General features: G+C 58.1%; 158 protein-coding genes and 2 pseudogenes. 73 read left to right on the top strand and 87 right to left on the bottom strand.

Translation table 11 applies throughout. The annotated features are described in order from the left end of the window. Window positions 1–35: 35 nt before the first annotated feature. Window positions 36–4,235 carry a M35 family metalloendopeptidase gene (locus HBN61_RS06725; protein WP_223182415.1) on the top strand — a complete coding sequence of 1,400 codons (4,200 nt, stop codon included), beginning with the start codon at window positions 36–38 and terminating at the stop codon, window positions 4,233–4,235. Window positions 4,236–4,498: 263 nt separating this feature from the next. On the opposite strand, the gene HBN61_RS06720 is transcribed toward HBN61_RS06725, so the two are convergent. Next, the gene (locus HBN61_RS06720; RefSeq protein ID WP_169962302.1) at window positions 4,499–5,863 is read right to left on the bottom strand and encodes an OprD family porin; all 1,365 of its coding nucleotides are present in this window, start codon (window positions 5,861–5,863) and stop codon (window positions 4,499–4,501) included. A gap of 496 nt (window positions 5,864–6,359) precedes the next feature. Here HBN61_RS06720 and tauA point away from each other — a divergent pair, with 496 nt between their 5' ends. The 4 genes from tauA to tauD are packed head-to-tail and all read left to right on the top strand — an operon-like array spanning window position 6,360 to window position 9,887. Then, a complete protein-coding gene (tauA, locus tag HBN61_RS06715) occupies window positions 6,360–7,340 on the top strand; it encodes a taurine ABC transporter substrate-binding protein (protein WP_170046386.1) in 981 nt (326 codons plus the stop codon). A gap of 27 nt (window positions 7,341–7,367) precedes the next feature. Beyond that, window positions 7,368–8,162: a taurine ABC transporter ATP-binding subunit gene (gene tauB / locus HBN61_RS06710; protein ID WP_094991737.1), complete on the top strand. Its 795-nt coding sequence runs from the start codon at window positions 7,368–7,370 to the stop codon at window positions 8,160–8,162. After that, a complete protein-coding gene (gene tauC / locus HBN61_RS06705) occupies window positions 8,159–8,998 on the top strand; it encodes a taurine ABC transporter permease TauC (protein ID WP_169962309.1) in 840 nt (279 codons plus the stop codon). Before tauB ends, tauC begins: the two co-directional genes overlap by 4 nt. Window positions 8,999–9,053: 55 nt before the next feature. Next, a complete protein-coding gene (tauD, locus tag HBN61_RS06700) occupies window positions 9,054–9,887 on the top strand; it encodes a taurine dioxygenase (RefSeq protein WP_170046385.1) in 834 nt (277 codons plus the stop codon). Window positions 9,888–9,931: 44 nt separating this feature from the next. Here tauD and HBN61_RS06695 read toward each other — a convergent pair whose 3' ends face one another. Together HBN61_RS06695 and HBN61_RS06690 are read right to left on the bottom strand one after the other, a co-directional pair. Further along, window positions 9,932–12,862, bottom strand: a complete 2,931-nt coding sequence (locus HBN61_RS06695; RefSeq protein WP_170046384.1) for an RHS repeat-associated core domain-containing protein — start codon at window positions 12,860–12,862, stop codon at window positions 9,932–9,934. A 91-nt stretch (window positions 12,863–12,953) separates the two neighbouring features. Beyond that, window positions 12,954–13,958 carry an LLM class flavin-dependent oxidoreductase gene (locus HBN61_RS06690; RefSeq protein WP_169962313.1) on the bottom strand — a complete coding sequence of 335 codons (1,005 nt, stop codon included), beginning with the start codon at window positions 13,956–13,958 and terminating at the stop codon, window positions 12,954–12,956. A gap of 216 nt (window positions 13,959–14,174) precedes the next feature. Here HBN61_RS06690 and HBN61_RS06685 point away from each other — a divergent pair, with 216 nt between their 5' ends. Together HBN61_RS06685 and HBN61_RS06680 are read left to right on the top strand one after the other, a co-directional pair. Beyond that, window positions 14,175–14,606, top strand: a complete 432-nt coding sequence (locus HBN61_RS06685; protein WP_094991742.1) for an OsmC family protein — start codon at window positions 14,175–14,177, stop codon at window positions 14,604–14,606. Window positions 14,607–14,776: 170 nt separating this feature from the next. Then, window positions 14,777–15,010 (top strand): DUF1161 domain-containing protein, encoded by a 234-nt coding sequence (locus HBN61_RS06680; protein WP_094991743.1) that lies wholly within the window; start codon window positions 14,777–14,779, stop codon window positions 15,008–15,010. 3 nt (window positions 15,011–15,013) lie between these two features. Here the strand turns inward: HBN61_RS06680 and HBN61_RS06675 are convergent, their stop codons facing one another. Next, complete coding sequence (locus HBN61_RS06675; RefSeq protein ID WP_094991744.1) at window positions 15,014–15,430, bottom strand: PA0061/PA0062 family lipoprotein; 417 nt, start codon at window positions 15,428–15,430, stop codon at window positions 15,014–15,016. A 110-nt stretch (window positions 15,431–15,540) separates the two neighbouring features. On the opposite strand from HBN61_RS06675, the gene HBN61_RS06670 reads away from it, so the two are divergent. Then, window positions 15,541–16,590 carry an aminopeptidase gene (locus HBN61_RS06670; RefSeq protein ID WP_170046383.1) on the top strand — a complete coding sequence of 350 codons (1,050 nt, stop codon included), beginning with the start codon at window positions 15,541–15,543 and terminating at the stop codon, window positions 16,588–16,590. Here HBN61_RS06670 and HBN61_RS06665 read toward each other — a convergent pair. Continuing rightward, a complete protein-coding gene (locus HBN61_RS06665; protein ID WP_094991746.1) occupies window positions 16,587–17,228 on the bottom strand; it encodes a dual specificity protein phosphatase family protein in 642 nt (213 codons plus the stop codon). The genes HBN61_RS06670 and HBN61_RS06665 overlap by 4 nt on opposite strands. 303 nt (window positions 17,229–17,531) lie before the next feature. Here HBN61_RS06665 and HBN61_RS06660 point away from each other — a divergent pair, with 303 nt between their 5' ends. The 3 genes from HBN61_RS06660 (at window position 17,532) to HBN61_RS06650 (ending at window position 21,346) form a co-directional block, all read left to right on the top strand. Next, window positions 17,532–18,281 (top strand): gluconate 2-dehydrogenase subunit 3 family protein, encoded by a 750-nt coding sequence (locus HBN61_RS06660; protein ID WP_170046382.1) that lies wholly within the window; start codon window positions 17,532–17,534, stop codon window positions 18,279–18,281. A 2-nt stretch (window positions 18,282–18,283) separates the two neighbouring features. After that, entirely contained in the window at window positions 18,284–20,065 is a 1,782-nt protein-coding gene (locus tag HBN61_RS06655) for a GMC family oxidoreductase (RefSeq protein WP_169962317.1), read from the top strand. 63 nt (window positions 20,066–20,128) lie between these two features. Beyond that, window positions 20,129–21,346 carry a c-type cytochrome gene (locus tag HBN61_RS06650; protein ID WP_524539062.1) on the top strand — a complete coding sequence of 406 codons (1,218 nt, stop codon included), beginning with the start codon at window positions 20,129–20,131 and terminating at the stop codon, window positions 21,344–21,346. Window positions 21,347–21,388: 42 nt separating this feature from the next. Here HBN61_RS06650 and HBN61_RS06645 read toward each other — a convergent pair whose 3' ends face one another. Then, a complete protein-coding gene (locus HBN61_RS06645) occupies window positions 21,389–21,940 on the bottom strand; it encodes a transporter substrate-binding domain-containing protein (protein WP_169962321.1) in 552 nt (183 codons plus the stop codon). Between the two features lie 137 nt (window positions 21,941–22,077). Here HBN61_RS06645 and HBN61_RS06640 point away from each other — a divergent pair, with 137 nt between their 5' ends. Then, the gene (locus HBN61_RS06640; protein ID WP_094991750.1) at window positions 22,078–22,503 is read left to right on the top strand and encodes a DUF4399 domain-containing protein; all 426 of its coding nucleotides are present in this window, start codon (window positions 22,078–22,080) and stop codon (window positions 22,501–22,503) included. A gap of 57 nt (window positions 22,504–22,560) precedes the next feature. Here the strand turns inward: HBN61_RS06640 and serA are convergent, their stop codons facing one another. Next, on the bottom strand, window positions 22,561–23,790 hold the full coding sequence (gene serA / locus HBN61_RS06635) for a phosphoglycerate dehydrogenase (protein WP_094991751.1): 1,230 nt from the start codon (window positions 23,788–23,790) through the stop codon (window positions 22,561–22,563). 206 nt (window positions 23,791–23,996) lie between these two features. Between serA and HBN61_RS06630 the strand changes: the two genes are divergently transcribed. From HBN61_RS06630 to HBN61_RS06600, 7 genes are all read left to right on the top strand, one after another. Further along, the gene (locus HBN61_RS06630; RefSeq protein WP_094991752.1) at window positions 23,997–25,391 is read left to right on the top strand and encodes a D-2-hydroxyglutarate dehydrogenase; all 1,395 of its coding nucleotides are present in this window, start codon (window positions 23,997–23,999) and stop codon (window positions 25,389–25,391) included. A gap of 133 nt (window positions 25,392–25,524) precedes the next feature. Next, a complete protein-coding gene (locus HBN61_RS06625) occupies window positions 25,525–26,190 on the top strand; it encodes a fumarylacetoacetate hydrolase family protein (protein ID WP_170046381.1) in 666 nt (221 codons plus the stop codon). Window positions 26,191–26,366: 176 nt separating this feature from the next. Beyond that, on the top strand, window positions 26,367–27,410 hold the full coding sequence (locus HBN61_RS06620) for a DUF5924 family protein (protein WP_170046380.1): 1,044 nt from the start codon (window positions 26,367–26,369) through the stop codon (window positions 27,408–27,410). 57 nt (window positions 27,411–27,467) lie between these two features. Beyond that, window positions 27,468–28,610 (top strand): ABC transporter permease, encoded by a 1,143-nt coding sequence (locus HBN61_RS06615; RefSeq protein WP_094991885.1) that lies wholly within the window; start codon window positions 27,468–27,470, stop codon window positions 28,608–28,610. An 8-nt stretch (window positions 28,611–28,618) separates the two neighbouring features. Beyond that, the gene (locus HBN61_RS06610) at window positions 28,619–29,410 is read left to right on the top strand and encodes an ABC transporter ATP-binding protein (RefSeq protein WP_170046391.1); all 792 of its coding nucleotides are present in this window, start codon (window positions 28,619–28,621) and stop codon (window positions 29,408–29,410) included. 1 nt (window position 29,411) lies between these two features. After that, complete coding sequence (locus HBN61_RS06605) at window positions 29,412–30,350, top strand: MlaD family protein (RefSeq protein ID WP_094991756.1); 939 nt, start codon at window positions 29,412–29,414, stop codon at window positions 30,348–30,350. Continuing rightward, entirely contained in the window at window positions 30,347–30,985 is a 639-nt protein-coding gene (locus tag HBN61_RS06600) for an ABC-type transport auxiliary lipoprotein family protein (RefSeq protein WP_094991757.1), read from the top strand. Before HBN61_RS06605 ends, HBN61_RS06600 begins: the two co-directional genes overlap by 4 nt. A gap of 63 nt (window positions 30,986–31,048) precedes the next feature. Here the strand turns inward: HBN61_RS06600 and HBN61_RS06595 are convergent, their stop codons facing one another. The 5 genes from HBN61_RS06595 to HBN61_RS06575 form a co-directional block, all read right to left on the bottom strand. Then, window positions 31,049–32,278, bottom strand: a complete 1,230-nt coding sequence (locus HBN61_RS06595; protein WP_170046379.1) for a spore maturation protein — start codon at window positions 32,276–32,278, stop codon at window positions 31,049–31,051. Between the two features lie 105 nt (window positions 32,279–32,383). Beyond that, window positions 32,384–33,703: a glutamate/aspartate:proton symporter GltP gene (gene gltP, locus HBN61_RS06590; protein WP_094991759.1), complete on the bottom strand. Its 1,320-nt coding sequence runs from the start codon at window positions 33,701–33,703 to the stop codon at window positions 32,384–32,386. 558 nt (window positions 33,704–34,261) lie between these two features. Continuing rightward, window positions 34,262–34,726, bottom strand: a complete 465-nt coding sequence (locus HBN61_RS06585; protein ID WP_094991760.1) for an inhibitor of vertebrate lysozyme family protein — start codon at window positions 34,724–34,726, stop codon at window positions 34,262–34,264. 2 nt (window positions 34,727–34,728) lie between these two features. Continuing rightward, entirely contained in the window at window positions 34,729–34,893 is a 165-nt protein-coding gene (locus tag HBN61_RS06580; RefSeq protein WP_019828122.1) for a DUF1328 domain-containing protein, read from the bottom strand. Window positions 34,894–34,977: 84 nt separating this feature from the next. Next, a complete protein-coding gene (locus HBN61_RS06575) occupies window positions 34,978–35,262 on the bottom strand; it encodes a hypothetical protein (protein WP_169962327.1) in 285 nt (94 codons plus the stop codon). A gap of 436 nt (window positions 35,263–35,698) precedes the next feature. Here HBN61_RS06575 and algB point away from each other — a divergent pair, with 436 nt between their 5' ends. Continuing rightward, window positions 35,699–37,045, top strand: coding sequence for a sigma-54-dependent response regulator transcription factor AlgB (algB, locus tag HBN61_RS06570; protein ID WP_170046378.1), 1,347 nt, complete (start codon window positions 35,699–35,701; stop codon window positions 37,043–37,045). A 10-nt stretch (window positions 37,046–37,055) separates the two neighbouring features. After that, window positions 37,056–38,843, top strand: coding sequence for a KinB sensor domain-containing domain (locus HBN61_RS06565; RefSeq protein WP_170046377.1), 1,788 nt, complete (start codon window positions 37,056–37,058; stop codon window positions 38,841–38,843). Between the two features lie 223 nt (window positions 38,844–39,066). Here HBN61_RS06565 and HBN61_RS06560 read toward each other — a convergent pair whose 3' ends face one another. The 6 genes and pseudogenes from HBN61_RS06560 to HBN61_RS06535 all read right to left on the bottom strand — a co-directional run bounded on the left by HBN61_RS06560 (window position 39,067) and on the right by HBN61_RS06535 (window position 44,587). After that, window positions 39,067–39,843 carry an N-acetylmuramoyl-L-alanine amidase gene (locus HBN61_RS06560; protein ID WP_094991764.1) on the bottom strand — a complete coding sequence of 259 codons (777 nt, stop codon included), beginning with the start codon at window positions 39,841–39,843 and terminating at the stop codon, window positions 39,067–39,069. Between the two features lie 56 nt (window positions 39,844–39,899). After that, the gene (locus HBN61_RS06555; protein ID WP_170046376.1) at window positions 39,900–41,936 is read right to left on the bottom strand and encodes a GGDEF domain-containing protein; all 2,037 of its coding nucleotides are present in this window, start codon (window positions 41,934–41,936) and stop codon (window positions 39,900–39,902) included. Continuing rightward, on the bottom strand, window positions 41,933–42,811 hold the full coding sequence (locus HBN61_RS06550; RefSeq protein WP_094991766.1) for an endonuclease/exonuclease/phosphatase family protein: 879 nt from the start codon (window positions 42,809–42,811) through the stop codon (window positions 41,933–41,935). The genes HBN61_RS06555 and HBN61_RS06550 overlap by 4 nt, the downstream gene beginning before the upstream one ends. 14 nt (window positions 42,812–42,825) lie before the next feature. After that, entirely contained in the window at window positions 42,826–43,470 is a 645-nt protein-coding gene (dsbA, locus tag HBN61_RS06545) for a thiol:disulfide interchange protein DsbA (protein ID WP_094991767.1), read from the bottom strand. 197 nt (window positions 43,471–43,667) lie between these two features. Beyond that, window positions 43,668–44,288: a c-type cytochrome gene (locus tag HBN61_RS06540; RefSeq protein ID WP_094991768.1), complete on the bottom strand. Its 621-nt coding sequence runs from the start codon at window positions 44,286–44,288 to the stop codon at window positions 43,668–43,670. Window positions 44,289–44,334: 46 nt separating this feature from the next. Continuing rightward, a pseudogene (locus tag HBN61_RS06535) lies at window positions 44,335–44,587 on the bottom strand (c-type cytochrome). A gap of 215 nt (window positions 44,588–44,802) precedes the next feature. Between HBN61_RS06535 and yihA the strand changes: the two are divergent. Continuing rightward, window positions 44,803–45,447 carry a ribosome biogenesis GTP-binding protein YihA/YsxC gene (yihA, locus tag HBN61_RS06530; RefSeq protein WP_094991769.1) on the top strand — a complete coding sequence of 215 codons (645 nt, stop codon included), beginning with the start codon at window positions 44,803–44,805 and terminating at the stop codon, window positions 45,445–45,447. A 268-nt stretch (window positions 45,448–45,715) separates the two neighbouring features. On the opposite strand, the gene polA is transcribed toward yihA, so the two are convergent. Continuing rightward, on the bottom strand, window positions 45,716–48,484 hold the full coding sequence (polA, locus tag HBN61_RS06525) for a DNA polymerase I (protein WP_170046375.1): 2,769 nt from the start codon (window positions 48,482–48,484) through the stop codon (window positions 45,716–45,718). Window positions 48,485–48,558: 74 nt separating this feature from the next. Here polA and HBN61_RS06520 point away from each other — a divergent pair, with 74 nt between their 5' ends. Both HBN61_RS06520 and HBN61_RS06515 read left to right on the top strand, forming a co-directional pair. Next, window positions 48,559–48,849 carry a DUF2782 domain-containing protein gene (locus HBN61_RS06520; protein ID WP_094991771.1) on the top strand — a complete coding sequence of 97 codons (291 nt, stop codon included), beginning with the start codon at window positions 48,559–48,561 and terminating at the stop codon, window positions 48,847–48,849. Between the two features lie 57 nt (window positions 48,850–48,906). Then, complete coding sequence (locus HBN61_RS06515) at window positions 48,907–49,857, top strand: homoserine kinase (protein WP_169962333.1); 951 nt, start codon at window positions 48,907–48,909, stop codon at window positions 49,855–49,857. Between the two features lie 68 nt (window positions 49,858–49,925). Here the strand turns inward: HBN61_RS06515 and HBN61_RS06510 are convergent, their stop codons facing one another. Next, window positions 49,926–50,846: a metal ABC transporter solute-binding protein, Zn/Mn family gene (locus HBN61_RS06510; RefSeq protein WP_169962335.1), complete on the bottom strand. Its 921-nt coding sequence runs from the start codon at window positions 50,844–50,846 to the stop codon at window positions 49,926–49,928. A gap of 66 nt (window positions 50,847–50,912) precedes the next feature. Between HBN61_RS06510 and HBN61_RS06505 the strand changes: the two genes are divergently transcribed. From HBN61_RS06505 to HBN61_RS06490, 4 genes are read left to right on the top strand one after another with little or no spacing between them, the layout of a single operon-like run. After that, entirely contained in the window at window positions 50,913–51,395 is a 483-nt protein-coding gene (locus tag HBN61_RS06505; RefSeq protein ID WP_094991773.1) for a Fur family transcriptional regulator, read from the top strand. Then, complete coding sequence (gene znuC, locus HBN61_RS06500) at window positions 51,395–52,183, top strand: zinc ABC transporter ATP-binding protein ZnuC (RefSeq protein WP_094991774.1); 789 nt, start codon at window positions 51,395–51,397, stop codon at window positions 52,181–52,183. Before HBN61_RS06505 ends, znuC begins: the two co-directional genes overlap by 1 nt. Beyond that, window positions 52,176–52,964 (top strand): zinc ABC transporter permease subunit ZnuB, encoded by a 789-nt coding sequence (znuB, locus tag HBN61_RS06495; protein ID WP_094991775.1) that lies wholly within the window; start codon window positions 52,176–52,178, stop codon window positions 52,962–52,964. Before znuC ends, znuB begins: the two co-directional genes overlap by 8 nt. Before the next feature lie 37 nt (window positions 52,965–53,001). Continuing rightward, a complete protein-coding gene (locus HBN61_RS06490) occupies window positions 53,002–53,718 on the top strand; it encodes a PA5502 family lipoprotein (RefSeq protein ID WP_094991776.1) in 717 nt (238 codons plus the stop codon). 66 nt (window positions 53,719–53,784) lie between these two features. Here HBN61_RS06490 and katE read toward each other — a convergent pair whose 3' ends face one another. Next, on the bottom strand, window positions 53,785–55,923 hold the full coding sequence (gene katE / locus HBN61_RS06485) for a catalase HPII (protein WP_170046374.1): 2,139 nt from the start codon (window positions 55,921–55,923) through the stop codon (window positions 53,785–53,787). Window positions 55,924–56,177: 254 nt separating this feature from the next. Here katE and HBN61_RS06480 point away from each other — a divergent pair, with 254 nt between their 5' ends. The 3 genes from HBN61_RS06480 to HBN61_RS06470 all read left to right on the top strand — a co-directional run bounded on the left by HBN61_RS06480 (window position 56,178) and on the right by HBN61_RS06470 (window position 58,713). Then, window positions 56,178–57,185 carry a methionine ABC transporter ATP-binding protein gene (locus tag HBN61_RS06480; protein WP_094991778.1) on the top strand — a complete coding sequence of 336 codons (1,008 nt, stop codon included), beginning with the start codon at window positions 56,178–56,180 and terminating at the stop codon, window positions 57,183–57,185. Further along, entirely contained in the window at window positions 57,185–57,859 is a 675-nt protein-coding gene (locus tag HBN61_RS06475; RefSeq protein WP_094991779.1) for a methionine ABC transporter permease, read from the top strand. The genes HBN61_RS06480 and HBN61_RS06475 overlap by 1 nt, the downstream gene beginning before the upstream one ends. Before the next feature lie 83 nt (window positions 57,860–57,942). After that, a complete protein-coding gene (locus HBN61_RS06470) occupies window positions 57,943–58,713 on the top strand; it encodes a MetQ/NlpA family ABC transporter substrate-binding protein (RefSeq protein ID WP_169962337.1) in 771 nt (256 codons plus the stop codon). 87 nt (window positions 58,714–58,800) lie between these two features. Here HBN61_RS06470 and HBN61_RS06465 read toward each other — a convergent pair whose 3' ends face one another. From HBN61_RS06465 to coxB, 9 genes are all read right to left on the bottom strand, one after another. After that, window positions 58,801–59,436, bottom strand: a complete 636-nt coding sequence (locus tag HBN61_RS06465) for an SCO family protein (RefSeq protein WP_094991781.1) — start codon at window positions 59,434–59,436, stop codon at window positions 58,801–58,803. Continuing rightward, window positions 59,433–60,332, bottom strand: coding sequence for a heme o synthase (gene cyoE / locus HBN61_RS06460; protein ID WP_170046373.1), 900 nt, complete (start codon window positions 60,330–60,332; stop codon window positions 59,433–59,435). Before cyoE ends, HBN61_RS06465 begins: the two co-directional genes overlap by 4 nt. Beyond that, a complete protein-coding gene (locus HBN61_RS06455; protein WP_094991783.1) occupies window positions 60,320–61,399 on the bottom strand; it encodes a COX15/CtaA family protein in 1,080 nt (359 codons plus the stop codon). Before HBN61_RS06455 ends, cyoE begins: the two co-directional genes overlap by 13 nt. Before the next feature lie 10 nt (window positions 61,400–61,409). Beyond that, entirely contained in the window at window positions 61,410–62,003 is a 594-nt protein-coding gene (locus HBN61_RS06450; protein ID WP_094991784.1) for a PA_0111/PP_0108 family redox-active disulfide protein, read from the bottom strand. Beyond that, on the bottom strand, window positions 61,978–62,715 hold the full coding sequence (locus HBN61_RS06445; protein WP_094991785.1) for an SURF1 family protein: 738 nt from the start codon (window positions 62,713–62,715) through the stop codon (window positions 61,978–61,980). The genes HBN61_RS06450 and HBN61_RS06445 overlap by 26 nt, the downstream gene beginning before the upstream one ends. Window positions 62,716–62,726: 11 nt before the next feature. Continuing rightward, window positions 62,727–63,614: a cytochrome c oxidase subunit 3 gene (locus HBN61_RS06440; RefSeq protein ID WP_169962339.1), complete on the bottom strand. Its 888-nt coding sequence runs from the start codon at window positions 63,612–63,614 to the stop codon at window positions 62,727–62,729. A gap of 12 nt (window positions 63,615–63,626) precedes the next feature. Beyond that, window positions 63,627–64,196 carry a cytochrome c oxidase assembly protein gene (locus tag HBN61_RS06435; protein ID WP_170046372.1) on the bottom strand — a complete coding sequence of 190 codons (570 nt, stop codon included), beginning with the start codon at window positions 64,194–64,196 and terminating at the stop codon, window positions 63,627–63,629. Window positions 64,197–64,259: 63 nt separating this feature from the next. Next, complete coding sequence (gene ctaD, locus HBN61_RS06430; protein WP_094991787.1) at window positions 64,260–65,849, bottom strand: cytochrome c oxidase subunit I; 1,590 nt, start codon at window positions 65,847–65,849, stop codon at window positions 64,260–64,262. A gap of 34 nt (window positions 65,850–65,883) precedes the next feature. Next, window positions 65,884–67,011, bottom strand: coding sequence for a cytochrome c oxidase subunit II (gene coxB, locus HBN61_RS06425; RefSeq protein ID WP_094991788.1), 1,128 nt, complete (start codon window positions 67,009–67,011; stop codon window positions 65,884–65,886). Window positions 67,012–67,342: 331 nt separating this feature from the next. Between coxB and HBN61_RS06420 the strand changes: the two genes are divergently transcribed. Then, a complete protein-coding gene (locus tag HBN61_RS06420) occupies window positions 67,343–67,978 on the top strand; it encodes a hypothetical protein (RefSeq protein ID WP_094991789.1) in 636 nt (211 codons plus the stop codon). Between the two features lie 89 nt (window positions 67,979–68,067). Here the strand turns inward: HBN61_RS06420 and HBN61_RS06415 are convergent, their stop codons facing one another. From HBN61_RS06415 to HBN61_RS06405, 3 genes are all read right to left on the bottom strand, one after another. Further along, window positions 68,068–68,799 (bottom strand): carbonic anhydrase, encoded by a 732-nt coding sequence (locus HBN61_RS06415; protein ID WP_094991790.1) that lies wholly within the window; start codon window positions 68,797–68,799, stop codon window positions 68,068–68,070. A 93-nt stretch (window positions 68,800–68,892) separates the two neighbouring features. Beyond that, window positions 68,893–69,375, bottom strand: a complete 483-nt coding sequence (locus HBN61_RS06410) for a 2-thiouracil desulfurase family protein (RefSeq protein WP_170046371.1) — start codon at window positions 69,373–69,375, stop codon at window positions 68,893–68,895. Next, a complete protein-coding gene (locus HBN61_RS06405; RefSeq protein WP_170046390.1) occupies window positions 69,372–70,007 on the bottom strand; it encodes a 2OG-Fe(II) oxygenase in 636 nt (211 codons plus the stop codon). The genes HBN61_RS06410 and HBN61_RS06405 overlap by 4 nt, the downstream gene beginning before the upstream one ends. 152 nt (window positions 70,008–70,159) lie before the next feature. On the opposite strand from HBN61_RS06405, the gene HBN61_RS06400 reads away from it, so the two are divergent. Beyond that, window positions 70,160–70,912: a DUF2059 domain-containing protein gene (locus HBN61_RS06400; RefSeq protein WP_094991793.1), complete on the top strand. Its 753-nt coding sequence runs from the start codon at window positions 70,160–70,162 to the stop codon at window positions 70,910–70,912. On the opposite strand, the gene bipL is transcribed toward HBN61_RS06400, so the two are convergent. Continuing rightward, window positions 70,895–71,869: a phospholipase BipL gene (gene bipL / locus HBN61_RS06395; RefSeq protein ID WP_170046370.1), complete on the bottom strand. Its 975-nt coding sequence runs from the start codon at window positions 71,867–71,869 to the stop codon at window positions 70,895–70,897. The genes HBN61_RS06400 and bipL overlap by 18 nt on opposite strands. A gap of 109 nt (window positions 71,870–71,978) precedes the next feature. Here bipL and HBN61_RS06390 point away from each other — a divergent pair, with 109 nt between their 5' ends. Together HBN61_RS06390 and HBN61_RS06385 are read left to right on the top strand one after the other, a co-directional pair. Continuing rightward, complete coding sequence (locus HBN61_RS06390; RefSeq protein WP_094991795.1) at window positions 71,979–72,563, top strand: DUF6436 domain-containing protein; 585 nt, start codon at window positions 71,979–71,981, stop codon at window positions 72,561–72,563. A 28-nt stretch (window positions 72,564–72,591) separates the two neighbouring features. Then, window positions 72,592–74,973, top strand: coding sequence for a penicillin acylase family protein (locus HBN61_RS06385; RefSeq protein WP_170046369.1), 2,382 nt, complete (start codon window positions 72,592–72,594; stop codon window positions 74,971–74,973). Window positions 74,974–74,991: 18 nt separating this feature from the next. On the opposite strand, the gene ubiA is transcribed toward HBN61_RS06385, so the two are convergent. Both ubiA and HBN61_RS06375 read right to left on the bottom strand, forming a co-directional pair. Then, on the bottom strand, window positions 74,992–75,882 hold the full coding sequence (ubiA, locus tag HBN61_RS06380) for a 4-hydroxybenzoate octaprenyltransferase (RefSeq protein ID WP_170046368.1): 891 nt from the start codon (window positions 75,880–75,882) through the stop codon (window positions 74,992–74,994). Beyond that, a complete protein-coding gene (locus HBN61_RS06375; protein WP_170046367.1) occupies window positions 75,882–76,436 on the bottom strand; it encodes a chorismate--pyruvate lyase family protein in 555 nt (184 codons plus the stop codon). Before HBN61_RS06375 ends, ubiA begins: the two co-directional genes overlap by 1 nt. 209 nt (window positions 76,437–76,645) lie before the next feature. Here HBN61_RS06375 and HBN61_RS06370 point away from each other — a divergent pair, with 209 nt between their 5' ends. The 4 genes from HBN61_RS06370 to HBN61_RS06355 all read left to right on the top strand — a co-directional run bounded on the left by HBN61_RS06370 (window position 76,646) and on the right by HBN61_RS06355 (window position 79,051). Then, the gene (locus HBN61_RS06370) at window positions 76,646–76,813 is read left to right on the top strand and encodes a rubredoxin (protein ID WP_170046366.1); all 168 of its coding nucleotides are present in this window, start codon (window positions 76,646–76,648) and stop codon (window positions 76,811–76,813) included. A 33-nt stretch (window positions 76,814–76,846) separates the two neighbouring features. Then, window positions 76,847–77,995: an NAD(P)/FAD-dependent oxidoreductase gene (locus tag HBN61_RS06365; RefSeq protein ID WP_094991799.1), complete on the top strand. Its 1,149-nt coding sequence runs from the start codon at window positions 76,847–76,849 to the stop codon at window positions 77,993–77,995. Between the two features lie 189 nt (window positions 77,996–78,184). After that, window positions 78,185–78,460, top strand: coding sequence for an HU family DNA-binding protein (locus HBN61_RS06360; RefSeq protein WP_016782719.1), 276 nt, complete (start codon window positions 78,185–78,187; stop codon window positions 78,458–78,460). Window positions 78,461–78,667: 207 nt separating this feature from the next. Then, complete coding sequence (locus tag HBN61_RS06355) at window positions 78,668–79,051, top strand: helicase (protein WP_170046365.1); 384 nt, start codon at window positions 78,668–78,670, stop codon at window positions 79,049–79,051. A 48-nt stretch (window positions 79,052–79,099) separates the two neighbouring features. Here HBN61_RS06355 and HBN61_RS06350 read toward each other — a convergent pair whose 3' ends face one another. The 6 genes from HBN61_RS06350 to exbB form a co-directional block, all read right to left on the bottom strand. After that, the gene (locus HBN61_RS06350) at window positions 79,100–80,500 is read right to left on the bottom strand and encodes an aminoacyl-tRNA deacylase and HDOD domain-containing protein (protein WP_170046364.1); all 1,401 of its coding nucleotides are present in this window, start codon (window positions 80,498–80,500) and stop codon (window positions 79,100–79,102) included. A 78-nt stretch (window positions 80,501–80,578) separates the two neighbouring features. Beyond that, window positions 80,579–82,654 (bottom strand): ATP-dependent DNA helicase RecG, encoded by a 2,076-nt coding sequence (recG, locus tag HBN61_RS06345; protein WP_170046363.1) that lies wholly within the window; start codon window positions 82,652–82,654, stop codon window positions 80,579–80,581. Between the two features lie 8 nt (window positions 82,655–82,662). Continuing rightward, window positions 82,663–83,583, bottom strand: a complete 921-nt coding sequence (locus HBN61_RS06340; RefSeq protein ID WP_047278730.1) for a hydrogen peroxide-inducible genes activator — start codon at window positions 83,581–83,583, stop codon at window positions 82,663–82,665. Between the two features lie 162 nt (window positions 83,584–83,745). Then, window positions 83,746–84,495 (bottom strand): TonB family protein, encoded by a 750-nt coding sequence (locus HBN61_RS06335; protein ID WP_094991803.1) that lies wholly within the window; start codon window positions 84,493–84,495, stop codon window positions 83,746–83,748. After that, window positions 84,492–84,917, bottom strand: a complete 426-nt coding sequence (gene exbD, locus HBN61_RS06330) for a TonB system transport protein ExbD (RefSeq protein WP_047278735.1) — start codon at window positions 84,915–84,917, stop codon at window positions 84,492–84,494. The genes HBN61_RS06335 and exbD overlap by 4 nt, the downstream gene beginning before the upstream one ends. A 6-nt stretch (window positions 84,918–84,923) precedes the next feature. Next, window positions 84,924–85,898, bottom strand: coding sequence for a tonB-system energizer ExbB (exbB, locus tag HBN61_RS06325; RefSeq protein ID WP_170046362.1), 975 nt, complete (start codon window positions 85,896–85,898; stop codon window positions 84,924–84,926). Between the two features lie 185 nt (window positions 85,899–86,083). Between exbB and HBN61_RS06320 the strand changes: the two genes are divergently transcribed. Next, window positions 86,084–86,941: an SDR family oxidoreductase gene (locus tag HBN61_RS06320; RefSeq protein WP_169962360.1), complete on the top strand. Its 858-nt coding sequence runs from the start codon at window positions 86,084–86,086 to the stop codon at window positions 86,939–86,941. Between the two features lie 45 nt (window positions 86,942–86,986). Here the strand turns inward: HBN61_RS06320 and HBN61_RS06315 are convergent, their stop codons facing one another. The 6 genes from HBN61_RS06315 to HBN61_RS06290 form a co-directional block, all read right to left on the bottom strand. Then, window positions 86,987–87,730, bottom strand: a complete 744-nt coding sequence (locus tag HBN61_RS06315; protein WP_094991806.1) for a hypothetical protein — start codon at window positions 87,728–87,730, stop codon at window positions 86,987–86,989. A 70-nt stretch (window positions 87,731–87,800) separates the two neighbouring features. After that, a complete protein-coding gene (ridA, locus tag HBN61_RS06310; RefSeq protein WP_019828190.1) occupies window positions 87,801–88,181 on the bottom strand; it encodes a deaminase RidA in 381 nt (126 codons plus the stop codon). A gap of 34 nt (window positions 88,182–88,215) precedes the next feature. After that, a complete protein-coding gene (gene spoT, locus HBN61_RS06305) occupies window positions 88,216–90,321 on the bottom strand; it encodes a bifunctional GTP diphosphokinase/guanosine-3',5'-bis pyrophosphate 3'-pyrophosphohydrolase (RefSeq protein WP_047278746.1) in 2,106 nt (701 codons plus the stop codon). Window positions 90,322–90,381: 60 nt separating this feature from the next. Further along, the gene (gene rpoZ, locus HBN61_RS06300; RefSeq protein ID WP_016782707.1) at window positions 90,382–90,645 is read right to left on the bottom strand and encodes a DNA-directed RNA polymerase subunit omega; all 264 of its coding nucleotides are present in this window, start codon (window positions 90,643–90,645) and stop codon (window positions 90,382–90,384) included. Between the two features lie 168 nt (window positions 90,646–90,813). Then, window positions 90,814–91,434, bottom strand: coding sequence for a guanylate kinase (gmk, locus tag HBN61_RS06295; protein ID WP_047278749.1), 621 nt, complete (start codon window positions 91,432–91,434; stop codon window positions 90,814–90,816). 13 nt (window positions 91,435–91,447) lie between these two features. Beyond that, window positions 91,448–92,311 (bottom strand): YicC/YloC family endoribonuclease, encoded by an 864-nt coding sequence (locus tag HBN61_RS06290; protein WP_094991808.1) that lies wholly within the window; start codon window positions 92,309–92,311, stop codon window positions 91,448–91,450. 285 nt (window positions 92,312–92,596) lie between these two features. On the opposite strand from HBN61_RS06290, the gene rph reads away from it, so the two are divergent. Both rph and HBN61_RS06280 read left to right on the top strand, forming a co-directional pair. Beyond that, the gene (gene rph, locus HBN61_RS06285; protein ID WP_094991809.1) at window positions 92,597–93,319 is read left to right on the top strand and encodes a ribonuclease PH; all 723 of its coding nucleotides are present in this window, start codon (window positions 92,597–92,599) and stop codon (window positions 93,317–93,319) included. Between the two features lie 35 nt (window positions 93,320–93,354). After that, window positions 93,355–93,729: a DUF4870 domain-containing protein gene (locus tag HBN61_RS06280; RefSeq protein WP_094991810.1), complete on the top strand. Its 375-nt coding sequence runs from the start codon at window positions 93,355–93,357 to the stop codon at window positions 93,727–93,729. A gap of 102 nt (window positions 93,730–93,831) precedes the next feature. On the opposite strand, the gene HBN61_RS06275 is transcribed toward HBN61_RS06280, so the two are convergent. Together HBN61_RS06275 and crc are read right to left on the bottom strand one after the other, a co-directional pair. After that, window positions 93,832–94,035, bottom strand: a complete 204-nt coding sequence (locus HBN61_RS06275) for a hypothetical protein (RefSeq protein WP_094991811.1) — start codon at window positions 94,033–94,035, stop codon at window positions 93,832–93,834. Window positions 94,036–94,264: 229 nt separating this feature from the next. After that, complete coding sequence (gene crc, locus HBN61_RS06270; RefSeq protein ID WP_094991812.1) at window positions 94,265–95,044, bottom strand: catabolite repression control protein Crc; 780 nt, start codon at window positions 95,042–95,044, stop codon at window positions 94,265–94,267. A gap of 83 nt (window positions 95,045–95,127) precedes the next feature. Here crc and pyrE point away from each other — a divergent pair, with 83 nt between their 5' ends. Then, window positions 95,128–95,769 carry an orotate phosphoribosyltransferase gene (pyrE, locus tag HBN61_RS06265; protein WP_094991813.1) on the top strand — a complete coding sequence of 214 codons (642 nt, stop codon included), beginning with the start codon at window positions 95,128–95,130 and terminating at the stop codon, window positions 95,767–95,769. 66 nt (window positions 95,770–95,835) lie between these two features. Here pyrE and argB read toward each other — a convergent pair whose 3' ends face one another. The 4 genes and pseudogenes from argB to coaBC form a co-directional block, all read right to left on the bottom strand. Beyond that, the gene (gene argB, locus HBN61_RS06260; protein ID WP_047278764.1) at window positions 95,836–96,741 is read right to left on the bottom strand and encodes an acetylglutamate kinase; all 906 of its coding nucleotides are present in this window, start codon (window positions 96,739–96,741) and stop codon (window positions 95,836–95,838) included. Window positions 96,742–96,766: 25 nt separating this feature from the next. Continuing rightward, a pseudogene (locus tag HBN61_RS06255) lies at window positions 96,767–98,152 on the bottom strand (phosphomannomutase/phosphoglucomutase); the annotation flags it as partial. A 316-nt stretch (window positions 98,153–98,468) separates the two neighbouring features. Then, window positions 98,469–98,924, bottom strand: coding sequence for a dUTP diphosphatase (gene dut, locus HBN61_RS06250; RefSeq protein ID WP_047278770.1), 456 nt, complete (start codon window positions 98,922–98,924; stop codon window positions 98,469–98,471). 5 nt (window positions 98,925–98,929) lie between these two features. Further along, the gene (coaBC, locus tag HBN61_RS06245) at window positions 98,930–100,138 is read right to left on the bottom strand and encodes a bifunctional phosphopantothenoylcysteine decarboxylase/phosphopantothenate--cysteine ligase CoaBC (RefSeq protein WP_170046360.1); all 1,209 of its coding nucleotides are present in this window, start codon (window positions 100,136–100,138) and stop codon (window positions 98,930–98,932) included. Between the two features lie 123 nt (window positions 100,139–100,261). Here coaBC and radC point away from each other — a divergent pair, with 123 nt between their 5' ends. Further along, the gene (radC, locus tag HBN61_RS06240) at window positions 100,262–100,936 is read left to right on the top strand and encodes a RadC family protein (RefSeq protein WP_094991817.1); all 675 of its coding nucleotides are present in this window, start codon (window positions 100,262–100,264) and stop codon (window positions 100,934–100,936) included. A gap of 3 nt (window positions 100,937–100,939) precedes the next feature. Here radC and HBN61_RS06235 read toward each other — a convergent pair whose 3' ends face one another. Beyond that, a complete protein-coding gene (locus HBN61_RS06235) occupies window positions 100,940–102,526 on the bottom strand; it encodes an ABC transporter substrate-binding protein (RefSeq protein WP_094991818.1) in 1,587 nt (528 codons plus the stop codon). A gap of 513 nt (window positions 102,527–103,039) precedes the next feature. Here HBN61_RS06235 and rpmB point away from each other — a divergent pair. Continuing rightward, on the top strand, window positions 103,040–103,273 hold the full coding sequence (gene rpmB, locus HBN61_RS06230) for a 50S ribosomal protein L28 (protein WP_019410280.1): 234 nt from the start codon (window positions 103,040–103,042) through the stop codon (window positions 103,271–103,273). Window positions 103,274–103,284: 11 nt separating this feature from the next. After that, window positions 103,285–103,440, top strand: a complete 156-nt coding sequence (rpmG, locus tag HBN61_RS06225) for a 50S ribosomal protein L33 (protein WP_003437824.1) — start codon at window positions 103,285–103,287, stop codon at window positions 103,438–103,440. 131 nt (window positions 103,441–103,571) lie between these two features. On the opposite strand, the gene HBN61_RS06220 is transcribed toward rpmG, so the two are convergent. The 4 genes from HBN61_RS06220 to HBN61_RS06205 form a co-directional block, all read right to left on the bottom strand. After that, window positions 103,572–104,183 carry a hypothetical protein gene (locus HBN61_RS06220; RefSeq protein WP_170046359.1) on the bottom strand — a complete coding sequence of 204 codons (612 nt, stop codon included), beginning with the start codon at window positions 104,181–104,183 and terminating at the stop codon, window positions 103,572–103,574. A gap of 9 nt (window positions 104,184–104,192) precedes the next feature. Next, entirely contained in the window at window positions 104,193–104,492 is a 300-nt protein-coding gene (locus tag HBN61_RS06215; protein ID WP_094991820.1) for an I78 family peptidase inhibitor, read from the bottom strand. Between the two features lie 61 nt (window positions 104,493–104,553). Further along, a complete protein-coding gene (locus tag HBN61_RS06210; protein ID WP_094991821.1) occupies window positions 104,554–104,850 on the bottom strand; it encodes a hypothetical protein in 297 nt (98 codons plus the stop codon). A gap of 214 nt (window positions 104,851–105,064) precedes the next feature. Continuing rightward, on the bottom strand, window positions 105,065–105,427 hold the full coding sequence (locus tag HBN61_RS06205) for a cupin domain-containing protein (protein WP_094991822.1): 363 nt from the start codon (window positions 105,425–105,427) through the stop codon (window positions 105,065–105,067). Between the two features lie 238 nt (window positions 105,428–105,665). Between HBN61_RS06205 and HBN61_RS06200 the strand changes: the two genes are divergently transcribed. Together HBN61_RS06200 and HBN61_RS06195 are read left to right on the top strand one after the other, a co-directional pair. Next, window positions 105,666–107,159 carry an aldehyde dehydrogenase gene (locus HBN61_RS06200; RefSeq protein ID WP_170046358.1) on the top strand — a complete coding sequence of 498 codons (1,494 nt, stop codon included), beginning with the start codon at window positions 105,666–105,668 and terminating at the stop codon, window positions 107,157–107,159. 144 nt (window positions 107,160–107,303) lie between these two features. Further along, a complete protein-coding gene (locus HBN61_RS06195) occupies window positions 107,304–108,449 on the top strand; it encodes an MFS transporter (protein WP_170046357.1) in 1,146 nt (381 codons plus the stop codon). Here HBN61_RS06195 and HBN61_RS06190 read toward each other — a convergent pair. Further along, a complete protein-coding gene (locus tag HBN61_RS06190; RefSeq protein ID WP_178088393.1) occupies window positions 108,446–109,996 on the bottom strand; it encodes a phospholipase D family protein in 1,551 nt (516 codons plus the stop codon). The genes HBN61_RS06195 and HBN61_RS06190 overlap by 4 nt on opposite strands. A 34-nt stretch (window positions 109,997–110,030) precedes the next feature. Then, the gene (locus HBN61_RS06185; RefSeq protein WP_094991826.1) at window positions 110,031–111,452 is read right to left on the bottom strand and encodes an aminotransferase-like domain-containing protein; all 1,422 of its coding nucleotides are present in this window, start codon (window positions 111,450–111,452) and stop codon (window positions 110,031–110,033) included. A 180-nt stretch (window positions 111,453–111,632) separates the two neighbouring features. Between HBN61_RS06185 and HBN61_RS06180 the strand changes: the two genes are divergently transcribed. Beyond that, window positions 111,633–111,866, top strand: a complete 234-nt coding sequence (locus tag HBN61_RS06180; protein ID WP_094991827.1) for a DUF1127 domain-containing protein — start codon at window positions 111,633–111,635, stop codon at window positions 111,864–111,866. 9 nt (window positions 111,867–111,875) lie between these two features. Here HBN61_RS06180 and HBN61_RS06175 read toward each other — a convergent pair whose 3' ends face one another. Further along, a complete protein-coding gene (locus HBN61_RS06175) occupies window positions 111,876–113,177 on the bottom strand; it encodes an NAD(P)/FAD-dependent oxidoreductase (protein ID WP_170046356.1) in 1,302 nt (433 codons plus the stop codon). A 147-nt stretch (window positions 113,178–113,324) separates the two neighbouring features. Here HBN61_RS06175 and HBN61_RS06170 point away from each other — a divergent pair, with 147 nt between their 5' ends. Beyond that, complete coding sequence (locus HBN61_RS06170; RefSeq protein WP_094991829.1) at window positions 113,325–113,678, top strand: YkgJ family cysteine cluster protein; 354 nt, start codon at window positions 113,325–113,327, stop codon at window positions 113,676–113,678. 24 nt (window positions 113,679–113,702) lie between these two features. On the opposite strand, the gene HBN61_RS06165 is transcribed toward HBN61_RS06170, so the two are convergent. Continuing rightward, window positions 113,703–114,191, bottom strand: coding sequence for an Lrp/AsnC ligand binding domain-containing protein (locus tag HBN61_RS06165; protein WP_047278794.1), 489 nt, complete (start codon window positions 114,189–114,191; stop codon window positions 113,703–113,705). Window positions 114,192–114,347: 156 nt separating this feature from the next. On the opposite strand from HBN61_RS06165, the gene dadA reads away from it, so the two are divergent. From dadA to HBN61_RS06130, 7 genes are all read left to right on the top strand, one after another. Beyond that, window positions 114,348–115,649 (top strand): D-amino acid dehydrogenase, encoded by a 1,302-nt coding sequence (gene dadA, locus HBN61_RS06160; RefSeq protein WP_094991830.1) that lies wholly within the window; start codon window positions 114,348–114,350, stop codon window positions 115,647–115,649. Further along, a complete protein-coding gene (locus HBN61_RS06155) occupies window positions 115,621–115,974 on the top strand; it encodes a RidA family protein (RefSeq protein ID WP_170046355.1) in 354 nt (117 codons plus the stop codon). The genes dadA and HBN61_RS06155 overlap by 29 nt, the downstream gene beginning before the upstream one ends. 99 nt (window positions 115,975–116,073) lie before the next feature. Then, complete coding sequence (alr, locus tag HBN61_RS06150) at window positions 116,074–117,150, top strand: alanine racemase (protein ID WP_170046354.1); 1,077 nt, start codon at window positions 116,074–116,076, stop codon at window positions 117,148–117,150. 127 nt (window positions 117,151–117,277) lie between these two features. Continuing rightward, the gene (gene relB / locus HBN61_RS06145) at window positions 117,278–117,826 is read left to right on the top strand and encodes a type II toxin-antitoxin system RelB family anti-toxin (RefSeq protein WP_047278802.1); all 549 of its coding nucleotides are present in this window, start codon (window positions 117,278–117,280) and stop codon (window positions 117,824–117,826) included. Window positions 117,827–118,008: 182 nt separating this feature from the next. Next, window positions 118,009–118,422, top strand: a complete 414-nt coding sequence (locus HBN61_RS06140) for a c-type cytochrome (protein WP_170046389.1) — start codon at window positions 118,009–118,011, stop codon at window positions 118,420–118,422. A 350-nt stretch (window positions 118,423–118,772) separates the two neighbouring features. After that, complete coding sequence (locus HBN61_RS06135; RefSeq protein WP_170046353.1) at window positions 118,773–119,462, top strand: S-type pyocin domain-containing protein; 690 nt, start codon at window positions 118,773–118,775, stop codon at window positions 119,460–119,462. Between the two features lie 115 nt (window positions 119,463–119,577). After that, entirely contained in the window at window positions 119,578–121,506 is a 1,929-nt protein-coding gene (locus tag HBN61_RS06130; protein WP_170046352.1) for an acetyl-CoA hydrolase/transferase C-terminal domain-containing protein, read from the top strand. 72 nt (window positions 121,507–121,578) lie between these two features. Here HBN61_RS06130 and HBN61_RS06125 read toward each other — a convergent pair whose 3' ends face one another. Together HBN61_RS06125 and rep are read right to left on the bottom strand one after the other, a co-directional pair. Continuing rightward, a complete protein-coding gene (locus HBN61_RS06125) occupies window positions 121,579–122,151 on the bottom strand; it encodes a xanthine phosphoribosyltransferase (protein ID WP_047296491.1) in 573 nt (190 codons plus the stop codon). A gap of 56 nt (window positions 122,152–122,207) precedes the next feature. Beyond that, on the bottom strand, window positions 122,208–124,217 hold the full coding sequence (gene rep, locus HBN61_RS06120; RefSeq protein WP_170046351.1) for a DNA helicase Rep: 2,010 nt from the start codon (window positions 124,215–124,217) through the stop codon (window positions 122,208–122,210). A 263-nt stretch (window positions 124,218–124,480) separates the two neighbouring features. On the opposite strand from rep, the gene HBN61_RS06115 reads away from it, so the two are divergent. Further along, window positions 124,481–126,148, top strand: a complete 1,668-nt coding sequence (locus HBN61_RS06115; RefSeq protein ID WP_094991837.1) for a putative bifunctional diguanylate cyclase/phosphodiesterase — start codon at window positions 124,481–124,483, stop codon at window positions 126,146–126,148. A 21-nt stretch (window positions 126,149–126,169) separates the two neighbouring features. On the opposite strand, the gene HBN61_RS06110 is transcribed toward HBN61_RS06115, so the two are convergent. Next, window positions 126,170–127,555 carry a NorM family multidrug efflux MATE transporter gene (locus HBN61_RS06110; protein WP_094991838.1) on the bottom strand — a complete coding sequence of 462 codons (1,386 nt, stop codon included), beginning with the start codon at window positions 127,553–127,555 and terminating at the stop codon, window positions 126,170–126,172. Between the two features lie 152 nt (window positions 127,556–127,707). On the opposite strand from HBN61_RS06110, the gene HBN61_RS06105 reads away from it, so the two are divergent. Then, complete coding sequence (locus HBN61_RS06105) at window positions 127,708–128,628, top strand: LysR substrate-binding domain-containing protein (RefSeq protein WP_094991839.1); 921 nt, start codon at window positions 127,708–127,710, stop codon at window positions 128,626–128,628. 32 nt (window positions 128,629–128,660) lie between these two features. Here the strand turns inward: HBN61_RS06105 and HBN61_RS06100 are convergent, their stop codons facing one another. The 13 genes from HBN61_RS06100 to HBN61_RS06040 form a co-directional block, all read right to left on the bottom strand. Next, window positions 128,661–129,893, bottom strand: coding sequence for a vWA domain-containing protein (locus HBN61_RS06100; RefSeq protein WP_094991840.1), 1,233 nt, complete (start codon window positions 129,891–129,893; stop codon window positions 128,661–128,663). 63 nt (window positions 129,894–129,956) lie between these two features. Further along, a complete protein-coding gene (locus HBN61_RS06095) occupies window positions 129,957–130,460 on the bottom strand; it encodes a hypothetical protein (RefSeq protein WP_094991841.1) in 504 nt (167 codons plus the stop codon). Between the two features lie 4 nt (window positions 130,461–130,464). Beyond that, the gene (locus HBN61_RS06090) at window positions 130,465–131,199 is read right to left on the bottom strand and encodes a hypothetical protein (protein ID WP_094991842.1); all 735 of its coding nucleotides are present in this window, start codon (window positions 131,197–131,199) and stop codon (window positions 130,465–130,467) included. Window positions 131,200–131,232: 33 nt separating this feature from the next. Next, window positions 131,233–132,780, bottom strand: a complete 1,548-nt coding sequence (locus tag HBN61_RS06085) for an SUMF1/EgtB/PvdO family nonheme iron enzyme (RefSeq protein WP_170046350.1) — start codon at window positions 132,778–132,780, stop codon at window positions 131,233–131,235. Continuing rightward, window positions 132,770–133,993, bottom strand: coding sequence for an ABC transporter permease (locus HBN61_RS06080; RefSeq protein WP_094991844.1), 1,224 nt, complete (start codon window positions 133,991–133,993; stop codon window positions 132,770–132,772). Before HBN61_RS06080 ends, HBN61_RS06085 begins: the two co-directional genes overlap by 11 nt. Then, entirely contained in the window at window positions 133,977–134,681 is a 705-nt protein-coding gene (locus HBN61_RS06075; RefSeq protein WP_094991845.1) for an ABC transporter ATP-binding protein, read from the bottom strand. Before HBN61_RS06075 ends, HBN61_RS06080 begins: the two co-directional genes overlap by 17 nt. A 10-nt stretch (window positions 134,682–134,691) precedes the next feature. After that, window positions 134,692–136,635, bottom strand: coding sequence for a vWA domain-containing protein (locus HBN61_RS06070; RefSeq protein WP_170046388.1), 1,944 nt, complete (start codon window positions 136,633–136,635; stop codon window positions 134,692–134,694). Window positions 136,636–136,676: 41 nt separating this feature from the next. Further along, the gene (locus tag HBN61_RS06065) at window positions 136,677–137,726 is read right to left on the bottom strand and encodes a flagellar basal body-associated FliL family protein (protein ID WP_170046349.1); all 1,050 of its coding nucleotides are present in this window, start codon (window positions 137,724–137,726) and stop codon (window positions 136,677–136,679) included. 3 nt (window positions 137,727–137,729) lie between these two features. Further along, on the bottom strand, window positions 137,730–140,438 hold the full coding sequence (locus HBN61_RS06060; protein ID WP_170046348.1) for a putative virulence factor: 2,709 nt from the start codon (window positions 140,436–140,438) through the stop codon (window positions 137,730–137,732). Beyond that, a complete protein-coding gene (locus HBN61_RS06055) occupies window positions 140,435–143,506 on the bottom strand; it encodes a virulence factor SrfB (RefSeq protein ID WP_094991848.1) in 3,072 nt (1,023 codons plus the stop codon). Before HBN61_RS06055 ends, HBN61_RS06060 begins: the two co-directional genes overlap by 4 nt. An 18-nt stretch (window positions 143,507–143,524) precedes the next feature. Further along, a complete protein-coding gene (locus HBN61_RS06050; RefSeq protein WP_094991849.1) occupies window positions 143,525–144,934 on the bottom strand; it encodes an SrfA family protein in 1,410 nt (469 codons plus the stop codon). Between the two features lie 226 nt (window positions 144,935–145,160). Continuing rightward, on the bottom strand, window positions 145,161–146,654 hold the full coding sequence (locus HBN61_RS06045) for a YifB family Mg chelatase-like AAA ATPase (protein ID WP_170046347.1): 1,494 nt from the start codon (window positions 146,652–146,654) through the stop codon (window positions 145,161–145,163). Window positions 146,655–146,754: 100 nt separating this feature from the next. Then, window positions 146,755–147,015: an accessory factor UbiK family protein gene (locus tag HBN61_RS06040; protein ID WP_094991851.1), complete on the bottom strand. Its 261-nt coding sequence runs from the start codon at window positions 147,013–147,015 to the stop codon at window positions 146,755–146,757. A gap of 415 nt (window positions 147,016–147,430) precedes the next feature. On the opposite strand from HBN61_RS06040, the gene glnK reads away from it, so the two are divergent. From glnK to sutA, 3 genes are all read left to right on the top strand, one after another. Then, window positions 147,431–147,769, top strand: coding sequence for a P-II family nitrogen regulator (glnK, locus tag HBN61_RS06035; protein ID WP_002555808.1), 339 nt, complete (start codon window positions 147,431–147,433; stop codon window positions 147,767–147,769). Between the two features lie 34 nt (window positions 147,770–147,803). Next, window positions 147,804–149,141: an ammonium transporter gene (locus HBN61_RS06030; RefSeq protein WP_094991852.1), complete on the top strand. Its 1,338-nt coding sequence runs from the start codon at window positions 147,804–147,806 to the stop codon at window positions 149,139–149,141. Window positions 149,142–149,609: 468 nt separating this feature from the next. Further along, complete coding sequence (gene sutA / locus HBN61_RS06025) at window positions 149,610–149,936, top strand: dormancy-specific transcriptional regulator SutA (RefSeq protein ID WP_047278851.1); 327 nt, start codon at window positions 149,610–149,612, stop codon at window positions 149,934–149,936. 122 nt (window positions 149,937–150,058) lie between these two features. On the opposite strand, the gene HBN61_RS06020 is transcribed toward sutA, so the two are convergent. The 6 genes from HBN61_RS06020 to lptM are packed head-to-tail and all read right to left on the bottom strand — an operon-like array spanning window position 150,059 to window position 154,615. Beyond that, window positions 150,059–150,748 carry an HAD family hydrolase gene (locus HBN61_RS06020; RefSeq protein WP_170046346.1) on the bottom strand — a complete coding sequence of 230 codons (690 nt, stop codon included), beginning with the start codon at window positions 150,746–150,748 and terminating at the stop codon, window positions 150,059–150,061. Further along, window positions 150,745–151,641, bottom strand: a complete 897-nt coding sequence (xerC, locus tag HBN61_RS06015) for a tyrosine recombinase XerC (protein ID WP_170046345.1) — start codon at window positions 151,639–151,641, stop codon at window positions 150,745–150,747. Before xerC ends, HBN61_RS06020 begins: the two co-directional genes overlap by 4 nt. Window positions 151,642–151,643: 2 nt before the next feature. Then, window positions 151,644–152,360 carry a DUF484 family protein gene (locus HBN61_RS06010; protein WP_094991855.1) on the bottom strand — a complete coding sequence of 239 codons (717 nt, stop codon included), beginning with the start codon at window positions 152,358–152,360 and terminating at the stop codon, window positions 151,644–151,646. Window positions 152,361–152,373: 13 nt separating this feature from the next. Next, window positions 152,374–153,204: a diaminopimelate epimerase gene (gene dapF / locus HBN61_RS06005; protein WP_094991856.1), complete on the bottom strand. Its 831-nt coding sequence runs from the start codon at window positions 153,202–153,204 to the stop codon at window positions 152,374–152,376. A 4-nt stretch (window positions 153,205–153,208) separates the two neighbouring features. Further along, entirely contained in the window at window positions 153,209–154,456 is a 1,248-nt protein-coding gene (lysA, locus tag HBN61_RS06000; RefSeq protein WP_094991857.1) for a diaminopimelate decarboxylase, read from the bottom strand. Window positions 154,457–154,468: 12 nt separating this feature from the next. Next, window positions 154,469–154,615: an LPS translocon maturation chaperone LptM gene (lptM, locus tag HBN61_RS05995; protein WP_094991858.1), complete on the bottom strand. Its 147-nt coding sequence runs from the start codon at window positions 154,613–154,615 to the stop codon at window positions 154,469–154,471. Between the two features lie 203 nt (window positions 154,616–154,818). Here lptM and cyaY point away from each other — a divergent pair, with 203 nt between their 5' ends. The 3 genes from cyaY (at window position 154,819) to rnk (ending at window position 155,942) form a co-directional block, all read left to right on the top strand. Further along, a complete protein-coding gene (gene cyaY, locus HBN61_RS05990) occupies window positions 154,819–155,151 on the top strand; it encodes an iron donor protein CyaY (RefSeq protein ID WP_094991859.1) in 333 nt (110 codons plus the stop codon). A gap of 2 nt (window positions 155,152–155,153) precedes the next feature. Next, window positions 155,154–155,363 (top strand): DUF1289 domain-containing protein, encoded by a 210-nt coding sequence (locus HBN61_RS05985; protein ID WP_094991860.1) that lies wholly within the window; start codon window positions 155,154–155,156, stop codon window positions 155,361–155,363. Between the two features lie 159 nt (window positions 155,364–155,522). Next, entirely contained in the window at window positions 155,523–155,942 is a 420-nt protein-coding gene (gene rnk, locus HBN61_RS05980) for a nucleoside diphosphate kinase regulator (RefSeq protein WP_094991861.1), read from the top strand. A gap of 3 nt (window positions 155,943–155,945) precedes the next feature. On the opposite strand, the gene HBN61_RS05975 is transcribed toward rnk, so the two are convergent. Beyond that, window positions 155,946–158,795, bottom strand: coding sequence for a class I adenylate cyclase (locus tag HBN61_RS05975; protein ID WP_170046344.1), 2,850 nt, complete (start codon window positions 158,793–158,795; stop codon window positions 155,946–155,948). Window positions 158,796–158,980: 185 nt separating this feature from the next. Continuing rightward, window positions 158,981–159,250, bottom strand: coding sequence for a TIGR02647 family protein (locus tag HBN61_RS05970; protein WP_094991863.1), 270 nt, complete (start codon window positions 159,248–159,250; stop codon window positions 158,981–158,983). Window positions 159,251–159,634: 384 nt separating this feature from the next. Between HBN61_RS05970 and oscA the strand changes: the two genes are divergently transcribed. The 8 genes from oscA (at window position 159,635) to HBN61_RS05930 (ending at window position 165,673) form a co-directional block, all read left to right on the top strand. After that, window positions 159,635–159,817: a sulfur starvation response protein OscA gene (oscA, locus tag HBN61_RS05965; RefSeq protein WP_047278876.1), complete on the top strand. Its 183-nt coding sequence runs from the start codon at window positions 159,635–159,637 to the stop codon at window positions 159,815–159,817. Between the two features lie 68 nt (window positions 159,818–159,885). Beyond that, entirely contained in the window at window positions 159,886–160,896 is a 1,011-nt protein-coding gene (locus tag HBN61_RS05960) for a sulfate ABC transporter substrate-binding protein (RefSeq protein ID WP_094991864.1), read from the top strand. A 91-nt stretch (window positions 160,897–160,987) separates the two neighbouring features. Beyond that, the gene (cysT, locus tag HBN61_RS05955; RefSeq protein ID WP_094991865.1) at window positions 160,988–161,806 is read left to right on the top strand and encodes a sulfate ABC transporter permease subunit CysT; all 819 of its coding nucleotides are present in this window, start codon (window positions 160,988–160,990) and stop codon (window positions 161,804–161,806) included. 28 nt (window positions 161,807–161,834) lie between these two features. Next, window positions 161,835–162,692, top strand: a complete 858-nt coding sequence (gene cysW / locus HBN61_RS05950; RefSeq protein ID WP_524539061.1) for a sulfate ABC transporter permease subunit CysW — start codon at window positions 161,835–161,837, stop codon at window positions 162,690–162,692. Window positions 162,693–162,695: 3 nt separating this feature from the next. Beyond that, on the top strand, window positions 162,696–163,685 hold the full coding sequence (locus HBN61_RS05945; RefSeq protein ID WP_170046342.1) for a sulfate/molybdate ABC transporter ATP-binding protein: 990 nt from the start codon (window positions 162,696–162,698) through the stop codon (window positions 163,683–163,685). A gap of 200 nt (window positions 163,686–163,885) precedes the next feature. Next, window positions 163,886–164,518, top strand: coding sequence for a CDP-alcohol phosphatidyltransferase family protein (locus tag HBN61_RS05940; RefSeq protein WP_094991868.1), 633 nt, complete (start codon window positions 163,886–163,888; stop codon window positions 164,516–164,518). Continuing rightward, a complete protein-coding gene (locus tag HBN61_RS05935; protein ID WP_094991869.1) occupies window positions 164,505–165,104 on the top strand; it encodes a lysophospholipid acyltransferase family protein in 600 nt (199 codons plus the stop codon). Before HBN61_RS05940 ends, HBN61_RS05935 begins: the two co-directional genes overlap by 14 nt. After that, window positions 165,101–165,673 (top strand): phosphatidate cytidylyltransferase, encoded by a 573-nt coding sequence (locus HBN61_RS05930; protein ID WP_262498709.1) that lies wholly within the window; start codon window positions 165,101–165,103, stop codon window positions 165,671–165,673. The genes HBN61_RS05935 and HBN61_RS05930 overlap by 4 nt, the downstream gene beginning before the upstream one ends. Window positions 165,674–165,745 lie beyond the last annotated feature (72 nt).

Here is a 165,745-nt window from a genome sequence, read left to right as displayed (position 1 = left end):
GTGTAACTTGTTCAGCAGGGCAGCTTTACGCTCAGGTGAATAGCTCGACATTACAGCTCTCTTTGACGCCCCCGATCTATCGTTTTGATAAATCAGCTCAGGCGACAACTAGCCTGACACCGGGGGAGCGGCTGACGCTCAGAGCACTTAAACACACGGCTGAAGAAGGCCCAGGCACCTTGCCTGACCCCGTGTCCCGGTACATGTTTCATAGAGACCGGGATCGATTAAATAAACTCACAACACTTAAAGTGCTTTTCATCACACAAACAAGTGGCCTGTATCAAAGACTCCCACAGACCTTACTCAGCAAGATGCATTCTGACACCACCTATCTAAGCAATTGGTACAGCACTCACTTTTTACCCCCGCTGGGGTTTACGCTCTCAGACGCCGCCAGCCATGTACATGCATTACTAGATGACGCGTTGGATATCCGCGCACTCATTAACCCAGCCCTCACCAAACTTAATACGACTCAACGCTGGAGCAGCCAACCCTCAATTGCAGACACCGGCATCGACGCAGGCGAATATTTTTTAACCCGGGAAATGAAATCTGGCGACATCATCAAACACACGCTGACCACGCTAAGCGAAGGCATTGATGCATTTGTAGACACGCTGCCCACTCTGGAATCAGCGGCCTACCACCAGTTGTTTCATGCATGGAGAAAAAAAGAAGGCAGTGAGCTTGACCTGCACAGGATCACGGTTGAAACCCAAGCAACTGCAGACCGGCCTGCCACGTCACGCTCAATCATTGATACATTGCTGGAACATGTGACCCGCTATCATCAACTCCCTACTGACTATCGTGATGTGTCATTTACCGAGCGCATGGATGATACCGCCGCCTCATTCAAGATACCGGAGATCAAAAGTAAAAAACTGTATGACCTTGTGCTGATAGAAGGAAAACACTTTTACTTAAATACGCTCGCTTATTGTAAAAACAGCTTAACTAACAATAAGAATCCTCAAACGCACCAAAACAGAAAGACAATGGCTAAGTTTAAAGCCGACTTATTATGGGGAGAAGGCTATCACTACTTCCGTTACAGCACGCAGTTATCGGTGCATGATGCAGGCTGCATCTCAGCACTCAGCGCACATCGCCAGCGCGACCAGCGCCAAACGTATTATTACTTTGCACCTGATGTGTACAGCGTCTCTGTGTATTCACCCGCTCAGGAAATAAGCGCCCTGTTAGCGGATTGTTTTGTCATCACCGAACACGGTGGCCTTCAATCAGAATGCGCTGGCCACGCCATTTTATGGACCCCAAGCCGAAGATTCGAAGCCTTTCAAAACCTCGCGGCATGTCAGCAAGCACTGCGTGCTCGTTTGGCGCACCGGATAGACCATCTTGAATTAACCAACTGCATGCACAGCCTCAACCGGGCGTCTGTCAGTGCTCAACGGGAAAGACTGCTTATCGAGGAACGTCCGTTATTTGAATTTGAGTTGCTGACGGGCGATTACCTTGAAGACCTCGCCACACAATCACTTGATCAACACACCACGGATATTCAACAGACGCTGGCAAACGCCATGGAGTCCAACTATTCCAGTGAAACGTTCAAGAGTGCTATGCAGGCCTACCTTGAGCGCATTCGCGCAGGCTTTAATATCCCGGGGTTTTTATTGGAAGTAGAGACGGCCATTTTCCAAAGGAAGCTGCCCGCTGTTATAAAAGATGCGACAACCCAGGAACACTATGAATACGCGCTGATTCTGGAGCGTTACCAGGCGGTTTATCAGGGCGAGCAGGATTATTTATACGGTGTGCCGGACTTAACCGGTTTTGCCCGTAAGGCGCTCAATGAAACCCTGAGCAAAGACTTCCCTCAGCAGGCACTCGACTCGACGCATATCCGCGTGAAAACCCTGGGCCCCTCGTGGATTGTCAAAGTGACGACCCCCGCCAGCGAAACGCCTGTTCAAACGTTTAACCTCACGGACTATGTGTTGACCGGACTGGCCGCGCCTCCTGGGAAAATCGAACTCAGCGCACCTGATGCCACCCCATTGCCCCCTGGGTTGAATGAGCCTTACATCAAAGAGAAATTGCTAGCGCTGGACATACACATTGCCTATCAAACACTGCTCAAAGACGCGTTAGCCCCTGATCAGCCCGAGTATCAGAAGCGCTTCAAGCTGTTCAGCCAACAGTTACCTGCACAAACGCTCGAAAGTGCATTCATGGGCAAACTTTCAGGCGTATTGAGCGAGACAGCGTACCGCTATGTAGAGCATGTTCTGAGCTTTCCCGACGCCCTGGCGCGACCTCCTTGTCAGGACACCCCGCTTATCATCCGCCCCCTGCAACTATGCGCCTCAGACTCAGCGACACCTGACCCTGTCAAAGGGATGTATTTAATCGGCCCCACAGACATAACCCAGGGACCGCTCATTGTATGGACCACGTACAGTCAGTCCATGATGTTCAAAGAATTCCAAAACGAAGCCGATTTAATCGCAGCGCTCACAACCCATGAATCGCTTCAGGCAGAAGTGTTAAAGCGAGTGCCTCAATATGAACGCAGCAAGTATGAGAATGGGGGCTTCAGTAATCCTCACGTCACCTTCATCACACGTTTTATTCCCAGTCTCGATCTGATTGCGCAAGGGCCGGTCAGTCTTTCAAACGCCCCGATTCTGGAAAATTATCTGCCTCGGCTGTACCGTGAAAATCTGGATTTCCTGTTGGCAATGGCCGCAACACCCACTGGCATTGTCGAGACGTCCGATGCGGAGTGGTTCAATCAACTCATTTCGTTGGGAATGTCTACCGTACTGCCGTCTTACGTACCGGCCAGATTGAGCATTCCTGTCATGATTTTGCAAACGTTCGGGCTGGTGAGGGAAGCCATTAAAGCAGGCGAGCAGGGGTATTGGGGTCAGGCCATCAGTGATTTCGTTATTGCGTTCATGTTGGTTGCATCTGAGGTCTACACGCGCTCCAGGAAACCAACGGGTACGCCCTGGGTTTCACCTTTTGTCCCGCCTCTTGTCAGCGGCCCCGAAGACAGAATAACCGCTGCATTAAGCATTGCCCGTTACAGCAGTGAACAGATCTCATTGTTGGACCCCTACATTGACCACACCGTCTCATTGAAGGATTTAAGCCTTGACCGGACGACCGGGGTTTATCAAAACACAACGTCGAACAATCACTATATTGTCATGAGGGGTAAGGTGTACCCGGTCAACTTAATTGCCCAGCGCTGGCGAATCAAGATTGACGCGCAGCGCGAAGGCCCCGCGCTAAAACTCAACTCGTTACAACGCTGGGAATTGGACCTGCGAGAACCCCTATTGGGTGGCGGACCGATATTCTCGCGAGTACATGAACCCATTGGTGACAGCAGCTTTCCTATTGAAATTGTCGGCATGCCGCTGATGTTTGCCTTGCGCCCTGATAAAGCTGCCGCGATTGTGTTAGCCCACGAGACAGCGGTCAGTTATTTAACTGAAGCGTCCAAAGTATTAAAACAAATTGACAGAGACAACCGTCAATACGCACCGTTGGCCCAATGGTTAAAAAATCACCTGGGCATAAATAATTTGCGCCATGCCCACATTGATAAACTCGCCTCTGCAGTGTCCGCCATTCTTGGCCGCCTATTGAAACGGTCCATGAACCCTCTTACTTCATTGCGGTATGTCTCGGGGAAGCAATCGTCTCGCGAGAGCCTGCGCGTCGCCTTTGTTCATCGGCAGGACGAGGTGAAATACATCTATTTAGATGACAACTTCTTTCAACCGGTTATCTCCCCCTACGGGCCCGACCCTTTAATGGGCATTAAAAAAACCATCCCGCCTTTTAACATAGATAATCACTGGCGCGCGGTCACGCTCATCCATGAAGTGTCACATCAAGTCGTTAACACAGAAGACATCGCTTACTTAAACTCTAGTTTCCCCTACCCTGAACTGTTTGAATCACGCACTGCCAATGAGCGTGCCATCTTTAATATCATCTACGACCTGCACAATAAAACACTGTCTAATTCGACACCGCGCAATGAGTTGTTCAGTCAAATCACAGATTCGGGGACAAACAGCATTCTCAAACAAACCGGTAAGGCGACGCTGGACCAAGCCAGGGATGAGTTCATCACTAACCCGACCCAAAGGGTGAATATTATCCTCTCGAATGCGGACTCATTAGCAATGATCATCGCCCGGTTGGGCGGAAAGATAGATCAATATGTGCCCGTTAATCCTTGAGCCGCTGGTTGTCACGGGTCTTGCCCCCTCAGTGACACAGAAAGAACAACGCGCGATGTTTGTAGGTCTGTATCGAATATTAAAAACTGTTTCATTGGACGCGCCAAAGCACCGGGTCCACTCTGGGCTCAGGTTTAGGCAAGGGGAGCGGCAGGGAGCTGCGACTATTCATGTGTTGCGAATTGATCGCTTTGGTCTTCGGTAAACACCCTGCCCGGCATTGCGCCGGGCAGGATTTTTCTTACCTTTGCGCTGCGCCCGAATTACAGCAACGGGATCGAGTAGCTGACGATCAAACGGTTTTCGTCCTGATCGCGCTGGCCCGGAATGTCATTGCGCCACATCGCGTTTTTCCACATGACGCCCACGTTTTTCAACGGACCTTCTTGCACGACGTAGGCCACTGTAATATCACGCTCCCACTCTGAACGACCTGAACCCGTGACCTTACCCACATTAGGGGCAGAGCTGCCCACTGTGTCGATGTTATCCCCACGAAGATAAACCGCGCCCGCTGTCAGACCCGGAATACCAACTTTTGCAAAATCGTACGAGTAGCGTGCTTGCCAGGTGCGCTCGCCGGCACGGGCGAACTTCTGGATCTGCATGTCGGTAATGGTGTAGTTGGACGAACCGTCGCCTTGGTTAAGCCATGGAAAGTCGCTGCTGCCGTTGCTCACCTGATAGCCGCCACCGAAGGTGTGACCTTCAACCGTGTATAGGAATAATCCACTGTAAAGATTGTTATCTACCTTGCCGCGACCACCGCTGGAACCGCGGTAATCACCAGAGCTGTAATAGGAAGAATCACTACCGTTCTTGCCATCGTCAGTGCTGTGGAAGTAGCGAAGATCGGACTTCAAAACACCAGGGCCGATAGCCCAATTATGGGTAAGACCTAAAAAGTGCTGCTTATAAAAATCTTTCAGATTCCCGTAGTAATACTGAACCAGCAGGTCTTTGTTGATTTTGTAGTCAGCCCCGCCATACAGGAATTTGTTGCTGAACTCGCCAGTGCGAGCATTGTTCGCTCCTGCGATAGACATTTCTTCATTGTTGCTGGAGTTACGGCCTTTAACGTGCTCGATCTGACCACCGATCAGGGTCAAATCCTTGAACTCGTTGGAGGTAATCTGGCCACCTTCAAAGGTCTGTGGCAACAGACGACCATCGTTATAAGAGATGACCGGCAGTTTCGGCATGAGCGTGCCGTAACGCAGTTCGGTTTGGGAAATTTTGGCTTTGGCAGTCAGGCCCAGGCTGGAGAAGTCATTGACTGCACGACCATCGCTGTCGGTCGGAAACACCGTACCGCCGTAGCTAGAGCTGCTCGGGTTGCCATGGCGGCCTCTCCCGGAATCTAGGCGAACGCCCAATAGACCAATAGCGTCAACACCAAAACCAACTGTGCCTTGGGTAAAACCCGAGGTGAAGTCCAACTGGAAGCCTTGGCCCCATTCTTCTTGGTAGCTAGCGTTCTTGGGGGTGCCCGAATCACGGTTATCGTTATTGATGTAGAAGTTACGCAGTTTCAGCGTTGCCTTGCTGTCTTCGATGAAGCCGGCAGCGTTCGCTTGTTGTGCCAACAAACCTACGGCCACAGCCACGGCCAAGGTGGACTTGTTCATTGTCTTGCTCCTTTGCTTTTCTAATTTTTGTAGTTCTTTAGCCCGAGATCTGACGCCTCGGTACTACAGATGCGCGATTAGCGCCAGACAGTGACTGACAAGTCAATCGTAACTTTTCATGTCTACGACCTTTGTCTAGTCTTCTGCGATTTGTGCGTAGGGTAATGGCTTTCTGTTAAACCCAAAAAGAATTATTTCTGAAATTCTCAGATCAAACAGCTATATAAGCGACTTTTCCTACGCACAGGTGAAGGGATGCTATCGGCCTTTGGTCTAATTTCTAAATAGATATTTATGAAATTTTTAAGTCGGTTTTCATCTAAGGCGACGAGCGGGTCAGTGCCCCGTGTAAAAACCGGATCAGTTTTATTGGACGCCCTGAAGGCGGCAGGAAGAACTTCATAAGCTAATGCTTAAAAGTTATTTATTTAGCCATTCTTAGATCATTTAACCTCGCTTTCTGCCGATATCCGGCCGCCTGTCGAGGAGCTTCATCGTGAAACTGTATTCTCCCCTACGCCTTCTGGCTGCTTTGTCCCTAGCAACTGCAAGCTTATTCGCACAGGCTGCCACGGATGTCACTGTTGCCTACCAAACCACCGTAGACCCTGCAAAAGTTGCTCAGGCAGACGGCGCCTACGAGAAAGCCACCGACGCCAATATCAAGTGGCGCAAATTTGATAACGGCGCAGACATCATTGCCGCTATCGCTTCGGGCGATGTGCAAATCGGCTACCTGGGCTCAAGCCCGTTGACCGCTGCGATCACCCGTAACGTCCCGGTCGAGACCTTTTTGATTGCCACCCAGATTGGGGGTGCCGAAGCGTTGGTAGCGCGCGACGGCTCAGGCATTAATAGCCCGCAGGATTTGGTCGGTAAGAAAGTTGCCGTGCCGTTTGTATCGACAGGCCACTACAGCCTGCTGGCCGCGTTGAAGCATTGGAATATCGACCCGTCGAAGGTGACGATTCTGAACCTCGCGCCGCCCGCCATTATTGCCGCCTGGAAGCGGGGTGACATCGACGCAACCTACGTGTGGGACCCGGCTCTGGGCACCGCCAAGGAAAACGGCAAGGTGCTGATCACCTCGGGTGAGTTGAGCCAATTCGGTGCACCGACGTTTGATGCGTGGATCGTGCGCAAAGACTTCGCCGCCAAACACCCTGAGGTCGTCAAAGCCTTCGCCAAAGTGACACTGGATGCTTATGCCGACTATCACAAAGACCCAAAAGCCTGGCTGGCCAATCAGAGCAATATCGACAAGCTGGTGAAGCTGTCAGGCGCCAAGGCGGCTGATATCCCGTTGCTGCTGCAAGGCAATGTGTACCCGTTAGCCACCGATCAGGCGGTCTTGCTCGGGGCGCCAACCACCAAAGCATTGGCTGACACGGCGGCCTTCCTTAAAGAGCAAGGCAAGGTGGACGCCGTGCTGCCTGATTACGCACCGGCGGTGAACGCCAGCTACATCGCTCAATAACTCACGCTTTTTCAGGAGTCGCCCGACATGGCCTTGTTATCACTGGAGCGCATCAGCGCACAGTACCCGGGGGCTGCCGAGCCGGTACTGTCGGATATTTCCGTCAACCTTGGCCCGCAGCAACTGCTGGTCGCACTCGGCCCGTCGGGCAGCGGCAAAACATCGTTGCTGAACCTGATTGCAGGCTTTGTCGAACCCAGCGGTGGACGCATCACCCTGGATGGCGCGCCCGTGCATGGCCCAAGTGCCGAGCGCGGAGTGGTGTTTCAGGATGACGTGTTGCTGCCGTGGCAAGACGTGCTGGCCAACGTGGCGTTCGGTCTTGAACTGGCAGGCATGGCCCGTGATAAACGCGAAAGCCGCGCCCGCGAAATGCTCGACCTGGTGGATTTGTCTGGCTTTGAAAAACGCCGGGTGTGGGAGCTATCGGGCGGTCAGAAACAGCGCGTGGGGCTTGCCCGCGCCTTGGCGGCCGACCCTCGCCTGCTGCTGATGGACGAGCCGTTTGGCGCCCTCGACGCCTTCACCCGCGAGCAAATGCAGGAGCTGTTACTGCAAGTGTGCCGACGCACCGCCAAACCGGTGTTTCTGATTACCCACGACATCGAAGAAGCCGTGTTTCTGGCCACCGACCTGATCCTGCTGGCGCCCAATCCGGGCCGCATTGTCGAGCGCCTGACACTGGACTTCGGTCAGCGTTATACCGCTGGCGAGTCCGCCCGCGCCATCAAGTCAGACCCCCGTTTCATTGAAACCCGCGAACACGTGCTTGAGCGGGTGTTTTCACAACGCGGCGCCGCCCAGCGGCAGGAGCGCGCATGAGCAGCTATGAATTGGTGAACGACGCCTCCCCGACCGCCGTGGCTCACGCGCAGCGCCCGGTCAAACGTCAATTGAGCACGCGCTGGATCAGCGTATTGACACTTCTCACGCTAATCGCTGCCTGGTGGGCCGTGACGGCTGCGGGTTTGATTGAGCCGCTGTTTTTGCCACCGCCGTCTGCGGTTTTGGAAAAAGGCGGGTTGCTGGTCACTTCGGGGTACATGGATTCCACCTTATGGCAGCACTTGGGTGCGAGCTTGAGTCGCATTGGGTTGGGCCTGGGTTTTGCCATTCTCACTGCAATTCCGGTGGGCATTGCAATTGGTCATAACCGCATTGCGCGGGGGATTTTCGACCCGCTTATCGAGTTCTATCGTCCGATCCCTCCTTTGGCTTACTTGCCGCTGATCGTGATCTGGTGCGGCATCGGTGAGCTGTCGAAAGTGTTGCTGATTTACCTCGCGATTTTCGCGCCGATTGCCATTGCCACCGCCACCGGCGTGCGCAATGTTGACCCGGCCAAAGTGCGTGCCGCGCAGTCACTGGGCGCTACCCGTTGGCAACTGATTCGGCATGTGATCTTGCCCAGCGCCCTGCCCGACATTCTGACCGGCGTGCGCATTGGCCTGGGCGTCGGCTGGTCCACATTGGTGGCTGCCGAGTTAATCGCCGCCACCAGCGGTCTTGGTTTCATGGTGCAGTCGGCCGCGCAATTTCTGGTCACTGACGTGGTGGTGCTAGGAATTCTGGTAATTGCCATCATCGCCTTTGCCATGGAGATGGGCCTGCGCGCCCTGCAACGCAAGCTGGTGCCGTGGCACGGCCAGGCTCACTAACTGTTTCGAACTAACACGACGCTGATCAATCGGCGCGCTGATGAAGAGAATGACCATGAGCCTGACCCTTACCCCGATTAGCACTGCCCTTGGCGCGCAGATTGAAGGCGTTGACCTGACTCAGCCGCTGAGCGTCGAACAACGCGAAGCCATTGAGCAGGCGCTGCTCAAGCATCAAGTGATCTTCTTCAAAAATCAGTCGATCAACCCGCAGCAACAAGCGCGATTCGCGGCCAATTTCGGCGATCTGCATATACATCCGATTTACCCGAATATCCCCGAGCAGCCTGAAGTGCTGGTGCTGGACACCGCCGTGACGGACGTGCGCGACAATGCCGTCTGGCACACCGACGTCACTTTCTTGCCCACGCCTGCGATGGGCGCGGTGTTGAGCGCCAAGCAATTGCCCGCTTTTGGTGGCGACACCTTGTGGGCCAGTGGAATTGCAGCGTTTGAGGGGTTGTCCGCACCCTTGCAGCAGCTGCTGGACGGGCTGACGGCGACCCACGATTTCACCAAGTCGTTCCCGCTGGAGCGCTTTGGCTCGACCCCGGAAGACTTTGCACGCTGGGACCAGACGCGCAAAAACAACCCGCCCCTGTCGCACCCGGTTGTTCGCACACACCCAGTGAGCGGCCGTAAGTCGCTGTTCGTCAACGAGGGCTTTACCACACGCATCAATGAGTTTTCTGAAGCTGAAAGCGATGCCATCCTCACGCTGTTGTTTGCCCATGCCACTCGCCCTGAGTACACCATTCGCTGGCGCTGGCAGGAAAACGACGTCGCCTTTTGGGACAACCGTGTGACCCAGCACTACGCCGTGGATGACTACCGTCCGAATCGCCGCGTGATGCACCGCGCCACCATTCTGGGCGATGCACCGTTTTGAAGTGATGGACGCAGACACATCGCGTCACCGCGGTTTGTCTGGCGCTAGTGACGCCTGCTGCCATGGGGGTCGGTCATGAAGGCCCGTGTTTTCCGGGTTGACTCGGGAATGCTGACTTCCTGCAGCACAAAGTGGAACGCGAACGGGGCATAGGCTTTCACCACCGCTTGGGAGAAACCGGCCGATTTAATGGTGAACGTTGATTCGAGCGGATACACCCGTTCGGCCTCATTGACCGGTGACAGCAACTCCATGGCGCTGGTGCCTTTCACGGTGAACATGACCGGTTTCAACGTCACTTTGCGCGTGTCGTACGTACCGAATGCAAATCGCTTGGCCACGCTCATCATGTCGCTGACGGACATAAATTGCTCGGTACGCAGGATGTCCTTGTTTTGGGCATGCGCTTCTAGCGCTCTTAACCCCAATTCACTCACCTGTTGCCCCCTGTACGTGGTGGTTTCCGTGGTGCCGGGGTTGCGCAGAATATATTGATTGAACAGTGTGACCGCACTTTTGCGCCCGATACTTAACGCGTCACTCATTCCGGAGACATCAGGGTCAAAAGTGGTGGCATCGGATCGTTCCATGGCTGAATACATTGTGGGAATGTCCTCCCACAGCCTGGGACCAGGGTTGTCGGGATGCATTGCAGGGTTGGTCAAAGAGCGTGCCATTTCATTGAAGTAATTGGCAGACGCGATATACACCTCACCCAAACCTGCAAGGATATTGGCCGGCCTGGTCGCACCCAAGCTCACCGACTGGTTGTATAGATCCATTTCATCGAAGTTAAATCCTTGGGTTCGCAATGCTCCGATGATGTCCGCGTGAGGCCCTTGGGTAGAGCTGTACCGGTACGCAAACGTATCAAGCTCTTTGAGGTAAATGGCTGGAAAGTTCTCGCGCAGATAACGATCAAGCGCCTGCACCCGCGCTGGCCGGGTGTCGGCTGACACACCATTCAAACCATAAAGATCGATCCGGGAAACCGGGTTATTGGACACCATCGCGTAGCGGTTCAACCCGTCCAGGGTACCGGCAGGATCGGGACTGATCCAGCGTTGCAACCACGGTGCGTAATAACGCATCCCGTAGTAATACAACCCGCTGGCATCCATCTCCTTGCCTGAATAACGAATGGTTTTGTAGCGGGCTTGCAGCGATGTCCTGGCCGCCCACCAGGCAGTGGCGCCATAGGGGTAGTAACTTTCCTGAGTAATGAGCTGCGCTCGCCCATCAAGCTCCAGCGAACTGCTGCCTACAAGGTCAACCAGGCTGAAACGTATTTGAGTTTCAGGGGCAGTGCGTGCGCGCCCCTGATCCCATTGCAACACCCTGATACTGCTCAAGCCCGCACTCACGCACACCACGTTCAATTGTTCACCGGTCGCACTGTCATGCCGGATCTCAAGGCCCGGCAAATACCGAACCATCCGGGTATGCGTCATTGTGCTTGCCTGTGAGGTATGCACTTTTTGCACACGCTGCCCCGAGGCGTCGTAACGGTAGACTTCGTCATCGTTTTGGCCGTCAGAACGCTGCACAAACGTCACTTTGCGCAGTTGATTGGCGACACTCCATTGCAAGGCCTGCCCTGCAGACAACGCCTGCTGATTGCCATTCATATCGAACGCCCTTCCCAGCCCCGGTGTCGGGGGCGTCACGCCCGGGTCCTCTTGCAGCACGCCATGGTTACTGGCATCGGCCACTGCCATTCGCTGCCTATACCCGCCCCCCGTATTCACGCTGTGGCGCAACTGAAGCAAGTTGCCCGCTTCATCGTAGGCGTACACCTGTCTGTAGTTGCGCCAAACAGTGTCGTCCTTCATACCGAACAGCATGCACGGCGGCAAAAACCGGGTAGCGTCGTTGTTCGCATTCTCACGGCCGGTGGCGTAAATCAGCTGATAAAGCGTGTCATAACCATAGGTGCTGACGGGGTCAACCTGGGCGTTGAACGCCCACTGCACCGGCTGGGCTCCGTCACTGATTTTTGTGACGTTGCCGACCCGGTCATATTCGTAGGCCAAGTCTTGCAAAGGACCTGCTGATTCCGCTTCACGGTAGGCCAGTAATCGCTCCAGCCGACCATCGGGCGCCGCGTATTGAGCCAGGGTGCTGACATTATTAGCGGCGCGTTCGGATTCCAGTTGAGCACTGGCGTTATACACGCGCTGACTCATCAGCACTTGCCGGCGCTCGCCCTTGAGAGTCAGGGCGTTCTCAAATAATAGACCGTCGATGCCGTACGAGAGGTGCTGAGTATGCCCTTTGGCATCGGTTTGCCCGATTACCGAGGCAAACGCATCGTATTGCCAGGCCGTTATAAAGCGCGATGTTTCCAACAGCGCGTCACGGCCACTTTCTGCCTGCGGCCAGTCCACCGGTTCCAATGACTGGCAAAACTGACGCGCTTCCTTCAATAGCTGACCCTTCAGCGAATACTGCTCATAACGCAAGGTGCCGGACGGGTCATCGTGACGTATCAAGCGGCCGGATCGGTTGGCAGCCTGATCTTCAGGGGTCGTGCCACCATACGTCAGGATTTCCACACAACGTTCCCGAGGTTCACCGGCCTCCCGTTCATGCCGGGATGTCAGCCTGAGCCATCGATCGAACACATGACGTAGCTGGCTGCCTCGCGAGTCCCGGCTTTGCAAGACCTGCCCCGCCGATCCGCGCAACCACCAGCGACTGCCCGCGTCAACGCTGTGGCTGTGCAATGGCTGCCCGCTGAGGCTGTAGAGGGTGTTTTGATTGGAGCCGGTAACGGTCGGGTGCTGACGCTGCGTGTGCAAACGCGGGTCCCATTGCGCCAGCAGCAAACCCGTGGCACTCCACATCTGACTGCTGATACGGGGCACGGCCTGCGCGCGGGGCAAGGTTCGGTGATACGCCACCTGACGCACACTCAGGGCGCGGGGATCGTAAGCCGTGAGGCTCGGGGTGTAATGGTGCAAAGACGAAGGCATGAGCATGACCGCAAAAAGACAAGGTCATGCCAGCCTGAAGGCCCGGTAAGGCCGTCAGGTGGTCATTATTTATAGCGCCGGGATGCGCGTATCAGCCTTGCTTCATCACCTGCGCCAGCAGCTCATAGGAATGAATACGGTCGGCGTGCTCATACAAATCGCAGGTGAAAATCAGCTCGTCGGCCCCCGTCTGCTCAACCAGTACCTGAAGCTTGGCGCGGATTTTTTCCGGGCTACCGACCATTGCCAGACCCAGGAAACTCATCACCGCCTCTTTTTCGTGAGGCAGCCACACGCCGTCCATGCTCTTGACCGGCGCACGCTGTACCAGACTTTGCCCACGCATCAACGCCAGAATGCGCTGGTAAACCGATGTGGCCAGGTATTCGGCCTGTTCATCAGTATCGGCTGCCACCAAGGGGACGCCCAGCATCACATACGGGGTGTCGAGCACTGCCGAGGGTTTGAAATGATTGCGGTAAACACGAATGGCTTCGTGCATCAACCGGGGTGCGAAATGGGAGGCGAACGCGTAAGGCAGTCCGCGCTCACCCGCCAGTTGTGCACTGAACAAACTGGAGCCCAGCAGCCACACGGGCACGTTCGTACCCGTGCCCGGCATCGCAATCACCCGCTGATCCGGTGTACGTGGCCCCAGATACCGCATCAGCTCCGCCACATCTTCAGGAAAATCATCGGCGCTGCCGGAGCGTTCCCGGCGTAACGCCCGTGCGGTCATTTGATCAGAGCCCGGCGCGCGGCCGAGGCCCAGATCAATCCGCCCCGGGTACAGGCTTTCAAGGGTGCCGAACTGCTCGGCGATCACCAGCGGCGCATGGTTTGGCAGCATCACGCCGCCCGAGCCCACGCGAATGGTCGACGTGCCGCCCGCCAGATACCCGATCAACACCGATGTCGCGGAGCTGGCAATGCCATCCATATTGTGATGCTCAGCCACCCAAAAACGGTTGTAGCCAAACTTTTCTACGTGCTGCGCCAAGTCCAGCGAATTGTGCAGCGACTGAGCAGCAGTGCCGCCTTCGCGCACAGGCACCAAATCGAGGGTCGAGAACTTGATATCGGACAGGGATGTCATCAGCCGGCTACTCCTAGTGGGACGCAGGCTCAGACGCTCGCCAAAACCTGCCAGTGCTCTTTGCAATATGGGCATATACCCGAGTTTCAATAGCAGGCTATGAAATGAGCTACTAAAAAAGACGATTGGTCTGACAGGATGAACTTTAGTGCGCCGACTACCCTCACAACTTCACACCAGGCGTGAAACCTTCACGCCGTTCTTCAGGAGGCACGCATGAGTATTAAAAAGACAGCATCGGCTCATTGGGCAGGCGATCTTAAAACCGGCATCGGCTCCATCTCCACTGAAACCGGCGTACTGCGTGAAGCACCTTACGGCTTCAAGGCACGCTTTGAAGGCGGCAAAGGCACCAACCCCGAAGAGTTGATCGGTGCGGCCCACGCGGGTTGCTTCTCGATGGCCCTGTCGATGATTCTCGGTGATGCAGGGCTCAAGGCCGACAGCATCGATACCACCGCAGAAGTCACGCTGGACAAACAAGACGACGGTTTTGCGATCACCGCCGTGCACCTGGTGCTCAAGGCTAAAGTGCCGGGCGCCACCCAGGAGCAATTCGATGAATTGACCACCAAGGCCAAAGAAGGCTGCCCGGTCTCGAAGGTTCTCAATGCCAACATCACCCTCGACGCCACGTTGTTGAGCTGACCAGACGCGGCACGGTATCTCTGCCCGCTCACTGTTGAGCAGGCAGAGGCGACCTCAACAATGCCCGTCTATGTGCCCTGGATCAGTCCCGAGTGACGCCCGATGTGATCGAATCATCTCCGCGTGCGTCAATGCATGACTTTGCGCATTGCAATCAAGGGAGTCTCACCATGAAACGTTTCGCTCTAGCTGTTATCTGCTGCGCCATGGCCACCACCGCGTTGGCCGCACCCAAGCCGTGTGATGAACTCAAGGCTGAAATTGAGGCCAAGATTCAGGCTAATAACGTGTCGTCCTACACCCTGGAAATCGTGACCAACGACGAAGTTCAAGACCAAAACATGGTGGTGGGCACCTGCGAAAACGGTACGAAAAAGATCATCTACCAGAAGAACGACAACTGATCGCTACGGAATACAGTTGACCAGCCGCTCCTCGGCCAACACCTTGCCCTCGGCGTTATAGAGCCGGGCATAGGCGTTAAACCCCAGGGATCGTGCCTGCAACCGGTAGCGCTGCCCCGGCTGGAAATCGGTGTAATTGAGCGTCAGGTAACACAACCGTTCCTGCGGGTTACTGAACTGACTCATGCCCCCGATAAAGACCTCGTAATCGAAGCGCACCATGAGTTCGTGGCTGCCCGGGGACACCTGAAAATAGCGGCCATCGGCCACGCGCTGATTGTCCAGTCGCTCCGCCATCACCAGCTTGCCCGTTTGGGTTTCAAGATCAACCCACGCCAGAGCCCGATTGTGCTCAGGTAAAGGCGTGCTGGCACACGCACTCAGCACACACGTGAGTGCTAGCCCTAAAAACGTCCGCATGCTTATTCCTCCACTCGTCTTAAGTGCCAGCATAGCGCCGTTGCTGTCAGCTGTGGCGCGCCGCCCCTTTCAACAGCTAGGCTTGCCGCACTCTTTGACTGGACTGACCAATGACGCCAAGCGCTCGATGTTTGCTGCTAGTTGCTGCTATGACCCTGCTCAACGGCTGTTCAAGCGTGAACTATTACTCACAACTGGCCAGCGGCCAGTTGCACCTGTTGAAAGCCCGCGAGCCAGTGGAACACGTCATTGCAGCCCCCCAGCGTCCGGCTGCCCTGCGCAAGCAACTGCGCAACGCCCAGGCAGCACGCACGTTCGCCAGCAAGCAGTTGCTTTTGCCCGACAACGCAAGCTATCGCCTGTACGCTGACCTCAAACGGCCGTACGTGGTATGGAATGTGTTTGCTACGCCAGAATTTTCACTCAAACCCATCACCCATTGTTTCCCGATTGCCGGGTGCGTTGCCTACCGCGGTTACTACTCTGTGGGGGGCGCGCGGGGTGAGGCTGCCCTGCAGCGCCAGCAAGGACGAGACGTGTTTGTCAGTGGTGTTGAAGCCTATTCAACTTTGGGCTGGTTCGACGACCCGATCCTCAACACCATGCTGACCTGGGGTGACGAACGGCTCGCCAGCGTGATTTTTCATGAATTGGCTCACCAGCGTGTGTATGTAAAGGACGACACGGAATTCAACGAATCCTTCGCCAACTTCGTTGAACAGGAAGGCACGCGTCAGTGGCGCGCTTACCAAGGTTTACCCGCCCCGGATCCGCGCGCGTTGCTGCAACGCGATCAATTTATCGGCCTGATTCTGCAAACGCGCCAAGGGTTAGAAACGCTGTATGCGCAATCGTTACCGGCCGAACGCATGCGCCAGCGCAAGGCCGCGACGTTTGAACAGATGCGCGTGCAATACCGTCAAATGCGCGATCAGCAATGGGCAGGGAACACACGTTTTGATCCGTGGATCAACAGCCCCATGAACAACGCCAAACTGCTGCCATTCGGGCTATACGATCAATGGGTGCCAGCGTTCGCGGCGCTGTTCAAGCAAAGCGGCAATGACTGGCAAACGTTTTATGCCGCTGTGGAAACCCTCGCTACGCTACCTCTGCCCGAGCGCAAGGCCGCCTTGCGCCAGCAGCTCGCAGACGGTTAAGCCTTACCCGGTTTCAACCAGTTCATGACCACACAGGAGGCAAACGCGCTGGTGCTGCACGCGCCACTGCTCAAGGCAGCACGCAGCGCAGGGATGTCAGCCTTCATCATGTACTTGGCGCCATCCTTGTAATGCGCGTTTTCGCCAAACCCGCCCTGGGTCATTTCTTTCAGGGCGTCTTCTTTGCTCCAGTCCTGCACCACCACGCGATACATGGCGGACATCAGCCCGGTACGGTCGGCGCCATGCTTGCAATGCATCAACACCGGCCCCTTTGCCTGTGCTGTCTGAATGGCGCGCAACGCAGCCAGCACGTCCTGGTCGTCTACATGATTGGTGCGATACGGCAACTGCACCTGAGTGACACCGGGGGTTTTCAGCCACGTGCTATCGGACTCAGGCAGGAAGTTGATCACCGTCGCAATCTGCAATTTTTCCAGCAGCGGCTGCGCATTGCTGTCCGGCAAAGCGCTGCGATAGAGCGTGGGCGACATTTGATACAGGTTGTACTGCGTGGCGACAGGCTGGGCCCATTGCACAGAACGGGATACAGGACTTTCTTCCGCCCGCGCCTGTGGCAAAGCGGCCAGCGTCAGGAATGCCAGGCACAGCGCGGGAAACATCCGGGAGTTCGCCATATCAGTTCAACCGTTTTTATAAGGATCAGAGAAAGTGCGGCGAGGGTGGATGAACCTGAATCAAAACTCTGTGAGGCGCTTGTCAAAAAATCGTGATGCCAGGAAAGGGCCGGCATTATTTAGGCCGGGGTGCGGCAAAATTACGCATGAATCGATTCACCCAGGCGATTGGCCTGTTAGTATTTGTAACCAATGTTTGCCTGCGCGTTGTTTTTTCCCGGTCGAGCTCGACCCGCGCCGCCTGCCAAAACGAAAAGCTGCCCATGAGCAGCTGTAATCCGTGAATGCCTGATGAGGTGCCTGATGTCTGAACAAGACAACCCGCGGCGTGAGTTTCTGCGCAAAACCCTGACCCTGATTCCTGTGGTGACTGTCGCCAGTACCGGCCTCGGCGGCTCGGTGCTGATGGCCTCGGCCAGCGTCGATGCCAAAGCCGTGGCCAACGAAGGGCAATCGCCCGCGCCTGCTGCTGGCAATGCGTATGAACCTTCCTACTTCACCGCTGAAGAATGGGCATTTGTGAATGCCGCCGTAGCGCGCCTGATTCCAGCAGACGAACAAGGCCCCGGCGCGTTGGAAGCAGGTGTTCCGGAATACATCGACCGCCAGATGAACACGCCTTACGCCAGCGGCGCGCTGTGGTTCATGCAAGGCCCGTTCAATGCTGACGCACCGGCCGAAATGGGTTGGCAGAGCAAATTGGTCCCCAAGCAGATTTATCGCTTGGGCATTGCCGCTACGGATGAGCACTGCAAAAAGCACTACGGCTCAGTATTTGCTGGGCTAGACAGCGCTACCCGAGATGACGTGCTCAAGCAACTGGAAGCAGGGTCGCCCCAATTCGAAAGCGTGCCGGCAAAAATATTCTTCAGTTTTCTGCTGCAAAACACCAAGGAAGGGTTCTTCTGCGACCCGATTCACGGTGGCAACAAAGGCATGGTCGGCTGGACGCTGATTGGCTTCCCCGGCGCCCGCGCCGACTTCATGGACTGGGTAGAACGCAATGAGCAGTACCCCTTCCCGGCTGTATCCATCCGCGGCGAGAGGGCCTGAACATGACCGTTATGAAAAAAGTGGATGCCGTGATCGTTGGGTTCGGCTGGACGGGCGCGATCATGGCCAAAGAGCTGACCGAAGCGGGCCTGAACGTTGTCGCCCTCGAACGCGGCCCGATGCAGGACACGTACCCGGACGGTAACTACCCGCAGGTTATCGACGAACTGACCTACAGCGTGCGTAAAAAGCTCTTCCAGGATGTGTCGAAAGAAACCGTCACCATTCGCCACAGCGTAAACGATGTGGCGTTGCCAAACCGCCAGTTGGGTGCTTTCCTGCCCGGCAACGGTGTGGGCGGTGCCGGCTTGCACTGGTCGGGCGTGCATTTCCGTGTCGACCCGATCGAATTGCGCATGCGCAGCCATTACGAAGAGCGCTACGGTAAACACTTCATCCCCAAGGACATGACCATTCAGGACTTCGGCGTAAGTTACGAAGAACTGGAGCCGTTTTTCGACTACGCCGAGAAAGTATTCGGCACGTCAGGCCAAGCCTGGACCGTCAACGGGCAGTTGGTGGGCGAAGGCAAAGGCGGCAACCCCTATGCGCCAGATCGCTCAAACCATTTCCCGCTGGAATCACAGAAAAACACCGTATCTGCACAGCTGTTTCAGAAAGCTGCCAATGACGTTGGCTACAAACCCTACAACCTGCCCTCTGCCAATACCTCCGGGCCCTACACCAACCCCTATGGCGCGCAAATGGGCCCGTGCAACTTCTGCGGTTTTTGCAGCGGCTATGTCTGCTACATGTATTCCAAAGCCTCGCCCAACGTGAACATCTTGCCTGCGCTCAAGCAAGTGCCCAACTTTGAGCTGCGCCCCAACGCTCACGTGATTCGCGTCAACCTCGACAGCGACAAAACCAAAGCCACAGGCGTTACCTACATCGACGCACTGGGCCGCGAAATAGAGCAGCCCGCCGACCTGGTGATTCTGGGCGCGTTCCAGTTCCACAACGTGCGTTTGATGCTGCTCTCGGGCATTGGCAAACCCTACGACCCGATCACCAACGAAGGCGTTGTCGGCCGAAACTTTGCCTACCAGAACATGGGCACGATCAAGGCCTACTTCGATAAAGACGTGCACACCAACAACTTCATCGGCGCAGGCGGCAATGGCGTGGCGATCGATGACTTCAATGCCGACAACTTCGATCACGGGCCGCACGGCTTTGTCGGCGGCTCACCCATGTGGGTCAACCAGGCCGGGAGCCGTCCGATTGCCGGTACGTCCAACCCGCCGGGCACTCCCGCGTGGGGCAGCGCGTGGAAGAAAGCCACCGCCGATTACTACACCCACCAAGTGTCCATGGATGCTCACGGTGCACATCAGTCTTACCGTGGAAACTACTTGGATCTCGACCCGGTTTACCGCGATGCCTATGGCCAGCCACTGCTGCGTATGACGTTCGACTGGCAAGAAAACGACATCAAAATGAACCGTTTCATGATGGAAAAAATGGGCAAGATCGCCCAGGCAATGAACCCGAAAGCCATCGCCCTGCTGGGTAAAAAAGTCGGTGACCACTTCAACACTGCGTCCTATCAAACCACCCACCTTAACGGCGGCGCGATCATGGGCACCGACCCGAAAACCAGTGCGCTTAACCGCTATTTGCAGAGCTGGGACGTGCATAACGTATTCGTGCCGGGTGCGTCTGCCTTCCCGCAAGGCTTGGGCTACAACCCGACAGGGCTGGTTGCGGCACTGACCTACTGGTCGGCGCGGGCCATCCGCGAGCAGTACCTGAAAAACCCCGGCCCGTTGGTTCAGGCATAAGGAGCGATGACCATGAAAGCACTTGTTATCGCGACCTTTACACTGTTGGGCAGCGTCTCGGCCATGGCCGACGGGGCAGATCCGCGCGCATTGATCCAGCAGGGCGAGTATCTGGCGCGCGCCGGGGATTGCGTGGCCTGCCATACCGCCAAGGACGGCAAGCCGTTTGCGGGTGGCCTGCCGATGGAAACCCCGATTGGCACCCTTTACTCAACCAACATCACGCCTGCCAAAAGCGGCATCGGCGATTACAGTTTTGCAGACTTCGACAACGCCGTGCGTCACGGCATCGCCCGAAATGGCAGCACCCTGTACCCGGCGATGCCCTACCCGTCCTATGCCCGGGTGAATCAGGCCGATATGCAAGCGCTGTACGCCTACTTCATGAAAGGCGTGAAGCCCGTCGAGCAAGCGAACAAGGCGGCGGATATTCCGTGGCCCATGAGCATGCGCTGGCCGCTGGCCATGTGGCGCTGGACGTTTGCACCCGCGGTTGCGGATTTCACCCCGGTTGCGGGCCAGGACCCAGTGGTCAGCCGCGGCGCGTATCTGGTCGAAGGTTTGGGCCACTGCGGCGCCTGTCATACCCCGCGAGCCCTGACCATGCAGGAAAAAGCCTTGAGCGCGACGGACGGCAGCGCCTTTCTCTCGGGCAGTGCGCCACTGGAAGGCTGGATCGCCAAAAACCTGCGCGGGGACCACAAGGACGGCCTGGGCAGTTGGGACGAAACGCAGCTGGTGCAGTTCCTGAAGACCGGGCGCAGTGATCGCAGCGCGGTGTTTGGGGGAATGAGTGACGTGATCGTCCACAGCATGCAGTACATGTCTGATGCCGACCTGACAGCAATCGCACGTTATTTGAAGTCGTTGCCTGCGGTGAATTCAGCCGACAAACCCCATCAGTACGATCCGGCCGTGGCCGATGCGCTATGGAACGGCGACGACAGCAAGCGCGGTGCAGCGGTTTACATCGACAACTGCGCTGCGTGCCACCGCACCGACGGCCATGGCTATACCCGCGTGTTCCCGGCGCTGGCAGGCAACCCGGTGTTGCAGTCCGAAGACCCGACCTCGTTGATTCATATCGTGCTCAAGGGCGGAACACTGCCGGCAACACACACCGCGCCGTCGACCTTCACCATGCCCGCTTTTGACTGGCGCTTGTCGGATCAGGAAGTGGCCGATGTGGTCAATTTCATTCGCACCAGCTGGGGCAATAAAGGGTCGGACGTCAACGCGTCTGATGTGAAAAGCATGCGCGACTCATCCACACACCCGTGAGGGGGCTGACGCCTCGGCTGCTGAGGAGCAGCCGGGGGGCGCTTACTTCTCGACCACCTGCCATTTCTGCGCCAGAGCGGCCAATCGGCCGTCGTCCCGGATGCGTTGCAACGCGTTATTGAGGCTCTTCTGAAAAGCCGGGTTGCCTTTCTGAAACGGGATCGCCAGTTTGATTTCTGTCGGGGTGCGAGCCTGATTCGCCGGTTCGACAAATGAAGACGCCTGCGCTACGCCTGTCACAGGTGTACGCAGATTGTCGTAGGGCTGACTGAAATCGAACCGATTCTGCAGTTCTGGAGTCAAAGCGATGTGATTGATTGCAACATCGTATTTCCCGCTTTCGACCCCCGACAGCAACTCGTTGCGATCCGTAACCAGGAGTGAGGCATGCACCTCAAGCTCGTTGGCCAACAGCTCGCCCAGCTCGACGTCGAAACCGGTCAACTGGCCGTCCTGCTTGAAGCTCCAGGGTGGCGAAGCAGCATCGAGGGCAATGCGCAACTCGCCCCGATCGTTCACGTCATCAATCAATTCGGCGTGAGCCAAAGGGCTCATCAGTGGCAATAACAGCATCAGGCCTGACAGAAGGCGCATGGTCACTCCTTTGAACGGGATGCAAGCGATTCGCAATAAAGGTTCGCTTTGCTTTATGTTGGTCAACTGCGGGTTGGACAGCGTACCGACTGGAAGTTGTCTTAACCCTATGAATTTTGTGAAAAACGGAGAAAAAAATGAAAAATCTATTGTCTCGCGTTGCACTGGCTTCAGTCCTGATGGGCGCTTCGGTGATCGCCATGGCGGCTACTCCGGCGCCTGAAGGCGCAAAAGTCGCCATCCTTTCCCCGGCTGACGGCGCCACTGTGGATAAAACCTTCACGGTCAAATTCGGCGTTGAAGGTATCAAGCTGGCACCTGCGGGCGACCAGACACCGAACACGGGCCATCACCACCTGTTGATCGACGTTGACCAGCCAATTGCCGCGGGCCAAGTGATCCCGGCAGATGCCAACCACGTGCATTTTGGCAAGGCGCAAACCGAAGCTGAAGTCACGTTGGCGCCCGGCAAGCACACCTTGCAACTGGAGCTGGCAGACAAGAACCACATGACGTTTGAACCCGTCATCGTTTCGAAGAAGATCACGGTTAACGTGAAGTAATTTCTTCGACGCACAAAAAAGGAGACCCGAGGGTCTCCTTTTTTTGTGGCGCGCGACTTAGAACAGTACGCGGCAACGGATGGTGCCGTTGATGCTTTGCAGCTTCTCTTGCGCCAGGTCCGAGGACTCGGCGTCGACGTCGATCACCACATAGCCAACTTTCTCGTTGGTTTGCAGGAACTGGCCGGAAATGTTGATGCCGTTTTCTGCGAAGACCTTGTTGATCTCGCTCATCACACCCGGAATGTTCTGGTGGATGTGCAGCAAACGGTGCTTGCCAGGGTGAGCCGGCAATGCCACTTCAGGGAAGTTGACGGAGGACACCGACGTACCGTTGTCGCTGTACTTGACCAGCTTCTCTGCCACTTCCAGACCGATGTTGGCTTGGGCTTCAGCGGTAGAACCGCCGATGTGCGGGGTCAGGATCACGTTGTCCAGGCCACGCAGCGGACTTTCGAACTCTTCGTCATTGGAGCGCGGCTCGACCGGGAACACGTCGATGGCGGCGCCGATCAGGTGCTTGTCCTTGATCGCGTCAGCCAGCGCGTCCAGCTCTACCACGGTGCCACGTGCGGCGTTGATCAGAATGCCGCCCTTTTTGATGGCGCGGATTTCTTTCTCACCGATCATCCACTGAGTGGCAGCGGTTTCAGGCACGTGCAGGGTCACGATGTCGGACATACCCAGCAGTTCGTGCAGGTTGCCCACTTGCGTGGCGTTACCCAACGGCAGCTTGGTCACGGTGTCGTAGAAGAACACCTGCATGCCCAGGCCTTCAGCCAGTACCGACAGCTGAGTACCGATCGAACCATAACCGACGATACCCAGCTTTTTGCCACGGATTTCGAAGGAGTTGGCAGCGCTTTTGATCCAGCCACCGCGATGGCAAGAGGCGTTTTTCTCAGGGATGCCACGCAGCAACAGGATCGCTTCTGCCAACACCAACTCGGCCACCGAACGGGTGTTGGAGTAAGGGGCGTTGAAAACAGCGATACCGCGTTCGCGAGCAGCGTTGAGGTCGACCTGGTTGGTACCGATGCAGAAACAGCCAACAGCCACCAACTTCTTGGCGCAATCGAACACTTCTTCGGTCAGTTGAGTGCGAGAACGGATGCCGATGAAATGGGCATCAGCGATCTTTTCCTTCAACTGATCTTCAGGCAAGGAACTGGTGATGTACTCAATGCTGGTGTACCCGGCGGACTTGAGAACATCAACAGCGGATTGGTGGACGCCTTCCAGAAGAAGGAACTTGATCTTGCTCTTATCGAGAGAAGTCTTGCTCATCTGCGTAAACCTGTGTCCCAGAGAAAAATGGCAGGGAAGTGGACAGCCTGAGCTGACCTGGCCGGCGTGAAGACCGGCACCGAGAATCGTCCTACGGCTCGATTCTACGGGGGGGCCGTATGCTAGCATAAGCGCCCCGCTAAACACCCATTCCTGCGACGTGAAGCGTTCTCAGGATGACCATGAATTGTTCGAGAGTTCTGTTGATGACCCATCCTGCCTTGATTGATGAGCTAAAGACCCTGGTAGAGCCTGGCAAGGTTCTCACCGACGCCGATTCCCTCAATGCTTATGGCAAGGACTGGACCAAGCATTTCGCCCCTGCGCCGCTCGCCATCGTGTTCCCGAAAACCACCGAACAGGTACAGGCCATTGTGCTGTGGGCCAACGCTCACCATGTCGCGCTGGTACCCTCGGGCGGTCGTACCGGTTTGTCGGCGGCAGCCGTGGCGGCCAACGGCGAAGTGGTGGTGTCATTCGACTATATGAACCAGGTGCTGGACATCAACCTGACTGACCGCACGGTGGTGTGCCAGCCGGGCGTGGTCACCGAGCATCTGCAGAACCTCGCGCAAGAACACGGCCTGTATTACCCGGTGGACTTCGCCTCGGCAGGTTCCAGCCAGATTGGCGGCAATATCGGCACCAATGCCGGCGGGATCAAAGTGATTCGCTATGGCATGACCCGCAACTGGGTCGCGGGCATGAAAGTGGTCACCGGCAAGGGTGACGTACTCGAACTGAACAAAGACCTGATCAAAAACGCCACGGGTTATGACATGCGCCAGCTGTTCATCGGCGCTGAAGGCACGCTGGGCTTTGTCGTTGAAGCCACAATGCGCCTGGACCGTGCGCCCAAGAACCTGACGGCCATGGTGCTCGGCACGGCTGACTTCGACTCGATCATGCCGGTCCTGCATGCCTTCCAGAACAAACTGGATCTGACGGCATTCGAATTCTTCTCCGACAAGGCGCTGGCCAAAGTGATGGCGCGTGGCGATGTGCCTGCGGCGTTTGACACCGACTGTCCGTTCTACGCGCTGCTGGAATTCGAAGCGACCACCGAGGAAGTGGCCAACGCGGCTCTGGAAACCTTCGAGCACTGCATGGAACAAGGCTGGGTGCTGGACGGCGTGATGAGCCAGAGCGAAACCCAATTGCAAAACCTGTGGAAACTGCGCGAGTACATCTCCGAAACCATTTCCCACTGGACGCCGTACAAAAACGACATCTCGGTCACCGTTTCGAAAGTGCCTGCGTTTTTGAAAGAGATTGATGCGATCGTCGGTGAACACTACCCGGATTTCGAAATTGTCTGGTTTGGTCACATCGGTGACGGCAACCTGCACCTGAACATCCTTAAGCCTGAAAACCTGAGCAAAGACGACTTTTTCGCCAAATGCGCGACCGTTAACAAGTGGGTGTTTGAAACGGTCGAGAAGTACAACGGTTCGATTTCGGCCGAGCACGGCGTGGGCATGACCAAGCGTGATTACTTGACGTACAGCCGATCACCGGTCGAGATCGAGTACATGAAAGCCATCAAGGCTGCATTTGACCCGAACGGCATCATGAACCCGGGCAAAATTTTCGCGATTTAATCAGCGGCACAACAGCGGTAGTCGCTGCCCAAGAGTGGTTGAACAACCCGTTTTCCTGGAGCACGCGTGCACTCGGTCTCCAGGGCAACGTCGGCAGCGACGCGTTAAGCGAACCCACCAGCGGAGTCGGTCAATGAGCTATCAGCACCAGTATGTCGACGGTACGAAGATTCACTTTCCAATCGGCAAAGTGGTGTGCATCGGGCGTAACTATGCCGAGCACGCCAAAGAGTTGGATAACCCGATCCCGACTGAGCCTTTGTTGTTCATTAAACCCGGCAGTTGCGTAGTGCCGCTGGAAGGCGGTTTTACCATCCCGACCGAGCGCGGTTCCGTGCATTACGAGGCCGAAATCGCTGTGCTGATCGGCAAGCCGCTGTCCAACAACCCGAGCACCGAAGAGGTGCTGGACGCCATCTCCGGGTTTGCTCCGGGCCTGGACCTGACCCTGCGCGACAAACAGGCCGAGCTGAAAAGCAAAGGCCTGCCCTGGGAAATCGCCAAATCGTTTGACGGCGCCTGCGTGTTGGCACCGTTCGTGGCGAGCTGCACCTTCCCGGACCTGAAGAACATTGGAATTCGTTTGACCATCAATGGCGACGTGCGCCAGGACGGCAACAGTGCCCTGATGCTCAATCCAATCGTGCCGATGATTCAGCACATCGCGTCCTGCTTCTCACTGCAAGCAGGCGACGTGGTCATGACCGGCACGCCGGCAGGTGTAGGTCCGTTGACGGTCGGGGATGAGATTGTTCTGGAACTGAGCGGGGTCAGACCCTTCGAAAGCTGCGTGCGTTAAACCCACCGTTAAATCCCTCTCTCCAGCCCCTCCCTTTGGGAGAGGGCTGACTGTCACTCTCAAACTCTCAAACTCTCAAACTCTCAAACTCTCAAACTCTCAAACTCTCAAACGTCGATTCCAGCAAACCGCTATTCTGTCGAGGATTTTTCCTATACAGAATGTGAACCCGCCGCATGCCAAACTGGAACCACTACTTACAGCGCGTCATTGAATTAATGAAGCGCTATCCGGGGCTGATTGCGCTGTTCGGCTTCTGTTCGGGAGTGGGCAGTTTCATTCTGGTTGATCGTCAGCAAGGCATGGCCCGCTGGATCGCTGTGATTTTGCTGGTGAGCTGGGTCTGGCTGATGCTGGAAAACACCTTCACGCAGCTGTTCATGCGCGTGTTCAAGCGCGAAATCCCTCCGCCGCTGCTGCGTTACGCCACGCAGATGATCCATCAGGAAAGCCTGTTTTTCGTCTTGCCGTTTTTCTTTATCACCACCACCTGGAACAGCGGCCAGATGGTCTTCACCGGGCTGCTCGGCGCCACCGCGCTGGTGACCATTACCGACCCGCTCTATTACAAATGGCTAGCCCCCAAGCGCTGGCTGTTTCTGGCGGTACACACGCTGGCGCTATTCGCGGCGCTGCTGACCGCACTGCCGATCATCCTCAACCTCACCACCTCGCAAAGCTACATGCTGGCATTGGGCGCCGCTGTGGTGCTGTCCATCCCCAGTCTGGCCGTGAGTTTGCCGCTCAAGACCCTGCGCGGTTGGCTGTTGCTGCCGTTGATGGTGATTGCTCTTGGCGGCACAGGCTGGCTGCTGCGCTCATGGGTGCCGCCCGCCACGCTGTGGATGACGGAAGTGGCGGTTACCACGCAATTGCAGGACCGCACGCCGGGCGAGAGCCTCAAGCGCATTGACGTCAACGCACTGCGGGCGCAGGGGTTGTATGCCTACACCGCGATCAATGCGCCACGGGGTTTGAACGAGCGTATCTATCACGTGTGGAAGCTCAATGGTCAGGAAGTAGACCGCATCGCGCTGGATATCAAAGGCGGGCGCAAGGAAGGTTATCGCGCCTGGACCCACAAACAGAACTTCCCGCCCAACCCTGTAGGCCGCTGGCAAGTACGGGTGTTGACGGAAGACGGGCAGATGATTGGCGTGTTGCGCTTCCGGGTTATCGACGCAGATCAATCACCTTCATCGTCCAGTCAGGCAAACTGACCGTATTGTGCTATTACCTATGGTCTACGTATTCGCGAAACGAGCTTGGAGCCGACGATTATTACTGCTAAGGCTGGCGACGCCCAATTAGACACTTCGAGCACACCGGCCCGACTCCACATCAGTGGCGACTGGACGCTGGCCAATTACGCACGCCTCAAGCAACTGACCGAGCAGTTGGCGGGCAAGTACGACGACAGCACCCGCGTGGACCTGGATGATGTCAGCCGCCTCGACACGGCAGGCGCTTCGCTGCTGGTCGAACTGCTGGGCGCCGAACGCGTCAGCCAACTGGCCGACGCGACCTCCAAACTCCCCGCCGCCGACCGCGCCCTGTTGCAAACGGTCTATTCCTCAATGCGCGACTTTTGCGTGCCAGCCAAGCCACCAGAGCAGAACACCGGCATTCAGGTGCTCAGCCGCATTGGCTGCGCGGTCGACAAGCTGTGGCAAGACTCGCTGAAACTGCTGGGTTTCATCGGCCTGATCCTGCAAACCCTGGCCCGCAACCTGTTTCGACCCAAACAATGGCGCATCACCCCGGTGGTGGCACATATCGAACAAATCGGCCTGAACGCGGCCCCGATTGTGGTGCTGCTGACCTTTATGGTTGGCGCGGTGGTGGCGTTCCTTGGCGCGACGGTGCTGGCCAACTTCGGCGCAGGCATTTTCACCGTCGACCTGGTGGCGTTTTCGTTCTTGCGAGAATTTGGCGTGTTGCTGACTGCCATCCTGCTCGCAGGTCGCACCGCGAGTGCGTTCACGGCACAAATCGGCTCGATGAAAGCCAACGAAGAGATCGATGCCATTCGCACGCTGGGCCTCGACCCCATGGATTTGCTGGTGCTGCCACGTGTCCTGGCGCTGCTGATCGCGCTGCCGCTGCTCACCTTTTTGGCAATGATGGCGGGGATTCTGGGTGGCGCTGTGGTGTGCATCGTATCGCTGGGTATTTCGCCCGACATGTTCATCTCACTGCTGCACTCGGACATCGGTGTGCAGCACTTTCTGGTGGGCATGGTCAAAGCGCCCTTCTTCGCCTTCCTGATCGCCGCGGTCGGCTGCCTGGAAGGGTTCAAGGTCGCGGGCAGTGCTGAATCGGTGGGCGAACACACGACCTCCAGCGTGGTGCAATCGATCTTTATCGTGATCGTGCTGGATGCCGTGGCGGCGTTGTTCTTCATGGAGATGGGCTGGTGAGTGCTTCTGTGCAAAAAAACCGCGAGGCGGTGATTGAAGTGCGCGGCCTGTGCAATCGCTTTGGCAGCCAGACTGTGCACGAGCACCTCGACCTGGATGTGTACAAGGGCGAGATATTGGGTGTGGTGGGCGGCTCCGGCACGGGTAAATCCGTGCTGTTGCGCAGCATTGTCGGCCTGCGTCGCCCCAATGAAGGCGAAGTGCGGGTATTCGGTGAAGACTTGATGAGCTTGCCCGAAGAAAAACGCTCGCAGGTTGAACGAAGGTTCGGTGTGCTGTTTCAGCAAGGCGCGCTGTTTTCGTCACTGACCGTCACCGAGAACATCGCCCTGCCACTGATCGAACACGCAGGCCTTAGCCGCCCGGACGCCGAGCACCTGGCGCTGGTGAAACTGGCCCTGGCCGGGCTGCCGTTGTCTTCGGCCGACAAATACCCGTCGTCGCTGTCGGGCGGGATGGTCAAGCGTGCTGCACTGGCCCGCGCACTGGCGCTGGACCCGGATATTCTGTTTCTCGACGAGCCCACCGCCGGGCTAGACCCGATTGGCGCAGCGGCGTTTGACCAGTTGATCCTAACCCTGCGTGATGCGCTGGGCCTGAGTGTGTTCCTTGTCACGCACGACCTCGACACGCTCTATACCATTACCGACCGGGTGGCAGTGCTGTCACAAAAACGCGTGTTGGTGGCCGAACCGATCAAGCAGGTCGAAGATTACGACGACCCGTGGATTCATGAGTATTTCCATGGCCCTCGTGGCCGCGCCGCGTATGAAGCGGCAATCCAGCGTAAGGAGCAATGACATGGAAACCCGCGCCCATCATGTATTGATTGGCTTGTTCACTGTGCTGGTTATCGTCGGCGCCATGCTATTTGGCTTGTGGCTGGCCAAGGCCAGTATGGACAGCACCTTTAAAGACTACGAAGTGGTATTCAACGAGGCTGTCAGTGGTTTGTCCAAGGGCAGCTCGGTGCAATACAACGGGATCAAAGTCGGGGACGTGATCGAGTTGCGCCTTGACGACAAGGACCCGCGCCGCGTGCTGGCGCGTATCCGCCTCGCAGCCAATACGCCGGTCAAAGTCGACACCAAGGCCAAGCTGGCGCTGACGGGTGTGACAGGGACGTCGATCATTCAGCTCAGCGGCGGAGACCCCAACAGCCCGCCGCTCAAAGGCAAAGACGGCAAACTGCCTGAAATCGTGGCCTCGCCCTCGCCCATTGCGCGCCTGCTGACCGACGGTTCTGACGTCATGGCCAACGTGAACATGCTGCTGCACAACGCCAATCGCCTGTTCTCCCATGAAAACGTCGATCGCGTGGGCAAGACCCTGAACAACCTTGAACAAACCACCAACGCCATTGCCGGCCAGCGCGGCGATATTTCCCAGACGTTGAAACAACTGGCGCAGGTCGGCAAACAGGCGAGCATCACGCTGGAGCAAACCACGGCGCTGATGCGCAACGCCAATGGCCTGCTGAGCACTCAGGGCAAGCAGATGTTCGGCAGCGCCGAGCAAGCGATGCAGTCTCTGGAGCACAGTGCCGCCACCATCAACACCTTGCTCAGTAATAACGAAGAGTCACTGAACAACGGCATGCAAGGGCTCAATCAACTGGGCCCGGCCGTTAATGAGCTGCGCGAAACCCTGAGTACGCTGCGCGCTATCTCGCGGCGCCTGGAAGCCAATCCAAGCGGTTACTTGCTGGGCCGCGAACAGAACAAGGAATTCACGCCATGAATCGTACGTATCGCCTGGCAGGTTCAATTGTCTTGGCCGCGAGCCTGAGCCTGCTCAGCGCTTGCTCGATTCTGCCCAAACCCGAACCGGTTGATGTGTACTGGCTGCCGTATGCCCAAACGCCGATTGCAGCCAGCCGCAGCGCGCCAGTGAAATGGTCGTTGCGACTCGACAAACCGATGGCCAGTAATGCGTTGAACAGCCAGAACATTGCCGTGGTGCCGCAAGGCAACCTGATCAGCAACTATAAGGGTGCACGCTGGAGTGACCCGGCCCCGGTGCTGTTACGCAATCGCCTGCTGGACGCGTTTTTGCAGGATGGGCGGATTCAGGGCTTGAGCACTGACGACAGCAATTTGCAGGCGGACTACGAACTGGGCGGCGAGCTATTGGCGTTCCAGACCCACTACAACGGCAAAAGCCCGGAAGTGGTGATTCAGTACAACGCTCGACTGGTGCGCGCGAGTGACCAGCGGGTGATTGCGTCTCGGCGTTTTGAAACGCGCCAGCCGCTCAACAACCCCATGGTGCCAAGCGTGGTGGCAGGCTTTGGTCAAGCGACCGATGCGCTGATGCCTCAAGTGGTGCAATGGGTGATGCAACAGGGCCAGGCGCAGCGCGCCATCACCCCTTAGCAAACAACGCAGCCGGGCCCCTGGATGGACGTTCAGGGACAAGGCTGCGAAAGCTCTTGGGCGTTAACCGAAGAACCAGTAGCACACGCCAATTGCGGCCAATACGCCCGAGAACTCTGCCAACAGCGCGCAACCCACCGCGTGACGGGCACGCTGGATACCGACAGCGCCGAAGTACACCGCCAGCACATAGAACGTCGTTTCGGTACTGCCCTGCACAGTGGCCGCCACCAGCGCCGGGAAGCTGTCGACCCCCTGGTTTTGCATGGTTTCGATCAACAGTGCCCGTGCCGCACTGCCCGAGAATGGCTTGACCATCGCAGTCGGCAGAGCATCGACAAAACGGGTGTCCCAACCCAGCCATTCAACCGCATGGCGGATGCCGTCCAGGCCGAAGTCCAAAGCCCCAGAAGCCCGCAGCACGCCTACTGCGCACAACATGGCCACCAAGTAGGGAAGCAGGTTTTTGGCCACGTCGAAGCCTTCTTTGGCGCCTTCGACAAAGGCCTCATACACCTTGACCTTACGGAGCGCGCCGATCACCAGAAAAATCATGATCAGCCCGAACAGGGTCAGGTTGCCGAGAATGGACGACAAACTGGCCAGCCCGGTGGCTGACAACCCCGCCAACAAGGCCATGAATCCACCCAGAATCAGCGCCCCCGGCAGCAAATACGCCAACACGACCGGGTCCCACAGGCGTAAACGCTGCATGAAGGCCACTGAGAGCAGCCCCACGAGGGTTGAAGCACTGGTTGCCAGCAAGATAGGCAGAAACACCAGCGTCGGGTCAGCAGCGCCCTGCTGCGCGCGGTACATGAAGATGGTGACGGGCAGAAGCGTCAGCGATGAGGCATTGAGCACCAGAAACAGGATTTGCGCATTGCTGGCGCTGGTCGGATTGGGGTTGAGTTCTTGGAGGGCGCGCATGGCTTTGAGACCAATCGGCGTAGCGGCATTGTCCAGGCCCAGTCCGTTGGCGGCGAAGTTCAGGGTAATAAACCCCAGCGCCGGGTGGCCGGGCGGCACCTCGGGCATCAGGCGCTTGAACAAGGGCCCCAGCGCCCTGCCCAGCCAGTCTACGATCCCGGCCTTTTCAGCAATGCGCAGAAATCCCAGCCACAGCGTCAGGGTGCCGAACAGCAGAATCATCACCTCAACCGACAACTTGGCCATGGCGAAAATGCTTTCGACAATCGCCGCGAAAATCCCGGCATTGCCCCCTACCAGCCATTGGGCGAGTGCCGACACGGTCGCGACGACGAAAAAGCTGAGCCATAGGCCGTTAAGCATCACAAACACTCCTTAAAGATGCGGCGAATGATAGCGGCCAACCCCCAGAAACAACAAACCCCGGACAAGTCCGGGGTTTGGGGAGTGAAGCGTGCGCGGGGGCGATTATTCGCCTTTTGGCAGGGCTTCCTTGCTGCGCCAGTGCGGCAGCGAGTTCCAGTAGCGCTGACCCTTGGCCTCGTCGTACATGCCTTCCCAACGCGAAATCACCAGTACCGCCAGGGCGTTACCAATCACGTTCAAAGCCGTACGCGCCATGTCCATCACGCGGTCTACACCGGCGATGAAGGCCAGGCCTTCCAGCGGGATGCCCACGCTGCCCAGTGTGGCCAGCAGCACCACGAAGGACACACCCGGTACACCGGCGATCCCTTTGGAGGTAACCATCAGGGTCAGTACGAGCAGCAGTTGCTGGCTGATCGACAGATCAATGCCGTACAGCTGGGCAATGAAGATTGCCGCGATGCTCTGGTACAGGGTCGAACCGTCGAGGTTAAACGAGTAACCCGTCGGTACCACGAAGCTGCAGATCGCTTTCGGGCAACCGTAGGCTTCCATCTTCTCAATTACACGCGGCAGCACGGTTTCCGAGCTGGCGGTGGAGTAAGCCAGTACCAGCTCATCCTTGAAGATGCGCATCAGCTTGATCACCGAGAAACCAAACATCTTGGCGATCAGGCCCAGCACCACGAAGCCGAAGAACAGGATGGCCCCGTAAACCAGCACCACCAGCTTGGCCAATGGCAGCAACGAGGCAAACCCGAAGTTGGCAACCGTCACAGCGATCAACGCAAACACACCGATTGGCGCGTAGTTCATGATCATGTGAGTCACTTTGAACATCGACTCGGACACGCCCTGGAAGGTTTTCACCAGCGGGTCGCGCAGCTCGGCGTTCAAGCTCGACAAACCAAGACCGAACAGCACCGAGAAGAAGATGATCGGCAGCATTTCACCGCGCGCCATGGCCGCGAAAATGTTCGAAGGGATCAGGTTGAGGATGGTTTCGATGAACGCATGTTCGTGCTGAACTTCTGCGGCCGTCGCTTGATATTTGGAGATATCAACCGTGCCCAGGGTGCTCATGTCGATGCCGGCGCCCGGGTGGAACACGTTGGCCAGTACCAGACCGACCACGATCGCGATGGTGGTCACCACCTCGAAGTAAATGATGGTTTTAAGCCCGATGCGACCGAGTTTCTTCGCATCCCCCACGCCTGCAATCCCGACAACCAGTGAAGAAATCACGATTGGGATTACGATCATCTTGATCAGACGGATAAAGATATCGCCAGCGGGTTGCAAGACGTTGCTGATCCACCAGGCCTTTTCAGCACTGAAATGGTTAAGCAGCGCGCCGATTGCAATACCCAGTACCAGACCGATGAGGATCTGCCAGGCGAGGCTCAGTTTTGCCTTCTTCATGTCATTACCCTTACTTCAAGTGGACTCGGGAAAAGGCTCAGACTAGAGCGCTGGAAAGCGCATTATTCCAAAACCTTTTCCCCCGTAGAAGGTCGCCCAAAATCGAGCTGATTAGGCTCTTCGGCAGGCGAAAAAAGGCGCAACTATTCCCATGCAAGGGGAAGCCGTCTAATGCCGTAAACGCCTACCCTATGCCGAATCGGCATGGATATTGTCCGACAAGACCTTAAACGCAGGGAGCAATAAAGACAGAGAATAGACGACATAACCGCCGCAGACCGGCTGTTTCAAGGTCTTTTTACAGCTGTGACGCGGCCTAAAAATACGTCCGCACCTCAGAAATATCCGACAACATAAATCGGTTATAGAGAAGTAATCATTTTGCTATTAGTCGATAGAAGGTCGACGTCCGCAAGGGTCGCTGAAGCCACATTTTTTTCAAAAATTTGAGTCACAGTAAGGTTTTACGAATAAAAAGAAGACTTTTCAGACGAAAAAAAACCAAGGCATAACCTTGGCTTTTTTACTCATCAACAGCTGAAGAAACTGCCCAACGGGTTAGTACCAGTTAGGGTCTTTCTTCAATTGTTCTTTTAGCAGTGCTTGCATACCGGCATCAGGCTGACCCAAGAATCGATAATCGGCATGACGCGTCGGCGACTTATCAGCCGGCAAACCTGCTGGCACTTCGACCAACATGCCGTAAGCGTGCTTCTTGTCGAGGCTGACCGCCACGATAAGACGCTTGTTCAAACAGGTCTGCGCGGTTTCACAAAGAGGCCCGACCAGGTAGGCATCGCCATCTTCAGTCAACGCGTTCATCTGCTCGGCGCTTCCCGACAGGTTCATCACCCATTCCGGAAGGCGCTCTTCCTTTTTGACCACGGCTTGCCATGTGTCCCGGTAAGCGGGGTCATTTAACAGGTCGTTGGCACGGGACTGGCCATCATTGGCTGCCAGCGCCATGGCACTGCCGCCCATCAACAGGGCAGCGGCCATTGCCTTAAAGGATCGGTTAAACATAGTTATCCTCGACCGCGGCGGCCAAAGATGAAGGACACCACGAACATCACCAGGAAGACGACGAACAGAATTTTGGCGATACCGGTGGCGGTGCCCGCGATACCACCAAAGCCCAGAACGGCTGCGATGATGGCGATAATCAGAAAGGTAATTGCCCAACTCAACATGGTGATTCTCCTTATTACTGTGGGAAAGCGTGTCGATCTCGATGCAGCGTCTCAAGCCCGAAAGGGTCTCAAGGTTGTGAACACTTAAAACACCCAACGTTCCTGCGGCACTTCGGTATTTGCGATTTGCGTCTCATCGGCCGCTGTCAGGGCGTAACCGGAGATCACCTCGGCGCTCGAGCCGATCGCACTGAAGTGCGTCTGCTGGGCGGGTTGGTGCAAAACAGTCTGTACAGGTTGTGTCGCATGCTCAAAACGTACGAGCTGCTGACCACCGATCAACGTGACCAGAAGCGCCAAACTGGCGAACAGGCCTTGTTGAAGATGAAGCGAAGAAAGGCGAATGCGGGATAGACCTAGACGATTCATGCTCAGACTCCTGCCACTCGGTGGTCATTGTTGGGTTGAGGCCGCCAGCGTTGAATGCTGGAAGACTGCGTTACAGGAGTTATTGCAGTCTGCATGCCAAGTTTTAAATTCGAATAAAAACCTTATAAATCAATAAGTTAAAAGACATAGACAATTGCGTGAGCGAGCATCCTGCACGATGCAGAGATGTTGGGTCGGGCGTTATGCACGACTGACCCTGCTCGCATTCAACCCGTGGCAGGAAGGGATGGCACAATGCAATTGTTTTAGTAGGAGTAATTGACCGCCGCAGCTACTGAAAATCGCCTGAAATCAGTGAGTTACAGCATGCAGGCAAGTGGCTACCCTGCTAGCCTTTCAATCATTCGTGAAAAATCATGCAACTTGCCCGATTATTCCGACACTAACCAACATCACTTACTAAGGAACGTAGGAAATGGAGTCAGCCAAAGAGCAACAGGGCCGCATTCTGCTGGTCGACGATGAGTCCGCCATCCTGCGTACATTCCGCTACTGCCTTGAAGATGAGGGTTACACCGTTGCGACGGCCAACAGCGCCGCGCAGGCCGAGGCTTTGTTGCAACGCCAAGTATTTGATTTGTGTTTTCTGGACTTACGCCTGGGTGAGGACAACGGCCTGGATGTGCTGGCCCAGATGCGGGTTCAAGCGCCGTGGATGCGCGTGGTAATCGTCACCGCGCATTCCGCTGTAGACACCGCCGTCGACGCGATTCAGGCAGGCGCGGCGGACTATCTGGTTAAACCGTGCAGCCCGGATCAACTGCGGCTGGCCACGGCCAAGCAACTTGAAGTGCGTCAGCTATCGGCACGCCTGGAGGCGCTGGAAGGGGAAGTGCGCAAGCCTAAAGACGGTTTGGACTCCCACAGTCCGGCAATGATGGTCGTGCTGGAAACAGCGCGGCAGGTCGCCAGCACCGACGCCAATATCCTGATTCTGGGTGAGTCGGGTACGGGTAAAGGTGAACTGGCTCGCGCCATTCACGGCTGGAGCAAACGGGCGAAGAAGTCCTGCGTCACCATTAACTGCCCGTCGCTGACGGCCGAACTGATGGAAAGCGAATTGTTCGGCCACACCAAAGGCGCGTTCACCGGCGCCAGCGAAAGCACCTTGGGCCGCGTCAATCAGGCAGACGGCGGTACATTGTTCCTGGATGAAATCGGTGACTTCCCGCTGGCGTTGCAGCCAAAACTGCTTCGTTTCATTCAGGACAAAGAATATGAGCGCGTCGGCGACCCGGTTACACGGCGTGCCGATGTGCGCATTCTGGCGGCCACCAACCTCAACCTTGAAGACATGGTGCGCGAGGGCCGTTTCCGGGAGGACTTGCTCTACCGCTTGAATGTCATCACTTTGCATTTGCCGCCTTTACGCGAGCGCAGCGAAGACATTCTGACCCTGGCCGACCGTTTTCTGGCACGTTTCGTCAAAGAGTATGCACGGCCCGCACGGGGCTTCAGCGATGAGGCGCGTCAGGCGCTGGCCAATTACCGATGGCCAGGCAATATTCGCGAATTGCGCAACGTGGTCGAACGCGCCAGCATCATTTGCCCACAAGAAGTGGTTGAAGTGAGTCACTTGGGCATGGCCGAGCAAACCACACCCAACGCCCCACGTATCGGAGCTGCCTTAAGCCTCGACCAGTTGGAAAAAGCGCACATCGGCGCTGTTCTGGCGACCAGTGACACCCTCGATCAAGCGGCCAAAACCCTCGGTATCGATGCATCTACGTTGTACCGCAAACGCAAGCAGTACAACCTGTGAGTACTCTTCGATGAAACTCGCGATCAAGCTACGAACACGGTTGTTTTTGAGTATTTCTGCGCTGATTACTGTGGCGCTGATGGGGTTGGTACTCGGGGTGTTCGGCGTGATGCAAATGGCTAAAACCCAGGAAGCGTTGATCCGCAATAACTTCATCACCCTGGACCTGGGTCTCAAGCTTCGCCAGACCCTGGGCGATCAACTGATCCTGATGCTGCATAACGAGCCCGATACGCCAGCGCTTAAAGCCTCGTCCGAGCAGTACATGAAACTGCTAAATGAGGGCATTGAGCACGAGCGTAAACATGACTTGCCCAGCGGGTTTGCCAAAGCCCGGGCAGATTATGAAAGCTTCATGCAAGCCTTTAACCAGCCGCATCACAAGGGCATAAGCCTGAGCAACGACAATGAACTCACTCAGCGCTTCAATGCCCTGCGCAACGGCCTGATTGACGAGCACCGCAAAGCGCTGGAAACGATCAATACCGCCCAGGCGCAGGCACGGGATCGGGCGATGGTGATAGCGACTGTACTCGGACTGGTTGGTATCTCCGTGCTGATAATCGGCTTCATTACTGCCCATGGCATCGCCCGTCGGTTTGGGGCGCCTATTGAGGCCTTGGCCAAAGCGGCCGACAACATCGGCAAAGGCAATTTCGAGGTGGTCTTACCGCTCTCATCTGCCACCGAGATGAACCTGCTGACACGTCGCTTCGGGATTATGGCGGAGGCTTTGCGCCAGCATCAGGCAACCAACGTTGATGAACTGCTGGCAGGCCAGCAACGTTTGCAAGCCGTGCTCGACAGCATTGACGACGGGTTATTGATGATCGATCAGGAAGGTCGCCTGGAACACTTGAACCCGGTCGCGCAGCGCCAATTAGGTTGGGACGAGGGGCGATTGGGCCAGCGACTGGGCGAAGCACTGAGCCGGCCGGAGCTGGATCAGCAATTGCTCACAGTGCTGCGCGGGGGCAGTCTGGAACGCTTGCCCGAAGACCTGAGCGTCGACATTGAAGGCGAAACACGCCTGCTGACGTACAGCCTGACCCCGGTAAGCCAGCCCAATGGACCAATTCTGGGTGCGGTGATGGTGCTGCATGATGTCACCGAGCAGCGGGCGTTTGAGCGCGTTCGCAGTGAGTTTGTCCTGCGCGCCTCGCACGAGTTGCGCACACCGGTGACCGGCATGCACATGGCCTTTGGCCTGTTTCTGGAGCGGGCGCACTTCGGTCCCCAATCGCGAGAAGCCGATTTGCTCAATACGGTGAATGAAGAAATGCAGCGGTTGATGCAGCTCATCAATGACTTGCTGAACTTCTCTCGCTACCAGAACGGCATGCAAAAACTGACATTGGCCCCCTGCGATCTGCACGAGATGCTCGATCAAGCGCATGCGCGCTTTGCTGATCGGGCGGCGGCCAAAGATGTCGAGATCCTGATTGACCTGCAAACGCCGCTGCCGCGCCTGAATGCCGATCAGGCCCAACTGGAGCGCGTGCTGGACAACTTGTTGGACAACGCCTTACGCCATACCACCATCGGCGGTCAGATCCGACTGCAAGCGCGACGCCATGGCGAACGGGTAATTATCAGCGTAGAGGACAATGGCGAAGGCATCGCGTACAGCCAGCAAGGCCGTATTTTTGAGCCTTTCGTACAAGTAGGGCGCAAGAAAGGCGGCGCCGGGCTGGGGTTGGCGTTGTGCAAGGAAATTGTGCAATTGCACGGCGGGCGAATCGGCGTTTACTCTCGCCCCGGCCAGGGCACGCAGTTCTATATGGCCCTACCTATATAGGCGCCGCTCACACGTCATGTGCACGGTGCGGGTCATGCAGATGATGTGCGGCGCTACGCCACTGCTGGCCGTGTAATCCAATGCATCAATGAACACCTTATCGATGCAAGGTGCGCAGGTACACCAGGCTGCTTTAGCCGGTGCCAAAGTCATCCACCAAATCGAATGTTGAGATCAGTTGATGGTTGATACAGCATCTTGAAGCCAAACCCTGTTCCTGAGGCTATTTGGTGGTGTTCAGCACATTCAAAATAGCTGCTGTTTCTGCGTCCGGAGTGCCATCAAAGCGGGTGGGCCGGAAGCGCATCTGGAACGCTGCCAGAACGTGCCGCGTGGCGACGTCCAGCTCTCCGGTTTGCGGGGTTTCGTAACCGAATAAGGCCAATTGCTGTTGAAACCAGGTAATGCTCGGCAGTTGCCGCGCATACACGGCCTGAGCGCGAGCCACTGCCTGGGCATTAGGCCAAACGCCAAAGCCTGCCTCTGCCAAACGTTTCCACGGGAACAACGGCCCGGGATCGAGCTTGCGCGTCGGTGCGATATCACTGTGGCCAATGATGTTTTGCGGGTCGATCTTGTAACGCGTGGAAATGTCTTTGAGCAGAGCGATCAGGGTTTGGATCTGACCTTCGGTGTACGGGTACCAGACGCGGCCTTGAGGCGTGTCACGGAAGCCTTTGTTGACGATTTCAATGCCGATGGAACTTGAGTTCAGCCAGGTGCGGCCTTTCCATTGGCTTTCGCCGGCGTGCCAGGCGCGCTGGTTTTCATCCACCAGCTTGTAAAGGGTCGGCGGGGTGTCGCCTATCAGGTAATGGCTGCTCACAGGACCATGGGTGAGCAACTCTAGCGAGCGCTCCAGCGAGGTGGATGTGTAATGCAGCACGATGAACTGCACACGGCTGTCGTAGTTGACCGACGGATGATTGGTGTCCATGCGTGGCCCGCTGGCACAACCGGCCAGCAGCAGGGCAGACAAGATCAGGGTGATAAATTTCATGGCTTGAGCTTTAACGTTAGAGGCAGACAGGCAACAGCATAACGTAAGGCTGGCGTTTAACCCTGTTCAATGGTGTTGCGACCCGCCGCCTTGGCCCGGTAAAGCGCTTCGTCTGCACGTTTAAGGACTTGGTCACTGCGTTCGCCGGGCTTAAATGCGGCCAAACCGATTGAAACCGTGACGGTCACGGGCTCACCCTTAAAGTGAAACGGGCATGCCTCGATTGCAGCACGTAACTTGTTGGCCAGTTGCACACCCACAGCCAGGGCCGTAGCGGGCATCAACAGGACGAATTCCTCACCCCCAAAGCGGGCAATAAAGTCGTTGGGGCGCAAGCGTTTACGCAATTGCGTGGCGATGATCTTCAAAACCTTGTCGCCCGCCAAATGACCATAGCCATCGTTGATGCGCTTAAAGTGGTCCAGATCGAGCATAGCCACCAGCAGCATGTTGCCGTGCTGTTGCCATTGTTCTACCTCGTGGGCCAGTCGCTCGCCCCACGCCGCCCGGTTGGGCAAGCCGGTCAAAGGATCGATCAGGGCCTTTTGGCGCTGCTCTTCAAGGTGCTCGCGGTAGCCTTGGGCTTCTTGTTCCATATGCGCTACACGCTCAGCCAGGCCTTGCAGGTGGGCAGCCACTTCCTGCTCACGGGCATCGCGCTGTTGCTGATGCTGGTCCATGGTGCCCAGCAACCCTTCCAACCGGCTTTCAAGGATGTGTTTAAGGCTGTTCAGGTCCGCGGCGTCTTGCACGCTGTTCTGCAGATCGTCAACGTGCTCACGCAGTTGGGTGTGCATGTCATCCGCTGCGGTACGCCCCTCAGCATGGCCTTCGCTGGCGGCTTGAAGGTTGCCCTGAAAGGACTCGAGTCGCTCGTTCAATTGCTTGAGATAGGCTTCGAACTCATGCTGACCGCTGTCCGTAATGGCCAGCATCAAAACCGCAAGATCGTCGAGGATGGGCAGCAATTCGTACCAGTTCAACCCTTTTTCGAGACGGCTGCGCATGGCTTCAGCTTGCGGCCGATGATGTTCGGGCAACGAAAGATCATTCAACAGGCCCAGCAATGTTGATTCAATGTGTGTCGCGACCGAGCTGTAGGAGGGCTCAGGGGTGTCGGGCAGCGCGTAAACCGGGTCTTCTTCAGGGCTTGGCTGCTCAAGCGCGTCAGGTTCAGGTTCGAGGGCCGGGGATGCTGGAGTGGGTGGTGTCTGCGCCTGGACAAGCTCGGCTTCAGCCTGGGCGACCACCGACTCCAGCGCGCCGCTCGACGCCTCATCTGCTTCGGTTGCGATCGCTTCGGGCACCTCGGCACCTGCAACGTGTGCGACAGGCTCAAGCGGTGGCAGCGACAGGATTTCGGCTTCAATGGCCGAGGGCTGGGGTTGCTCGAGTGCCTGCTCCGGCACGTTGGCTACTTCAACCTCGTGATGTGGTGCAGGCGCAGGCGCAGGCTCGCCAGCAGGCGCAGAGTGCAATGGAACGGGTTCTGCATTGAGAAGCTCCGGGGCGGCGCTAATTAGCTGAGGGCCGGGCGTTTCAGGCTCAGGCGCAGTCTTTTCAGCCTCGGCGCTGCCAAACAAACGTTGCAGCAAGCCCGGTTTCGGCGGCTCTGCATCGTTCAATTGAGGCGCTAGCGCCTGCCCCTGCAAAGCACTCAACTCACCCAAAAGCAGCGGGATCTCACGCGCTTGAGTCACGCGGCTGTCGAGTTGCTTGGCAAAGGTCTTAAGGGGCTTTCTGACGTCCTTGGGCAAGGGCAGCGCCTGCAACTGATTCACCAGCGTGTTGAGCGCAGTACTGATCTGTTCGACCCGGGTTTCCCGGCGCTGCTCAGAGTCGAGCACGGCCTTTTCAAGGCGAGGCATAAGGGCCGCCAGCGCGGCGTCCATTTCGTCGGTGCGCACCGCCTCGCGCATCTCTTTCATGCACTGATCGACTGTACGATCAGAACCTTCGGCGGCCAACGTACTGCGCACCAGCCCACGGCGCAGCAAGTCGAGGCGTGCATTCCAGCGACGCTCGAGTTTTTCTTGTTGTTCGATACTTTTAAGGTACTTCTCTTTCCAGCGCTTGGCGTCGTCGGCGGTCATGCAGGGGGCTCACTGGCGGGGGAACTCAACGCGGGCAGTGAGTCGACACCCACCGAGCCGGGCAAACGTATTTCAACCGCGACCGGTAAATGGTCTGAAATGGGCTGGTCCAGCACCTGAACCCGCTCCAGGGTCAAGGTTGGACTGAGCAAAATATGATCAAGACAACGCTGGGGACGCCAGCTGGGGAAGGTGGCCTCCATTTGCGGGGCCAGCAATCCTAAATCGCGCAATGGCGACGTGTGCAACAGATCACTGGCATGGGTGTTCATGTCACCCATCAATATCTGGTGTTGATAATCGCCAATCAGCTCGCGCACATACGCCAGTTGCAGGGTGCGGGTTTTGGTACCCAACGCCAGGTGCATCATGACGACGACCAGAGCGTCCGCCCCTTCACCGAAACGCACGAGGATCGCGCCTCGACCCGCAGGGCCGGGCAAGGGATGGTCTTCAATCGCAGTAGGACGCAAGCGGCTGAGCACCCCGTTGCTGTGCTGGGCCAGGCGACCGAGATTGCGATTGAGTTGTTGATACCAGTAAGGAAATTCGCCCTGTTGGGCCAGATACTTGACCTGATTGATGTAGCCGGAACGGTGGCTGCCACCGTCCGCCTCTTGCAGCGCAACCAGATCAAAGTCGCTCAATACGTTGCCGATTCTGTCCAGGTTGCCTGTGCGCCCCTTGTGCGGCAGCACGTGCTGCCAACTGCGGGTCAGGTAATGACGATAACCCTGAGTGCTGTTGCCGACCTGAATATTGAAGCTGAGCAAACGCAAACGACGATCGTCCGGCAACCCGCGGGCTGCCAGATGGTCTTCATTGACCTGCGGTTCATGCAGGCCAACGATGCGTTCTTTTTTCCAGCGCCGCACGAGCAAGGCGCTCCTTACTGCTCAACCTTGTTCGCACGCTCTTTGGCAATCAACTGATCTGCAACGTTCAAGGTTTTCTCAGGGCCGCCTGTAGTACCGAGGTCAAAACGGTACTTGCCGTTGACGACCATGGTTGGAACACCGGTGATTTCGTACTTTTTGGCAAGTTCTTTCGCTTTGACGATCTGGCCCTTGATGGCGAACGAATTGAACGTCGCCAGGAACTTGTCTTTGTCTACCCCTTGAGTGGCCAAGAAATCAGCCATGTCAGCAGGATCGGTCAGGCGCTTGCCTTCTTTTTGGATAGCCTCGAACACCGCATTGTGCACTTTATGCTCAACACCCATGGCTTCAAGGGTCAGGAACAGTTGCCCGTGAGCATCCCATGGGCCGCCGAACATGGCCGGAATACGCACAAAATTCACATCCGCAGGCAGCTTCTCGACCCATGGGTTAACCACTGGCTCAAACGCGTAGCAATGCGGGCAGCCGTACCAGAACAACTCAACAACTTCGATCTTGCCAGGCTTAGCGACTGGAACAGCATTAGCCAGCTCGATGTAGGTTTTACCCGCTTCAAGCGGCACATCGGCGGCTTGGGCTGACATGCCAAACAGGCTGGCACTGACGAGAGCGGCGCTGAGGATCAGATTACGCATGCTTTACTCCTGGACAAATAAGGTCACTGTCACGTGACCTGTATTCAGACAGGCCCGCGCAGTCTTGAGTTCGGTAGTGTAACGGCAGATGCCATAAAAAAGGGCAGCCTACGCTGCCCTTTTAAACTCACACTCAAGGATTAAACGATCGTTAACATTGCCATTGCTTCTGCGCTGGCTGCCCGACCCTAGAAACCTTAGTGCAGACCTTGAATGTAGCTGGCCAGGGCCTTGATGTCCTTGTTGCTCAGCTTGGCCGCAATACTGCGCATGACCATGGTGTCGCCGTCGTTTGTACGTTCACCTTCACGGAAATTGGTCAGTTGCTTCTCAATATAGTCCGCGTGCTGGCCGCCCAGATGCGGGAAGCCGGCAGGCGCGTTGCCCTGACCGTCAGGCGAGTGGCAGCCGGTGCAGGAAGGCAAGCCTTTCTCAATATCCCCACCACGGAACAGTGCCTGACCGCGTTCGACCAAAGCAGGGTCGGCAGCGCCCACCGTGTTCTTCTGGCTGGAGTAGTACGCGGCGATGTCCGCAAGATCCTGATCACTCAGGTTGGTCAGCAAGCCGGTCATTTCCAGCACCGTGCGCTTGCCATCCTTGATTTCGTGCAACTGCTTGAGCAGGTATTTGTCACCTTGCCCGGCCAGTTTCGGGAAGTTTGGCGCCATGCTATTGCCGTCGGGACCGTGACAAGCGCCACATACAGCGGTTTTTGCCTGACCGGCAGCAGCATCGCCCACAAGAGCAGTGCCTGCAGCCTGGGCAACACCGGTGACGCCCAAGGTCAACAGCAGACTCACGAGTAATTTGTTCATCAGCTAATCCAACTACGGCTAAGGGTTAAAGAGTTATGGGCCGGGTTCACTCATTCATCACACGATGATCATTACGGTAAACCTCGACACTGCAGTCCATGCACAAACCACGCGGCGGCATCGCCTTGAAACCCTGGGTCACGTGCTGCACCAGCGCTTCCATACCCTTTTTCTTTCTAGTCTCAGGCTTTCCGACGACCGGTTTCGGTTCGGTTGGCGCGGGCCAGAACGTCAGGTAATACAAACGCGGTTGTACACGGCTTCCGGATCCTGTGTAGCCTGAGCGCTATTCGCGGCATCAAGACACCGACAGCCAGCAGTCATAAAACGACCTTTCAGGGTTGGGAGCTTGCTGCGTTCTAATGCGCAACCTAGGTCAATCGCTCCCGTGTACTTCATCCTACGCTGGGACAAAGCGCACACAAAATCTGCGGCATTATATACTGGCGTCACTGAAACGGAAACGACACTGCTCGCCGCGTCCATTCCTGACGCCGCTCACATCGGAAATCCCATGCAACTCAAGAACCCCATTCTCGGTCTGTGCCAACAGGCTAAATTCATGCTTAGCGCCGCCAAAGTCGATCAATGCCCTGACGACGAAGGCTTTGAAGTCGCATTTGCCGGGCGTTCCAACGCCGGTAAATCCAGCGCCCTGAACACCCTGACACACGCCAGCCTGGCACGCACCTCAAAAACCCCAGGCCGTACGCAACTGCTGAACTTCTTCCAGCTCGACGAAGAACGCCGCCTGGTTGACTTGCCGGGTTACGGCTACGCCAAAGTGCCAATCCCGTTGAAACTCCACTGGCAGCGCCACCTGGAAGCCTATCTGGGGAGCCGTGAGAGCCTGAAAGGTTTGATTTTGATGATGGATATCCGTCATCCCATGACCGACTTCGACAAGTTGATGCTCGACTGGGCCGTTCACAGCGGCATGCCGATGCACATCTTGTTGACTAAAGCCGACAAGCTGACGTTTGGTGCCGCCAAGGGTGAACTGCTCAAAGTTCAGTCGCAAATCCGTAAAGGCTGGGGCGACGCAGTCACTATCCAAATGTTCTCCGCCCCCAAGCGCATGGGCCTGGAAGAAGCCTACACGGTGCTTGCGAACTGGATGGAACTGCCCAATAAAGGCGAAGAGGAAGCAGGCGAGTAACAAATCGCAGGCAAAAAAAACCCCGGACTTCGTATGGGGAGGGGGAAGTTCGGGGTTCAAGTACTGAACCGCTAGGGCGGGGTTCAGAATTCTGCCAACACTTAACACAACATTAGGAGCATTGAAGGGCTTCACCACCCATTCAACAGATCTGAGTGATGAAGAAGGATTTAGTTCCAGATGCCTAAAAACTCTTTGATCTAAGCAAATACCCTTCAGCACTAATGGCAAATTGCCTGCGACGATCAGTCGCAGGCAATCCGGCAAATTAGTGCGCCTCATCCCAGTTATTGCCTACGCCCACTTCCACCACCAGTGGCACGTCAAGCTCCGCTGCTTGGCTCATATGGACACGGACCTCGTCGCGCACTTGATCCACCAAGTCTTCGCGCACTTCAAGCACCAATTCATCGTGCACTTGCAAGATGACGCGCGCATCAAGGCCCGAGGCGCTCAACCAATTATCCACCGCCACCATGGCTTTCTTGATGATGTCAGCCGCCGTGCCTTGCATCGGTGCGTTGATCGCGGTGCGCTCGGCGCCTTTACGCAAGGCCGGGTTCTTCGCATTGATCTCGGGCAGGTAGAGGCGACGGCCGAAGATCGTTTCGACATACCCTTGCTCAGCCGCCTGGGTGCGGGTGCGCTCCATGTAATCAAGCACGCCCGGGTAGCGTGCGAAATAACGGTCGATGTACGCCTGCGACTGCTTGCGGTCGACCCCGATTTGCTTGGCCAGACCGAAAGCGCTCATGCCGTAGATCAAACCGAAGTTGATCGCCTTGGCGCTGCGTCGCTGGTCCGTGGTGACATCGCTCAGTTCAACCCCGAACACTTCCGCCGCGGTCGCACTGTGTACATCCAGGTTATTGCGGAAGGCATGCAGCAACCCTTCATCCTTGGCCAAGTGCGCCATGATCCTCAGCTCGATTTGCGAGTAGTCCGCCGCTAGCAACTTGTAGCCTTGTGGGGCAACGAATGCCTGACGAATCCGACGGCCTTCGGCAGTACGAATCGGAATGTTCTGCAGGTTTGGATCACTGGAGGACAAACGGCCTGTCGCCGTGACTGCCTGATGGTAGGAGGTGTGAATCCGCCCCGTCCGCGGGTTGATCTGTTCAGGCAGGCGATCGGTGTAGGTGCTTTTGAGCTTGCTCATCGAACGGTACTGCATCAGCACTTTCGGCAACGGGAAATCTTGTTCGGCCAGTTCAGCCAGAACAGCCTCAGCGGTCGAAGGCTGGCCTTTGGCCGTCTTGCTGATGATGGGCAGGCCCAACTTCTCGTACAGGATCACGCCCAGCTGCTTAGGGGAACTGAGATTGAATTCTTCGCCCGCAATCTCAAACGCCTGGCGTTCAAGCGCAACCATTTTGTCGCCCAGTTCAACGCTCTGTACGCCCAGCAGCTTGGCATCCACCAAGGCACCCTGACGTTCAATACGCGCCAGTACGGGCACCAGCGGCATCTCAATGTCGGTAAGCACACGGTTAAGGCTCGGAATCGCCAGCAGCTTTTCGTGCAACACATTGTGCAGACGCAACGTGATGTCTGCGTCTTCAGCAGCGTAGGGGCCGGCCTGTTCCAGCGAGATCTGGTCAAACGTCAGCTGCTTGGCGCCTTTGCCGGCAATGTCCTGAAAACTCGTGGTGCTGTGCCCCAGATACTTGAGCGCGAGGCTATCCATGTCATGACGCGTGGCTGTGGAGTCGAGCACGTAAGACTCCAGCATGGTGTCGAAGGCAATACCTTGCACCACAATCCCGCACGCCTGATCGCTGCCAATTGCACAGTTGGCCAGAATGTTCATATCAAACTTGGCGTGTTGGCCGACTTTGGCTTTGCTCGGGTCTTCGAGCAGCGGTTTGAGCGCACGCAGTACAGTGTCACGGTCCAGTTGCTCAGGCACGCCCATGTAGGAGTGCGTCAGTGGAATGTAGGCCGCCTCTCCAGGCTTGACTGCGAACGACAACCCCACCAGCTGCGCTTGCTGAGCATCCAGACCCGTGGTTTCGGTATCGAAAGCGATCAGCTTGGCGTCCTGCAGCTTTTTCAGCCACACATCAAACCTGGCCTGATCAAGGATGGTTTCGTACTGCACTTCGCTGTCAGTACTCGTCATCGGCTCTTCATGAACAATCACTTGGCCCGAGCGTTTGGCTTCTCGCTCGACTTCAGCGATCCAGCTTTTGAACTCCAGTTCGGTGTACAACTCGATCAGCTTGTCGCAATCGGGCGCTTTGAGGTGCAAGTCCTCAAGGCCGATATCCAGCGGCACATCAATTTTGATCGTGGCCAGCTGATACGACAAAAATGCCATTTCCCGGTGTTCTTCCAGCTTCGCGGGCAGGTTTTTAGCCCCGCGAATCGGTAGCGTCGGAACGATGTCGAGTTTTTCATACAAGTCGACCAGACCGCCGCCCACACCCACCAGCAAGCCAGAAGCTGTCTTGGGGCCAATGCCCGGAACGCCAGGAATGTTGTCGGAGGAGTCGCCCATCAGCGCCAAGTAATCAATGATCTGCTCGGGCGTCACGCCAAACTTCTCTTTGACCCCTTCAACGTCCAGCACACTGCCGGTCATGGTGTTGACCAGGGTGATGTGGCCGTCGACCAGTTGCGCCATGTCTTTGTCGCCGGTGGAGATCACCACCGGGCGGTCTGCCGCGGCGCTGCTGCGCGCCAGCGTGCCGATCACGTCGTCGGCCTCGACGCCTTCCACACACAACAGCGGGAAGCCCAGCGCGATCACGCTCGCATGCAAGGGCTCGATTTGCACGCGCATGTCATCGGGCATGCTCGGCCGATTAGCTTTGTATTCGGCGTACATGTCATCGCGAAATGTCCCGCCCTTGGCATCGAAAACAACCGCGAACGGGCTGTCCGGGTACTGCTTGCGCAGGCTTTTCAGCATGTTCAACACGCCTTTCACGGCACCTGTCGGCAGGCCCTTGGACGTGGTCAGCGGTGGCAAGGCGTGGAAAGCGCGGTACAGATATGAAGAACCGTCCACCAGGACGAGGGGTGCTTGACTCATGAGCAGGATCAACCTTTTCGGCGAGTCCGGCGCTAGAATGTCCGGACCAATGACGACAAAGGGACAAGGTTATCATGCGCACACTTAATCGCCTGTTGCTCACCAGCTTGATTGCAGCCATTCCGCTGGTAACCTTCGCGGCAGATGAAGCACCTTCCGCCGATCCGGAAGTCACCATTCGCACGGAAGGCGATAAAACCATCCAGGAGTACCGTCAAAACGGCTTCCTGTACGCCATCAAGGTCACCCCAAAAGGGGGCAAACCGTACTTTCTGGTACGCGCTGATGGTTCAGATGGCAATTACATCCGTTCCGACCAGCCGGATATGCTGATTCCATCGTGGAAAATTTTCGAATGGAAATAGCGTCTTAACTTTAATCGGCGCCGCGCCGTCGCGGCGCCCGTACTGGCAGTTTTAACCATGTCTGTTTTCACGCAACTGGCTCGTCCCGAGCTGGAAACTTTTCTTGCGCCTTATGGGCTCGGCCGTTTGCTCGACTTCCAGGGGATTGCCGCGGGTAGCGAAAACACCAACTACTTCATCAGCCTGGAGAAGGGCGAATACGTTCTGACTCTGGTTGAGCGTGGTCCCATCGACGAAATGCCATTCTTCATTGAATTGCTGGACGTGCTGCACGACGCCGACTTGCCGGTGCCCTATGCCTTGCGCACGCTGGATGGCCAAGCCTTACGTGAACTCAAAGGCAAACCCGCGCTGTTGCAACCGCGTCTGGCGGGCAAACACATTCGCGAAGCCAATGCTCAACACTGTGCGCAGGTGGGCGAGCTGCTCGGTCATTTGCATGTGGCAACCCGCGGCAAGGTGCTTGAGCGCAAGACGGACCGTGGCCTGGACTGGATGCTGGCCGAAGGCCCCGCGCTGAAAAAAGACCTGACGCCTGATGCAGCCCGCTTGCTACAACTGGCACTGGATGAAATCAGCGAGCGCAAGGCACAGATTCTGGCGCTGCCACGGGCCAACTTGCACGGCGACCTGTTCCGCGACAACGCAATGTTCGAAGGCACGCACCTGACCGGGCTGATCGACTTCTACAACGCCTGCTCCGGGCCGATGCTGTACGACGTGGCCATTGCACTGAACGACTGGTGCGCAGACGACGCTGGCCAAATAGACGCCCCGCGTGCCCGCGCCTTGCTGGGTGCCTATGCAGCGCTGCGGCCGTTTACCGCCAGCGAAGCCGAGCTTTGGCCCACCCTGCTGCGCGTCGCCTGTGTACGCTTCTGGCTGTCGCGCCTGATTGCGGCACAGACGTTTGCAGGCCAGGACGTGCTGATTCACGACCCGGCCGAGTTCGAACAACGTCTTGCTGCCCACCAAAAGGTCAGCATCGCCCTACCGTTCGCGCTGTAACCGCGCGGCTTTTGTCATCACTGTCGAGGCAGCACCTCTTGCCCCGACAGTGGCTACAAAGATCCGTCTTACAAGCTTTCCAGACAGCCCGCCAAGTCGTTGCCCAACGTCTCCAGCAGTTGCTCATACCCTTGAGCCGTCGCCGGCGTGTAGCCGCCCAACGCATCAAGCTCAGCCAACTTGACGGGCATCCCGGCCGTCAGTGTTTCAGCCAGGCGCGGACGCAACGGCGGCTCACTGAACACACAGGTTTTGCCCACTTGCTGCAATCGCTTGCGCATCGCAGCCACATGTTGAGCACCGGGTTGCACTTCCGATGCGACGCTAAAGACACCTGCATGCTTGAGGCCGTAAGCACTTTCGAAGTAGTCGTAGCCTTCATGGAAGACAAAGAACGGCTTGTCGGCGACCCCCGCCAGACGGGCCTTCAGGCGCGCATCCAACGCATCCAGACGTTCGTTGAACGCTTTCAGGTTGCGCTGATATTTCGCCGCATTCGCCGGATCTTTCTCACTCAGGTCAGTCGCCATTTTGGCGGCGATAACCCGCGCATTCGCGGGCGCCAACCACAGGTGGGCATCCAGCGTGCCGGGGCGATGATCATGATCATGCTCGGCAGCATCCTCATCATGGGAGTGACTGTCTTGGGTAAAGTGACGCAGGGTAAGGCCCGGCAAGGTCTGTACAGACACCGACGGCGCTGCACGCCCATTAAGCACCCGCGGCATGAAGCCCTCCATGTCCGGGCCGATCCAGTACAGCAGGTCGGCAGACTGCACACGCCGTACGTCGGATGGACGAAGTGCGAAGCTGTGTGGCGACGCATTGGGCGGCAGCAATACGTCCGGCGTGCCCACACCGTCCTGCACGGCAGCCGCGATCAGCTGCAAGGGTTTGATGCTGGTGAGCACCTTAACGTCCGCCTGAGCCGGGCCGATCACCAGCAAACAGGCACTGAAAGCAATAAAAATCGAAAAAAGACGGGACACGATGAGCACTCGAAGTGGTTGAAACGGGTAACATAATAACGTCTCTCTCAGAAATCGTCGCCGCCCATGCCTATTACACCCCTCGCCAGCCGCCCACATGACCACTCCCATTGCGTCCACAGCGCCCTCAGCGAAGCCGATGCTTTGTGTGCGCAAAAGGGCTTGCGCCTGACCGCATTGCGCAAGCGTGTGCTGGAGCTGGTATGGCAGAGCCACAAGCCGCTGGGCGCGTACGACATTCTGGCCGTACTCAGCGAGCAAGACGGACGCCGCGCTGCGCCGCCTACTGTGTACCGGGCACTCGACTTTCTGTTGGAAAACGGCCTGGTGCATCGCATCTCGTCACTCAACGCCTTTATCGGATGCAGCCACCCCGAGCACCCGCATCAGGGCCAGTTCCTGATTTGCCGCACCTGCCACGCAGCCATTGAGCTGGAGCAAAAATCCATCAGCGATGCGATTATCAGCAGCGCGCAGGATGTCGGCTTTACTGTCGAAGGCCAGACTGTTGAAGTGGTCGGGCTGTGCGCAGGTTGCCGGGAGGCTTGATGAGCGCTGCATTGATTCGCCTTGAACACGTCACCGTGACCTATTCCGGGCAAAACGTGCTCGACAATATCGAACTGAGCGTCGAACCCGGGCAAATTGTGACCCTGATCGGCCCGAATGGCGCGGGTAAAACTACATTGGTCAAAGCGGTGCTCGGGCTGATCAAACCGACGAACGGCAGTGTTTGGCGCAAGCCCAAGCTGCGTGTGGGGTATATGCCGCAAAAATTGCACGTCGACCCGACGCTGCCCCTCTCGGTGCTGCGCTTTTTGCGGCTGGTGCCGGGCGTTGATCGCGCTCAGGCACTGCAAGCCTTGAAAGAAGTAGGCGCCGAAAAAGTCATCGACAGCCCGGTACAAAGTGTCTCCGGCGGCGAAATGCAACGTGTGCTGCTCGCCCGGGCCTTGCTGCGCAAACCTGAACTGCTGGTGCTCGACGAGCCGGTGCAGGGCGTGGACGTGGCGGGTCAGTCCGAGTTGTACGCACTCATTACCCGTTTGCGCGACCGTCACGGCTGCGGCGTGCTCATGGTGTCCCACGACCTGCACTTGGTGATGAGCACCACTGACCAGGTGGTGTGCCTCAACCGTCACGTCTGCTGCTCGGGCCACCCGGAGCAGGTCAGCGGCGACCCCGCATTCGTCGAGCTGTTCGGCAAAAACGCACAAAGCCTGGCGATTTATCACCACCATCACGACCACGCCCATGACTTGCATGGCTCTGTGGTAACCGAAGGCGCTCCAACAGCGCACGCACACGTTCATGGAGAAGGCTGCAAGCATGGCTGATTTTTTGTTTTACGCCCTGCTGGCTGGCTTGGCTTTGGCGGTGGTTGCAGGCCCCCTGGGGTCATTTGTGGTGTGGCGACGCATGGCCTATTTCGGCGATACGTTGTCCCACGCGGCCCTGCTGGGTGTGGCCCTGGGCTTCTTGCTGGACATCAGCCCGGCCATTGCCGTGACGGTCGGCTGCCTGTTGCTGGCCATTCTTCTGGTCACCTTGCAACAACGACAACCGCTGGCTTCAGACACGCTTCTCGGAATTCTCGCACCCAGCACCTTGTCCCTCGGGCTGGTCGTACTAAGCTTCATGCATGAAGTGCGGATTGACCTGATGGCCTACCTGTTCGGTGACCTGCTGGCGATCAGCCCGACAGACCTGATGTGGATTGTGGGAGGCAGCGCTGCGGTGCTGGCGCTATTGGTCGCATTGTGGCGACCGTTACTGGCGATTACAGTGCACGAAGAGCTGGCGATGGTCGAAGGTTTGCCCGTCGCCGCACTGCGCATGACCCTGATGCTGTTGATTGCTGTGGTGATTGCCGTGGCAATGAAGATTGTCGGAGTGCTGTTGATTACATCGCTGCTGATCATCCCGGCGGCAGCGGCTCAGCGCCATGCCCGCTCCCCTGAACAAATGGCCCTTGGCGCGAGTGTGCTGGGGATGATGGCCGTGTGTGGTGGCCTTGCGCTGTCGTGGTTCAAGGACACGCCGGCTGGCCCGTCGATTGTGGTGTGTGCCGCTGCACTGTTTCTGCTGAGTTTTGTTCTGCCCCGTCGAGGGGTGTAGACTTGCTCGTTTTTTGCGCACTTAGAGAGCCGCAGGAATGAAGCTGTTCAACTACCGTTACGTGCTCCTTGCCGCATTTACCGTGCTGCTGGGCGCCTGCCAAAGCACTCCGACTGCCGACCAGCTCGCGCAGCAACAGCGTGCCGCGGCCATCGCTCAACTGGAGCAAAACCTGGCCAGCAGCGAACTTGCGACCGCCGAAGACGAATTGGCGACCCTGCAAGCGCAAACCCCGGACGACCCGCAGTGGGTGCAGTACCAGCGCCAACTGGCTGAGGCCTACCTGCAACGCAGTCAGATCTTCCTGCAAAAGGGCGATGTGAACGCGGCAGCCACCGCGTTGAGCCGTGCTCGCACCCTCATGCCCAAGGCGCCCGCCCTGACTAGCGGCGTCAACAGCGCGATCGCCCATGCGCGCAAAGCCGAGCTGGATAAAGCCGAAGCCGCGCTCAAGGCGGCTGAAGCGCGCCCACCGGCCAAGGTCATCGACCCGGCAGCCGAAAGCACGACTGTTGCTTTGAACATCACCGATATCAAGAAACTTCGCCACCAACTGGACCTGATCGCGCAAGACATCGTCAATTATCAGTGCGCCGTCACGCTGCAAGTGCCGCGCACAGCCGATTACCCATGGCTGGCGACCTTGATCAGCAAGCGGGTTAAAAAACTTGACCCTGAGTTCGACCTCAAGCTTGACCGCCACATCGTGCGCCATGTCCCCGCGCAAATGGTGCTGATTCCAAGCAAGCCTTGATCGACAGGCTACCGACGTAAAAAAACGCGCTTGCAGGTTCTGCAAGCGCGTTTTTTTTGGCTCACCTTATGCCGGGATTGCTTTGGCCTTCGGCTCACGCGCCCAGACACGATGCTGACCTATGGCAGCAAAGAATGCCTTGAGGTCCTTGGCATCCTTGAGCACCAACAGCCCCTCATCCGCCTGCAAATGCAACACATCCAGCAACTGCTTGGCTTCGCCGTGCAGCGCAATCGCTTTCAAGTGTTTATAAGCTTCCAGTACGTAATGCAAAGCTACGCCATCGCCGCTGAGGGCTTTGATCGATGCGGCGCCGCCGGGCACATACACGGCGTCGAAAACCACGGAAGGCATGCCTTCCATTGACGCATCCACCGGCAGCACTTTGCCATCAACTGTCTTCACAGGCGCTGAAGTCGGGCCCAGCAACTTGGCATGCGCGCCTTCCGCCGCCAGCGCCTGCTTAAGTGCATCAATCACGGCACCATCGACGCCGTTGGCAGCCAAAATCGCCACTTTACGGGTTTTGATATTGCCTGGCAGCAGGTTGGCCTGGCTCAGCGCAGGGGACTGGCTGACGCTGGTTTTGCGGGCGTCCACGGTGCCTGCTTTAGGCGCCGGCAGACCAAGGTTTTCGGCCACACGTTTGGCCAGTTCGAGATCGATGTTGGCCAGAATCTCGTTTACCTGACGCGCACGGATATGCTCGCGTTCGACCTTGCCCAACTCAAAGCTATAAGCCGCAATGATGTGTTCTTGCTCGTGTTTACTCATGCTGTGGAAGAACAACCGCGCTTGCGAGAAGTGATCGCTGAACGACTCGCTGCGTTGGCGAATCTTGTTCGCATCGATGCGTTCCGGGTAGCTTTCAAATCCGCCATCGCGCGCAGCTGGCGGGGTTTCTTTCGGCCAGCCGCCATCAATCGAGTTAGGCTCGTAAGACGCCCGACCTGTATGGATGGTGCTGCGGTGCTGTGCGTCACGCTGGTTGTTATGGAACGGCGCGACCGGGCGGTTGATTGGGATTTCATGGAAGTTCGGCCCGCCCAGACGGCTGATCTGCGTATCGGTGTACGAGAACAGTCGGCCTTGCAGCAGCGGGTCGTTGGAGAAATCGATACCAGGCACGATATGGCCCGGGCAGAACGCAACCTGCTCGGTCTCGGCAAAGAAGTTGTCCGGGTTACGGTTAAGCACCATTTTGCCCAGTGGCGTGATAGGCACCAACTCTTCGGGGATCAGTTTGGTCGGGTCAAGGATGTCGAACTCAAACTTATGTTCGTCTTCCTCGGCAATGATTTGAACCCCCAATTCCCACTCAGGGTAATCGCCCACTTCAATCGCTTCCCACAGATCGCGGCGATGGAAATCGGTGTCTTTACCGGCGAGCTTTTGTGCTTCGTCCCACACCAATGAGCAGGTGCCTGCACTTGGGCGCCAATGGAATTTAACGAAATTGGATTTACCCTCGGCATTGACCAGCCTGAAGGTATGCACGCCGAAGCCCTGCATGCTGCGCAGGCTTTTCGGAATGGCCCGATCTGACATGGCCCAAATGACCATGTGCGCCGATTCGGGCACCAGCGAAACGAAATCCCAGAACGTATCGTGGGCTGAGCCGCCTGTAGGAATTTCGTTATGCGGCTCAGGTTTTACCGCATGTACAAAGTCAGGAAACTTGATGGCGTCCTGAATGAAAAAGACTGGCATGTTATTGCCGACCAGATCGAAGTTGCCTTCGTCGGTGAAAAATTTAACCGCAAACCCGCGTACGTCGCGCACGGTATCGCCCGAGCCGCGCGGACCTTGAACAGTGGAAAAACGCACAAATACCGGGGTTTTCTTGCTCGGGTCCTGCAGGAAGCCAGCCTTGGTCAAGGCGCTATGGGCTTCGTATGTCTGAAAGTAGCCATGGGCGCCAGTGCCACGGGCGTGGACGATGCGCTCTGGAATGCGTTCATGGTCAAAGTGCGTGATCTTCTCGCGCATGATGAAGTCTTCAAGCAACGAAGGGCCTCTGGCGCCAACTTTCAGTGTGTTTTGATTGTCTGCAATCTTCACCCCTTGATTGGTGCGCAATGCCTGATCGGTGGCGTCATCGCGATAGCTTTCCAGGCTTTCAAGTTTGACGTTCGTGTTGCCACGATCCAAGGTGTCGGTGCCGGCCATCTGGCTCTTGTTCGAAGACGGTTTTTTGGTACTCATCAGACGTCACTCCTTGTTGGCAAAAGCCCCACGGGCCGGGCTTTGTGGACAAATCTCCCAAAATGGGATGTGAGTTGCTCTAGTACTGACTTGTACCCTTTGGCGACGTTCCTTTTTTCTGACCTTTGATCGTCTTATTGCCAAATCAAAGGATGGAGCGCAAATAAATGCTAAGAACCTCTATACGGACAGGCTAAAATGCGCGCCCGGCTAACCGCTGATCTTATTTTTTCGCGCCCCACAAGGTTCGCTACGTGATTGAGTTCCATAACGTTCATAAAACTTACCGGGTCGCCGGTAAGGACATTCCCGCGCTGCACTCCACCAGTTTGCGTGTCGAGAGCGGTCAGGTATTTGGTCTGATTGGCCATTCCGGTGCGGGTAAAAGTACATTGCTGCGCCTGATCAACCGCCTCGAAACACCGAGCGGCGGGCAGATCATCGTCGACAACGAAGACGTCACGGCGATGGATGGCAACGACCTGCGCCGTTTCCGTCAACAAGTCGGCATGATCTTTCAGCACTTCAACCTGCTGGCCTCCAAGACAGTGGCTGACAACGTTGCGCTGCCCCTGACGCTGGCCGGTGAATTATCCCGCAGCGAAATCGACAAACGTGTCGCTGAACTGCTGGCACGGGTGGGCTTGTCCGACCACGCCAAAAAGTACCCCGCACAACTGTCGGGCGGGCAAAAACAGCGCGTGGGCATCGCCCGTGCCTTGTCCACCCAGCCCAAAGTGTTGCTGTGCGACGAGGCCACCAGCGCCCTCGACCCACAAACCACCGCTTCGGTGTTGCAGTTGCTGGCCGAAATCAACCGCGAGTTGAAGCTGACCATCGTGCTGATCACCCATGAAATGGACGTCATCCGTCGCGTGTGTGACGTGGTCGCGGTCATGGATGCAGGCAAAATCGTCGAGCAAGGCCCCGTGGCCGATGTGTTCCTGCACCCCAAGCACCCGACGACCAAGCGTTTTGTGCAGGAAGACGAGCAGATCGATGAAAGCGAACAACGTGACGACTTCGCTCACGTGCCAGGCCGCATCGTGCGTCTGACCTTTCAGGGCGAAGCCACCTACGCGCCGTTGCTGGGCACTATTGCCCGTGAAACGGGTGTGGACTACAGCATCCTGGCCGGTCGCATTGACCGCATCAAAGACACCCCTTATGGGCAACTGACCCTCGCCATCACCGGTGGCGACATGGACGCTGCTTTCGCGCGCTTCACCGCCGCAGACGTACATATGGAGGTGCTGCGCTAATGGAAACCCTCTTGAGCTTCTTTTCCAACATCGACTGGTACGAAATCTGGCTGGCCACGGGCGACACCCTGATCATGCTTGGCGGTTCGCTGCTGTTTACGGTGTTGCTCGGCTTGCCGCTGGGCATCCTGCTGTTCCTGTGCAGCCCGCGCCAACTGCTGGAACAGAAAACCCTGTATTCGGCCCTGTCGTTCGTGGTGAACATTCTGCGTTCGCTGCCCTTCATCATCCTGCTGGTTGTGATGATCCCGTTCACGGTCTTGATTACCGGTACCTCGCTGGGTGTCGCCGGTGCGATTCCGCCGTTGGTCGTGGGGGCCACGCCGTTCTTTGCGCGCCTGGTCGAAACAGCGTTTCGAGAAGTGGACCGCGGCATCATCGAAGCCACTCAGGCAATGGGCGCCAATACGCGTCAGATCATTACCAGTGCGTTGTTACCTGAAGCCCGCCCCGGCATATTTGCTGCGATAACGGTGACAGCCATTACGCTGGTGGGCTACACCGCCATGGCAGGCGTCGTCGGCGCGGGTGGTCTGGGCGACCTGGCCATCCGCTTTGGTTACCAGCGCTTCCAGCCCGACGTGATGATCGTGACAGTGGTGCTGTTGCTGATTCTGGTGCAAATTCTGCAAACCGTTGGCGATCGGCTGGTGGTGCACTTTTCGCGCAAGTGAGCGCGACCCCTCGTTAATAAACGTAACCGCCAGCCTCCGGGCTGGCAGGCGCCTGAAGTCAGGTGTTCACAAGGAGTTGCTGGATGAAGAAGTTATTTGCTGCGGTAGCCGCTGTTGCGGCGTTTTCAGCCCACGCGGGCGATCTGACGGTGGCGGCCACGCCTGTGCCGCACGCCGAAATCCTTGAGTTCGTGAAGCCAGAATTGGCCAAACAAGGCGTTAATCTCAAGGTCAAGGTGTTCACCGACTACATTCAGCCAAACGTGCAAGTCGCCGAAAAGCGCCTGGATGCCAACTTCTTCCAGCACCAGCCTTACCTGGATGAGTTCAACAAGGCCAAGGGGACAAACCTGGTCAACGTGGCCAGCGTTCACCTTGAGCCGCTGGGCGCTTACTCTTCCAAGTACAAAACGCTTGATGAACTGCCCGAGGGCGCGACCGTGATCATCCCCAACGACGCCACCAACGGCGGTCGTGCATTGTTGCTGCTGGACAAGGCGGGCTTGATCAAGCTCAAGGACTCACACAACATTCTCTCGACGCCTAAAGACGTTGTGGAGAACAAAAAGGGCCTGAAATTCCGTGAACTGGAAGCTGCCACCATCCCGCGTGTGCTGACCCAGGTCGATATGGCACTGATCAACACCAACTACGCGCTGGAAGCCCGGTTGAACCCGGAAAAAGACGCACTGGTGATCGAAGGCAGCGACTCGCCTTACGTGAATATTCTGGTAGCTCGCCCGGACGACAAAGATTCGGACGACATGAAGAAACTGGTTGCCGCGCTGCACAAACCTGAAGTGAAAGCGTTCATCAACGAGAAGTACAAAGGCGCCATCGTTCCGGCGTTCTAATGCCTCTGCCCCTCGCCTGATCGCTGCCGCAGGCTACGAGCTTGGATCTGCAAGCTCGCAGCCTGTGCCAGCAGCAACTGCTTACCCTTACTTCCTTTCGACCAAACCCGGTAACTGGGCAACCATTTTCTGGTTGTTGAACGGTGCGCGGATAAACCCCCGCTGAGTGCCGTCCGGGCCAATCAGCGCCAGATTGCCACTGTGGTCGACCGTGTAATTGGGTTTGCTGGTGTCTGCGGGAATGAACGGAATGCTCACCGCATTGGCCAAGGTTTGCAGCTCTTCAATGGACGCAGGCGTCAGGCCCACGAACTGCGGATCGAAGTAACCCAGGTATTGCTTGAGCTGCTGGGGGGTGTCGCGATGCGGGTCGACGCTGACCAGTACGATTTGCAGTTTGTCCTGCACGGCTTTCGGTAACTCGCTTTTGATCTGACGCAGCTGGGCCAAGGTGGTCGGGCAGATATCCGGGCAAAAGGTGTAACCGAAGAACAACACGCTCCACGTGCCTTTCAGTTCGTTCATTTGCACCGGCTGACCGTCCTGGTTGGTCATCTTGATCGCCGGCAACGGACGGCTCTGCGGCAGCAGAATGATGCCCGCATCGATCAGCGCCGTATTGTCGCTCTGGCCTTTGCCGGACATGATTTTGTTAAACGTCAGGCCCATGACCAACGCCACCAGCGCAACGAGGATGTAAACGGTTTTTTGAGTTTTAGTCATAGGTTCAACACTGAGTAATGATCGACAAGCAAGGCGATGAACAACGCGAACAGGTAGTAAATAGAGTACTTGAAGGTGTTGATCGCGGCGTGCGGCAGGGTGCCACGGTACAGCACCCATGCCCAATACAGAAAGCGTGCACCCAACCCCAGGGCACACACCAGGTAGAGCCCGCCGCTCATGCGAATCACAAACGGCAGCAGGCTCACGGCCAGCAGCACACAGGTGTAAAGCAGGATGTGCAACTTGGTGTACTGCTCGCCATGGGTCACGGGCAGCATCGGAATGTCGGCGTTCGCGTATTCGGTTTTGCGATAGATCGCCAGTGCCCAAAAATGCGGCGGGGTCCACGCGAAGATAATCAGCACCAATAACAGCGGTTCGGCAGTCACATGCCCGGTCACGCACACCCAGCCCAGCAGTGGCGGTGCAGCCCCGGCCAGCCCGCCGATCACGATGTTCTGCGGGGTGGCGCGTTTGAGAAAGCCGGTATAAATCACCGCATACCCCAGCAACGATGCCAGCGTCAGCCATGCCGCGAGTGCATTGGTGAACACCCATAACATCCCCAGCCCCGACACTGACAGCAACAGGGCGAACGAAAGCGCAGCACCGGCTGAAACCCGCCCCTCGGCCAGCGGACGTTTCTGGGTGCGCGCCATCAACGCATCAATGCGCCGGTCCACCACATGATTGACCGCCGCCGCCCCGCCAGCGCACAAGCCAATCCCCAGATTGCCAAAGACCAGCACTGTCCACGGCACGCCCGCGCGCGTAGCGAGGAACATGCCCACCAGCGAGGTGATGAGCATCAGCATCACCACCTTGGGTTTGGTCAACTCCAGGTAATCACGCCACAACGCCTGACGCGGCCGTTCGACGATCAAGGTCGCCATGGCAGTTCTCCTTTAAGCAGGATCGGCGCGGGCACGGGTGGTCGAGGGCTGAAACGCCAGCGGGCAAGACGCGGCGCCTGGACCCTGACCAGGGCCGTACGAGCGTGGTAATTGACCAGCACCAGCGTCAACAACAGGACGGCGCCGCCAGCGTTATGTGCCACGGCAACCGCCAGGGGCAAGCCGAACAGCACGTTGCTGACACCCAGACTCAGTTGCAGGCCAAGCGCCAGCATCAGTAACCCCGCCAGCCGCGTCATGCCCACCCGACGCAGTTGCCAGGCCAGCCCCAGCAACACAACCGTGAGCACCAACGCCCCCATGCGATGAGTGAGATGAATCGCCGTGCGCGCGTCGCTGTCCAGCTGGCCGCCCAAATAGTTGGGGCCGATGTGTTGCGTCAGATGAAAGCCGTTAGCGAAATCGGCCGGCGGCCACCATTGACCATGGCACGTCGGCAGATCGACACACGCCACGGCGGCGTAATTGGAACTGACCCAGCCACCCAGTGCGATTTGCACAATCGCCAGCACCAGCCCGGCAGTCGCCCACCCCTGTAAACGGCGTGGCACGGCCAGCGCTGGCAGCACGCCTGACAAGCGCAGGGTCAGCAAAAACAACAAGCTCAAGGTCGCAAAACCGCCAAGTAGATGGCCGGTCACCACTTGCGGCCAGAGTTTGAGCGTGACTGTCCACATGCCAAAGGCCGCCTGCGCGAGCACCACCAACAGAATGAACAACGGCAATTTGAGGGGTTGACCGGGCAGTGCACGCTGACGCCAGGCGCGCGCCGCCAACAGCACGATCACCAACGCCAGCGTGCCGGCGAAGTAGCGGTGCACCATCTCGCTCCTGCCTTTTTCGGCATGTACCGGGGTGTCGGGAAAGTGCCGTTCAGCATGGGCCAATTGAGCATCGGTTTTGGGTACGCTGATGAAGCCATAGCAGCCGGGCCAGTCCGGGCAACCCAGCCCGGCATGGGTCAAACGCGTGTAGGCACCCAGTAACACCACCACCAGGGCCAGCAAGGTTGCAAGTAATGCGAGACGAAATCCGGCTTTGGCCATGACGGTTTTCCTACCCGATGTTGGACAGTTTCAACAGGTGGCGCAGGTCGTTGAGCACATCCTTGCCTTTGACACTGGGGTCGTAGCGCAGCACCAGATTGCCGTGCGGATCGATGATCCACAGCTGCGCGCCGCCATTGCCCTGCGCGCCCTGTGTGTACGCCGGCATGTCCATCGCATAACGCTGCAACTGCGGGTATTCACGTTGCAGCTTGGCCACATAGTCAGCGTCCAGCGGCTGCGCGCTTGCCAGCGCATGGGTGGCGCGGGAGGCATCGCGCCCCAGACCGATCTGAATCTGGCGTGCCAGGTACACCAATTGCTGACACGCAACGGTGCAGGTTTGCGGTGCGGTCACCAGCAACTGCCAGCGGTGCTCGTCCGTTTCAACACCCAATTGAGCCCGGGTCGGGCCGTTACCAATCAGTTCACCGTGATAACTGCGGCTTTCCGGCACCCAGAACTTGAGCGTGTACATCCCGGTGGCCAATACCATCGGACCGATGGTCAGCAACAGAATAAAGATCAACTGCAGCCGTCCTCGACGCCGCGTAGCCGGTGCTGCGTTGCGAGCCGTTTCAGACCGATTGATGGCCGTTCCCATGGCGCTTCTCCCGAGCGTTATGCCAACCGAGGTACCCATAAAGCCCGCACAACGCCAGCGCCATGGCGAACCATTGCACGGCATACGCGGTATGTTTTTCCGGCCCCATGCCCGTGGCGATCACCGGCCAGTCGGCTTGATACGCCGCAGGGCCGGGCGTAATACGCACTTCATCGTTAAAACCGATTCGACCCAGCTCATCCCACAATCTGGCCGGGAAGACCGCTGTCACCAGTCGCGGCCAATCACCTGTGGTCGGGTCGGCGCGCAACTGGAAGGGCGCGCCGGGGGATTCGTACACCCAGCCTTCGAGGTCCAATAACTGATCCGGGGTGCTGAACACGGGTGGCGTGCGCCGACTTGGCCATTCAATCCAGCCGCGATTAAGCAGCAGCCACTGGCCGCTGGCCTGATCCTGAAAGGGCTGCAGCAGCTCGACCCCGACCTTGCCGTCGCGCATACGGTTGTCCAGTAACACGCTGTGTTGCGCATCCAGATGGCCCCGCAATTGCACCCGGCGAAAGGCGGGGGCGCCGTCGCTCATCAACTGCCCGACAGCCACTGGCGCGGCAGCCCGGCGTTCGGCGTAATGGTCGAGCAGCACGCGCTTTTGCTCGGCACGTCCCAGCTGCCAAACGCCCAGAAACACCAGCACAGGCAATAACGCCAAGACCACCAACGTGGGTAAACGCCCGGGCGCAAAGGCGGCCATGGTCGGGGCGTCTACAGCACGTAGACAAACAGGAACAACGCCACCCACACAGCGTCCACAAAGTGCCAGTACCAACTCGCCGCCTGGAACCCGAACTGATGCTCGGCATTGAAATGCCCGCGCACGATACGCACCAACATCACCAACAGAATCAGGGTGCCGATGGTGACGTGGGCGCCATGGAAGCCGGTGAGCATAAAGAAGGTCGCGCCATACACACCCGAACCCAGCGTTAGCCCCAGCTCCTTATAGGCATGAATGTATTCCTCGGCCTGAAAGCCCAAGAAAGCGATGCCCAGCACCACAGTCAGCCCCAACCAGGCTTTCAAAGCACCGCGCTGGCCTTTGTTCAGCGCATGGTGAGCGAGGGTGAGGGTGACGCTGGAGCTGACCAGCAACACCGTATTGAGCAGCGGCAGGCCCCACGGGTTGATGATGTCTTTGGGCGCCGGGTAAAGCACCGGATCGGGGCTGTTCAGCAAGGGCCAGGCAAACTGAAAGTTGGGCCACAACATGTGTGCCAGCGCTTTGCTGCCTTCACCGCCCAGCCACGGGCCCGAAAAATGACGCACGTAAAACAGTGCGCCAAAAAACGCCGCGAAGAACATCACTTCCGAAAAGATGAACCACGTCATGCCCCAGCGAAACGAGCGATCGAGCTGCGGGCTGTACAGCCCGGCGCGGCTCTCTTTAATCACCGCACCGAACCAGCCCACCATCATGTAGGCCACCAGCAGGCTGCCGACGAAAAAGATCAGCGGACCATGGGATTCAGGGCGTGCGGCCTTGAGGTCGTTGAACCACGTGGCTAGCCCGCACACCGTGACCAGCAGGCCTACCGTGGCAATGATCGGCCACTTGCTTTGCGCCGGGACATAGTAGTGATCATGAGTTGCCATGGAGCGTTCTCCTTATCGGGCTGGCCTTTGAGCGTCATTGCCAGCAGCAGCAACGGGCGGATGGCGCGCGGTGATATCGAACAGCGTGTAGGCCAGCGTCAGATGCTTCACGTCCTTGGGCATGTCGCGGTCGACGATAAAACGCATGGGCATTTCGATGCGCTGTCCCGCTTGCAGCACTTGCTGGGTGAAACAGAAACATTCGGTCTTGTGGAAATACTGCGCCGCTTCAGCCGGGGAAATACTCGGCACCGCTTGGGCCGACATGGGGTGGTCAGACGGGTTGGACGCCACAAATACCATCTCGTACACGCCGCCGGGGTTGACCACTAACTGATCGCCCTTGGGGTAAAACTCCCACACCATGCCCAGGTTGTTGGTGGCCAGAAACTGCACCCGCACCTGCCGCCGGGTGTCCACTACCTGCGCCCCCTCATACTGCCCGGCCGTCTTGCCGTTAATGCCGAAGGCTTTGCACATCACGTCATACAGCGGCACCAGGGCAAAGCCGAAGGCAAACATCACCACCACCATCAGCAACAGGCGCATAACCAGGCGCTTGATCGATGTTGAGTCAGCCATGAATCCTCCTGCTGCCTTAATATCCCTGGCCCTCTCCCTCCGTAAAGGGTCAGAACAAAGGGTTCACTTGATTTCAGGCGGCGTCGTAAAGGTGTGATACGGCGCGGGCGATGGCACGCTCCATTCCAGGCCTTCGGCGCCGTCCCACGGTTTGGCAGGCGCTTTCGGCCCGCCACGAATGCATTTGATGACGATGAACAGGAACAGCAATTGGGTCGCGCCAAACATGAACCCACCGATCGACGACACCATGTTGAAGTCGGCAAATTGCAGGTTGTAGTCCGGAATCCGACGCGGCATACCGGCCAGTCCCACGAAGTGCATCGGGAAAAATGTCAGGTTCATGCCCACGAAGGACAACCAAAAATGCAGCCGGCCAAGGGTTTCGTCGTACATATGCCCCGTCCACTTCGGCAACCAGTAATAGGTCGAGGCAAAAATGCCGAAAATTGCGCCCGGTACCAGCACATAGTGGAAGTGCGCCACCACAAAATAGGTGTCGTGGTACTGGAAGTCGGCCGGTGCAATGGCCAGCATCAACCCGGAAAACCCGCCGATGGTGAACAAAATCACAAACGCCACGGCAAACAGCATGGGCGTTTCAAACGTCAGCGAGCCTTGCCACATGGTGCTGGCCCAGTTGAAGACTTTGACCCCGGTCGGCACGGCGATCAGCAGCGTGGCGTACATGAAAAACAACTCGCCCACCAACGGAATGCCCACCACAAACATGTGGTGCGCCCACACGATAAAGGACAGGAAAGCGATGCTGGCCGTGGCGTACACCATTGAGGTATAGCCGAACAGTGGCTTGCGCGAAAAGGTCGGGATGATGGCACTGATCGCGCCGAAAGCCGGCAGGATCATGATGTACACCTCGGGATGGCCGAAGAACCAGAACACATGCTGGAACAACACCGGATCGCCGCCGCCAGCCGCGCTGAAGAAGCTGGTGCCGAAGTGGATATCCATCAGCATCATGGTGACCACGCCCGCCAGCACCGGCATCACGGCAATCAGCAGGAAAGCAGTAATCAGCCAGGTCCAGACAAACAGCGGCATTTTCATCAGCGTCATGCCGGGCGCCCGCAGGTTGAGGATGGTGGCAATCACGTTGATTGCGCCCATGATCGAGCTGATGCCCATCAGATGGATGGCAAAGATGAAGTACGTCACGCTCTCGGGGGCATAAGTGGTGGACAAGGGGGCGTAGAAGGTCCAGCCAAAATTCGGCCCGCCCCCGGCCATGAACAAGGTCGATACCAGCATCAGAAACGCCGCCGGCAGCAGCCAGAAACTGAAGTTGTTCATGCGCGGCAAGGCCATGTCCGGCGCACCGATCATCAGCGGAATCATCCAGTTGGCCAGCCCCACAAACGCGGGCATCACCGCGCCAAACACCATGATCAGGCCGTGCATGGTGGTCATCTGGTTGAAGAACGCCGGCTCGACGATCTGCAAACCCGGCTGGAACAGTTCGGCACGGATAACCATGGCGAACGAGCCCCCGAGCAAGAACATGCAGAAGCTGAACCACAGATACAGGGTGCCGATGTCCTTGTGATTGGTGGTCAGTACCCAACGCATCAAGCCTTTGGCCGGGCCGTGAGCGTGGTCGTCGGCGTGCCCGTGGTCATCGATAACAGCACTCATGTCCTGACTCCTTGCGCACACATCAATGAGCGGCTCATTTGCCTTGCGCCTGTTTCAGCGCGAGCACGTCTTTGGGGGTGACCATGTCGCCCTTGTTGTTGCCCCACGCGTTGCGTTCGTATGTCACCACCGCCGCAATGTCGACTTCCGACAGTTGTTTACCGAACGCGGCCATGGCCGTGCCGGGCTTGCCGAAATACACGCGATGCAAGTGGTCGGCGGCGGGGCCGGTGGCAATCGGGGAGCCCTTGAGCGCCGGGAACATCGGCGGCAGCCCTTGGCCTTCAGCCTGGTGACAGGCAACGCAAGCGGTGTGGTAGACCTTGTCACCCCGCGCGACCAACTCGTCGAGGGTCCAGTCCTTGCTGGTCAGCTCTTTGAGCTGCGCAGCCTGCGCCTTGCGTTCGGCCAACCAGGCGTCGTAGTCGGGTCGGGTTTTGACATCGACCACAATCGGCATGAAACCATGGTCCTTGCCGCACAGCTCGGCGCATTGACCGCGATAAAGGCCGGGCTTTTCGACGCGGGTCCAGGCCTCGTTGATAAACCCCGGAATCGCATCGCGCTTGACCGCAAACGCAGGCACCCACCATGAATGGATAACATCCGCAGAAGTCACCAGAAAGCGCACTTTGGCGCCAGTTGGCAGCACCAGCGGCTCATCGACTTCGAGCAGGTAATGCTCGTCCTTGGGGGCTTTGTTATGAATTTGATCGGCAGGGGTGGACAGGTTGCTGAAGTATTCGACGTCCTGGCCCAAGTACTTGTAATGCCACTTCCACTGATAGCCCGTGATCTGGATGTCGACATCCGAATCACTGCTGTCGTAGATATTGATCAGGGTTTTGGTGGCTGGCACCGCCATCGCCACGAGGATCAGAAAAGGCACGACCGTCCAGAGGATTTCGACCGTGGTGCTCTCGTGGAACTTGGCCGCTTGCTGGCCCGTGGAGCGCCGGTGAACGATCATCGACCAGAACATGGCACCAAATACAATGATGCCGATGACCACACAGATCCAGAAAATGGTCATGTGCAGGTTGAAGACCGCCTGGCTGACTTCAGTCGCGCCGGGGGTCATATTCACGGTCCAGGCGGCCTGCGCCGGATTGAAAACGGACCACAACAGCAGGCCCATCCATAGGTTTGGATGTCGCTTCATTGCGGGTTCCCCTTTATTTTTCTTGTTATTGCGCCGGTCTATACCTGCGTTACAAGGGGGCGGTTTTCAAACCAGTGAACCTTGACCGCCGAGCCTCGCCTGCTCAGGCAGTCGGGCATCATCAGAAAACGTTTACAAAATCGAGTATAGCCAGCACCTCCAACCCCGCAACGCGCTGACCGAAAACTGTAAAAAACTGACCCCAACGACAAATGGCACTCACTGCCCGATCGCAAAATGAATAACAATACGCGCCCTCTGAAAAAGGCCCTGTGGTTCACGGGGCCATTTTTCAACGATATTCCCTGTCTAGTGTCTCCCTGGAGTTCCCATGAACACCGCCGCCATCCGCGAGCAGATCTTGTGTGCCCAAGAACATGAGGCCGATACGGGCCTGCTCGCTCGCCAACTGGAAACCAAACTGCCGCACCTTCACGCGACCATTCATGTGCCCGAGGTCGATAAAAGTGCAGTGATGACGCGCTTTGTCAGCGCCTATATCGATCAAGTGCCTGACTTGCTGGAAGCGGCCAATGAAGTCGCGCGCGAAGCGGGCATCGAGTCGCAGATCAAGCCGGTACTGAAAATTGCCGAACAGTTTTTCGTTCAGCCGCCAGCACTGATGAAGGAACACGTCGGTCTGGAAGGTTTGCTGGATGAAGCGTATTTGGCGCACCGCCTGGTGGAAGAGGTCAACGACCTCTATATCAAGCACTTCAAGCAGCCGCTGATCCCGCTGGACACCACGGTGGCCAACCTGATCGCGCATCAATTGATCGGTGAGAGTTTTGCCAATCAATTGGATGAAGTCGTGCATCACGCGCTTGACCGCATGCTGGACGACGAGTGTTTCGCGCTGGAATCGGTGGAAGCCTACCGCGACAAACTCACCAGCCCCGACACCGGTGCCGCCTGGAAGCGCTGGCCGTGCCTGTCCAAACAGTTGGGTGTCGGTTTGAATTTGTAAGCTTGCACGTGTCGCACGGGCTCATTGACGTGCGACGGCTGCGCCGCCGAATCAGCCTCGCGCTGCCCGGCGGCGACTACCGGCCTGGTTTAGAAACGCGCCTTGGGCGTTGCACTCGGGATCGGGTTGGTCCCGTCGAGTGGCAGGAAAGCGCCTTTATCTGCGTCATACGCCTTGATCTGGCTGGTTTCGATGTCATACACCCAGCCATGAATGAACAAATGCCCGCTGGCCATGCGCGAAGCCACTGACGGGTGGGTGCGCAAATGCTGCAACTGAGCGATGACGTTTTCTTCGGTCAGTACGTGCATGCTTTCGGCTTCATTGGCGCAGTTGCAGTTGTCCTGCACCATGGTTTTGGCCACTTCTACGTGGTGCAGCCAGGCGCGAACCGTCGGCATTTTTTTCAAGCTGGCCGGGTTCAGCACAGCGCGCATTGCGCCACAGTCCGAGTGGCCGCAAATGATGATGTGCTGCACGCCCAAGGCCAGTACGGCGTATTCAATGGCGGTTGAAACACCACCGTTCATCTGACCGTACGGTGGAACTACGTTGCCAACGTTACGGGTCACAAACAGATCACCCGGCGCACTTTGGGTAATCAACTCAGGCACGATGCGCGAATCCGCACAGGCAATGAACATTGCCCGTGGTCGTTGCGCAGTGGCGAGTTTTTTAAAAAAAGCTTCTTGTTCAGGGAAGATTTCGTGATGGAAATGTAAAAAACCATCAACGATATGGTGCAACGCTGCGTCGGCACTTTCAGCGTGTGAAGGGCCAGTGGCCGAAGCAGCAGGCTGCGGTTTTTGTTTATCACTCATCGCGTATTCCCCAAGGCAAAGTGGCACCGGATGTTACCTGAACTCAAATCGGGGCTCTACGCTAAACCTGCGTATGGCCCGGACAGGTGCGGGTCATTGCTCCAGCACTTTGGCCGCGTCATCGAGTTCAAGTTCACTGAACACCTTCACGCCAGCCTCGCTCAGCAGCGCGGCCGTCACGCCCTGACCTGCCACTTTAGTTGCGCTGAAACTGCCATCGTAGGTTAGCCGGTTGCCGCATGAAGGGCTGTTGGCCTTGAGAATAGCGACGCGAATACCGTGTTTCTCAACCAACGCCAGCGCTTGCCGGGCGCCAGAAACAAACGCCTCGGTGACATCTTCACCGTCTGTCGTTATGACCGGGACCTTACCGCTGAGGACTTCACTGCCTTGGCCACCCGGAATCTCGGCCGCAGCGCGCGGCGTGGGCAAGCCACCCGCAACCTCAGGGCAGAGTGCAATCACCCGGCCTTCAGCTTGCCACTGCATCAGTTGCGGGTACGGGCCGCTTGCACCTGCGTCATACCGCACGCGATGCCCCAACAAGCAGCGGCTGACCAGCACTTTTGGCTTCACAGCACGATCTCCGTGGGACGGCGCCGGAACCAGCCCGTCAACGACAAGCGGTCTCGGGTTGCGGGCATGACTTCATGGGGGATTTCCCCCGAAAGGAACACCACCAGGCAGCCGCCCGTCGGCAGCACATCGTATTCGCCGCGGTCATTGAGGTACATGCGCAAGTGCCCACCATGTTCGGGCAACCATGCCTGATTGAGGTACACCACTGCCGACACCATACGTCGGTCGTCGTCGCGAAAGCGGTCCAGGTGCTTGAGGTAAAACGCGCCCGGCGGGTACATCGCGAAGTGGCTTTCGAAGTCCTCCAGGCCCAAAAAAAGCCTGCGGTTCATAGCGACTCGCAGGCTTTCCATCAAGCCAAGATAACTGTCACAGGCCAGCGCCTCTCCGGGCTCCAGCCATTGAATGTGGTCCCCGCGGATCCCCTCGCGGACTTCCTGGTTCAGCCCGCGCCCCACCGCAGCAGGGGTCAGTTCACCCTCAGCCGAACGTTTACGGCACTCAGCCGCCAGCTCAAGGGTCAAAGCATCGGGCAGGAAGATATTTTGCTGTGACCATCCCTGTGCGTACAGGTCGTCGACAATGCGCAGTAACAGCGGGTGATCAGAGGATATTTGCATGGCGCGCATAGTATCCATACGTCTCAAAATCTGACAGAGCCATATAGCGGTGTTCCACGAAAAAATACCGCTCGCCCTTTAAAAGCCCTTTGGACTAGACGAATTCTCGACAAGTCCTACGCCACACCCGGACAATAGCGACTTGTTGACAGGAGTCCTTCATGCGCCGCTTGGTTTTATCGTTGCTTATTTTTTGTTCATTACCCGCATGGTCAGACAGCCTGGATGATTTGTACAAGGTCGCTGGCTGGTCGGATCAACGTGCGCATTTCAATGACGCGCTGACGGCTGCCCAAGAGCGCTATCGCAGCAATTTGCCGCCCGCTGTGTATCAAGCACTGGTCAACAACAGCAGCCAGCGTTTCGACCCGCAAGCCATGGACGCGCGCGCCAAGGATCAGATGCGCAAAAACCTGACCGATCCAGCCCCCGCACTGGCTTTTTTCCAGTCCGGGTTGGGGCGCAAGATTGTCGCGGCCGAACTGCTGGCCACGCGTCGCGATCAATTGGCGCAGCATGCCCAAGGTTTGCCCCGCATTGAAGCCAGCGCCACCCGCCAATTGCTGATTAACCATCTGTCCAACGCCTTGCCTGCCCGCGAAGCAGGGGCAGAAGTCAGCCTCGCGATTGCCGGTGTGGCGGCTGACAGCCTGAGTTCGATGATCCCGGGACTGCTCGGCGGCGGTCAGGCCCAAGGCATGCTCAACGGACAGCGCCAGCGGTTGATGGAACAGATCGGCGGCGAGTTGGATAACACGTTGCTCTACGTTTATCGCGACTTGTCCGACCCCGAACTAGAAGAATTCGTCACCTTTGCTGAGTCGCCTGAAGGCAAAGCGTATTACCAGGCCGCCCTGAGCGCAGTGCGTGCGGGATTGGCGGTCGGGCAGAGCACCTCAAGCCTGGCGCCGTGAGCTTACGGGCGACGCGTCGAAGTGCCGATCCATAAACGCGAAATACCGCTCGCGTATTTCATCCGTTTCATTGGCCAAGTGATGGCGAGCGCCGGGTAGCAGCAACAGGTGCGGCTGCTGGAATTTGCTGTTGAGCACCTGCACGTTATGTCGCCAATCCACGGTTTTATCAGCGTCGCCCTGAATGATCAGCGGCTGACGCGCACAGGGCGGTGCGCTTTCAATGCGCGGGATCCAGCGGGCCAGCGCACCGACCCAAGCGGTAGGCAAACGCAGCGGCTGCAACGGATCAGCCTGCAAGAACGGCATGAAATCGGGGTTGTTGGTGTTTTCGCTGAAACGCCGGGCAATACCTTTGACGAATGGCCGCAGCAGGTAATAGCTGAATTTTGACCAATGCCAGTCCTTGGGCCGCACCAGCGGTGCCATCAATATCACCTGCCCTTGCGCCGGGCTGCTGTCGCCCTGACGCAGCAAATGATCCACCACGATCGCGCCACCGGTGCTTTGCCCGTACAAGTGCCACGGCTGGGGCAGCGACAGTGACTGCGCCTCAATGAACAAGCCCTGCAAGGCTTCCTGATACTGATAAAAATCGCCAATGCTGGCCCGCTCGCCACTGGACAGGCCGTGCCCCGGCAAGTCGCAGGCAATCACCACAAAACCTCGGTCCAATCCCCATTCAATGACGTGACGGTACAACCCCATGTGGTCGTAAAAACCGTGTATCACAAACAGCGTGCCCACCGGCGTCGCCTCGGGCCACCACACTTGGCTGACCAGATCGAAGCCCGCGGCGCTGTAGCGCCCCAATTGACGCTTCACGGGGATGGCGCGATGGGGGAAGTCCAGCCCGTAAAAGCGCTGATACGCCAGTCCTTCTCTCGATATCGGGCCATCTGCGGCCAAGGGCTGCAAACTGGCGCGCAAGGTATCGGGGGAAAACGGGGCAGGCATAAGGGGTTCCAGGCAGGGCGCGTGTGCGCAAAACAGGCTTTATAGACCGTCGATATTCATCTGTCAGGTCAAGCATGGCAAGCTACGCGGCCTTCGAGGACCTAATTTCATGCCCGTGCCCACTTTCAAGACCCTGCTTGCCTGCGTGCTGACCCTTGTTTGCGCGGGCGGGTTATGGGCCGCTTATGACTGGTTTCAGGGACAGTACATTCGTCCCTTCAGCGATCAGACCGCGCTGTTCGCCGGGGATGTGTTGAGCCTGCCCGCCGAGCTGTCCGGGCCGGGGCCCATCCGCGTGGTGCATTTCTGGGACCCGGCGTGCCCGTGCAATGTCGGCAACCAGCAACACCTGAGCGAACTGTTAGCGCATTACGTGCCACTGGGCATCGCGTTCTATTCGGTGCAAAAGTCAGGCACGCAAGGCCAATTGCCCGACAGCCTCGGCGCGATCAAACCCCTCGCCCGACTGCCCGGCGCCGAACACGTGAGCGCCAGCCCTGCCGTCGCTATCTGGGACCACAGTGGTCAGCTGGCGTACTTCGGCCCCTACAGCGAAGGGGCAACGTGCAACGCCAGCAACAGTTTTATCGAGCCGATCCTGCAAGCGCTGAGCGCCGGGCGCCCGGTCAAAGCCACTCACACCATGGCCGTGGGCTGTTATTGCCCGTGGCAGGCCGATCTCGTCGCGCCGTGATGGCGTTTTAACGAACAGGAGTTCACCCATGAAACGCCGTTTGACCGTTATTGCCCTCATCGTCGCCGCCGTGGCCGGGGGTGGTATCTGGTACGTGCAGAGCAAATTGCCCACGCGTCAGGGGCAGGTTGAACTGCCCACACTGCAAGAGCCCGTCAACGTGCGGTACGACGAACGCGGCGTGCCGCATATTCGCGCGGGCAATCAGCTCGATATGTACCGGGCGCTAGGGTATGTGCAGGCACAGGATCGCCTGTTCCAGATGGAAATCATGCGCCGTCTGGCCCGGGGTGAGCTGGCCGAAGTGCTGGGTCCCAAATTGGTGGACACCGACAAGCTGTTTCGCAGCTTGCGCATTCGTGAGCGAGCGGCCAGTTATGTCAGTGAACTGGACCCGCAATCCCCTGCGTGGCTGGCACTGCAAGCATATCTGGACGGCATCAATCACTATCAGGCCACCCACGCTAAACCCGTGGAGTTCGACGTGCTGGGCATCACCCCGCGCGCGTTTACCGCCGAAGACACCCTCAGTGTCGCCGGCTACATGGCCTACAGCTTTGCCGCCGCCTTTCGTACCGAGCCCCTGCTGACCTATGTGCGCGATCAATTGGGCAGCGATTATCTGAAGGTCTTTGACCTCGACTGGCAACCCAAAGGGGTTTTGCCCCCGGCCCTGGCAGCGAATGACTGGAAGACCCTCGGTGCACTGGCGCAGCTCAGCGACAGCGCCTTGAGTCAGGCCGGGTTGCCGCAATTTGAAGGCAGCAATGCCTGGGTCGTGTCAGGCAGACGCACACAAAGCGGTAAGCCGCTGCTGGCAGGCGATCCGCACATTCGTTTTTCAGTGCCGTCTGTGTGGTATGAAGCGCAGCTGTCGGCCCCGGATTTCGACCTGTACGGCTATCACCAGGCGCTGGTGCCGTTCGCGTTTCTGGGCAACAACCGTGCGTTCGGCTGGAGCCTGACGATGTTCCAGAACGATGACCTGGACTTGATCGCCGAAAAGACTAACCCCGCCAACCCGAATCAGGTCTGGTATCAGGGCCAATGGGTCGACATGACCCGAACCGAACAGGAAATTGCCGTCAAGGGCCAAGCCCCTGTGACGCTGGTGCTGCGCCAGTCGCCTCACGGGCCGATCATCAACGATGTATTGGGCGACATCGCAGGCAATACGCCCATCGCCATGTGGTGGGGCTTTCTGGAAACCAAAAACCCGATTCTGGAAGGTTTTTACCAGCTCAACCGCGCCGACACAGTCAGCAAAGCGCGCAAGGCAGCGACATACATCCACGCGCCGGGGCTCAATGTGGTGTGGGCCAATGCCAAAGGCGACATCGGCTGGTGGGCCGCCGCACAACTGCCCAAACGCCCGGCTGGGGTGAACCCGGCGTTCATTCTGGACGGCAGCACTTCGCAGGCCGATAAGCCCGGGTTTTACCCGTTCAGCGCCAACCCGCAGGAAGTGAACCCGCCACGCGGCTATATCGTGTCGGCCAACTTCCAGCCGGTGTCGCCCGCCGGCATTGAGATTGCGGGCTATTACAACCTGGCCGACCGCGGCCAGCAGCTCAATCGACAGCTAAGCGCCCCCGGCGTGAAGTGGAACCTGAAAAACAGTCAGGCACTGCAACTGGGCACCATCACAGGTTATGGGCAGCGTGTGCTCAAACCACTGCTGCCTGTACTGCGCAAGGTGGTGAGCGACCCGGCCGAGCTCAAGCTGGTGGAGCAACTGGCCCAGTGGCAGGGCGATTACCCGCTGGAATCGACCAGTGCAACGCTGTTCAATCAATTGCTGTTCAGCCTGGCCGATGCCGCGATGCAAGATGAGTTGGGCGATGCGTTCTTCGACATGCTGCTGACCACCCGATTGGTGGATGAGGCGCTACCTCGCCTGGTTGCCACTCCAAAATCGCCGTGGTGGGACAACCGCCACACACTGGCGCAAGAGTCGCGGGCCGACACGGTGCTGGTCGCGTGGCGAAACAGCATCACTCAGCTCAAGGCAACCCTGGGGGACGATCCCGCGCACTGGCAGTGGGGACGGGCGCATACCCTGACCCACGAGCACCCGCTGGGCAAACAGAAGCCGCTGGACTGGCTGCTCAACGTCGGCCCGTTCGACGCGCCGGGAAGCCATGAAGTGCCCAATAACCTGTCGGCCAAACTCGGGCCGGCGCCGTGGCCGGTGAGTTACGGCCCGTCCACCCGGCGTTTGATCGACTTTGCAGACCCCACCCATACCCTGACCATCAACCCGGTGGGTCAGAGTGGAGTGCCGTTCGATAAGCACTACAAGGATCAGGCGCAAAGCTTCATTGAAGGCCAGTACGACAAACCGTACCTGGAAGAGGCCGATGTGCAGCTCAACACCCGTAGCACCTTGCGTTTGATGCCCAAACTGTAGGGACGGGCCTGCACAGGGTCAGGCCAGTGCGTAGTTGAGGGCGATGCCGACGAAGATCGCCAACCCTGCCCAGTGATTGTGAAGGAAGGCTTTGAAACAGCGCTGCGGATCGCGGTCGCGGGTGTACCAGAACTCCCACACGAAGCAGCCCGCAGCCACCAGCAGGCCCAGGTGGAACCAGCCGCCCAGATCAAAGTGCGTGCCGGCCAGCAACAAGCAACCCAGCGCCAGGCCCTGCAGGCTGAGGTTGATCACGCGATCGGCATCACCGAACAGGATGGCGGTGGATTTGACGCCGATTTTCAAGTCGTCTTCGCGGTCAGTCATGGCGTAGTAGGTGTCATAGGCCACGGTCCAGAGCAGGTTAGCGATGTACAGCAGCCATGCCGCTGCGGGCAGGCTGCCGGTTTCGGCGGTGAACGCCATCGGCATTCCCCACGAGAAGGCAGCGCCCAGCACCACTTGCGGGTAATAGGTGTAGCGCTTCATGAATGGGTAACTGGCTGCCAACGCCAGGCCCCCGAAAGACAGCCAAATGGTGGGCGCATTGGTGCACAGCACGAGCAGGAAACTGATCCCCATCAGCAGGGCAAAAAATACCAATGCTTCTTTACTGCTGATTTTTCCGCTCACCAAAGGGCGTTGTTCAGTGCGCTTGACGTGGCCGTCGACCTTGCGGTCCGCAAAATCGTTAATCACACAGCCTCCGGCACGGGTCAGGATGACGCCGAAGACGAAGATCAGCAGGTTGCTTAGCGAAGGCACACCTTTAGCCGCAATCCACAGCGCCCACAGGGTTGGCCACAGCAGCAGATAAATGCCGATAGGCTTGTCCATGCGTGTCAGCTGGATGAAGTCCCATGCGCGGGGGTTCAGGCGATTGAGTGATTTGAGCAAACGCACGTACATCAGTTGTTCTCCGGCCGGGCACACACAGCAGCCCACAGGTTGGGTAAAAACACTTCAGCCACCAGCACGCTCAACGACCCGCGCACAAAGCGTGAGCGCCGCCCCCACAGGTTGTCGGCCCGGTCAGCGTCCGGCAGCCAGTCCCGCGGGTAACGGCACACCTGCAACGGGCCTCGCTCGAACGCCTGATCGCTGAACAACAACTCGCCCAGCGAACGCGTACCCAGCGCGTCCATATTCAAACCACCCGCTTCAAGCGCGGACTTGGAAGCCACACTGCGGGCAAACACCCACGGCAGGTGATACCCGCGCAAATACACTTCGCGCACCCAACCCAGGCTGGCAGCCGGCAGCCCCAGTGCGCGGCATTCGTCATCGCGCAGGGTTTGCCACCCTTCATACAGCGGCAACACACTGAAGTGGTTATTCGACAGCGCGGTGAGGCGGCGGGTCAGGGAGCCTTCATCGAACAACCAGTCGAGGGTGAGGGCGTCGGGCAGGGCGCCGAGCTGGCTTTGTTCACGCCAGACGGGGGAGATCAACGGGGAAGTCATGTGCGGCACAGTCGGTCATAATTGGCAGCCATTGAGGGCGCCGAGCTTATCACGCTGCCCCATGCCTGAGCGCTTGAGTACCGATTGGCAGCAAACAGGCTTGCATCTGCCGCGTTCGATCAGTACAAAACGCCCTGATTTCACCAAGCACCACGCGCCGTTGTTAAAAAACCGTGGGCTTGCCAACGCCTGAACCCAAGGAAATACCCATGAAAAAGTGGCAATGCATTGTCTGTGGACTGATTTATAACGAAGCCGACGGCTGGCCGGATGACGGCATCGCCCCCGGCACGCTGTGGCAGGACGTACCTGATGACTGGCTATGCCCGGACTGCGGCGTCGGCAAGATGGATTTCGAAATGATCGAAATCAACTAAACACTTTTGAGTTTCACCCCTATGGAGAATGGAATGAACGCACCTGTCGTGATCGTGGGCACCGGGCTGGCCGGCTACAACCTGGCCCGTGAGTTTCGCAAACTGGACAGCGAAACGCCGCTGTTGTTAATCACGGCCGATGACGGGCGTTCCTACTCCAAACCCATGCTCTCCACCGGCTTTGGCAAAAACAAGGAAGCCGACGGCCTGAGCATGGCCACGCCGGGCGCGATGGCCGAGCAACTCAAAGCCGAAGTGCGCACCCACACGCGCATCAGCGGCATCGATCCCGGCCATAAACAATTGTGGATCGGCGAAGAAGCCGTCCCGTATCGCGACCTGATTTTGGCGTGGGGCGCGCAGACCGTGCAGGTGCCGGTGGAAGGCGACGCTCAGGACGCGATTTTTCCGATCAACGACCTGGAAGACTACGCACGGTTTCGCGCAGCGGCTGCGGGCAAGCGCCGTGTGCTGATATTGGGCGCAGGTTTGATTGGCTGCGAATTCGCCAATGACCTGATCGCTGGCGGCTATGACGTGGAGCTGGTTGCCCCGTGCGAACAGATCATGCCCACCCTGCTGCACCCGGCCGCCGCGACAGCGGTGCAATCGGCCCTTGAAGGGCTCGGCGCACGTTTCCATCTCGGGCCGGTGCTGACCCGTCTGCAACGGACGCAGGAGGGGCTACAAGCGCATCTGTCGGACGGAAGCGTCATCCCGTGCGACGTAGTGGTGTCCGCCATTGGTTTGCGACCACGCATCGACGTGGCCGCTGCTGCCGGGATCCGTGTCAATCGCGGGATCGAAGTGGATCGCCTGCTGAAAACCTCCCACGCCAACATTTTCGCGCTCGGGGACTGCGCCGAGGTGGAAGGGCTGAGCTTGCTGTACGTAATGCCTTTGATGAGCTGCGCCCGCGCGCTCGCGCAAACGCTGGCGGGCAACCCGACGGCTGTCAGCTATGGCGCGATGCCGATCACGGTCAAAACGCCAGTGTGCCCCTTGGTCGTATCACCCGTCCCTCGAGGCCACGAAGGGGTTTGGTCCGTTGAAGGCGCTGGCGCCGATATCAAAGCGCTGTGCCGCGATGCTGATGGCAAATTGCTGGGTTATGCACTGACGGGTGAAGCCGTCCGCGAGAAATTGGCGCTTAACAAAGAGCTGCCTGCACTTTTGGCGTAAATGCTGCGAATTCTGTCGTATATGCCTTTGCCTTAAGGCAACAAAGGCCGGATCGATGCTGGCGTCGGCTTTTGCCGCATGCCATTCTCACACCGGTCTGCCGCAGCGTAGAGCCTGCGGCGCCTTAGGCGTTGCTCCACAGAGAGCAGCACGGACATAACAACAAAAAACCGTCAAAGAGGCTTCATCATGCGTAAACCAGATCTCGCCGCCGCCATCGCTGAAAAGGCTGACCTCACCAAAGAACAAGCCAACCGCGTCCTGAATGCAGTACTGGAAGAAATCACCCAGGCCCTGCACCGCAAAGACAGCGTCACGCTCGTGGGCTTCGGCACCTTTATCCAGCGTCATCGCGGCGCTCGTACCGGCCAAAACCCGCAAACGGGTCAGCCGGTTACGATCAAGGCCAGCAACACCGTTGCGTTCAAGCCTGGCAAATTCCTGAAAGACAGCGTCAACCCTTAGTCTTCGTCCGGCCATTCGCTGCACCTGGCCATGAAGAATGGGCACGCTGGCCCGGCCAGTCGCCCATTCTTGATAGACAATGAGACAATCGTGCGGCCATAAGTGGCAAAAAATCGCCTATCTACGCCTATCCTTATAGATTTATGGCGTTCTCTGAGCAAATCGCTACACTGCGCCGGCCATTTATTTTTCCCTGAGGCCGCGTAGATGAAATTTCGTTTTTTGCTCTGGATGCTGGGCTTCCTGATGAGCAAGGCCAGCCGTAAAAACCCTGCCTTTAAGCAGCAACTGGTGGACAAGGATCTTGTGTTCCAGCTGCAAACCCTCGATGGCAAAGTTGCCCGTCACTTCAAGGTCCAGAACCAGCGCATCACCAGCCACGCCGGGCTTTATCCGGAACCGGCTTTTGCGATTGCATTCAAGGATGCTGCCTACGGATATGCAACCCTGCAGGCCAAGAACAAGCAGTTGGCATTCATGACCGGGATTCAGGACAAGTCGATTCAGATCAAGGGTAATCCGGCACAGGTGATCTGGTTCCAGGGGCTGACCAAATACCTCAAGCCGCGAAAAAAACCGAAAGCCCAGTGAAACCTGATCCTCTGCGGCCGGGAGAGGGTATTTAGCGGCGCGTTGGCTTTACGCCTGACTGAACTGCGCCGCCAGCTCTCGCAGCAGCACCTCGGCCTCCAGCACCTTGCTGACGACGTCTTCAGCTTTCTCGCGCGTAACGCCAAGGCTTTCGAACAACGCATCCGGCAACGGCTCATAAGGCCCGTGCCCGATGCTTCGGCTACGCAACAGGCCCACGGCCACACACACCAGATTCGGATACTGAGCATGCTCGCCGGTGTAATGCGGGTCATGCTGGAAGCGCAGTGCTGACGACAGCTCGTCAGGCATATCCCAATAGCGCATCAGCCATGCACCAATCTGCTCACGTGTAATGCCCAGCAAATGATGCTCAACGAGGCTATGGCTGACGTGCGGGTTCACTTCCAGATGACGACAAATCAGCGAGAAATGCGGAGGAAACACGTGGGCCAGCAACAAATAACCGAAGTTGTGCAGCAAGCCCGCCAGATACGTCAGGCCGGTTTCAGGGCGTCCGGCCCGGGGCATGGCGCGGGTTAACCCTTCAATCACCGCTGCGGTGTAGATCGACTGCTGCCAGTAAGGTGTGCTCGATTGCGGGTGATCCTTGGGCAAACTCAAGGTTTTACCCAAGGCCAGTCCCAGCGCCAGATTGATCACAAGATCGAAACCCAGTACGCGGACGATTGCATCTTCTACTGAGCGAATCTTGCCCGGCGACGCGTAATACGGCGACGCCGCCCAGCTCATCACTTGAGCGGCGAGTGCCGGGTCGGTTTCGACCACACCGGTGATGTCGTCGATGGTGGCGTTGGGATCGACGCGCAATCGGATGATTTTGCGCGCGGTTTCAGCCAACGGCGGAATCTCGATGGTGGCTTCCAGCCGCTGCTGAATGCGTCGCGCGGTAAAGGCATGCACCGCCTCAGTAATGGCCTCACTGTCGTCATCGGGGCGGTCGAGGTTGAGCTTGATGGCCGCCAGCGGTTCCGCAAAACGGCCCGCGCTGGCTTTGGTCAGCATGCTTTTGAAGTCTTCCTGCGCAATCTCCAGCAACAGACCCGGCTCGCCTGCATTAATCAGCAGCAGCGGTTGTTGCAGCAATTGCTCTTCGTACAGACAAGGCGAGCTGGTGAGCGCTGGCAACCCCGGCAACAACATCAGTTCGTGCTTGCCGAGCATGCGTTCAAGCGCGGCCGGCGCCACGGCCGTCATCCGCCGACCGGTCAACTCGGCCAAACGATTGAGGTCAAGCAAATGGCTCTGCGGGAACAGCACCATGAGCGCACCTACCGAATCATCGAGCAGTGCGGCTTGAACCTTGCGAGCGGGATTCAGGCCGGGGTGGTCAATGACTTCCCGGTAGGGGATGGCCAACTCGCCGAGCAATTCCCGGATAACGGAAGGTGTGCTCGGGGAGGTTGAGACGCTGGCGACTTTAGTCATGGTGTGTGTCCGGTTCTTACAACTCGAATGTGGTTATCAGGCAGTTAATCGGCCGCTGATCTATTTACTGAACGCGCTTTAGACCTGCCCGTATTGCTGACCATGTCGCAGCCATCGGTCCAGCAGCGGGCTGACATGGGTTGGCCAACGCTCCAAGAGCGCTTGCGCGGCATCACGAACCGCAGGCAGCAGGTCGGCATCGCGCATCAGGTCCGCGACTTTGAATTGCAGAAGGCCTGTTTGCCGAGTCCCGAGCATTTCGCCGGGGCCACGCAGCTCCAGGTCTTTTTCCGCGATAACGAAACCGTCATTGGTCTCGCGCATGATTCCCAGACGCTGACGGCCGATTTGCGACAGCGGCGGATGGTACAGCAGCACGCAATGGCTGACGGCGCTGCCACGCCCGACGCGGCCGCGTAACTGGTGCAGTTGCGACAGCCCAAGGCGCTCGGGGTTTTCGATGATCATCAGGCTGGCGTTGGGTACGTCGACCCCGACTTCAATCACCGTGGTGGCGATCAACAATTGCAACTCGCCCGCCTTGAAGCGCGCCATGACTTCGGCCTTTTCTGCGGCTTTCATGCGTCCGTGTATCAGCCCGACGCGCAACTCGCCCAGGGCGCTGGACAGGTCTTCAAACGTGGTTTCTGCCGCCTGGCAGGTCAGTTCTTCGGACTCTTCGATCAGGGTGCAGACCCAGTACGCCTGCCGGCCTTCGGCACAGGCGGCGCGAACCCGCTCGATCACTTCGACACGCCGGGTGTCGACCACCAACACGGTGTTGACGGGCGTTCGGCCGGGGGGCAGTTCGTCGAGGATCGACGTGTCGAGGTCAGCGTAAGCACTCATGGCCAGCGTGCGCGGGATAGGTGTTGCCGTCATGATCAATTGATGCGGGCATATCACACCGCCCGCGCCCTTATTGCGCAGGGCCAGCCGCTGTTGAACACCGAAACGGTGCTGCTCGTCGATGATGACCAGGGCCAGGTTTTTGAACTGCACTTGATCCTGAAACAACGCGTGTGTGCCCACCACCATGGGCGCGCCATTGGCAATTTGCTCCAGCGCAGAGGCGCGAGCCTTGCCCTTTAGCTTGCCGGCCAACCACGCCACTTCAAGCCCCAGCGGTTCGAGCCAGCGCTTGAAACTGATGAAGTGTTGCTCCGCAAGGATCTCCGTCGGTGCCATCAATGCCACTTGATAGCCAGCCTCCAGCGCTTGCAAGGCCGCCATGGCCGCGACCACGGTCTTTCCGGCACCCACATCGCCCTGGATCAGGCGCAGCATTGGCTCATGCTGATTGAGGTCGTAGGCAATTTCGTTGCCTACGCGCACTTGAGCGCCGGTCGGAGAGAAACCCAAATTGTTCAAAAATTGCACAGGCAGATTTTTGGCCAAGGGCAAAACCGGGGCACGCAGCGAACGCAAGCTTTCACGCAGGCGTTGTTGGGACAGCTGATGGGTCAGAAGTTCTTCGAAGGCAAGCCGGTGCTGAGCCCAATGATGGCCAAGGGCGAGTTCTTCAACATCCGCATCGGCCGGGGGCTGGTGCAAATAACGAATCGCCTCGTCCAGCGGGGCCAATTGGTAGTCTTTGGCCAGCTCCCGCGGCAACCAGTCCGGCAGGCTTCGCGGCCCCAGCATGGCCAGGCTTTGCTGGCTTAACTGACGCAACCGCTGCTGGGTCAGGCCTTCCGTCGTGGGGTAGATCGGGGTCAGGGTGGTATCCACCGGAGGAGGCTCATCGCCCGTGATGGCGCGGTATTCCGGGTGGTAGATTTCGAGCCCCGATGCGCCGGGACGCGCTTCGCCGTAACAGCGCACTTCAGTGCCGCGCTTGAGGCTTTCCTTTTGCGCATTGCTGAAGTGGTAGAAGCGCAGGCTCAGGCCGCCGGTGCCGTCATTGATCCGTACCAGCAGACTGCGGCGTTTGCCCATGACCACATCGGCGCCGATCACCCGCCCTTCGACCACCGCATCCTGGCCCGGCCGCAACGCGCCGATGGGCACGACGCGAGTGCGGTCCTGATAGCGCAGCGGCAAGTGGAACAATACGTCTTGTACGGTTTCCAGCCCGACCTTGGCCAATTTCTCGGCCATGGCCTCGCCCACGCCCTTGAGCGCAGTGACCGATACCTTCGACAACTCGGTCATGACAGCGCTTATGTCGCAGCAGGCGGCTTGGCCACCGAGCACAGGCGAATCGAGTCAGCGAGAATCTCAATGGCTTTAGGCCGGGGAAAACTGGCACGCCAGGCAATCGCTACGGTGCGAAATGGCACAGGCGGCGTCAGTGGACGCACGGCCAGCACGCCGGGGGAATAGTGGTGACTGTCCACCGCCGACAGCGGCAGGATCGAGATTCCCAAACCCGAGGCCACCATGTGGCGAATGGTTTCGAGCGAACTGGATTCCACTGTGGTGTGTTTGGCGCCGTCATTGCCTTTGGTCAGGGTCGGGCACGCTTCCAGCACCTGATCCCTGAAGCAGTGACCTTCACCCAGCAACAGCAGGCTCTTGTCATTCAACAAACTGGCGTCGATGGTTTCTTTTTTGGTCCACGGGTGCTCGCTCGGCATCAGCACGTAAAACGGCTCATCGTAGAGCGGCAACGTCAGCACGTCGGCTTCCTGGAACGGCAGGGCGATGATGATCGCGTCCAGTTCGCCGTTGCGCAGCTTGTCGCGCAGCACATGCGTGAAATTTTCTTCGATGTACAACGGCATCTGCGGGGCAACCCGGTGCAGTTGCGGGATCAAATGCGGGAACAGGTATGGGCCGACGGTATAGATCGCGCCGACCTTGAGCGGGGCAGTCAGCTGGTTTTTACCCGCTTGTGCCAACTCGCGAATGCCTTGCGCCTGCTCCAGTACTTTTTGAGCCTGGGCCACAATGCCTTCACCCACAGGGGTGAGTCGCACGGCGCTTTTGCTGCGCTCAAAAATCAGCACACCGAGTTCGTCTTCCAGTTTTTTCACACCCACCGAGAGGGTCGGTTGGCTGACGTGGCAACGCTCAGCCGCATGGCCGAAGTGTTGCTCTTGGGCAAGAGTAACGATGTAACGCAATTCTGTAAGAGTCATAGCGGGCGTCCATGTGGTTGCGGGCCAAAGCATAACGGCTGCAATCGATAGACGCACGTTATCAGACATTACCCACAGAGCTACAGTCGCTAATCAATGTCCGTGCTGTTTTTCTCTTGGCTGTAGATGCAAAAAGGGCACCTCGCGGTGCCCTTTGAGCTGTCAGCGCCGACGTTTATCTATCGAATAAACGAAAGGGGCCACAATTTCAATGCTGCCGTTGGTCAGCATGTCTGCCGGTGGCTTGGGCAGCGGCTGTGCCCGGCGGATCATTTCCAGGGTAGCCCGGTCCAGATCAGCATTGCCAGAACGCCCCACCAGCTCATAGGACAGCACCTTGCCCTCGGCATCGACCACGAAGCGCAATCGGTTCAGGCCTTCCTTTCCGCGCGACTGAGCGGCAGGCGGGTACTTTTTGTACTTGCCCAAGTGAGCCAGCAACGCGCCTTCCCAACTGGCCTTCGCAGCCAGTTGCTGGGCCGATGGGCCCGGTGCCGGGGCGGCAGACTTCTCGCTCGGCGCCTTGGTTGGCGTCGCATCGCTCGGTTTTTCTTCAGAAGGCTTCTCTTTGACCGGGTCCGGCTTCTTTTCCACAGGCTTTGGAGGCTGCGGCTTCTGCTTGGGCTTGACCGGTTTAGGAACGGAAATCTTCGGCTTGGGCGCTTCGGCCAGCTTGGGGATCGGCAACTCTTCCACTGGAGCCGGCGGCTGTGGTGGTGTCACCACTTTCGGCGGCGCAGGAGGAGGCGGTGCCGGCAGTGGTGCGAGATCGATCATCATCGCCTGAGGCGGAAGTTCGATCGCACGCGGGGCAGACCACTGCAGGGCGAGTATGACCGCCACTGCATGGACGCCCAATACCACGGCCAGGCTGATTCCGTAACGCGTCATCTTTTGGCGCGTCATGCTCATTTCTTGGCTGCCGTCTCAAGTCCGACCAGACCCACCTTCAAATAACCGGCTGCGCGTAATGCATCCATTACGCTCATCAAGTCACCGTAATCCACGCCTTTATCGGCCTGGAAGAAGATAGTCGTGTCCTTGTTGTTGTGCGTGCGGGCATCGAGGGTCGGGCCCAAGGCTTCAACCGAGACCGGCTCTTCGCCAAGGAACAGCCGCTGGTCAGCCTTGACGCTCAGGAACACCGGCTTCTCGGGACGAGGGGCAGGCTTGGCAGTCGAGGCAGGCAGGTCCACTTTGATGTCCACAGTGGCCAACGGAGCGGCCACCATGAAGATGATCAACAGCACCAACATCACGTCAATAAAGGGCGTGACGTTGATTTCATGGTTCTCGGCGAGATCGTCTGCGCCTTCTTTTAAATGCAGGCCCATGGCCGATTACCCCACTTTCACCATGTGCGGTTGCGAGCTGCGCTCAGGCGGCAGGTGATCGAGGTCACGGCTTACCAGCAACAACACCTCGGCTGACGCGTCTGCCACTTGGGCCTTGTAGCCTGTGATAGAGCGCGCGAAGACGTTGTAAATCACAACCGCCGGGATCGCTGCAACCAGGCCCAACGCCGTCGCCAGAAGGGCTTCGGCAATACCGGGCGCTACAACAGCCAGGTTGGTGGTCTGGGTTTTGGCAATGCCGATGAAGCTGTTCATGATGCCCCATACGGTCCCGAACAGGCCGACAAACGGGGCTGTCGAACCGATGGTGGCCAGTACACCTGTGCCGCTGCTCATGTTGCGGCCGCATGCGGCTACCAGTCGTTCCAGACGGAAACTCACACGTTCCTTGATGCCTTCTTTTTCCCGGCTGTTAGCCGACAAACGCATTTCTTCAAGGGCGTCTTGCACCAGTAAGTGAGCAAGCGTGCCTTCTTTGGCAGCCGACTCACTGGCTTCCTTGAGGGTACGGGCCTTTTTCAGGCTGGCGATTTCGGAACGCAGACGACGCTTGGCGCCCAGCACTTCAAAACCTTTGGCGATCCAGATGGTCCAGGTAATGATCGAAGCAATTGCCAGGCCGATCATGACAATTTTGACGATGATATCGGCGTTTTTGTACATACCCCAGGGCGACAGGTCGTGCGCCATGCCCAGGCTGTTGCCTTCTTCAGCCACAATTTGCTGTGTTTCGTCCGCGGGCGCCGCAAGGCCGTCAACGGCGGGCGCAGGCTCGGTTGCGCCAGGAGCCGCCGTGTCAGCCGCGACAGCAGCAGGTTGGTTAGCAGGCGTCGTTGGCTCATCGGCAAACGCAGCAGCAGGAGCAAGTAACAGGCTGAACATCAGCGCCGCCACTGCACGCCATAGGCGTGTCGGGCTCAACGGCTGGGTTGGCGAAGCGGTGGAATGATTGCGTGTCATGCTAGCCTGACCTGAGAAAGTATTAAGGTTTTGCCCTACAACGCGTGTAAGACCAAGGACAAATGATGCGTTATTATTGCAAGTAATTCTTGTTAACAAAAGCAATAGCACCTGTTTTTTTCCAGTGTCACGACCAACGTCTGACCTTTTCGTACCGCTTTTTAGCTTTTCCCCAGGAGTTTGAGATGACCAAAGGCGCTGTGTTGATCGTCGGTTGCGGCGATGTCGGAAGCCGACTTGCCACCCAGTTATTGCAGGCCGACTGGAAAGTGTACGGGTTGCGCCGCTCCATTGATCGACTGCCCAAGGGCGTGATCGGCGTTGCAGCCGACCTGTTCAGCACGCAGTGCCCGACCCAGTGGCCCACAGAACAGATTGATTACGTTGTCTATAGTGTGGCCGCGACCGAGCATGACGAAGCCGGCTATCAAGCCGCGTATGTGCAAGCCCTCACCCACACCTTGAGCTGGCTCAAACAGCACAACCAACACCCTAAACACTTGCTGTTTGTCTCCAGCAGCGGGGTCTATGTGCAACAAGCAGGGGAATGGGTCGACGAGAACTCACCGACCGAAGCTACGCGTTATTCAGGCCGCATCATGCTGGAGGCCGAACAGATCGCATTGAACAGCGGCATCCCCGCCAGCGTTGTACGTCTGACCGGTATTTACGGACCTGGCCGAGAGTGGCTGCTGGGGCAAGTGCGCAAGGGCTATCGTGTCGCGAATGATCCGCCGCAATATGGCAATCGAATCCACGCGGACGATGCGGGCGGGTTGCTGGCCTTTCTGCTGGAAGTCCACCAACAGGGCAAAAAGCTCGACGCGTGTTACATCGGCGTCGATAACGAACCTGCGTCGCTGGCAGAAGTCGTCGACTGGCTGCGCAAGCAACTGGGCGTCACTGAATGGAGTGATGAAGCGAGCGTGCGCCGTGCAGGCAGCAAGCGGTGCAGCAACGCGCGTGTCAGGGCATTAGGCTGGGAACCGCGCTACCCGAGCTACCGTGAAGGCTATGCGGCAATTTTGGCAGGGCAGGCTTAATCATGGGCAAGGGCGGGAGCTGTTGAGCAGGCTCCCGCACACGCTCTAGCCCTGTTTTTCAAGCACCCATTCACGCTTGCCCGGATACAACTGGGGCATTTCGTCGGGTTGCGATGCATCCAGCGCTTCAAAGATTTCGAGCTGCTTACCTTTACGCACGAAAATGTGCGCAGCCCCCGCATCTCCTTGCTGCAGCCACAAGCTGTCGTACTCACCGCTCATCGAAGCACAATCGCCCGCCAAACAGAGAGCGTAGGCATTCATGCCGGGCAACCCCGTCAGCTGGCCACCTGGGGAAAACGTAACAGTGCCACCTTTCCCCATGCCACTTTGAATGCGCCACTGGCCACCCAGATAGGCTGATTTGAGCGCTTTTTCAAAGCTGGTGCCAAGCGGGTCATCGGCCATTACATTGACGCCCGACCGCACGAATGATTGCTGAGGATCGGCGTCAGCCGCAGACTGGATCAGCTCATCACCATCCACACTCAAGGCCGTTGCGGCGCTGCCATAAAAATTGACCTGCCACACACCCTTTTCTTCAGGCTGTAATTTGCCTTCGACCCGCTCGAATCCATTGGTATAGCGAGCTTGAGCGCGTTGGGTGTCAATGTCCCACTCGAGGTTGGGGCCGTACGTCAGCAATGCTTCACGCAGGTTGCCGCCCTTGGCAGCTGCATCAATCGCAGCCTGGTTGATCCAGATACCACTGACATCGCGGTGGGCGGGTTCGTTGGCACAGCCACCCAGAAAAACGGTGAGCAGTGACAAGGCTAGCGCTTTGCGCATGGTGGAATCCTTTTAAAACGGGGAAAAGCGGGGGAGTTGGCGCAGCATGAAGACGCTGCGCCGAGGGGCATTACTCGATAACCAGAATAGCGTCCATTTCAACCTGCGAACCCTTTGGCAGGGCTGCAACGCCAATGGCGGCACGTGCCGGGTAAGGTTGTTCGAAGTACGTGCCCATGATCTCGTTGACCTTGGCGAAGTGGCTCAAGTCAGTCAGGAAGATATTCAGCTTGACGATGTCTTTGAACGAACCGCCGGCCGCTTCGGCAACCGACTTCAGGTTCTCAAACACCTGGATGGTCTGGGCTTCGAAGCCTTCAACCAGCTCCATGGTTTTTGGGTCCAGCGGGATCTGACCCGACATGTAGACGGTATTGCCAGCTTTGATCGCCTGGGAATAAGTACCGATGGCGGCAGGTGCCTTGTCGCTGGTGATAACAGTCTTGGTCATGTTTGACTCCTTGTAATGGCCGCCGGTAGACGGCCTATGCACGCATCCGAGTGATGCGGATAACCCCGGTAAGGGCACGCAGTTTTTTGATCACGCGAGCCAGGTGCACGCGGTCGTGCACGCTGACCACCAGTTGGACCACGCTGATTCGACCATCGCGTTCGTCCATGCTGATCTTCTCGATGTTACCGTCGGCAGCGTTGACGCTACTGGCCAGCAGCGCGATCAGGCCGCGCTGATGCTCCAGTTCGACGCGCAACTCGACGTTGAATTCGCCCGTTACATCCTTGGCCCATGCAAGCTGGATGCACTTCTCTGGGTTATGGCGGATTTCGCTGATATTGCGGCAGTTGTCCAAGTGCACAACCATGCCTTTGCCCGCAGACAAATGACCCACGATCGGGTCGCCCGGAATTGGCGTACAGCACTTGGCGTAGCTGAGCACCAAGCCCTCTGTCCCCCGGATGGCCAGCGGCCCTTCCGGGCTTGGCAACTGTTCGCCTTCACCCATCAGGCGGCGAGCGACGACGTAAGCCATGCGATTGCCCAGGCCGATGTCCTCGAGCAAATCTTCGATCTGCTCCAGGCGATATTCGTTGAGCATCGCTTGCACACGCTCGGCCGGGATCTTGTCCAGCGAGCTGTTGAAGCCGTTAAGTACCTTGTTCAGCAATCGCTCGCCAAGGTTCACCGACTCGGAACGACGCTGCAACTTCAGGGCGTGACGGATGTGGGTACGGGCTTTGCCTGTCACCACAAAGTTGAGCCAGGCCGGATTCGGACGGGCGCCGGGCGCGCTGACAATCTCGACCGTGGAGCCGCTTTGCAGCGGTTCGGACAGCGGTGCAAGACGACGATTGATCCGACAGGCAATGCAACTGTTGCCCACGTCAGTGTGTACCGCGTACGCAAAATCGACCGCCGTGGAGCCTTTTGGCAGCTCCATGATCCGGCCTTTGGGGGTGAACACGTAAACCTCGTCCGGAAACAGGTCGATTTTCACGCTTTCAATGAATTCAAGGGAGTTGCCTGCGCGCTGCTGCATTTCAAGCACGCCTTTGACCCATTGCCGTGCTCGGGCATGGGTGCCGGTGTGTTGCTCGTCGCCACTGGATTTGTACAACCAGTGGGCGGCAATACCGTTGTTGGCCATTTCTTCCATTTCACGGGTACGGATCTGAATTTCGATCGGTACGCCATGCATGCCAAACAGCGTGGTATGCAGCGATTGATAGCCGTTGGCCTTGGGAATGGCAATGTAGTCTTTGAAGCGCCCCGGAAGGGGTTTGTACAAATTATGTACAGCACCCAGCACGCGATAGCAGGTATCGACCTTGTCGACGATGATGCGGAACGCGTAAACGTCCATGATTTCGTTGAATGCCCGACGCTTGCCGCGCATCTTTTTGTAGATGCCGTAGATGTGTTTCTGGCGACCGCTAACCTCGCCCTGAATGCCGTCAACGGCCAGACAGTGACTCAGCGATTCTTCGATCTTGTTAACGATTTCCTTGCGATTGCCCCGAGCACGTTTAACGGCTTGATAGATGCGCGCCGAGCGCATCGGGTACATCGCTTTGAAACCGAGGTCTTCGAATTCGATTCGAATGTTGTGCATGCCCAGCCGGTTGGCAATGGGCGCATAGATTTCCAAGGTTTCCTTGGCAATCCGTCGGCGTTTTTCACCGGACAACACTTCGAGGGTACGCATGTTGTGCAGACGGTCAGCCAGTTTGACCAGAATCACACGGATATCCCGCGCCATGGCCATGGCCATTTTCTGGAAGTTTTCGGCTTGGGCTTCGGCTTTGGTTTCGAAGTTCATCTGGGTCAGCTTGCTGACGCCATCAACCAGTTCTGCCACGGTTTCGCCGAACTGCGCGACGAGCGCCTCTTTGGCAATACCGGTGTCTTCGATTACGTCGTGCAACATCGCCGCCATCAGGCTTTGATGATCCATGTGCATGTCGGCAAGAATATTCGCGACTGCCAGCGGGTGCGTGACATAAGGTTCGCCGCTACGTCGGCGCTGGCCGTCGTGGGCTTGTTCTGCGTAGTAGTACGCTCGGCGGACCAGATTGACCTGGTCCGGGCCGAGGTACGCCGACAAGCGATCGGCGAGGGCGTCTATGCTCGGCAAGAGTTAACCTCCGACCAAAACTTTGGACCCTTCGCCGTGCTACGTCGACCGGGCATAGGCTTAGTTCGCCTCGTTGGACTCGTCCTCGAACGCTGCAAACAGCGGTTCGTCTTCGACGATTTCAGCGTTGGCGATAAACTCGTAGCTCATCAGGCCTTCAGCGATTTCACGCAGGGCAACAACAGTAGGTTTGTCGTTTTCCCACTGAACCAACGGCTCTTTACCACCGGTGGCCAGTTGGCGGGCACGCTTGGTAGACAGCATGACCAGCTCAAAGCGGTTATCCACGTGTTCTAGACAGTCTTCAACGGTTACGCGGGCCATGGTCTTCCTCGTAGCAAATGCAATATGCGCGCTGCCCGGATGGGCGAGCGGACTGAACAGTTTAAAAAATCACCAGCCATTAGGGAAGCGCTGATTTTTCAAGCGCCCTCCCGAAACCGTCTGTAAGCGCCAATGTAAAGGCGTTACAGGGGTTTTGGGAAGAGCCCTTTAGCCGAGCAGTTCGGCCAGTAATTTGCCATAACGCTGCTGCTGACGCTTCTGCTGCAGGCGATTGGCACGGAAAATAGCCTTCAAGTCCTCCAGCGCCAGCGCAAAGTCATCATTGATAATCAGGTAGTCATAGTCGACGTAGTGACTCATTTCACTCACTGCTTCGCGCATGCGGCCGTCAATGATTTCATCGCTGTCCTGCCCGCGATTATCCAGACGCTCACGCAATGCTTGCTGGCTTGGCGGCAGGATAAAAATCGAGCGTGCTTGAGGCATCAACTTGCGCACTTGTTCGGCGCCCTGCCAGTCGATTTCCAGAATCAGGTCGTGACCTTCATCCAGAGTCTGCTGCAAATGGCTTTGGGAAGTGCCATAGAGATTGCCGAACACTTCTGCGCGCTCAAGAAAGTCGCCGTGCTCGATCATTTTCACGAACTCTTCGCGCTCGACGAAGTGATAGTTCACGCCGTCCACTTCACCCGGACGCATCGCCCGCGTGGTATGCGAAACCGAGACGCGGATTTGCGGCTCAAGGTCGATCAGCGCCTTTACCAGGCTGGTTTTTCCTGCACCCGAAGGTGCAGAAACGATGTAAAGGGTGCCAGTGCTGTGGGTCATGTCAGGGGAAGCCTTACTCAATATTCTGTACTTGTTCGCGCATCTGCTCGATCAACACTTTGAGGTTGACCGCTGCTTGTGTGCTGCGGGGATCAAACGCTTTGGAGCCCAATGTATTGGCTTCACGGTTGAGCTCTTGCATCAGGAAATCGAGGCGCCGACCAGCAGCACCCCCCGACTTGAGCACGCGCCGCACTTCCAGGAGGTGGGTGCTCAAACGGTCAAGCTCTTCGGCCACGTCACTTTTTTGCGCCAGCATGACCATTTCCTGCTCAAGGCGCTGTGGGTCCATTTCAGCCTTCATGTCGGCAAAGCGATCGAGCACCTTTTGACGCTGGGTGGCCAGCATCTGAGGGACTAGCTCCCGCAAGGTCTCGACATCACTTTCGATGGCGGCCAGACGGTCAGTGATGAGTCGAGCCAGCTCGGCACCTTCCCGCTCACGCCCGTTTTTAAGCTCTTGCAGACCTTGCTTGAACAAGGCCAATGCCTGTGAGTTCAACGCTTGCGGATCCGCGGCGTCGGCCACCAGAACGCCCGGCCATGCCAGCACTTCCAAAGGGTTCAACGCAGCGGGGTGCTTGATGAGGCCTGCGACGCTCTCTGCGGCCGCGACCAGTTGTGCGGCGCGTTCACGATCAATTTGCAACGGCTTGCCCGTGGTCTCCTCAGTGAAACGCAACGTGCATTCGAGCTTACCTCGGGAAATACCCTGCCGCAGCGCTTCGCGCACAGCGCCTTCCAGGTCACGAAAAGACTCGGGCAGACGCAGATGCGGCTCCAGGTAGCGGCTGTTGACCGAGCGCAGCTCCCAACTAAGGGTGCCTTGAGTGCCAGCGCTTTCGACGCGGGCAAAGGCGGTCATGCTATGCACCATGGAGGTACCTCGCGATCCGATGAATGAAGCCAAGCGGCCATTAAGGCGGCGGATTGTAGCGCAGTGCGGGGTATGCCCCCAAATGACGTCTGTCGCAAAACTCGCGACCTCATAAGCCAGCCGGGAATTGGAAAGCCGCACGCAATGCTGATTTGCCCTGAAACGCGCCCGTTGAAAGTCTAAACAGTTGCCTCCTACAAAATGCGGGGAGGTTTTAGATGTGACCCTGCCGGTGTATGGCCTTTATAATGCTCGCCAGTTTTCCGTCCCGTACAGGTATCCCACATGAAACGTCCAAGTGGTCGCGTTGCCGATCAGCTACGTCCGATCCGCATCACCCGCAACTACACCAAACACGCAGAGGGTTCTGTACTGGTCGAGTTCGGTGACACCAAAGTCATCTGTACCGTCAGCGTCGAGAACGGCGTTCCCCGCTTCCTTAAAGGTCAGGGCCAAGGCTGGTTGACCGCAGAATACGGCATGCTGCCACGCGCCACGGGCGACCGTAACCAGCGTGAAGCCAGCCGCGGCAAACAAGGCGGTCGCACCCTGGAAATCCAGCGTTTGATCGGCCGCTCCCTGCGTGCGGCACTGGACATGTCCAAACTGGGCGATATCACTCTTTATGTCGACTGCGATGTAATTCAGGCAGACGGCGGCACCCGCACCGCTTCGATTACTGGCGCCATGGTTGCTCTGGTCGACGCGCTGAAAGTGATCAAAAAACGTGGCGGCCTGAAGGGCGGCGACCCAATCAAACAAATGATCGCTGCAGTCTCTGTTGGCATGTATCAGGGCGAGCCTGTGCTAGACCTCGACTACCCTGAAGATTCGGCAGCCGAAACCGACCTCAATGTTGTGATGACCAGCACAGGCGGCTTTATTGAAGTTCAGGGCACTGCCGAAGGCGCACCGTTCCAGCCGGACGAGCTGAACGCCATGCTGGCACTGGCCCAAAAAGGCATGACTGATATCTTCGCCTTGCAACAAGCTGCACTGGCTGACTGATTACTCTTGCTACCCTTAATCACCCGGAGAACGCCATGAGCGAGCTGGATCTATCAAAACCCGAGCCAGGCCCGAGCCGCGAAGCTCGGCAATGGGCCATGTTTTGCCACTTCTCGGCCTTCCTCGGGATGTGGTTTCCATTTGGCAGTTTGATCGGTCCGCTGATCCTGTGGCAGATGAAACGTGAAAGCGACCCTTTCATCGACGATCAAGGCAAAGAGGCGCTGAATTTTCAGATCACGGTAGCGATCGCTTCAGCTGTTTGCTACGTACTGATGTTTATCCTCATCGGTTTCGCGCTGCTTGGGCTTGTGTTGATCGGCGCAGTGGTGCTGGTTGTAATTGCGGGCGTGAAAGCCAATGACGGGGTGATTTACCGTTATCCATTCACGTGGCGGCCCATCAAGTAAATCAGCTTACGTCTTAAGCTAGATTCACCTCACCACCACCGAAAAGCCCGTATCGAAAGATACGGGCTTTTCTTTAAGCGCTTGTCTCGCTTAGATCAATAATCACGTGAAGTTAAAGCCCACGATGCACAGCTTTTCATCACCACGGATCTGGATTCGATTAGGATCAATCTCTTTGGTCGATGCGTCATTGACGCCAACGACGCGCTCGCGCCCCGTCAGTTCTGTGATGTAGGCTTTAACGCTGGGCACGTATCGGGTGCCAATCAAATGCTTAATAAGTTGTAGAGCTTCATCATTGTTCATTTTTTTATCCTTTGAATGTATGAAATGTCCTCCTGGACCACGCCATTGTGTTGGGAGTACCCGCTCTAGATGCGGTACATAGTTATTGTGTTTTGCAGAACCTTCACAAATATGTAGCTTGATGTTTTGCGAAGAAACGTCTCCCAGACACAGCAGACACACACGAATTCAAACCAAAAAAAATGCCCCAGTCTTGCGACAGGAGCATTTTTTGACTGCAACAAAACACTCAGATAGTCAGCGTCCAGTCGTAGTCCACGATCAAGGGCGCGTGTTGTGAGAAGCGCGGCTGACGCGGCATCCGGGCGCTGCGAACAAAACGGCGCAGGCCGGGTGTCAGCAACTGGTAGTCAAAACGCCAGCCAAGGTTAAGCATCTCGGCCTGTTCGTTATCCGGCCACCAGCTGTACTGATCGCCTTCACGACTGACTTCACGCAGGGCATCAACATAGCCCATGTTGCCGACAATCTCGTCCATCCAGGCACGTTCGGGTGCCAGAAAACCGGGAGACTGCTGGCTGTCACGCCAGTTTTTAATGTCAAGCTTCTGCTGCGCCACATACAGCGAGCCGCAGTAGATGTACTCGCGACGTTTGCGACGCTGTTTATCCAGATAGCGTGCGAAATCGTCCATTAGCTTGAATTTTTGATTCAAGTCTTCATCGCCGTTCTGCCCCGAGGGAAGCAGCAAGGTCGCGATGCTGACCTTGTCGAAATCGGCTTGCAGGTAGCGCCCGTAGCGATCGGCGGTTTCGAAGCCGAGCCCAGTAATGACCGCTTTCGGCTGCAACCGCGAATACAAAGCCACACCACCTTGGGCAGGGACTTCAGCTTCGCAGGCATAAAGAAAGTAGCCATCCAGCTGGTAGGCCGGATCGTCCAATTCAAAGGCGGAGGCGCGGGTGTCCTGCAGGCAAATAACGTCGGCATTCTGAGCTTGCAGCCAACTGAGCAAACCGCGCTCGACTGCCGCCTGAATACCATTAACGTTCACACTGATGATCCGCATAAATGGCCCCAAAAATCACGTGCGTGTATGATACACGCCGTCTTACTATTTAGCTAAATCCGCGGTATTCAGGGGCTTTTTTCATGCAAGCGTATCAGCGCGATTTCATCCGTTTTGCCATCGATCGCGGCGTATTGCGCTTCGGCGAGTTCACCCTGAAGTCCGGGCGCACCAGCCCTTACTTCTTCAATGCCGGCCTGTTTAATACAGGCTCTGCGCTGGCCCAGCTGGGACGCTTCTATGCAGCTGCCATCGTAGACAGCGGTATTCCTTTCGACGTGCTGTTTGGCCCGGCCTACAAGGGTATTCCTTTGGCAGCGACCACCGCCGTAGCCCTGGCCGAGCACCATGACCGCGATGTGCCATGGTGTTTCAACCGCAAAGAAGCCAAGGCACACGGCGAAGGCGGCAGCCTGGTGGGCTCCCCGCTGGAAGGCAACGTACTGATCATCGACGACGTGATCACCGCAGGCACGGCTATCCGTGAGGTCATGCAAATCATTGGCTCGCAAGATGCCAAGGCTGCTGGTGTTCTGATCGCCCTTAACCGCCAGGAACGCGGAAATGGCGAATTGTCCGCCATTCAAGAAGTCGAGCGCGACTTCGGCATTCCTGTCGTCAGCATCGTCTCGCTTACCCAGGTTTTGCAGTTCCTGGCCGATGACGAGGAGCTCAAACAGCATTTACCGGCCGTTGAAGCCTATCGGGCGCAGTACGGAATCTAACCCCCCCGCCCATAAAAAAGGCCTCGCCCCGAAATAGCCGGGCGAGGCCTTTTTATTGAGTGCGGCTTAAACAGTCTTGCTGTTGGTAATCAGCGTACCGACACCCGTGTCGGTGAAGATTTCCAGCAAAACAGCATTCGGCACACGACCATCAACGATGTGCGCCGTGGTCACTCCGCCTTGTACCGCTTCCAGTGCGCAACGAATCTTCGGCAGCATGCCGCCATAGATCGTGCCGTCAGCGATCAGGTCATCCACCTGAGAGGTGGTCAAACCGGTCAGCACGTTGCCCTGCTTGTCCATCAAACCCGCAATGTTGGTCAGCAACATCAGTTTTTCAGCCTTCAACGCCTCCGCCACTTTACCGGCAACCAAATCCGCATTGATGTTGTAAGACTCGCCATTGGCACCCACACCAATCGGCGCGATCACCGGGATAAAATCACCATTGGTCAGCATGTGCAGCAAGTCAGTGTTGATCCCGACCACCTCACCCACGTGACCAATGTCGATGATTTCAGGCGAAGTCATTTCCGGTGTCTGACGGGTCACTGTCAGCTTTTTCGCGCGAATCAGCTCCGCGTCTTTACCGGTCAAGCCAATCGCGCTGCCGCCGTGGCGGTTGATCAAGTTCACGATGTCCTTGTTGACCTGGCCACCCAGCACCATTTCAACCACATCCATGGTTTGCGCGTCGGTCACGCGCATACCATCGATAAAGTGGCTCTCGATGGACAGTCGCTTGAGTAAATCCCCGATTTGCGGACCGCCGCCGTGAACGACGACCGGGTTAATGCCCACCGCCTTCATCAACACGATGTCACGGGCAAACCCGGTTTTCAGATCGTCGTTCTCCATTGCGTTGCCGCCGTATTTGATCACCAGCGTCTTGCCGACATAGCGGCGAATGTAGGGCAACGCTTCGGACAAAACCTTGGCGACGTTGGAGGCGGCATCACGTTCGAGGGTCATTCAGGGCTCCGGTAGGACAAGTCGATCAAAACGGTAGTTGGAGATCAGGTGCCACACGCTTGAGTTGGGCGTGGAAAACATCCTTGATACGTTGCAGTTCGGCTTCGGTATCCGCCTCAAATCGCAGCACCAGCACCGGCGTGGTGTTGGATGCGCGAACCAGGCCCCAGCCATGCGGGTAGTCGACCCGCACACCATCAATGGTGGTCAGCTCAGCGGCCTCACCCCATTGGGCATCGTGCAGGGCGCTAATGATGCTGAATTTGCTCTCATCCGTCACATCGATATTGATTTCAGGCGTAGAAATATCGTTCGGGAATGCCGCAAATACCGATTCAGCGGTTTCTTTGCGGTTGCTGAGGATCTCCAGCAGGCGCGCAGCGCTGTAAATGCCGTCATCAAAACCGTACCAGCGCTCTTTGAAAAAGATGTGCCCGCTCATTTCGCCCGCGAGCAACGCACCCGTCTCCTTCATTTTCTTTTTGATTAACGAATGACCGGTTTTCCACATCAATGGACGACCGCCATATTCTTTGATCAGGGGAATCAGGCGGCGCGTGCATTTGACATCAAAAATGATCTCTGCCGCCGGGTTACGCCCCAGCACATCTTGCGCAAACAGCATCAAGAGGCGATCCGGAAAAACCATGGTTCCGGTATTGGTCACCACGCCGACTCGGTCGCCATCACCATCAAATGCCAGGCCCAGATCCGCGCCGACCTCCTTGACCTTCGCGATCAAATCCACCAGGTTTTCCGGCTTGCCAGGGTCCGGGTGATGGTTTGGGAAATGCCCATCCACTTCACAGAACAATGGGATGACTTCGCACTTCAGGGCTTCGATCAATTGTGGCGCAATCACACCCGCCGCGCCGTTACCGCAATCGACGACCACTTTCAGACGCTTTGTCAGCTTGATGTCACGGGTAATTTGCTCACTGTACTGTTTCAGAATCTCTACTTTCGCGATGCTGCCTTCGCCCCATGTCAGGTCGTTGGTCTTGAGACGCGTATGCAATGCCTGAATTTGCTCATTGGCAAGCGTGTCGCCAGCAATCACGATTTTGAACCCGTTGTAGTTCGACGGGTTATGACTCCCCGTAAGCATCACACCGGACTTGCCAGCCAACACGTTGGCTGCGTAATACAGCGCAGGCGTCGGCACCAGCCCCACGTCACTGACATGGCAGCCACTGTCAGCCACCCCTTGAATCAAACGCTCGACCAACGCTGGGCCAGAAAGACGACCATCCCGGCCGACCGACACATTGGGCTCACCTTTGGCCAGGCTTTCAGCGCCAATTGCGCGACCTATCCAGTAGGCCGTTTCAGCGGTCAACGTCTCCGGAACTACGCCACGTATGTCGTAAGCACGAAAAATGCTGTCAGGGAATGCAGGGGCGACCGAAGTTGGGCTGATCATTAGAAGGGATACTCCACTTTCATCGAATTTTGGGCATGCACCGAAGTACTCAGGCACACAAATGCCGACCCGGTGGCAGGACGTATAAACGTCAGAGCACCATACGCGGTCGAATGCAAACTGCAGGTTTGGACGACATTTTCACGGGAGAGTTCGTGAGGCCAATTGGCATCACCGCCCTTGTGGCAAAGGGCCGCCATCCGATCAGGCAAGGAATACGGGGAGTAAACGAGCGCGAATTTCATCCTGAACTACCACGCGATTAATCAAGGTCGGGCAGGGCGCCCGACCCGATGCAGCATAGTCAGAGGCTGCCTGAATGGCCAAAACCGCCCGCGCCACGCTGACTTTCGTCAAAGGTTTCAACCAACTCGAAATGCGCTTGCACCACGGGCACCAGCACCAGTTGAGCGATGCGCTCACCGACCGCGATGTTGAACGCGGTTTGACCACGGTTCCAGCACGAAACCATCAGCTCACCCTGATAGTCCGAGTCGATCAATCCCACCAGATTGCCCAACACAATCCCGTGCTTATGGCCCAGGCCAGAACGCGGCAAGATCAGTGCGGCCAGGCCCGGATCGCCGATATACACCGACAGACCGGTCGGGATCAACAGGGTTTGACCGGGCTCAAGCACGGTGTCTTCTTTGAGCATGGCGCGCAGGTCGAGACCGGCTGAGCCCGGAGTGGCGTACTGCGGCAACGGAAATTCGTTGCCAATGCGTGGATCGAGAATTTTGGCTTGTAAAGCGTGCATACGAGTTAAACCTGGTTCAGACGTTCGGCGATAAAAGTGACCAGTTGACGGGCGATCTTGCCCTTGCTGGTCTGAGCAAACACGGTGGCATGCAGTTGGCGATCAATTACGCTGCACGCATTTTCCTCGCTATTGAAGCCAATGCTGGGGTTAGCCACATCGTTGGCCACAATCAGGTCGAGGTTTTTGTCTTTCAGCTTGCGCGCGGCGTAATCAAGCAAATGTTCGGTTTCGGCAGCAAAACCGACACTAAAAGGACGATCAGGGCGCGAGGCAATAGTGGCGAGAATGTCCGGGTTACGCACCATTTGCAGCAACAGGCCGTCCCCACTTGTAGGGTCTTTCTTGAGTTTTTGCGGAGCAATCACTTCCGGGCGGTAATCCGCAACCGCAGCCGAGGCAATAAAGATGTCGCAAGGCATCGCGGCTTCGCAGGCGACCAGCATGTCACGCGCACTGACCACGTCGATCCGGTGGACCCGATCCGGCGTCGGCAAATGCACGGGACCTGTAATCAATGTCACACGGGCACCGGCTTCCACAGCCGCTTCGGCCAGGGCAAAGCCCATTTTCCCGGAGCTGTGGTTTGTGATGTAACGCACCGGATCGATGTTTTCCTGGGTCGGCCCGGCAGTAATCAACACGTGCTTGCCTGTCAAAATCTGACGCTGGAAGCATTCGGCGGCGCAGCTCACCAAATCATCCGCCTCAAGCATGCGACCAAAACCCACATCGCCACAGGCCTGACTGCCGGAAGCCGGCCCAAACACTTTTAGGCCACGGGTTTGCAGCAGCTGAGTATTGGCCTGGGTCGCCGGGTCACGCCACATGGCCTGGTTCATCGCGGGGGCGATGGCGACCGTTGCGTCTGTGGCGAGCACCAAGGTGGTCAGCAAGTCGTTGGCGATACCTTGGGCCAAACGGGCAATCAGGTCAGCTGTGGCGGGCGCAATCAGCACCAGATCCGCCCATTTGGCCAGCTCGATATGCCCCATGGCTGCCTCGGCTGCCGGATCGAGCAGATCCAGATGAACCGGATGGCCGGACAAGGCTTGCATGGTCAGCGGGGTGATGAACTCACTGCCACCACGGGTCATCACTACCCGTACTTCAGCACCCTGATCCAGCAGACGGCGAACCAGCTCTGCACTTTTGTAAGCAGCAATGCCGCCGCCGACGCCCAAAACAATGCGTTTTCGATACAGCCGCTGCATAGGCCTGCCTTTTTAGTTCGATGATGACTGCGCGGAAAATGGCCAAATGCCACGCAAAAATGATGGGCTAAGATAACACAGCGCCTGCTATGGAACAGCGGCGCCCACTGACATGGAGGTGTTATGAGCATTAGAGATTGGCCCGCAGCAGAGCGTCCGCGGGAGAAACTTTTAGAACAGGGATCAGCTAGCCTTTCAGATGCCGAATTACTTGCCATTTTCCTGCGCACGGGCGTTTCGGGCAAAAGTGCGGTGGATCTTGCACGTCACTTGTTGGCTGAATTCGGCAGCCTGCGAGCATTGCTGGAAGCTGACCTGGGGTCGTTCTGCCGTCAACTTGGGCTAGGCCCCGCCAAGTTCAGCCAACTGCAGGCGGTGCTGGAAATGGGCCGTCGCCATTTGGCCGAACGCTTGCGCCGTGACTCCGCGCTGGAGAGCCCGCAAGCCGTGCGCGATTACTTGAAATCGCTGTTGCGTCACGAGCACCACGAAGTGTTCGGCTGCCTGTTTATGGACTCCAAACACCGTATGTTGGCGTTTGAAGTATTGTTCAGAGGCTCAATCGACAGCGCCAGCGTGTACCCGCGGCAAGTCGTGAAGCGCGCACTGGCGCATAACGCTGCAGCCGTGATTTTTTGTCACAACCACCCTTCAGGGGTGCCCGAGCCCAGCGAAGCCGACCGAACGCTGACCCAGCGCCTGACAGAGGCGCTGGACCTGATTGAAGTGCGCGTGCTTGACCATTTCATTGTCGGCGAAGGCGAGCCGCTGTCCATGGTCGAATATGGCTGGATGTGAGGCCTAAGGCTTTAGGCTCACTGTCGAAAAATCCTGACGGCCAAATGGACTTACCTCATAACCCTGTACGTCTTTACGCGTAAGTGCGTAGGCCGTTGGATGTGCCAGCGGCAGCCACAAAGCTTGCTGCTGAATCTGCGCTTGAGCCTTCTGATACAGCGCACTGCGCTTGTCCTGATCGCTCAGGCGTTTGCCCTCACTGATCAAACTGTCCAGCGTCTTGTCGCAGTAGCGCGCAAAGTTGGTTCCGGACTGCACAGCAGCGCAGGAAAACTGGGGCGTCAGGAAATTGTCCGGGTCACCGTTGTCACCCGCCCAGCCCATGAACAGCAAATCGTGCTCGCCTGCTTTCGCGCGGCGAATCAGCTCGCCCCATTCGATCACCCGAATATCAGCCTTAATCCCGACCTTCGCCAGATCCGCTTGCAACAACTGCGCTCCCAGGCTTGGATTGGGGTTCAACACGCTACCTGTCGGACGTGTCCAGATCGTTGTACTGAAGCCGTCCTTGAGCCCGGCCTTGGCTAATAACGCCTTAGCTTTTTGCGGGTCGTGGGGATACTCCGGCAAATCCTTGGCGTAGCTCCAGGTGGTTGCCGGGTAAACACCCTTGGCCGCTTGCCCGCTGTTTTCAAACACCGCGTTCAAGTAAGTGTCCCTGTCAAAAGCCAGATTGATCGCCTGCCGCACTTCGGGTTTATCCAGCGGAGGATGCTGGCTGTTAATCGCCACGAAAGCCGTCATGAATGCAGGTGTTTGCGCAACTTTCAACGAGGGATCTTTGGCTGCGGCTTCAACATCCAGCGGTTTGGGCGAGAGCGCGATCTGGCACTCATTGCGCCGCAGCTTCTGCAACCTGACGTTGGCATCTGGCGTAATGGCGAAGATCAGCCCGTCAACCTTCGGCTTGCCAGAGAAATAATCAGGATTGGCCTTATAGCGAACCACGGCATCCTTTTGGAAGCGCGAGAACACAAAGGGTCCGGTGCCGATCGGCTGACTGTTCATCCGTTCAGGCGTGCCGGCCTTGAGCAGTTTGTCGGCATATTCGGCCGAATAGATGGAAGCAAAGCCCATGCTCAAGGCAGGCAGGAAGGTTGAGTCCGGATGGGAGAGGGTGAAGCGAACCGTTTGCGTGTCCGGCGTCTCGATGCTTTTAATCAGTGTAGGCAGTTGCAAAGACTGCGCGTGAGGGAAGCCGCTTTGCGCAACCTTGTGCCAAGGGTTGGCCGGATCAAGCATGCGCTCAAAACTGAAACGCACATCCTCGGCATTCAAGTCGCGCGAAGGGGTGAAGTAGGGGGTTTTGTGAAACTTGACGCCCGGGCGCAATTTAAAGTCGTACACAAGGCCGTCAGCGGACACTGACCAGCTTTGCGCAAGGCTGGGCACTAACTTCCCGGCCTGCGCGTCAAAATCCACCAGACGGTTCATCAGCACGTCCGCGGAGGCATTGGTGGTGCTGAGCGAGTTGTATTGCACGACATCGAACCCTTCCGGGCTGGCCTCAGTGCACACGCTCAACGTGGCGGCGTGCGCCAGCGGCGTCAGACAAAACGTTAACAATAAGGGGGCAGCAGCGAGGCGCATGGCGGGATTTCCTTGGCAAGTCGTTGGCCCATCTGCAGGTGCAGTCTGGAAAAGACCTACCCTAGTGATCTATAGAGAAAATGACTACTTTTTAGCGCGACTCGTTCCCATGTGACGGTTCATTGATGCAGGGGAAATGGCCAATCACTGTGTTTTAAGTACTTGCCATGGAGATTGTGCTGCAGCTCGACACGCCGCTTGAACGCAAACAGCTGCGATCCTGACCTGAAACCTTTCATCCAGCGACGAGCGGTAAGGGCCCACAGGGCATAGGCTTTAGCGCGGATTGTCGATAGAATGCCGCCTTTATCAATCAATGCAAATCACACTGCATGTTGTTGCTCAATAGTCTTTCTGGTATAAAGCAGCGCTCTTTTCTAGGGGCCCGGTTCCTTCGTTTGTAGGCGTAACCGGTAAGACCCTTAAAGAAACGCGGCGCCTAGCGCCAAATGACTGAGAGATTAAGCGGCCAACCCATGCCGGGTTGGGCATGTGGTTTTAGAGGGCTGAGGCATGTCGAGAGTCTGTCAAGTTACCGGTAAGGGTCCGGTGACTGGGAATAACATTTCCCACGCAAATAACAAAACCCGTCGTCGTTTCCTGCCGAACCTGCAGCATCACCGCTTCTGGGTTGAAGAAGAGAAACGTTTCGTGCGTCTGCGCGTATCTGCCAAAGGCATGCGTATCATCGACAAGCGTGGCATTACTGTCGTGCTGGCCGAAATCCGCCGTGCTGGCAAGATCTAAAGGAGCTAATCATGCGTGAATTGATCCGTTTGGTGTCGAGCGCTGGTACAGGCCATTTCTACACCACTGATAAGAACAAGCGCACCACTCCGGACAAAATCGAAATCAAAAAATTCGATCCGCGGGTTCGCAAGCACGTGATCTACAAAGAAGCCAAAATCAAGTAATTGATTTTTCTTCTTTACGAAAAAGGCCCGCATCTCACGATACGGGCCTTTTTTGTTGCTTACGCCACAGCAAACCTCAGCAGGCGAATGATGCCGCAGTCAGCACCCAACAGAACTTGATGTAAAAAATTTCATCCCGAAAACGGAAATTTCTGTCCCACTTCAAGCACTTTTAATGTGAACGAACCCGCTGTCCCCGCCCCGCTTTCATTCAGTAAAGGGTAACCCTCGTCGTCCACCACGTTAACCTGGCGCCCGTTAGGGCTGGTCAACTGCACATGTTCAACAACTTGGCCAATGCGCAAAACATCCGTGCCCATGTTATCCAGTTGAAACAACAACTTATTTAAATACCTATCAGCGTGAATATAGTCGGGATGGACGTCGTACAACCCCAAAAAGCTGTTTTTACTAATATCGACATGGTGCCCATTGAAACGGTGATTACGTGCGTCAGGTTGTTCGAGGTGGCGTGTAAAAGCCGCGATACGGTAAAGGTGCCGGCCATCCTCAAAGACATAACAACCAAACCAAAAACTTAACTCCACCAAGTAACGGTCCCAGACCATGCCATTACTTAAGCGCTTTGTATAGTTATCTTTACCCGCAAACAACCAGCCGTCGTTATTTTTAAAAACGGTCTCATTGTTCATGGTGGCAGCGACTTTATACAGCGTCTGATCTTTACCTTTCCAGTAAATATCTGCACAAAAGCTTTTTTCCAACTTCAGAGCGCTTTTCATAGGCCACCCTCAACCACACATATAACCTTGAATAATGTTGTTTTGGTTGACGATGATGCGCAGTCGATCAGCGTTGTACTCCTTCGTGTAACCTTCGCCGGGCCTTTCAACACGAACAACCGTCGCGCCGGAACGCTGGCGCATGATTTCTACAAACTCGGGGGTTGCCGCATGCAGGATCTTGGGCAGGGCGAAGTCCAGGCTGCATTTTCCTGGCTCACTCTCAGAAGCCGCTGCCTGAACGCTTCCAGCACCCAAGACGAGCAAACACGCAATGGCTGTTTTTTTCATATTAAATAATGTGTTCATTTCACTTCCTTGCAAAATTCAACGCAAACTTTCAACCCTGTTAAACGTTTACCAACGCCCATTACCCGCAGCGGAAGTAACTCACTTTATTATCCGCGCCTACACCGATTCTCAGGCGATTCTCATTGAACTCTGTGGTATAGGCTACGCCCTCGCGCTCGACGCGAATTTCCTTCGCTTCAAAGATGTTGCGCAATACTTCGAAAATTACAGGCGAGGCATCAAAGGGCATAACGGTATTGTATGCAATATCAGTCCTGCACTTTCCACCTTCCGTTGCCATGGCCGGTGCCGACGCAAATACCGACGCAATAATGGCAGCCAGTGCAGTGTTTTTTGTAACGCTTAAAGTAGTCATGTTATTTCCCTATTTAGATAAGTGACGGGCGAATTCAGCCCTTATGCAGGTGTATATAATCGGTCTCTGCATACATCAAAGTCTGGATCTATTTTTCAATAGGGCAGGCATTCAGCTGTAACTGAACTTGTACCGCCTACACATTCAATGCAACACAAAAAAGTCCTGCCATTATCAATGGCAGGGCTTTGTGCAACGCTCTAGTTCGTGCTATTCAGCGCTTGCTCTCGAACACAACGTACACTTTCCTACACGCCTCAAGCACTTCCCACGTCCCCTGAAAACCGGCCGGGATGACAAAGCGGTCGCCTGCTCTCAGGGTTTTGGCATTACCTTCCCCGTCACGTAAAACTGAAACGCCCTGCAAAATTTCACAGTATTCATGCTCAGTGTATTTAACCTTCCACTGGCCCACGTCCCCTTCCCACACACCGGCGTTCATTTGCCCGCATGGGCTGTCGTAATGGTTATGGATCACTTGCTCCGGGTCGCCTTTGAGCACCTTCTCCGGTGCTGGCCGAAAGCGTACGGCCTCGGTGTTGGCGGTATTGAAATCGACGATCGTTTCGATGCTCATTGGTCTTGTCCCCCCGAAATTGCGGTGTGTGTGGCCATAAAGGCCAAAGTCTATGTTTATTAAAACGAACAAGCCATGCCGTTTACGACACGCGTGTCAAATATATTGAAAGTCTCACAGCCACTGGTTTAGGGTGGCGCATGTCTTGTGCCGAACACATTGGTGGATTGGACAGCATTCCTGACGTGCCACGTGAAAAACCGTGGTGCATGTATATCAATAAGAGGAGGACACTCGAATGACCACCCTGACGCGTGCTGATTGGGAACAACGGGCCCAGCAGCTGAAAATCGAAGGTCGCGCCTACATCAACGGTGAATACACCGCCGCGGCCTCCAATGAAACGTTCGAGTGCCTCAGCCCGGTCGATGGCCGTTTGCTGGGCAAGGTTGCCAGCTGCGATGCCGCGGATGCTCAACGCGCCGTTGAAAACGCGCGCAACACCTTCAACTCGGGCGTGTGGTCGCGCATGGCACCGGCCAAGCGCAAAGCCACCATGATCCGTTTCGCGGGCCTGCTCAAGCAAAACGCTGAAGAGCTGGCCCTGCTTGAAACCCTCGATATGGGCAAGCCAATCAGTGACTCTCTGGGTATTGACGTCCCCGGCGCCGCCAACGCGCTGAGCTGGAGCGGCGAAGCCATCGACAAGATTTACGACGAAGTGGCCGCTACCCCGCATAACCAACTGGGCCTGGTGACACGCGAACCGGTCGGTGTTGTCGCCGCCATCGTGCCGTGGAACTTCCCCCTGATGATGGCCTGCTGGAAACTCGGGCCTGCGTTGTCCACGGGCAACTCCGTCATCCTCAAGCCCTCTGAAAAATCGCCGCTGACCGCTATCCGCATCGCAGCACTGGCCGTCGAAGCAGGCATTCCGGCTGGCGTATTCAACGTCTTGCCGGGTTACGGCCACACTGTTGGCAAGGCGCTGGCACTGCACATGGACGTCGACACCCTGGTGTTCACGGGTTCCACCAAAATTGCCAAGCAACTGATGGTGTACGCTGGCGAGTCCAACATGAAGCGCGTCTGGCTCGAAGCAGGCGGTAAAAGCCCGAACATCGTGTTCGCCGACGCACCTGATCTGCAAGCGGCGGCCGAGTCGGCGGCCAGCGCCATCGCCTTTAACCAGGGCGAAGTCTGCACAGCGGGCTCGCGCCTGTTGGTCGAGCGCTCGATCAAGGACACCTTCCTGCCGCTGGTGATCGAAGCCCTCAAAAGCTGGAAACCGGGCAACCCGCTGGACCCGGCCACCACCGTCGGCGCACTGGTCGACACACAACAGATGAACACGGTGTTGTCGTACATCAAATCGGGTCACACCGAAGGCGCCAAACTGGTCGCCGGGGGCAACCAGATCCTTCAGGAGACGGGCGGGACTTATGTCGAGCCAACCATCTTCGACGGCGTGAGCAACGCGATGAAAATCGCCCAGGAAGAAATTTTCGGCCCGGTGTTGTCGGTCATTACCTTCGACACCGCCGAAGAAGCCATACAGATAGCCAACGACACGCCTTACGGCTTGGCGGCAGCGGTCTGGACGGCGGACATTTCCAAAGCTCACTTGACCGCCAAAGCGCTGCGCGCCGGCAGTGTCTGGGTTAACCAATACGACGGCGGCGACATGACAGCACCGTTTGGTGGCTTCAAACAGTCGGGCAACGGCCGCGATAAATCGCTGCACGCGTTCGACAAGTACACCGAGCTGAAATCCACCTGGATCAAGCTGTAACACCCGGCCTTCGCCGTCGCAACACCCCTGTGGGAGCGAGCGTGTCTCGCGATGACCATGCCCTAAGGCATACCCATCGCAGACTTGCCCGCTCCCACAGTTGCTTGAACACCCAGAAACCACGTGATCCACAGGAGCACACCCATGCGTTGGGCGACATATTTTGCGGTGCTGGCTTCGGTTCTTAGCGTCGGCCTCGCGCTGGGTGTCAGCATGCCGCTGGTGTCGTTGCGCCTCGAAAACTGGGGCTACGGCGGATTTGCCATCGGCGTGATGGCAGCCATGCCTGCCATTGGCGTACTGGTCGGCGCCAGCATTGCCAGCAAGCTCGCAGCGCGCTTCGGCACACCAGGGCTGATGCGCTTGTGCCTGTGGTGCGGCGCACTGTCCATCGGGTTACTGGCCTTGCTGCCCAGTTATCCCGTGTGGCTGGTGTTGAGGCTGTTGATCGGGGTCATACTCACCATGATCTTCATTCTGGGCGAAAGCTGGATCAACCAGTTGGTGACCGAGCAATGGCGGGGCCGCCTGGTCGCCCTGTATGGCTGCGCGTATGCCTTGAGCCAATTGTCCGGTCCGCTGCTCTTGGGGGTGGTGGGGTCTGAAAACGATTACGGCTTTGGGATCGGCGTAGCGTTGCTGACCCTTGCACCGTTGCTGCTGATGGGCCGCGATGGCGCACCCGTGACGCAATCCTGCAGCGTGACCTTCACCGATCTACTCGAATTTTGTCGCGGTTTGCCTGCCATTGCGTGGGCTGTCGCGCTGTTTGCAGCATTTGAGGCGATGATTCTGACGCTGCTGCCGGTGTATTGCCTGCGCCAAGGGTTCACGACCGACATTGCGCTGGCAATGGTCAGCACCGTGGTTGTCGGGGATGCCTTGCTGCAACTGCCCATTGGCGCCTTGGCCGACAAAGTGTCGCGCCGCTCATTGTTCACGGCATGCGCCGCGCTGCTGATGCTGTCCAGCCTTGCAGTGCCGTTACTGATCGATACCTTGATGATCTGGCCGGTGTGGGTGATTTTCGGCGCCAGCGCCGGGGGGTTGTTCACGTTGTCACTGATACTGATCGGCGAACGTTACCGTGACGATGCGCTGGTGCGCGCCAATGCACACGTCGCTCAACTGTGGGGCATCGGCTGCCTGATCGGCCCACTGGCGGCAGGGGCGGGCAGCCAATGGGTCAGTGGTCATGCGTTGCCTTTATTCATGGCCGCCGGGGCGTTCGGGCTGGTGATTCTGGTGTTGCGCCAAGGTGCGTTTGGCGCCGAACAGTCGGCAGCCTAGAGCATCTTCTCCAGCCCCACACTTTTGCTGAACCAGGCATTGAGCCGACGCCACCAGTTGCCCGGCTCACGTTTCAAGGTGTGCAATTGCCCGTTGTCCTCGGTCTGCCAGACGATGTTGCCGTTCTCTAGCACCGGCTGATAACTCAACGCTGGCGACATCCCTTGCAACGCCAGCTTGCGGGCCTCGGCCGCCAACTCAGGGCTGTCGACCAACACACCCACTTCGGTGTTCCACAACCCGGAACGCGGGTCGAAATTGAATGAGCCGATAAAGGACTTTTGCTGATCGAAAATCATCGCCTTGCTGTGCAGGCTCGAATCGGTGCTCAGGCTGGTCTTGAACAAATGCGGCCCGCTGCCACCAGTACTGCCCGGCTGACGACGCAACTCATAGAGCTTGACCCCATGCTCCAGCAGCGCTTTGCGATACGGGGCATAACCGCCATGCACCGCCGGGACGTCAGTGGCTTCCAGCGAGTTGGTCAATAAACGTACATCGACACCGGCGTCGGAACGACCGGTCAGGTAAACCAGGCCGGTTTCTCCCGGCACAAAATAGGCCGAAATCAGGATCAGCTCCTGGTTTACGCCCGCCAGATCCGGCGCCAATTGCGTCGTCAACAATAAGTGTGGGTCGGGTTCATCCTTGGCCAGCACTTTGCTCGGCGCATCCCACAAGGCCTGGTTCCAGGCCCAGATCAGCTCTTTGCGCCAGACCGCCAGCTGCGGGTTGGTTTTGTACGACGCCAGTTGCTGATAGAGCGCCGGGTTGCGCCGTTGCGCCTGGCTGAGTGACGCTTCCAGAGCTTTTCTAGCTTTGGACAGCTCTCGCCTGGACAGGCGCGACGGGACAAAGTCCCCGATGGGCTGGCTCAGCGCGCTGTTCCAGTACTGGTCGAAACTGTGCCCGAGCTGCTCAGCGACCGGCCCGACGCTCAACAAATCAATATCGGTGAAATTCAGGTCGGGCTGGGCATCGAAATACTCATCGCCCAGATTTCGTCCGCCCACAATGGCCACACTATTGTCGGCCAACCACAGCTTGTTGTGCATGCGACGGTGCTGACGCGACAGGTTGAACAGCCGCCCCATGGCTCGCGTCACGCCAGTGCTACGCCCAAGTTGCAAAGGATTAAACAGCCGGATCTGCACATTGGGATGCGCAGCGAGCGTCGCCAGCAATTCGTCGAGCCCGTCGCTGGCCGTGTCATCAAGCAGAAGTCGCACGCGCACGCCGCGATCGGCCGCCTTCAACAACTCATCGACCAGCATCCGCGTACTCAAACCGTCATGCACGATGTAGTACTGCAAGTCGAGGCTGGTTTGCGCATTGCGAATTAACTCGGCGCGCGCGCGAAACGCTTCGCCGCTGTTGGGCAGCAGGCGAAAACCCGAGCGCCCCTGATAGGGCGCGGCCTGTTGCTCAATGGAACGCCCGAAGGACGACTCTGCTGCAGGGATGGCCTGACTCGGCGCGCGGTGCACGTCCAACGTGGCGCAGCCTCCCAGCAAGACGCTCAGCAAAACTGCGCACAGTGATTTCAACGGGCTGACCTCAATCCAATCTTCGCAAGGGTAGTTAACGTTTTTCTGACAACAACTGGCTGACCGCCATGCCGACCTTGCGTACAGCGTCTTCGATCTGGGACGTGGGCTTGGCCGCGTAGTTCATTCGTAAACAGTTCCGGTACTTGCCCGACGCCGAAAAAATGCTGCCCACTGCAATCTGTACACCTTGCTCCAACAACGCGCGATTAAGCCGCAACGTGTCGAATGCCTCCGGCAGTTCGAGCCACAACATAAAGCTGCCCTGAGGCCGACTGGCACGGGTGCCCGGCGGAAAATAGCGGCTCACCCAACCCAGCATCAAGTCGCGATTGCGCTGGTATTGCGCACGCATCTTGCGCAAGTGCGGCTCGAAATGTCCATTTTTCAAGAAATCAGCAATCGCCAGTTGCGGCTGCGGCGCCGTGGAGCCGGTGCTGATGTATTTCATGTGCAGCACCCGTTCCAGGTAGCGGCCCGGCGCGACCCAACCGATACGCAAACCCGGCGCCAACGTCTTCGAAAATGAACTGCAGAGCAAGACACGTCCTTCGTCATCGAAGGATTTAATCGTGCGCGGGCGAGGGTAGGTATAGGCCAGTTCGCCGTAGACATCGTCTTCAATGATCGCGACATCGAAGCGCTGTGCCAATGCCACCAAAGCCCGCTTGCGGGGCTCGGGCATGATGTATCCCAAGGGGTTATTGCAGCTGGGCGTCACCTGGATAGCCTTGATGGGCCACTGTTCCAGCGCCAGCTCAAGGGCCTCAAGACTGATGCCGGTCAGCGGGTCGGTGGGGATCTCCAGCGCTTTCATGCCCAACCCCTTGAGGGTTTGCATGGCGCCGTGAAAGCTCGGGGAATCTACGGCTACGATATCGCCCGGTTCGCACACGGCGCGAATGCTGCACGACAGCGCCTCGTGACACCCCGTGGTGATCACCAGTTCGTCAGGCCCTAACTGGCAGCCAGAGTCGAGCAGCAACCGCGCCAACTGTTCGCGCAGGGCCAGCACGCCATACACGGTGTCGTAATACAGACCGGGTAAGTCCTGACGGCGACTGAGTTGCGCCAGGCTGCGCAGCAACGGCTTGATGGTCGGCGTGGTGACATCAGGCATGCCGCGGCCCAACTGAATCACGTCCTTGCGCGGCACCGATCGCACCAGCTCAAGTACTTGCTCCCACTGTGAAATTTCCACCGGTCTTTGGGCGGGCTTGCCCATGCCCGGCAATGCAGGCAGTTCACGCTCCATCGGCACGAAATACCCGGACTTGGGACGCGGCGAGGCCAACCCGTTGTCTTCCAGCAACCTGTATGCCTGCTGCACGGTACTCAAGCTAACCCCGTGCTCGGCACTCAATGCACGCACTGACGGCAGGCGATCGCCCGGTCGATAAAACCCTTGCTCGATCCGTGTACCAATCAGGTCGGCGAGGTTGACGTAGAGGGTCATGGCAGCACTCTGGGCTAGGAGGTGGAGGTTAAAACCAGTTCAGATGCTGCATTTTTCGGTCATTCAGCGCCAAAAGACCGCATCTGTATGCAAGCAAAAACAGTTCCCTGAATCTGTCATGGTTTTATGTTCGGGGCCATCCTTTTGACACGTAGCCATCGAGCCAAAAGGAACCTGAAGATGAATGGTATGAGCGATGTCCGCCTGACACTGCACGGCCCGCAACTGCAAGAAGAGCATGAAGTTTTCAAACGGGCCGGCGCCCCGGTCGGGCTCAGTCGTTGGGGCCTGTTTTGGCACCGTTCACGCACACGCCGCGTACTGCTGTCGATGGACGATCAGCAATTGCGCGACATAGGGCTGAGCCGTGCCATGGCGCAACACGAAGGTTGCAAGCCGTTTTGGCGCTCGTAACCTGCGCGCTCAACGCAACTCTTTGAGACGGTGCCACAGCATCCCGAGTGCCAGCAGGGGAGAGCGCAGGTACTTGCCGCCGGGAAAGGTGATGTTTGGCACCTTGGCGAACAGGTCGAAGCCATCGCTGTGTTGCCCGCTGATGGCTTCGACCAGCAGCTTGCCCGCCAAATGCGTGGCGTTCACGCCATGCCCGGAATATGCCTGAGCGAAGTACACGTTCGGCTGATCCGGCAAGCGGCCGATCTGCGGCAACCGGTTAGCGCCAATGCCGATCATCCCGCCCCACTGATAGTCGATGCGTACATCGCTCAGATGCGGGAACACTTCCAGCATTTTGGGGCGCATGTAGGCCGCGATGTCTTGTGGGTCGCGTCCCGAATAGTGGCAGGCACCGCCGAACAACAGGCGTCGGTCGGCGGAAAGGCGGTAGTAGTCCAGCGCCACGCGTTGATCGCACACCGCCATGTTTTGCGGCAACAACGCGTGAGCCTGCGCTTCGCTCAGCGGCTCGGTGGCAATGATGTAACTGCCTGCGGGCAGCACCTTACCGCTCAATTGCGGGTTGAGGTCTTTCAGGTAGGCGTTACACCCCAGCACCAGGCTCTTGGCACGCACTGATCCCCGGGCTGTGTGAACCCGCACTTGCGGGCCGTAATCAATGCGGGTCACGGCTGAATGTTCAAACAGCTGTACGCCTGACTGCGCTGCAGCGGCGGCTTCACCCAAAGCCAGGTTGAGCGGGTGCAAATGGCCAGAGCCCATGTCAATCAACCCGCCCACATACCGGTCAGAACCCACCACGCTGCGCACTTCATGGGCTTGCAGCAGACGGGTTTCATGGCGATAGCCCAGCGCGCGCAGTTCTTCAGCCTCTTGGGCAAACCCCTCAAGGTCGCGAGGCTTGTTGGCGAGGTCGCAATAGCCCCAAGTCAGGTCGCAGTCAATATTGAATCGTTCTACGCGCTGGCGAACGATTTCCACTGCTTCAAGCCCCATCAGCTTCATCTGCCGCACGCCGTCTTTGCCGATGATGCCTTCAAACTGCTCAAGGCCGTGGCCCACGCCGCGAATCAACTGCCCGCCGTTGCGACCGCTGGCACCCCAGCCGATCTTATGTGCTTCGAGCAGGATCACGCTCATGCCACGCTCGGCCAGTTCCAGCGCGGTATTGAGCCCCGAAAAGCCCCCACCCACCACGCACACATCGGCCACCCTCTCACCTTGCAGCACTGGATGGTCAGGCTGCGGCAAGCTGCTGGCGGCGTAATAAGAAGTGGTGTGCTGGCTGCGCTGAACAGGGGCGTTCATGTGCGGGATCCTGATTATTTGTGTTTGGAAAATTTGACGGAGCATAAGCCGTGCCATTCCCATGGGGCAAGAACAGCTGGACGGCGCTGTCTAGGGCAGGGCTTTTCAGGCAGACTCTGTGGCCTTTTGAACATCGGTAGGCGCTGAATGAGCTGTAACAGTCACAAAATCCGCTTTCTCAGGCAGCAAATCCCGTCGTTTGAATGCGTACCGGGCTGCCACGACTGCTGCGGGCCCGTGACCACCTCGTCCGAAGAAATGGCACGCCTGCCGCGCAAAACGGCAGCCGAACAGGAAGCAGCCATGGACGAACTGAACTGCGTTCACTTGGGGCCTGATGGTTGCACCGTGTATGAGGAGCGCCCTCTGATTTGCCGCCTGTTCGGCACCACCCCGACATTGCCGTGCCCCAATGGCCGGCGCCCTGTGGAGATGATTCACCCAAGCGCTGAAAAGCTCGTGCATGAATACATCGCCACCACGCGGCAAGTGCTGGTTTAAACGCTCGCCCCTGTACTGTTCCGGTCAATCCGGGATCGGCAGGTTCAGGCTTTCTTTGACTTCTTCCATCACGATGTAACTTTTGGATTCGCGCACGTGGGGCAGTTTCAACAGAATATCCCCCAGCAATTTGCGATAAGACGCCATCTCACTGATGCGCGCTTTCACCAAATAGTCAAAATCGCCTGACACCAAATGGCACTCCAGCACATGGGGAAGTTTCAGCACGGCACGTCGGAACTCATCAAACGTGTCGCCTGATTTGTAGTCGAGGCTGATTTCTACGAATACCAGCAAACTGCCCTGCAAATGCTGCGGGTTGAGGCGGGCGTTGTAGCCCATGATGATTCCTTCGCGCTCCAGCCTGCGCACCCGCTCGGTGCACGGCGTGGTCGACAGCCCCACCTTCTCCCCCAGCTCGGTAAACGAGATGCGCCCGTCGGCCTGCAGGATGCGCAAAATGTTGCGATCAATCTTGTCCAATTCACGCTTTGTTTGGTGATTTGTACGCATAGGAGAATCTCCTTTGTCAAAAGCGTTTTAGCCGAGAATTGTCGCCAAATATAGCCATTTATACAGTGAATTCCACTAGCCAATGGTTCATATACTGCGCCCATCTTCGCTTTGAACAATAAACGTCTGCGGCTGGCCGCGATGAGGGATATAAATATGCGAGTTATGGTATTGGGTGGCGGCGTAATTGGTACTGCCAGCGCCTATTATCTGGCCCGAGCCGGCTTTGAAGTGGTCGTGGTCGACCGTCAGCCCGCCGTTGCAATGGAAACCAGCTTTGCCAACGCAGGCCAGGTTTCTCCAGGTTATGCCTCACCGTGGGCAGCCCCGGGCGTGCCGCTCAAAGCCATGAAATGGCTGCTCGAACGCCACGCACCTTTGGCCATCAAAGCCACCGCCAATATCGACCAATACCTGTGGATGGCGCAGATGCTGCGCAACTGCACCGCCAGCCGTTATGCGGTAAACAAAGAGCGCATGGTGCGTCTGTCCGAGTACAGCCGTGACTGCCTCGATGAACTGCGCGCCGAAACCGGCATTGCCTACGAGGCTCGCAACCTGGGAACGACTCAACTGTTTCGCACCCAGGCGCAACTCGATGGCGCGGCTAAAGACATTGCCGTCCTCAAGGAATCGGGCGTTCCTTACGAACTGCTCGACCGCGATGGCATTGCCCGCGTTGAACCTGCGCTGGCCAGTGTCACCGACATTCTGGCCGGGGCCTTGCGCTTGCCGAATGACCAGACGGGCGACTGCCAGATGTTCACCACCCGCTTGGCGGAAATGGCGAAAAATCTGGGCGTGGAATTCCGTTTCGGCCAGGACATTCAGCGTCTCGACTACGCGGGCGATCGCATCAACGGCGTGATGATCGACGGCAAACTCGAAACTGCCGACCGTTACGTGCTGGCGCTTGGCAGCTACTCGCCGCAGTTGCTCAAGCCGCTGGGCATCAAAGCCCCGGTTTACCCGCTCAAGGGTTACTCGCTGACCATCCCGATTACCAACCCGGACATGGCCCCGACTTCGACCATTCTCGACGAGACCTACAAAGTCGCGATCACCCGTTTCGACAACCGCATCCGCGTTGGCGGCATGGCTGAGATCGCCGGTTTTGACCTGTCGCTTAATCCGCGCCGGCGTGAAACCCTGGAGATGATCGTCAACGACCTTTATCCTCGGGGCGGTGACTTGAGCCAGGCCAGCTTCTGGACCGGCTTGCGTCCAACCACGCCAGACGGCACACCGATTGTAGGCGCGACCCCGTTCAAGAACCTGTTCCTGAACACCGGCCACGGCACACTGGGCTGGACCATGGCGTGCGGGTCCGGCCGTTATCTGGCCGATGTCATGGCGAAGAAAACGCCGCAAATCAGCACCGAAGGCCTCGACATTTCGCGTTACGGCAACCCTCAGGAGACTGCTAAACATGGCAATCCAGCGCCAGCTCACCAATGAACGCATGAGCCAGATCGTCGTCCACAACGGGACCGTCTACCTGTCCGGTCAAGTCGGCGATGACATGAATGCGAGTGTCGAGCAGCAAACCCGTGAAACGCTGGTTAACATCGAGCGCCTGCTGGATTTGGCAGGCACCGACAAGAATCACATCCTGTCAGTGACCATCTACCTGAAGGACATCGATGCTGATTTCATCGGAATGAACACGGTGTGGGACCAATGGTTGCCCAAAGGCGTGCAGCCCGCCCGTGCCACCGTTGAAGCCAAGCTGTGCGAACCCGAAATCTTGGTTGAGCTGTCGGTGATCGCAGCGCTGCCATAAATGTTGTGCTCCTTAGTAACAGTCCCTCTTGCGGCGCAGGTGGCAGTTAACGCTGCGGGTTGCGCCGTTTTTTTATTCATTAGCCGTTAGAAGCCCGCCATGCGTCCAGCCCGTGCCCTGATCGACCTTCAAGCCCTGCGTCATAACTACCAATTGGCCCGCGAAGTGACGGGGGCCAAGGCCCTTGCCGTAATCAAGGCCGATGCTTACGGCCATGGCGCCGTACGCTGCGCGCAGGCGCTGGAGGACGAGGCGGATGGCTTTGCGGTTGCCTGCATCGAAGAAGCCCTTGAGCTGCGCGATGCTGGCATCCGTGCCCCGATCCTGCTGCTGGAAGGCTTTTTCACCGCGCAGGACGAATTGCCGCTGATCGTCGAGCACGACCTGTGGTGCGTGGTGCATTCGCTGTGGCAACTTGAGGAAATCCTCGACAGCGCGCTCGCCAGACCCATCAACGTATGGCTCAAGCTTGACACCGGCATGCACCGCGTCGGGCTGCATCCGGCCGACTTTCAGACGGCTTACCAACGTTTGCTCGCCAGCCCCAACGTTGCCAAGGTGGTGTTGATGAGCCACTTCTCGCGCGCAGACGAACTGGGATGCGGCCGCAGCGAAGAACAGGTGGCTGTATTTGAAGCGGCCCGCGCTCAATTGGACGCTGAAGTGAGCCTGCGCAATTCACCCGCTGTCCTGGGATGGCCGAATGTGCCCAGCGACTGGGTACGCCCTGGCCTGATGCTCTATGGCAGCACCCCGTTCGAAGAGGCTCAGGCACTGGCTGAGCGTTTGCAGCCGGTCATGACAGTGGAATCCAAGGTCATCTGCGTGCGCGAATTGCCAGCGGGCGAACCTGTGGGCTATGGCGCCCGATTCATCACCGACCGCCCCATGCGCATCGGCGTTGTAGCCATGGGCTACGCAGACGGTTACCCACGTCATGCACCCACGGGCACGCCTGTTTGGGTGGGCGGGCAACGCAGCCAACTGCTGGGCCGCGTGTCGATGGACATGCTGTGCATCGACCTGACCGATGTGCCGCAAGCGGGTTTGGGTTCTAGCGTCGAACTGTGGGGCAAAAACATCCTCGCCAGTGAAGTGGCGGCCCATGCTGAAACCATTCCTTACCAGATTTTTTGCAACCTCAAACGCGTGCCACGCCTCTATTCCGGGAGCTGATGGCAGAACTTCCAAACCAGGAGCCAAACGGTTGCGCAGGATTGAAGTCGAAGTGTTGTAAATACTGAACGCTATCGCCATGATGGCGCCAACTCGACCTAAATCTGAACCCCAGGAGGCTCCCGCATTGGACGTCGGTGAACGACTGCAATCCATCCGCAAACTGAAAGGGCTATCTCAGCGTGAACTCGCCAAACGCGCGGGCGTCACCAATAGCACCATTTCGATGATCGAAAAGAACAGTGTCAGCCCTTCGATCAGTTCGCTGAGAAAAGTGCTGAGCGGCATCCCGATGTCGATGGTCGAGTTCTTTTCCGAAGAAATCCTTCAAGAAACACCGACTCAGATTGTCTATAAAGCCAATGAGCTGATCGACATTTCAGACGGTGCAGTGACCATGAAACTGGTCGGCCGCGCGCACCCCAGCCGGGCCATTGCCTTCCTGAACGAAATCTACCCGCCGGGCGCCGATACCGGCGACGAAATGCTGACCCACGACGGTGAGGAAACCGGCATTTTGCTGGAAGGTCGTCTTGAATTGACCGTAGGTCTTGAGACGTTCGTGCTGGAGGCAGGTGACAGCTACTATTTCGAGAGTTCCAAGCCGCACCGTTTTCGCAACCCGTTCGACGTCGCAGCGCGACTAATCAGCGCAGCTACCCCGGCGAATTTCTAAGAAAAGAGGCGCCCTGCATGCCCTGCAGAGGCTACCCACGTTGCATTTCGCCACTTATAAGACCCCTTCTACTTTAGGGTTGTTTCAGAGTGGCGGGCTAACCGTTATACTTTCGCCCGCCCGCGAAACCGTGGTTGTGGGCGTGACTAGCCACCATTGAGGGTGAACGCGTGAACCTAATTATGAAAATGCTGGCCGTACCAGCAGCAGTAGTGGCCCTTTGGGCAGTCAACGCTCAAGCAACGACGAACGATGACATCGCAAAACGTCTTGAGCCAGTGGGTAAAGTCTGTATTCAAGGCCAGGAATGCAAAGGGATGGACGTTGCAGCTTCAGTTGGTGGCGGCGGCGGTATGTCAGCAGATGACATCATTGCCAAGCATTGCAGCGCATGCCACAGCACAGGCCTGTTGGGCGCACCGAAAATCGGTGACACCGCTGCCTGGAAAGAACGCGCAGACCACCAGGGCGGCCTCGACGGCATCCTGGCCAAGGCCATCACCGGGATCAACGCCATGCCGCCTAAAGGCACATGCAGCACTTGCTCCGATGAAGACCTGAAAGGCGCCATCCAGAAGATGTCCGGTTTGAAATAAGCCGAACTCCTGCAAAAAAGCCGCTGATGGGCGGTTTTTTTGTGCCTGCCGTTTGAGTACTGCGCACTGACCTTACGCCGCACGGCCGAAAGACCAAGTTACAAACCGCTCAGAAAACTCAGAATTCTCCTACATGCCCCGTACCGGCATGTCGCTAGCATCGCGACACACCCATACAGCGACTCATGCCTGTGTACGAAACTTGTGTTGCCTCACCTCATTCCCGTTGCCAATGTGCCGCCTGCACCCAGCAACGCAAAGCTGTCTCGGCCATCACCGAACCCGCACGTCAAGAAGGGATGGCACGGGGCAGCGTGTTCGCAAAATCTTGTGCGTTGCCAGACGGGCTGATGGATTTCAGCAATTACAACGCGTTCGTACCCGTAGAAGCGCTGACCCAGTACGGCGAATTTGCCGTGCTGGGCACTCAAACCCACACCGCCTGTGCCCCCGCGGCCTTGCACTGGATTGGGGGCTCTATCAGCGCCAGGCTGTTTGCCGCACGCCTGCAGGGCAGCTTGTCGGTGAAGGCCCCACCGCGAAGCCGGGTCGTCGTCACCGTGCTGATGCCCAGCACCAATTCAGGCGACAGTGCGTTCTACCGTCACGAGCAATATGGCCAACTGACTGACGGCAATACCCGTGTGCGATTGACCGTCAAACAGTTGCAAGACGGTTCCATCAGCGCCTACGGTTTCTATACCGGCACCAAGTCCGAATGGCAACGCGTCCCCGTCATCGCGGCCCAGGCGCACGATGAACAACGGATCGCCCACGTGGGCAACGGCCTTGAAATAAGCTGGAAACCCACCCCCGACCCGTCGTCCATCGCCCCCCTTGCGCGCCTCGAAGGGGCTTCGCTCAAACCGGCCGCCTGGGTGTTTCCGCCCTCCGAACAGGCTGACAAGATACTGGTCAACCCCGTCTACCCCCCTGACTATCAGGACGCAATCGTGTGGTTTCCGGGGCTTGCGCACCGTGCGCCTGTGTATGTTTCGATCAACGTGCGCTTGCCGGAAACCGACGAACATCACGGCTGACGTTAACCCGCTAGTTCTGTCCCGAGAAGGCCAGGCGGGGTTAGTCTTGGCCATTGCAACCAACACCCGTCACGCTCAGTCACATCCCTACACATGGATGGTTTTGGAGGATCAGATGGTGCAGTCCTGTTCAATCGAGCGCGCAGTCGATGACGTATTGGCGCGGCTTCCCTCGCATATTCACTTGGGTTTGCCGCTGGGTCTGGGCAAGGCCAATCGCTTCGTCAACGCGCTCTACCAACGCATCAGGCAACTGCCCGAACGCCGACTGACGATTTATACCGCCCTCAGCCTCGGCCGTCCGCCGCTGGGCGAAGGCCTGCAGAGGCAGTTTTTGGAACCGTTTATTGAGCGGGTGTTTGGCGACTACATTGAGCTGGACTACCTCGCAGACCTGCACCGCAATAGCCTGCCGGACAACATCCGCGTCGAGCAATTTTTCATGCAGCCGGGCAGTCTGCTCAACAGCCCGGCAGCTCAACAAGACTATGTCAGCAGCAATTACAGCCACGCCGCGCGCGACATTAACGCCAACGGCTTGAATCTGGTGGCGCAGCTCATTGCCCGTGATCCGCAGGATGCCAGCCGCCTGAGCCTGAGTTGCAACCCCGATATCACCCTTGATCTGTTGCCGATGATCGCCAAGCGCCGGGCCGCAGGCGAGACTATCTTGATGCTGGGCCACGTGCACTGCGACCTGCCGTTCATGCCCGGCGACGCCGAGATGAACGCCGAGGATTTTGACCTGCTGATCGATGAGGAGGAGCGCACGACGCTGTTCTCCACCCCCAATATGCCCGTGAGCCTGCAAGACCACTTTATTGGCCTGCACGCCAGTACCCTGGTGCGTGATGGTGGTACGTTGCAAATCGGAATTGGCGCTATGGGTGATGCGCTGGTGGCCGCCTTATTGGCGCGTCAGGCTGACAATTCGGGCTATCGCGCCGTGCTCGACGACCTGGACATAAGCCCTTGGCACGCTCTGATCGAAGCAGAGGGGGGCATCGCACCTTTCGTCCAAGGCTTGTACGGTTGCAGTGAAATGTTTGTACACGGGCTGATGGTGCTGGTGGACGCGGGCATCGTGCGCCGCAACGTGTATCCCGACGCCGAACGTCAGGCGCTCGCCAACGCCGGCACCCTGGACGAAAGCCAGCACAGCGACGGCGTGTGCGTGCATGGCGGTTTCATCCTCGGCCCTGCCAGTTTTTACCAACGCCTGAGGGAAGTGCCGCACAGCAAACGCAGCGAATTCAACATGACGGCCATCAGCTTTATCAACGAGCTGTACGGCGACGAAGCACTAAAGCGCCTGCAACGCCGAAACGCGCGCTTTATGAACAGCGCGATCACCATGACCCTGCTCGGCGCCGGGGTGGCCGACCAACTGCAAGACGGCCGCGTGCTCAGCGGCGTGGGCGGGCAATATAACTTTGTCGCACAGGGGCACGCCCTGCATGACGCGCGCTCGGTCATCATCCTGCGCAGCTGGCGCGAATCGGGCGGGGAGGTGAGCTCCAACATCGTTTGGGAATATGGCCACTGCACCATCCCGCGCCACCTGCGCGACATCGTGATCACCGAATACGGCATCGCTGATTTGCGCGGCAAGACAGACCGCAAAGTCATCGAAGCCTTGCTCAACATCACGGACTCACGCTTTCAGACCGAACTGATCGAGCAGGCTCAGCACATCGGCAAGCTGCCCAACGACTTTTGCCTTGATCCGCGCTTCGCCAACAACAGCCCGGAGCGCTTGCAGGCCATTGCGGGACGCCATCCGCACCTGTTCCCGGAGTACCCGCTGGGCTGTGATTTCAGCGCGCAGGAGCAAGACCTGCTGCGAGCCCTGAACTGGCTCAAGAGCAAATTCAAACTCACGCAGATCTATGAACTGGGCAAAGCCACCCTGGACGCTCCGGCACCCCACGCCTTCCCGGAACACCTGGAACGCATGCAACTGGCCACGCCCAATGGCCTGCGCGAAGAGTTGTATCAACGGTTGCTGCTGGCGGGCTTACAGGCAACCGCCAAGCCGCGCTGAAACAACGCAGGCACGCACGCTTTTTAGCCGCTGGCGGCGCACTGCCGTGGCCAGCCGCTAAAAAGCAGCGCCTTACTCGATAAAGGTCACTTTGCCGTCAGTCAGGGACTTGACCCGTGCCAGCGACTCAACGCGATAACCCTGGGCGTCCAGTTCGGCGCGGCCGCCCTGGAACGACTTCTCGATCACGATGCCCAGGCCCGCAACGGTCGCACCGGCTTGCTTGATGATCGAAATCAGGGCCTGCGAAGCTTTGCCATTGGCCAGGAAGTCGTCGATCACCAGCACGCGGTCGGTGCTTTTGAGGTGACGCGGCGAGATCGCAACGGTGCTTTCGGTCTGCTTGGTGAACGAATAAACGGTCGCCGTCAGCAAGTTCTCAGTCAGGGTCAACGACTGGTGCTTACGGGCGAAAATCACCGGCACGCCCAGGTTCAAGCCCGTCATCACCGCAGGGGCAATGCCCGACGCTTCGATGGTGACGATCTTGGTGATGCCCGCATCTTTGAACAAACGCGCGAACTCGTCGCCGATCTCTTTCATCAATTGCGGATCGATCTGATGGTTCAAAAAGGCGTCGACCTTCAAAACCTGATCGGAAAGCACGATGCCTTCTTCGCGAATTTTCTTGTGCAGTGCTTCCAACGTAACGTCCTCAAATAGCGCTTATGCGCTGAAGGTAGAGTGAAAAATAGTCGATTTTAGCGTTTAAGCATGGCGCGTATATCGGCCAATGCCGTATTTCCGCGAACCGCTTTGACTTCGGTAGGGGTGTCGTCGTTACCTTCCCAGGCCAAATCGTCCGGGGGCAGCTCATCCAGAAAGCGGCTAGGCGCGCAATCAATGATCTCGCCGTACTGTTTGCGCTTGGCGGCAAAGGTAAACGCCAGCGTCTGACGTGCGCGGGTAATCCCGACGTAGGCCAGGCGCCGTTCTTCTTCAATGGTGTCGGCTTCAATGCTGGAACGGTGCGGCAGGATTTCTTCTTCCATGCCCATGATGAACACATAGGGAAATTCCAGGCCTTTGGACGCGTGCAAGGTCATCATCTGCACGCCTTCGGCGCCGTCTTCCTCTTCCTGCTGGCGTTCGAGCATGTCGCGCAACACCAACTTGCCAATGGCCTCTTCGATGGTCATGCCGCCGTCTTCGTCTTTTTCGAGGGTGTTTTTCAACGCCTCGACCAAAAACCAGACGTTGGCCATGCGGTAATCCGCCGCTTTCTCGCTCGAACTGTTGGTGCGCAGCCAGTTCTCGTAATCAATGTCCATGATCATGCTGCGCAGCGCGGCGATCGGGTCTTCACCCGCGCACTGCTGGCGGATGCGGTCCATAAAGCGCTTGAAGCGCGCCAGCCGGTCGGTGTAACGGGTATCCAGGTGTTCGCCAAGGCCGATTTCGTCGGTAGCGGCGTACATCGAAATTTTGCGCTCTGTGGCGTAGTTGCCGAGTTTTTCCAGGGTTGTGGAACCGATTTCCCGGCGCGGCACGTTAATCACCCGCAGGAAGGCGTTGTCGTCATCCGGGTTCACGATCAAGCGAAAGTAAGCCATCAGGTCTTTGACTTCCTGACGCCCGAAGAAGCTGTTACCACCGGACAGACGATACGGAATCTGATGGTGCTGCAATTTCAGCTCAATCAGTTTGGCCTGATAGTTCCCGCGATAGAGGATCGCAAAGTCGCTGTAGGGCCGATCGGTGCGCAGGTGCAAGGTGAGGATTTCAACCGCCACACGCTCGGCTTCTGCGTCTTCGTTTCGGCAGCGAATGACCCGCACTTCGTCGCCATGGCCCATCTCGCTCCACAGTTGTTTCTCGAACGCGTGCGGGTTGTTGGAAATGAGCACGTTGGCACAACGCAGGATACGGCTGGTGGAGCGATAGTTTTGCTCCAGCATCACCACTTTCAGGGACGGGTAATCGTCCTTGAGCAGCATCAGGTTTTCCGGGCGGGCGCCGCGCCAGGCGTAAATCGACTGGTCGTCATCGCCCACCACGGTGAACTGGTTGCGCGTGCCGATCAGGTACTTGACCAACAAGTACTGGCTGGCGTTGGTGTCCTGGTATTCGTCCACCAACAGGTAACGGACCTTGCTCTGCCACTTTTCGAGGATGTCGGCGTGTTCTTCGAACAGCTTCACTGGCAACAGGATCAGGTCGTCAAAGTCCACTGCGTTGTACGCCTTGAGCGTGCGCTGGTAGTGGGTGTAGACGATAGCCGCCGTCTGCTCTTTGGGGTTGCGGGCGTCTTCAAGGGCTTTGGCGGGCAGGATCAGGTCGTTTTTCCACGAGCCGATCATGTTCTTGATTTCATCGACCCCGTCGTCGCCCGCGTACTCCTTCTGCATGATGTCGGTCATCAACGCTTTGACGTCCGCTTCGTCAAAGATCGAAAAACCCGGCTTGTAGCCCAGCCGCGCATGCTCCTTGCGGATGATATTGAGCCCCAGGTTGTGGAACGTACTCACCGTCAGGCCTCGGCCCTCGCCCTTTTTGAGCAATGTGCCGACCCGCTCCTTCATCTCGCGCGCCGCCTTATTGGTAAAGGTCATGGCGACGATGTACTGGGCGCGGATGCCACAGTTCTGGATCAGGTGCGCGATTTTGCGGGTAATCACGCTGGTTTTGCCCGAGCCCGCGCCGGCGAGCACCAAAAGAGGGCCGCCGACGTAGCTCACGGCTTCTTGCTGCCGGGGATTGAGTCGGGACATGACGAGTCAGGGGGTCGTATCTGAAAAGGGCGAGCATTTTAACAGGCTGAGCAAATATTGCTGCCACTCTGCGACAGTGTGACGTAGCACTCTGTCTAAATTTGCTGCTTTTGTTACTTTCGCGCAGGATGCCGGGCGAATTTGCGGCTAACGTTCGATGTAGGCCGCCAACCTGTATTTGATAACCAATGTCATTTGCCAATGATCGTTGGCGCGTCATAATGCCCACCGCCTGAAATTACTGCAGAGTCTAGGGAGCCAGCTTGTCTACGCCTGTCGAACCCTTGCGTTTGCTGCTATTGGCCGAAGAGCCTTCTTGGGCAGCGTTGTTGCGCGAGTGTCTGGCGCCCATAAAAACCGTTGCTGTTCTTGTGTGCGCGCCAAATTGGGAGTCGGTCAGTTATCTGTTCGAAAACGACCGCAATGCATTGCTGCTCACAACCCCGGGTCTACAACCCGCACCCGGCCGCTGCCGACTCGCGACGATCCTGCTGCTGGAGGCTGAACCTGACGTCTCGCCGCAAGGTGTCAGCGACTGGTTCGTCGCGCCCAACCTGACGACCGATGTCGTGCGGCGCAGCCTGCGCCATGTGCGCGAGCGCGGTGTGCTCGAACACACCTTGCAGCGCCTGGCCGAAGAAGATCCGCTGACCGGCATCGCCAACCGCCAGGGCTTTCAGACCTTGCTGGCCGTGCGCCTGGCCGAAAGCGAAGGCCGCGGCATCGCCCTCGGGCATCTGGACCTGGACAACTTTCGCCACGCCAATGACGCCCTCGGCCATCAAGCGGGGGATCGCCTGATCCTGCAAGTGGTGGCCCGGCTCAAAAGTCAGCTGGAAGCGGGCGATCAGTTGGCCAGACTGGGCAGCGATGAGTTCGCCTTGTTGATCGATACCCGCCGCGCACCCGAGCGGGCCGAGCAGATCGCTGAACGTATTACCGAAGCGCTGGCCGAGCCTTACTGGATTGACGGCGAAAGCCTGTTGATCGGTTGCAGCCTCGGCATCGCCCATGCGCGGGCCAACGCGGGGGCCGATCCGTTGATGTGGCATGCGCATATCGCCATGCAACAGGCCAAGAGCACGCAAGGCTGTACGTTTCACCTGTTCAATGAACGTATCAACCGCAACGCCCGCAGCCTCGCAGACCTTGAAAGCGAGTTACGCCGCGCCCTGCGCCGCGACGAGCTGGAGCTGCATTATCAGCCGCGCCTGGACTTGGGCACCCGGCAGATTGTCGGCCTTGAAGCGCTGGTGCGCTGGCGTCACGGTGAACGCGGCCTGTTGGCCCCCAGCGAGTTTGTGCCGCTGGCCGAGCAAAGCGGGTTGATCGTGCCCTTGGGCTATTGGGTGATTTCCCGGGCGCTGCGCGACATGCAAGCCCTGCGCGAGCACGGGTTTGCGCCGCTGCACATGGCGGTCAACCTGTCGTTTCGGCAATTTCAGGACAGCCAGTTGCTCTCCACCCTCAGCCGTTTGATTAGTGAGCGCGGGGTGGAGGCGCAGTGGCTGGAATTCGAACTGACGGAGACCGCCGTGATGCGGCGCAGCGACCTGGTCAAGCAGACGATGGATGCGCTGGGGCGGCTCGGCGTGAGGTTCTCGCTGGACGATTTTGGTACTGGTTTCTCTTCCTTCGTGCACCTCAACAGCCTGCCGATTGCTTTGTTGAAGATCGACAAAAGCTTTGTCGGGGGCATGGAAAGTCGCGAAGAGAACCGCAAGCTGGTGCCAGCCATGATCAACCTGGCGCACAACCTCAAGCTGGAAGTGGTCGCTGAAGGGGTCGAAACCCCCGAGCAACTGGCACTGCTGCGCAGCTTTGGCTGCGATCAGGTGCAGGGCTACTACATCAGCAAGCCCTTACCGCTACCTGAACTGGTGACGTTCCTGACCCACGACACGGACAAGAGCCAAGTGGCCTCGCAGTAACATCGCGGGCCACACCCACCCTTACCATTTGATCGCAGCAGATTGCGCACGCCTGAGCATGCGCCGCATCTTCCACTCAAACGCCAGGGTCAGGCTGATGGCGGCGCACGCCAAGCCCAACGCCAGGCCCCACCACACACCTGCCGGGCCCCAGTCGAAGGTGAACGCAAGCAACCAGGCCAGCGGCGCGCCAATTGCCCAGTAGCAAAACAGGCCGACCAGAAAGGTCGTACGGGCGTCTTTCAGTCCGCGAATCGCGCCCATGGCGATGGTTTGCGCCCCGTCGAACAGCTCAAACCACGCGGCCACCGCCAGCAGGCTCATCGCCAGTTCGAACACCGGGCGGAACGCCAGGTTGTCGTAGTCCAGCAACAAGCCGACCAATTCCTTGGGCCAGAACCAGAACACCACCGAAAAACACAGCATGGTCACGGCCCCGGAGCCGATCCCGACACGGCCCGCCAGCCGCGCACGCAACAAATCCCCTGCGCCGTAATGCTGGCCGATACGCATAGTGATCGCGTAAGACATGCCTGCCGGAACCATGAACGCGGCAGACACAATTTGCAGTGCAATCTGGTGTGCGGCCAGTTGCGTACTGCCCATGGTGCCCATGCACAAGGCCGCAAAAGCGAACAGCCCGACTTCCACCGCGTAGGTGCCGCCAATCGGTAAACCCAGGCGCCACAGTTCGCGCAGGTACGTCATATTAAGCCGCGACAAGCCCTTGCGCAGCGGGTAGGCGTCATAAGCCGGGTGCCGGCGAATATGCCAGGCAAGCCCCAGTGCCATGCCCGTGGCCACAATCGCCGTAACCAGGCCGATGCCCATCAAGCCCAGTTTGGGCAGGCCGAACATGCCGGTAATCAGCGCATAGTTGAGCAGGAAGTTGGCCACAGTGCCGATCACGCTGATGACCATGACCGGCACCGGCCGGCCCATGGCGCTGGTAAAACCGCGCAAGGCCATAAAAGTCATGTAACCGGGCAGCGCAAAGGGCAGCAATAGCAGGAACTGGCCGGCCATTTCGACGTTGCTCGGGGTTTGCCCGAACAGCAACAACACCGGCTTGATGTTCCACAGGATCAGCGCAGCCCCCAACGCCAGCGCCCACGCCAGCCAGACGCCTGCCTGCGTGAGGCGGGTAGCACCTTCGATGTCACCCGCGCCCTGACGGATCGACACCAGCGTGCCCACGGAGGCAATTACCCCCAGGCAGAAGATCGACACGAACGAATAGCTGGCTGCCCCCAGACTGCCGCCGGCAAGCGCTTCAGGGCTCAGGCGCGCCATCATCAGGGTGTCGGTGAGGACCATCAGCATGTGCGCCAACTGCGAAGCAATCAGCGGCCCAGCCAACCGCATGATGGCCCGGAGTTCGATACGTGCAGAATGCTGTTTGGTCATCGGCTTGAATTCTTAAGATACGTTGAAAGGCTGGATTCTCGGCGCCTTCAGTGATTTAAGCAAAGGGATAAAAACGATCCATGGCATGATTAAAACTCATGCCAAATACCTTTTTGTCAGTCTGATCCTGTCGCATACATGGAATCCTCCTCATGTCTCGTAGTTTGCCTGCGCTCTATGCCTTGCGCGCCTTTGAAGCGGCCGCGCGTCACAGCTCATTCACCCGTGCAGCGGATGAGCTGTCGATTACCCAAAGCGCCGTCAGCCGTCACATCAAAACATTGGAGGCGCACTTCGCCTGCCGCTTGTTCCAGCGCAACGGCCGCACGCTGCAACTGACCGAAGCTGCACGTTTGCTGGTGCCGGGCGTGCGCGAAGGGTTCCTCGCACTGGAACGCGCCTGCACCACCTTGCGCGCTGAAGATGACATCTTGCGCATGAAGGCCCCGTCGACCCTGACCATGCGCTGGCTGCTGTCCCGGCTCAGCCGCTTCCGTCATTTGCAGGCCGGTAACGAAGTGCAACTGACCAGTGCCTGGATGGACATCGACCACGTGAACTTCAATCAGGAGCCGTTTGACTGCGCGGTTTTATTGAGCAACGGCCACTTCCCGCAGGATTGGGAAGCCACCTTATTGTTCCCGGAGATGCTGATTCCAGTGGGCGCCGCCAACCTGATCGACGACCGGCCCTGGGACGTTCAGCGGTTGGCAGGCACGGAATTACTGCACCCCACGCCTGACCGCCGAGACTGGCGCCGCTGGCTGGACTGCCAGGGGCTGACCGGCCAGGTATCGCTCAAGGGCGGCCAGGTGTTCGACACCCTTGAACTGGGGATGATTGCGGCGGCACGCGGGTATGGCATTTCGATGGGGGATTTGCTGATGGTGGCCGAGGACGTGGCACAAGGGAGATTGAGCCTGCCGTTCCCAACCGCCGTGGCCAGCGGCGAGAACTACTACTTGGTGTGGCCAAAAACCCGGCCCGGCGGCGAGCGCTTACGCCGCCTGAGTGACTTCTTGCAGCAAGAAGTCGAGGCCATGGCGCTGCCCGACGTACAGCGGCTGGCGTGAGGCTGGCGCTCGCAGCCGCGTCTACAACAAGGTCATTGGCATTCTGAAACGGCTTGGGTGGCGTTTTTCAAAGCGTTGGCCAGGTCACTGGCGTTACGGCTGGAGTAGATGCTGCCGCCCGTATTTTCCGCGATGCAATTGGACAACGAGCTGTCACCGATATTGACCACATTCACCCGCAGCCGTGGTTGTTCGACAGCAATGCGTTGCGCCACTTTGCAGACGTTTTCATTACAGCCGTCGTCGCCGTCCACAAACATCACGATGACCGCATCGCGGTCCCGGCCATTGACCTGGCGGGCTGCCTTTTTCAGGCTGGAAGCCAGCGGCGTGCCTTCGTTGGCGTGCAGCCCCTGAATCCCGGCGATCAATTGCGGGCGCTGTGCCGCACTGAAGACCCCGTGGTCCGGCTGGCGGGCACATCCGGCAAAGGTCATCAGCCGCGTGTCGATATCAGGGTGCAAGTTGTTGATGATCCCGGTCAGCGAGGTTTTCGCTACGTCGAGCCGCGTTTGCGGGGCGAAGATTTTCACGGTCCGCGGGTCGTCATCTTCCGGCTGGGGACGGCTCTTGAAGTACCAGTCCTCATCGTCCTTGGTCGCGTTGATGTTGAGGTTCATCGAGCCGGACGTGTCGAGGATCACCACAAACTCGGGCGGCAACTCGTTGCCTGCCGGGGTTTTCGCACGGCACACAGGATGGCTCTGCACCGACAACAGGTTCATCGGCGGCAAGCGCCAATGCCACAACGCCCACAGCAACAGGCCCAGCAGCAGTAACAGTGCCAGCAGCAGCCACGGCCAGAGACGCCGCGTGCGCTGCACCACAACGGGAGCCGCCACCGGCGCAGGGGGCGGGGTCGCCACCGCAGGTTGTGGCTGCAAACCCCAGCGCACCACCACCGGATCGCCGTTGATGCTGTAGAGGTTATTGACGTCGGGCGCACCTATCAGCGTGCGCAAGCTGGCAGCCTGTTCAGGCTGGCCCCGGGTGACCAGCTCGTCGGCCAGTAACCCAAGGGTTTCCTGCCGTTGGCGATAACGTTCCAGCAGCGCCGCTTGCTGCTCTTCGCTCACGTCATGAAAGCGCATGGGCTGGCCGCCCAGTTCGGTCCACCACTCCACCACGTCACCGCTGCCGATGCGCGGGATCGCGTAGACACTCGCCACCGAGGGAGGAAAGTGCTTGAGGATCAGGGCGATTTTGGCTTTTAGCGCGTCCAGTCCTTGTGGCGTGGCGTGCTCGTCCCGGGTAATGCGCTGCATGCGGTGAATTCCTGAAAAAGACGTCGGCAGCCCTTGGCTGCCGACCGGGTGAACCAGAACGGCTTATTCGTAACCGAGGCTGAATTGCAGCTGGTTGACCTTCTTTTGCAGAGCCTTGAGCTCTTCTTGCTTGGCGGCCAGTTGCTTGGCGTTGCCTGTGCTGGCGGGCTTGGCTTTCGCGGCGTTGAGCTGTTGCTCAAGTGAGGCGATCTGTTTCTGCACCTGCGCTTTGTTGCCGCTGCGGGTCTTGAGCGAAGCCAGCAGTTGACTCAGGGACTGGTTGAGCGCCGCCTGGGACTTCTGCTGCGCCAACAGATCGGTACGTGACACCGCCTGCTGCGCGGCAATGTCCTGGTACACCTGATGGAACATCGCGTTTTCTTGTTGGGATTTGGCCAGCGCCGCCTCGTTCTGGCGGATTTGCTCGCTGTAGCCGCCGCCCGCGTCGCAGTTCACCTTGGTGAACAGGCTCGCATCGCGGTTTGTGGCATCGCATTCACCCGGCTGGGTGGCGCAACCGGACATCACCAGCAACGCGCCAACCCCTAACATCAATCGTACGTTCATGGTTTCAACCCAAGGTGATCGCGGAACGCTGGCTGTACAAGCCATCGACTTCTTTTTGCAGGCTGGCCACTTTCTCGTTCATCTTCGAAATATTGGCGTCGATCTGCTTCAATTCGGGGGCATTACCCTGGGCACGCTCGACTTTCACCACGTCGTTGTAGCCGGCGACTTTGGTCTGCATATTTTTGACTTCGCTGCGCAGCTGATCAATGTTGCTGTCGATCGCGGCAATCTGCTTTTGCGCCTGAGCCTTGTCGATTTTTTTGCTCGCCAGGTCGCGCTTGATCTGGGCGATTTGCGCCTTGTCATCGTTGATGACTTGTTGAGCCGTCGCGGTGCGCGTGACGACCTTTTGCGTGTCCAGCTGCACGTCGCTGTTGTACTTCTGCAAGCGCTGGGTGGTGTTGGCGTATTCGCTACGACGTTGATCGACGTAATAGTTGGCCCCCATCGCCACCCCACACGCCGCCACGCCTGCAGCGATCATGCACACTGCTTTATTCCCGGAGTTGGTCAACGCACAGGTCAACACCGCAGCCCCCGCGCCCATGGCGCAGGCCTGATAGCCGGACTTGCTGAAAAACTCGGCATCAGTGCCCTGGGTCAGGCGCGGATCGGGTGCCGGGGCGCCCGCCCCCAACATGCCACTGCCGGTGCTGGCGCAACCGGTCAGCAGCAAGCTGCCCGTGAGCATAAAACTGACCAGTAATTTGGAAGAGGACCACAGGCTGCGCATCATCGTTTTTCTCCTTGTTGAAGCGGTTTTCAGGGCTTATTGGGTGACGGACTTGCAGCTGCTCAGCCAGGCGTCAGTGTCGATCTTCTGCTTTTGCAGGTAGGTCTTCTGATTGGCCCAGTGGGTACGCAGGTACGGCTTGAGTTCTTGCAGCTGTTTGTTCTGGTTGATGATTTCTTCCATCACCGGCACTTGCGGCTCAAGCAGCGGCTGGCCGTACAAGGACGCGGACTCCACCAGGCTGCTGGCGTAGTAGCGGCTGAGCTTGTGCAGACGGTCTTTTTGCTCGTCGAGCTTGCCCTTGCGCATGTCGCAGCTCGGGTCTTTGTCGTCGGATTCGCAATTGAGCGCGTAGTTTTTCTGCAAGAAGTCCAGGTAACGGCCGTCATCAAGCATCTTGGTGCACAGGAACGCGCCAAGGTTGAGGCTGGCGCGAATGGCTTGGTCGCGGGTTTCTTCCTGCTGCTGATTGCTGGCGCGCAACTGGTTTTCCAGCGCTTGCAGCTTCTCTTTGAGGGCTTTGTCTTCCACGGCGGAGGCGAGGCTGTTCAATTCCTGAACCGTGCCTTTGTCCTGCGATTTGTCCCCTTCCTGGGCGCCGGTGCCGAGCTTTTTCCAGCTCTTCTCGATGCTGCCCACGCGCTCGCGGGAGGTCAGGGTCGGTGACACCAGCACCAGCCGCAGGCCGGTGGTTTTGTTTTTTACCTGGCCGTCGGCGTTGTAGTAAGGCTCTTCCTTACGCAGCGCCGTGCGCAGGTCCGCCTGTGGCGTCAGGTAGTTGCCACCGCGCACCACGTAGCCACCGGCCTGACCGTGCTGGCGGTCCAGTTTGTTCAGGCGGAACGGTTCAAACATCATTTCGTCGGCGTTGCCGAGCATGTCGTGCAGGCCCAACGGGTTGGGCTTTTGCAGCCCCGTAAGTTGCAGCTTGCCGTTGGACGACTGCGCGCCGCCAAACCATTCGTAGGCGTTCAGGCCGTCAGGCATCGGGTAGCGCGTGTCGCTAAACTCGGCCGCGCCAACCTCCAACCCGCCACGGGCTGCGAATTCCCATTCGGTTTCGGTAGGCAGGCGCATGAAGCCCAGCGCGCCATCTTCTTTCGGGAGTTTGTCGGCGGCATTTTTACGCAACCACAGGTTGTATTGGTCAGCGGCGTCGATCGCCTGCACCCAACTCACCGAAACGTGCGGCAGGCGCAGTTTGTTCGACGGGGCCGGGCAGGTCTCGGCGGTCAGCGCCTGATACTGCAACTGGCTCATCTCGTACTTGGCCATCAAGTAGTAACGCGACTTGTCGCTCTTGCCGCCGGTGAAGCTGCCAGCAATGAACGCCGGTCGCTTCTGCTCGACATACCCCCAGTCCGGGCTGTCCTGACCAATATTGATCGGGTAATCGTCCAGCGGGCCGGTGACCGGGATGAACACCTTGCGAAACACCATCGAGCCGTCACACGGCATCGGCAAGACCACGTCACTGGCGTCGGGCGCCGGGTTGAAATACTTCTCGTCCCAGCCTGCCGCCGAAGCGTCAAGCAGGTAACCGAAGCTCAGGGATGCGAGCAACACAACACGTTTATAGCTCACGCAAACTCTCCGCAGGTTGGATGCTGATGGCCCGCAGCGCACCGATCACGGCGACCAGTGCAGCGACCAACAGTGCAATCAGCAGGGCAGCCAGCCCGTGCCAGACAGTGATGTGACAAACAAAGGTGCCCGTGGCCTGGCTGCTGCCGAGCAGGTGGTCGAACAGCACGCTGCCGATGCCATAAAAAGCCAGGCCACCGGCATAACCCACAAGGCTCAACAGCAGCGCCTGGACGATGACAAACCCCGCCACCGCCGGGCTGCTGAAGCCGAGCAACCGCAGCACGGCGAGGCTTTTGCGCTTGCGGTCGATGTTGGCCAGAAACGCGCCAATCATCGAGGCAATGCAGCCGATCAGCGCCGCCCCGGCGATCACACCGAAAATCAGCCCCAGTACGTGGTTGATGGCTTTGACGTTGTCGATATCGGCCAGACGGCTGGCGGTTTCGATGTTCTGCCCGTTCAACCAGCGCTCCAGCGGCGCAACGCCATCCACGTCGCGGGCGTACACCCGGGCCCTGGCGTACAGCGGTTGCAGGTTGCCTTGCGGTTTGCCGGTGTCGAGGCCGAACGCGGGCACCTGATAACCGTCGCGAAAACGCTCCAGCGCCAGCAGCAGGGGCGGCGCGACAAACCCTGCGGCCCTGCCGAAGCGGGCAGCATCGAGCACCGCGACCACCTGCAAAGTCAGTTCGCCACGTTCATTGATACCGTCCAGACGACGGGTTGCGCGCAAACGCACGCTGTCACCGACCTTGGCCTGCAAGCGTTGCGCGGCGCGATCGCTGAGGATCACTTGCTGCCCGCCAAGGCTGATCTGCGGCACGTTGAGCAATGGGTCTGCGGCCTCACTGGGGATAATCTCCGCGTTTTCGACAAACCGCTGCATGCCCATCAGCAAGTCGGCCTGCGTATTAAGCGAACGGGTCTGGCCGATGGCAAAGCCGACCTCGGGCTGCTGGCGCAAACGCTCGATCCAGGCCGTGTCGTAGTTGCCACTGCTGAGCATTTTCACTTCGAGGTTGCGCGGGTCGCTGAGCAGTTCGTTCTGCAACTGGCTGACCACGCCATGCTTGAGGCCGAACAACAGCAACAGCGGCGCAATCACCGCCACCAGCGAGGCGGCGATGCAGAACGACACTTTGCGGTCATGCCAGAGGTCGTCGACCGCCAGCTTGCCGAGCAGGCCGAGACGGCTAATCCATAGCTTCAAACAGCGTTTCTCCCTGACGGCTGATCGCGCCCAGACGCGGCAAGCCGAAGTCGCGCACCAGCGCCCAATCGTGGGACACCACCAGCGCGCTCAAGCCCAGTTCGTTGACCAGACTCAGCAACAATTCAAACAAGCGCCGGGCGCTGTGGGGGTCGAGCGCGGCGGTCGGTTCGTCAGCCAGCAACACCTGCGGCTCATGGGCGATGGCCCGCACGCACGCCACACGCTGGCGCTCGCCGATGGACAAGGCCTGCGGCAGTTTGTCGAGCAAGCCGTCAAGGCGCAGCGCCTGCACGGCACGGTCCACCTGCGCGCTCTCAGCAGGCATGCCGAGCAGGCGGCGGGGCAGGCTGATGTTGTCGCGCACACTCAAGAACGGCAGCAAGCCGCCGCTTTGCAGGATGAAACCCAAGTGCCGCGAGCGCACGGCCGCCAGGCCGGACTGATCATTCGCGGCTAGCATCTGCGCGATGTCCAGTGAAGCCGTCGCCGGGCCGAGGTGAAAGCGGCCCAGTTCCACGGGTTGCAACAGCAAGCCGATGGCTTCCAGCAAGGTGCTTTTGCCGCAACCGCTTTCGCCGGTGATGGCCAGAATGTCGCCGGGCTTGACCTGCAATGTCGGCAAACGCACGTTGTGCGCCTGTGCGCCGCTGCCACGGCGCACCCACATGTTCTGAATATCGAGCATGGGCGCCCCGTTAAGGCATCATTTCCAGCGGCACCGGGTATACGTTGTCCCGCGCATCGCTGTCTTTGGCCAAGGCTACCCAGCGGTCCACGTCCGCGTTGTAACGCTGGTAGTGGCGCAGCTTGGTGCTCAAGTTACGAATGAAGCGTTCTTGCGCCAGACCGTCCCAGCTCTTCCAGGTTTCTTCGTCCAGGTTGAGCACTTCGCTCTGGTACGGCAGGTCTTCGAGGTACTCACCGAGTACGCCCATGTCCGCCAGTTTGGCGGTGCCGTTCTGTTTGAGCTGGTTGGGGTCGGCGCCCATGGTCGCGGCCACTGAACGCAGGCGATCGAACATGTCCGTTGGCGAGATCAGCCCCTCGTTGGCCGCGTCCAGAATCTGCTTCATCACGTCGCTCAAATCGCTGAGCTGGGCTTTGGTCAGCAACACCCGCACATCGGTGGTAGGGATGTTTTGCTTGATCAGGTCACGATCCGTGATCCACGCCTGAAACACGGGCGGCGCCTGGCTATTGGTTTTTTCACCCAGATACGCCAGTTGCATGGCATGGCCAATCAAGGCCGCGTCATCAAGCATTTGCTGTTCGGCCGGGTCTTTCTGAGCCGTCACATCCTGTTTGGCATTCAACGCGCTGCCAATGGCGTCTTCACCCATGTAGGCGGCCTTGACCTGCGCGGTGATGGCACCGGCGAGGGCATCGACCTTCTGGCCAAACGCCTGCACATCACCGGCATTGACCGGGTAATACAGCGATGTATTGGTGCCGGGGTAGGTCGACAAGTTCTGGTACTGCGCCTCGGCCTTGCCGTGATCTTTGATCCCGGCCGGGGTTTTCAGGTGCAAGGTGTAAATCGCCACGCCGGGGTTGGCCGCTTCAAGGCGAACTTGATCGGCACTGAGCCCGGTGCTGCTGAGTTTGTCATCACCCTCGAGTGCACCCGCATCGGTAATCAACACCACATAACGTGCGCCGAACTGCGACCAGTCGACTTGCTCGATGCTGTGCATCACGCCTGCATACGCGTCTTCGTCGAAGCTTTTGCTGGAAACCTTGGCCTGTTTGAGGTCAGCGACCTTGGCCAAAAAGTCTTCACTGCCGGTGACCTTGTTTGGGTCGGCGTACATTTTGGTGACGTACTCCAGCCCCGGCACCGCTTTGGTGTTGGAGCGAAACGCCACCAGACCGAATTTGACCTGATTGCCCAGGTTTTCGCTTTCGATCTGTTTGTATACCTTGCGAATCGCTTCGCGGGTGCGGTCGATGTAGGGGTCCATCGAGATGGTGGAGTCGATCACAAACACCACGGCCGCGCTGAACTCTTTCAACTGGCTGGCTTTCGCTGCGCCCGCCTCGGCGGCGTTGGCCGCAGCGGCTTGCACCGGCTTGTCATCGGCCTTGCTCACCGACGCCACGTTGAGCAACCGCGTGCGGAAGCCTTCTTCGGTCATCACTTCCTCGCCGCTCAACACGGGCAGCAGGTAGAACTGCTTGTGCAGGTCGACGAAGTATTCAGGCTCTTGGGCCAGCACACCCGGCGCCAGCGTGCCCTGTTTGAGCTTGGCCCGCAGCGGCGCCACTTTGCTTACCGGATCCGGCGCATCGAGGATGCCCTCAAGCATGGCGCGGTCTTTGAAAAACATCAGGCGGTCACGGTTGGCCGGGTTGGTGAAGGCCAGCGTGAGCTGCATTTTCCAGTCGGTGGTGCAACTGGCTGGTAGCCAGCCGATGGTTTTGCCATAGCTGTCAGGGCCGACCTTGAGCCACTCTGCGTTGGCAGCCTGCGCACGCTCGTACACGTAAAAACGACTGAACGTGGGCTGCGCGGCGCCTGCTTGACCTCCCGCGCTGCTGCTGAGGGTGCAGCCCGGGGTGGTCAGTACGCGCTGGAACAGGGTTTTCTTGCCTTCCTGAATCAGCGGCTTGTCATCGGCGTGGGCCAGCGAGCTGCCCATGCACAGGGCCAGCAGGGCGCTGGCGGCCAAAGCAAAACGGCTCACGGCTTCAACTCCTCAAAGCGCGCCTTGGCGTCGGCATTGTCCGGGTCCTGGCTGAGAATGGTTTCGTACCAGTACGCCGCCGTGGCTTTGTCCGGCTCAGCAAAGCAGGTGCTGGCCTGATGGAATTTCGGGTCGTACTCGTGGGCATAGGCCGTGGCGATTTGCAGATCACCGGCCTGAGCACGGTTGGCGTACAGCCGCTGGGCCACGCCGCAGTGGTTATTGGCCTTGGCGACGTTGATGATTTCCAGCAGCTCAGCGCTGCCTGGCGCTTTTTTGATACACGTTTGCACAAACGTCAGCTCGGGCAAGGTGCTCATGCTGTCCAGCGTGCACGCTTCGGCGCCGGTGGGTACAGGTGCGGGTTCAGGCGTTTGCACCACCGGTTTGTCACCCGCCGGTGCTTCGGCCGCCGGTTCTTTGTTCAACCACCACCAGGCGCCCACCGCAATGGCCGCCAACACCACCAGGGCGATGATCAAAGGCAGCACCCAGGCTTTTTTGCGAGGCGCAGCAGGTGCAGGCGGTGCCGGCTCTGGCTCGGGCTCCGGTGTAACAGGCTCAACCACCGGTTCCGGCTCGGCCACTGGCACCGGCACCGGCTCTGCAGGGGCTGCCGGTGCCCTCGGGGCGGCCAGCTCGCCGGTGTCTTTGTGCTCAGGCAGTTTTTCTTCGGTGTTCGCGGAGGACGGTTGCAAACCGACGGCCGGTTTAAGTACCCCACGGTCGCTGTACCCGCCGCCGCCCTGCTCGCGCAGTTCGATCATGAACTGGGCATTGGCCCCGCCTTCAAGTACCGGGTCGATCAGTTGCGGGCCGACCACGGTTTCCAAGTCTTCTTCGCTGGCACCCACGCTAAAGTGCGCGACCTTGAACCAGTACGGGCTGTTGCTCCAGTGCTGGTCGCCCTGAAGGAAGTGGCCGTCCTGATTGCGCTGGATGGAAAACTCCAGGCACTCATGGCCGCCTTGCCATTTTTTGACCGACAGACAGCCCTGGCCAGCGATATGGGGTTGCAGCTTGAACAAGTCGACTCGAATTGGCATTGCTTATCTCGCAGGGAAAGTCTTGAGCACGTGGCCCAAACGTTCATTTTGTTCTGGAGTGATTTCATTGCCGGAGCCATGCCCGGCGTTTTCCATCGTGATGTAGGCCACACCGCTCAGCCAGTCGCCCAAAAATTGCTGCGCCTGATTCGCCGGTTGCGCCGGCAGAATTGGCAGTTGGTCCGGGGCCACGTCGCCGTAAAACGCAAACAGCGCATCGCGATTGCCCGCATGGCTTTTCGGGCGCTCTGCCAGGGGCTTTTGGGTGTAACCGAACCAGGCCACGAAGTCGCTCAATACGCGTTGCACTTCCAGCACCTGGCGTTCAACCATCTGATCGCGGCGCGACCCGCTTTGCGCCCGCTTGAGCACCGCGTCGCGCAGCTGACCCGGCAAATCGAGGCGATAGCCGCTGGTGATGAGTTCGTCCACCAGCGCCTCAATCGACGGTTTGTCGAGTTGCAGCACATCCATCAGGCCCTGACGGCCGGGAATCGCACGCAGGTAGGCAATCCAGTCTTTGAACACCGCACGGGCAAACTTGTGTTCGTTGCTCTGCAGTTCTGGCGCCTTGTTGCCCTCGGTGGCCGCCGCAACGGGCGCATCGAAGTCCACCGACAGATCACCAAAGCTGTCGCCAAAATCAAAGTCGCTGCTCGGCGCGTAAATCTGCGGTTTTTTCTCAACCACTTCGGCGTCATCTTCGGCGTGTTCGCTGTCGTCTTCGTCATACACGCCGTTGAGGTACAGCTCGCGGATGTCTTCGCTGGGCAGTTGCAAGGTGTTGATCAGCTCACCCAACACCGGACCACGGCGCTTGAGCTGGGCCAGAATCATCTGCGCCTGCTCGCGCTTGGCGGCGCTGGCATCATCGCCATCGGCACGGTACAAGCGGCTCAAGGCCTTGAGCGTGTCGCCGTTGAGGGTCTGGTCCAGTTGTTCGCGAATGCGGCTGAGCTTGAACTCAAGCCCTGCCAGTTCGCTGAAGCTTTCACTGAAACGGGTGATGCCGCCATCGTTGAGGGTCAGCATCGCGTCCCACGCCTGATCGGCGTCTTTGACGTGCTTGCTCACCAGCTCGGCCTTGGCGAAGGTTTTACCCATCAACGCCAACTGCTCGCCGCTGCTGTCGGTGAACTGTTGCTCGTCCTTGCCGGCTAGGCTGATAAAGGGCGTCGGCAGCCGAGGTTTACGCACCAGGTACGTGTTGTTGAAGGCGTGATCGTTCTTCCAGTTGGCCATCCACGGGAAGCTTTTGAAGCGCTCCAACATGGTGCGCGTCATCATGCTTTCCCACTCTTCGTCCAGCTGAAGCGCGGTTTTCTGCAAGGACTGGGCGATGCACTTGTCGAACATGGTCAAGGCCCAGATCAGGCCGGTCGCACGCCCCGCACGCTCGTGCGCGGTCTTGCCCTGAGTGACTTCAATCCAGCGGCTGAGCACCGGGCCTACGTCATTCACGTCGCTCTGGTTGGTGGAACCGGTACACACCACCAGCGCGTTCATTTCCTGATCGTCGGTGTAGCGTTCGAACAGGTAGGCCACCTTGCCCCGCAGGATCAATTGCGAGACCGAGTTTTCCTGACCGTTTTCGCTGGAGATGCTGCTGATCTGACGTCGCCCGCGGTAGCCGGGGAAGTCGAGCAGGTCGACTTGTTCAACGATTTTCGCGTTCGGGGTTTCAACCAGCCGAAAGGTCATTTCCGCCGTCAGCGCCGCCAGTTGGGCGACGGGCAGCGAGCTTGGGCTTTGCAGGCGTCCATCGCTGAACGGGCGCACTTCGACCGGCAAATCCTGAGGGCTGCCGAAGCGCTCCAGGATGTCGACGCTCATGATGCTGTTGCGGCGGCTGTATTCGTCGCCCTGACGCTCCACCAGTACCGAGAGCGGCGCAAACACCGTCGCCGGCATGCCGAGGCGGTTCAGCGAACCGGCCAATTGCTGGTACACACGGGTCAGCGCATGTTGCTCGCCCCACAGGATCGAGAACAGCTCGCCCCGCTCCTGAAAGTTCAGGCGCGGCGCCAGCTTGATCACTTTGGGCCAGTAGTGATGGGTCAGTGCCTTAAGGGATTTTTCGAAGCTCTTGTTCAGGTAGTCGAGCAGCGAGACCACGTCGTCAGCGCTTACACCTGGCTGCAAAGGCCCGGTTTCACGGCCTTCGAACGGCTTGAGGGCTTTGCGGATGCACTCTTCGTCGATGACGTAATTGACCTTTTCCTGATCAAAATCCTTGAACCAGGTGTTGGCCAGAATTTTCGCCAGCTCGATTTCGTTGAACAGTTTGAGCTCGACCGGGAAGTTATCGTCTTCGCTCTTTTTCGCCAGACGGCTGAAACGCGTGACCAGCCCGGTGGCTTCTTTACCGCCGCCGCCGGGGTTCACGTGCTCGATGAAGTCCATGCGCTGAGGGCCGAAGTCGGTTTCCAGCGTGCCTTTGGGGCCTGCGGCGAGGGCCGAAATCAGAAAGGACTTGCCCGCCTGCGACAAGCCGAAAAACCCGGCCGTCATCGGCGTGGTCGCCACACGGCTCAGGCTCTTGGCCTGATTGCGCGCCTTGTGCAGTTCCAGGCTCAGCTTGTCGGCTTCGCTGTCCAGACGCGGAGCGGTGACGCGGGTTTTCTCCACCCAGTCCAGCGCCTGACCGGCACCTTCATACACCGCTGCCCAGCTGTCTCGCAGGGCTTGTTGCTCAGGGGTCAGAATGCTCATTTGCGTTTTACGCTCCCGCTGTCCAGCCAATACTTGTTGTCACTCAAGCCCGCTACCAGCAACGTGTTGAGTTGCAGCACCAGATCGGTCTTGCGGAACGATTTGTCGGTGTTGGATTCCACCAGGTCGATGCTCAGCAGGTCGCTGAGTTGTTCCTGACGCTTCATCTGCGCGGTCGGCTCAAGCACTTTGAAGGTGACGTTGACCACCGGCATCTCGCCTGCAACCAAAGGCCGCGCTTCGGAGAACCGCTGACGCCCCGACGGCGTGAAGCTCAGGGTGTACAGCGGCGAAGCGGACCAGCGCTCGGCCGCCAGTTGGCGGAAACCCAAGCGCATGTCACCGCGCATTGCCAACGCGGGCGTACGGGCGTCGAGGCCCTCACCGATTTCAGGTAGCACGATGCGCCCGTCCGCCGATTTCAGGTCGCGGTACAGCACGTCGGCGTCGGTGATGATGTTGCTCAGGTCGATCACGCCCATGTGCTTGATCGTCGAGTAGGGCTTGAGCGCCGAAGAGCGGAAGTAGAAGTTCGGCACGCTGTGGTTGGCGCACAGCAGGCACAGCATGGCGCCCACCGAGGCGGTGCTTTTCGGGTCGTCGATCAGGCCGTTCTTGTGGAACGGGTACCAGCCGCCGGTGCGGTAGTTTTGCAGCGCGAGGATGCGGCCCGGTGGCAGCGGCAGCATTTTACGGATAAACGCCTGAATGCCCGGCAAGCGGGACGGGCGACCGGTCAACAGCAACATGTCGCACGGGTAGTGGGCGATCACTTCACACAGCGCACCGAGGATTTTGGTGATGTTGATCTTGCCGTTGAGGAACGCGCCATGCATTACCTGCAGGTCGAAGGTGATGGGGGTTTTGAGCAGGTCGAAATCGGTCTGGCCCCCCAGCTCACGGCGAACCGCGCTGTTCACGTAATCGAGCACGCTCTGGCTGATGGCGTCTTTGCCGAGCAGTTGCAGGTAGGTGTGGGTGCTGGCAACGACCGGGAACTCCGGGTTGTAGAGCTCGTAGTGACGCAGCAGCTCCAGCCCCAACGGGGTGAACACCTGCAGGTTCAGTTGCTGGCGCAGCACCATGTCTTGCGCACTGCCGGACTCGGCGCCGCACAGGCGCGACATGAGCGAAGCCGGGGCTTTCACGCCAGCGTCCTGCAAGGCTTTCTCGAAGCTGGGCAGGATGAACTCCTGGATCACGTCGAGCAGGATGTCGTCGCCCGCCACTTTGAAGCCATCACGGAAACGCTGTTCCGGCACGATGTGCACGTTACTGCCGCTGGTGGCGTTGCCCGCCCGGTCCAGCCGGTAGTCAGTAATGACCAGATCCGTGGTGCCGCCACCGATGTCGATGGTGGCCAGCGTGATGCGCTCGCGATCTGTCTTGCCTGGGCGCGAGATGGCGTCGAAAAACTCTTCGGGGTGGCCCGCAAAGTTTTCGTTCACTTCGGTGTAGAGGTACACCAGTTGACCGCACGAGGCCTCGTCCCATTCCACGCGTACCTTGGGCAGCGGCGTAGTGGACGGCGCGGCGTCCTGATCGTAGGGGTCCAGTTCATCGGTCTGCCAGTTCAGGCTCTTCCACACCAGGCCGATGGCGTGGCGCATGCGTTTCTCAAGGATGCTGCGCTCAGCCTGCGGCATGCCCGGCGGCACGGTCAGGGTGATGCTGTTCAGACGACGAGGCACGCGGGTATGGCCCTGACGCGAGCGCTGGGCAGGGCTGTTGATTTGCATCAGCGCCTGCGCCAGCACTTCGGCCAGCATGAAGGTCATCAGCGAGCTGCGCGAATAACGCGGCATGAACACAGGCAGTTGCTCGTCAGGGTTGAGGCTGTACAACGCGTCGCCGGTTTCGTTAATCAAGTGCGAAAACGGGGAGGCTGTGGCGAACGGTTCCTTGTCGGTCTTGACGTAGGCACAGTTGAAGCGCCAGCCGTGGTCGTAGGTGTTCTCATCCCACAGATAGCGCTTGGGGCTCGACAGCCCGGTCGACCCTTCAGTGCCACGGCGGCGGCTGGCCAGGCGCCCGGCCTCCTTGCCGACGCGGGCGATGGTGGCCCACTGGAACGCATCGTGACGGCCGCTTTTGACTGAGCAATGGTCCTTGCCGAACGACGCTTGCGCGAACTCGACGCGGCTTTCGAAGGCGTCGTTGTAGGTGTGCTCAGGGGTAATCAGGTCGCGCAGCTCAAGCACATAGTTGTCCTTGAGGCCCGAGCCGGTCTGGCCGTGGTCTTCGATGAGAATCCCGCAGGTGCGCGAATTGCCGACGTCGAGTACCAGGTCCACCGGAATCGGCGGCGTGACACCGCTGCCGTGGCTCGCCACAACCTTGAGCTCCGGCACATTGACCTGCGGCGGCGGGGTGTTGTTGTCACGGGTGGTGCACGGCTCCATGAACAAGCTGAGCAGGTTCAGGTAGTGCGCTTCGGGCCAACCGTCCTTGATGTCTTTTTCCAGCTCGTCGCGCGGGGTTTTCGGGTTGCCTTCCTTGAACACTTCCAGCAGCCATTCCTTGACCCAGATCTGATCGAGGAACCAGCGCGCCTGCTGCGGCTTGCACGCCAGCTTGAAAGTGACGCCCGAACTGGCGTCGTCCTTGTTCGGGCCCAAATAGAGGCTGCCGTCGTGCTTGTCCATGGTGCGGGTGTCGAATGCCAGCGTCAGGCGATGGGTGTTGCCATCGACATCCGGCTCGGCCAGACGCACCAGACGCATGCGCGACCAGTTGGTCGGGCCTTGGTCAAAGGTGAACGGCGGGCGATGACGGAACACAGGAATCGGCAGCCAAAGCCCGTCGTAGAGCTGCAGGCTGCTGTCCATGCTGATGTTCAGGGTGCTGCGCGCTTCGACGGTCTTACCCGGCTCGCTCTCGTAAAAGTAGCTGGTCATGCCGTTGCGCTCGCCTTCTTCAAGGCGGCACAGCAAACCATTGGTCAGCGGCGCGAAGTCACCGGACGGCAGTTTTTTCGGGTCCAGTCGCAGGGCGAAATCCATGAACTGGACGCCGGTGTCACCCACGAGGATGACGGTGTCTTCAAATTGGGTAACTTGAGGCAGCATGTCAGAGTCTTCCGGTCATTATTCGCCCGTCTGGCGCATGGAGATGGGGAATTTCTTGTCTTCGTAAACGCCGGTGCAATCGGCAATGCTCTGGGCACCCTGACGGCAATCGACTTGCGGCATTTCGTAACTGCTGCCGTCACTGCACGCCGCCTGGCCCTGGCTATTGATCGCCAGGCTGCCACCTTGCATCGCTGCCGACACAGGGCCGGTGCAGTTGATGCCGTTGGCCTTGCGCACAATCACCTCGCCCTTGCCATCTTTGAACTGGTATTCAAGGCGCAGTGGCTTGCCGGTATTTTTGTCTTGAATGCCCGCACCTGCACGGTAATGGCCGTTGAGGAAGTCCGCGTTACCATCGGGGCTGTCGGCCGGAATGGTCAGCGGTTCGCCGGGGACACTCGGGGTTGTCGGCGCTTGCGGATCTTCAGGGATCTGCGGCGGGGCAGGCGGCGTTTGATCGGCCGGTTCGGTCGCATCCGGCGCCGATGGCTCGTCTGCGTTGGCAGGCGGCGCGGTGTCAGGCTCAGGTTCAGGTTGCGGCTGCGCTTGCTCAGGCAGGGGCTCAGCAGGGCGCTGCGCATCCGGCACGATGGGCAGCTCACCTTTGGGCAGCGAAGCGCCCTGGCCTGCGCCCGGCACGGTGGCGCCATCATTGGGCAGCGACAGGTCGGCGTTGGTGTCAGGCTGGGGCAGCGTTACATCAGGACGGTCAAGGCTCGGCAATGTTGGCCAGGTCGGCACGGGCAAACCCAACTGGGGCGCGCAGCCGCGCAGGCCAAACAACAGTAGCAACAACAGCAACAGCAACAGCAGTGGCAACAGCCACCACCAGCGACGCCACCACGGCCGCGCCACGACGGGCAGCGGTGCCGGGGCAGGCACGGGCTCGGCAATCGGCGGCACCACGGGCGCAGGCGTGACTAGCGGTGCCGCCTGCGGGCGCAAACAGTGCAACGGGTCCATGTGGTGATCGGCACCGGGACGACGGAATCCCCAAAACGTCAGCACCGGTTTGCCATTAACCAGGTACACGTAGTTTTCGTCAGGGAACGGCAGCACATGCCCCAGCAGTTTGCCGAACACGGTGCGGTCGACAGAAGGCTTGGTGTCGCTGTGGGGATCGAGGTAAGTGGTACTGAGCTGATTGAGAAACGCCTGGAGCTTTTCCAGCTCAACCACGGCATGGCCGCGCTCATCAGGGGTGGCGCTGCTCCAGGGAATCACATCGCCGGGCAGCTCGCTGTACCAGTCAATGTTGTCACCCAGTTCATCACTTTGCGGGATGGCCAGATGCTGAGCCATTTCGGGATTCTTGCGGCGAATGGCTTCGCGTAATTGCAGTGCTGCCCGGTAAACCGGTTGTCCGGTTTCGCCAAGGGCTGTGAAATCACCGCTTTTACCACTGCGTAGAAGTGCGCCGCGCATCCGAGCTCCATCTTTAAAATTCGCGCGGTTAAACCCGGACGAGTGCCCGAACCGCTTCCTTGATTAAGCGCGAGACAGTAATGGCTAATCGACATCGGAGTCAATTAGCCATTAGCTGACAGCTATCATTTTCCGGGTTAGCGGCAGCGTTTACTGAGGATGTGAGCCGTAACTTAAGCCAAGGAAGGGATGAACAGAACGCTTTAAGCCAGTGCGCAGTGACGCTTCACCCGCTGGCCGGTCGGTATTGCAACGCTTCTGCCAAATGCCTGCGCTCGATGGACTCAACGCCTTCCAGATCCGCCAGCGTACGCGCCACTTTCAATAAACGATGTGCGGCCCGTAGCGATAACGTCATGCGCTCGCAGGCGTTTTCCAACCAGGTGTTATCTGTATCGCTCAAGCGGCAATGGCTGCGCACGCCGGGCAAGTCGAGAAAAGCATTGGCGCACCCTTGGCGTCGAACTTGCCGCTCACGGGCCGCCGCCACTGACGCGGCGGCTGTCGCGGTGTTGTCTCCCGAGGACGGGAGCGGATTGAGCGAGGTGGTTTCACGGGCCACGGTCAGGTGCAGGTCGATACGGTCCAGCAGTGGGCCGGACAGCTTATTGCGATAACGCTGGATCTGCTCCGGGGTACAGCGGCATCGTCCCGTCGGCTCCCCGAGATACCCGCACGGGCACGGGTTCATGGCCGCCACCAGTTGAAAGCGCGCCGGAAAACGCATCCGGTCTCGCGCCCGCGCAATCACAATAAAACCCGACTCCATAGGCTCTCGCAAAACCTCCAGTACCTTGCGATCGAACTCAGGCAGTTCGTCAAGGAACAAGACCCCATGATGGGCCAGCGTGATTTCACCGGGCTGTGGCTTAGAGCCGCCACCGACCAAGGCTGGCCCGGACGCCGAATGATGGGGCTGACGAAACGGGCGTTGGGGCCAACTGCTCAGCGGTACATGACTGGCCACCGACTGGATGGCTGCGACCTCCAGCGCTTCGGGCTCATCAAGCGGCGGCAATAAGCCGGGCAAGCGACTGGCCAGCAAGGTTTTACCGGTGCCGGGCGGGCCTGTGAACAGCAGGTTATGACTGCCTGCAGCCGCGACCAGCAAGGCGCGCTTGGCCGACAACTGGCCTTGTACGTCACTCAGGTCGGGATACGGCTTGCTCACCTGCAGCAGGCCGCTGGCGCTGTAAGGTTCCATCACGGCACGGCCTGCAAAGTGCGCGACCACTTGCAACAAATGCTCGACCGCAATCACCGTCAGCCCGGAGGCCAGGCACGCTTCCTCGGCATTGGCCAGGGGCACCACCAGCGCACGCCCCGCGGCCCGCGCCGCCAGTGCAGCAGGCAGCACGCCTTGCACCGGACGAATCGCACCCGACAGGGCCAACTCGCCTAAAAACTCGACGCGTTCCAGCGCCGTGACGGGCAGTTGCCCACTGGCGGCCAAAATGCCCAGCGCAATGGCCACATCAAAACGCCCGCCGTCCTTGGGCAGGTCGGCGGGCGCGAGGTTAAGCGTGATACGGCGAGCCGGAAAGTCAAAGCCGGAATTGAGGATCGCACTGCGCACCCGGTCCTTGCTTTCCTTGACGGCGGTTTCGGGTAAACCGACCAGCGTCAACGCGGGCAAGCCATTGGCCAGATGCGCTTCGACGGTAACGACAGGCGCCTCGACGCCGACTTGGGCACGGCTGTGAACAATCGCCAGAGACATGACTCGTTCCTTGAGTGGGCAAAAAGCGCATCCTGCGCGAATTGACGATCAAGGGGAGGGACTCAATGGATACGGGATGTGAATGCGCGTAGCGACTCACTTACTCCGCAGGCGGCAGCAAACGGGCTTCCATCTCGGCCACTTTGGCTTCCAGCGTTTCAAGGCGGGCACGGGTGCGCGCCAGTACCACCATCTGGCTGTCGAACTCTTCGCGACTGACCAGATCCAGCTTGCTGAAGCCGCTTTGCAACAGGGCTTTGAACTGGCTTTCGATTTCGTTACGCGGCAAAGCCGTGTCGCCACTGAACAAACGTGAAGCCTGGCCACTCAGGGCATCGAGAAAATCTTTGGGCGCGAGCATGGGATTGGTCCTTAAAACTGATGGCGGCGAGTGTATCACGGGGTTTCACCCCTTACGGCGATGGGGGCATTGCACATTTGTTGAGCATGCCATCCACCTCCTGCGCACTGTTTTCGTGCACAAATTCCGCGCTTAATCCGGCCCTCTTTCCTGTACGCGCGATAACCCTCTGTAATTGCTGGATTTTCCAGACATGGCAAGGTTTCTGCTTAGACGGTGATGACTCATGCACTGATGCAGTCGCTGTGACGAAGGCAGTGCGGCAGGTGGTTCAAGGATGTTTTCGTCACCCGCGGTTAACTCAAGTTGAACGGCCTGATGAGGGCTGACGACGCGTTACAAAGCCAGACACTGCGCTTAGACTTGGGCCGGGTTTGTTTTCCTGGGGCAAGTCCACCAATTCGGGAGAAGTTTCATGAAGCTAGTCACCGCTATTATCAAGCCGTTCAAGTTAGACGACGTGCGCGAGTCGCTGTCCGAGATCGGCGTGCAGGGCATTACCGTTACTGAGGTCAAAGGCTTCGGCCGGCAGAAAGGCCATACCGAGCTGTACCGCGGCGCGGAATACGTGGTCGATTTTCTGCCAAAGGTGAAGATTGATGTCGCCATCGACGACAAAGATCTTGATCGGGTTATCGAGGCGATAACCAAGGCTGCCAACACCGGCAAGATCGGTGACGGCAAGATATTTGTGGTCAATCTGGAACAGGCGATTCGCATCCGTACCGGCGAAACCGATACCGACGCCATCTAAGCCGCCAAACCCCAACGCCCCAGGAGAAAACACTATGACTCTGCGTAAATTCGCAGGGCTCGGAGCCCTGTTGTCTGTCGTAATGCCCGGCCTGGCCGTGGCGGCAGACGAAGTGGCAGCTCCAGTCCTCAATTCCGGCGATACCGCCTGGATGCTGACCGCAACGGCTTTGGTGCTGTTTATGACCATTCCCGGCCTGGCGCTGTTCTACGGCGGCATGGTGCGCTCCAAAAACCTTCTTTCTGTGATGATGCAGTGCTTCGCCATTACGGGTCTGATCAGCATTCTGTGGGTCATTTATGGCTACAGCATCACGTTCGACACCACGGGCATGGAGCAGGGCGTCACCAATTTCAACTCGTTCATCGGCGGCTTTGGCAAAGCGTTCCTCGCAGGTGTCACGCCAGACAGCCTGACGTCGTCTACGGCGCTGTTCCCGGAAGCTGTTTTCATCACCTTCCAGATGACCTTCGCCATCATCACTCCGGCGCTGATCGTCGGCGCTTTCGCTGAACGCATGAAGTTCTCGGCCATGCTGATCTTCATGGGCGTGTGGTTCACCCTGGTGTATGCGCCCATCGCGCACATGGTGTGGAGCGGCAACGGCGGTCTGATGTGGGACTGGGGCGTGCTCGATTTCGCCGGCGGCACTGTGGTGCATATCAACGCCGGTATCGCGGGCCTGGTGGCGTGCATTGTGCTCGGCAAGCGTAAAGGCTACCCGACCACCCCCATGGCACCGCATAACCTGGGTTACACCCTGGTCGGCGCAGCCATGCTGTGGATCGGCTGGTTCGGCTTTAACGCAGGCTCTGCGGCAGCCGCTAACGGCACAGCGGGCATGGCGATGCTGGTGACACAGATTGCAACCGCTGCCGCTGCACTGGGCTGGATGTTTGCCGAATGGATTACCCATGGCAAGCCGAGTGCGCTGGGCATTGCGTCGGGCGTGGTCGCCGGGCTGGTGGCCATTACCCCCGCAGCAGGCACCGTAGGCCCAATGGGCTCGATCGTGATTGGTCTGGCGTCGGGCGTGATCTGCTTCTTCTGCGCCACCAGCCTCAAGCGCAAGCTGGGCTATGACGATTCGCTGGACGCCTTTGGCGTGCACGGCGTGGGCGGTATTGTCGGCGCCATCCTTACCGGCGTGTTTGCAGCCCCGGCTCTGGGCGGTTTTGGCACCGTGACTGACGTCGCTGCACAAGTCTGGATTCAATGCAAAGGCGTGGCATTTACCGTCATCTACACCGCAATAGTGACCTTCATCATTCTCAAAGTACTGGATGCCGTGATGGGCCTGCGTGTGACGGAGGAAGAGGAAGCAGTCGGCCTCGACCTGGCGCAACACAACGAGCGAGGCTATAACTTGTAGACCGCCTCACGAAAAAATACCCGGCCTGCCGGGTATTTTTTTGTCCGCAATGTGGCGTTATTCGCATCAAGAGAATGATTTTTCCTACACCTTTATGCAGTTATCAGATCTACGATGAAATGTAAGACGAACACTTACATCACAACTCGACTATTAGCTGCTTTGCTTTTTTCTTCAGCACGCTAGAATGCGCGCCGAAGGGCGGAGTTAAGCGCCCGGGAGTCACGAAGGCACGGATCATCTCCTCATGCTTTCAAGGTCAGCGTACCGAGCCCCGTGCTAGGCACCTGGCAAGCGTTTATTTAATGAGCGAATGCCCTTAACAGGCACTCGTAAAGTCCTACCGCCCTCAAGGGCGAAGAGGCGTAAGCCGCGGGTAATCCGGGGCTACTTTTTCACCAGCGGCGGTCCACTGTGGGCGTAGCTGGTCTATAACTAATCTGCTTTACGTAAGTCATGGGGTAGAACATGAGCGACGATGATCTGGAAAATGATGACCTCGAAGTAGGTGACGAAGACGAAACCGAAGAAGGTCTTGAAGCGGCCGCCGATGACGTGGCTGACGACGACGGTGGCGACGATGTGCCGGTCCCTGTGGCCAAAGGCAAATCCAAGGCAGCGGTGTCGGTAGATGACCTGCCCAGCGTAGAAGCCAAAAACAAGGAGCGTGACGCTCTGGCTCGCGCCATGGAAGAGTTTCTTTCCCGTGGCGGCAAGGTGCAGGAAGTCGAGGCCAATGTGGTGGCAGATCCACCCAAGAAGCCTGACAACAAGTACGGCAGCCGTCCTATCTAAGGTCTGTTGTTTGCTTGAAAAGAAAGCCCGCCGTCGCTGCGGGCTTTTTTGTGCGAGCGCTATTGTGATTTCAGCGCAAAGTTGCTGCCCAGGCACAAGCCTGCGTAGGGGTACGAGTAGCTTCAGCCAAGGTGTTTGAGCACATTGGGCAATTCGCTCAGGCACCCGATTTCGGCATCCGGACGCTTATCGCCCTCCCAGATTTTGCCACCTGGGTTAAACCACACGGCGCGCAAGCCTGCCTGCTGGGCGCCGGCAATGTCGTCGCCCGGATGATCGCCAACATGCACCGCAGCATTGGCCTTCACGTCGCCCCGCGACAAAGCCTCGTGGAACAAACGTGCGTCCGGCTTGGCGATGCCAATGTCTTCGGCACACAGCACGAATTTGAAGTGATGCCCCAAACCGATGCGTCGTACGTCGGCATTGCCATTGGTCACGACCCCCAGCGCGTAATTGTCCGCCAGTTCAGTCAACGTGGGCTCGACTTGCGCAAAAACCTCCAGCGCGTGACGCGCCTCTAGAAATACCTCAAACGCCGCGTCTGCCAAGGCTTGCGCGTTAGCGTATTGCGCATCCCGCAATGCGTGGAATAGCACGTGCCGACGCAGCGCACTGATTCGGTGCTTCAGGTGCGGGTTTTCACTTAAAACCCGCTCACGAATCGCTTGAAATGTTGCTAACTCAATCACGCCCACATCCGGTGCGTTTTCAGCCAGCCACTGCCGCAAGGTGTCTTCGGCCCGGGCGATCACCGGGCCGGTAGTCCACAGCGTGTCATCAAGATCGAAAGTAATCAGTTCAATCGTCATTCACTGCCCTTACTGCGTTTGGCCCGTGGGTGGGCGCTGTCGTAGACCGATGCCAGATGCTGGAAGTCCAGATGGGTATAGATTTGCGTGGTTTTGATATCTGAATGCCCGAGTAACTCTTGCACCGCGCGCAAATCCTGGGAGGACTCTAGCAAATGGCTGGCAAACGAATGGCGCAGCATGTGCGGGTGCAGGTTTTGCCCCAACTCACGTTCGCCCGCTGCCTTGACGCGCAGTTGAATAGCTCGCGGTCCAAGGCGGCGCCCACGCTGGCTGACAAACACAGCGTCGTCTTCAGGGTTGGCCAGCGCCCGTAAAGGCAGCCAGACCTGCAGGGCGTCACGGGCCTTTTGCCCGACCGGCAGCACGCGCGTCTTGCTGCCTTTACCCAGCACTTGCACCAGCCCGGCAGCCAGGTCCAGTTGATCCAGATTCAAACCCGTCAGTTCCGACAGACGCAGCCCGGAGGAGTAAAACAATTCAAGTATCGCCTGATCGCGCTGCGCCAGAAAATCTTCTTCCACCGCACCTTCCAGCAGTTGCAAGGCGCGGTCGGTGTCGAGGGTTTTGGGCAGGCGGCGTTCGCCTTTGGGGGGTGCCAGACCGTTGGCGGGGTCGTGATCGCACAGGCCTTCGCGGTTGAGGTAGTGGTACAACCCGCGCACGGCAGACAACAGCCGCGCAATGCTGCGCGAAGACTGACCCTGGTGATGCAGGCGCGCCACCAACTGACGCAGGTGCTGAATATCCAGGGCCGACCAGTTGGAGATTGATGCTTGGCCGCAAAACGCCAGCACTTTGCCAAGGTCACGGCGATAAGCTTCCAGCGTGTGCGGCGACACTTGGCGCTCACTGCGCAGGTGTATGCAGTAAGCGTCCAGATGCCGTTCCATGCCTAGCGCACCGAGCGCAGGGCGTTGGTGAAGCGCGGCAAGACACGTCCCAGCACTTCAGCGATGTAACTGAGGAACAAGGTGCCCACCGAGCTTTTGTAGTGCTGCGGGTCGCGGCTGGCGACGGCCAGAACCCCGTGCAAGCCGAGGTGGTTAAGGGCGACCACGGCGGTCGAGCCGATTTGCTTGCGCTGTTCTTCACCGAACAGAAAGTCCAGCTCATGCTCACGCAGGCTGCCGCTGACGGCCTTGCCTTCTGCCAGCAGACCACCGAGGGCGCGTTGGGCGTCCGCGCTGTTGACCCAGCGCCCTACCGGCATCGGGTTATCACCAAACAACACCAGACTAACGAAGGGCACCTGAAAGTCCTGTCGCAGGCTGTCTTCAACGGCGATCACCAGCTCTTCAAGACTGGTGGCGTCCATCAGGGCCAGGTTCAAACGGCGGGTTTTCTCAAACAGGCGATCGTTGTCACGGGCCACATCCATCAGTTGTGACAGACGATGGCGCATCTCGATATTGCGCCCACGCAACAGCTCAAGCTGACGCTCCACCAACGAGACTGTATCGCCGCGCTGGTGAGGAATGCGCTGGGTCAACAGCAGCTCCTCGCGCTGGCTGAAGAAGTCCGGGTGCGCTTGGAGGTAGGCCGCCACGGCCGCAGCCTCGGGGCTTTGATCGTGAACATCGAGGTCTGCAGACTGTGGCTGGTCGGTCATCGTGTGCGCTCGCTCATAAACGGACTTGTCCTTCGTAAACACGCATCGCCGGGCCGGTCATAATCACTGAATGACCCGGACCTTCCCATTCGATGGTCAAACGACCGCCGGGCAGGTCCAGCGTCACCGGGGAATGCATCCAGCCCTGACTGATGGCCGCCACCGCCGCCGCACACGCGCCGGTGCCGCAGGCCTGGGTTTCTCCGGCGCCGCGTTCCCACACTCGCAGTTGCGCGCGGTGACGGTCGATCACGTGCAAAAAGCCCACGTTGACCCGGGCCGGGAAGCGCGGGTGATGTTCAATTTTCGGGCCCAACTCATGAACCGGCGCCGCGTTGATGTCGTCGACACGCAACACTGCATGCGGATTGCCCATCGATATGGCGGCCAACTGGACAGTCTGGCCATCGACGTCGACTTCATAGCTCAGCGCCTGTTCATCCGCCACAAACGGAATTTCGGCCGGCACCAGACGCGGCGGGCCCATGTCAACGCTGATCTGACCGTCGCTGCGCACGTTCAGCTCAATGATGCCGCTTTTGGTTTCGACTTTGATCTGGCGCTTGGTGGTCAAGCGCTTGTCGAGCACAAAGCGGGCAAAACAGCGGGCTCCGTTGCCGCACTGTTCAACCTCGGACCCGTCGGCGTTGAAGATCCGGTAACGGAAATCCACCTCGGGATTGCTCGGTGCTTCAACGATCAATAATTGATCGAAGCCAACGCCCGTGTGCCGGTCGCCCCATTGCTTGGCGTGCTTGGGCAGGATGTGCGCGTGCTGGCTGACCAGGTCGAGAACCATGAAGTCATTGCCCAGGCCGTGCATTTTTGTAAAACGCAGCAACATGGGCTCACTCCGGCAGCAGGCTTTCGCCAGCAAACAGCTCGGCAACCGTCTCACGACGACGCACTTCGAACGCCTGATCGCCGTCCACCAGAATTTCGGCCGCACGGCCGCGGGTGTTGTAGTTCGAGCTCATGACAAAGCCATAGGCACCGGCCGAATGCACCGCCAACAGATCACCCTCAGCCAACGCCAACTGGCGATCTTTGGCCAGGAAGTCACCGGTTTCACAGATCGGGCCCACGATGTCATAGGCGCGGGTTTCAGTGTCACGCGGGCGCACCGCAGTCACGTCCATCCAGGCCTGATACAGGGCAGGTCGGATCAAGTCGTTCATCGCCGCATCAACGATGGCGAAGTCTTTGTGCTCGGTGTGCTTGAGGTACTCGACCTGTGTCAGCAGCACCCCCGCGTTGGCCACAATAAAACGGCCCGGCTCGAACACCAGCGCCAGGTCACGGCCTTCGATACGCTCGCGCACCGCCTTGATGTAATCCGCCGCCAAGGGTGGCTCTTCATCGCGGTAACGCACGCCAAGGCCACCGCCGAGATCAATGTGGCGCAAATAAATGCCGCAGTCGCCCAAACGGTCAACCAGCCCCAGCAAACGGTCGAGCGCGTCGATAAACGGCTCAAGGGTGGTCAGTTGCGAACCGATATGGCAATCAACGCCGACCACTTCGAGGTTCGGCAACTGCGCGGCGCGGATGTACACATCCTCTGCGTCCGCAATGGCGATACCGAACTTGTTCTCTTTAAGGCCCGTGGAAATGTACGGGTGAGTGCCTGCATCCACATCCGGGTTAACGCGCAGCGAGATCGGCGCACGCACGCCCATCTCGGCAGCCACCACTTGCAAGCGCTCCAGTTCGTCGGTGGACTCGACGTTGAAGCAATGCACACCCACTTCCAGTGCGCGGCGCATGTCATCGCGGGTCTTGCCGACACCGGAAAACACGATTTTGTCAGCCGAACCGCCTGCGGCCAGTACACGCTCCAACTCACCACGGGACACGATGTCAAAACCGGCGCCTATACGCGCCAGGACATTGAGTACACCCAGGTTGGAGTTGGCTTTAACCGCAAAACACACCAGATGCGGCATGCCGCTCAATGCGTCGGCAAACGCGTTGTATTGCGCTTCGATGTGGGCCCGGGAATACACATAGGTCGGCGTACCAAAACGCTCGGCAATGGCCGTCAGCGCAACACCTTCAGCGAATAACTCGCCGGCCCGGTAGTTAAAAGCGTCCATGGTGTTCCCTTATCAGTGCTTGTGCGATTGCGACGACTTCGCTTGGTCTTCAGGGGATTTGCTGTCATCGGGCAGATACAGCGGACCTTTTTGACCACAGGCAGAAACAAGGCAAGCGACCGCGACGAGCGCAGCAATGGAAGAGATCAGGCGCTTCATGGCGAAATCCTTTGAAAAGCATTAATTGCGCCCGAGTATACCGAGCACCTACCGGCTTGCCTATGCAGCAGAGCGGTCGCGCAAAAGCGCCTGTCTGAATAATCAGTAGTACGCAGGCGACGGGGCGGTTGGGGTTTGCAATCGGTCTGGAGCGCCCGTATCTTGCGAGCTCCGAGCATGACTAGACATTACGAGGTTCCACCATGAGTTTGACTGAAGCCCGTTTCCACGATCTGGTCGATGCAACCCAGCAAAACCTGGAAGACGTTTTTGACGAGAGCGGTCTGGACATGGACCTGGAGAATTCGGCCGGTGTACTGACAGCCAAGTTTGAAGGGGGCCAGCAGCTTATCTTCAGCCGCCAGGAGCCTTTGCGACAGCTTTGGCTCGCTGCACGGGAGGGCGGTTTCCACTTCGATTACGATGAGCAAGAGTCACGCTGGAAGTGCGACAGCTCTGACGAGTTACTGAGTGAAATGGTCCAGCGCCTGACGCAGGTATACACCGGCGCTGAGCTGGATTTTGACGAGATTTAACTGTGACTGCCCCTGCTAAACCTGCAAAACCGCTGTACAGCAACGTCAGCCCGGCCGTGCCATCGCCCTGCATCAGCACGTGCCGGCTGGATGAACACAAAGTGTGTCTGGGCTGCTTTCGGCATGTCGAAGACATCCGCGAGTGGCGTTCAGCAGACGACCAGCGGCGCCGGGTGATTTGCGAACAGGCACGTCTGCGGCGCGCCCTGTAATCACGGCCACAGGCTGCAACGGCATCGGCCGTTGGCTTGTGTATTTATTTTGCTGTGGTAGTGTCCGGGTTCGCCTCGCACTAACGAGGTTGGTCAAAACCCCGCCATTTTCTGGCGGGGTTTTGCTTTTTCGTGCAGAAAAAAGGAGTCTGCCAGGTCATGACCACTTCACCCCAACCCTCCATCATCCTCACCCGCCTGGACGTCCAGCGTCTGGAAGCATTGATTGATAACCTCGACGATTCGTTGCCAGGCGTCGTCGCGCTGCAAGAAGAACTTGATCGTGCCGAATCCGTTGTAGGCCATACCGAAGTGCCTGCAGGCGTTGTCACCATGAATTCGCGTGTGCACTGCCGCGAGCAGGGCAGCGGCAAGGATTACCACCTGACACTGGTTTACCCCAAAGACGCGAATGCAGACGAAGGTAAAATTTCGATCCTTGCACCCGTCGGCAGTGCCTTGCTGGGCCTGCAAGTCGGCCAGCACATCAACTGGCCAGCACCCGGCGGCAAAACCCTCAAGCTGGAGCTGCTGGAAGTTGAATACCAGCCTGAAGCCGCTGGCAATTACGACCTTTAAGCCTCAGACCTGCGCCAGCGCCTCGTTGAGCGCCTGCTCCAGATTCGCCTTGTAGCGCAGGCATAGATGGCTCGGGCTGTGGCTTTCGCCCAACAGCCCCGATAAATCCAGATCAGTGATGTAACAGCGGTAGCGCTCGGTTTCACGGCGCTGCCCGACAATTTCCCGTGCCACCGCTGCGTACAACTGATCGCCATGGTCCATCTGGCTGAACTCGCGCTGGTTGCAGAATAGCGTCACCCACTGCCCACCATGCGCGCCTTTGCCGATCACCGCTTGCACCTCGTAGTAAGGCGTCATCGCTGCGCTGACGGGAATGCGCCGCGCTTCGACGCTGCGCGCGCGCCCTTTGCCCGACGGCAATAGCTGGTAATACAACACGTCCAGTGGCGGGACAGGGCTCTCGTCTTCCAACGGCTGGCACGCCTCACGCCGAAACAACGACGCCTGTAAAAAACGCTGCAAGGGCACCAGCAGACTCATTTCGTCATGAAACGCAACGGTCTGCTGCCACAGCACATTGCACTCGTCGAGCACACTGAGCTCGGCCTCACCGTCATTCAGTCGGTAGAAGACTTGAATCGCCCCCGGCTTGCCCTTGGGCAGTATCAACCCGAGGTCGTCCTCACCCAAGGCCATCGGGTCCAGGTGCACCGGCCGATACGTCGCCAGACGCTGGCTCAAATAGCCGGCCAATGCATTGCGGTCGGCCAGCGCCACGTGGCGTACGTGTTCTTTGGCCAGTTCCAGCACATGTAAACGTTGCTCCACTTGCACCACATACCGCAGCGCTTGCCCGCTGGCACGTAGGGCCTGTGCCGTATTGAAAATCCCTTCCACCCGATTTGCGATGAACTGCGCCCTGTTGTGACACAAGCAGCGCACGCGCAACTGCGGGGCTGCACGCCCGGCCGGTTGTGCATTGAGGTAATCCGCCAGGCATTCAAACAGCGCGTGTTCGCCGTCGAAGCGGCTGACGATGACTTCGTTCCAACTGTTGAGCGTGACTTGGTCCAGGGTCAGCACAAGGTTTTCGCGCACCCCGGCATAACTCAGTGAATCCGTGCGCTCAGTGGTCATCAGGATATTCATTTCACGGTGATGCTTGAGCGGGTCAATCCCGACGTTGACCACAATCAGCACCTGCGACGGCACACTGGGTCGCAACAGTTGCGTTTCGTCCACCGCCCCCAGCGGCAAAGGGATCAGTTGTTGCAAACACCCCAGCAGGTTGAACAGTTCGTACTCGCTGACATCCGTACTGCCAGGGTTGAGGGCCAGACGGGTACCGCTGTCGATGACCCCGTTGCGATGGCACCACGCCAGCAACTCCAGCAGCGCAGGGCTGCGCTTGATGACCGGCGTATGCTCCCACTCGTGAACCGCGAGGTTGCCGCGATAGATCCCCCAATGAAACTCGCCGGGCTCTTTCTTGTTCGGGGAATGCACCAGTGTCAGCAGCTCTTGTGCCAGATTGGGCGCAATGCCAGGGTTGATGTGGTCGACTTTGCCGGCCTTGCGCTCAAACGCGGCGTACAGCCGTCGTCCCAGCACATTCAAGTCGCGTTTGTTGGTCAGCCCGGCGGCTTGCTCATCGCGGGCAAACTGGCTCAAAAAGCGGTAGCTGTAATTGAGCTCATGCACCAACGCCCGGCGTTCATGGACCGCCTGTTCGGCCTTCCATGCCGGGCGACTGTCGAGCCAGGCCAACTGCCGCTCATCCCAACCCCATTCCCGCGCCAGACGCTCCAGCAACTGGCGCTGCCATTGCGTGCCACGTTGCGCGAGGTTGCCAGTCAACTTGCGGTTAACTTTCAGGTACAAACTGCGGCGCACCAACTCCAGCCGCTCAACATCACCCCGCGCCTTGAGGTACTGCTCAATGCGCCGGTACACCACCACATACGGGTCGAGTTCATCAAGGTCCAACTGATGGGCATAGACCGCCTGCTTGAAGCGCAGGCTCAGGCACTGCACCTTTGGGTGCTCACTGGCATACACCTCGATCAACAGCAGTTTGAGCACCGACTTGTAGGGCGACTCAATCCCTTTGAATAACTGCCATAACCCGGCTCCCACGAACTCGCCGGGCGGGATATGTGCCAGATGCCCCAGATCGATGGTTTCGTCAGCCCGAATGAAGCGCTTGGAAAGCAGCGTGTGGGTAAATTCGGCGTAGTTGGCTTCCTCATTGGCCGGCACCCACCACCACATCGGGGTACGGCCTGCGAGCCAAATGGCGGTGCGATAAAACTCATCCAGCAATAAGTAATGCTGCGTCGTACCACAATCGTCCGTGCTCAGCCGGGCATCGCGTTCGCCCAGGGCAAAGCGTTGCGCATCAATCAGAAAAAAATGTGCGTCGGCCCCTAAACCGGCCGCCCAGGTTTCCAGCACCTGACATTTCTTGCGCAGCTCTTCAAGGGCCGGTTCGCTCAGGTTCGGGGCATGGCAAATCCACACATCCATGTCGCTCTGATCCGTCTGGGCTAACGTTCCCAGGCTACCCATCAGAAACAAACCATGAATCGGCGACTGTGCGCCGGGCGTTCGCGTCTTATAAGAAAAGGAGCGCGTCAGGCGCTGGGCTTCGGCCAGGGCAGACGCGTCGGGCTCATACCCCGCGACGCCGGCTGGCGTACTCCCGGACACATAACCGGGTAATAACGGGTGATTCACATGAAAAAACAATGGCAGCAGGCTCAGCACCGTTTGCTGACGCGGGGTCAAGCCCTCCATTGCCCGCAGCAGGCGCGCACGATTGACGTGAAGAAACCGCTCACGCAATTGTGTGAGTGTCTGTCGATCAATACCTTCATTCAGATCTATCTGAATGGCCTGGGTGCGCGTCATATCAAACTCAAACCGGCTCGCTAGGCGAGAAAGAGAAGGGAGGCAACGTAGGAGGGAGTCTACAGCGAGACCATGAAAAGGCTTAGGGCGAAAGCGCTTTTGACGTCAGATTTTTTGCGGGGAGAAGAAGGAGAGCCCGCGGAATCCCTTATTCAACCAAGAGATTCCGAGGGCGATCAGTGGCGTCAGGCAAGTTCTGCCAACTTCACAGCCACCAGGGGTTTGGTGGTCAAAATCGACAGTGTCGTTTGCACGTGCTCAACAGCATCACGGCCCAGGCTGGTGAGGTAGCCCCCGTCCGGTTGGGTGATGAGGTCTTTTTCATGGAGCCGCTTGGCGGCAGCGATAAGCTTTTTGTCAGCTTCTTGATGGACTTTAAGCCCTTCTTGAGTGCTGTTCAGATCGAACAGTGCAAGGACTTCCAGTTCGGCAACCAACTCAGGGGTAAACGACATAAGGACTCCAGACTATGCAGGAAAAGACGACAACGACCCTAAGGTGAGCCTGGTTGGCCTGACTGTCCAGTAACAGTTCTCGCCGGACCCGAGCCATTTGCCGCACCTGCCCCGCATCGTGCACGGGCGAGGCAATTGGAGTGTAGACCGCGAATAACAAAGTGCAGGCCTGTATGGCCGGGCGGTCTGAAAACACCTGTTCACGCCAACTTCACGCGCCATCGCTCCCTGCATGGCAAGGCAGCGATGACGGCGTTCGTTGTAAATCGTATTTCAGTTATATAAACATTCTTAAATAGTATTTTTAAGAATAATCGCGCCTCACTACTATTGCCCCACGCCGACACGAACCCATCGGCACCTCATTTTTTCAGGAGCAACACCATGAGCGCATCTCTGCGTAGCGTTGACGGCCAGGACGAAGCCACCATTCTGCGGGAAATCCAGAGCGCGCTACGTGACCTGCGCTTCGGTGCCGTGGAAATCACTGTGCACAACGCCCAAGTGGTTCAGATCGAACGCAAAGAGAAGTTCCGCCTGCAGAACCCGGGCCAAAAAAATAGCTGAATACCCCACGCGCCCTGTCTGGGGCGCCTATAAAAATTAAAAATACACGCTGCTCTGGAGCCACACCTATGACCCTACGCCGTTACGCTTTGGCCGCGCTGGCCAGTGCCATTTTTGCTGGCTCCGCCGTGGCCAAAGACTACGAGTTGTTGAACGTTTCTTACGATCCAACCCGTGAGCTGTATCAGGATTACAACGCAGAGTTCACCCAGTTCTGGAAACAAAGCCACCCCGACGACAAGGTCAAAATTCAGCAGTCACACGGGGGCTCGGGCAAACAGGCGCGTGGCGTGATCGATGGCTTGCGCGCGGATGTCGTGACCCTGGCACTGGCCGGTGACATCGACGAAATCGCCAAGTTGGGTAAAACCCTCCCTGAAAACTGGCAAACCCGCCTTCCGGACGCCAGCACCCCGTACACCTCGACCATCGTGTTCCTGGTGCGCAAGGGCAACCCGAAAGGCATCAAGGACTGGAACGACCTGACCAAAGATGGCGTGTCGGTGATTACACCGAACCCGAAAACCAGCGGCGGCGCACGCTGGAACTTCCTCGCTGCCTACGCCTACGGCCTTAAGGCTAACGGCGGCGATGAAACCAAAGCCAAAGAGTACGTACAAAATCTGTTCAAGCACGTGCCTGTACTGGATACCGGCGCACGGGGCTCAACCATCACTTTCGTCAACAACGGTCAGGGAGACGTGCTGCTGGCGTGGGAAAACGAAGCGTTTTTGGCACTCAAAGAAGATGGCGGGGCGGACAAGTTCGACATCGTCGTACCTTCGCTCTCGATTCTGGCTGAGCCACCGGTTGCCGTAGTCGACAAAAATGCCGATAAAAAGGGCAACGCAGAGATCGCCAAAGCGTACCTCGAACACCTGTACAGCCCGGCCGGTCAGGAAATTGCGGCTAAGAATTTCTACCGTCCTCGGGATGAGAAAGTCGCAGCCAAATACGCACAGCAGTTTCCGAAGCTGGACCTTGTGACTATCGACAAAGACTTCGGCGGCTGGAAGACTGCCCAACCGAAATTCTTCAATGACGGTGGCGTGTTCGACCAGATCTACCAGGCGCAATAACCTGTGGGGCGTGCCTTTCAGGCATCGCTTAAAGCTAGAACATTAAGCCCGCAATCGGTTTGCGGGCTTCGTGCGTTAAACAAGGACTTTTATGTCGCGTCGTATCTCCCCCGTCATACCCGGCTTCGGGCTGACACTGGGCTACACCTTGGTGTATCTCAGCCTGATTGTGCTCATTCCTCTGGCCGCCATGTTCGTGCATGCCGCGCAACTGACCTGGGACCAGTTTTGGGCCATCGTCACCGCCCCTCGCGTATTGGCCGCGCTCAAATTGAGCTTCGGCACCGCTTTTGTTGCGGCACTGATCAACGGCATCATCGGCACCGTGCTGGCCTGGGTGCTGGTGCGCTACACCTTCCCGGGGCGCAAGGTCATCGATGCCATGATCGACCTGCCCTTTGCGCTGCCGACGGCAGTCGCCGGTATCGCACTGACCGCGCTGTATGCCCCGAACGGCTGGATTGGCCAATTCGCCACTGACATGGGCTTCAAAATCGCCTACACCCCGATGGGTATCACGCTGGCGCTGACCTTCGTCACGCTGCCATTTGTGGTGCGCACCGTACAGCCGGTGCTGGCCGATATTCCGCGTGAAATCGAAGAAGCCGCTGCCTGCCTGGGCGCCAAACCGCTGCAAGTGTTTCGCCATATTTTGGTGCCCGCGCTATTGCCCGCGTGGCTCACGGGTTTCGCGCTGGCCTTCGCCCGCGGCGTCGGCGAGTACGGCTCGGTGATTTTCATCGCCGGCAATATGCCGATGAAAACCGAAATTTTGCCGCTGTTGATCATGGTCAAACTCGACCAATACGACTACACCGGCGCCACGGCCATTGGCGTGATGATGCTGGTGGTTTCCTTCATTTTGCTGCTGCTGATCAACCTGATTCAGCGCCGCATCGAAACCCCTTGAAGGAGGCGTCACCATGTCCAACACACCTATGAACGCAGCCTCCGTCGCCAACGATGCTCGCCGTGGCAGCCCGCTCTCGCGCCGGGTACTGATTGCCTTTGGCTGGTTATTCTTCGTCGTATTCCTGCTGCTCCCGTTGCTGATTGTGGTCTCGCAGGGCCTGAAGCTCGGTTTCGGCGCGTTCTTCGATGCCATTCTTGAACCTGATGCCCTGTCGGCCCTGAAACTGACCATCATCGCCGTTGTAATCTCGGTGCCGCTCAACGTGGTCTTCGGCGTCAGCGCGGCATGGTGCGTGAGCAAATACAGCTTTCGCGGCAAAAGCATCCTCGTGACACTGATCGACCTGCCGTTCTCGGTATCGCCGGTGATCGCCGGTCTGGTCTACGTGCTGATGTTCGGCGCACAGGGCTTCTTCGGTGAGTGGCTGCAAGACCACGACATTCAGATCGTTTTCGCACTGCCGGGCATCGTGCTGGCGACCATCTTCGTCACCGTGCCCTTCGTGGCACGCGAGCTGATCCCGCTGATGCAAGAGCAGGGCACCCAGGAAGAAGAGGCCGCACGCCTGCTGGGGGCCAACGGCTGGCAAATGTTCTGGCACGTCACAGTACCGAATATCAAATGGGGCCTGATCTACGGCATGGTGCTGTGTACCGCACGGGCGATGGGCGAATTCGGCGCAGTGTCCGTGGTGTCCGGGCACATTCGCGGGGTGACCAACACCCTGCCGCTGCACGTCGAGATCCTCTACAACGAATACAACCACGTTGCCGCCTTCGCTGTGGCCACCCTGTTGCTGATCCTGGCGCTCTTCATCCTGCTGCTCAAGCAGTGGAGCGAATCCCGTATTAACCGCCTGCGCGCCAGCGCCGCAGAGGAATAAAGCATGTCGATCGAAGTTCGTAACGTCAGCAAAAACTTCAACGCCTTCAAGGCGCTGGATCGCATCAATCTGGACATCCAGAGTGGCGAGCTCGTGGCCTTGCTGGGGCCGTCGGGCTGCGGCAAAACCACGTTGCTGCGCATCATTGCAGGCCTGGAGACCCCGGACGAAGGCAACATCGTGTTCCACGGCGAAGACGTCTCGGGCCATGACGTGCGTGATCGCAACGTCGGGTTTGTGTTCCAGCATTACGCGCTGTTCCGCCACATGACGGTGTTTGACAACGTCGCGTTCGGCCTGCGCATGAAACCGAAAAAGGAACGCCCGAGCGAAAGCCGGATTGCCGAAAAAGTCCACGAGCTGCTGAACATGGTGCAACTGGACTGGTTATCGGACCGTTACCCGGAGCAACTGTCAGGCGGCCAGCGCCAGCGTATCGCCCTGGCCCGCGCACTGGCGGTCGAACCTAAAGTGCTGTTGCTGGACGAGCCTTTCGGCGCCCTCGATGCCAAGGTGCGTAAAGAGCTGCGCCGCTGGTTGGCGCGCTTGCACGAAGACATCAACTTGACGTCGGTGTTCGTGACCCACGACCAGGAAGAAGCGATGGAAGTCGCGGACCGCATTGTGGTCATGAACAAAGGCGTGATCGAACAGATCGGTTCCCCGGGCGAGGTATACGAAAACCCGGCCAGCGACTTCGTGTATCACTTCTTGGGCGACTCCAACCGCCTGCACATTGGCAAAGACCAGCACGTCTTGTTCCGCCCGCACGAAGTGTCGTTGTCACGCCATGAAATTGAAGAACACCATGCCGCTCAGGTGCGCGATATCCGTCCGCTGGGCGCGACCACCCGCGTGACATTGAAGGTTGAGGGTCAAAGCGAGCTGATCGAGGTGGAAGTGGTCAAAGACCATGACAGCCTGACCGGTCTGGCCCGTGGCGAGACGTTGTTCTTCAAGCCGAAGGTGTGGCAGAAACACAGCAGCCTGTAACCGCCAAACGGTTCACCCAAAGCCTGACGTCTTTCGATGCTCAGGCTTTTTTTATGCCTGGGAACACACCCCTTCCGTACCTGAGCCCTACAAAAAAAACGGCTACTTCACTCGTAAGTTACTGATCTGATCGGACATAAAAATCCGTCTTATGCACATAGAGTCCGACTTTTCTCTCACGACAAGTCGCAAGGATTCGCATGAAGGAAAACCGCAGACCCATCAAGGCCCGCTCTTCCAGGTGGGCAACGGGCATCACCTATGCCTTGCTCAAAAGAACTATTTCCCCCAATCAGATTTCAGTGGCCAGTGTGGTCTTTGCGTTGGCAGGTGCCGGCATATTGATAGCGGACAATGGCGTCATTGGATCAATCATGTGCGCCTTCGCTATTCAACTGCGTCTGTTGTGCAATCTATTGGATGGCATGGTGGCAATAGAAGGCGGGAAAAAATCCGACCTTGGCAGTCTCTACAACGAATTTCCGGATCGCGTAGCCGATAGCGTGCTCATCGTGGGGCTTGGTTATGCGATTGGTTATTCGGACCTTGGATGGTTTGGCGCCTTGGCGGCAGCCCTGACCGCCTACGTAAGGGTTTTTGGCGGCTCGATTGGCCTCGTTCAGTGTTTTGCAGGCCCCATGGCCAAACAGCACCGAATGGCGCTGATGACAGCAGCCCTTTTGCTCAATGCGATTGAAACGCCAGCTTATGGCACTCACCACGCGTTATTGACCGCGCTGATCATCATCGTTGTCGGCTCGCTTATCACCTGTGGGACACGAACGCTCGCAATCGCCAGACAGCTCAAGGAAAACGCCCATGTGGATCAGTAATGCTCTGATTTCAGTGCTTCGGGTCCTGATCGGGGTAAACGCCCGCTGGCAGAGCCCTCCAGACCTTACCCGCCAGCGCATTTATTTCGCCAATCACACCAGCCATATGGACACACTCGCCATCATTGCGGCGCTTCCACGCGAGGCTCGCATTAACGTGAAGCCCGTAGCAGCAGCCGACTACTGGGGCAAGAACGCATTTCTTTCGTATGTCTCAAAAAAAGGACTGAATGCGGTTTTGATCGAGCGTAAGCCAGGCGCGGATAAACCCGCACTGGAACCTATTTACGACGTACTGCGAGCGGGACACTCCATCATTTTTTTCCCGGAGGGCACACGCGCCTGCCAGGCCCTGCCGGGCGACTTCAAATCGGGTCTGTTCCGGTTGAGCGAAGCATTCCCTGATGTCGACCTGGTGCCCATTTATTTGGAAAACCTTCATCGATCCATGCCTAAAGGCAAGCATTTCCCGCTGCCCATTATCTGCACGATCCGGATCGGCAATCCGCTGGAAAAAATCGCTGGCGAAGAGAAGCAGCCATTCCTTGAGCGGGCGCGCGAAGCCATCGTGAGGTTATCCAAATGACGTTTGAAACCAAGTTTCTGTGGTTCTTTGCCGGGCTTGCCAGTCTGCTGGCCATCGCCTCAATCATCAGTCATGTACTGGCCAAGCGAGCCACCACAGAAAGTGGCATCGCAACGATCGAAAACCTGAATCAACGTGTGAATGCGTGGTGGGGGATGGTGATCGTTTTCTTTACTTCATACCTGCTGGGCGGCAATGCAACCGTCATCCTTTTCGCCTTTATTTCTCTGTTTGCACTCAGAGAATTCATCACGCTGGCACCCACCAAAAGAGGCGACCATAACGCACTGTTTATCGCCTTTTTCATCCTTGTGCCGCTGCAATATGTGCTGATCGCGACCCACTGGTACTCGATGTTTACGCTGCTGATCCCTGTGTATGCCTTTCTACTCTTGCCCGCGATTGCGGTATTGAGTCAGGACACAGGGGGATTTCTGGAGCGCACGGCGAAAATCCAGTGGGGGGTGATGATCTGTATTTTCTGCATTAGCCACGCTCCCGCTCTGCTGATGCTTGTATGGACCGGGGACATAGCGAACACTTTGTTCGGAGACATAGCGAACAGTTAACGTAGCTTTTTCCCTGATATTACAACCCCGGTCACTCTGTCAATTTGCGCAATACGATGGCTTCCCCAGAAG

Origin of the sequence: Pseudomonas sp. WS 5071, from assembly GCF_012985765.1 — a bacterium.
GTDB classification, from domain to species: Bacteria; Pseudomonadota; Gammaproteobacteria; order Pseudomonadales; family Pseudomonadaceae; genus Aquipseudomonas; species Aquipseudomonas lundensis_A.
This window is presented reverse-complemented; position numbering and strand designations above follow the sequence as displayed.

Bases quoted from the DNA above. Each gene is read 5' to 3' on its own strand.
- polA (WP_170046375.1), bottom strand. From the start codon at position 48,484: ATGAGTCAAGCACCCCTCGTCCTGGTGGACGGTTCTTCATATCTGTAC.
- HBN61_RS06045 (WP_170046347.1), bottom strand. From the start codon at position 146,654: ATGTCTCTGGCGATTGTTCACAGCCGTGCCCAAGTCGGCGTCGAGGCG.
- rph (WP_094991809.1), top strand. From the start codon at position 92,597: ATGAAACGTCCAAGTGGTCGCGTTGCCGATCAGCTACGTCCGATCCGC.
- HBN61_RS06440 (WP_169962339.1), bottom strand. From the start codon at position 63,614: ATGGCAACTCATGATCACTACTATGTCCCGGCGCAAAGCAAGTGGCCG.
- HBN61_RS06400 (WP_094991793.1), top strand. From the start codon at position 70,160: ATGCGCCGCTTGGTTTTATCGTTGCTTATTTTTTGTTCATTACCCGCA.
- algB (WP_170046378.1), top strand. From the start codon at position 35,699: ATGGAGTCAGCCAAAGAGCAACAGGGCCGCATTCTGCTGGTCGACGAT.
- HBN61_RS06680 (WP_094991743.1), top strand. From the start codon at position 14,777: ATGAAACGTTTCGCTCTAGCTGTTATCTGCTGCGCCATGGCCACCACC.
- HBN61_RS06640 (WP_094991750.1), top strand. From the start codon at position 22,078: ATGAAAAATCTATTGTCTCGCGTTGCACTGGCTTCAGTCCTGATGGGC.
- HBN61_RS06315 (WP_094991806.1), bottom strand. From the start codon at position 87,730: ATGCGCAAAGCGCTAGCCTTGTCACTGCTCACCGTTTTTCTGGGTGGC.
- HBN61_RS06630 (WP_094991752.1), top strand. From the start codon at position 23,997: ATGACCCATCCTGCCTTGATTGATGAGCTAAAGACCCTGGTAGAGCCT.
- cyaY (WP_094991859.1), top strand. From the start codon at position 154,819: ATGAGTTTGACTGAAGCCCGTTTCCACGATCTGGTCGATGCAACCCAG.
- HBN61_RS06720 (WP_169962302.1), bottom strand. From the start codon at position 5,863: ATGAACAAGTCCACCTTGGCCGTGGCTGTGGCCGTAGGTTTGTTGGCA.
- HBN61_RS06140 (WP_170046389.1), top strand. From the start codon at position 118,009: ATGAAAATGCTGGCCGTACCAGCAGCAGTAGTGGCCCTTTGGGCAGTC.
- HBN61_RS06335 (WP_094991803.1), bottom strand. From the start codon at position 84,495: ATGAGCATGACGCGCCAAAAGATGACGCGTTACGGAATCAGCCTGGCC.
- HBN61_RS06675 (WP_094991744.1), bottom strand. From the start codon at position 15,430: ATGCGGACGTTTTTAGGGCTAGCACTCACGTGTGTGCTGAGTGCGTGT.
- HBN61_RS06040 (WP_094991851.1), bottom strand. From the start codon at position 147,015: ATGCTCGCGCCCAAAGATTTTCTCGATGCCCTGAGTGGCCAGGCTTCA.
- HBN61_RS06065 (WP_170046349.1), bottom strand. From the start codon at position 137,726: ATGCCAATTCGAGTCGACTTGTTCAAGCTGCAACCCCATATCGCTGGC.
- HBN61_RS06420 (WP_094991789.1), top strand. From the start codon at position 67,343: ATGAACACCGCCGCCATCCGCGAGCAGATCTTGTGTGCCCAAGAACAT.
- HBN61_RS06595 (WP_170046379.1), bottom strand. From the start codon at position 32,278: ATGCTTAACGGCCTATGGCTCAGCTTTTTCGTCGTCGCGACCGTGTCG.
- HBN61_RS06340 (WP_047278730.1), bottom strand. From the start codon at position 83,583: ATGACTCTTACAGAATTGCGTTACATCGTTACTCTTGCCCAAGAGCAA.
- HBN61_RS06660 (WP_170046382.1), top strand. From the start codon at position 17,532: ATGTCTGAACAAGACAACCCGCGGCGTGAGTTTCTGCGCAAAACCCTG.
- HBN61_RS05935 (WP_094991869.1), top strand. From the start codon at position 164,505: ATGTGGATCAGTAATGCTCTGATTTCAGTGCTTCGGGTCCTGATCGGG.
- HBN61_RS06020 (WP_170046346.1), bottom strand. From the start codon at position 150,748: ATGACGATTGAACTGATTACTTTCGATCTTGATGACACGCTGTGGACT.
- exbD (WP_047278735.1), bottom strand. From the start codon at position 84,917: ATGGGCCTGCATTTAAAAGAAGGCGCAGACGATCTCGCCGAGAACCAT.
- HBN61_RS06110 (WP_094991838.1), bottom strand. From the start codon at position 127,555: ATGACCAAACAGCATTCTGCACGTATCGAACTCCGGGCCATCATGCGG.
- HBN61_RS06565 (WP_170046377.1), top strand. From the start codon at position 37,056: ATGAAACTCGCGATCAAGCTACGAACACGGTTGTTTTTGAGTATTTCT.
- HBN61_RS06135 (WP_170046353.1), top strand. From the start codon at position 118,773: ATGGATTTCAGCAATTACAACGCGTTCGTACCCGTAGAAGCGCTGACC.
- ridA (WP_019828190.1), bottom strand. From the start codon at position 88,181: ATGACCAAGACTGTTATCACCAGCGACAAGGCACCTGCCGCCATCGGT.
- HBN61_RS06555 (WP_170046376.1), bottom strand. From the start codon at position 41,936: ATGACCGCCGACGACGCCAAGCGCTGGAAAGAGAAGTACCTTAAAAGT.
- recG (WP_170046363.1), bottom strand. From the start codon at position 82,654: ATGACCGAGTTGTCGAAGGTATCGGTCACTGCGCTCAAGGGCGTGGGC.
- HBN61_RS06090 (WP_094991842.1), bottom strand. From the start codon at position 131,199: ATGATGCGCAGCCTGTGGTCCTCTTCCAAATTACTGGTCAGTTTTATG.
- alr (WP_170046354.1), top strand. From the start codon at position 116,074: ATGCGTCCAGCCCGTGCCCTGATCGACCTTCAAGCCCTGCGTCATAAC.
- rpmB (WP_019410280.1), top strand. From the start codon at position 103,040: ATGTCGAGAGTCTGTCAAGTTACCGGTAAGGGTCCGGTGACTGGGAAT.
- oscA (WP_047278876.1), top strand. From the start codon at position 159,635: ATGAGCGCATCTCTGCGTAGCGTTGACGGCCAGGACGAAGCCACCATT.
- HBN61_RS06215 (WP_094991820.1), bottom strand. From the start codon at position 104,492: ATGAACACATTATTTAATATGAAAAAAACAGCCATTGCGTGTTTGCTC.
- HBN61_RS06195 (WP_170046357.1), top strand. From the start codon at position 107,304: ATGCGTTGGGCGACATATTTTGCGGTGCTGGCTTCGGTTCTTAGCGTC.
- HBN61_RS06210 (WP_094991821.1), bottom strand. From the start codon at position 104,850: ATGACTACTTTAAGCGTTACAAAAAACACTGCACTGGCTGCCATTATT.
- HBN61_RS06520 (WP_094991771.1), top strand. From the start codon at position 48,559: ATGCGCACACTTAATCGCCTGTTGCTCACCAGCTTGATTGCAGCCATT.
- HBN61_RS06455 (WP_094991783.1), bottom strand. From the start codon at position 61,399: ATGGCCAAAGCCGGATTTCGTCTCGCATTACTTGCAACCTTGCTGGCC.
- HBN61_RS05960 (WP_094991864.1), top strand. From the start codon at position 159,886: ATGACCCTACGCCGTTACGCTTTGGCCGCGCTGGCCAGTGCCATTTTT.
- HBN61_RS06275 (WP_094991811.1), bottom strand. From the start codon at position 94,035: ATGAACAATGATGAAGCTCTACAACTTATTAAGCATTTGATTGGCACC.
- HBN61_RS06235 (WP_094991818.1), bottom strand. From the start codon at position 102,526: ATGCGCCTCGCTGCTGCCCCCTTATTGTTAACGTTTTGTCTGACGCCG.
- rnk (WP_094991861.1), top strand. From the start codon at position 155,523: ATGACCACTTCACCCCAACCCTCCATCATCCTCACCCGCCTGGACGTC.
- rpoZ (WP_016782707.1), bottom strand. From the start codon at position 90,645: ATGGCCCGCGTAACCGTTGAAGACTGTCTAGAACACGTGGATAACCGC.
- glnK (WP_002555808.1), top strand. From the start codon at position 147,431: ATGAAGCTAGTCACCGCTATTATCAAGCCGTTCAAGTTAGACGACGTG.
- HBN61_RS06180 (WP_094991827.1), top strand. From the start codon at position 111,633: ATGAATGGTATGAGCGATGTCCGCCTGACACTGCACGGCCCGCAACTG.
- HBN61_RS05930 (WP_262498709.1), top strand. From the start codon at position 165,101: ATGACGTTTGAAACCAAGTTTCTGTGGTTCTTTGCCGGGCTTGCCAGT.
- crc (WP_094991812.1), bottom strand. From the start codon at position 95,044: ATGCGGATCATCAGTGTGAACGTTAATGGTATTCAGGCGGCAGTCGAG.
- HBN61_RS06185 (WP_094991826.1), bottom strand. From the start codon at position 111,452: ATGACCCTCTACGTCAACCTCGCCGACCTGATTGGTACACGGATCGAG.
- lysA (WP_094991857.1), bottom strand. From the start codon at position 154,456: ATGGACGCTTTTAACTACCGGGCCGGCGAGTTATTCGCTGAAGGTGTT.
- HBN61_RS06220 (WP_170046359.1), bottom strand. From the start codon at position 104,183: ATGAAAAGCGCTCTGAAGTTGGAAAAAAGCTTTTGTGCAGATATTTAC.
- HBN61_RS06435 (WP_170046372.1), bottom strand. From the start codon at position 64,196: ATGGCTGACTCAACATCGATCAAGCGCCTGGTTATGCGCCTGTTGCTG.
- HBN61_RS06370 (WP_170046366.1), top strand. From the start codon at position 76,646: ATGAAAAAGTGGCAATGCATTGTCTGTGGACTGATTTATAACGAAGCC.
- gltP (WP_094991759.1), bottom strand. From the start codon at position 33,703: ATGAAGAAGGCAAAACTGAGCCTCGCCTGGCAGATCCTCATCGGTCTG.
- HBN61_RS06070 (WP_170046388.1), bottom strand. From the start codon at position 136,635: ATGGGCAGCTCGCTGGCCCACGCCGATGACAAGCCGCTGATTCAGGAA.
- HBN61_RS06385 (WP_170046369.1), top strand. From the start codon at position 72,592: ATGAAACGCCGTTTGACCGTTATTGCCCTCATCGTCGCCGCCGTGGCC.
- HBN61_RS06515 (WP_169962333.1), top strand. From the start codon at position 48,907: ATGTCTGTTTTCACGCAACTGGCTCGTCCCGAGCTGGAAACTTTTCTT.
- HBN61_RS05970 (WP_094991863.1), bottom strand. From the start codon at position 159,250: ATGTCGTTTACCCCTGAGTTGGTTGCCGAACTGGAAGTCCTTGCACTG.
- dadA (WP_094991830.1), top strand. From the start codon at position 114,348: ATGCGAGTTATGGTATTGGGTGGCGGCGTAATTGGTACTGCCAGCGCC.
- HBN61_RS06060 (WP_170046348.1), bottom strand. From the start codon at position 140,438: ATGAGCATTCTGACCCCTGAGCAACAAGCCCTGCGAGACAGCTGGGCA.
- HBN61_RS06665 (WP_094991746.1), bottom strand. From the start codon at position 17,228: ATGGCGAACTCCCGGATGTTTCCCGCGCTGTGCCTGGCATTCCTGACG.
- HBN61_RS06685 (WP_094991742.1), top strand. From the start codon at position 14,175: ATGAGTATTAAAAAGACAGCATCGGCTCATTGGGCAGGCGATCTTAAA.
- znuB (WP_094991775.1), top strand. From the start codon at position 52,176: ATGGCTGATTTTTTGTTTTACGCCCTGCTGGCTGGCTTGGCTTTGGCG.
- HBN61_RS06540 (WP_094991768.1), bottom strand. From the start codon at position 44,288: ATGAACAAATTACTCGTGAGTCTGCTGTTGACCTTGGGCGTCACCGGT.
- xerC (WP_170046345.1), bottom strand. From the start codon at position 151,641: ATGGAACGGCATCTGGACGCTTACTGCATACACCTGCGCAGTGAGCGC.
- HBN61_RS06030 (WP_094991852.1), top strand. From the start codon at position 147,804: ATGACTCTGCGTAAATTCGCAGGGCTCGGAGCCCTGTTGTCTGTCGTA.
- HBN61_RS06405 (WP_170046390.1), bottom strand. From the start codon at position 70,007: ATGCGCGCCATGCAAATATCCTCTGATCACCCGCTGTTACTGCGCATT.
- HBN61_RS06375 (WP_170046367.1), bottom strand. From the start codon at position 76,436: ATGACTTCCCCGTTGATCTCCCCCGTCTGGCGTGAACAAAGCCAGCTC.
- HBN61_RS06445 (WP_094991785.1), bottom strand. From the start codon at position 62,715: ATGGCCGCCTTTGCGCCCGGGCGTTTACCCACGTTGGTGGTCTTGGCG.
- HBN61_RS06130 (WP_170046352.1), top strand. From the start codon at position 119,578: ATGGTGCAGTCCTGTTCAATCGAGCGCGCAGTCGATGACGTATTGGCG.
- lptM (WP_094991858.1), bottom strand. From the start codon at position 154,615: ATGAAGCGCCTGATCTCTTCCATTGCTGCGCTCGTCGCGGTCGCTTGC.
- katE (WP_170046374.1), bottom strand. From the start codon at position 55,923: ATGAGTACCAAAAAACCGTCTTCGAACAAGAGCCAGATGGCCGGCACC.
- radC (WP_094991817.1), top strand. From the start codon at position 100,262: ATGAGCATTAGAGATTGGCCCGCAGCAGAGCGTCCGCGGGAGAAACTT.
- HBN61_RS06450 (WP_094991784.1), bottom strand. From the start codon at position 62,003: ATGGGAACGGCCATCAATCGGTCTGAAACGGCTCGCAACGCAGCACCG.
- tauB (WP_094991737.1), top strand. From the start codon at position 7,368: ATGGCCTTGTTATCACTGGAGCGCATCAGCGCACAGTACCCGGGGGCT.
- HBN61_RS06175 (WP_170046356.1), bottom strand. From the start codon at position 113,177: ATGAACGCCCCTGTTCAGCGCAGCCAGCACACCACTTCTTATTACGCC.
- HBN61_RS06200 (WP_170046358.1), top strand. From the start codon at position 105,666: ATGACCACCCTGACGCGTGCTGATTGGGAACAACGGGCCCAGCAGCTG.
- znuC (WP_094991774.1), top strand. From the start codon at position 51,395: ATGAGCGCTGCATTGATTCGCCTTGAACACGTCACCGTGACCTATTCC.
- bipL (WP_170046370.1), bottom strand. From the start codon at position 71,869: ATGCCTGCCCCGTTTTCCCCCGATACCTTGCGCGCCAGTTTGCAGCCC.
- HBN61_RS06170 (WP_094991829.1), top strand. From the start codon at position 113,325: ATGAGCTGTAACAGTCACAAAATCCGCTTTCTCAGGCAGCAAATCCCG.
- HBN61_RS06670 (WP_170046383.1), top strand. From the start codon at position 15,541: ATGACGCCAAGCGCTCGATGTTTGCTGCTAGTTGCTGCTATGACCCTG.
- HBN61_RS06100 (WP_094991840.1), bottom strand. From the start codon at position 129,893: ATGCAGCGCATTACCCGGGACGAGCACGCCACGCCACAAGGACTGGAC.
- tauD (WP_170046385.1), top strand. From the start codon at position 9,054: ATGAGCCTGACCCTTACCCCGATTAGCACTGCCCTTGGCGCGCAGATT.
- rep (WP_170046351.1), bottom strand. From the start codon at position 124,217: ATGTCCCGACTCAATCCCCGGCAGCAAGAAGCCGTGAGCTACGTCGGC.
- yihA (WP_094991769.1), top strand. From the start codon at position 44,803: ATGCAACTCAAGAACCCCATTCTCGGTCTGTGCCAACAGGCTAAATTC.
- HBN61_RS06575 (WP_169962327.1), bottom strand. From the start codon at position 35,262: ATGAATCGTCTAGGTCTATCCCGCATTCGCCTTTCTTCGCTTCATCTT.
- HBN61_RS06695 (WP_170046384.1), bottom strand. From the start codon at position 12,862: ATGCCTTCGTCTTTGCACCATTACACCCCGAGCCTCACGGCTTACGAT.
- HBN61_RS06105 (WP_094991839.1), top strand. From the start codon at position 127,708: ATGTCTCGTAGTTTGCCTGCGCTCTATGCCTTGCGCGCCTTTGAAGCG.
- cysT (WP_094991865.1), top strand. From the start codon at position 160,988: ATGTCGCGTCGTATCTCCCCCGTCATACCCGGCTTCGGGCTGACACTG.
- HBN61_RS05975 (WP_170046344.1), bottom strand. From the start codon at position 158,795: ATGACGCGCACCCAGGCCATTCAGATAGATCTGAATGAAGGTATTGAT.
- dut (WP_047278770.1), bottom strand. From the start codon at position 98,924: ATGCACGCTTTACAAGCCAAAATTCTCGATCCACGCATTGGCAACGAA.
- HBN61_RS06205 (WP_094991822.1), bottom strand. From the start codon at position 105,427: ATGAGCATCGAAACGATCGTCGATTTCAATACCGCCAACACCGAGGCC.
- HBN61_RS06690 (WP_169962313.1), bottom strand. From the start codon at position 13,958: ATGACATCCCTGTCCGATATCAAGTTCTCGACCCTCGATTTGGTGCCT.
- HBN61_RS05945 (WP_170046342.1), top strand. From the start codon at position 162,696: ATGTCGATCGAAGTTCGTAACGTCAGCAAAAACTTCAACGCCTTCAAG.
- HBN61_RS06645 (WP_169962321.1), bottom strand. From the start codon at position 21,940: ATGCGCCTTCTGTCAGGCCTGATGCTGTTATTGCCACTGATGAGCCCT.
- HBN61_RS06095 (WP_094991841.1), bottom strand. From the start codon at position 130,460: ATGAACGTACGATTGATGTTAGGGGTTGGCGCGTTGCTGGTGATGTCC.
- tauC (WP_169962309.1), top strand. From the start codon at position 8,159: ATGAGCAGCTATGAATTGGTGAACGACGCCTCCCCGACCGCCGTGGCT.
- sutA (WP_047278851.1), top strand. From the start codon at position 149,610: ATGAGCGACGATGATCTGGAAAATGATGACCTCGAAGTAGGTGACGAA.
- HBN61_RS06290 (WP_094991808.1), bottom strand. From the start codon at position 92,311: ATGGTGCATAGCATGACCGCCTTTGCCCGCGTCGAAAGCGCTGGCACT.
- HBN61_RS06155 (WP_170046355.1), top strand. From the start codon at position 115,621: ATGGCAATCCAGCGCCAGCTCACCAATGAACGCATGAGCCAGATCGTC.
- HBN61_RS06350 (WP_170046364.1), bottom strand. From the start codon at position 80,500: ATGACTAAAGTCGCCAGCGTCTCAACCTCCCCGAGCACACCTTCCGTT.
- gmk (WP_047278749.1), bottom strand. From the start codon at position 91,434: ATGACCCACAGCACTGGCACCCTTTACATCGTTTCTGCACCTTCGGGT.
- coaBC (WP_170046360.1), bottom strand. From the start codon at position 100,138: ATGCAGCGGCTGTATCGAAAACGCATTGTTTTGGGCGTCGGCGGCGGC.
- HBN61_RS06055 (WP_094991848.1), bottom strand. From the start codon at position 143,506: ATGCTGCCTCAAGTTACCCAATTTGAAGACACCGTCATCCTCGTGGGT.
- HBN61_RS06605 (WP_094991756.1), top strand. From the start codon at position 29,412: ATGGAAACCCGCGCCCATCATGTATTGATTGGCTTGTTCACTGTGCTG.
- pyrE (WP_094991813.1), top strand. From the start codon at position 95,128: ATGCAAGCGTATCAGCGCGATTTCATCCGTTTTGCCATCGATCGCGGC.
- cyoE (WP_170046373.1), bottom strand. From the start codon at position 60,332: ATGGCGACCTTGATCGTCGAACGGCCGCGTCAGGCGTTGTGGCGTGAT.
- HBN61_RS06560 (WP_094991764.1), bottom strand. From the start codon at position 39,843: ATGAAATTTATCACCCTGATCTTGTCTGCCCTGCTGCTGGCCGGTTGT.
- HBN61_RS06475 (WP_094991779.1), top strand. From the start codon at position 57,185: ATGGAAACCCTCTTGAGCTTCTTTTCCAACATCGACTGGTACGAAATC.
- HBN61_RS06620 (WP_170046380.1), top strand. From the start codon at position 26,367: ATGCCAAACTGGAACCACTACTTACAGCGCGTCATTGAATTAATGAAG.
- HBN61_RS06355 (WP_170046365.1), top strand. From the start codon at position 78,668: ATGAAATTTCGTTTTTTGCTCTGGATGCTGGGCTTCCTGATGAGCAAG.
- rpmG (WP_003437824.1), top strand. From the start codon at position 103,285: ATGCGTGAATTGATCCGTTTGGTGTCGAGCGCTGGTACAGGCCATTTC.
- cysW (WP_524539061.1), top strand. From the start codon at position 161,835: ATGAACGCAGCCTCCGTCGCCAACGATGCTCGCCGTGGCAGCCCGCTC.
- HBN61_RS06465 (WP_094991781.1), bottom strand. From the start codon at position 59,436: ATGACTAAAACTCAAAAAACCGTTTACATCCTCGTTGCGCTGGTGGCG.
- ctaD (WP_094991787.1), bottom strand. From the start codon at position 65,849: ATGAGTGCTGTTATCGATGACCACGGGCACGCCGACGACCACGCTCAC.
- dapF (WP_094991856.1), bottom strand. From the start codon at position 153,204: ATGTTGCTGCGTTTTACAAAAATGCACGGCCTGGGCAATGACTTCATG.
- HBN61_RS06165 (WP_047278794.1), bottom strand. From the start codon at position 114,191: ATGCGTACAAATCACCAAACAAAGCGTGAATTGGACAAGATTGATCGC.
- HBN61_RS06470 (WP_169962337.1), top strand. From the start codon at position 57,943: ATGAAGAAGTTATTTGCTGCGGTAGCCGCTGTTGCGGCGTTTTCAGCC.
- HBN61_RS06390 (WP_094991795.1), top strand. From the start codon at position 71,979: ATGCCCGTGCCCACTTTCAAGACCCTGCTTGCCTGCGTGCTGACCCTT.
- HBN61_RS06050 (WP_094991849.1), bottom strand. From the start codon at position 144,934: ATGCGCGGCGCACTTCTACGCAGTGGTAAAAGCGGTGATTTCACAGCC.
- HBN61_RS06075 (WP_094991845.1), bottom strand. From the start codon at position 134,681: ATGCTCGATATTCAGAACATGTGGGTGCGCCGTGGCAGCGGCGCACAG.
- HBN61_RS06280 (WP_094991810.1), top strand. From the start codon at position 93,355: ATGAGCGAGCTGGATCTATCAAAACCCGAGCCAGGCCCGAGCCGCGAA.
- serA (WP_094991751.1), bottom strand. From the start codon at position 23,790: ATGAGCAAGACTTCTCTCGATAAGAGCAAGATCAAGTTCCTTCTTCTG.
- argB (WP_047278764.1), bottom strand. From the start codon at position 96,741: ATGACCCTCGAACGTGATGCCGCCTCCAACGTCGCCAAGGTTTTGTCC.
- HBN61_RS05940 (WP_094991868.1), top strand. From the start codon at position 163,886: ATGAAGGAAAACCGCAGACCCATCAAGGCCCGCTCTTCCAGGTGGGCA.
- exbB (WP_170046362.1), bottom strand. From the start codon at position 85,898: ATGACACGCAATCATTCCACCGCTTCGCCAACCCAGCCGTTGAGCCCG.
- dsbA (WP_094991767.1), bottom strand. From the start codon at position 43,470: ATGCGTAATCTGATCCTCAGCGCCGCTCTCGTCAGTGCCAGCCTGTTT.
- HBN61_RS06365 (WP_094991799.1), top strand. From the start codon at position 76,847: ATGAACGCACCTGTCGTGATCGTGGGCACCGGGCTGGCCGGCTACAAC.
- HBN61_RS06600 (WP_094991757.1), top strand. From the start codon at position 30,347: ATGAATCGTACGTATCGCCTGGCAGGTTCAATTGTCTTGGCCGCGAGC.
- HBN61_RS06490 (WP_094991776.1), top strand. From the start codon at position 53,002: ATGAAGCTGTTCAACTACCGTTACGTGCTCCTTGCCGCATTTACCGTG.
- HBN61_RS06505 (WP_094991773.1), top strand. From the start codon at position 50,913: ATGCCTATTACACCCCTCGCCAGCCGCCCACATGACCACTCCCATTGC.
- HBN61_RS06010 (WP_094991855.1), bottom strand. From the start codon at position 152,360: ATGACCGACCAGCCACAGTCTGCAGACCTCGATGTTCACGATCAAAGC.
- HBN61_RS06320 (WP_169962360.1), top strand. From the start codon at position 86,084: ATGACCAAAGGCGCTGTGTTGATCGTCGGTTGCGGCGATGTCGGAAGC.
- ubiA (WP_170046368.1), bottom strand. From the start codon at position 75,882: ATGTACGTGCGTTTGCTCAAATCACTCAATCGCCTGAACCCCCGCGCA.
- HBN61_RS06625 (WP_170046381.1), top strand. From the start codon at position 25,525: ATGAGCTATCAGCACCAGTATGTCGACGGTACGAAGATTCACTTTCCA.
- HBN61_RS06415 (WP_094991790.1), bottom strand. From the start codon at position 68,799: ATGAGTGATAAACAAAAACCGCAGCCTGCTGCTTCGGCCACTGGCCCT.
- HBN61_RS06655 (WP_169962317.1), top strand. From the start codon at position 18,284: ATGACCGTTATGAAAAAAGTGGATGCCGTGATCGTTGGGTTCGGCTGG.
- coxB (WP_094991788.1), bottom strand. From the start codon at position 67,011: ATGAAGCGACATCCAAACCTATGGATGGGCCTGCTGTTGTGGTCCGTT.
- HBN61_RS06580 (WP_019828122.1), bottom strand. From the start codon at position 34,893: ATGTTGAGTTGGGCAATTACCTTTCTGATTATCGCCATCATCGCAGCC.
- HBN61_RS06360 (WP_016782719.1), top strand. From the start codon at position 78,185: ATGCGTAAACCAGATCTCGCCGCCGCCATCGCTGAAAAGGCTGACCTC.
- HBN61_RS06585 (WP_094991760.1), bottom strand. From the start codon at position 34,726: ATGTTTAACCGATCCTTTAAGGCAATGGCCGCTGCCCTGTTGATGGGC.
- HBN61_RS06650 (WP_524539062.1), top strand. From the start codon at position 20,129: ATGGCCGACGGGGCAGATCCGCGCGCATTGATCCAGCAGGGCGAGTAT.